We start from the raw sequence: 230,686 nt of genomic DNA, 5'->3' as shown, positions 1-230,686 counted from the left end.
CGCCGCCCAAGCGGAACAGCGTTTGTCCGCGATGGACGTTCCGGGCAACGCCTGGTGCTTGGCGACCGCCGGAGTATCCCGTGCAGCGCGAGGTCGAGGACTGGGCGGTGACCTTCTGAAAGTCGGACTGGCCGAACTCGACCGACGCAACGCGGCATGTTGGCTCGATACCTCGACACACCGGAACCTGCCGCTGTACGAACGTCACAACTTCGCTGTCGCCGACCATGTCGTCCTCGACGACGGACTCGAGGTGTGGAGAATGCACCGGCCCGCGATCTGAGGAAGATCAGTCCCGGTTCGGTGCCAACGGGTCTGTGCTCCGCGTGCGATAGAAGACCATGGACAGAGCAATGACCGCTTCGAGGGCTGCGGTGAGAAGAGCTGCTGCCATGGGCAGGGACAGTGCATGCCCGACCGCCGTCGGGTTCGCGGCACGGGTCATGTGGCCGTGGTGGCCGCTCACGGACGGACCGAAGTCCACTGTATGCAGCGCGATCATGCCGACGTTCATGATCGCGACCCATCCCCAGTCGCGGGAGTTATCTCTCATCCACAAGTGTCGGGCGCAGTGGAGGCATCCGAGCAGCATGCCAACCGTAAGCAACACCATCAGTGGTGACGCCCGATGGTCGCCGAGTGCAGCGATATGCAGCCCTGAAGAAAACAGCGCAAGCACCACGGCCACCCGCCGCCACCAGAAATTGGCGGGGCGGGCGGTCGTCAGCGCGGCAGCGATGATCACAGCTCAGCCTTCACAGCAATGCTTCGACGTACTCGCCGGCACGTTCAGCGCCGGGTTGCGGTCGAAGAAGCCCACCGGCTTAAGCTTGAACCCGGCGTAGTCGACCGGCATGACCGGCCAGTCCTCGGGCCGGGGGAAGTGCGTGAGCCCGAACGTGTGCCACAGCACCAGGTCTTGCCCCTCGATGTCCCGGTTGCCTGCCACGAACGTCGGCAGGCCGGCCTGGCCGGGGTGCTGGTTGACGAAGTCGCCTGCGGGATAACGCTCGGACTCGTCGTATTGCGTGACCCATAGATGCTTGGTTGCGAACGCGGCGCGGGAGGCAATCGAACTGGACGGGTCTGCCAGGAGCACCGGCTGGCCTTCGGGGTGCAGCGCGTACCCGACGTCCTGCCCCAGGCGGTTCTGCTTGGTGGGATTGGTGATGTGCCAGACCCGGGCCTTGAGGTTGTCGGCGGTGCGTTGCCCCTCGGATTCGGTGGTCAGCTTGGTCTTCTGGCAGCGGAAGGCATTGCCCCACGGGTTCTCCGGGCCCACCGGGACGGGGACAGCATCCACTTCCTCGACGGTGTTCACGTTGCCGTCGACGGCCATGTCGAGCCGGGCGGAGAAGAGGTGCTGGTGGAACGGGGCGCCGAGCCCGGGTGCCATCTGGGTGGAGAATCCGTCGGCACCGCGGTAGGCGGACGTGAAGACGATTCCGGTGGCCTTCGCCTCGAGTTCGATGGTGCCGTCGAGGTAGAGGTACCAGTAGAACCCGTAGTCGTAGTTGCCGATCGTGAGGAAGAACGAGATGACGAGGCGTCGTGAGCGGCGGGTCTCGGTCATTCCGTTGAACATGTCCGTGTGCTTCCACAGGACGCCGTAATCCTCCTCGTGAAGGCAGATCGCGTTCTTCATGACGCGCGGGTCACCGGACTCGTCGGCGATCGTGACGTCGAAGTACTGGATCTCACCGAGGCAGTCGCAGCCGAGTTCGAGCGAGTTGGTGTACCGGCCGAACAGGTACTCGCCCTGGTCGAAGTAGTTCTGCCAGTACCGGACCGGGGAGGGATCGGCGTAGGGAACCACCATCTCGGCGATCGAGGCACGATAGATCACGGGACGTTCCACTCCCCCGTCGTCGAACGAGAGCTGGTGCAGCGTCAGGCCCTCACGCACATCGAAACCGAAGCGGAACTTCCAGTCGGCCCACGTGATCTCGTTGCCGTCGACGGAGAAGCTGGCGCCCTCGGGCTGGGTGATCTCGATCGGCTTGAGGTCGGTGCGGGTGGGTGTGGCGTGCGGTTCGGCGTTCCATTCGCCGCGCTCGGCGGGGACGGGAAGCTCGATCTCGTCGACCACCTTCGCGACGCGGCGCTCGGTGAGGTCGACGTACGCCACGACCCCGTCGATGGGGTGCGCCCACGGCAGGTCCGCCTTGTCCTCCTGGTGGAAGGCAAGGACGCGGACGATGCGGTGCCCGACCTCGTCCTCGTGACCGAACACGCCGGCCGACAAGGGAACTGCCCGGACCTTCGACGGCTCGATGCCGCGCTTCGCCATCGCCGCGAGCCAGTCGGTGCTGCCGAGCAGGAACGCCTCGATGTCCTCGAACTCCTCGTCGAGGATCGGCACGTGGCCGTCGGTGGCGGAATCGACAGTGGCCCTGCTGATCACGCGGTTCTCCGTCACCGACACGACGAGGTCGGTGCCGATGCCGGTGGAGCGATCGAGCAGCAGGATCCGGGCGCGTCGCTCGATCGGGTCGCCGGGCGTGAATGCGAGGACCGTCGACTTGTGCGGCTCGGCGAGCGCGACGAAGACGAAGCGCACGTTCTCGCCGATCAGTCCCTCGTCGGTGAGGAGTGCTTTCGCCGAACGGATCTCGTCCGCCGACAACGGGGTGAGCGGATGGTCCGGGGCGGCGGAACCGACGGTGGCCGGGGTCTCGGTGGTGGCGGTACTCATCGTGCGATCTCCTTGTCGATGATGGTGTCGTTCGTGTCTTGCTGCGGTAGAGCGGTGTCGATATGCTGCGACGCAGCGGTGTCGATGTGCTGCGACGCAGCGGTGTCATGCCGTGCGGCGTGAGGTCGGAGCACAGCGACGGCCGCTCCGCCGGCGAAGGTTCCTATGAGCAGGACCCCGATGACGGCGGCGAGAGTGCCCGACCCGCCGACGAGAAGGGGAAGGTTGGCGACGGTCATGATCAGAAGCCCGGCCAGGCCGACGAGCCCGAGCAGTGGTGCGATCACGGTGTTCCACACCCGCCGGTCCACGCGGGTCCGGCCGAAGTAGACGAGGACGGCCACGGAGGTCAGCGTCATCAGTGCGACGATGCCGACCGAGGACACACCGGCGAACCACGCGAACACCTCGGTCACCGGGTCGAGTCCGGCAACGGCGGACGCGACGATCAGGACGAGAGCGGACGCGGTCTGCACGACCGACGCGATGTACGGCGACGCGTGCTTGACGTGCGAGCGGCCGCATCCCGCCGGCAGGGCCGCACTGTTCCCGAGGGAGAAGATGTACCGGGAGAGCACGTTGTGGAAGGACAGCAGGGCGGCGAACAGGCTCGTGATCAGGAAGATCTGGACCAGGTCGCCGGCGATCGCGCCCACGTAGCGGGTGGCGGTCTCGGTGATCATCCCCTCCGGATTCTCGGTCGAGATGGCCACGGCACCCTCGTCGCCCCACGCGCTGACCATCGCCCAACTCGACAGTGCGTAGAAGCCGCCGATCACCAGCAACGCCAGGTAAGTGGCCCGGGGAATGGTGCGGCCCGGGTCGCGGGCCTCGTCCCGGAAGACGGCGGTGGCCTCGAAGCCGATGTACCCGGCGATGGCGAAGATCAGTGCGATGCCGGGTGCTCCGGAGAAGAACTCGGCGGGGTGGAACGCCGCCGTCGAGAATCCCTCGTCACCGCCGCCCCGGACGATGACGGCGGCGTCGATGACGAGGACGATTCCGACCTCGCAGACGAGCAGAACGCCGAGCACCTTGCCGGACAGGTCGATGTGCCGGTATCCGAGGATGGCGACCACGGCCGTCACGGCCAGCGCCCACACGTACCAGGGAAGTTCGGGCCCGCCGTGAGCGGTGACGAAATCGTTGACGGCGGCTCCGATGTATCCGTACACCGCGCCCTGGACTGCCGTGTAGGACAGCAACGCGAGGAATGCGGAGCCGAGACCGGCATGCCGGCCCAGTCCCTGCGTGATGTAGGTGTAGAACGCGCCGGCGCCGGGGAGGTGCTTGGCCATCGCCGTGAATCCGACGGCGAAGAACAGCAATACCACCGTGCAGACGATGTAGGACGCTGGATAGGCGGCGCCGTTGCCCGCTGCGATGCCCAGAGGGACCGTTCCGGCGATCACGGTCAACGGGGCCGCTGCTGCGACGACCATGAACACGATGGCACCCGGACCGAGGGTGCCTGCCAGTCTGCGAGGGGTGCCGTCGCTGACCGCACTCGAGTGCGTGGGAGCGTTGGTTGTCATGGATTCCTTCGACTTTCACGAGGAGAGGGTCTGCGTGGATGCTCCGCGGTGAGCTCTGGGACGAGCATGCGACTGCGGGTTGTCGGCGCAGTTGCCGAAGCGTCACAGTCCGTCGACAGCAAATGAGAACGCACGCAGGACGATTCTCATTCGGGTCGGGTCGAGGAATCTAGAGGGCGATGTTGACAGACTTGCTCTGGGTGTATTCGGCGATGGCGCCTTCACCGAGTTCGCGGCCCCACCCGGACTGCTTGTAACCACCGAACGGAAGCGCCGTGTCGAACGCATTGTGGCAATTCACCCACACCGTGCCCGCCTTGATCTCGGCGGCCACCTCGTGGGCGCGGGACACGTCCCGGGTCCATACGCTGGCGGCAAGGCCGTAGGGGGTGTCGTTGGCGGCCGCGCGGACGCCTTCCTCCCGGCTGAACGGCACCGCCACCGCGACGGGGCCGAAGATTTCCTCCTGGTACACGCTGAAGTTCCGGTTCACGTCGACCAGCAGGGTGGGCTCGACGTAGAACCCGGTGTCGCCGTGCCGCTGCCCACCCGAGAGCGCGCGGGCACCGTCGGCGAGTCCGGCGTCGATGTATCCGGTGACCTTGCCCAACTGCTCCTGGGAGATCAGCGGGCCGATGTCGTTGGTGGGGTCGAGTCCCGGTCCGATCTTCTGCGACTTCGCGAAATCGGCGACGCCGGACGTGAATTCGTCGAATATCCGGTCCTCGACGAGCAGGCGCGTTCCCGCCGTGCAGGCCTGGCCGTGGTTGAACAGGAACCCGCTGGCCACGCCGGGAATCGCAGCCTCGAGGTCGGCGTCGGAGAAGATCACCTGCGGGCTCTTGCCACCGAGTTCGAGGGACACCTTCTTCAGGTTCCCCGACGCAGCATTGACGATCTTCTTTCCGACCTCGGTCGAACCGGTGAACGCGACCTTGTCGACGTCGTCGTGGCTCGACAGGGCCGCGCCGATGTCACCGAAACCGGTAAGCACGTTGAACACGCCGTCGGGGACCCCGGCCTCGGCGATCACCTCGGCGAGGAGCAGCGCGGTGAGCGGTGTCTGCTCCGCGGGCTTGAGGATCATGGTGTTCGAGCAGGTCAGTGCCGGTGCCACCTTGAACGCGGCCATCACCAACGGGAAGTTCCAGGGGATGATCTGCGCGCACACGCCGACCGGTTCGCGGGTGGTGAAGGCGTGGAATCGGGCTCCGGGCGCCCACGGCACCGACACGGGGATGGTGCGGCCTTCGATCTTGGTGGCCCAGCCTGCGTAGTAGAAGAAGATCTCCGCGGCCCACGTCACGTCGACGGCCTTCGCGACCGCCACGGACTTGCCGTTGTCGATCGACTCGAGCTGCGCGAACTGATCGGCCCGGGCCAGAATCCCCTCACCGATCTTCCAGAGGATCCGCTGACGTTCCGCGGGAGTGAGCGAGCGCCACGGCCCGGACTCGAAGGCCCGCCGGGCCGCCGCTACCGCCCGGTCCACGTCTTCGATTCCGGCGTGCGGCACTGTCGTGATCACCTGTCCGGTGGCGGGATCGACCGTCTCGAACGTCATGCCCGACGCCGAGTCCACCCATCGGCCGTCGACGAACATGCGCTTCGGTGACGAAACGAAGTCGACGACCCGGGGGTCGAGTCCGGCTGGGGTGTGAACGACTGCAGTCATCATGTCCTCTTCGATGGGGTGAATGAATCAGTGAATGAATCCGGCTTCTGCAGAACACTTTTGGCAGTAGTTATCGCTTCGTCGTGCTGCGGCCCGAACCCACGATAAGCCCCGAATGTGTCGTCAGTCACTACTAAATCCGGATGGGAATCAGCGACTGCGGCATTCTCATTCGACATTTTCGGCCACGGCTGCGCCGATTCTCATTCCGGCTTTTCGGGTCGGTGCAGCTGATCCACGGTATGTGCCGACGCGGCCCCCGGAATCGGGAGCACATTCTCCGGCCATTCTCATTCGAGGTGATCGAAAATTAATTCCGATCGGAGCATCGCGCTCGTCTCCTGCGCTAGCGTGCACTCATGCAGCCCCGGGTTGATCACTCGCTCGGGGCCGGCCGGAAAGTGTAGAGAGCAGGTGCATGGTGTCCGGTACACCGAGAATCAGAAGTAGATCACCGGTCGCCGGTCTCGAGCGGGCGCGTCTGAGTTTCGTCCAGGTGCTCGGGCAGTCCGTTTCCGCGGTGGCACCGTCAGCTGTGATGGTCACGCTGCCTGCTCTCGTCATACCCGACGCGGGCCGGGCGACCATTGCGGTGTTCGTCGCGGCGGCGATTCTGATGACGGCGGTCGGCTACTGCATCGGACAGTTCGCCACCCGGATGGTGGCCGTCAGCGGTCTCTACAGCTACATCGTGAAGGGACTCGGGGCGGTGCCCGGTTTCGGCGGAGGCTGGTCACTGCTCGTCGGTTACGCGGCCGCGGCCATGGCGAGCACGCTCGGTGCCGCGAGTTACCTCGCCGCGCTACTCGGCCGAGTCGGGCTTCCAGCGGGGTCGCCCCTCATCGCGGTCCTCGCGGCGATCGTCGGACTACTCGCCCTTCTCCTCATGGTCCGGGGCGTGCAATTGTCGGCGCGGATCATGCTCGCCATCGAGGTCTTCGCGATCGTGGCCGCCTCCGCCGCGTTGGTGGTCGCGTTCGTGCAATCGGTCCGCGAGGGCGCGACCCCATCCGCGGGCGGCGCGAAATCAGGTTCCGCGGTCGGGTTCGCCTTACTGCTCGCGATCACGTCGTTCGTCGGATTCGAAAGCGCGGGCACGGTGGCGCGGGAAGCCCGCAACCCGTTCGTCGCCGTTCCCCGCGCCATCCGGTGGACACCGATCGCCCTGGGTATTTTGTACGTGTTCGCGGCCGCCCTGCAGTTGCCGGAGCCGGTGCGGCAGGGAGTCGACTCGCTGCCGATCGTCCTCACGTTGCCCGACACCTCGGGCGCAGGTTCGTCGACGCTGTCGATCGTCATGGAACTCGGTATCAGCGCCTCGTGGTTCGCGTGCGTCCTCGGTTCGACGACGGCGCTGTCGCGCACCCTGTTCGCGATGGGCCGCGAAGGGGTGGTTCCGAACGTGTTCGGCCGGACGCACCACCGGTTCCATACTCCGCATGTGGCGTTGACGGCCACGATGCCGGTCGTCGTCGCGGTGCCCGTCTTCTACCTGTTCGTCAGCGGTTCGAGCCGCGACGTCCTGATCGGACTCCTCGCCGTGTCCGCCCACGGCTACGTCCTCGCGTACGTCCTGCTGTGTGTCGCGACGCCGGCGTTCCTCCGGCGGATCGGCGAACTGACTCGACTTCCCGTGCTCGTCGGCGTGCTGACGGCGACCGCGATGGTCGCACTGGTCGGGTGGGCGGCGTTCTCGCGGACATATGTCGCGGGCGCGGCGACCGTCGTCTACCTGTTTCTGATGCTTGTCGGCGCCGCGGTCTTCGCGATCCGCGCGCGTCGGTCCCCCGGAATCGAAGAACGGATGGGTGTGTACGACGAGGCCGTGGCCGAAGACCTGCTGGGGCGGTACCGACCGTGGGAGGTCCGCCGATGAGTGCCGACGACAGAGCCCTGTCGGGGCGTCAGCCGAAGGCCGTCACCAGCGCACTGCGGGTGCTCGAGGAGGTGGCCCGGGCCGGCTCGGGTGTCACAGCGAAAGACATCGCCGCCCGCCTGTCGATGCCGTCGGCGACGACGTACCGACTGCTCAACATCCTCGTGGGCGAAGGTTATGTGGTGCGGCTCCCCGACCTGTCCGGGTTCGCGCTCGGACAGAAGGTCGGGATCCTCGTCGACGCGGCCGTCGTGCCCACCGTATGTGCGGCGGCGCGTGAGGCTCTCGCCGAACTGCGACTGTCGGTGCGCTTCGGGGTCCACCTGTTCTTCTACACCAACGTCGCCGTCCGCACGGCCGACGCCGACCCCGAATACCCGCCGCCGGAGGACGAGTCGTTTCTCAACCAGCACCTTTACGCGTGCGCGGTCGGCAAGCTCCTCCTCGCGGAGAAGTCGGAACTCGAATCCGTGATTCCCCGTTGGGAGCCACGGTCGCTGACAGCCCGTACGATCGTCGCGAGGAGCGAGCTGCTCGCGAATCTGGACCTGATCCGGAGCCAGGGCTTCGCCACCCAACTCGCCGAACTCCGGGACGCGTCGGCCTGCATCGCCGTCCCCATCCGATCCGATACGGGCGCGCTCATAGCGAGCATCGCGCTGTCCGGGCACGTCGATCACCACCACCTGATGCTGAGGCACGTCCCGACGCTGCAGGAACAGGCCGGCCGGCTCGGACAGTTCATCGCCTGACCCGGATGGAAATTCGTTCAGGTGCGGGCGGACCCGTTCTTGCCGGCGGCTCGCTCGCGAACCGTAGCGACGGCGTCGCGGATCGGGGTGCGCTGTGTTCGGCCGTGACCCGGAATGAGCAGATCCGCGTCGAGGGTGGCCAGGGCGTCGAGCGACGCAAGGGCCTCCTCCTGGGAGTGATGGAACATCGGGAGCAGCAGCTGCGGACCCACTGTGCGGGAAGTGGGGTGCCCCGTCACGAGGCTGTCCCCGGTCGCCACCGCGCCGACGGACGGTAGGTAGTACGACGTGTGCCCGGACGTGTGGCCGGTGGTTGCCACCGGGAGAGGGGTGCCGGGAAGGTCGAGAGCACCCGCGGCGGGGAACTCGGCGGCATGGGGCACGGTGACGTGACGTGTCGCGCCCGCCCGGGCGATGCGCAGGGACCACCGCAACATTCCGGGCCGCCAGATGTTCTTGACGACGTCCATCTCACCCGCCTGTTCGAGGTACTCCCGCTTGGCGTGTGATGTCTCCACCGCGGACATGTACACGGGTGTTCCGTACTTGTCGCGGAAGTGGTTGATCGCTCCGATGTGATCGATGTGCGCGTGTGTCAGGAGGATTGCGCGAACATCCTCCGGCCGGCGACCGATGGAACGAATGGATTCTTCCACGGCAGGAACGTCGGCGGGGTAACCCGCGTCGATCAGCGTCAGGTCCGTGCCCTCTCGCAACAGGACCCAATTGACGTCGGTACCGGTCACACAGAACACATTCTGTTCGACCTCGACCACAGTAGGACTCGGCACAGGATCCCCCTCAGCACGTCGCGACCTTCCACGCTAGCAGCCGACGAACACCCCATCACGGCTCGACTTCCGCCTCCGCGTCGGAAGTGACTGCTGCCTTACGCAGGTACAGATCGCGGAGCAAAGCGATCTCGGCGCCGTGATGGATGACTTCCCGGTTCACGTGCAACACGAGGGCCGCCATCGAACGATCCGCGAACGGCCCCTCACTGGGACCACAGGGACGGGCAAGGGCATCATCTGTCAGGCTCGCGACTCCTCGCACCCACAAGTCGTACATCTCGTCGAGTTGGTCGAGCGCCTCCGCAGCCGTACCGGCGTAGTCGAAGCTCTGGTAGTCGACCGGACGACCCCCGAAGTGACTGCCGATACGAGCTCCGAAGACGCCGACGATGATGTGGCCGAGACGCCACGCGATGGTGGTGACCGGTGGCGGATCAGGTGCAGGAAAGGCGAATTCGATCGTGAAGGCTCCGCTGCCGGCCTGCACGGGCGCGTGCGAAGTACCGCGCGGGCGCACACTCCAGCAGTCGGGTACCGGCTCCCAGAAGTATTCGTCGTCACTCAGCCCCGCCAGCCTGCTTCGCAACTGCTGCTGCCAGTGCCAGCTCAGCTGATCACCCAGTTCGTACGACGAGTCGAGTGAGTGCATCGGAATGCTCAGTTCTCCTGTGCTAGTTCCACATCCGGGAACTCGACGGTCACACCCTCCGCCATCGGTGGGGCCTCTCCGGCTTCGGCGTGCCGGAAGAAGGTCGGGACACCGAGCGCTGCCCGCAGGGTGTAGCGCCCCGGATCCGGGACCGAGAAGTTGTTGGCATAGTGGTAGAAGGTGCTGTAATAGAAATTCAGCGGCTTCGTCTCCACCACTCGACCGTCGGCGGCCACCACCTCGAGCGTGATCGGCACATTCGGCACGATCCGGCCGGTTGCTGCCTCGAACGGGATGATCTCGATGTGGTGCGTTTCTCCGGGCGCCGGCTCACGGAAACGCTGACCGGGACCGTCCGCCTCGTACCACGGCTCGGCCGGCTCGACGATGTACGCCACCCGCCACGCCCCGGAATCCGTCTCACCACCCTCGGCGGCGATCTCTTCCTCGAGGGTCTCGTACTGCTCTGCCACGCCGGCCGGCACGGCCTCCGCTGCGGCTGAGGCGCTCGGACCAGCAGTCGCATCGGCGGAGTCGGTGCCGCTGTCACCGCAGGCAGAAGCGAGCGTCACTGCGCCGACGGCAGCAAGGGTCATGAACGTGCGAGGCATCCGTCCCATCGGGTCCTCCTCAGGGCACCGTAGCGGAACAAGGCAAGGCTAAGTTAGCACCCGCCATGAGTCGGATTGGGCGGAATGCTCAATCCCCCTCGTGGGATCCGTTCGGTGTCGCCGAGAACGGTTACCTCGGGTTACGAAGTGTGTGTTCGCCTGTCGATGTCTTTGTCGACGGCGGTGGCGATGTCGTGGACGAGCCGGGAGTGCCAGTGTTTGTGTGCCTCGAGGTTGGCGGTGAGGGCGTGGCAGTCGGGGCACTCCGAGGAGGCGGGACCGGATTCGGCTGTATTTTCCATGGCGCTGCGCTTTCTGAGAGAAATCGATGCTCTTCCACCGTGGCACGGGCGGGACTGATAGTCCACGGCCGCAGCTGATGCGCTAGACGACCCGCTCCAACGCGCGCACGTCGGCATCCAGCTTCCTGTACAACCAGTACACCGCGACGAATGCCAACCCGGAGGCCGCGCACAAACCGAGGACCGAATCGCGCACGAGCGGAAGCTCCGCGGGTTCGAGGGTGCTGAATCCGGCCAACACCCCGACGAGGGGCACCGATGCCGTCACTGCCAGATAGACAGTCGTTCTCCGACGCAGCCCGTGTAGCACGACGGCGTCGTGCGCGGTCGTGACGCCGTGGCGCAGATAGATGGGATAAACACAGCGGACGACGTAAAACGTCGACAGAAAGAAGGTGTACGCAACGGAGATGGTGCCCGACACCAGAACAGTCGTCGCCGCATGGACCATCAGCCGGGCCGGAAGGTCGGTGAACCAGCGAAGAAGCATCACCCCCGCCACCGAGGCGCAGATGGCGAACACGAACGTGTTCAGCGCACACAAGTCACCCCAGACGAGTGTTCGCGACCGCACTCGCTCGAGGACGGCCTCGTCGTAGCGTCTGCCCTTACGCAAGCCGCGAGGAACCGCGAGCAAATCGCGTGACATGTACGCGTAGATGAGTACGGCAAGCGGCCAGGCACAGAGGTTGAAAATCACAGTGCTCGTGTAGAGCTTCGAATAGGTGGCATCGGACAGGCGATCGTCGAGCAGTTCCTGGAGGTGCACAGCCAGATAGATCGTCGCCAGGCCGATTCCGACCAGCGAAGACGACCACAGGACGGGAGTGGGCCATCGCGAAAGGCGTGCCCGCCAACTGTTCGGAGGCGGATAGACCAGGTCGCGGGACCTCTCCTCCAGGCACAGGTCGAGTTGCTGTGCCAATTCCGAACCGCACGGGTAGCGGTCCTCACGATCGGGCGACAGACACTTCAGAAGCACTCTGCGGAGCGCCACGGGGCAGTCCGGCGGAAGCTCCGACAGGAACCTCGACTCGACGGGCCTGCGCCGCAGTTCCAGCATGCGGGCGAGGGACGTCTCCGACTCACCGGCGGACGTCGCGTCGGCGAATGGGCGGCGTCCCGTCAGCAACTCCCACAACATCACGGCGAGCGCGAAGATGTCACTTCGTGTGTCGAGGTCGGCGGCGGTCGCCGGCGAGCCCGGATGGCAAGCTTCGAGCTGTTCGGGCGACATGTACGCCAACGACCCGCCGAAGTACGCCAGCGGACTTGTGCCCTTGATGCGTTTGCTGGAACTGACATTGAAGTCGGCCAACTTCGGGATCCCCTCGGCGCTCAGCAGCACGTTCGCCGGTTTGATGTCTCGGTGCAATACCCCTCGTTCCGATGCATGCTGAAGCGCGTCCGCGAGTCGACGGCCCAACCAGGCGACTGTTTCCGGCCACGTCAGTGAGGCAGCCCGGCCGCGAACGGCAGATTCGCTGGGCCGAACCTCGCCCTTGGCGGCAAGGACCCCGTCGACGGCATCGAGCAGTAATTGACCACTGCGGTGCTCCGGAGGAGTCGCGCGTAGTAGATGCACGACGTCGAGCAGCGTTCCCCCCGGGAGATACTGCATGTAGAGGAGCTTCAATTCGCCGTCCGCAATGAGTCGCTGGTCGAAGATCCGCACGATGTATTCGTGATCCAGCTGGGCGAGAGTTTGCGGCTCGATGCCGTGGTTGTGGGAAATCTTGACCGCAACCAGTCGCTGCATCGATTGCTGCCGAGCGAGATACACCTGCGCGAAGGCGCCTGCCCCGATCCTCATCAGGAGGTCGAAGTCGTCGACGCGGTCGCCGACGTCGATGTTGCCGAGAACAACTTGCGCCCGTGGACGAGCGATCATCGTGCTGCGGTAGTCACTCGTGTACTCGTCGAGCTCAGGGTTTCCCGCCATGGTGGCGGCCTCAGCGGCCATGGTGGCCGCGTCCACTCCGTGCGAACTTCGGCGGAGGGCGTGGAATTCTTCGTAGACCAGCTCGGCAGGAAGCGGACCATCTTGCAGCTCCGCGAACTCCGCGCGGTAGTCGGTCAGTCGTTTGGGGAAGTCGTGCCGGACCCAGCGGTATTCGAGGTCGATCTTGATCAATTCGATCAGTATCGATCGCCGTTCGGCCGGTTCACGGGGTAAGTAGGCGGACAGGTCAGGTGGGGACCCGGACCCCCAAGCCTCCGAAAATTGTGCCACCACGGTGGCAAGCGCTGTGCGGGTTCGTTCAGCTGATTCGACCAGATCGGTCGGCTCGTACATCGGTAGCTCGGAGTGCCGCTCGAGGCCATCACACAGCGGCTACGCGCGCTGTGGCCTTATTTCGTTGTCGCCCCACATTGTGTCCTTCCGCCGAGTCTCCCGTTCAAGGGTATCGCTCCGATACGAGCGTATGGGCGCAAAAAGGGGATCGACCGCGTTCGAGTATTTGTCGGCAACTGCTCCGATGCGGCACCAGAGCCGCCCGCTACGAGGCACGATAGATCAAGGCGTGGGCACTGCTGACACAGTCTCCGCCGTCGACCACCGACGGCGATCGTGAGGGTTGTCGAAATGAGAAGCACGACATCGGTCGTGGGCCGCCGCGTACTGGGCCTGGTGTTCTTCCTTGTCCTGGCTCTGTTCCTGGCCGTCACGATCGGCATGTTCGACAAGACGTTCACCAAGGTGGTCAAGATCGGGCTCGTCACCGACACCGTCGGAAATGCGCTCCCGCCCAATGCGGACGTCAAGGTGCGTGGCCTGATCGTCGGAGAGGTGCGGTCGGCCTCCACCAAGGAGGGTGAGGTCACCTTGGATCTGGCCATTCAGCCGGACAAGGCCGAGCTCATTCCGTCCAACGCGACGGCGCGATTGCTGCCCAAGACCCTGTTCGGCGAACGGTACGTATCGCTGATCGTGCCGGAGGGGGACACGGCTCCGCCGATCCAGGCCGGTGACGTTCTCGAGCAGGACAAGAGCGGGAACGCCGTCGAGATCGGCGAGGTCCTCGACGGCTTGCTGCCGCTGCTGCAGGCGATCCCGCCGCAGGACCTGGCGAACACGCTCGGCGCACTGTCGCAGGGACTCAGTGGGCGCGGCGCCGAACTCGGTCTGACGCTCGACCGGCTCGAGGAGATCTTCGCCGGACTCAACACGGAACTTCCTGCGATTCAGGAAGACCTGCGGGGTATCGCGGACTTCTCGCAGACGTATTCGGAGGCGGCACCGGACCTGGTCAACGCGCTCGACAACCTGCGCACGACGGGGAACACGGTCGTCGAGAAACAAAGTGAGATCTCGCGGCTTCTCTCGGGGCTCATCGGAACGAGTTCGTCCACCGCGGACCTTCTGCACACCAACGCCCAGAACATCGTCATGATCGCCGCCGATTCGCGTGAAGCACTGCAACTCCTCGGCCGTTACTCTCCGAGCTTCGGTTGCACCTTGGCGGACTTCGTGAAGGCCGCACCGATCGCCCGTGAGCTACTCGCGCTGGACGATCCCAATCCAGGCGGTCGAGGGACTGTTCAGTTCATCAACCCGAAGGGTCGCTACCTGCCCAACCAGGACGAGCCGCGCCTGCTCGACGATCGCGGACCCGCCTGCTACGACAACGTCACCGCACCCGGCGGCAAGTTCCCGCAGTACCCGGGTGGATCGTTCAACGACGGCTCCTACCAGGTGCCCACGCGGAATCCCGGCCCCCCGAGCATCGAATACTTTCCCGCGCCGGCCGGTGTCCCGGATCAGGTTCCGGGATGGGGAGCCGAGGTCGCGCCCGCCAGTTACGCGGGTTCGAAGATGGAGCAGGACACGTTGGACGTCGTCTACGGCGAGGCCGGGGGAATTGCGCCGGAAGACGTGCCGAGCTGGACGACACTCGTCGGCGCGCCGACCATCAGGGGGACCGAGGTGACCTTCGAATGACGACGGTCAGGGCCGCTGCGCGGGCCGAGAACAGACATACAGCGATCTCGCAGCTCACCTCGAGGTTGTCTGCACGTGCCGCTGTTTGCATGGACCTCACACGGAAGCAGCTATGGAGGGCTCATGACCGACAACGCACGCCATCACTCCGCGGACGCGCACGAACACGACCGCGGACTCACCCACGACCTGAGGACGATGCTGTCGCGCCGCCGCGCCTTGTTCGTGCTCGGAGCGGCGGGCGCGTCTGCACTCGCCGCGTGTTCGTCCTCCGGATCGACAATCACTGCGACGTCCGCGTCGAGTGAAGAGGCAGCGTCGTCGACCGTCGCCACCGACGGCACCTGTGTGGCAGCGGCGCCGCAGGAAACAGCCGGGCCTTACCCGGGTGACGGTTCCAACGGGCCTAACGTTCTGATCGAGTCGGGCGTGGTGCGTCAGGACATCCGCAGCAGCTTCGGGTCGTACTCGGGCACCGCGGAGGGCGTCCCGACGACCATCGAATTATCACTGCAGGATTTGTCGAACGACTGCGCGGCCGGGACGAGCATGGCCGTCTATCTATGGCATTGTGACCGGGACGGTGAGTACTCCCTCTATGGCCAGGACATCACCAGGCAGAACTATCTGCGCGGCGTCCAGGTGGCCGACTCTGCCGGAGCCGTGTCGTTCACGTCCATTTTCCCGGCCTGCTACTCGGGACGCTGGCCACATATTCATTTCGAAGTGTTCGACTCCCTGGAAGCCGCGGTGGCGGGAGAGGATCCGCGGTTGACCTCGCAGATCGCGATACCGCAGGACGCGTGCGAGAAAGTCTTCGCCTACGACACCGGGTAAGCGAAGAGCGTGAGCAACTTGTCGGACGTGTCTCTGCAATCGGACAACGTCTTCGGTGACGGTTGGGACGCCGAGTTGGCGACCGTGACGGGTGAACCCGCCGGTGGAGTGACGGTTTCCATCACGATCGGTGTCGCGGAGAAGTCGGCGAACACCGAGTCCGCTCCCGCTACCCCGCCGGCCGGTGGTCCGGGTGGCCGGCAACCCCCGATGGGTTCTCGCGGCCGGTAGGTCCGGGGTCCGAACGAATGCCACTGAGGTGCAGGTAGTTCGACCCTGTGCACCGTTCCCGATCCAGGGTGCGACGAACTGTTCAGGCACTGATTCCTGCGGTGAGGATGGCGGCGAGTTCGCGGTAAGCGTGGGCGTCGTCAAGGCCGGTACTGTCGCGGACCCCGCGTTGCTGAATGCGCACCATCATGGTGGTCACGAGATCGGCGGCGAACGCGGCATGGACGTCGCGGAAGTCTCCGCCGGCCACACCGTCGTCGATCAAAGCCTTGACGCGCCCGGCCGCGATCTGTGTGTTCTGCTCATAGACCTCGCGGGCCGGCGGGAAGGCGTCGAGGTCGGCCATGAACTGGTCGGACGCGGCCGTAAGTGCGGTGCCGACCGCGGACAGGTAGGCGCTGATCCGCTCTCGAGGCCCGAAAATTCCTGCGATGTGCGACTCGACGTCCTCGGTGGCGCGGCGGAAGAAGTGCACCGTGGCCTCCCGGACGAGCTGCTCCTTGCTGTCGGCGAGGGTGTAGAGGGTGGATTTGGAGCACCGCAGCCGCGCGGCGATCTCGTCGAGAGTCAGATGGGCGAACCCCTCGGCCAGGAAGAGGTCGACCAGCGCGTCGAAGAGCTGGGTGCGCCGTCGCGTCGCGAATCCCGGTCGGGTGATCTGCTCCATACACCGGATAGTACTGGCGCGGCCCTTGCAGTACTACTTTGCCATCAGTACTGTGAGCCGTAGCTCAGTACTGTTTCTGTCGTCTTCTCGAGGAGAAATTTCGTGGCCGTCGATCGTTTGCTGCCCACCGACGAAGCTCGTGACCTGATTCAGCTCACGCGCGATGTCGCCGACAAGGTCCTGGCGCCGATCGTCGACGAGCACGAAAAGTCCGAAACGTATCCCGAAGGGGTCTTCGCCACCCTCGGTGAGGCCGGACTGCTGAGCCTGCCGTATCCGGAGGAGTGGGGCGGCGGCGGACAGCCCTACGAGGTGTACCTACAGGTTCTCGAGGAAATTGCCGCCCGGTGGGCGGCGGTGGCGGTGGCGGTCAGCGTCCACAGCCTCGCCTGCCATCCACTGATGGCCTTCGGCACCGACGAGCAGAAGCAGCAGTGGCTTCCCGACATGCTGGGCGGTAACACCATCGGCGCGTACAGCCTGTCGGAGCCGCAAGCCGGATCGGATGCTGCCGCGCTGGCGTGCAAGGCCGCCGCGACCGATGGCGGATATGTGGTGAACGGCGCGAAGGCGTGGATCACCCACGGCGGCATTGCCGATTTCTACAATCTTTTCGCCCGCACCGGCGAGGGGTCGAAGGGCATTTCCTGCTTCCTGGTGCCGAAGGGCACCGAGGGGCTCTCCTTCGGCAAGCCCGAGGAGAAGATGGGCCTGCACGCGGTACCCACGACGTCGGCCCACTACGACGACGCCTTCGTCCCGGTCGAACGGCGGATCGGCGCGGAGGGACAGGGTCTGCAGATCGCCTTCAGTGCACTCGATTCCGGGCGCCTCGGTATCGCCGCCGTCGCTGTCGGTCTCGCCCAGGCCGCGCTCGACGAAGCCGTGAGCTATGCCAAGGAACGGTCGGCATTCGGCAAGAAGATCATCGACCACCAGGGGCTGGGGTTCCTGCTCGCCGACATGGTCGCCGCAGTCGACTCTGCGCGCGCCACGTACATCGACGCAGCGCGCCGCCGTGATGCCGGCCTGCCGTACTCCCGCAACGCGTCGGTGGCCAAACTCGTCGCCACCGACGCGGCCATGAAGGTCACCACCGACGCCGTCCAGGTGCTCGGCGGCTACGGCTACACCCGCGACTTCCGCGTCGAGCGGTACATGCGGGAAGCGAAGATCACCCAGATCTTCGAGGGCACCAACCAGATTCAACGATTGGTGATCAGCCGCACCCTCGCCGGCAACTGACTACTTCACCAGAGGCGGGTCGGCGCACCGTGTGGTGTGCCGACCCGTCGTCTTGCCTGTTTCAGCTGAGCAGTTCGTAAATCAGCAGGCCGGACAGGGACAGGATCGAGACGAAACCGAGCGCCCCGATGACGTTCTTCCACCAGGTGTTGCGGAGGTTCCCCATCAGCTGGGAGTTGTTGCTCATCACGAAGAGCAGGAACCCGAGGAACGGTGCGATCAGGACAGTCAGCGCCTGAGCGACGATGATGAGCTGGACCGGCGACTTCGTGAACAGGATCGTGATGACGAGACCGAAGGCGAGGATTACGGCGCTGGTGCGTTTGGCCGTCAGCGTGCTGGGCGAGGGTCCTTTGTCGAGCGCGTCCGAGAGCATGGTGCCGCCGGCGGTGGCGTTGGCAACCATCGCGGAGAACGCGGCCCCGGACAGGCCGAGGGCGAAGATCGTCGACCCGACGGGGCCGGCGAGTGGTTCGAAAATCTTTGCCAGGCCGGCGAGAGTGGTTGCTTCGGTGTCTGCCCGTCCGAGGACGGCGGCCGCGACGATGATGACGAGCGAAGTCATGATGCCCGGTGCCACGATGCCCGGGACGGTATCGGCGATGGTGGTCTGCCGGTATTCGGCCGCGGTGCGCTTTCGTTCGTGTGTGCCGTACGAGGTGAAGAAGGCGGCGTTGAGCGAGAAGTTGGTGCCGACCAGGGCGACGACGAGGAGTTGTCCGCCGGGCGGGATGGAGGGGACGAGCCCGTTCACGGCCTGGAACCAGTCGGGCTGGGCGATGACGGCGCTGATGACGAAGGTGGCCGCCAGCAGCGCGACTATCACCAGCAGGACTCGTTCGACGGTGCGGTAGACGTTGCGGAACAACAAGATCAGGCCGACGAAGGTGGTACAGACCGCGGACCAGATGAGCGGGGACCCACCGAAGACCATGGACAGACCCAGTCCGGAACCGACGGCGTTACCGACCGAGAAACACAGGGTGATGATGAAGACGCCGACTCCGGCGGCGACGCCGACACGGCGACCCAGCACGTCTTTCACCGAGCTGATCATGGACACCGGCGTGCGGATACCGAGTCGAACGCTCATGTCCGCGTAGACGAGCATGAAAACGGTCGAGAGGGCGATGACCCAGATCAGGGAATAGCTGTATTCGCTGCCGGCCTGGACGGCGCTGGCGAGGTTGCCGGGACCGAACTGCCACGCGCCGGCGATGAACGCGGGCCCCGCCATCGCCAGGGTGCGGACCCAGGTGCGTTGCGCCCGGGGTGAGCCGGCGGGTGGTCGAGGAGTGTCCGCGACCACAGCATCGCCTCCGGCCGATTCGACTGACGTACGAGATTGCTGACTCATGTGTGAGCCTACTTTCTGGTGTTCGAACCGCCGATGCGGTGTGTGGCGCTGACGTGTGGCCGGCGCCGCCGGCTCGAAGGGAAGCTACGGCGACCTACGGCCGCGGCGGGCCGGGGGCTACTGGGGGGCGCTGCCCGGCCCGGAACATCCGGGCCGGGCCGGCGGGAATGCGCTCGGCAGATTCCGGGAAATGCCCGGGAACTGGTCCGACGGGTGGCTGGGTCAGGCGGGAACGGTGACCGCGGACAAGCCGGCCGACTGCAGGGCCGCGGCGATCTCGGCACCGGCACCCTCGGCCAAGGGAAGCAGCGGCGGTCGGACGGTGGCGTGCTCGAGGATGCCGCGTGCCACCAGACCTTCCTTGAGCGCGACGGTGCCCTCCATGTGCGAGCCGCGGTGATAGACATTGGCCGTCACCGGCAGCAGGCGGTCGTGGATCGCCCGGGCCGCGGGGTAATCCTTGGCCTTCCCGGCTGCGATCAGCTCGACCAGCGGCTCGGGAGCGAGGCCGCCGTAGCCGACCAGCAGGCCGTCGACGTCGAACACCGTGTGCAGCAGGTACTCGTCGTGGCAGCTCAGAATCTGCAGGTCGGGGTTCTCGCGGCGCAGGACCGGAATCTCACGGTCCCACCGGCGCATGTTCCGCACCCCGTTCTTGGTGGCGAACACGCCCGGCTGAGCGGCAATCTCGAGCTGGGTGTCCAGGTTGTACGTGGCCTTGGTGACGTCCGGGTACTGGAACAGGATCAACGGCAAGCCCGACCCTTCATAGATCGACTTGTAGCGATCCTGCGGTGCACCCTCCTGGTAGCCGAACCGCAACCACCCATGGGAGGGGTAGACCAGGCCGGCGGAAGCACCGGCGTCGACCGCACGGCGCGCTTCTTCCACGGAGACGGCGGTCCCTTCGCCGGTGATGCCGGCGATGATGGGCAGCCGGCCGTCCACGGAGTCCTTGAAAGCGGCGATGACGCGAACCTGCTCGTCCTGGGTGAGGAAGGTTCCCTCACCGGCGTGGCCGAGCACGACCAGGCCCTTGACGCCGTCGACACTGCCGAGCCACGAGCCGAGGCGCGCGATGGCGTCGTAGTCGACGTCGCCGTCACGGGTGAAGGGTGTTACCGGCGCCGGGGTGAGTCCGCGAAGGTCGAGTGTGCTCATGATTCTCTTTCCGATCGACGTTTTGCAAACGTTCCCGGGAACGTTCCCGTGAACGATTTCATCGTGCAGTAGAATCGGCGATTGTGTCAAGCGTCACGTGACCGTGGCGATGTGAACGGGACGTCACCGTGGGTCGCGGCGGCGCCGGGGCGGTAGACAGGAAGATTGTGGAAGCGAACGCACACGGCAAGAACCGGGTAGTGACTCTCCGTGAGGTCGCGGAGGCCGCGGGGGTAAGCACCTCGACGGTGAGCCGCGTGCTCGACGACCGGGTGCCGCCGTCACGATCGGCGACGGCCGAACGCGTCCGCGCGGTCGCCGATCAACTCGGCTACCGGCGCAACACCTTCGCCTCCAGCCTCCGGCGCGGCCACACCGCCACCATCGGGGTGCTGGTGCCGCGGCTCAGCGACACGGTCATGGCGCTGATGTTCGAGGCGATCGGGAGGGCTGCACATCGGCTCGGTTACTTCACCGTCGTAGCGACCACCGGGGACGACCCCGCCGACGAGCAACAGGCGGCGCAGACTCTCCTCGGTCGCAATGTCGACGGCCTGATCATCGCCTCCAGCCGCCGCGAAGACCCCCTTCCACGGCAACTGAGAGAGCAAGGCGTGCCGCACGCGCTGGTGTTACGCACCGACGGCGTCAGCCCGTCCTCGATCGGCGACGACGAGGCCGGTGGGTACCTCGCCACCCGGCACCTGATCGACTTGGGGCACACCGACATCGCGGTGCTGTCCGGCCCGCTGTTCACCTCGACCGCCACCGGGCGCCTCGCCGGCGCGATGAAAGCCGTTCGCGAAGCGGGGATCACCCTCGATCCGGACTGGATCGTCGAGTCCGGATTCGGAATCGAGAGCGGCGAGGAAGCCGGACGTCGGCTCTTCGCCTCCTCGACTCGTCCGACAGCCGTCTTCGCCGCGAACGACAACCTCGCCCTCGGAGTCATGGCCGCAGCGCACCAACGGTCGCTGTCTGTCGGTGAGGATCTGGCCCTGGTCGGTTACAACGACATCCCACTCGCGCAGCGACTGCCGGTTCCCCTGACTTCGGTGCGCACCCCATTCGACCAGATCGCCGCCACTGCCCTCGATCTGTTGTTCTCTCCCGCAGCGAGCAGCGATCCGATCCGGCGTGCTCTGCCCACCCTGATCCCGCGACGCTCCTCAGGACCGCACAAAATCACCTAACTGAACGGCGCTGGAGGATCCGCGTCGCAGGTTTCGGACGGTGGCGGATCTCGACCAACCCGGTAACTGGTTGTGCGACCCGCTGATTAACGACTTAAGGGCGCGTCGTCCGGCGCCCCGGTCCCAGTCGGTCGACGAGCTCGTTCGCCTACCGAGTCAACCATCCGGTCATGATGGCCGCGTTGCCCTCCACTCAAACAAATCCCGTCGGAACGGACTGCTTCGCATGCGCGGTCACTGTTTTCTACCGCGGGTTCGCCTACCGAACCGCTGGAGGTGTGCCGGGGCGTGCGCGTACTGATACTCGAATCCTCAGTCCCAGCCGACCGACCCTGGAGTACAGATGACGCCTTCCTTCCCTCCGCTCGCAACGTCGGTACATGCCGATGTGGCCGACTCCGTGGCGGTCGTGCGCATCGAGCGACCGCCGGCCAACGCGTTCGACCCTGCTTTGATCGCGGAGTTGCTCGACACCCTGAAACCGTTGGCGGCTGACCCCGACGTGCGGTGCATCGTGCTGCGCGGAACGGGACGCTTCTTCGTGGCCGGCGCCGACATCCGAGTGATGCGTGAACTGTCGGAGGAGACGCAGCACGCGATGCGGCCCTGGATCGAAGTGCAGCAGGTTCTCGAGACCGCTCCGAAACCGGTGTTGGCAGCCCTCAACGGGCACGCACTCGGCGGCGGAGCGGAGTTGTCCCTGGCCTGTGACGTGCGGGTGATGGCGGCGTCGGCGTCGATCGGGTTCCCGGAAATCGGCCTCGGACTGTTTCCCGGGGCGGGCGGCAGTCAGCGCTTGCCCCGCTTGCTCGGCGCGCATCGAGCAAAGCTCCTCATGATGGAGGGTCGGCGCCTGTCCGCAGAGGAGGCCCGGCAAATCGGTTTGGTGGACGAGGTAGTAGCCGACGACGAGTTCGACGCGCGGATAAACCGTCTCGCTGCAGAGTGGGCGGCAAGACCGACGGCCGCAATCGGCCTCCTCAAGCGGGTGGTCGAAGCGGGGCGAACACTTCCACTCGATCAAGCATTGGACGCGGAGTTTGCAGGCGTCCTCGAGCTCATCCGCACGGCCGACGCCGCCGAGGGTCTACAGGCTTTCCTCGATAAGAGGCCGCCGCATTTCACTGGCCGCTGACCTTGCTCGCCACCTCACTCGAAGGATGCTCATGACACATTCGATCGGACGGCGAACGTTTCTCGCCGTCGCGGCACTGGCCGCTCTCACCGTCGCCTCGACGTCCTGTACGCGGCCCGCGACCGAAGCAGCGCAGGGGAGCGGGCTCATCCGCATCTCCGTCGGCGTCGACCCGTCGTACGCGCCGATTTTCCTCGCCGATGCCGAGGGCATGTTCGACGACGCCGGACTGGACGTTCAGGTGATGCAAACCGAAGGCGGCGCTGCCGGCGCGCAGAATGTCGTGGCAGGGACCTCGGAGTTGTCCGGCAACGCCGACTCCACCGCGCTGACCGTGATGGCCGCGAATCCGTCGCTGCGCGCGCTCGGTGTGTTCGAGGATTCCGACCGCTATTTCCAGGTGGTCCTCCGCGAGGGTGTGGCGCCCGAGGACATCGAAACGATGGGTGTGTTCCCCGGTATCGGTCTCTACTTCACCGACTTGTATCTGCGGAGCCTCGGTCGAGATCCGGCCTCGGTCAAGCTGGTGAACACCAGTCCACCCGAGCAGCCGGCGCTGCTGACCCGCGGTGACATCGACGGGTTCCTCTCGTTCGATCCGTGGGTGGAGCAGGCCGTGGCGAACGGTGGTCGTGTCGCCGCGACGACCGGTGACTTCGGTGCCAAGTATTCACAGTGGATTCTGGCGTCCGATTCGTGGTTGTCGGCGAACGAGGACATCGCGGCCCGGGTGTTCGACGTGATCGCCGAGGCAGCTGCGATCGCCGATTCGGACCCCGACCGGGCTGCGAGGGCGATCTCCGACTCGATCCAGATGGATCCCGCCGCTGCCCGTCGTACCGTCTCCCAGATCGATTTCGGAGCGCGCGACTTCACGGACGACGACGTGGCCCGAGCACATCAACTGGTCACCTTCTTCCGGGGCCAGGGCAAGATCACCGGAGAAGTCGACACCTCGAGCGTTCTGCTCCGCGGGTGGGTCACAGACCACCTGAACCAGCCCCCGGCCTGACGCCCGACGACGAAACGCCCGTCCGGTTCGGTCAGCAGAACAGATCGATTCACTGGTACGGGACCGCGACGTAGGTTCGGTTTCAGTGAACGGGCGGCCGCCCGCTGGAAACAATGAAACGGAGTTCTTCTGGTGGAAAGCGCAATTCGCGTAGTGGAGTTGTCCAGCCCGCTGAGCCGATTCGCCGGCCGCATCCTGGTCGGATTGGGATACGAGGTCATTCTGGTCGAACCGCCGGAGGGCGATCCGACGCGACGGGAACTCGACGGACACGCATTTTCACACTGGCACGCCGGGAAGAAGTCCGTTGCTATCGACCTCGAAACAACCGCGGGCCGTGCGGAACTGGCGCGACTGGTGGCCGGATCGGACGTCTATCTCGATAGCAGCGCCGTCGGCGAGGAGCCGATCGAGCCGGCACCGGGCCCGGTGCACGTCCGAGTCACACCCTTCGGCCTCGAAGGTCCGCGACGGCAGTGGTGCGCCACCGACCTGACGCTCGCGGCCCTCGGCGGGATGCTCGCCCAGGTGGGTGAACCCGATGGGCCCCCGCTGTCTCTTCCTCAGGGCCAGGCTGAACAACTCGCAGGAGTGAACGCCGCGATCGCGGTGTTGCTCGGTCTCCGGACGCGGCGTCGAGGACCGGTCCCCCAGATCGACGTCTCCGCACAGGAATGCGTGGCGGCCGGGCTGGAGGCCGGCGCCCTCGCCTATCTCCATGAGGATCGCGTCCCCGACCGCCCCGGCCGGGTGCACCCGCTGGTGCCGCACGGCCTGTTCCGGGCCGCCGACGGATACGTCGGTGGAGGGCTCGGCGGAAGTCCCCGGATGTGGGATGCACTGGTCTCCTGGTTGGTCGAGGAGGGCGCCCAGGAGGATCTGGACGAACCGAAATGGGCTGACCCCATCGAGCGTAAAGCGCACCAGGACCACATCTTCGCCGTGCTGCAGCGTTTCCTGGACAAGTGGCCGAAGGAGGACTTCGCGCAGGCGGCGCAGCAACGCAAGCTGCCGTGGTCTGCCGTCGTCCGGCCGGACGAACTGTTGTCGAATCCCCAACTCCGAGAACGCGACTTCTTCGTCGACGTCGACGAGGCAGGGACCACCGTGCGGGATCTGGGCTTCTCCTTCCCCTTCCTGGAAGGAGCGAGGACCCAGGCTCTGCCGGTTCCGCCGATCGGTGCGCACCAGTTCCTCCTCGACGAGTCGGAACCGGAACGTCGCGAACCGACCGCGGCCGAGTCAGAACCGGACCTGCTCCCCCTGTCGGGCGTCCGCGTCCTGGACCTCACCTGGGTTCTCGCCGGTCCCTACTGCACTCAGATCCTGGCGGACCACGGCGCCGACGTCATCAAGGTCGAGTCTTCGGGCCGACCGGACCCCACCCGGTTCGCGCCGTTCATGCACCTGTCCCGCGGGCCACACGACGACCCGAACACCAGCGGGTACTTCAACGACGTCAACAGGAACAAGCGCAGCATCACCCTGGACACTCGTTCCGAGGCAGGGCTGGCCGTGCTCGCCGACCTCGTGGCGCAGTCCGACGTGGTGGTCGAAAACTTCAGTTCCTCGGTGATGGAGAAGATGGGCTTCGGGTACGAACGGCTGCGCTCCCTACGCCCGGACATCGTGTACGTGTCCATGTCGGGGACCGGCCACACCGGACCGCGACGCGACTGGGTCACCTACGCGGACATCGTCTCCGCCGCCACTGGACTGACCGCTCTCACAGGATGGAGCTCCGATGACGTCGTCGGAGTGATCTACGGTCATGGCGACATAGTCGCAGGATTACACGGCGCCGCAGCCGTTCTCGGCGCCCTCGAGCACCGAGAACGCACCGGTCGCGGTCAGCACATCGATCTCTCCCAGCTCGAGGCGATGGCATCACACATGGGCACCAGTGTGGTGCAGGCGACGGGCGCCGGACAACGCCCGGTTCCGCTCGGCAACGCCCATCCCGACATGTCTCCCCACGGCGTCTTCCGCTGCCTCGGACCCGACCGCTGGTGCGCGATCACCGTTCGTGACGACGCGGACTGGACTCGCTTGTGCGCGGTGATCGGCCGCCCGGAATGGGCGACGGACGAGCGTTTCCGCACACCCGGTGGGCGACGGGCGCACGAGGCCGACATCGCGGCGGCGATCACGGCCTGGACGTTGCCGCTACCGGCCGATCTCGTCACCGAGCAGCTCCAGCACGCGGGTGTTCCCGCCGGGACCGTACAGAACGGGCGGGACCTCGTCGAAGCCGATGCTCACCTGCGTGCCCGCGGTTATTACGTGCCCGCCGCCCATCCCCGTGCGGGAACCTTTCTCCACCAGGGCGCTCCGATCCGCGTCGGGAAAGCCGTCACGATCCGGCGGCCGGCGCCGGTGCTGGGCGCGGACACCGATGCCGTACTCCGCGAGGTCACCGGCTACTCCGCGGAGGCCGTGTCGCGGCTGCGAGCCGACTCGGTTCTCACCTGAGTCGGTCACTTCGATCCGGCTTTCCACTCGACAACACTCCCGAAGGACAGACCATGCGCGCAGCCCGCTTTCACACATTCGGCCACGACCCGATCATCGACGACGTCGAGGTGCCGACCCGAGAATCCGGACAGACCCTCGTCCGGATCGACGCGGCGGCACTGGGGCACCTCGATCTCACCGTCGGCAGCGGAAACTTCGACATCAAGCCGGCGCTGCCACACGTCGGAGGTACCGACGGGGCCGGCACGGTGATCGAATCGGATATCTTCGACGCCGGTACCCGGGTGCTGGTGCGGGGAGGCGGAGTCGGCCTCTTCAAACCCGGCTGCTGGGCCGAGTATGTCGTGGCCGCCGACAAGGTCTTCACGCCGTTTAATTCCGCCCTCGAACCGGCGATCGCGGCCACGTTCTTCCTCCCGAGCACAACCGGTTTCGTCGCGGTCCACGACGTCGCCCGCGTCACCGCCGGTGAGCGGGTCGTCGTGTCCGGAGCCGCCGGCGCGGTCGGGTCCATGGCGGCACAATTCGCGCTTCTCGCGGGCGCCGACGTGATCGGTGTGGTGCCGCGAGCGGATCAGGTACCGCTCGTGCCCAACGGTGTTCGACCGGTCGTCGGCCGCGGATCTGAACTGGCCGACGCCCTTGGACCTGATCCAGTGGCGGACGTGCTCGTCGATACCCTCGGCGGCGACTCGCTGCCCTACCTGCTCGAGCGGATCGTACCGGGCGGGCGGGCCGCACTGATCGGGTACACGCTGGGGACCGAACTTCCGATCGATCTGCCGAACTGGCTGCTCAGAGATGTTCAACTGCTGCCGGTCAACATGATTCGCAAGAGTGCACGACAGGCAGAACTCGCACCCGACCTCATCCGGCGTCTCGTCGAGGGCGAGATCGGAATGGCGGTTCAGGAGTTTCCGCTCAACGACATCGCGTTCGCACTGCAGATGATGCGGGAAGGGAAGGTCGCCGGCCGCGCGGTAGTCATCCCGTGACCGGCCTCCATCGCATGTTCGCCGAAGGAAGGTGACACCCGTGACGCCCGAATCCGGTTCGCTGCCAATGCCACTGCCACTGCCCCTGCCGGCGGCGATGACGATTCCATCTCTGCTCGTCCAGCGTGCCACCGAGCGGGGCGATCATCTCGCCGTCCGGGCCGGGGACGTGGAGGTGTCCTATCGTGAACTCGTGCAGCGTGCCGCAGCGACTGCCGAGGAGCTCTCGCGGCGCGGGATATGCAGGGGTGACGCGGTGGCCGCGATGTGTGCCAACCGCATCGAATTGATCGACCTGCTGCTCGGGTGTAGTTGGCTCGGAGCGGTCACGGTTCCACTGAATACAGCATTGCGTGGCGCCGCCCTCGACAGCGTGCTCGAGCAGTCCGGGGCGCGCCACCTGTTGATCGACCCGGCCTTTCTGCCCCGGCTCGACCAGACTCGGTTCACCGGTGAAAAGTGGATACTCGGCACGTCGTCCGTTCCCGGGCCGGATGACCGCCGAATTCCCGGGCGAGCGGCCGACCCCGCGGTGACCGCACTCGACACGGCGGTGGTGTTGTTTACGTCCGGGACGACCGGTCCGCCGAAAGGTGTGCGCTGCCCTCATGCTCAATCACTCTGGTGGGGAGCGGGAGTGGGAGCGTCCCTGGGGCTCGGGCCCGACGACGTTCTGTACAACGGCCTTCCCCTGTTCCACACGAATGCGCTCAACACACTGTTCCAGGCGCTGGTTGCGGGAGGAACATTCGTGCTCGGCGAGCATTTCTCGGTGCGTCGGTACTGGCAGCAGGTGGCCGACAGCGACGCCACGGTGATCTACCTGCTCGGTGCGATGGTCGCGATGCTCACCGGCAGGGAACCCGGCCCGGAAGACAAGAAGCACCGAGCCACCCGTGCCCTGGCACCGGCGACGCCGGCCCGCCTGTGGGCCCCCTTTCGTGAGCGTTTCGGCGTCGAACTCGTCGACGGCTACGGCACCACCGAAACGAATCTCGTCCTCGGAACTGTCCCCGGCGACCGCCGTCCCGGCTATCTCGGAATCGTGCGCGAGGGCTACGACGCGAAGGTCGTCGACGACGCAGGTGCCACCGTCGTGGACGGTGTCGCCGGCGAACTGGTCGTCCGCACAGACCTTCCCGGAGGATTTGCCACGGGATACCTCTCCGAGCATGCGCGCGGGGTGGGCGACTGGTTCTACACCGGTGACCGGGTGGTCCGGGAATCCGACGGTTGGTATCGGTTCGTCGATCGGGCGCGCGACGTGATTCGTCGGCGCGGCGAGAACATCTCCTCGGCCGAGGTCGAGGAGGCGCTGTCCCGGCATCCGGCGGTAGAGCAGGTCGCGGTATTCCCCGTGCCCTCGGAACTCGCCGAGGACGAGGTGATGGCTGCTGTGGTCCTCCGGTACGGAATGCAGTTGAGCCCCCTCGACTTACGCCACCATGGGGCACACCAGCTGGCGTACTTTGCTCTGCCGCGATTCATCGATTTCGTCGGTGAGCTTCCGTTGACGGAGACCGGCAAGGTCCGTAAGGAAGTACTTCGTGCGCGTGGGGTCGGCAGCAACACCTGGGATGCCGACGCCGTCCCGTCCCGGTGACCCGGCAACCGCCTCGAACTACCGGTTAGCGGCCGCACCCGTTGAACGAGCACATCGCGGGCGTGCACGGCTCGCCGCCGGAGATGTCGGTCGCCGAATATCCGCAGCGCATCGCGTGCAGTGCTCGGGAAATTCCGATGCCCGCGGTTCGTAGTGCACCGGTGACCCGGCTGACGTTGAGCCGCGCCGTCGGACCTGTTACCGACAGGGCACCGGCGAGGGTTCGGGGTCCGCTGAACACCGGCACCGCAACACTCATGTAACCGATGCGGGTCTCTTCGACTTCGACTGCAAGTTTCTCGTTGCGCATGCGGTCGAGTTGCTGGCGCAGGACCGCGACCGACATCGTGGTGCGGGTGGTGAGGGCTGTGAATCCCTGCTCGATCACCTCGTCGAACACCGACTGCGGTGAAAACGCCAGGATCATCTTTCCGGTCGCGGTGCAGTACAGCGGCAATCGGCCCGCCACCCGCGACTGCTGTTGCAATCCGCGGTGTCCGACGATCTTCTCGATGTAGAGCACGTCGATTCCGTCCCGTACCGCGAAATGCACCGTCTCCTGCGTTGCCAGCAGCAGGTCTTCCATGTACGGCAGGGCGGCGTCACGCAGGATGCGCTGCCGGGGGACGAGCTGTCCGAGTTCGAACAGCCGCAGGCCCAAGCGGTACTTCGTGCCCGCCCGCTCGAGGAGCCCCCATTCGACGAGTTCACCGGCCAGCCGGTGCACGGACGCCTTCGCGACACCACTTCGACGTGCGAGCTCGGTGAGCGAGAGGTCGCTGTGCTCACTCCCGAACGCGTCGAGAATGAGCCGCGCCTTGCCGAGAACGGACGACATGTCCTGTCCCACAGCACGGTGTGCCGACGGGATCGGTACGACGTGGCCGAGGCCGACCGAATGCTGCGCCTCTGTAGTCACTGCTGCCTCCTGGCGATCGGCGGGGCATTCGTCCCGTTCACAGCCACGCTAGGGCCGGACGTCGGCGAGACGCACGGGATTGGGTCCGGTCACCGGACCCGTCTCAGATCTTCGGGTACGGCCCGAACGTCCGGTGAGTTCAGAAAGGACCGGACCGCTGCGGCCACCCGCGGTGCCTCACGCTCGATCAACGCAACGGTCCCGTCCTCGATCACCTCTTCACGCACAACCCGTGCCCCGGTAAGGCCCTTCCTCAACATTGGTACGTGGGGCATCGAGAACGGGTCTGCGCCGGCGGCGAGCAAGAGCACCGGTGCCCTGACCGCTCCGATGCGGTCCGCCATGAGGTAGCGAGCGCAGGCGCGGTGTCCCTCGGCCGGATCGACACCGTACGCAAGGGCGTCGCGCAGGAAGCGGTCGAGCAAATTCGTCACCGGGGCCGGGTAATACGGTCGTCTCAGATTCCAGAGGGTCTGCAGGTGGCTGCCGTCGGGTTCACGGACGGCGCGGTCCACGCCTCCCGAACCCGATTCGTCGTTACGGTCACTCCCCTCCGTCCACGGGCAGGAGGACAACACCACAGCATCGACCTCACCGGGGCGGCCGGCAGCCATCTCCATCGCGACCGCGGCGCCGGTGTGATGACCGAGGACCGCCACCGGTCCGGCGTTCACGGCGTCGAGAAATTCCCAGGCGGCGTCGGCGAACGACTCGATCGTCTGCGGCGCAGCGAGGGACGCACTCGCTCCGAACCCCACCATGTCCAGAGCGAGAACGCGAAACTCGTCGTCCAGGAGCGGGATCAACTCACGGAACTCGTCCCAGGACCGCGGAGTCTGATGCAGCAGGAGGAGCGGCCGCCCACTGCCCGATTCCGCATAGTGCAATTGCCCGAACGACGTGTCGGCGTAGCCGAACCGTATCGCCATCAGTAAGCCGCGACCATGGGTGTGTCCACGCCGATCACGTCGATCTTCGCGGCGCCGCCCGGATTGCCGACCGGTTCCGCCCGGGTCGGCAGAACCTCGAGGAAGAAACGCTTCCCGTCCTCCTTGAAGTCGGGGTCTGCCTTCCGATCGACCGTGATCGCCTCGACCGGGCAGGCGAGTTCGCAGGCGCCGCAGTCGATGCACTCGTTCGGATTGATGTAGAGCTTGCGCTCACCCTCGTAGATGCAATCGACCGGGCACTCCTCCATGCAGGAGCGGTCCATGTAGTCGATGCACGCCTCGCCTATGACGAATGCCATTGTCAGCTCTCCTTTTCGGTGGAATGACCCGGGAAGATCTCTGCATCCGGATCGAGGACGGCCGCGGCGTTGTTGACCGCGGTCGCGGCCTCGCCGAATCCGACGGCAATGAGCCGGACCTTCCCCGGGTAGTCGGTGATGTCACCGGCCGCATACACCCGCGGCACGGTCGTCGCCATTCGGGTATTGACGACGATGTGACGCGAATCGATTTCGAGTCCCCACTCCGTCATCGGCCCGAGGTCGGCGGTGAATCCGAGAGCGGCGATGACGGATTGCGCCGGCAACGTCGTGGTGGTCTCGTCGACTTTGTGCGCGACGTCCACCTCTGCGACCCAGCCGTTGCCGCGGACTGCGGCGATGTCCGCATTGACCAGCATGCGCACGGTGCTCTCGCGGACCTTCGTCACCGTCGCCGCGTGTGCACGGAACTTGTCGCGACGATGCACCAAGGTCACCGACGACGCGATCGGCTCGAGATGGACTGCCCAGTCGAAGGCGCTGTCGCCGCCGCCCACGATCACCACGTCCTTACCGGTGTGCGCGGACAGGTCGGGCACGAAGTAGCTGAGACCGCGATCGACGAAATCCTGTCCCTTCACCAGAGGGCGCGGCGTGAATGTCCCGATCCCGCCGGTGATCACGACCGCACCGGCGGTGACGGTGCGACCTTTGCTCGTCCCGATCACGACACGTCCGTCCTCGGTGTGTTCCAGTGACCGGGCCTGCTCGCCCAGCAGATATGCCGGGTCGAACGGCGCGGCCTGCGCGAGCAATCCATTCACGAGATCTCGCCCTTTGACGGATGGAAAGCCCGCGATGTCGAGGATCGCCTTCTCCGGGTACATCGCGCTCACCTGGCCACCGGGCTCGGACAGAGCGTCGAGAACGGCGACGCGGAGTCCGCGGAAGCCGGCGTAGTACGCACCGTAGAGACCGGCGGGGCCGGCACCGATAATGAGAATGTCGACGTCGAGGTCCGTGCCGGTCGACGCGTTGAGCGAAGCGTTCATGCCGGCAACGCTAATCATGTTGCGGCGCCGGATAAATGAAACCGGTCCGGTCAGCAGACTGTGTTCGGCCCTGCCCATGAACATGGAAAGGCGGGTCGACCGACACCATGCCGGCGGACCCGCCTGTACTCGAATTCTGTTGTCACCCGGTGCTTATGTGCACCCGGGCCGGCGAAGGACTACTACTTGACCCCGTACCGGGTCAGGTATCGGCCCGACAACAGTCTCAGGACACGATCGAACAGAAAGCCCATGATTCCGAGCACGATGATGCCCACGAAAGTCCAGTCGATGCGCCCGTAGTTCCGGGCCTGCCAGATCATCGAACCGATGCCGTGATCGGCTGCCACGATCTCGGCTGAGACGATGGTCAGGAAGCTGTTGCCCATCGCGAGGCGGGCGCCGGTGACGATGCCCGGTACCGACGACGGCAACACAACCGTCTTCATGATCTGCAGTTTGCCTGCCCCCAGGTTGGCGGCGGCCTGCAGCTTGTTCTCGCTGATCGCGACGGTCGCGGCAATCGTGCTCACGGTGACGATGAACACCGACGTGTAGAAAATCAGCACGATCTTGGACGTCTCACCGATCCCGAACCACACCACGGCCAACGTCACGAACGCAATCGGGGGAATGAACCGGAAGAATTCGATATACGGATCGAGCAGTTGACGCACGAGGTTGACGCGGCCCATGAGAATGCCGACGGGTGCGCCGATCACGACGCCGAGACTCCACCCGACAAGAATGCGCTGAGCAGACGCCCAGATCGAGGTCCAGAGGACACCGCTTTCCGCCAGTTCCCTCGCTGCTGTGACCACTTGAACAGGAGAGGCGATGGTCGTCGGTCCGTACCACCAGGCAAGAAACGACCACACCCCCAGACCGATGACCGCGGACGCGACCCACAGCGCCGCCGTGCGCACGGCGGCCCCACCTGCGCTCGACCGTCTCTTTCGGGCCGGTTGCACTCGTTCGCCGCGGGTGTGGACGGTGTTCTGTACCACTGTGGTCATAGCTGGTCCTCCTCGATGCCTTGGTTGCGGAGTGACGCCACGACCTCGGCGCGGATGTCGTCACGCAATTTCTCGTACATGTCGATCACGTCGGGATGCGCCCTGTCCCGCGGACGCTGTGCGTGCACCTCGTAGATGCTCTTGATTCGCGCCTTGGGTCCGGCCGACATCACCACGACACGGTCGGCGAGCGTCAAGGCCTCGTCGATGTCATGAGTGACGAACACGACGGTGCACCCGGTGTGCCGCCAGATTCTGTCGAGCTCGACCTGCAGGACCTGCCGCGTTTGCGCGTCGAGCGCGCCGAAGGGTTCGTCCATCAACACCAGCGACGGTTGGTTGGCCAGAACTCGCGCGATCTGAACGCGTTGCCGCATAACGCCCGACAGTTGTGCCGGGAACTTCTTCCCCGCATGTGGGAGACCGACCATCGCAAGGTACTCGGCGGCGATGCGCGCCTGTTCGGCCTTGCCGGCGCCGTGCATCCTCGGCCCGTACGCGACGTTCTGGGTCACGGTCATCCACTCGAACAGTGCCTCCGAACTCTGAAAGACCATGCCGGCGTGCGGGTTGCTGCCGTTCACCTCGTCGCCATCGCACGTGATCTCGCCGGCGCCGGGCTCGATGAAGCCGGCCATCGCGGAGAGCAGTGTCGACTTGCCGCACCCCGACGGGCCGAGCAGGCACACGAACTCGCCCGGTCGCACCTCGAGGTCGATTCCCGACACGATCTCGGCAGCTCCGAAACTGATGCCCAGATCGCGGACCTCGACGGGCACACCCGTAACTGTCCTGTCTGTGGTTGCGGTCATTTCTTCTCCTCCTGGTACCAATCGAGCAGCATGGCCGAGGCCAGATCCGGCTGCTCGGAGAGAACGCCGATCTTCCTGTAGAAGTCGACGATCGACTGTGCGGACTCGATGCTCTTGTCGGTCAGGTTCTCGACGCCGAAGTCGATTTCGTCGACCGCGGTGACCGTCTGGTCATCGGCGACGTTGACGGCTTTCCTCGTCGCGGCGGCGGCAGCTCGGGGATCGGACTCCACCCGCGCGGTGGCGTCGACGAGCACCTGGGCAATCGCACGGGCGGTGGTTTCGTTCTTGTCGAGCCAGGGCTCGGTCGTGATCGCCCAGTGGTGGTAGAACCAGTCGAAGTCTCCGGTGACGGCTGCGACGTGCCCGCTGCCCTGCGCGAGTGCGGTGGCCGGCCACGGTTCCCAGAGGACGTATCCGTCGATGTCGCCCCGATCCAGGAGCGCCGGCATGTCTGTGGGAGTGGCGGAGACCATCTCGACCGAGTCTGCGGGAATTCCGTTGGAAGCGAGGTACTTGTCGGTCGAGATTTGGCTCAGCCCCGGGACGATGCCCATCTTGCGGATGTCGGCGGCCGTGTCGACCCCGTTGCGCAACACCACCTTGAGGTAGTCGCCCGACACCTCGTACGAGTACATCGCCCGCAGGGAAGGATTCTGGCGTAGCTGCGCGATCGTCGTGGTGTCCGAACTGCCGGCCAGCTGGACCTGGCCGGAAGCCAGCGCGTCGACGGCTTCACCACCTCGGCCGAACTGCACCAGCTCGATGTCGAGGCCGGCATCGGCGAACATGCCCTCCTCGTCGGCGACGAAGAAGGGCGCGTACGACGCGTCGATACCCACGGCTATCCGGAGTGGGCCGCCGGCGGCGTCGGCGACGGACTGCGTGGCGGGACGGCTGCACGCCCCGGTCGTGACTGTGAGGATCACCGCCGCTGAGGCAAGTGTCACCCTGCCGAGTATCGATCTCCAAGCCATGCTCGTACATCTCCTCTTGTGATCCAGGCCTCATCGTGGCGTTGTGGTGAGAAACCTAATGGCACCTCGGTGCGGGGTGAATCAACCGGGTCCACCGTGCGGACCGGGCCGCAAAACTTACCTGCGGGGAACATAGCGGCTGGTAGGAGCGGCTTGTTCGAAACGCAAAGGAAACAAATCGGCGCTCCGGTTAGGGCCGCCGCCGCGATGACCACAAGCCACCCGGCCCTTCGAATGCATGAAGCCGGCCACGCCCGAGGACGCGGCCGGCTTCGCGGTGATGCTGTCGGCTCCGGTCAGACGACGCTCTTCGCGCGCGCCGATGCCTTCGCCAGGAACTCCAGGCTCAGGGGGTTGTACAGTGCCGCCTGCTCGTGCTGGGGCCAGTGACCGCATTCCGGATACAGCTGCAGCTGCGCACCGGCGATGTCCGCGGCCATCTTCTCGGCCTCGGGCACGTCACCGAACGGGTTGTCGTGGCCCCATACGACCAGTGTCGGTGCCTGGATGCGCGCGAGCCGATCGGGCCGGAGCAGATTTCGCTGGCGCGTGTCCATGTCCTGCAGCGACAGCAGGTTGTGAATGTTCGCGACGAAATCAGGCTGATGGTAGATCCGGTGCCGGGCCTCCACCAGTTCCTCGGTAGCGTCGACCGGATCGTGCATCAGTAGGTGCAGCCGGGCCCGGGTCAGTTCGACGTCATCGCTCTGGACGGCCTTGGTGGTCGAGGTGCGAATGCGCTGCATCACCTCGGGGTTTGCGACGGTGCCTCCGGCGGCGAGCAATTGCAGCGACAGCACTCGCTCGGGCTGTTCACTTGCAAGGTACGCGGCGACCCAGCCGCCCAGCGACTCTCCTACGAGGTGCACCTTGTCCAACCCGACCGCGTCGAGATAGTTCACGAGATGTTCTACGTAGCGCGGAATTTCGTACGGGTAGTCCGGTTTGCCCGTGTAGCCGTGGCCCAGCATGTCGATCGCGTGGCATTCGTAGTACGGAGCGTGTGCGGCGATGTTACGTGCGAAGGCCTCGAGGTGGCCGCTGGTGCCGTGGAGGAAGATCACCGCCTCCTCGCCTGTGCCCGCCTGTAGCGACCGGGTGGGAATTCCGGCTGCGTCCACCGTCTTCACCGCGAAGTCGAGTCCGGCGAGTTCATTCCAAATTGTCATGTCTGTGTCCTTTGTCGGGTGTGGAGAGTGGAGGAATCTACGGCGCGAGCGGCCGTGTGGTCGGATCGAGGACGACGACGCCCATCCCCGTGAGCCATTCCGGCATCGGCTCGTAGGCGAGACGTTCCGCGGGAACGTAGTTCACCATCGCGGCCATCATGAGCCAGGTGCGGAGTTCTTGCGCACCGTTACCTGCCTCGGTGTCGACTTCGTCGGTCGAGAACTCCGCGAGTTCGGCCGCCTTGCCGGTCTCGAAGAGATCGAGGATTCGGTCGTCGAACTCCGGTGAGATGGCCGCCTCGGCCGCGCGGATGATCTCCCGCCGGCGCACGTCGTAGTCCGACCAGTTCTCGCGACCGTCGAGCCAGGCCTGCACCATGAAGTCGTCGTTCTCACCGTGCGGGTCACGCCAGTCCGGCCACGGCAGCCGGTGCGACAGACCACCGGACGCGATCACGACCACCCGTTTGTCGTCCGGATACGAGGTGATCGCCTCGCGAAGCGCGTGTGCGAGCGCCTCACAGCGCCCGAAGGTCGGCAGCGGTGGCGCGAAGACGTTGACGACCAAAGGCACGATCGGCACGTCCATGTCTGCCAGCAGGTACTGGATGGCATGCGACTGACCGTGGTCGATCTGTAGGCGGGCGGAGTACGCGAGATCGAATCGGCCGCTCTCCACTACTTGGGCGGCGAGGTGCCCGGCCAGGTCCACGTCGACACGCTGTTGGCCCTTCGGGGTACCCGACTCGCCGCTCGCGATGCATTCGCCCACGCCGAGCGTGAAGGGCGGGATGAGGTCGAGCCAGAATCCTCTGAAGTGATTCGACCCCAGGAGAATCACTACATCGGGCCGCGCCGCGGCGATCCGTTCCCGCGCCGCGAACAGCGCCGACCGGAAGCGTTCCGCCTCGGCTTTGTGTGTCGTTTCCTCCCAATGGGTGTTCATGAGGGTGCTGTGCGAAGCACCCACCCCCAAGACGATCTCGGCCATCAGCCGGCTCCTACTTCCTCGAGTGTGCGGGTGACCGTGTCGACGGCGACCCGGATCAGGTACCGGGTCAGCTTCTCGGCCTCGGCAAGGTCGACGGTGTTCATGCCCATGGCGAAGTCCATCTCGAACGGTGCGTCCACGACCTTGGGCATGCCGACGCGGACGGTCGGGATGCCACGGTTGCGCAGAATGTTCGCGTCCGTGGCGCCACTGCCGTCGCGGACCACTCGGTGCGGTTGACCCTCGACCGCCTCCCAGGCCGCTACGGCGCTGCGGCAGAGCCACATCCGCTCGTCCGACGTCTCGCCCGGGATCGACAGGATCTGCTCGACGTCGATGCGGGCGTCCAGTTCGGCGGCGATCTGCCGCACGGCGTCGACCAACTCGCGTCTGGCGGCGGTAGGTGTGGTCCGTGGGCTCAGACGCAGATCCACCATCATCCGCACCTGAGCCGGGGTGAACGAGGCGGTCCGCTCCCACCCGCCCCGAATGTTCGCGACGATGCCCTGGGGCAGCACCAGCCCCTCCTGGTGCGCCTGCGAGTATTGCGGGAACCATTGTTCCAGGCGTCCTGCCACCTGACCCGCCAGCGCGACGGGGTTGCGGTACGGCAACCGGTGCCGGGATCCGACGTAGGTGTGGGTGCCGTGCACCGTGATTTCGAACCAGGCCAGGCCCACCTCCTCCCAGGACACCGTCCACCCGGGCTTGGCGATGAGCGCGAAATCTGTCCAGACGCCCTGTTCGAGGAGGAACGAACAGCCCACTCCCTGGCCGGTATTGCGACGCGGGTTTCCCACGCCCGGTCGAGGATTCGTCGGCATCCCGCCGGCGCCGAAAGCCGCGATCAAGTTACCCGTCAGCGGTATTCCCGCCGCGTGCACTGCTTCGATCGCCGCCATGACGCAGGCGGCGTGCCCCTTGGGATTCGACGCACCGAGACCGATGACGTAGTCGCCCTGGCTGTCGGCCCGCGCCGTCATGTCGGGGCGGAGCGTCTCCGCCGCCCAGGGCAGGTCTTCCTCGCTGTTGCCACTGGTGACGGTGTCGATCGGGGCGTACAGCATGAGGTCCGGCCCCGACCCGTCACCGCGCAGCCGTGCCCACGAGTTGGCCTGGCGGTCGTCGAGATCCATCGTGTGCGCTTCGATACCCCCGGCTGCGAAAGTCTCCGTGATGTGCCGAGCGAGTGGCGCTTCGTCGCCGGTCGGACTGGCGATGTCCACCAGACCGGTGATCAGCTCCCGCAATCGCTCACGGTCGACCGTCGCCCACGCCTGTTCGGTCCAGGTGCGGCGTCGCACGTCGAGGCCGGCGAGCGGGGTGGCGGTCGCGGCCGTCACGAGTTGATCCGGTGTACCTGGGTGTTGCTGCGCGCGGCGAGAAAACGCCATGCCCTCGGCACGCCGGTGGCGAGCAGGACGCCGAAAGTGACGCCGGTCAGAGTCTTGACCATCGAATTCTCCTCTAGTCGGCGTCGGCCGCGGCGGGTGCGCTCGACCCGTTGGCCGACTCGGTGGATGTAGCCGGCCGCGCAATCTTCCGCGCCGCGGAGGCGCGGCGCTCACGAACCGGTCGATCAGGTGTTGGCGGCGCGAACGCAGCTGCAGCCGAGATCTTTTCGCCGTACTCCTCTTCGGCGAGATTACGCCAGGTGGTGAGCGAGACGTCGGGTCGGTACAGCTTTTCCGGCGGAGCGTCGGTGACGCTGACCATCCACTCGTCCTGTCCCGAGAACTGGCCGTGGAACAACCACCGCACCGCACCGAGGTATTTGGCGTAGAAGCCGAGACTCTTCACCCCGGTCTCGAAGTTGACCATAAGCCCGACGTACTGGTGATGATCCTCGTCGACAGGGACATAGAACTCGTAGTGGATGAAGTTGGGATAGGCGATCCGCAGCACACCGGGCATCGACAACGATGCGAAGCCAGGGAAGTTCTGGGCTGCGATCACCGGATTCACCTTCAGGCCGGCGCCGACGTTTCCGATCTGCGAGATCTGGCTCTCGTCGGGCTTCTTCTTCCACCAGCGCTTGTTGGTCCACTTCCCGACGCCGGGGAAGTCGGCCTCCCAGTAGACTTCCTCTTGGACCCGGTAGATCCACCTGCCCTCCGGGACGATGCTCGTGATATTCCACGTCGGCATCGGCTTGAACAACCGCCACAATGCGGTGCGGTGCAAGTACTTCGCATGCCCTTCGTCGAATCCGTTCTCGCACGCGAATCGCCAATTGCCGCCGCGGGGTTGGATCCGGCCACCGACGACGCCTTCGTTCTCGACGAGTTCACGGGGCAACTGTTCGTCGATCGGCGGCACGGGCTCGTGGGCGATCGGGATATACACCCAGACGAGGCCCAAGCGTTCTTCCACCGAGTAGGTCTGCACGGACAGTTTGCCGCAGATCTTCGAGTCCGGACCGTCGGTGATGACGGCGGCCAGTTTGCCGTCGGCGAGTCGGAACGTCCACCCATGGTAGGGACAGCTGACGGTTCCCGGGAACTGCTGATCACCCTCCGACAGCGGGACGCCACGATGGGGGCAGCGGTCGTGCAGTGCATAGACTTTGCCTGCGTCACGGATGAGCGCGAGTTTCTCGCCGCAGATCGTGTGGCTCGTCGGATCACCAGTTACGTGGTTCGCCCACGTCACCGGATACCAGTATCCGCGGTAACCACTGCCTGCCTCGTTGTATCGAGGCCAGGCGGTCCAGTCCTGCCGACCGGCCGCGCGCGGCCTCTCCGGGAGAACCTGCGGGTTCTCCGGCGCCTCGACACCAGTCATGTGAAGTCCTCTCGAGATGAGATCAAGTGATGCAGTGAATCTTCCGATCGACTGCCCTGTACCTCAACAAATCCGGTTCGCTCAGCAGACCGGGTTCACTGTCGCCGAGATGGCAGTGTCGTCGTGATCACCGCGCTACCCTCCGCGCACAAGGACCCGTCGTCGGCGTGTTCGACGAGGGCTACCTCGATCCGGTCACCCTCGATACGGGTGACAGTTCCGCTGACCGTGAGGACACACCCCACGGGGGCGGGTGCTCGGTTGCGCCACATCACGGACGTCACCGCACCGCCCTCCCCGGCCACATGGGAGGCCGCCCGGAAGAACAGCACCCCCTGCAACTGGGCCATCACCACCGGTTCGGGGAGGCCCTCGACATGGGCATAGTCGGTGTCGTAGTGGATGCGGTGCGCGTTGTGCGTGGCAGCACCAAAACGTAAGACTCGGATCGGATCAGACTGCAGCGCAACCTGTTCGATAGCGTCTCCGACCTTCCATCGGCCAATGGGCGTCATCGGACGATGAACCGTTCCGTGACAATTGCCAACGTGACCGATTCCGTGACGCGGTAGGTCTTGGACACGGTGATCAGTAGGAACTCGCGGCCGTCACTGCCCTTCCGGTCGACACCGCACACGGTGCGGGTGACCTCGATGGGCTCGCCGAGCGGAGGAGCCGAACAGAACTCGATGTTCTGTCCTCCCGCCAGCAGGCGCACGTCCAGCCCCGCCGTGCCGGGCACCTCATCGGCGAACATGCCGTCGGGCCGATACTCCTCGCTGTCGGCGCCGTCCGGTCCTCGCAGAATACTGGGCAGGTACATCGGGTGGACCTGGAAGTCGTCTCGTCCGGGGTCGAGAAATCGGGGATCGCGCTCCGCCGACGCCCGTGCGAATGCCACGGACTCCGCTGCTCTCAGCGTCCCGAGGTTGCGGCGCGTGGTGGTACCGATCTTCCGGTGGGCGTGTTCGAAGGCTGAATCGAGTCCAGTTCGCATGGGCGGACACTAGATCCGGGGGTCGCGGCGTCACCACGGTCCCGGACCGTCCAGCGGACCGAGATACTTCCGTCGCCGCCACCGATCGGGTCAGGTGTGTTCATGGCACATCCACCGAACAGTCTCTACGCCACCGCCTCAGGTGTGAAATTCCATTATCACGACATGGGCGAGGGGTTTCCCACGATCTTTCTGCACGGTGGGGGCCCCGGCTGCACCGCGTGGTCCGATTTCGGTCCCGTCGCACCACTCTTCGCCGACGATCGTCGAGCCGTGCTCGTCGACATCCTCCAATACGGCAAGTCCGACAAGTGCACCATCATCGGACCGATGTGGGACTTCCACGCCGCCAAGGTGGTCGCCCTCCTCGACGAACTCGGCATCGCCCGAGCGGATTTCGTCTGTAATTCTTGGGGCGGGACGATCGCACTGAATCTCGCGGCGAAGTACCCGGATCGGGTACGTGCACTGGTGATCACTGGAAGCATGCCGGTCTTCTACGGACCGCTCGCCCCCTTGCCGGAGGACGGCCGTCGTGGCCGCAACGCCCGCGACGTGTACTACGGCGGCGACGGTCCCACCCGGGAGAAGATGCGGCAACTGATCACTCGCCTCGAATGGTTCGACGGAGACCAGCTGCCCGACGAGACCCTCGAGATGCGGTACCGGCAAAGTCTCGATCCCGACGAGATGGCGCTGGCCGCGGCGTCGGACAATCCGCGTGGGGACTGGCAGGATCTGACAACCGAACTCGGAATGATCGAGGCGCCGGTTCTGTTCGCGTGGGGAATGCACGACGCCTTCCTGACCCCGGACTATCCGCTGATGCTGGCCCGAATGATCAAGCACGGCCACCTCTACGTGATGGACCGCGCGTCTCACCACCTGCAGGAGGAACGTCCGCACGACTATTACTCCCTCGTGACGGGGTTCCTCGAACAGCGACACCCGTGACGACGAGCAGCACCTGCTCGGAGCTACACCCCGCACCACCCGCGGGTATGACACGCATCCGGCTCGTCCTCGTCCTCGGTGTGCTCACCGCACTGGGCCCCTTCACGGTGGATATGTATTTACCGGCACTACCGGCCATCGCCGTCGACTTCGAGACCTCGGAGTCGACGGTGCAGCTGACACTCACCGCAACACTGATCGGTCTCGCTTTCGGACAGCTGATAATCGGCCCGGTTTCCGACCGCTACGGTCGGCGGCGTCCACTCCTGCTGGGGACGGCAGTCCATGTCGTCGCGTCCGTGGCGTGCTATTTCGCGCCGACCATCACGGTGCTGGGTGCGTTCCGGACAGTCCAAGGGGTGGGTGCCGCGGCGACTGTGGTCATCGCGACCGCCGTCGTCCGGGACCTCTTCTCAGGTCGTGCCGCCGCTGTCATGTTCTCCCATCTGATGCTGGTCATGGGTGTGGCCCCGATCCTGGCGCCGAGCATCGGCGGACTCCTCATGACCACCATGTCGTGGCACGGTGTGTTTCTCGTGCTGGCCGTGCTCGCGGCTCTGCTGATGCTGATCGGTGCCGTCGCACTGCCCGAAACGCTTCCGCCCGAGCACCGGAGCCGACGGGGACTTGCCCCTGCACTCCGGACCTACACCCGGCTTGTCCGCGATCGCCGCTTCACGACGCTCGTCCTCGTGTGTGGACTGAGCCGTGCGGTCCTGTGGGCGTATATCGCCGGATCCTCATTCGTCATGCAGAGGGAGTTCGAACTGGATCCGACCGTGTACGGAGTGGCATTCGCGGCCGGCGGGGTCGTCCTGATCGGGGCGGCGCAGGTCAACGTTCGGCTGCTGGACCGCTGGTCCCCCGCCCGCATCTGCATCGTCGCGCTCGCCGTCAGCGTCACCGTGGGAGTCGTGTTCATCGCGGTGGCTCTCCATGGCGATGCGGGATTTGCGGGATTCGCGGTACCGGTGCTGATCTTGCTGTGTGCGACAGGTTTCGTGATGCCGAATGCGCCGGCTCTGGCGTTGACCCGGCACGGCGAGGCGGCCGGCACGGCGGCGGCAGTCGTCGGGTTCGCGCAGTTCGGCACAGCGGCCGTGGTGGCTCCGGTCGTCGGCGTCCTGGGAAACACCGCGCTGGCCGTGGCCGTCGCGATGACCGGCTGTGCTGTCCTGGCCGTTCTCGCGCTCGGGTTCGGTGTCAGGCCGATCGCGCGGCGCCATGGAGGGCGCGACTGATATTCGCACCCGCGGCCGTCAACGGCTTCGCCGTCCGCGCGACGTTCATCCGCGACGTCGTGGTGGTCACGCTGACTGCACCGACCACCATCGAGCCGGCGAAGACGGGTGCCGCGATACTGGTCAGACCGAGTCCGACCTCCTCGACCTCCAATGCGAACCCTTCTTGCCGGACCCGATCGAGTTGCCGGCGAAGGCGGAGAGCAGAGGAAACGGTCCGAGTGGTCAGGGCAGCGAATCCACGCGCGACGACCTCGTCGAACATGCTCGACGGCGAGTACGCGAGGATCGCCTTGCCTGTCGCCGTGGCCTCGATCGGCAATCGGCCCGCGACCCGCGACGGGAGCGGGGCGCTGCGGTGACCCGAAATTTTCTCCACGAACATGACATCGAGGCCGTCCCGGATCGCCAAATGCACCGTCTCGAGGGTGAGAGTGTGCAGGTCCTGCATGAACGGAACCGCGGCATCCCGGATGATGCGTTGTGTCGGGACCAGCTGGCCGAGTTCGAAGAGGCGCAGTCCCAGCCGGTAGTCGGTTCCCACCCGCTCCAGGAACCCGATCTCGACCATCTCCCCGGCAAGGCGGTACACGGTCGCCTTCGCCACCCCGCTCCGCCGCGAGAGCTCGGTCAACGACAGCGCTCCGGACTCCGTATCGAAGCTGTCGAGTAGCAGTCGCACCTTCTCCAGCAACGACGCGTTCATGTACATCCTCCGACAGGCACGGTCCACTCAGCGGACCCGTCAGTCGAGCATACGCGCGGTTGCCGACGCGTCCGTTCATCGTGCACAGCCGAAATTGGTGTCATTGCTCGGCGTGTGCGGCGGCGTAGGCCTCCCAGACCTCGGGGCGTAATCGACCGCGGTCGGGCACGGGGAGGCCCTGGCCGCGGGCCCACGCGCGGACCTCGGAGGTGGACGGCGCGGACGCCTCGGCGGCAGTGTCGTTGTCCGCCGGTGCGCCCGGGGCGGGTGCTGCGGTGTCGACATCGGCCCAGATGTGGGCGGCCGCAAGGTACCGGTAGGTCCATTGTTCGGCGAGGGCGCGGGTTTCGCAGAAGACGAGCGGCACGTTCGGCCAGCGAATCTGGAGTTCGGCGAGCCCGTCCGCGACGATGGCGGGCCGGACCCGGTCGAGGGCGTAGATAGCCGAGTAGCGGTCCTCCACCACGACGGCGGCGCGGGGTAGCGCAGCGAGTTCGGCGAGGGCATAGCGCAGTTTTCCGCTGGTAAGGCTCGATACCAGGTCGGGGAGTGATTTGCGTTCGACCGAGGCGATCAAGGTGTCCTCGCGCAGCAGTCCGTAATCTCCACACGGTAGGGCGCGTTTGACCGTGGTGACCTGCTGGTCGGCGAACCGATACGGGTATCGCTCGTGCGAGTCGACGACGATGTGCAGGTCGGCGATTCCGGCGGCGCGGGCGGTGGGGGTGCTGACTTTTGGTCTGGCTTGTTTACGGGTGCGCGGGGACTGCCAGAACACCATGTCGCGGCCGCGGGCGGTGGTGAAGACGATCTGGGACCGGTTCTCCCTTCCGCGGTCGAGGATGAGGTCGATGGCGGCGCCGCGGCGGGCGCACGACCGCAGTCGTACGCGTTCGACAACCTCGGGGTGCTCGGGCCACTCGCTGACCGGAACGGGATGGCAGTACAGCGCTTTGGTGCGGGGCCAGGTTCCTGCGGTGCGCAGCACGAGGCCGCCGTCGATGGGCAGCCGGAGCAGATAGGGCAGCTTAGAATCCGGGTCCGGATTGGAAGCAATGAGCAACTCCATTTACTCAGGTTCTCACTGATCCGCGATTCGTCGGCGAAGGCGGCGCCGGGTTTCGTGTCCGGGTGAGGCTGGTGCTCGACTCATCAGACCCGCTATTTGTGCATTCGGTCCATGAAGTGACGACCACTGCTACCGAGCTGCTTCCAGCGGGGCCCGCCGTCACCTGCCCGGCGCGCATACTGACGGTGGCGAGGGTTTGAACGACGGAAAAAGGCGTCGTCGAATGCCGCGACTATCGACCATGTCGAACCCTTGAACACCAAGCGCGCTGCAAGTCGCGACCCGGATACTGCGCCGCGCTGCTTTGGCTTCCTCACCGTAGATGGCGGTAGCCTCGAAACCGGAGAACGACAGGATGGAAACCCCAGCGACAGAGCAATGTTGCCGTCGAACGTCCGGTCGGGGCTGAAGACGTCGAGGGAGAAACCGCCGGGACGCTGGAGCCCGGCGAGACCCAGGACCCCCACAACCCGGTCTTGTCGCTGTCTGCGCCGTCACTGTGCTTCTTACGTCGTGGACTTAGAAATCCCGGTTCACCCTCGGGATCGAGCCCATGATCGGTCCGTCGACCTCAACTCGATCGGTCCCACCTGGGCAGTGTCGGGCGCCGCCCGCTGGGGTACTAACTTTTCAGACGTGCCCGGTATCCCGGAGTACCGGTCGTGTCCAGGCCTCGTCGGTTCAGCCAAGAGCCGGCCTGGCCGCATCGTGTCAGGCGTTCGGCAACGCTCGGTAAGTGTTTCAGCCGGATGCGCGGCCGGGTCCGCCCATCGACGGGCGGTGGCTGTGCTGGAGTTCGGTGTTAATGCGGCGGGCCTCGGCGAGTTGGTCCTCGAGGATGATGATGCGGCACGCGGACTCGAGTGCGGTGCCCTGGTCGATTAATTCGCGAGCTCGGGCGGCGAGGCGGAGCTGGTATCGGGAGTAGCGGCGATGGCCGCCCTCCGAGCGTCCAGGGGCGAGCAATTTCGCGGCGTCGAGGCTGCGGAGGAAGGCTTGCGTCACGCCAAGGATCTCGGCGGCGCGGCCCATGCTGTAGGCCGGGTAGTCCTCGTCGTCGAGCTTGTCCCCTGCCGGGCCGCGGTCGGGGGAATCTTCCGGAATGGGATAACACCTTTCGGACGGACAGGGCCCCCGGCGCCGTGAGGCACCGGGGGCCGGAGCGGTTTTCACTTCCTTATTCACTGCACTTTCCGCAGTCGGGCTCATCGTGCTGCTCGACTGCAGGCCGGAGGTGCCGGGGCCTCACACACCTACATAACGCTTGCCCCGTCACGGCCGTTTCTTGCGGTACTGCTCTGCGGGCAGTTCATTCTCTCCCGCACCCCGTGAACTCTCTCCTTGCAACGACAGGAACATTACAAGGGCGACGCCCCAATGTCTACAGTCGCCGCTACAGATATTTTGGAGTCGATCGACCAGTATTCAGACGCTTTCAGCCTTAGCTCACACGGAAGGTTGAACTGTCGAGGTCAACGTTGCGGTCAGGCCGGAGAAAAGGATGTCGAGACCACGTTCGAACTCGGCGGCGCCGTCGTAGGAGGCCAGAACCGGCGCGAGACCGCGCAGGAGCGGGAACTCGCCGATCGGTAACCGATGCAGTCCCAGGCGAAGCAGATCGTCGGTTTCCTCGGGCCGTTCGACGAGTTCCTGTAGTTCGTTGAGGACGTGACCGTGAAGGAAGCCGAACAAGGCCCGGTAGACGTGCAGGGCGTCGGCACCGTTGAGGCCGGCGCGGGTAAGCAGCGTGAGGACGTCTTCGAGTGGACGCAGAGTTCCCAGGGGCCGCAGCCCGAGGGGCGTCGCCAGAGGCCGCGTGACCAGTAACGGAACGACGTGGGGATGATCGAGCGCGAGGCGGCGGAAGCTCCGGGCGACGGCGCGTAGCTGAGTCACCCAGTCACCGTCCGCGGTATCGACGACGAGTTGCTCGAGAACAATCTCAACGATGCCATCGAGGAGAGCGGACTTGTTCGGCGCATGCCGGTACAAGATCATCGGATCCCGGCCGAGAGCCTTGCCGAGGCGTCGCATCGTGAGTCCCTCGATGCCGTCGCGGTCGATAATAGCCAGCGCGCACGAAAGAATCAGCTCCCTGGTCAGCAAACCACTTCCAGAATCGTCGGCCTCGGGGTCGGCCGTGCGACGAGCGGGCACCTTCGCCATCACAGATTCCTCTCGTTCCCCTCTACTGTAGGTCTAACGCGTAGGTCTACACCGTTGACAACCCGCGTGCTTCAGCGTTGACTAGGTACTACAACGTAGGCCCGGGAGGCCGCCATGATCATTATCTTCGGACTCGTCATTCTGCTCGCCGCCGTGATAATCGGGCTCGCGGGCGTGTTGATCAACAGCGGCGACGCGCACGCCCTGACCGACGATTTCGCGGTGTTCGGTTACCACGTCACCGGGTCCACCGGAACCCTGTTTCTCTACGGCATCGTCGTCGGCGCGGTCGGCCTGCTCGGACTGAGCCTGCTTCTAGCCGGCGCTCGGCGGACTTCCCGTCGCGGCCGCCTCGCCCGCCACGACCTGAAGGATTCTCGCCGCGAAACAGCCGATGCCTATCAGGACCGGGACCGCCTAGCCGAGCAGCGCGACGTGGCCGCCGCGGACCCGGCGACAGTCGACACGACCGCGCACAGTCCAACTCCCCGTGTCCAGCGAGACGGGCGACGTGACTGGCGTCACCCGTTCGGCCACCGCTCGGATAGCGTCGCCACCAACCACGGCGTCACTCCTTAAGCAGGGGATGGCACCGCGATCGCTGTGCCCGACATGTCCGAGCCAGGCGAAACACCAGAAAAGAGACACCGGTCATGAGCATCGGTAAGTAGCATTCTCATTCTGCCGAGGCCACGAAGGGTTCGGTGAAGAAGGTGTTTGGCAGAGCCAGCCACGACCGCAGCCTCGAAGCCGAGTTGATCGGCCCTTCGGCCGCAACTTACTCTTTCCCGCCCTTACGCCGATGGCGACGAACGCTCACAGCGAACCTGACCGCGAAACTGCTGCGGAACGTGTGGGCGTACGTAGTGATCTTCTGCGGGCACTTCCCGGACGGCGCCGAAAAGTTCACCGTCACGGAACTCGAGAACGAGACACGGCCGGAGTGGTATCTGCGGCAGATGCTCGGCGCGGCCAACTTCCGTGCCGGCCCGGTGATGGCGTTTCTCAGCGGCAACTTGTGCTACCAGATCGAGCATCATTTGTTCCCCGACCTGCCCAGTAACCGCTACGCAGAAATCTCCACCAAGGTGCACGCATTGTGCAAGAAATACGACCTGCCGTACACCACTGATCCCTCGGTCGGCAGTATCTGCTGACGCTGCGCACCATCCACAAACTCGCACTGTCCGACCGGTTTCTGCGTGCGACCGCCGACGACGCCCCCGAGACGGCCTCCGAACTGAAATTCCGCGCCGTGCATGTGCCGGTCGCGGCGACTCCGGCTACGCGCATCGGGCTACGCACAGCACTACGAACCCTACGCACGAACCGTCGCAACGCCCGGGAGAGCAGCCACTGCTCAGCCCGGGCGCCGCGAACCTACGGTTCCGCCGGTCAGACCACGGACATCGCATCAGCGGCGTCGACCGCGGGGTAGATGGGGTACTCCACACCGGACAGGTACTGGACAGTGCGCACCACCTGGCACGAGTATCCGAACTCGTTGTCATACCAGACGTAGAGGATGGCAGTGTCGCCGTCGACGATCGTCGCGTTCGCGTCGACGATGCACGCGGCGCGCGAACCGATGAAGTCGCTGGACACGGCATCGGTTGCAGCGGTGTAGTCGAGGTTCCGGCTCAGCGCTCCGGTGAGCGACTCCTGGCTGAGATGCGCGAGCACCTCCTCCCGGGTGGTCTCACGACCCAGCTGAAGGTGGAGGATCGCGACGGACACGTCCGGAGTGGGAACGCGGATCGAGTTGCCGGTGATCTTGGCCTTCAGCTCGGGGAGCGCCTTGGCGACCGCCGACGCGGCTCCGGTCTCGGTGAGCACGAGGTTGAACGGCGCCGAACGACCACGACGGTCGGCCTTGTGGTAGTTGTCCAGGAGGTTCTGGTCGTTGGTGAACGAGTGCACGGTCTCGACGTGTCCTCGGGACACACCGAATTCGTCGTCCATGGTCTTCAGCGGCGGGACGATGGCATTGGTGGTGCAGGACGCGCAGGACACGATCTGCTCGTTCGGGTCGAGGTCGCGGTGATTGACGCCGTGCACGATGTTCGGGACGTCTCCCTTGCCGGGAGCGGTGAGCACCACCTTCGCGACACCGGGGCGGAGGTGCTTCGACAGGCCGTCGCGGTCGCGCCAGATTCCGGTGTTGTCGATCAGGATGGCGTTGTCGATGCCATGCTCGGTGTAGTCGAGGCTCTCCGGGTCGTTGCTGTAAATGAACTTGATGACGTTGCCGTTGGCGATCAACGTGTTTTTGTCGGTGTCGACCTTGATCGTGCCGTTGAACTGCCCGTGGACGGAGTCACGGCGCAGCAACGATGCGCGCTTGATCAGATCGTCGCTGCCACCCTTGCGGACCACCACGGCACGCAGGTTCAGCCCGTTGCCCGAACCGGCCTTCTCGATGAGCAGTCGAGCGACGAGGCGACCGATACGCCCGAATCCGTACAGGACCACGTCCTGCGGCTGCGCGGGACTCGTGTGGGCGCCGCCGACCAGGTCGGCGAGGCTCCGTGCAACGAACTCCGGGACCGTTGCTCCGTCACCGTTGGCGCGATAGGCCATCACCAGCAGTCCGAGATCGACCTTCGAGGGCCGAAGGTCGAGGTGAGTCAGCGCTTCGAGGAAGGGGAACGTCTCCTCGACGGACAGTTCGTCGCCGCTGATCTGCCGGGCGAAACGATGGGTCCGCAGAATACTGATGACCGACTTGTTCACCAGGGAGCGGCTGTGAAGCAAGATCGTCACCGAGCGTCTGCGGTGCAGGCCGCCGATGATCGGGATCATCGCCTCCGCGAGAGCTTCCTCGGAGTTCCACTGGGCCAGTTCCACTGTGCTCACTGCGCTTGTCTGCCTTCCCGGCTCATGTGTCCTTGGATCGGATGCCGGCGAGCGCACACCCTTCCACCAGCAGTGACCTGGATCACCGGAGCCGGTTTCGTGACTCGCGGACACCGGCGCGCCCGACGCCTCATCATAAGGAAGCGTTTCTTCGGGCCGACAAGCCGGTCGCCGAAGCGTCCGCTGGGACGAGCATCCGGCCAGGCAAAAGGCCGAGTACAGGACGAGAGAGGGGCGCGGCAGCAAGCAGGCACGCTGCTGGCACTATCGCAAAACTACCCCCGCGCCATGTCCACGAACTTGGACAGGTGGAGCTGGTGCGCCACGGTGATGGTGGCGGTGGGGCCGTTACGGTGTTTGCCGAGGATCAGGTCGGCTTCGCCGCCGCGGGGGTCGTCGCGTTCGGTGGCGTCGGGACGGTAGAGCAGGATCACCATGTCGGCGTCCTGCTCGAGGGAGCCGGATTCACGAAGGTCGGCCACCTGAGGACGCTTGTCCTGGCGCTGTTCGGGGCCACGGTTGAGCTGGCAGATCGCCACCACCGGAACCTCGAGTTCCTTCGCCAGAAGCTTCAGGCTACGGGAGAATTCCGAGACTTCCTGCTGACGGGATTCGACCTTCTTGCCGGAACTCATCAGCTGCAGGTAGTCGATGACGATGAGCTTGATGTCGTGCTTCTGCTTGAGCCGCCGGGCTTTTGCGCGGATCTCCATCATGGTGAGGTTGGGCGAGTCGTCGATGAAAAGCGGCGCCTCACTGATCTCGCTCATGCGCCGGGCGAGCTTCGTCCAGTCGTCGTCCGTCATCTTGCCGGAACGCATGTCACCGAGCTTGATCTTCGCCTCCGCCGACAGCAGACGCATGACGATCTCGGTCTTGCTCATCTCGAGCGAGAACATGACGCTGGCCATGCCGTGCTTGACCGAGCACGAACGCAGGAAGTCCATGCCGAGCGTGGAGTTGTGCGTGGGAATCATCGAACGACCGGCGAGGTACAGATGATCGGCGTTGTCTACCTCGACGCAGCGCACGGGAACGCTGTCGACCTTGCGCACATCGACGATGCGCCGCGATCGGTGCACATCACCACGGAATTGCTTGTGGCGGAGGGCCTTCCGGTGCACCTGGAACACGTCATCGTCAGCGTAGAAGGCGACGCCACTTTCCGCGCGGTGGCAGTCGTATCCCAGACCGACGACGAGTTCGGCGACATCGTCCGACAGCGATGGGTCGCGGGTATCGAGACGAATTTCGCCGTCTGCCGCGACGGACGCGGCGGCGTCGAGCATCCCGGCCAGCAATTCGCGGCGTTCGGACTCGGAGCCGCGGAGCAGTTCCGCCGGGATCCTCTTGTTCTCGGCCTGAACGACGAGATCGGCCACACCGACGCGCAGCTCGGGATCAACGGTGGCGCCGACCGTCAGCGAGGCCCCCAATGCGTACGGGTCGACAGGCACATTCGACGAAGCGAACTGCAACGCGCCAGTATTTGCCACGTGATGACGGGCGCCGATCGAGTCGGCGATCTCACCGGTGGTCCGGACAGCGCCATGCCCGTCGATGTCCGTCAGCCACTGATGCTGCTCGTCGGCGACGAGGACGGTTCCGTCGGAGAACTCCACCTCGTAGCAGGGGCGGTCGTTCATGACCTCGGTGGCGGCGACGACCCGGGTGGGCTTGCCGTCGGCGTCGATGAGGTGATCACCGACTCGAACGTCGCCCATGGTGGTCCAGCCGGTGGGGGTCGGCAGGGGAGTGTCGAGCGCCAGCGCCTTACCCACACCGGGCCGCGCTGCGACGATGATCATCTGCCCGGGGTGGAGGCCGTTGGTGATTTCGTCGAGTTCGACGAAGCCGGTGGGCACGCCCAGGGAGATGCCGCCGCGGCTGGCGATGGAGTCGATCTCGTCCATCGTGGGCTGCAGCAGTTCCTCGAGGGGGACGAAGTCCTCGGTGGTGCGGCGTTCGGTGACCTCGAAGATCTCGGCCTGAGCGCGGTCGACGACCTCGGCGACGTCCTGCCCGTCGGCGCCGGTGTAGCCGTACTGGACGATGCGGGTGCCGGCGTCGACCAGGCGGCGCAGGATGGCTTTCTCGGCGACGATCTCGGCGTAGTAACCGGCGTTAGCAGCCGTGGGCACGGTCTGGGTCAATGTCACCAGGTAGGAAGCACCACCCACCCGGCGGAGCTCACCACGACGGTCCAGTTCCGCCGACACCGTCACGGGGTCGGCGGGCTCACCGCGGCTGTAGAGGTCGAGGATCGCGTCGTACACGGACTGATGGGCGGGACGGTAGAAGTCGCCGGGACGAAGCACCTCGAGCACGTCGGCGATGGCGTCCTTGCTGAGTAGCATGCCGCCGAGGACCGACTGTTCCGCTGCCATGTCCTGGGGTGGCTGGCGACCGAACTCTTCACCGGGTTCCGCGTCGGGCGGCCCCGGGTATTCGGAACGGCCCCGATCGTCTACTACAGCCACTCGACCGACCTTCCCCATCACTGTTGCGCCGCTCGGAAACTGCCGTCCCCGTGGTGCACGAACCTTTTGTACTCGGCCCTACCGACAACCTTCGCAGGCTCTTCGCGAGAGCCGGCTCCGGAATCGTGGGACACGCCGGGACGACGTTAGGGATTAGCCAAGCCGTGTACAAACCAGCCTGTGTACACAGCTGGGGACAAAATGTGGAAACCGCTGGGTACGTTTGTTAACCCCATGGGGATAACCTGAGGATAAGTACACATCACATTCACATACCCGCAGATCAGCGCCGTTTTTCATGCTTTCCCCACTGTGGATGAAAACCCGTTCGGCGTGTCTCTCGCGCCGACGAGTCGGGCGTGTTGAGTTCGTCTCCACCGCGCACGCGTATGATCCAGGTCACTCGACGCAGAATGCGCGGCTAACTTCCAGACACACCGTGGAATGCATGGTCCCGCGCAGTTCCCGACCCGAAATGTCCGAGAAATCCGCATGGACAGACTCGGGCCCCCACACGCCGAAGCGCGTGGGGGCCCGTGCAGCGAACGAGTCGACTAGGCGGCGACGACGTTCAGGTGGAACTTGGCAACCACGTCGGGGTGCAGGTTCACGACGATGGCATGCTTGCCGGTCGCCTTGATGTGAGCCTTCGGCAGCTCGAGGCTGCGCTTGTCGACGACGGGTCCGCCTGCGGCCTTGATGGCACCGGCGACATCAGCCGCGGTGACCGAGCCGAACAGCTTGCCCGAGTCACCGGCGGTCTTGACCGTCAGCGACACGTTCTCGAGACCTTCGATGGCAGCCTTGAGCTCCTTGGCATGGTCGAGACCACGCACAGCGCGAGCTTCCTGAGCACGACGGATGCCCTCGACCTGCTTCTCGGCGCCACGGCTGGCAACGATCGCCAGGCCGCGGGGCAGCAGGTAGTTACGGCCGTAGCCGTCCTTGACCTCGACGGTGTCGCCAGGCGCACCGAGGTTGTCCACGTCAGCGGTGAGGATGAGCTTCATGTCTTCCCTCCCTTTCCTTAGCGAGCCACGGTGGCGTAAGGCAGCAACGCCACCTCACGTGAGTTCTTGACGGCAATGGCAACGTCGCGCTGGTGCTGGACGCAGTTGCCGGTGACACGGCGCGCGCGGATCTTGCCGCGGTCGCTGACGTACTTACGCAGAAGCGTCGTGTCCTTGTAGTTGATCTGCGTGTTCTTTTCTTTGCAGAAAGCGCAGACCTTCTTCTTCATTACCTTGTCGCGCAAGGGCGGCTTCGGCATTTGTTCGCTCTTTTCTGGATGTTCCGATCAGGTACGGATCAGAACGGGGGCTCGTCGCTCCCACCGCCAGAGCCTCCGAAGGAGCCGGACGCCTGCGGCGCACTACCCCACGGATCGTCTCCGCCAGTGTTGGATTGCGGACGTCCGCCGCCTGAACCGCCGGAGGAACCGAAGCCACCACCGCCGCCGCCACCACGGTTGGCCTTGTTGACCTTGGCCGTGGCGTACTTCAGCGAGGGGCCGATCTCGTCGACCTCGAGCTCGACGACAGTGCGCTTTTCACCTTCACGAGTTTCGTAGGAGCGCTGCTTGAGCCGGCCACTCACGATTACTCGCGAGCCGCGGGTCAAGCTCTCCGCCACGTTCTCGGCTGCTTCGCGCCAGATGTTGCAACGCAGAAACAGCGCTTCGCCGTCTTTCCATTCATTGGTCTGACGGTCGAAGGTGCGGGGCGTGGACGCAACGGTGAAGTTCGCGACCGCGGCACCCGCGGGGGTGAATCGAAGCTCCGGATCAGCCGTCAAGTTTCCGATGACGGTGATGACGGTGTCGCCTGCCATATGGTTCCTCCTGCAGAATGTGGAGTTCGGTTGGTCACGAGCCTAGGGCTGGTGGCCGACAGAAATCACTTGTTGTGGCGCAGAACCTTCGTACGCAGCACCGACTCGTTCAGACCCAGCTGACGGTCGAGCTCCGCAACGGTGGCGGGAGTAGCGCTGATATCGATCACCGCGTAGATGCCTTCGCTGTGCTTCAGGATCTCGTAGGCGAGACGACGCTTACCCCAGACATCGACCTTGTCGATTTTGCCGCCGTCCTGGCGAACAACATTGAGGAACGTATCCAGCGAAGGAGCGACAGTGCGCTCGTCCAGGCTGGGGTCAAGGATGACCATCAATTCGTAATGACGCATAAGACCTCATCACCTCCTATGGACTAGTGAAACGGCCACGGGCTGTCCGTGGCAGGAGGGTCGTTGCGTCAGCAACCTTTGCAGGCTACATGACGAGCCCCTGACCAGCGAAATCAGAGCGCAGGTGTGGCAGCGGTCGCGACGGGGTATCAGGCGGGAACGTCGACAACGGGAGGCACGCATGACATCGGACAAGAAGTTCGACAAGGGCGACGAGGTCGAGTGGAAAACGCACGGCACCACCACGTCCGGCAAGGTCGAGGAGAAGATCACGGAGGATACCGAAGCCGCCGGACGGACGGTGCGCGCCTCCGAGGACGACCCGCAGTACCGGGTGCGCAGCGACAAGAGCGGGAAGGACGCCGTCCACAAGCCGGATGCACTCGACCGGAAGGACGACTGACGATGGCGGACGACGAGGAAACGTGGAAGGAATTCCGCGACGCCGTCAACATGACCCCGGGCGAACTCGAGAAGTGGCTCGAGACGGAGGAGGCGAAATCCGTCGGCCAGAAATCGGGCGGCGGCGAGTCGACCGGGCACGCCAGCGGCCGGCGGATCGTCGAGGTGACCCGGACGAAGAGGGCCGACCTCGAGCAGCCCGACTACGAGCACATGCGCAAGGTCGTCGGGTACGTGCACCGGCACCTCGCGCAGAGACCGTCCGGTGACGTCCGGGACACCCACTGGCGCTACTCGCTGATGAACTGGGGCCACGATCCGCTGAAGGAGTGACCCGGTTTGTCGTCGCACAGGGGGCCCGGCGCGCCCTAGTGTGGATTCATGCACATCGGAGCTCGGCAGCGAACGTCGATCACGGCGGTCGTCGTCGGGTTGTGTGGCCTGTCCATGCTCGCCGGATACCTGAACAAAGCCCGGTGCACGGGGGCGCCGTTCGACGCCGCGGGCCGCAGCCTGATCTTCGACCGCATCAAGGACACCCAGGTCTGCTACTCCGACATCCAGTTCCTGTGGGTCGGGCGCGACATCAACCTGCACGTCTTCCCGTATGTCAGCGGGGGAATCAATGCCGACGGCATGCTGACCGGCGGCACCGTGGAGTATCCGGTTCTCAGTGGGATCCTCATGTGGCTGGGCGGAATCGGTTCGCACACCGACGCCGATTTCCTTCTGCATTCGGCCCTGATCCTCGCACCGTTCGGTCTGCTCACCGCCTGGATGCTGGGTCGTCTCGGTGGTTGGTGGGCACTGCTGTGGTCGGCCACCCCGCCGCTCACGCTCTACGCATTCCACAACTGGGAACTTCCGGTTGTGGCCACGTCGGTGGCCGCCATCTTCGTGATGAGCATCGAGCGTTGCCCACTCCGCTCCCGCGCGGTGGTCGCCGCGGTCCTCCTTGCCGTGGGGTTCTGCCTGAAGCTGTACCCCGGCGCGTTCGTCCTTCCCCTCATTGCGTATGTCCTCACCCAGAACCGCACGGCGGACCGCCGGTACGACGTCCGGGGCGCCTTCACGGTCGCGGCCGCCGCGATCGGCACGGTGGTCGCCGTCAATCTGCCGTTCGCCCTCATCTCCTACAGCGGCTGGCGGGCGTCGTTCACCTTCCAGGAGAACCGTCAGGCCGACATGACCACCAACTCCATCTGGTATTGGGGTCTGCGGCCACACTTCGGCACGATCGGCCTCGACACCCCCGTGCCTGCCTACGACCAGACCGTCGGCCTCCTGTCGCCGCTTCTCGTCTGCGCTGCCTTCGCGCTCGCCCTGCGTCTGGGCTGGCTGCGGTTCCTGCGGAACGGTGCCTTCCCGTGGATTGCGGTCAGCGCCGCCATGCTGTGTGGATTCCTGTTGCTGCACAAGGTGCATTCCCCGCAGTACACACTGTGGCTCATCCCGTTCTTCGTGCTGCTGCGGGTGCCGTGGGGACTGGTGGCGGCCTATCTGGTGGCCGACCTGGCGATGGGTATCGGCGTCTTCAAGTACTTCGGTGCGCTCGCCGCCGGCGAGGACCCGCACACCTTCGAGTGGCTGGTGCAATTCGGCGTGTGGGGACGGGCCGGGCTACTGGTGGTGCTGTTCTTCGTGTTCCTCCGCGCACCCCTCCGACGGACCTCGCCGACCACGCACCCGGACGACGACGCCGAACTCGCCCTCACCAAGTCACCGGAGCCCGCCAGATGAGCGAGTCCTGGTTTGCCCGGCCCACCCTGACCGGAACCCACGTCCGTCTCGAGCCACTGTGCGACGACCACGTCGACGCGCTGCTCACGGCCGTCGACGACCCGCGCATCTTCCACTGGACCCCGGTGGACATCACCGACCGGAAGGATGCAGCGACATTCGTCCGCACCGCGAACGAAGACCCGACTCGACTCGCCTACGCACAGATCGACCTGGCCACCGGCATCCTCGTCGGGTCCACCTCCTACTACCTGATCGATCCGCGGAACCGTTGTCTCGCGATCGGGCACACCTGGCTGTCGCGATCCGCGCAGGGAACGCTGATCAACGCGGACTCGAAGCTGCTCTTGCTTCGCCGCGCCTTCGAGGACCTCGGCGCGGTGCGCGTGGAATGGCACACCGACGAGCGCAACGCCCACTCCCGCGGTGCCATCGCGAAGTTGGGCGCCGAGTTCGAAGGCATACTGCGTAAACATCGACGACGGCGTGACGGTTCCTGGCGTAACACGGCACTGTTCTCCATGACCGACGACGACTGGCCACGCGTGTGCCCCCGACTCCAGGCGAGAGTCGAGGGCTGACGCTGCGGCAATCACACCACGGGCGCGGCGGACGAGATCTTCTTGACGAATTCGATTACTGCCGACCGCATTTCGCTACTACGCGGAACAGCACCGGACATCCAGAAGGCCCCGTGGACAAGTCCGTCGAACCGGATGACCTCGGTGTCGACGCCCGCGTTCCGCAGGAGACCGGCGTATTCTTCGGCCTCGTCACGGGCCACCTCGTTCTCAGTGGTGAGCACGAGCGCCGGTGGCAGCCCAGACAGACTGGCGGCACGACTGGGCACGGCGTACGGATTGCCGGCGTCGTCGGGCGACGACAGGTAGTGACTCCAGAACCAGTCGAGGTCACCGGCGGAAATGACGTAGCCCTCGGCAAACTCCTCACGTGAGGGCAGTGTCGCGTGCGGATCGATCACGGGGTAGACCAGAACCTGGCCTCGCACACGGGGGCCGTCTTCGTCACGGGCACGCAGCGCGGTGACTGCGGCCAGGTTCCCGCCCGCGCTGTCACCCATCACGATGACGTTGCCGGGGTCACCGCCGTAGCCTTCCACATTGTCGGACACCCAGCGCAGTGCCGCAGATGCATCGTCGGCAGCGGCGGGGAAGCGATGCTCCGGTGCGCGGCGGTAGGTGGCGGCTACCACGATCGCGCCGGTGCCGTTCGCGACGGCGCGCGCCGGTTCGTCGATGACATCGAGGTCACCGGCGACGAACCCACCGCCGTGGAAGTAGAGAACGACGGGGTGTGGCGACGGCCCGGTGGGGACGTAAACCCGCAGCGGCAGTGTTGTTCCGGCGCTGTCGTAGTGCGCGTCTTCGACGCGGTCGACCGGTTCGGGTGGCGCCTGCAGTCCCGTGAAAGTCGACACGACTGCGCGGGCCTCCTCCACGGACATCTCCGCAAATGGCTTCATACCTTGTGCTCGTAGTCCGGCGATCAGTTCTGCTGCGTTGGCGTCGAGTGCCATGCGACTCTCCTCGGTGTGATGGTGTTCGGGATCGGTGGTTCGGTTCAGGACACGGGGACGGGTGAATCGGTGCGGGTGAGAGTGAAACCCGCATAGCCGTCGGCGACGACCTCCGCGCAGGTGGCGCGATAAGCAGGAGCTCCGCCGAGGTAGACCATGCACGCCCTCGGCTTACCGGGAATATTCGCACCCATGTACCACGAGTTCGTCTCCGGCAGCAGGGTCTGATTGGCGATGTCATTGGTCACTGCGCCCCAAGACTTTTCGGCTTCTCCGGTGGGCTCGATGACATGGAGCCCACGCTGGTTCAGGTAGTCGACCGCATCGGTAGCGAAGTCGACGTGGTCCTCGATGGCGAGCGGCATGTTGTAGAGCACCGACGGCGACTGCGGGCCGGTGATGAGGAACAGGTTCGGGAACTCATGGACCATGATGCCGAGATAGGTCGTGGGGCCGTGCTCCCACTTCTGGGCCAACGGCAGGCCACCCCGACCGCGGATGTCCATGGCCATGAGGGGACCGGTCATCGCGTCGAATCCGGTCGCCAGAACGATCGTGTCCACCTCGTAGACGCGGTCACCGACCCGCACACCGGTAGCGGTGATCTCGTCGATCGGCGTGGTCTTCACGTCGACGATGTTCACGGTGTCGCGGTTGAACGCCTCGTAGTAGTTGGTCTCCAGGGGAGGGCGTTTGGTGCCGTACGAGTATCCGGTCGGTGCCAGCTTGGCGGCCTTCTCGGGGTCCTGGACGCGCTCGCGGATCCGGTCGCGAATGTAATCGGCGATCGTGTCGTTGGCCTTCTTGTCGAACAGGATGTCCTGATAGGAGTCGATGAACAGCCGGAAACCGCCGGCGTTCCAGCGCGCGTCGAATGTGCGGCGCCGTTCTTCCGCGTCGACGGCGAGCGCCGACGGCTGGACCTGATCGAAGGGCACGCCGAGGAAGTGGTTGCGGGCCGCGTTCCGCACCTTGCCGTAGTTGCGTTTGATCTCGGCGACTTCGTCCGAGTCGCTCGGGCCGTTGCCGAGAGGTGTCGCGAAGTTGGGTGTGCGCTGGAAGACCGTCAGTTCGGCTGCCTCCTGGGCAATGAACGGGATCGCCTGGATGCCACTGGCTCCGGTACCGATCACCGCGACCCGCTTGCCGGTGAAGTCGGCGCCCTCGTGCGGCCAGTTACCGGTCATCAGCACCTCCCCGCGGAAGCTGTCGATGCCGCCGAACTCCGGTGTCTTCGGCACTGACAGGTTGCCGGCCCCGGAAATGAAGTAGCGGCTCCGCACTATCTCGCCGGTGTCGGTGTGCACGGTCCACAGCGAGTTCTCGTCGTCCCAGTGGACACCGACCACCCGCGTGCCGAAGGTGATGTCCTTGCGTAGATCGAAGCGGTCCGCGACATGCTCGAGGTAGCGGAGAATCTCCGGCTGGCCGGCGAATTTCTCACTCCACTGCCACTCCTGCTGGAGGTCCTCGTCGAACGAGTAGGAGTAGTGGATGCTCTCGATGTCGCAGCGCGCACCCGGGTACCGATTCCAGAACCAGGTGCCGCCGACGTCGGAGCCGGCCTCGAAGACGCGGGTCGACAGCTGCATCGTGTCGCGCAGCTTGTGGAGCGCGTAGAGGCCGGCGAACCCGGCACCCACGACAACGACGTCGACATCGGGAGAAGAAATGGGCTGTGACATGGTGATGGGCTCCTCGTAGACGTGCGGTCCCGGCGGGACTCGAGCGGGTAACCGGGGTATGCAACGACAATGGCCCACGTCACATCACCCCCACACGGGGTAAAACACCCCCTTCGTTACCTGTGTTGGCCGTCACATCACCGCGGGGGTAGGTTCGTCCCACACCAGGTCACTCCGGGATGGGAGGCATCCACTGACCCGCAGCAGAGAACTGAAGAGATCGATGACCAGCTTCATCGGTCGACGACGCGAGATCGAGGAAGCCCGCGCACGCCTACAGCAATCTCGGCTCGTATCGCTCCTGGGTGTCGGCGGCGTCGGTAAGACACGGTTGGCCGAGGAGCTTGCCGTGCGGTCCGCCCGCGCCTTCCGCGACTCCGTCCGGTGGATCGATCTCGCTTCCGTGCGGCAGCCCGAGGCCGTGCCGTCCGCCGCGGCCGTCGCCCTCGGAGTGACCGACCAGTCGAGCCGAGCGGTCATGGACAAGGTGATCGATCACGTGCAGTCGCGGCACATGCTGATCGTTCTCGACAACTGCGAACACCTGCTGTCCGCTGCAGCCGAATTGGTGAGCACAGTCCTCGCGGCGGCGCCGGAGGTACGAATCGTCACGACGAGCCGCGAACCACTCTCCATCGCCGGTGAGTACGTCTATATGCTTCCGCCCCTGAGCACCCCAGGGGAGATCGAAGACTGCCGGGCCGCCGACATCGCGCACTTCGAGTCGGTGTCGCTACTCGTGGAACGCGCGCAAAGCGTGGTCGCCGACTTCCAACTCACCGACATCAACGCCCGTGCCGTCGCCCAGCTGTGCAACCGGCTCGACGGCATCCCGCTCGCGATCGAACTCGCCGCGGCGCGGTTGCGGTCGCTGTCGCCGTCCCAGCTCGTCGAGCGCCTCGACAAAAGGTTCGCACTCCTCACCGGCGGCGACCGGGGGGCGATGCCCCGGCAGCAAACGCTGCGCGCCCTCATCGACTGGAGTTTCGACCTCTGTTCCGACACCGAGCGGTTGCTGTGGGCGCGGCTCTCCGTCTTCTCGGGTAGTTTCGATCTCGATGCCGCGGAGGCAATCTGCGGATTCGGAGATCTGTCGGACACCCCGGTCATCGACGTCCTCGACCGGCTCATCGGCAAATGCCTTGTCGCCGTCGACCGTACGACCGAGCAGCTGCGCTACTCGCAGTTGATGACCGTGCGTGAATACGGTCATGAACTTCTCGAAAAGAGTGGCGACAGCGAGAATTTATTTCACCGCCATCTCGAGCACTACTCGACGCGAGCCGACCGTTCGTCGATCCACTGGTGTGGGCCAGGACAATCCGAGATACTCGCCGGACTCCGCATCGATCACCCCAATTTCGTCGCGGCACTCGACTGGTCGCTTCGGGACGCTTCGCTGCGGGCCGCCGCGGCGCGGCTGGCCGTCGCGCTGCGCTACCACTGGATCGCGGGCGGCTACCTGTCGGACGGCCGGATCCGACTCGAACGGATCCTCCAGCACCTCACCGCGCCCACCCGCGAGCGGGGGGATGTGCTCTGGGTGACCGCCTGGACCGCCCTCATCCAGGGTGATCATGACGCTGCCCTCGCACACCTCGACGAGTGCACCGATCTCGCGACCGCACTGGGCGACGATCGGCTGCGGGCACACGCCGACCACTGGCGCGGCATTCATGCCGTGTTCTCCGGCAAACCCGCAGATGCCATCCGCCTGTTCCATGACGCCATCGCCGTTCACCGCTCGGTGGGCGATCTCGCGTCCGTGCTGACCGCATCGTTCGAACTGGGCATGGCTCAAACCTACGACGGTCAGCTCGACAGTGCCCTCCGGACGTGCGGTGAGGTGATCGCGGTAGCGGACGCACACGGTGAGAAGTGGAACAAGGCCTACGCCCTGTGGGTGTCGAGCGTCGCGTACTTCCACCTCGGCCGCCACGATGACGCCGTCGAGGCGGCCGAGCAGGCATTGCGCATTCAGCACGACTTCAAGGACAAAATCTGCACAGCCCTGTCCATCGAGCTGCTGTCGTGGGTGGCGGCGTCCAGCGGGGATGCCGGCGCAGCAGCCACACTCAGCGGTGCGGCAAAGGGGGTGTGGCGCCGGCTCGGCACGTCCGTCGTGGCGTTCGGTCCGCACATCACCGAGGACTCACTGACTTCGGAGCACAAGGCAGCTCGCACAATCGGAGCGGACGAGTTCGCCCGGCTCGCGGCACCCGCGGTCGGGCTGACCATCGATCAGGCCGTCGACCTGGCCCTCGGTACCAGGCCGGACGCAGCGCCGACGCCACCCGCGGAAGCCTCACCGCTGACCCGTCGGGAGCAGCAGATCGCCGAACTCCTCGCCGAAGGGCTCAGCAATCGTCAGATAGCCGACGCACTGGTGATCTCACGGCGTACCGTCGACGGCCACGTCGAACACATCCTCGACAAGCTTGCCGTCAGCTCGCGCACCCAGGTCGCGGCCTGGGTCGCGGCCCGTGCACACCCACGCATCGGGCAGGCCGGCGGATAGCCGGAACGTAACCACCATCTGCTCGAAAGGTGGTGTACGTCCAGACATCTCGGCGGGTCTATACTCCACGTCGGCGCCCACGGTGGTGGGCTTAACCACGGGGAGGCATGCATGACGGCGCAGCATCAGGACACCTCGGCAGACTTCGACGGCCCGCTGGCGCCGCCGCCCGCAAGCAGTCTGCCACTTGCAATCCTGGCGGTGGTCGCCTTCGTTCCGTTCGGCATCGTCGCTCTACTCCGCGCGCTCTCCGTCCACCGACTGTGGGAGCAGGGGGAGTACGACCGTTCGGTGCGGGCCGCCGCCGACGCCCGCCAGTGGTCGATCAGAGCCATTTCGCTCGGCGTCTCTATCGCCGTGTTCCTCGTCGGCGCCGCGTACGTGCTCGCGAACCCCTAGCCGCTCGTCGTCCAGGTGTGCTGGGCTGGTGCATTTTTCGACGCTCGCGGCCGCAACCAGACCGGCAACCAGCGCGGCTGCGCGTCCGGCGCCTGATCGAGCACCCCACCCGAGGGGTCGTCGATGAACCCGTACCGCACGAGGTCCTCGTCGGGCCGGTAGATCTGATGGATGATCAGAACGCACAGTGCAACCACCGCGACATCACGAACCACCACCGCGGAGGTGAACCATTGCTCCGGAAGACCTTTGTTGGAAACGCCGAGGTAGTACATCATGCGGGGCACCCACACCAGGGCGTCGACGGTCATCCACGCGAGAAGAATTCGACGGTGCGGTAGGGCGAGCACAGCCAGCGGGACGAGCCACAGCGAATACTGCGGACTCCACACCTTGTTGGTGAGAAGGAAACCGGCGACCAGCAGAAAGCACAGCTGGGTCAGCCGGGGACGCTGCGGGGCGGTGAGCGCGACATAACCCACGCCCACACAGACCAGAGCGAACAGCACGAACGACACCGCGTTGAGGATGGTGGGTGCCTGCCCTACCGGGAGAACGCCGTCGAAACCGGTCCACCCAGTAAACGAAGTGACGACGTTGTACAGCGAGTCAGGGTCGGCGCCGCGTTCGGAATTGAGTCTGAAGAATTCGGCCCACCCGCGCGGGAAGAGCAGGGCTATAGGCAGATTGACGGCGAGCCACGTGCTTATCGCGGTCAACGCGGTCACCGACCAGTACCGCGTCTTGCCGGTGCGCACGCACAACACCAGCAGTGGTCCGAGGAGCAGCAGCGGATACAGTTTGGCCGCGCCGCCGAGGCCGAGCAGGACACCGGCGAGCACGGGACGTTTCCGCGACCACGCAAGCAGGCCACCGGTAGCGAAAGCTGTTGCCAGCGGGTCGAAATTGGTGAACGCATGGACGATCACGAGCGGTGAACCGGCCACCAGCGCGGCGTCCCAGACACGGCGACCGGCCAGAAGCGCACTGGCCCAGACGGTAACGAGCCACGCCGCGGCCAGCCCAAGCGCCACCACATTGAAATAGATGGCGACCTGCAGGGCGCCCGGTAGCCAGTGGACGGCGTCCCACGCCTTGGCCACCGCCATGGCGCCGTACTGATACAGACCCGACACCACCGGGTACTCCATGTAGCGGCGCTGCATCTGGCCGTTGCCGGCGTCTTCCTCCCACCACTTCTTGTAGGGGAAGGCGCCCTCGTTCAGCCGTTCGGCCCCGTACAGCGGCACGGTGTCGGAGTAACACATCGCGACATATTGCCGGCTACCGCTCCAGTCGAGACCCAGCGCACCGTTCGCGCCCACCGGAGCCTGCTGGATACAGGGCGCCTTGGCGAACCAGCCTAGCGCGAGAAAGACGACCGCCAACAACAGGATCGCCCGCATCGGCGTGAAGAACCGATTGCGCCCCACCACCGCGTGCCGACCCACCGGGCCACCGATCACCCCGGACAGCTCCGACACCAGCGGGTCGGTGCGGCCGGGAACATCCCGCCAGTCCGCCGAACGCTGATCCTCCGCCACTGGTGCGGGCGAGACGAATTCCGCCTCGCCCGCGTCTCGGACGCCGTGCGCGTTCGGGTTTTCGGCCACTAGGCGAGGCTACCGGTCGCCGCTAACCCGTCGGAATCTGCCGCTGACCGTTGCCCGCGTTCGGTGGTGTGGTGATCTCCGGTTCGGCCGGCACCACCGGTGCCGGGGTGGTCGGTCTCGGCGCCAGACCCGGAACCGGAATGGTGATGCCGGGCAGGATTTCGACCGGAGACGGCGTCACCACCACAGGCGGCACGAGCTGCGTCGGCAGCTGGAAGGTACTCGTCGGCGGCGCAGACGTCTTAGGAGGCGCCGGGGCGGAGTACGCCGGCAGACCCGACTGGCCTCCGATGGGACCCGGCTTCGGGAACTTCTCGACAGGGGTGCCTTCGAGGGCTCCATCCATCGTGTCCTTCCAGATGTCGGACGGCAAGCCGGAGCCGTAGATCATGGCACCGTTGCTGTTTTCGAGAGCCTGACCATCGGTGGTGCCCACCCAGACCGCTGTGGACAGCGACGGGGTGTACCCCACCATCCAGGCGTCCTTGTTCTGCCCGGTGTCCCCGAGCTGCGCGGTACCCGTCTTGGCCGCGGACGGCCGTCCACCGGCCAGGTTGTGGCCGCGCGAATAACCGGCGATCGGCTCCATCGCGGCCGTCACGTTGTCGGCGACATCCTTGTCTATGCGCTCCTCGCCCGGATCGACACCGCGGTCGAGCAACACGGTGCCGTCCGCGCTGACCACCTTCTGCACGAAGTGCGGGGCGCGATAGACACCCGACGCCGCCAACGTGGCATAGGAGGACGCCATGTCGAGCACGCGCGACTGGTACTGACCCAGCACGATGCCGTTGTTGGGACCGCTGCCGTCGGGCTCGGTCAGCGTCGGCCCGACACCGGGGATCTCCTCCGGGATACCCGCCCGGTGGGCCATCTCGGCGATCGCCTGCGGCCCGCCGTCGATTTCGAGTTGCTGACGGTAGAAGCTGGTGTTCAGCGACCGCTTGAGGGCCTCGGCGATGGTGCAGGTGCCGCAACCCTCGCCCTCGACGTTGCTGATCGTGATGCCGTTGACCGTGAGCTCCGAGCTGTCGTACATCTGCGACAGCGGGATGCCCTGGTCGAGGGCCGCGGCGAGGCCGAACACCTTGAACGACGAACCGGTCTGCAGACCGGCGTTGGCGAAGTCGTAACCGCCGCCGTCCTCGCCGCCGTAGTAGGCCCGTACCGCGCCGGACTTCGGGTCCACGGACACCACACCGGTCCGCAGGTTCTCCGGTTCACCCTCCAGGTTGGAACGCACCGAGTCCACCGCGGCGGCCTGCGCGACCGGGTCGATCGTCGTCGTGATCTGCAGTCCCTCGGTGTTGAGCAGCTGCTCGCTGATTCCGGCGTCACCCAGCTCCCGCAGGACCTGGTTTTTGATCAGGCCTTCCGGACCGGTGTCCTGGTTACCGTTGTCGACCTGGGCGAGGGGTACATAGGGCGGATACTGCATGCCTGCGCGAGCCGACTGCTCGAGCGTGCCTGCGGTGACCATGCCGTCGAGGACGTAGTTCCACCGCGACTGCGCACCCTCGGGATTCGTCTCCGGATCGAGCAGCGACGGCAACTGGATCGACGACGCCAGAACCGCGCTCTCCTCGACGGTGAGCTGGTCGACGGGCTTGTTGAAGTACGCCTTCGACGCCGCCGCGATGCCGTAGGCGCCACGGCCGAAGTAAATGGTGTTCAGGTAGGCGGCCAGGATGTCGTCCTTGGACCATTCCCGGGCCATCTTCGACGAGATGACCAGTTCCTTCATCTTTCGCGTCAGCGACCGTTCGGAACCCACCATCGTCTTCTTCACGTACTGCTGGGTGATGGTCGAGCCACCACCCGCGCTGTCCTTACCCAGGACATTGTCGCGGGCTGCGCGGGCGAAACCGCCGACCGAGAAGCCGGGGTTCGAGTAGAAGTCGCGGTCCTCGGCTGCCAGCACCGCGTCCCGGGTGTGCTTCGGGATCTGGTCGAGACTGACCTCGGTGCGGTTACCCTCCGGCGGCACGACCTTGCTCAGCACCGACGTGCCGTCCGCGGCGTAAATGGTGGCCACCTGGTTGGTCTTCAAGTCGCCGGGACGCGGAACTTCCTGCACAACGTAGGCGGCCATGAACAGCAGGATCGGAATGATCAGGCCCAGCGCGACACATGTGTAGGCGGCGCGGCGCACAATCCTCCACCTCGACTTGTTCTTCGCCGGCGGCTTCCGCGGCGGTCCTCCAGCGTTGCCTCCCGGCCGGCGACCGCCCGTCGGCGGCGGACCCGGAGGACGCCCACCAGGGGGCGGTGCACTGCGAGGACCGGCGGCCGGACGGCCTGGCGGGGGGCCGGGACGGCCCGGCGGGGGACCGGGACGACGCGGCGGCGGCCCCGGAGGACGGCCCCCACCCTGCGGCGGAGGAGGCATACGACGCGGCGGCGGTCCGGGAGGACGGCCGCCGCCCTGCGGCGGGGGAGGCATACGGCGCGGTGGCGGCCCACCTGCAGGCTGTCCGCCGCGGGGTGGTGGACCTCCGGGGCGCCCCTGTGGCGGGGGGCCACTCGGTCGTCTCGGTCCGTTCGGTCGATCACCCGGGGCGTTGCTGCGGGGGGAACTCACGTACAAATCTCCAGTGGTTGTGGACCTGTTTCAGTCCGGCGTCACGTCAGTGGGCAGTCCTCGGCCCTCGTCCGTGTTCGGGCGTTCTATTCGCTCGCGGTCCGCCGACTCGGCGGCCGAGGCCTCGGCGACGATCGCCTCGGCCTCTTCGGTGCGGGCACATTACCGAGAACATAAGACTGAACCAGATGGTTCCAGCTACAGGTTCTGCACACCTCGACCACGTGAACCGAAAACTCCTCCTGAGTGGCTGCGAGACGCACCAGCTCCTCGGCCGTCCGAGCCGAACCCGACACCGGGCCCAGCTTGTCGCCGAAGACCCAGGAAACCAGGGTCAACTGCTCTTTCCGGCAGATAGGGCATACGACGTCACTGCCCTTGCCGTGGAATTTCGCGGCTCGAAGCAGGTATGGGCTGGCATCACAGACCTCCGTGACGCCTGTCCTGCCCGAGTAGACCTCGGCCAGCAGAGACTTGCGCTGAAGCGCGTAGTCCACCACCTGCCGCTGTATCCGCACGGAGACCAGAGTACGTGCGTGGCGTCAGGAGGAAAGGGGTCGGTCGAGTGACGCTGGTCAAACGCCGTTCCCCCACTACGATGCCGATGTGGCCTCCGGACCGTCCTCGCGCACCCGCGCACGCGACCTCGACCGCGTCAATGCGTGCAGCCAGCTCGACGCCGCTTACGCCGACGGACAGCTCGACGCCGGCGAGTACCACGACCGCACCTCGCAGGCCATGTCGGCGAAGACGCTGGCAGAACTGAACCTCCTGATCAGCGACCTGCAATTGCCCGCCAGCCTCACCGATGAAGTACCCGTTCGCTCGGCCCGACCCCCTAGAACAGTTCTGCGGATCGCCGTGGGTATTGCGGCGGCGGTGGGAGCGGGAATCGTTGCAGTCGCACTGACGCAGCACGACGACCCCGAGCCGGCCGGCGGTTCCGTCCCCGTCCAGGTCGAGCGGCCCGTCGGTTTTCCCGTCCAAGAGCCGCCGGTGGCGGTCGCCGACTCGCCGATCACCGGGGTGGTTGAGCCGCTGACACCGGACGGTATCGCTGCGGTGTTCGACGCCTATCAGCGCACGTTCGGCGACCTCACGGCTCATCAGATGGCGCTGTACCCGGGCTATGCCCTCGCAAAGAGAACGGTGGCGGAGGCACCCGGTGAGGCCGACACCTACTCCTTCCGCGGCGGCTTCACCCCGTGGGGACCGCGCAGCGGGCGGTTGCCTGGCACGGCCGACGTCGATCTGCGGCAGGTCGACGTCGCTGCGCTTGGGGCGCTGCTCGGCGATGCTCCTCGGCTCGTCGGCGCCCCCGAAGGCAGCATCGGCCACGTCCTCATTGCCGACGGTGGCAAGGGCCCGACCATGAACATCTACGTCAACGGCGCCGACAACCTCGGGGGCGGGTACGTCAAGGCCGGCCTCGGCGGCGAAGTTCTGCAGATCGTCCCAGCGCAATAGCGGTCCGCACACTAAGATCTCTGCGTGGCCAGCCGATACCCAGCGAATACGCGCGCGCGTGACGTCGACCGCGCCAACACCGCGGCGATACTCGACGGCGCCTTCGGGGACGGACAGCTCAGTCAGGACGAGCACCGGGCCCTGTCGGAACTCGCCGCCGGAGCGCGCACACTCGACGAACTCGAAACCCTCGTCGGCGACCTGCAGCGTCCCGCGGATGCACCGCCCGACGCCAGGCCTCCCCGCGAAACCCGCCGCCACCTGTTCACCGCAGCAGTCGCGGCCGCCGCCGTCATTGCCGCTGTCGGGGCCTTCGCCCTCACCGACAGCGACGACGTGCAGGCCCCCGCACCCGCCGCGCAACCGGCCTCGATTGATCTCGGTGCAGTGGCGCCGGTGGTGATACCGACGCCGGACCTCACCACGCGGGAAGGGATGACCCTCTTCATCGATCAGTACCGCGCCAAGTTCGGTGACACGGTCGTCGACGAGTTGAACCTGTATCCACAACACGCCAACTTCGAGCGCGCACAACCGCTGGAGCCGAATCGGCTGGTCTCGTACGACTACCGAGGCGGGTTCTCGACGTCACGTCCGGCGACCACTCGGAAGGTCGACACCCCGATCATCGACCTCGCGGGCCTGAATGTGGATGCCCTGGCGGACGTCGTGGCGGCGGCGCCCACGGCTATCAATGTTCCGGACGCAAAGGTCGACTACCTCGGAATCGACACCGACGGCGGCACGCCCATCGTGCGGATCTACGCGAGCAACGACTTCGACGAGAGCGGCATGATCGTGGTCACGCCGGCGGGTTCGGTCCTCCGCGTCTCGCCGTTCAGTGGATAGGACTCGATGAACAAGACAAGTCTCGCCGGGCTACGGGCCCGCGACTCCGATCGGGCCGACGCATGCGGAGTCCTCGACGCGGCTCAGGCCGACGGTCAGATCTCGGCTGAGGAACACAGTTACCGCACAGCCCGGGCGATGAGCGCGAAGACCTTCGACGAACTCGACCGGCTCGTCGGTGACCTGCAAATTCCCAGCCGACTGGCCAATGCTCCCATCGTCCGCCCGAAACAGCGCAGGTCCCGGCGACGGTGGATCGCCGCCGGTGCGATCGTCGCGAGCGCTGCGGTAGTCGGCGCGATCGCGGGGTCGATCGGGGATGACGCCGGACCGTCGAAGTCGCTTCCCACCCTGACCACCGGCAGCGGGGTTCACTACTTCATCGACGAGTACCGCGCAGAGTTCGGTGACACCATCGCAGATGAAGTCGATCTCTTCCCCGAACATGCCGTTCTCGACCGGCAGGCAACCGGAAACCCGTTCCAGGCCGACCCCTACCACTACGACGGAGAATTCGACAGCTGGGGAAGCGTCTCCACCCGGGACGCCGACGAGCGGTCGTTCGACCTCGCCGCCGTGGACCTTCCGGCTCTCGCGGGCCTGCTGAAAGGCGCACCGGAAAGCGTCCGAGTGCCCAACGGAACCGTGGATCACCTGTCCTTCGGCTTCGAGCCCGGCGAAGAACAAGGGCCGCCGATCATCTCCGTGTACGCGAACAACGAAGCCGGCAACACCGGATACTTCAACGTCACCTTCGACGGTGAGATCATCGCCGTCTACCCGTTCGGTGACTAGACGTAGTTCCTGCGGAGGTTGTGAACGGCGCGGCTGACCCGCGAACCGGCCGCAGAAGCCACCCACAAAACAATCTGTGACGACTTGTCCCATGTATCGCCCACGCGTATCGTTGTATATATCGGTGCGATATAGTTCGGCATCGCATCACACGGTTAGGTCTGGCGACTCAGGGGGTGGACAAGTGCTCGAATTGGCAATTCTCGGGCTGCTCCACGAGTCACCCATGCACGGATACGAGCTGCGGAAACGGTTGACGGGGCTGCTGGGTGCGTTTCGCGCGTTCTCCTACGGTTCCCTCTATCCCACTCTGCGACGCATGCAGGCGGACGGTCTGATCGCCGAGGACGCAGGTGCCCCGGGCACCGTCAAGCGTCGTGCCCGCCGCGTCTATCAGCTCACGCCGGTCGGCAGGGAGCGGTTCAAGGAACTGGTCGCCGACACGGGTCCGCAGAACTACACCGATGACGGTTTCGGTGTTCATCTCGCCTTCTTCAGCCGCACACCCGCAGAGGCGCGGATGCGCATTCTCGAAGGCAGACGACGCCAGGTCGAGGAGCGCCGGGAGGGGCTCCGCGAAGCCGTGGGACGGGCCAGCGGGTCGATAGACCGCTACACCCGTCAGCTTCACCAGCTCGGACTCGAATCCAGTGAGCGCGAAGTGCGCTGGCTCAACGAGCTGATCGCCGCCGAGCAATCGACAGCAACACCTAATAAAGAAGGAGAACCCGACCATGGGTGAGAACAGCACCGCGGTGCGCGTGGCCATTGTGGGCGTGGGGAACTGTGCCTCGTCCTTGGTTCAGGGCGTGCAGTACTACAAGGACGCCGACGAGACGGCGACCGTTCCCGGCCTCATGCACGTCAAGTTCGGCAAGTACCACGTTCGCGACGTCCAGTTCGTCGCCGCTTTCGATGTCGACGCCAAGAAGGTCGGATTCGACCTCTCCGAGGCCATCTTCGCCAGCGAGAACAACACCATCAAGATCGCGGACGTTCCGCCGGCCGACGTGCCGGTGCTGCGCGGCCCCACCCTCGACGGCATCGGCAAGTACTACGCCGAGACCATCGAGATCTCCGAGGCCGAGCCCGTCGACGTCGTCAAGGCGTTGAAGGACGCCGAGGTGGACGTGCTGGTGTCGTACCTGCCCGTGGGTTCCGAGGATGCCGACAAGTTCTACGCCCAGTGCGCCATCGACGCGGGTGTCGCGTTCGTCAACGCCCTGCCCGTGTTCATCGCATCCGACCCCGAGTGGGCTGCGAAGTTCAAGGACGCCGGCGTCCCGATCGTCGGTGACGACATCAAGTCGCAGGTCGGTGCCACCATCACCCACCGCGTCATGGCGAAGCTGTTCGAGGACCGCGGCGTGCAGCTCGACCGCACCATGCAGCTCAACGTCGGCGGCAACATGGACTTCAAGAACATGCTCGAGCGGGAGCGCCTCGAATCCAAGAAGATCTCCAAGACGCAGGCTGTGACGTCGAACCTGACCCGCGACCTCGGTCCCGGCAACGTGCACATCGGCCCGTCGGACCACGTCGGCTGGCTCGACGACCGCAAGTGGGCGTACGTGCGCCTCGAGGGTCGTGCGTTCGGCGACGTGCCCCTGAACCTGGAATACAAGCTCGAGGTCTGGGACTCCCCCAACTCGGCCGGCATCATCATCGACGCCGTCCGCGCCGCCAAGATCGCCAAGGACCGCGGCATCGGTGGACCCGTCTACCCGGCTTCCGCGTACCTGATGAAGTCCCCGCCGGTTCAGATGGCGGACGACAAGGCTCGCACCGAGCTCGAGGCGTTCATCATCGACGCGTAGGACCGTTCCCGAGGCGAATGCCCCTTTCGACGCTTTTCATCGCGCCGTAAGGGGCATTCGCCTTTGTGTTCGAATACTTGTCGTACCCGCCCTCTACGGTGACACCCAGGATTCATCGAGGGAGGCGTGATGTCCGAGAACATTTTCGATCGGGAGATCGACGACGCATGGACGCAGTTCCAGGACCGTCTGACCCGGTATGTGCGCGCGATGCAGGACGACGACGAGTTGGTGCTGGTGTCGCGTTACGACAGCACCGACGACGGCCTCACCGAGACGGCCGCGTGCGTGCGATTCTTCGCCTGGGCCGGTGACACGGTGCGGTGTGAAGTGCCGTCCAACCTTTTCCTGCATCGGGCGCGTCAACTTTCCGAGGAAGATCACGATCGGCTGATCGAACTCGGGTGGAACCGCCCGGACGCGGTTGCGGACGTCGACGAGGGTAACGGCTCCGCTTCGTTCTATCTCGACGCCGACCGCACCGAGGCCACTCGGCTGGCGACGATGACCATCGCCGTGTTCCGGGAGATCTGGGACCTGATGCATCCGTCGTTCCTGCAGGCGATCACCCGGGGTCGACAAGATGTCCCGCCGCTCGATGTTCCCGACGAGACACCGGCTCGGCAGCGCAACGGATCAGGTCTACGGGAACTCGTCGACACAGCCGTCGAATCGATGCTCGGGCAGGCACCGGAGAAGGACGGGGACGGAGACATCCTCGTCTGGGTCGGTGACATGCCCACCTACGTCAGGGTGCTCGACGACGACGCCCGGGTCGAGGTGTTTGCCCGCGTGGTCCATTCGATCAGTGACCGGACCCGCGCCGCGGAAGCGCTGGCCGATCTCAACCGTCAGTGGTCCGACATCAAATTCCTGCTGATAGTCGACAACGTGGTCGCCGTCATACGAATCGACGGTTCACCTTTCGCGGCCGAACATCTGCTGTCGGTGTTCCGCACTTTCGAGCACCTCGTCGATACCGCCGACGAGGCATTCGCCGAACGACTGGGCGGCACCCTCAACACCACCGCCACGAGTCCGACCGGCACCGACGAGCACGGCAGCCACGAATTGCCCGCGGCGCTGATGACGCTGATTCATCTGGACTCCGACAGCGGGCTGGACGCCGACGATGTCGCCGAAATCTGCGGTCGCGATCGAGACACCATCCTCGAATTCCTGCGCCTCTGCTCCGATCAGGAAGTCGAGTGGCGCCACAACGCGGAACTCGCCCGCGAGAACGACTCCGAAGAAGCGGACATGTGTGAGAGCGAAGCCCAGTCCTGGGCCAAGACGTCCGACAGCCTACGAGCAGCGCTGCGGGTCGTGGTGCTCCCGCATCGTGCACCACCGGGCGGTGGGTACCGCAGCCTGGGCTGAAAGTTCGCCCGACCCTAGCCCGGCAGCGGAATGATCACGCCCGGAAGAATTTCGATCTGCGTGGGCGCCGGTAACTGGAGCTGCGGCGGGGGCTGAATCGGCGGCAGCGGTGCCGGCGGCGGCGCCTCTACGGGCGCCGGCGCCGGACTGGCGGGCTGGCCGTTGCCACTTCCGGACCCGTTGCCACTTCCGGACGCGCTGCCGCTACTCGAAACGCCGCTCCACGAGGGAACACCCGCCTGCCCACCAATGGGGTCCGGCCAGGGGAATTCTTCCCAGTCGGTGTCCTCGAGGGCACCGTCCATCGTTCCCTTCCAGATGTCGGACGGCAGGCTGGACCCGTAGATCAGCCCACCCCAGCTGTTGTTGATCGCGGTGGCGTCGGCCTTACCGATCCACACCGCCGTCGACAACGACGGCGTGTAACCGACCATCCAGGCGTCCTTGTTCTCACCGGTATCGCCCAGCTGCGCGGTGCCCGTCTTCGCCGCCGAGGGACGTCCTCCCGCGAGTGCGTGACCGCGGGAATAGGCAGCCACCGGCATCAAGGCCTGGCTGATGTTGTCGGCGACCGCGGCCTCGAGTCGACGCTCCCCGGGGCTCGGCGCCCGATCGAACAGGACAACTCCATCGGCGGTCACCACGCGCTGGACGAAGTACGGCGGGTGGTAGATGCCGGAGGCGGCGAGCGTCGCATACGCCGACGCCATATCGATCGGACGAGACAAGTACTGACCGAGAACGATGCCGCCCTCGGGTTCGCCGCCATTCTCACTCAAGGTTTTGCCCTGCACCCCGGGGATGAACTCGGGAATCCCCGCCTTGTGGGCGGCGTCGGCAATGGCTTGCGGACCGTTGTCCAAGGACATCATGAGCCGGTAGAAACTGGTGTTCAGTGACCGTTTGGTGGCCTCGGCGATGGTGCACGTGCCGCAGGATTCACCCTCGACGTTGCCGATCTGCACATTGCCGACGGTCAGCGGGGCGCTGCTGAAGCGGGCAGAGAGCGGAATGCCCTGCTCGAGCGCGGCGGCCAAGCCGAACACCTTGAACGACGAGCCCGTCTGCAGCGGAGCCTGCGCGTAATCGAATCCGGCACCGTCCTCACCGCCGTAGTAGGCACGGATACCGCCGGTGCGCGGATCGATGGACACCACCGCGGTACGCAGACCGGGATCCTCCCCTTCAAGGGTTTCGTGCACGGAGTCGATCGCGGCCTGCTGCGCTTTCGGGTCGATCGTCGTGGTGATCTGTAGACCCTCGGTGTTCAGAGTCTGCTCGGAGATCCCGGCGTCCGACAGTTCCCGGAGCACCTGGTTCCGGATCAGACCCTCCGGGCCGGGCGCGGAGTTGGCGTCGGTGGGCCGATTGGCCGGCGCCGCGGCCGGAAACTCGATCTCGCTGCGGTCCTGGGAGGTGAGGACACCCATCTCGACCATGCCGTCGAGCACGTAGTTCCACCGGGCCTGCAACTGGTCGACGTTCGCTTCGGGGTCGAGGTACGACGGGCTCTGGATCACCGAGGCCAGCACGGCGCCTTCGGCCACCGACAGCTCACCGACCGGCTTGTCGAAGTACGCCCGCGACGCCGCCTCGATGCCATAGGCACCGCGGCCGAAGTAGATGGTGTTGAGGTACGCCGCGAGGATCTCGTCCTTCGACCACTCGCGGGCCATCTTGGTGGAGATGACGAGTTCGCGCATCTTCCGATACACGTTTCGGTCGGCGCCGACCAGCACGTTCTTGACGTACTGCTGGGTGATCGTCGACCCGCCGCCTGCGCTTTCCTTGCCGAGGACGTTGTCGCGGGCGGCTCGCACGAATCCCGTGATCGAGAAGCCGGGGTTGGAGTAGAAGTTCCGGTCCTCCGCAGACAGCACAGCGTCCCGGACGTGCTGCGGTATCTCACCGAGCGCGATTTCGGTGCGGTTCCCCTCCGGGGGAATCACCTTGGCCAACTCGGTGGCGCCGTCCGCGGCGAGCACCGTCGCCACCTGATTGGTCTTCATGTCCGACGGGCGCGGGACCTCGGCCTGGACGTAACTCACCAGGAACATCACGAGCGGAATGACCAGCACGAGCGCTATCACGCCCAGACCGACGCGGCGGACCGTGCGCCAGCGGCGGGACTTCTTCTTCCCTGCTCGCGGCGTGCTTGTCGCTGCTGCGCCGTCGTCACCGACAGGCGTGCCACCGGACTCGGCGGTGCCATCGCCCGTCGCGTCGTTGCCAGAACTCACTTACACACTCCCGGTCAGGTATCCGGTCACGGAGGATCATCGCACCCACCCCGTACGTATGTTATGTGATTGCCCCGAGTGTGACGCGCACCGCGCTACCGATCAGCAAATAATCCGACCGCTTGTCCTGTTTCAGCGGACGCGGGCGCGCGCCGCAACTGCGAGCCACGACAACAGCAGACAACCCAGCAACACCAGCGCCGGTGTGACACCGGGATCACCGTTCACCACTTCCACGACCGCGGCGATGAACGCCATCACCGTGAAGAACCCGAGGATTCCGATCAGAACCTCGAGTCGCTGCCGCTTCGCCACTGGATGCATGCCCGACAGATTCCCCTCGCTCCGCTCGACCGCTAGCTCTTCACGCCGCCGGCCGTCAGCCCCGACACGATGCGGCGCTGGAACAGCAACACCATGATCACCAGCGGAATGGTGACGATGGTGCCCGCTGCCATGATCGCCGCGTACGGCACGACATGCGGGTCGTTGCCGGAGAACCGGGCGATCGCGACGGTGACCGGTTCGGTGGCGTCACTCGACAGCTGGCTGGCGAGGAGATACTCGTTGACGGTGGCGATGAACGCCAGGATGGCGGTGGTGAACAGCGCGGGCGCGGCCAGCGGCAACATCACCAGCCGGAACGCCTGGCCCCGGTTGGCGCCGTCGATCCGGGCCGCCTCCTCGAGCTCCCACGGGAGTTCCTTGAAGAACGACGTCAGGGTGTAGATGGTGAGCGGGAGGACGAACGAGATGTTGGGGATGATCATCGCCTGGTAGGTGCCGATCCAGCCGATGTTCGTGAAGAACTGAAACAGGGGAGTGACCAGTGCGACGACGGGGAACATCGACGCGCCGAGCACGATGCCGACCACCACGTACTTGAACCGGAACTCGATACGAGCCAGCGCGTAGGCGGTGAAGATGCCGACGGCCAGAGCCACCGCGGTGGTGACGCCGCCGACGATCATGCTGTTGATCAGGGCCCGCGTGAAGTTGTTGCCGCTGCTCGTCGACAACGCGTTCTGGAAGTTCTCGAGGGTCAGGTGCGTCGGCCACGGTGTGGTGTCGAAGGTGTAGTCGGGATCGCGGAACGCCGTCACCATCATCCAATAGAACGGGGCGAGACCCCAGACGAGGATGATCGCGACGCCGACGTAGATGCGAGTGTTCTTGAAAGCGAATTTCTGGGGACGCTTGCGCCGCGCCGAGGTGTCGGGGACGTCGGGTTCCGGTGCGCGATGCGTCACGGCTTCGGCCCCTTTCGCTGTGCTTCCTGAGTTTCGACGGCATTGGCACCGAGGAACTTCACAAGGACGAATGCGACCGCGAAGATCATCAGGAATGTGATGGTCGAGAGCGCCGACGCGCTGTTGAACCCTTGCCGCACCTGGTCGACCACGAGTATCGACACGGTGGTGGTGGCAGGGTTGCCGCCCGTCAGGATGGCGGGCAGGTCGTACATGCGCAGGGCGTCCATGGTGCGGAACAGGATCGCCACCATCAGAGCGGGCTTGACCAGAGGGAGTGTGATCCGGCGGAACCGCTGCCACGCCGAGGCGCCGTCGACGCGGGCTGCCTCGTAGACGTCCTGAGGAATCATTTGCAGACCGGCGAGGATCAGCAGTGCCATGAACGGTGTGGTTTTCCAGACGTCGGAGATGATCACGGCGAAGCGGGCCGGCCATTCGTCCGACGTCCACAGGATCTGGGTGCCGAGTAACCGGTTGGCGATGCCGTCGTAGGCGAAGATGAAGTACCACAGCTTGGCGGTGACCGCGGTCGGGATGGCCCACGGGATCAGGACGGCCGCGCGCAGCAGTGCGCGCCCCTTGAAAGTCTTGCCCATGATGATCGCCATCCACAGGCCGATCGCGACCTCGATGCCGACAGTGACAACAGTGAAGAAGGCGGTGTTACCGACCGCCGACCAGAACTGGGACCCGAGTGTGCCCGGGGGACACGCCACGACCGCACCTCCCGGAGAGGTGCACTGCTGCAGGATCCAGTGCGTGTAGTTCGTGAATCCGGCCCAACCGCCCTCGACGAACATGCCCGTCGACGGGTCGAGACCGGCATCCTTCTGGAACGACATCACCACGGCCCGGATCACCGGGTACCCGATGACGACCGCCAGGACCGCCAGCGTCGGAAGGACGAACAGCCACGCGCGGCGACCGCTCAGCCCAAAGCGTCGCCCGTTCTCACTCTCCGCACGCGAACCGCGGCCGGGATCGGAATCCCCGGCCGCGGTACGGGCCGGCGCCCCACTGGTGGTCCCAGTCGGAACGGCCATCTTCACTCCTGTGTTCTACGAGCCGGTGTTGCTACGAGCCCGCGGACTGGATACCGGACTGCATGTCCGTGATCGCCTGGTCGACGGACTTCTCACCCTTGATGGCGGCGTAGGCGTTGTCCTGCACGGCCTTCGACACAGCCGGGTAGAACGGGGTGACCGGGCGGGGAACAGCGTTTTCGATCGACACCTTCAGCGTGGGCATGAAGGGGTACTTCGCCACGATCTCCGGGTCGTCATACAGCGCGGCACGGACCGGGGGAAGCGAGTCCATCGCCATGATGCGCTGCGCCTGCTCGCCCTGCAGGAAGGTCAGGAAGTCGCGAGCGGTTGCCTTGTTCTCCGAGAACGCGCTGATGGCGGCGTTGTAGCCACCGAGCGTCGAGGTGCCGATGCCGTCCTTGCCGGGCAGCGGGGCGACCGCGAACTTGCCCTTCACCGCGGACGAGTCCTTCTCGGCGTTGGCGTACACGTACGGCCAGTTGCGCAGGAACAGCGCCTTGCCGTCCTCGAACGCCTTCTGGCTTTCGGGCTCCTTGAACGTGGTGTCCTGAGCCGGGATGTCACCGTTCTTGAAGTTGTCCACGAGAACCTGCAGACCCGCGCGGGACTCCGGGCTGTCGACGGTGGGGGTCTTGCCGTCCTCACCGACGAACGAACCACCGAACGCGTTGATGACCTCGGCGGTGTTCACCGTCAGGCCCTCGTAGGGCGCGAACTGACCGGCGTAGCAGTCGATGTTGTTGGTCTTGGCCACCTCGCACGCGGCGGCGAGTTCCGTCCACGTCTTCGGGGCGGCGGGGAGCAGGTCGCTGCGGTAGTACAGCAGCCCACCGTTGGTGTTCTTGGGTGCCGCGTACTGGGTGCCGTTGTAGGTGGCACTTTCCACGGTGGCGGGGAGGATTCCGGTGTTGTCGACCGCGAACTCACCGGTCAGCGGCTGCAGCCAGCCCTTGGCCGCGAACTCCGCGGTCCAGGGCACGTCGAGTGCCACGACGTCGTAGTCGGACTGCTTGGCCTGCAGGTGCTGGACGAGGTCGTCGTGCGCCTGATCGGCGTCGTTCGACTGCTCCTTGAACGTCACCTGCTCGTCCGGGTGCTCGGCGTTCCACGCGTCGATGATCTGGCGGACGACCCCGGTCTCGGTGGTGTCCTTGCCCTCGACGTACGTGATGGGTCCGCGGCCGTCGAGGTTCTCCGACGTGGAGTCGCTGCCGCTGTCGCTCGAGCACGCGGTGAGCGTGACCAGCGACGCAGCGGTGGCAAGCACCGCGGCGCGCCGGACCGCTCTCGAAATCTGAACCATGGAGTCTCCCCGTAGGTAGATGTGGATGAACCCGCCACCGGCACCGGGATTCCGGCACATTGCGCACGAAACCCGGCGGCACCGGTGCGGTGTCGGAACATACTGTGGCACGGAACACGGCCGAAGTGCCGCATTACCCCCGACCTGAATCGTTCAGGAACGGCGGCGCGGACTCCGCGGCTAGCTCAGCCGGTATCCCTCGGACGCCGAGAACAGGTGCACCGCGGCGGGATCGACGTGCAGTTTCACCAGGTCGCCCTTGCGCGGTGGGTTCCGCCAATCGGCGCGTGCCACCAGCTGGTGTGTCTCGCCGTTGACGGTGCTGCGACCGTAGATGTAGGCATCGGATCCGAGCTCCTCGACCACCGCAACCTCCATCGGGATGCCCGTGGTGGAAAGCTCGAGGTGTTCGGGACGAATGCCCACCACCACCTGGGTTTCGGACGATTCCGAGCGCAGTTGGCGGGGCAGGGGAATCGTCGCGTCGCCGAGTACGACCCCGTCCGGAGTGATCGGCAAGGTGAACAGATTCATCGACGGCGAACCCATGAAGCCGGCGACGAACACGTTGGCAGGCTTGCTGTAGAGGTCGCGCGGGGAGGCGCACTGCTGCAGCATCCCGTCCTTCAGCACGGCGACCCGATCACCCATCGTCATCGCCTCGACCTGGTCGTGGGTCACGTACACCATCGTGGTCTCGAGGCGGCGCTGCAGCTGCGCGATCTGCGTTCGCGTCTGCACGCGGAGCTTGGCGTCGAGGTTCGACAGCGGCTCGTCCATCAGGAACACCTGAGGTTGCCGGACGATCGCACGGCCCATCGCGACCCGCTGACGCTGACCACCGGACAGCGCCTTGGGCTTGCGGTCGAGGTACGGCTCGAGGTCGAGCAGCTTGGCCGTCTCCTCGACGCGCTGCCGGATGTCGGCCTTCGGTTTCCCGGCGAGCTTCAACGCGAAGCCCATGTTCTCGGCCACCGACATGTGCGGATAGAGGGCGTAGTTCTGGAACACCATCGCAATATCCCGCTGCTTCGGCTCCTGGCCGGTGACGTCCCGGTCGCCGATGAGGATTCGCCCACTGTGCACGTCTTCGAGTCCCGCGAGCATGCGCAGTGATGTGGACTTGCCGCAGCCGGAGGGACCGACCAGCACGAGGAACTCCCCGTCCTCGATCTTCAGATCGAGCTGATCGACGGCCGGCTTGTCCGAGCCGGGGAACAAACAGGTGGCACCGTCATAGGTCACTGTGGCCATGAACGTCGAAGTCCCTTCTACCCGGCGCAGCGCGCGCACGTGCGTGCGAATGTACCTTTCCGGGTCCCGAGGCGCTCCGCGCCCGTGCGCCTTTTTGGTAGCCAGAGTTACCAAAAAGGCGCACGGGCGTAGCCTGCCCTGGTGAGTTCCGACAAGATGCTGACCCGCATCGGTGGGCTGCTCCGGCAGGCGGAATCGACCGACAACCCGCACGAGGGTGAAGCGTTCATGGCCGCGGCGCAGCGGCTCGCGACCGCCGCCTCCATCGACCTGGCCGTGGCCCGGTCACACGCTGCGGGCAAGGAGAAGCGGGCTACCCCTACGCAACGCCTGATCACCATCGGGGAACCGGGCAAGAAGGGACTGCGCACCTACGCGCAGCTGTTTCTGGTGATCGCCGCCGCCAACGACGTCCAATGCGACATCGCACAGACGTCGGCCGTGATCTACGCCTACGGATTCGCCTGCGACATCGACGTGTGCGAGGCCCTGTACACGAGCCTGCTGATCCAGATGGTGAGGGCGTCCGACACCTACATCAAATCGGGCGAGTACCGGAACGAGACGACGATGCGCACCCAGGTCGAGCAGCGCGGACGGCGTCGGGTCCGGACCACGGTGCGACGACCGGTTGCGGGTGTGACCGCCCGGCTCAACTTCCAACTCGCCTATGCAGCACGCATCGGGCAGCGCCTCGCCGACGCGAAGAAGGATGCCGAGCACGAGGCGACGTCTGTTCCGGAGTCGTCGGCCGAGACGGCGCTGGTACTCCGCGACAAGCAGCTCGAGTTGAAGGATTACTACTCCGAGAACTCCCAGGCACGCGGGACGTGGCGTGGAGCGCGCGCGTCGGCGGGCCATGCCTCGGGTGCTCGCCGGGCCGGGGACCGGGCCGCACGGACGGCGCGGTTGAGTAATTCACCCGAGCTGTCGACCGCACGAAAACAGATTCCGTCGTGAGGCGCACCCGCGACACCCAGCGTGCCGCCGTCTACGAGGCGGAAGCGTTGGTGCGCACGATGTTCGATCGGGCCGACGAGCGTGGGCTGCGCGTCATCGACGTTCTGGGGTCGCAGGTAACGCTGCCAGTGGAACGGAAATTCGCGTCCATCGAGTCGGTACAGGACTACGTGAACCGGGTGCTCGCTCTCAACTGGGTGCGGGATACGTGGGCGCGAGCCGCCACGCCGATCCATGTGCGTGCGAGGGCGGGCAACAACGCCGCGCACTACGAAAGCGACTGCGCCACCATGGCAGTCCCCGAGTACCGCAGCGGCAAAGCCTGGGCATTCCGGGAACTGGTGGTTCTGCACGAGATCGCACATCACCTGGACCCATCCGACCCCGACGATCCGAGCAGCGCAGCACACGGACCGGAGTACGTCGACCGCTACCTCACCTTGGTGGGCGAAATCATCGGCCCGGAAGCAGCGTTCGTCCTGAGGGCCATGCTGCTGGCGGGTGGTGTGCGGCTGAGTTGATGACGCCCGTGACGACAAGCGACCAGCACAGCCGAACGCCCGGTCAGCGTGTCCAGTTCAACGTGCTGATGTCCACGTCGACTGCCTCGAAGGGTGCCCTGAGCGCGGTGGCGCTCGCCCAACCACGAACGAGGACACCGGCATCGGTCTCCTCGGAATTCTCGTTGTCGTCGGCGTGAATTTCGGCGAACGTGACGGTCACGAACCCGTCGTCCGCTTCACCGACGTTCGCCTGGACGGCGCCGAATGCCGCGAGCGGGGCCGGGCGCAGCCCCTTCAACTCGTCGAGCGGAATGTCCGGTGCGTTCACGTTCAGCACCGTGCCCGGGGTGCCGTTCTCGACGATCCAGTCCAACGCCTGCCGGCACACGACTTCGGCGGTGTCCCAATGCCTGGGGTTCGACGTGGCCAATGACACCGCCAACGCCAGCGTGCCGTGCGTGGCGCCCGTCAGCGCCGCCCCGACGGTCCCCGAATGCAGAATCGCGTGACCCGTGTTGGGGCCGTGATTGATTCCCGACAGCACGATGTCCGGCGGCGGCCCGAACGCACCGCTCGTCGCCACGAAACTGATCAGCGCGGGGGACGCCTCCACCGCATGGACCGCCACCCCTGGAAGGTCCGGGAACTCCCGCCTCGACATCCGGAGCCGGCCGTTTCTCTCCAACGCGGTCAGCGACGCGCTCGCACCACTGCGCTCCTCGTGCGGTGCCGCGACCACCACGTCGAGTCCGGCGGCGAACGCCAACCGGGCGAGCAGGAAAATACCGTGACTGTCCACGCCGTCGTCATTGGTGACCAGAGCCCTCACTGCTTCTGCCCCTCCGGCTCGGTCATCCGCCGCACCCGAATATTCTCCACCATCTTCGCGATCAGGTCCGGTTGTCCCGTCGCGAGACCACGGCGCGTCACGTTCACAGCGCCGGCTGCGGCGCCGAACTGCAATGCGTCGTTCATCGATTTGCCGCGGGCCAAGGCTGCGGCGATACCGGCGGTCATCGAGTCTCCGGCGCCCCGGTGGTCGACGATATTCATGGGCGGAATCAGCACCTCCCAGATGTCGCCGTCGACGAGGGCCATCGCCGGATCTCCTGCCCGTGAGACGACGACGTGGTCGGCTCCTTCCGCCGCAAGGGCACGCATCGCTTCGGCGAGATCTTCCGGCTTCTCCGACTGTGCGCGCCCGTCCTCGATGAGATCTTCATGGCTCACCTTCAGTACGGTCAGGCCACCCTCGAGGGCCGCCGTCATGGTGGGGCCGGACAGGTCGGCGACCACCGGAACCTTCAATGCCCGAAGATCTCCCACCAACCGGGTGTAGATCTCGGGCGGCACCACGTTGTTCTCGTGTGGGCCGCCGAGCACCGCGACATCCGCTGTGATTCCCTCGGCCAGCGACCCGCCGAACAAGTCGTCGACCTCGTGCCGAGACAGGACTCGTGGGCGAACCTCGGCCAGCGGCTTCCGGTCACCCCCACGGCGGTCGTGCACATAGGACCCGTTCTCACCGGCCGTGGAAATCGCGCGGACCTTTATACCTTCACGCTCGATGAGAGACTGGAGGATGCCGCCCGTCTCGCCGCCGAATACCCCGCACAACGTGACGTCCAGGCCGAGCGTCGCCGCCATCCTGGCAATCCATACCCCCTGCCCACCGGCGTGCACGTGCAGTTCGGTGCTCTCGTCCGGGGCGGCTTCGATCGTCACCGTCAGCAAGGGCGACGGTGCGAATACGAAGGCGGACACAGCGCTCATGGGGTCGAACCTCATCTCGGTCGTCAACGGTCTGGCCTGCCGTCAAGTACCCGGGAGGTGACCGGTTCACACGGACTCGGTGGCCGTACCCCGTCGAGGCGAGCAAGATGGATTCGTAAACGACCTGCACGCACGGGCCCTCGACACAGGGCCGCCGCACTCATTCGAGGAGCCACGTATGACCCGTTCAGTTCGAATCGGTGTCCAGATTCAGCCGCAACACGCGCCCGACTACGGACTGATTCGCGACGCCGTTCTGCGGGCCGAAGACGCCGGCGTCGACATCGTCTTCAACTGGGACCACTTCTACCCGCTGTACGGCGACCCGGCCGGTGCCCACTTCGAATGCTGGACGATGCTCGGAGCATTCGCCGAACAGACGGAACGAGTGGAAATCGGCGCCCTCGTCACCTGCGCCGGCTACCGCAACCCGGACCTGCTCGCCGACATGGCCCGCACCGTCGACCACATCAGCGGGGGACGGCTGATCCTCGGGATCGGTTCCGGATGGTTCGAGCGCGACTACGACGAATACGGGTACGACTTCGGCACCAAGGGGTCGCGGCTGGACCTGCTGGCCCAGTACTTGCCACGAATCACCGCCCGGTTCGACAAGCTCGAACCCGCACCCACGCGGCACATCCCCATCCTCATCGGGGGCGGCGGCGAGAAGAAGACACTGCCCCTCGTCGCACAGTACGGCGACATCTGGCACAGCTTCAGCGACATCGAAACCCACGCGCGGAAGTCGGGCATCCTCGCCGACCGCTGCGCCGACCACGGTCGCAACCCCGACACCATTGCGCACTCCACGTCCTGGCCGGGCTCGGACGAAGCCGCCGCCTACGTGGACGCCGGGGTCACACTGTTCACCGTCGGCACCAGCGGACCCGACTTCGACCTCACCGAACTGAAGGAAGCCATCGCGTGGCGGGACGAGAACACCCCGCCGCCGCTGTCGGGCCTCGCATAGGCGCTCCGCGCTTGTGCGCCTTTCTGGTAGCTGGAGCGACCAAAAAGGCGCACGGGCGGCGCAGCCGCCTACAGCCGTTCGAGGACCATGGCCATGCCCTGGCCACCGCCGACGCACATGGTTTCGACGCCGAACTGCTTGTCGCTGGACTGCAGGTTGTTCAGCAGGGTCGCGGTGATCCGGGCGCCGGTCATGCCGAACGGGTGACCGAGAGCGATCGCACCGCCGGAGACGTTCAGCTTGTCCTCGTCGATGCCGAGTTCGCGCGCCGACCCGAGGACCTGCACCGCGAACGCCTCGTTGATCTCGAACAGGTCGATATCGGAGATACCCATCCCGGCGATGGCCAGGGCCCGCTTGGTGGCCTCGATCGGGCCCAACCCCATGATTTCCGGCGAAAGACCGGACACCCCGGTGGACACGATCCGGGCGAGCGGGGTCAGCCCGAGTTCCTTGGCCTTGGTGTCGGACATGATCACCAGGGCGGCGGCGCCGTCGTTGAGCGGGCACGCGTTACCGGCGGTCACGGTGCCGTCCGGCCGGAACACCGGCTTCAGCTGCGACACGGCCTGGTAGGTGGTGCCGGCGCGGGGGCCGTCGTCCTTCGACACCACGGTGCCGTCGGGCAGGGTGACCGGGGTGATCTCCCGCTCGAAGAAACCACTGTTGATGGCTTCCTCGGCCCGGTTCTGCGAGCGCACCGCCCACCGGTCCTGCTCCTCGCGGGTGATGCCGGTGATCTGCGCGACGTTCTCCGCGGTCTGGCCCATCGCGATGTAGGTGTCCGGGACCAGGCCCTCCTCGCGGGGGTCGACCCAGGTCTGCCCGCCCTGGGCGAGCTTCTCGGTGCGGGCCTGGGCGTCGGCGTAGAGCGGGTTCTGGGTGTCGGGCAGCGAGTCGGAGTTGCCCGCGGTGAACCGGGACACCGTCTCGACACCGGCGGAGATGAACACATCACCCTCACCGGCCTTGATCGCGTGCAATGCCATGCGGGTGGTCTGCAAAGAGGAGGAACAGTAGCGGGTGATGGTGGTGCCGGGTATGAAGTCGTAGCCCAACTGCACGGCGACGTTGCGGCCCATGTTGAAGCCCTGCTCACCGCCGGGCAGCCCGCAACCCAGGATCAGGTCGTTGATGTCGGTGGGATCGAGGGCGGGCACCTTGTCCAGGGCCGCCTGCACCATCTGCGCGGCCAGGTCGTCCGGGCGCATGCTCTTGAGCGATCCCTTCATGGCGCGACCGATCGGCGAACGGGCGATGGAAACGATGACAGCCTCGGGCATGAGGAACTCCTACCGACTCGATTCTAAGCGAATGCTTATTTTCTAAGCGTTTGCATATATTGACTGTCGGGCTCATATCCTGTCAAGGCCTGCGGCCCGTGCGCCTTTCTGGTTGTCCCAGCTACCAAAAAGGCGCACGGGTGGCGAAGCCGCTTCCTCTTGTATGTGTGCCAAACGAGAGGAGTGACGGGCGTCGCTCACGCGTCTTCCGACACCGCTCATCAGCCACCGCCGGGGTTACGCTGCTCACCATGTTTTCTTCCGTGGGAGCGAAGATCCGTGTGGTGGTGGCATTGTTGCTGACCGCCCTGATAGCGCTGACCCTGTCGTCGTGTTCGAGCGACAGCAGTTCTTCGGGGGCGGCGCCACAGGATCTGTGTGCACCACCGGGTGTCGGCGCCGCGACCGCTGCGCCCACCAACCTCGACGCATCGGCGGGCGCCGGCGCGGAAGACCGCTACACCACGGCCGATGTCACCCCGCTGAACCAGATCGATACGTCGAAGCTGAACCTCATTACCCCCGGCGTTCTGACTGTGGGCACGCTGTCGGACGCACCCCCGAGCATCTGTGTCAACGCCGAGAACCAGTTCACTGGATACGACAACGAACTCCTGAAGGCCGTCGCCGCGAAGCTCGGTCTGCGCGTCGACTTCGTCGGCACCGAATTCGCCGGACTCCTCGCGCAGGTGTCGGGGCGACGATTCGACGTCGGATCGTCCTCGATCACGACGACGGACGAGCGGCGTAATACCGTCGGCTTCACCAACGGCTACGACTTCGGGTATTTCTCCCTTGTCGTCCCCAACGGCGGACCCATCAAGGGCTTCGACGACCTGAACTCGTCCACCCGCATCGGTGTCGTGCAGGGCACCGTGCAGGACGACTACGTCGTCAACACACTGAAGCTCGACCCGGTGAAGTTTCCCGACTACGCCACGGCGTATGCGAACCTGAAGTCGGGGCAGATCGACGCATGGGTGGCGCCGTCGCAACAGGCGGAAGGCGCCATCGCGCCGGGGGATCCGACGTCGATCGCGCAGAACACATTCAGTGTCAACAACTTCGTCGGGTGGGCTGTCGCGAAGGAGAACCAGCCTCTGATCGACGCGCTGAACTCCGGTCTCGACGCGACCATCGAGGACGGCACGTGGGCGGAACTGTATTCGGACTGGGTGCCTCGCGAGCTGCCCGAAGGGTGGAAGCCCGGCAGCAAGGCAGCGCCGATGCCGGACCTGCCCGACTTCGCGGCGCTCGCCGCCGAGAACATCGAAACCGACGCCGAGACCCCGGTGAACGAACCGAAGTCGACACTGGCACAGCTGAAGGACACGTTCTTCGACTGGGACCTGTACGCGCGAGCATTCCCCGATCTACTGAAAACCGGCCTGCCGAATACCCTGATTCTCGCGTTGGCGTCCGGCATCGTCGGCACCGTGCTGGGCATGCTGCTCGCGATCGCCGGAATCTCCCGCACGCGGTGGCTGCGGTGGCCGGCGCGGGTCTACACCGACGTGTTCCGTGGGCTTCCCGCCGTGGTGATCATCCTCATCGTCGGGCTCGGTGTGGGACCGGTGGTGAGAGGCCTCACCGGAAACAACCCGTACTGGCTGGGGGCCGCCGCACTGTCGCTGCTGGCGTCCGCCTACATCGGTGAGATCTTCCGGTCCGGAATCCAGAGCGTCGAACCGGGGCAGCTCGAGGCCGCCAGGGCCCTGGGTTTCAGTTACCGCAAGTCGATGACCCTGGTGGTGATCCCCCAAGGTGTGCGACGGGTGCTGCCCGCACTGATGAACCAGTTCATCTCCCTCATCAAGGACTCGTCGCTCATCTACTTCCTCGGCCTGCTCGTCACGCAGCGCGAATTGTTCGCAGTGGGCCGCGATCTCAACGCGCAAACCGGAAACCTGTCACCCCTCGTCGCAGCCGGCCTGTTCTATCTCGCTATGACGATTCCGCTGACGCACCTCGTCAACTACATCGACCACCGTCTGCGCACCGGCCGCGCCGACACGTCCGGCACGCTCGATCCGGTGGAGCAGTCCATCGTCGTGGAAAGGGGATAAGGCGATGGCCGTCTCTCTCACTGGCACCAACCTGCACCTCGCATTCGGCACCAACAAGGTGCTCCGCGGCGTCGACATCCACGTCGACGCCGGGGACACCGTCACCGTGATCGGCCCGTCCGGTTCCGGAAAGTCCACCCTGCTCCGAGTGCTCAACCGCCTACACGAACCCGATCAGGGCGATATTTTGATCGACGGCAAGTCGGTGCTGAAAGACAACCCGGACACGTTGCGGCAGCAGATCGGCATGGTGTTCCAGCAGTTCAACCTGTTCCCGCACAAGACCGTCGTCGACAACATCGCACTCGGCCCGCGCAAGCTCAAAGGCTTGTCCAAAGAGGAGGCGCGGACGCTGGCGCTCGAACAGCTCGAGCTCGTGGGGCTGGCGCACAAGGCCGATTCGCGGCCGGGCAACCTGTCGGGCGGTCAGCAACAGCGGGTCGCGATCGCCCGGGCGCTGGCCATGAAACCCGAGGTGATGTTCTTCGACGAGGCCACCTCCGCGCTCGACCCCGAACTGGTGAAGGGGGTTCTCGCGTTGATGGCCGACCTCGCCAAGGGCGGCATGACCATGGTCGTGGTCACCCACGAGATGGGCTTCGCCCGTGAGGTGTCGGACACGGTGCTGTTCATGGATCACGGTGCTGTGGTCGAAACCGGTACGCCGGAGCAGCTTTTCGACAAACCCCAGACCGAGAGACTGCAGCAGTTCCTGTCCCAGGTGCTGTAGGCCGCTGTGCGGCTCGTGCGCCTTTCTGGTAGCTGGGACAACCAGAAAGGCGCACAAGCGGCGGAGCCGCCTATCGAATCAGCCCGTAGAACCCCTCGATGTGTTCGCGGACGAGGGTGGACGCCTTGGTGCCGTGCCCGCGGCGTAGGGCGGTGACGATGGCGCGGTGCTCGCAGCGCAGGTTCTGCGCGACCTCGTTCCAGTCGTCGAGCTGTGGGACGGCCTGCATGACGTAGCCGGAAATCGATTCGCGGAGCGAGACCATCATGGCCTCGACGAGGACGTTGCCTGCGAGCGCGGCCATCGCGACGTGCAGATCGGCGTCGAGCCGGTGGAAGGCCTCCGGCGTCAGGGTTTCGTCGTCCATGGCGTCGAGTAGTGCATCGAGCCCCTGGAGGTCGAGTTCGCCTGCCCGTTCGGCGGCCTCCTGCACCGCCCACGACTCCAGCAGGATGCGTGTCTGGACGACGTCGCGGATCGGCAGGGTGTGCGTCGCCATGTGCAGTCGCAGGGCCACTCCGATGGACGCGGCGGGATCTGCCGCCACGATTGCCCCCGAGTCCGGACCCGAACCCACCGCCGTCCGGACGATGCCCATCGCCTCGAGCACTCGCATGGCCTCCCGGACGGAGGAGCGGCCGACCCCGAGCTCTTCGGCGAGCGCACGTTCGGCGGGCAATCGGCCGCCGACCACGAGTTTTCCTTCCGACAGATCCCGCTCGATCCGCTGCAGGACCACCTCGTGTGTACGCACAGTCGGAGCTTACCTGGTGTGGTCTGACCACAGTGCGCTACTGTGGTCAGACCACAGCCCACCCGGTTGGAGGACCGATGAAGATCGCCTTGTTCGCTACGTGCCTGGCGGATGCCCTGTTTCCCGACTGCGCCACCGCCACCGTCCGGCTGCTCGAACGCCTCGGCCACCAGGTGGTGTTTCCGCCGAAGCAGACGTGCTGCGGGCAGATGCACGTCAACACCGGTTACCAGGCCGAGGCGCTGCCGCTGGTCCGCCACCACGTCGAGGCGTTCGCGAGCGAATCCTGGGATGTGGCGGTCGCGCCGTCCGGTTCGTGTGTCGGGTCCGTCCGCCATCAGCATGCAATGGTGGCGCGGCGCTACGGGGACGAGTCCCTCGCCTCGCGTGCCGAGGATCTCGCTGCCCGGACATACGAGCTGTCGGAGCTGCTGGTCGACGTTCTGGGTGTCACCGACGTCGGCGCCTACTACCCGCATCGCGTCACCTACCACCCCACCTGCCACTCGCTCCGGATGTTGCGGGTGGGCGACAAACCCCTGCAACTGCTCCGCGCGGTTCGCGGAATGACGCTGATCGAACTTCCCGCCGCCGATTCCTGTTGCGGTTTCGGCGGAACCTTCGCCCTGAAGAATTCCGACACCTCGACGGCCATGCTCGCCGACAAGATGGGCAACGTGCTCCGTACCGGCGCCGAGGTGTGCAGCGCCGGCGACTCGTCCTGCCTGATGCACATCGGCGGCGGACTGTCCCGGCTACGCAGTGGAGTGCGCACCGTCCACCTCGCCGAGATCCTGGCTAGCACCGAGAAGATCGGGAGTAACGCATGACCACGTTCCTCGGCTCGCCCACCTTCCATGCGGGCACCGGAAACATCCGGGGCACAGAATCATTCCCCGACGCAGCGCGGAAGTCACTCGCCGATACCCAACTGCGTGCCAACCTGGGGGCGGCAACCACCACCATCCGAAACAAGCGCATCGCCGCGGTCGCCGAGGTCGACGACTGGGAGGAGCTGCGCCGAGCGGGCAGTGCACTGAAGGAGCAGGTGATGTCCCGGCTGCCGGAACTGTTGGTGCAATTCGAGGAAAACGTCACCGCCCGTGGCGGAACCGTCCACTGGGCGCGCGACTCGGAAGAGGCCAATCGGATCATCACCGACCTCGTCCGGGCCACCGGATCCGACGAGGTCGTGAAGGTCAAGTCGATGGCCACCCAGGAGACGGGCCTGAACGAGTACCTCGAGGAGAACGGGATCGCGGCGATCGAGACGGACCTCGCCGAGCTGATCGTGCAACTCGGACACGACAAGCCGAGCCACATCCTGGTCCCCGCCATCCACCGCAATCGCGCCGAAATCCGCGAGATCTTCTTGAAGTCGATGCCGGACATCGATGCCGGCATCACCGACGATCCGCGGGCGCTGGCAATGGCCGCCCGGGCACACCTTCGGCGAAAGTTCCTCTCCGCCAAGGTGGCGATCAGTGGCGCGAACTTCGGGGTCGCCGAAACCGGGACCCTCGCGGTGGTGGAATCGGAGGGCAACGGACGGATGTGCCTCACCCTCCCCGACACCCTGATCACGCTGATGGGCATCGAGAAACTGGTCCCGACGTTCACCGACCTCGAAGTCTTCATGCAACTGCTTCCCCGCTCGTCGACGGCCGAACGCATGAATCCCTACACCTCCATGTGGACCGGCGTTCATCCCGGTGACGGACCGCAGAACTTCCACGTCGTCCTGCTCGACAACGGTCGCACCAACGTTCTCGCCGACGACGTGGGACGCTCAGCCCTGCACTGCATTCGGTGCAGCGCCTGCCTGAACGTGTGCCCCGTCTACGAGCGGGCAGGCGGACACGCGTACGGCTCCGTCTATCCCGGGCCGATCGGCGCGATCCTCAGCCCGCAACTCACCGGCACCACCGGCCACGACGACCCCAATGCCTCACTGCCCTATGCGTCGACACTGTGCGGTGCGTGCTTCGACGCCTGCCCCGTACGCATCGACATCCCGAGCATCCTGGTACATCTGCGGGCCGAGCAAGTCGATGCGGAACGGCACGGCCTCCCCGGCGGGCAGGACCTCGCGATGAAGGCCGCCGGGTTCGTGATGGGATCGGAGAAGCGGTTCGCCGCCGCCGAGACGGCGTCCAAGATCGGCCGAATGCTCGGCGGGAAAAAGGGACGCATCACGTCGCTGCCGTACCCGGGATCGAAGTGGACGTCGAGCCGAGACCTGCCCTCCCCACCGAAGGAAACCTTCCGGCAGCGGTGGGCCCGCACCCACGAGGACACTGAATGATGGACGCCCGCAACGTGATACTGGCCAGGATTCGATCGGCGATCGGTGATGCACCCACTCCCGAGCCTGTGTCCCGCGACTATCACCGGAAGCCGATGTCCGGTCCGGGAGACGTCGAGAAGTTCGCCCACACCGTCGACGACTACCGCGCCCAGGTCCATCGCGCCGACGAGACCATGGTCGCCGAGATCGTCACCGGGCTGATCGCAGAAGGAGCGCGCGCCGTCGTCCCAGCGGATCTGCCGGAGTCGTGGCGACCACGACGTGGCGTCGTCGTCGACGGTGCACCCGCGGAATTGTCGACGCTCGAACTCGACGCGATCGAGGTCGTCGTCACCGGGTGCACGCTGGGTATCGCGGCCACCGGGACAATTGTTCTCGACGGCGGCGTCGGTCAGGGCAGACGGGCACTGACCCTGGTCCCCGATCACCACATCTGCGTCATCCGTGCCGACCAGATCGTCGACACCGTGCCGCAGGCCTTCCACGCCCTCGACCCGACCAGGCCGCTCACGTTCATCAGCGGCCCCAGCGCCACCAGCGACATCGAGCTCAACCGCGTCGAAGGCGTCCACGGCCCCCGCACCCTGGACGTCGTGATCGTGCGCTAACGCCTGTGCGCCTTTCTGGTTGCCGGGGCTACCAAAAAGGCTCACGGGGCGCGGAGCGCCCTCTCGGCGAGGGCCACGGTGGCGTCGACGATGGTGGCACCGCCGAACATCACGGCGTCGTTGTGCCCCACGCCTGGCAGTGCCACCCGCTCGACCGGTCCGCGGGCGGCGTCGGCGACCCGTTCGCTGTGGTCGGGAGGCACGATGGTGTCGGCCGTCCCGTAGACCACGGTGGTGGGCACGTCGACTCGTGCCACCGACTCCGCGACCGGGAATCGGTCGCGCAGCAGCAACCGGACCGGCAGGAACGGGTAGTGCCGGGCCCCGAGCGAGGCAAGGTCGACGAACGGTGATCGCAGCAGCATCCCCGCCGGCGGATGTTCGGTGGCGAGTTCGGTGACCACACCGGTGCCGAGGCTTTCACCGAAGTAGAGCAACCGTTCGCGGGGCACCCGGCGGTCGTCGACCAGGTGCCGGTAGGCCGCACGGACGTCGAGTGCCAGCCCTTTCTCGCTGGGCTCACCCGGGTTGCCGCCGTACCCGCGGTAGTCGAAGAGCAGGGTGGCGAAACCGGCGTCCGCCAGGTCGGACGCCAACAACGCCCGATCCGCCCTGTTACCCGCATTCCCGTTGGCGACGAGCACGGTCACCTCCCGGCTCGCACCGACCGGTGGGACGTACCAGGCGCCCAGCTCGAGGCCGTCCGACGTCGTCAGTGTGACGTCCTCGGCGCGGGTGAACAGCTGTAGGGCCGAGGGCACCGGGGCGGCGTCGGGGAAGTAGATCAGCTTTCGCTGCAACACCCACATGGCAGCGATCAGCAACGCGGCGACCGTGAGCGCAATGAGCAGGCCACGAGTCAGTGCCGGTGGGATGAGCCGGTCCACGCCAGCAGCTCGGTCACGGGCAGAGTGTTGATCACGTTCGCCGGCTCGACGCCGCGTTCGGCGGCGCGTTCACAGGCGTAGCCCTGCCACGCGAGCTGACCGGTGCAGTGGGCGTCGGTGTCGACGGAGAACAGGCAGCCGCTCGCGAGCGCGAGATCGATCAGGCGGCCGGGCGGATCCCGCCGCTCGGGCCGGGCGTTGATCTCCACCGCTGTGTGGTGCTCGCGGCACGCGTCGAATACCTTCTCCGCATCGAACTTCGATTCGGGCCGCGTGCCCCTGTTTCCCGCGACGAGTCGTCCGGTGCAATGCCCCAGAACATCGACGTGTGGAGACTTGACCGCCTGCACCATCCGCTTCGTCATCGTGGCACGGTCGCTGTCGAGGTGGGAGTGCACACTGGCGACGACGACATCGAGGTCCGCGAGCAGATCGTCGTCCTGGTCGAGGGACCCGTCGTCGAGGATGTCGACCTCGATGCCGGTCAGGACGCGGAACGGCGCGAGCTCCGCATTCAATTCGGCGATCACGCTCAACTGGGCGAGCAGCCGCTCCGACGTCAGTCCGTTGGCGGCCGTCAGTCGCGCCGAGTGATCGGTCAGCGCGCAGTACTCGTGCCCCAGGGTGGCCGCCCGGCGCATCATTTCCTTGATCGGGCACCGGCCGTCCGACCAGTCCGAATGCGTGTGCAGGTCGCCGCGGAGGGCGTCGAGTAGTTCCATGCCGCCGAGCCCGATCGGCTCGGCGGAACTCCGCAGGTAGGTGAGATAGGGCGGCACCGACTCCGCGCACTCCCGGATGATCGCGGCGGCTTCGGCCCCGACGTCGGGTAGCGACTTCCAGTTGTCGCTCTGCTGGGCGGCTCGCTCCCGGGCCGACAGATTCGCGACCACGTCCGCGGCCCGCCGGAAAGCGGCAATCCGGTAGGTCTCGGCACGTGAGCGCTCGAGCCAGAACGCTATTTCCCGCAGCGCCTCCACCGGGTCCATCTCTCCATGGTGCACGGCCGACAGGCCGTCCGCCAGACGTAGAAGCAACGACTTAGGGTCGCCTCGTTCGTCGCCCGTTCACGCAGGTGTTCCCTTTCCCTTGCTTACGACTTCTACGGTGCCGAAGTTATTCCACTTCTAATCGGGAGCCACGGTGAGCCTGAAACCCCTCGCACTGTTCGTCACCCACGACGGCGTGTCGTCGCGCGCCGCCGTCACCTGCCAGTACAAGTGCGGTAACGCCTGCTCCCACGACGTGCCCAACGATTCGCAGGGTGAGTACTTCCGCGACATCGCCCGCGCGGCACTCTCCCGGAGGGGCGTCCTGCGCGGTGCCGGGATGGCGGTGCTCGCCGTGGGTGCGGGCAGTGCGCTCGCAGCATGTTCGACCGACTCGGACAGCGGCAGTAGTTCGAGCACAGGGGGCTCGGACAATGCCGCGCCGAACGGCACTAACTTCACGGCCGTGGCCCCGAACACCGAGGACGCCGTCGTCGTCCCCGACGGATACGAGCAGGCGGTCGTGATCGGCTGGGGTGACCCGGTCCTCGCCGGCGCACCCGCATTCGACTTCGACAATCAGACCGCGGCCGCGCAGGCGCAACAGTTCGGATACAACAACGACTTCGCCGGACTCCTCCCCGTCGACGGCCAGCCCGACACGTTCCTGTTGGTGGTCAATCACGAGTACAGCAGCGAACCGTTCATGTTCAAGGGGTACGACGCCGACAATCCGTCTCCCGAACAATTCCAGATCGCACTCGCCGCCCATGGACTGTCCGTGCTGCAGGTGAAGGGGGAGAGCGGCTCCGGCAAGCTCACTCCCGGATTCGGACCCTACAACCGGCGCATCACCGCGACCACCGAGTTCGTCGTCACGGGGCCCGCGGCCGGCAGCGACTTCCTGAAGACGTCTGCCGATCCGACCGGCACCAAGGTCCTCGGCACCCTCAACAACTGCTCCGGCGGCCTCACGCCATGGGGCACGGTGCTGTCGGGTGAGGAGAACTTCAACCAGTACTTCGCGAACGCCGAACTGGTCACCGACCCGGTCGTCGCCGCACGCTTGAAGCGTTACGGACTGGAAGGTGCTGCCTCCGAACGTAAGTGGGAGCGTTTCGACCGCCGTTTCGACCTGACGCAGGACCCGAACGAGGTGAACCGCTTCGGGTACGTCGTCGAGGTGAACCCGTGGGATGCCGCGTCCGCGCCGGTCAAGCACACCGCACTCGGCCGGTTCAAGCACGAGGCCGCGACCATCCACGTCACCGACGACGGCACCGTGGTGGCCTACAGCGGGGACGACGAGCGTTTCGACTACATGTACAAGTTCGTTTCCAGCCGAAAGATGATGGACGGCAACAGCCAGGCGGCCGTGCGCCACAACATGACATTGCTCGACGCCGGCACCCTGTACGTCGCCAAGTTCACCGGCAATTCCCCGGATGAGATCGACGGCTCCGGCACGCTGCCGTCGAGCGGTTCCTTCGACGGCACCGGCGAGTGGATTCCGTTGCTTCGCACCGGCGAAGACGGCAGGGGCGAGTCCCTCGTCGACGGCATGAGCGCCGAGGAGGTCGCGGTTTTCACCCGCGAGGCCGGCGACAAGGTCGGCGCCACCAAGATGGACCGCCCCGAGGACTTCGAGCCGAACCCGAAGACGGGCAAGGTGTATGTGGCGCTGACCAACAACACCAAGCGAGGCGTCGACGGCGCTGCTGCCGCCGATGAGGCGAATCCCCGCAACAACAACAAGAACGGCCAGGTTCTCGAGCTCACCGACGACCACGCCGGCACGTCGTTCACCTGGAATCTGCTGCTCGTCTGCGGTGACCCGAAAGAAGCCGACACCTACTTCGGCGGGTTCGACAAGGAGAACGTCAGCCCCATCTCCTGCCCCGACAACCTGGCGTTCGACGCGCACGGCAATCTGTGGATCTCCACCGACGGCAACGCGCTGAAATCGAACGACGGACTGTTCAGCGTCACCCTCGACGGCGCGAACCGTGGCGAAACCAAACAGTTCCTGTCGGTGCCGAAGGGCGCCGAGACGTGCGGGCCGATCGTCGACGAGGATCGGGTGGTCGTGTGTGTGCAGCACCCGGGTGAATCCGACGACGCCAGCGCCGACAACCCCGCCTCACACTGGCCCGATGGTGGAGCTTCGCAGCCGCGGCCCGCTGTCGTCGCCGTGTGGAAGTCGGGCGGCAGGATCGGCGCCTGACCCCGGAAGTTGGCCCCGGGCGGCTCGCCGAGGCGCCCGGGGTCAACCGACAGGTGTGCCTAACTGCCGAACGGCGACGCGCTGTTGGAGTACCGGGCGAAATCGCCCTGCGCTCCGCTGTAGACGTTGAGGTCGACGTTGCCGTTGACACCGGGGATGCGGCCGGTGCTGGTGTACTGCCAGAAGCTCCACGTGTTCCAGCCACCCGGAAGCGGTCCAGGGGCGTTCTGCCCGTTGTAATCGGCGATCCACAGGGGATACCCGGCGAATTCGTGGGTGTCGGCCATCGCCGTGCGCCAGAAGTTGGGATACGTGTAGATGATCGGCTGGCGTCCGGTGAGCGCCCGCACCGTGTTCAGGTAGCGGTGCGTCCAATCGATCAACGCGGCGGGCGGTAACCCACCGGAATGCTCGATGTCCAGAACCGGTGGCATGTCGCCGGGGCCGTTGATGCCCAGCACCACCGTCGAATAGAAGGCGGCCTGCGCTTCCGGTGACTGAGTGGGATCGGCGTAGTGATAAGCGCCGCGGGACACCCCGGCCACCCGCATGGCCAGACAGTCCTGCACGAAAAACGGATTGACGTAGTTCAAGCTCTCGGTGGCCTTCACCATTGCGAAGTCGTGGCCGGCGTTGCGGACGGCGAACCAGTCGATCGGCGAACCGCCCGGATGTTGCCAGGAAGCGACGTCGGGCCCCCTGACGGGTTCGGCGGCGGCAATCCCCGGCACCGCCGCCGCAACAGCCCCCGCGACGAGAATTGGTGCGATTTTGGACAGCTTTCGGACGTTCTCCCCGATATCCATGCGCCCGAGGTTAGCGCTTCGCGCCTGTGAGTACTTGTTAACCGCGGAGTGTTAATAAGTACTCACGGCTGGGTCAGCCCAACCAGTCCAGCACCGCGGCGGCGGTCCACGACTGCTGCATGCTGCCCAGGGGTTCGCCCGTGAACGGTTCGTAGTACTCGGCGAAGCTGCCGTCGCTGGCCTGTCGCAAGCCTTCGGATCGGAGCATGTGCGAGCGTTCCGCCCACCCGCGCCGTGCGAAAGCCCAAGAGAACAGCCAGGTCATCACCGGCCACACCGGACCGCGCCAGTACTCACGGGACCGGAAGTCGCGCGACACCGGGGATGTCGACGGCGGCACCGCATACCGGAGATCGGGGTGTCCACAGAATTTCGGACCCTCGAAGGTGCGCAACAGGGCTCGCTCGGCGTCCCGGCTCAAACCGCCGCACAGCAGCGGCGAGAACATGGCGAGGGTTTCGGTGGAAATCCACTTTCCGCTCCGCAGGTCGAAGTCCCGTGCGGCGCCGGACCGTTCGTCGGTGGTGGTGAGCACGCCCTGGCGGAAGCGTCCGGCCCAGCCGTGCAGCTCCCGCACGTCGGAATTCGGCATCGAGTGCTCCTCACCGATGGTGGCGAGGACTTCGCACGCCATCGAGAAGACCGCGCTGACGAACACGTCCTCGACGGCGAAACTCATGGCGGTGGCCAGTTCTTCGTCGTCGTAGCGGACGCTCTTCATTTCCTCGAGCAGCCACAGGTAGCGGTCGTACTCGCCGTTGGACGGACGCTGCGACGTGTCCGCGACGACGGTCAGATCCTCCCGCAAGTACTTCGGCATCGTTCCGGTCACCACGTTGGCGTACGAGCGGTCCCAGCGCGGCGAGTTGTCCATGCCCGACTCCCAGCCGTGAAACAGGGCGATCCGGCCGTTGCCGTCGAGGTCGCGCGCGTGGGCCAGCCAGCGGTGCCAGCGGACGAGGTCGGGCCAGCGACGGTCGAGGAATTCCTCGGCCACGGCGCGGGTGGTGCGCCCGTGCCGGCGTGAATGGTCGAGGATGCGCTGCACGGCGATGGCATGGACAGGTGGTTGCGTGATGCCGGACGTCTGCGGCCCGTTCGGGGCGTGCGCCGCGAGCGTCGCGGTCTCCCACCTGGCCGGCCCGGGAAAGTAGCCGTCCACCCCGTTCGCGAACACGATGTGCGGAATCATCCCGTTCTTCCATTGCGCCGACAGCAGGGTGTCGAGTTCGACGACGGCTCGTTCGACGCTCAGCGGCGCCAGTCCGACAGCAACGAACGCTGCGTCCCAGCTCCACATGTGTGGGTACAGGCGTGGCGCCGCGCTGGTCATCGTGCCCAGGTCGTTGCCGCGAAGCAGATACGCAGCACGCGCTGCGAGCTGTGTCGGGGTGAATCCGGGGTCCGCCATCGCACCATTGTGCTGCGGGTTCCGTCGGATTGCGCGCCGTCGGGCTATGAAGCCGGCGACACCGGTTCGCTGGACTCGAGTTTCGAGTGCGTCCGGGAGTAGAAGAAGTACACGAGCAGGCCGAGGATAAGCCAGATTCCGAATCGCAGCCAGGTCTCCCAGGGGAGGGAGAGGATGAGCCACCCGGAGAAGACCACACCGATGATGGGCACCACCGGCATGAACGGCAACCGGAAGGAGCGGGGCACCTCGGGGCGGGTATGCCGTAGGACGGCCACTGCGATGCAGACGACGATGAAGGCCGACAGGATGCCGATATTGGTCAGCTCAGCCACCGTGTTGATGGGCAGGAAGCCGGCCATCAGTGCGGAGCCGACGCCCACGATCCAGGTGACCCGAGTGGGCACCTTCCGCACCGGATGGGTCTTGGCGAACCATTCGGGCAGCAGGCCGTCCCTGCTCATCGCGAACCACACCCGGGTCACGCCGAGCATGAAGGTGAGCACCACGGTGATGATGCCGACGATGGCGCCGACTGCGATGATGTTCGCGACTCCGGGCATCCCGACGGATTCGAATGCGGTGGAGAAGCCGCTGTCAGGGCTGATCTCGGTGTACTTCTGCATTCCGGTGAGCACCAGGGTCGCGAGCACGTACAGGACCATCGCGATGCCGAGCGAGTACAGGATCGCCTTGGGCAGGTGCTTCTTCGCTTCCTTCGACTCCTCGGCGGCGGTGCTCATCGCGTCGTAGCCGAAGACGGCGAAGAACACGGTCGCCGCTCCGGTCATCACCGCGGCGGTGCCGAACGGGAAGTAGGGGGTGTAGTTGGTGCTGTCGATGTGGAACACGCCGAGCACGATGATCAGCACGACGAGCGCCACCTTGATCGCGACCGCGACCGTCTCGAATCGTCCGACGCTCTTGATGCCACGGGAGAGCACCCAGGCCGTGCCGAGGCAGAACAATGCGGCGAAGACGTCGAAGACGTGACCGTCACCGGTGCCGAGTGCACCCATCATCCAGTCGGGCAGGGAGATGCCGATCTGCTCGAGTAGGAACCGGAAGTACCCGGACACGCCGATTGCAACAACCGCGGCGACCGCCACGTACTCGAGGAGCAGATCCCAGCCGATGAACCAGCCGACTATTTCACCGAGGGCGACGTAACCGTAGGTGTAGGCGGAACCGGCCTTGGGGATCATGCCCGCGAATTCGGCGTAACAGAGCGCGGCGGCGGCGCTGGCGATTCCCGCGATCAGGAAGGAGATCAACACGGCCGGCCCGGTCACCGAGTGCGCGACGGATCCGGCGAGGGAGAACACACCGGCACCGATGATGCCGCCCACCCCGATCGCGGTGAGCTGCCACAACCCGAGCGATTTGGCGAGTCGCTCGTCGGCAGGCGTGTCCTCCTCGATCTCCTCGAGCGGTTTGCGGCGCAGCAGTTGGGTTCGCAACGTGACGAGTGACATCGCCGGCTTCCTTTCCCGGTGGCGCGAGACTCAGGGTGAGAACAACTCAATACCTTCTGCGACCGACGTGTGACGGAAAACGCCGAACCCGGCGACATGGAGCCTTGCGTAAATACGGTAGGGGGGTATGGTAGCTACCAGAGTCGGACATCGAGAGCCCAGAGAGAAAGGCACAACCGTGAGCACTTCGACCGTGATCGTCACCGGAATGACCTGCAACCACTGTGTCGCGTCGGTGAGCGAAGAAATCGGCGCCATTCCCGGAGTCACCTCCGTGGACGTCGACCTCGCCACCGGCAGGGTCGTCATCGGCAGCACCACCGATCTCGATCCGCGCGCCGTCGCCGACGCCGTAGAAGAGGCCGGATATTCCGTGGCCGGCTGAGTCGCCGCCTACCTGTCCGCAGGAGTAACCACATGAACGCCACCGGTAAGTTCGCCGGTTTCACTCTCGGTCTCGTCGCCGTCTTCGCTGCCGCGACGGGAGTGGGAGCGTTGGTCGGACCGGACATCGACGAACCCGCAGCACACGCCGCTAACGACCCCGGCCACGGTTCCGCGGGCGACGGCACCGAAGGCCACGACACCGGAGGACACCCGGAAGCCGCTGACGCGACACCGAAGGGACTGCAACCAACGCAGGACGGCTACACCCTGGAACTGTCGTCGCCGATCGCCACCACCGGCACCGACGTCCCCGTGCAGTTCTGCGTCCTCGACCACACGGGAACTCCCGTGACGCGATACGCCGACCAGCATGAGAAGCAGCTGCACCTCATTGCCGTGCGCCGCGATCTGACCGGTTACCAGCACGTTCACCCGACCCTCGACCAGTCGGGCACGTGGAGCGTCTCACTCGATCTGGCCCGGGCGGGTGACTACCGGGTGTTCGCCGACTTCATGCCTGCGGGCGGGGACGCGCTGACCCTCGGTACCGACCTGCGGGTCGCCGGCAGCTACGACCCGCAGTCCCTGCCTCCGACGGAGACGACAACCACCGTCGACGGCTACACCGTCACCCTCAACGGCACCCTCGAACTAGGACAGACCTCCACCCTGACCCTCGCGGTCGGTCGTGACGGATCGCCGGTCACCGACCTGCAGCCCTACCTCGGCGCCTATGGCCACCTGGTCGCGCTTCGCACCGCTGACCTCGGCTATCTACACGTGCACCCAGAGGGACATCCCGGGGACGGTGCGACCCCCGCGGGGCCCGGTATCGACTTCGCGGTCACCGCACCCAGCTCCGGCGAGTACCGCTTGTTCCTCGACTTCCAGCATGCCGGGGCGGTCCACACCGCCGAGTTCACGGTCTCCGCACATTCCGAGGAGGAATGATGACCCGCACCACCGACGTTCCTGCGCCTGTGGGCTCCCAGGTCGAGTTGTCGATCGGCGGAATGACGTGTGCGTCGTGCGCCAACCGCATCGAGCGCAAGCTCAACAAGCTCGACGGGGTGACCGCCACCGTCAACTACGCCACCGAGAAGGCGCGGGTGCACTACTCGGCCGACGTGTCCCCCGACGACCTGGTGAGCACCGTGGAACAGGCCGGGTACACGGCGCGCCTGCCCGAGACCGGGCGACCCGTCATGGAGGAGGAGGATCCCGCCGCGAGCCTGCGACAGCGACTCCTGGTTTCGGCCGCGTTGACCGTTCCGGTCATTGCGATGGCGATGGTCCCGGCACTGCAATTCACCAACTGGCAGTGGCTCTCCCTCACGCTCGCCGCACCGGTCGTGGTCTGGGGTGCGTGGCCCTTCCACCAAGCCGCCTGGACCAATCTCCGGCACGGCACCGCGACCATGGACACCCTGGTGTCGATGGGCACGCTCGCCGCGTTCGGCTGGTCCTTGTACGCATTGTTCTGGGGAACGGCCGGAATGCCGGGCATGACACACCCCTTCGAGCTGACGATCGCGCGCATCGACGGTAGCGGCAACATCTATCTCGAAGCCGCCGCCGGTGTCACCACCTTCATCCTCGCCGGCCGCTACTTCGAGGCCCGCGCCAAACGCCGGGCAGGCGCAGCGCTGCGGGCACTGCTGGAGATGGGCGCCAAGGAAGTATCGGTGCTGCGCGACGGAGTCGAACAATTGATCAGCGTCGACAAGCTGGCCGTGGGCGACCGCTTCGTGGTTCGTCCCGGTGAGAAGATCGCCACCGACGGCGTCGTCATCGAGGGATCTTCCGCCGTCGACGCGTCGATGCTGACCGGGGAGTCGGTGCCCGTGGAAGTGGAGCCCGACTCCGAGGTCGCGGGGGCCACCGTGAACGTCGGGGGCCGAATCGTGGTCGAGGCCAGCCGGATCGGCTCCGACACCCAACTGGCCCAGATGGCGGAAATGGTCGAGGACGCCCAGACCGGCAAAGCGCAGGTGCAGCGGCTGGCAGACCGGATCTCCGGAATCTTCGTGCCGATCGTGATCGTGCTGTCGGTGGCGACGCTGGGATTCTGGATCGGTACCGGCGGCGCCGTCGCTGCAGCCTTCACAGCCGCGGTCGCCGTCCTGATCATCGCGTGCCCGTGCGCCCTCGGCCTCGCGACTCCGACCGCCCTGATGGTGGGCACCGGGCGCGGCGCACAGCTGGGAATACTTATCAAGGGCCCGGAGGTGCTGGAATCCACCCGCCGCGTCGACACCGTCGTGCTCGACAAGACCGGCACCGTCACCACCGGCACGATGTCGCTGCACGACGTAGTGACCGACGGACGCACGGACGAGAGCACCGTCCTGCGGTACGCCGGCGCCTTGGAAGATGCTTCCGAGCATCCCATCGCCCGTGCCGTCGCACGCGCCGCGCGGGACCGACTCGGCACGTTGCCGGAGGTCGAGCAGTTCGCCAACATCGAGGGACTCGGCGTTCAGGGTGTCATCGACGGACATGCGGTGGTCATCGGACGACCGACGTTGCTCCGTGATTGGTCACTGCACCTTCCCGCCGCGCTCCGCGAGGTGGTGGACGCGGCGGAAGCGAAGGGCCGCACCGCGGTCGGGATCGGCTGGGACGGTGAGGCCCGCGGTGTGCTGGTAGTCGCCGACTCCGTGAAACCGACTTCGCGCGAGGCAGTGTCACAGTTCCGCCGTTTGGGTCTGACCCCGATCATGCTGACCGGCGACAACGAATCGGCAGCACGCGCCATCGCCGCCCAGGTCGGCATAGACGAGGTAATCGCGGAAGTCCTTCCCCAGGACAAGCTCGATGTGGTGAAACGACTACAGGCCGAAGGGAAAGTGGTCGCGATGGTCGGTGACGGTGTCAACGACGCCGCCGCCCTCACCCACGCTGACCTGGGGCTGGCCATGGGCACCGGAACCGATGTCGCGATCGAGGCCAGCGACCTCACCCTCGTGCGCGGGGATCTACGGGCGGCCGCCGACGCGATTCGCCTGTCCCGCAGAACATTGAGCACCATCAAGGGCAATCTCTTCTGGGCCTTCGCCTACAACGTGGCCGCACTGCCCTTGGCCGCCGCTGGTCTGCTCAACCCGATGCTCGCCGGCGCCGCGATGGCGTTCTCCTCGGTGTTCGTGGTCAGCAACAGCTTACGACTGCGCCGATTCCAACCACTCACCTCCGACCCGAAAGAGCGATGACCATGGCTTCCGCAGATACCCCGCACGACGCGCATGCCGGACACGGCTACATCAGCGGAAAGGACGAGTACCTCAAGCGGTTACGCCGGATCGAGGGCCAGGCCCGCGGTCTTCAGCGGATGGTCGAGGACGAGAAGTACTGCATCGACATCCTCACCCAGGTTTCCGCGATGACCAAGGCGCTGCAAGCCGTGGCGCTCGGTCTGCTCGACGACCACATCAGCCACTGCGTCGTCGACGCCGCCGTCGCAGGCGGGCCGGAGGCCGAAGCGAAGATCAAGGAAGCCACCGACGCCATCGCGCGCCTGGTGCGTTCCTGACCCACCGAAACGAGCACAGCTTCCAAGGGAACAGCCATGTCTCACCAACATCAACAAGAAGCGCACGTCGGGCACGCCGGGCACCAGGAACACGGTGGCCGGCACGCCGGACACGGGGCTCACGGCGAAATGTTCCGGGAGAAGTTCTGGGTCAGCCTTCTGCTGTCGGTGCCGGTGGTGGCGTTCAGCCACATGTTCGCCGACCTCCTCGGCTACATGGTTCCCGACTTCCCGGGAGCGTCCTGGATTCCCCCTGTCCTCGGCACCGCCATTTTCGTCTACGGCGGCGCCCCATTTCTCACCGGCGGCTGGGCCGAGCTGAAGTCGCGCCGGCCCGGCATGATGCTGTTGATCAGCATGGCCATCACGGTGGCGTTTCTGGCGTCCTGGGTGACGACACTGGGACTGGGTGGGTTCAACCTCGACTTCTGGTGGGAACTGGCGCTTCTCATCGTCATCATGCTGCTCGGCCATTGGCTGGAGATGCGGGCCCTCGGCTCGGCGTCCGGCGCACTCGACGCGCTCGCGGCGCTCCTTCCGGACACCGCCGACAAGGTGACCGATGACGGAATCACCGAAGTGCCCGTCTCCGAATTGTCAGCGGGTGACCTGGTTCTGGTGCGCGCAGGCGCCCGTGTCCCCGCCGACGGCACCGTGGCGGACGGGCAGGCAGAGGTCGACGAGTCGATGATCACCGGCGAATCCGCCCCTGTCCTCCGCACCACCGGCGACAGGGTCGTGGCCGGAACCGTCGCCACTGACAGCGCCCTCCGTGTCCACGTCGACGCCGTGGGGGCAGACACCGCACTCGCCGGAATTCAGCGTCTCGTCGCCGACGCCCAGGCCTCGTCGTCCCGCGCCCAGGCCCTCGCGGATCGTGCCGCGGCGTTCCTCTTCTACTTCGCCTCGCTCGCCGGCGTTTTCACCTTTCTGGTGTGGTCGCTTCTCGGAAACGTGGACGAAGCGGTCGTGCGCACGGTAACCGTTCTGGTGATCGCCTGCCCGCATGCCCTTGGTCTGGCCATCCCCCTCGTCATCGCCATTTCCACCGAACGCGCCGCGAAGGCCGGTGTGCTGGTGAAAGACCGTCTCGCACTCGAGCGCATGCGAAATGTGGACGTCGTGCTGTTCGACAAGACCGGCACGCTGACGCAGGCCAGGCATGCGGTCACCGGAGTCGTCGCCGACGCCGGCACCACGGAGAACGAACTGCTCGCTCTGGCAGCAGCGGTCGAGGCAGACAGCGAGCATCCCGTGGCCCGCGCCATCGTCACCGAAGCCGCCGCCCGGGTACCCGCGAACATGTATGCCGCCGCATCACATTTTCGTTCGGACCCCGGCCGGGGAGTGCGCGCGGTCGTCGACGACCATCCGGTCGCGGTGGGTGGACCAGCCATGCTTGCCGGACTCGACATCGTTGCCCCGGAATCGATTACACGCACTACCGCGGGATGGATCGATCGCGGCGCCTCCGTACTCCACGTGGTCCGCGACGGGTCGGTTCTGGGTGCGCTCGCGCTCGAGGACGCCGTCCGCCCGGAGTCGCGGCAGGCCGTCGACGCACTCCACGCCCGCGGCGTGAAGGTCGCGATGATCACCGGCGACGCCCGGCAGGTGGCGGACGCCGTGGCGGCCGACCTCGGCATCGACGAAACCCTCGCCGACGTACTGCCCGAGAACAAGGACGCCGAAGTCGCTGCACTGCAACAGCGGGGACATCGGGTGGCGATGGTCGGGGACGGTGTCAACGACGCACCGGCGCTCGCCCGGGCCGATGTGGGTGTCGCCATCGGCGCGGGAACGGATGTCGCCATCGAATCTGCCGGTGTCGTCCTCGCCGCCGACGACCCCCGAGCGGTGCTGTCGATCATCGACCTCTCCCGCGCCAGCTACCGCAAGATGTGGCAGAACCTGGTGTGGGCAACCGGATACAACATCATCGCCGTCCCACTGGCCGCGGGTGTGCTCGCCTTCGCCGGTGTCGCAATCTCACCGGCAGTGGCCGCGATCCTGATGTCCGTGTCCACCGTCGTCGTCGCGCTCAACGCCCAGTTACTGCGGCGGCTCGACCTCGACCCACGACGACTGGGGCGGTCCTGACCGGGACATCGGAAGTAGACCGACGCCGAGAACTGGTTATTAGCAACAGGCTCGGCGGGGATGGTGAGGGCTGCGATCGGATGCCGTCTGGTCTTGGCGCTCGGTGCTCGGCGCTTGGCACTTGGCACTTGGCACTTGGCACTTGGCATGACGGCATGACGGCTCTGCAACAGGAGTGGTCCTGTTGCAGAGTCGGCAAGTGTGTGTCGCGCGCCGGGTCAGGCCGCTCGGGGTCGGGCCTGGTTGTGCGCGGGTATGGGTGTGCGTTCGAAGTCGACTTGCCGGGGCGGGATGAAGACGGGGTGCCGGTCTGCTCCCATTTCGATTTCCCAGTCGCTGTGGTGGAGCAGTCGGTGATGGAACCCGCAGAGCAGCACCAGGTTGTCCATGTCGGAGGGCCCACCTTTGGACCACGGAATGATGTGGTGGCCTTCGCACCATGATGGTGGCGCACCGCATCCGGGAAATGCGCATCCCCGATCTCTCGCGACCAGCGCCTTTCGTTGTCGTTTGGTCACTGTCCGGGTGGTGGTGCCGAGGTCGAGTGGCGCGCCGTGGTCATCGAGCACGATCGGCGTGTAGATCGAGTCACAGCTGAGGAGCCGAGCCGCTCGCAGGCTCAGCGGTCCCATCCACTCGGTCCACGCGACCCCGTCGACCGCGAACAGCGACGCGTCCCTCGCGCAGGCGCCGCGCTGATCTTCTGCGCTGGCGTCGGCGTGGTTGGCGTGGTCGGCGAGGTCTTTGATGTTGATGTGGAGGGAGACGTGGGGTCGTTCTCCGCCTTCTTCGCCGGCGATTGCGGCGTTGAGGTACCGGCGCAGCAGTTCGGTGAATCCGTCGGCTCTGCGCTGTCCGGGGGTGCGGTTGTCCGTGGTTCCGTCCTGCGCGGGTCGCGGCTGGGAGAGTCCGGAGAGCGCGGAGAGCAGCATTTCGCCGGTGACGGCGTCGAGGTCGCCTTTGACGGCGACGCGTCCGTTGAGTGTTCTGGAGGCGTGGAATTCGTTGAGTTCGGTGTCTTCGGCGGGCGGCGGGTCGTCGGATTCGAAGGCGCGTTCGAGTCGAGCGATGACGGCACGCACGGCGTCGGTGTTGGCGGTAGGACCGCTCGCCGCGTACAGCAATGCGTTTCGGCAGTCGTCCATCGCTTCGAGTGGCATGCCTTGGGGCGGCCGCTCGCAGAATTTCATGATCAGTGCGGCGTGCTCCGCCGAGATAGTGGTGTCGAAGTAGGCGTCCGCGATTTCCGGTTGGGAACGTAAACCTCGTCCCAACATCACGATTCGTCCCGCCGCACCCACCTCGAGCAACGTCTTCGAGGCCAGCCACATCTTGGTGTTCGGAAATCCCAGCACATCGACCTTGCAGCGGTGGTCGACGGCACCGACAAGCCTGACCCGCAAAGCCTCGAGTCGCTGAATCTCCTCCGACACAGCAACCACCGATGCGAGCAACTCGGCCTCGGCCAGACGCCACGCATCACCGACCGCAGTCGCCAATATCTCGTCCGACGCCAATATCTCGTCCGACGCCAATATCTCGTCCGACGCCAATATCTCGTCCGACGCCAATATCTCGTCCGACGCCAATATCTCGTCCGACAACGCCCCCTGGATATCCTCCCCGATCCCCATGTTGCAATTCTAGCTCGAACGTTTGTTCGAGTCAATGGCGAGAACGGCCCACCCGTCCTCACACCGTCTCAACGCGCCGACTGGTCAACATCACGGATTTGTAGGGCTCATTCATCACCACAGCAGGGGCTGGCACTGGTTGCCTCGGGTGTCCCGGTTCGGATGTGACACTCGCACAGTCTTTCTGATCACCGAGTGCATCATCGGCGACAGGGCGGATACCGCGGCGATCCGGTACTGCACGAAGCATTCCTCGGCCACCGATCCGGTGCGCATCGACTCGGCCACCCTCGCAATGTTCCGGGACACCCTGCGGGCGGCGCAGAAGGTGTTCGACACCACCGGCGGGTTGCACGCGGCCGATGTTCACTGCCACCGGGGACCTGCTGACGGTCAAGGAGGATGTCGGCCGGCACAACGCGGTTGACAAGCTGATCGGTTGGGCCACCGCACAGGGCCGCATCCCGCTGCGGGGAAGCATCCTGCTGGTGTCGGGTCGGGCGTCGTTCGAACTCGCCCAGAAAGCGGTGATGGCCGGGATTCCCGTCCTTGCCGCCGTCTCCGCCCCCTCCTCGTTGGTGATCGACCTCGCCCACGACACCGGACTGACACTTGTCGAATCCCTCCGCGGAACCACCCTGACGCCGGCAAACGCTTTTCGGCGACTAGGTGGTTGCCGGTATCTAGAATGGGGTAGGCGCAGTGCGAGGAGGCCCTCATGGGCAGGTGTTGGTGGGCCCGGGCGTGGAGAATCGGCGGACCGGGCAAAGTGCGCTGAGGCTTGCCATGGCGGACGACGACACCGAGAGCACGCAACGACAGGTCGACGTAGACCTCGTCGCGGAGTTGGCGGCTGAAGGTTTCGAGGACGCGTGCATCGTCGGCCGCGGCGGCTTCGGCATCGTGTACCGGTGCCGGCAACCGACGCTCGACCGCGTGGTCGCCGTCAAAGTCCTGAGCCCCGACCCGGACCACATGGATCGGGCCCGTTTCCTGCGCGAGCAACAGGCGATGGGGCGGCTGTCCGGACACCCGAACATCGTCCATGTGCTGCAAGCGGGAATCACCTACACCGGTCGCCCCTACATTGTGATGCCGTTTCACCGCCGTGATTCCCTCGACTCCTGGATCACCAAGCACGGCGCGTTGACGGCCGCCGAGGCACTGGCGGTCGGTGTCAAACTCGCCGGTGCTCTGGAGACCGCGCACCGCGCGGGAGTGCTGCATCGCGACATCAAACCGGGAAACATCCTGTTGACCGAGTACGGCGAGCCGCAGCTGACCGACTTCGGCATTGCCCGCATCACGGGCGGCGAGGAAACCACCCGGGGTCTGGTGGCAGGGTCGCCCGCCTATACCGCCCCGGAACTGCTCAGCGGCGCCGACGCGTCGGTGGTCACGGATATCTATGGCCTCGGGGCGACACTGTTCACGGCACTGGCGGGCCGGCCGGCGTATGCCCGTCGCCGCGGCGAGCAGGTCTTCGCCCAGCTGATGCGCATCGGCACGGAGCCGCTGCCCGATCTGCGAGAGGCGGGAATCCCCGATGCGGTGTGCGACGTGGTCGAGTCGGCAATGGCCCGAGACCCCGCCGACCGCCCCACCACTGCTGCAGACCTGGGCGCCGCGCTGCGACGGGCGGGCGAATACATCGGTCTTGTTCTAGGGGACATCCCGCTTCCGATCGTCGACGAGGAAGACCGCCCCTTCCTACCCCCGGATGAGGTAGAGGTCGGCGTGTCCGAATACCTTCGATACCGACGGGGCAGCGGGACCCGGCTGGATCGTCCTCCGCCACCGAGTGCGTCCACCAAGTACCGTCCACCGGTCACACCGGGGGTGACGGTGGCGCGCACGCAACTGCTCGAGCGCCTCCGCCGGAGCGGGCGTCGGCGTCTAGTGCTCATTCACGGACCCGTCGGGTTCGGTAAGAGCACGCTTGCCGCTCAACGGCTCGCGGCCTTGCGGGAGGAAGGGGTGGCGACTGCGTGGCTGACGATCGACAACGACGACAACACGCTCATCTGGTTCCTCACCCACCTGATCGAGTCCATTGCGGTGGCGGAACCAGCTTTCGGGCGAGAGCTGGTTCGTGAACTCGAAGTCTACGGCGCGGACCGTGAACGGTATGTTCTCACCTCGTTGATCGACAAGCTTCATTCGGCCGACCAGCACGTCGCAGTGGTCATCGACGATTGGCACCGCGTGAGCAATGAGGACACACGGTCGGCGCTGGCATTCCTGCTCGAGCACGGTTGCCACCATCTACATTTGATCGTCACCAGCCGCACCCGGCTGGGTCTGCCGCTCAGTAGAATGAGCGTGCGCAATGAACTCGTCGAAATCGATTCCTCCGCTTTGCGGTTCGACGTCCGGGAGTCGACCCAGTTGTTGGTGGACCGCTCCGGCCTCCACCTGGACGCACCCGACATCGTCGAGCTCGAACAGTCGACGGATGGATGGGCAGCGGCACTGCAACTGGTCTCACTGGCCTTGCGTGATCACCCGGACCCACGGAGGCTGATCGACCACCTGTCCGGAGGGAATCGGGCAATAGGCGAGTATTTGGCCGAGAACGTCCTCGGCAGTCTCGATCGAGGCACCCTCGATTTCCTCCTCGCGACCTCGATCACCGAGAAAATCTGCGGCAGCTTGGCACGCGCGCTCACCGACAGCCGGGAGGGGCAAGCGAAGCTCGAGGACATCGAGTCCCGTGATCTGTTCCTGCGACGGCTCGATGAGGAAGGGAGATGGTTCCGCTACCACCATCTGTTCGCCGAGTTCCTGCAACACCGCCTCGAGCGTGACGATCCCGACCGAATTGTCGAGCTTCATCGTCGAGCAGGTCGGTGGTTCGCGGACCGGCACCTTCTCAGCCAGGCAGTCGATCACTACCTCCTCGCAGGTGAAGAGGACGACGCCGTCACCCTGGTCGAGGACGCCGCGATGGATTTACTCGAGCAGTCGCAGATGGGAACGCTTCTCGGCCTCGCCGCGAAGCTGCCGGCGAAGGGAACTACCGATCGGCCCCGCTTACACATCGCTGTCGCGTGGGCGCACGCGTTGCTGCATCATCCGCGCGACGCCGAACACAATCTGTCCGTCGCGGAGACCGCACTGGCCAGCGGCGACGATGGCGACCACGCTGTCGTAGATATGCGCGTCGAAGTGACATCCATCCGGGCTGCTGTCATCGCGTTCGACGACAAGATCGACGGACTCGATGAGACCGTCGAGAAGTGTATGGCCCGGGCGGACACACTGCGGCCATGGGTATTGTGCGGAGCCGCCGACGTCGCGTCCTTCCGCGCTATCTACCAATTCGATTTCGACGAAGCCCGCCGATGGCAAAAATGGGCCCTTCCCCTCCACCAACGGTCCGCCGGGCCCTTCAGCGTGTTGTACGGATATTGCATGGCAGGGATCGCGGCACGCGAACAACTCGATCTGCCGGCGGCTGAGGCCAGTTTCCGGCACGCTATGACGCTGGCCTCGGAGGCCGAAGAGGGTCTCGGCTACGGCACCCGGCTCACCGCTGCCCTACTCGGCGACCTGCTGTACGAACAGGGGCACCTCGCCGACTCGGATCAACTCCTCGACCGTAGCCACACCTTGGGTGCCGAGGGTGGCACCGTCGACTTCATGGTTGCCACCTACGGCACGGGTGCCCGGCTGAAAATTCTGCTCGGACAGAAGGATGCGGCGAAGGCGCGTCTCGACGAGGGTGCCCAGCTGGCGCAGCAACTGGGCTTGCCCCGTTTGGCCGCGCGAATCACCAACGAACGAGTCCGAGCCGGATTCGGACACGCCGCTCCCGGCGCCCCGGTTCTCGACCTCGAAAGCCGACAAATGTCCGACCGGAACAACGGAATCGCCGTCGTGACTTTCGAACTGGATGAGGATTCGGCGATCCGGGCAGCTCTGACCGCCCACGATCAGGACCTCGCGCCCGCCTACGAAAGGGCACACGCCCTCGTCGAGTCGATCGATCGACGGGTTCGCCCGCGGGCATTCCTCAATGCCGCGCTGTTGCAGGTGGAAGTGTTGGCCACCATGGGACAGGAAGATGAGGCACTGACGGAGCTGTTGCCGCTCGCCGAGCAGTGCGCTCGACTCGGGCTGGTACGACCGGTGATGGACGCCGGACCCGCGGTGAGCAGGTTGGCACGACGTCTCCGCACACATCTTCCCGAGCACGCCGACGCCGCCACGTCCACCGGATTGAACCAGTACCTCGACGAGTTGGAGAAGCAACCGACGTGAGTGACTACGACGCTGGATCGCCCAAGTCGATGTAGGGGCGGCGACCCTCTCGCGTTCGTCGAGGTTCACGAGGCCGCCCGCGCCCAGGTTTCGGCGCGGGTGAGGGCAGTGGTCAGTCCCTGGTCGGCGGCGAGTGCGGTGAGACGTTCGCGGTCGCTGCGCCGGTAGAGCGAGGTGACGGCCGTAGGGACTTCGTTCTCGGTATCTCCGAGGGACGGCCACCTCGCCAGGTCGAGGACGGTCTGTTCCGGGGTCGTCACCAGTGCCGGCCCGAGGGGGGTGTCCGCCCGTTCGGCATCGAGTTTTCGGGTGTCGCGGCGGAGGAAGCGGATGGTCGCGGCCCGGTCGGTGAGGGTGATCGTCCGGTGTCGGCGGGGGACGGCAATGACTGCAGTGGCCAATGCCCGGGGAATTGCGTGGTGGAGGCGAGCGGCGCTGATGCCCATTACGATAGCGTCGTCGGGCCCATAGATCGCGGTCGCTATTCCGGCAGCGGTGGCTTCGAGATTTGGTATCCAAGGGCGCCCGGTCTGATCCGGAGGAACGACGATGAAGTAGCCGGGGGCGGCGCGGTGCAGGACACCGCGCTTAACCAGGCGGGCGAGTTCGGGCCGCGGGTGGGCGTAGACATCGGTGGCGTCCTGAGGGCGGAAGGTACGCAATGGCAGGCGAGCCAATGGTGCCGGTACGGCGGTGCTATGCGCCAGAGCCATACTTACATCACCCCTCTGAGCGCATTCCGTAGGGTTAAAGCCTACGAAATGCACGTTCGGAGACAAGCCCGCGCATAGACACTGTGTGGTCGTAGCGACACCAGACGGAGAGAGACCGGGAAGGCGCGTGCTTCCTTGTGACAGGTGAACGCGTGCCGGCCCGGCCGTCATCGTTCGTGGTGAGGGTTTTGTTAGTGGGGGATGACCGGGAGTACGAGGTGCGAGGGGTGGAGTGCGTTGTGGTGAATGCTCTGGCGTGCGACGCGGAATTTGCTGGCGTCGTCGACTTCGGTGTCGGTGTTGGGGTTACGGTCCCAGCGGGGGAAGTTGCTGGAGGTCACGTGCACTCGAAGCCGGTGGCCGGCCTTGATCACGATGCTGGTCGACCATAGATCGATCTCGGCCTTGTCGATGCTCTCGGGCTCGGTGCTCACGCGGGTGATCCCGTCGACGATGTTGTAGGAGACGCCGTTTTCGTCGACATCACAGAGCCTGACCACCCAGTCGGTCGTCGGTCCGTCGGTGGCGGCGAAGAGTTCGGCCGTGACCTTGCCGGTGATTTCGAGGTCTTCTGTCAGCACCGGAGTCGAGAACACCAACACATCGGCGCGACTTTCGACCGCTGCCTGATCTTTCGGTCCGGCCGGGAACTGGGTAGACATGACGAGGTTGCCGCCGCACGTCGGCACCGGATCGGCGGGGTCATAGGTGAAGTCGCTGTGTGATTGCTCATCGATGGGCTGGTCGAAGGACAGGCTGCCGTCTCCGTGAAGGTACAAACGTGTGGCGACCGCACGCTGGAGCGGCCATTCTTCCTCGTCGCGCCATTGGTTGATTCCCATGACGAACAGTTGCACCGGTGCACCCGAATCGTTGGTGTCCGACCCGTCACGAAGGTAGTTCTCGAACCAATCGAGCTGATAGTCCGTCATAGTCTTGGCTCCGGGGGCGACCTCCGACAGCAGCCCGAAGTTGACGTCGCCGATCTGGCCGAAGCTGAAGGCATTCACGTGCGGCCACGGGCCCACCACGAGACGGGCCGGCACCCCGCGCTCGCGCATCGCGATGTAGTTGTCGAGCGTTCCCTGCTGGAAGACGTCGTACCAACCGCCGATGTTCAGGCTCGGCACCGTGACCTGGTCGTGGTGGCCGGCGACCCGGCATTCCTCGGTGGTGTCGGGGTTCTGCAGACCGCGTTGAACACCGATGTCGGGCAGGCCGGCCCGGGTCAGGGCCGGAAGCGGCGCCGCCGGGAGCTCCCAGTAACCCTTGGTAGCCAATGTGTCGAAATCCGCAATCGTGGTTGCCATCGCGCCCAGCAACTCGTCGGGATCTTCGACGACTTTAGGCAACTGCGCCAAGGACTGGGCGAGCGTCCACCACGCGTTGAGACCGAGTTCGACTGCACCGCCACGAAACATGAGACCATCGGCTGGGTCACTCCAGGTGATCTGCGGGGCTATCGCCGCCAGGCCTGGCGGTGCAGCGAGAGCTGCGGCCCATTGCGTCTGACCGGTATAGCTTCCACCGAACATGCCGACCTTGCCGTTGCTGCCGGGAAGTCCACTCGCCCAGACGACGGTGTCGTACCCGTCCTTCTGCTCGTAGGCCCAGGGCAGCCACTCTCCGTCGGAGTCGAATCTGCCGCGGGTGTCCTGCTGCACGACGATGTAACCCCGCTTCACCGCGGCCAGGGTGTCGAAGATCAGAACGTTCAACGATCCCGTCCGGTCGTACGGGGTGCGCTGGATCAGCACCGGATACGAACCTGGCGCCGTCGGCCGATAGACATCAGCCCTGAGAATCGTGCCGTCGCGCATCGGCACCTCCACGTTGAGATCGATGCTGATCTGACTCATTTCGGGTTTCCTACCTTCATTCGAACACCAACTCGATGCACACCCGGCGCTCGGGAACGCGCCTGGAGTGTGCGTGAGCACCGGGTGTGGATCCTGTGATTGCGGTCACTTAGACGGTACACAAACGGGTACGAGTAGGCAAGGAAACGTACCCAGCTCAGGGCTCGGCAAGGAATTCAAGCACTTCAGGAACGAATCGCTGGTGGTACTGGAAGACCCCGCCGTGTCCGGAGTTGGGGTAGATCGTCAACTGCGAATTCGGCAGTCGCCGCGCCAGGTCCTCCGAGTGCTCGCTCGCGACCATCAGGTCGTGGTCGCCATTTGCGACGAAGGTGGGATGGGTGACCACCGACAGGTCGTCCGGAGTCGCCTTTCCGCCTCGTACGATCGCTGCGATTTGTGCAAACCTGGCATGGATGGAAATCGGCTTGTCGCGGCCGTCGATTCGCTCGGCCAAACGTGCGAAGTAGTCGTTCGCTGCACGCTTTCCTTCAGAGGTGCGGGGAAAGAAAAGGAAGTGCCGTGGGTCCTTGCGCGTGAACGCTGCCTTCAGATACGCACTGGTGACGATTCGAGCCATCTTGTCGATGCCACTGCCCCCACGCGGCCCGGTACCGGCGAGCACCATTCGTCGCACGAGCCGAGGTTCTCGCAGCGCGATGACTTGAGCCACCGCACCTCCGAGCGAGAAACCGAACAAGTCGACGGTGTCGTGGCCGAGAGCGCGGATGAACGCGATTGCGTCGACGCCCATCTGCGTGAGGTCGGCGGGTACTCGTGAGCCGCTGGCACCCACCCCGCGGTTGTCGAACGCGATCACATGGTGGTGCTGAGCGATGCCGTCCAACACCCGGGGGTCCCAGTCATCCATGACCGCGGTGAAATGATGGAGGAACACCACCGGCACTCCGCCCCGGGGCCCCAGTTCGCGGTATGCGAACGGCACACCGTTGACGTCGATGACTTTCGTCGACGCCTTTGCCCAAGCAATTGCGTCGCTCTCTTGCGCGTTGTGAAGAGACATTTTCACTACTCCTTCAGGCTCGAACATTGATCGCTTGCGGCGGACCGTCGAGCCGATTAGCGTACGACCATAATATTACGATCGTCAGGTTATCGCGTAGACTCGCGGCTGGCAAGGAAGACGTCGTGGGACCTACGAAGCAAGGTGGTGCAGAAATGGCGCGGTACGACGAAGCGCACAAGGCTCAGACGCGTCGTCGGATACTCGACACTGCGGGTCGGCGACTCAAGCGCAGCGGTATCGATGGTTCCGGCGTGAGTGCGCTCATGTCGGACGCAGGTCTGACCAATGGCGCTTTCTACGCGCATTTCGGTTCCAAAGACCAGCTCGTCGCCGTTACCGTCACGGATCAGTTGACAGCGCAGGAGGAAGCGCTGCGTTCGCTGCTCTCCGACGACGGTTCGCTCCAAACATTCGTCGAGGAGTACCTGTCGTGCGACCATCGCGATCATCCAGATCAGGGTTGTCCGTCGGCCGCCCTACTGGATGAGATCGGGCGCTCGAGCACCGAGATCCGCAGTGCATACACCGAAGGAATCGCGAGAATTATCGAGCTGGTGGCGAGCCACGCCGGCGGAGACGAATCAGCTTCCGCCAGAAGCACAGCCATTGGCCTCATTGCCGTACTTGTCGGGACGATGCAGCTCGCCCGAGCCGTAACCGATGAACAGCTGTCGGCGGAGATACTGGCGTCTGGAATCGCCAACGCGGGCCGGCTCCTGGAGCACGCCGAGCCGAACTCCCCGTGAGCACCGCCCCCAGGTCGCCGGCCCGCCGGTTGACCTCGGCCGGCCTAGCCGCCGCGCTTGGGGCGAAAGGATGTCCGGCCGTTGCGACGCAACAGTGCGACCGTGGTGGCGAGCAGCCCCCGATTCAGATCGGGTTCGAGACCGGCGCTGATGCGGTGCAGCTGGTCGGTGTGCCAGCCGAGGTCGAGTAGCCCGTCCAGGGCTTTGACGTCGACCACCCTACCCAGGACACCCCGCATTCCGGATCGCGACTGATGTGTGGTGAGGGCATCGGCGCGCCCGGCGAGGATGACGTCGGCAGCATCGGTGGTCGTCGCGGTGGGCCGTCCGATTCCGACGACATCGCACTCCCCGGCCCCGATTGCCCCCTCCATGGCGGTGCGGGAGCGGAAACCGCCGGTCACCGCCAGCGGAACATCTCCTGCCAGCGCGCGGACAGTGCGTGCGTAGTCGAGAAAGTATGCCTCACGAGCGCGGGTACTGGCCGCGGCACTGCCCATCATGGCGGGAGACTCGTAGCTTCCTCCGCTGACCTCGATCAGGTCGAGGCCTTCCTGGGCCAGCGCCGCGACCACCGCGCGGGACTCGTGCTCGGTGAATCCGCCGCGTTGGAAGTCGGCCGAGTTGAGTTTGATGCCGACCGCGAAGCCCGGTGACACCCGCGCGCGAATGCGACGCACGACCGCGAGGACGAAGCGCATCCGCCGCTGCGGGTCACCACCCCACTCGTCATCCCGCCGGTTCACCAGCGGTGAGAGGAACTGGGCGACGAGGTAGCCGTGTGCGCCGTGAATCTGGATGCCGTCGAAACCTGCTGTCTCACAGACGAGCGCGGCAGCGGCGAAACGTTCGATGATGCCCTCGATTTCACCGGAGGTCAGCTCCCGCGGGGTGGACGCGCCGGGAATATCGAGCGGCACCGGACTCGGAGCGACGGGAGTGTTTCCGAGGGCGAGCGGGTTCGCCTGGCGTCCGGGATGATTGAGTTGAACCCAGATCGGGACACCGGCATCTTTGGTCGTCTTGGCCCAACGGGTCAGCGCGTCGAGATCACGCTCGTCCTCGATGACGATATTGCCCGGCTCACCGAGCTGGGTGCGGTCGACCATGACGTTGCCGGTGACGAGCAGCCCGTAGCCACCTCGGCTCCAGGTGGCGTATAGCTGTTCGAGGCGGTGGTCAGGAGAGTTCCGCCGATTACCGAGCGCTTCACTCAACGCGGACTTCATGATTCGGTTCGGAAGTATCTGACCGCAGGGCAACGGCAATGGATCGTGCAGGGAGGCCATGAAGCAGTACCTTTCGCAGGGATTGATTCTTACGATGGCGCAGGGGCATGGGCGGCCCGAAGTGTGTTCTTGTCGATCTTGCCGACCGCGTTCTTGGCGATGGCATCGACGACGACGATCGACGTCGGCCGCTTGTAGCGGCTGAGTTTCTGCGTGCACAATGCGTGCAGCGCAGCCGGATCGACGGTCGAATCGGGTGCTGGTTGAACGTAGGCGACGACGACCTCGCCCCAAATGTGGTCGGGTACGCCGATCACGGCGGCCTCGAGCACGGACGGGTCGCCAGCGAGGACATCCTCGATTTCCTTGGGGTAGATGTTCTCGCCGCCACGGATGATTATGTCTTTCGATCGCCCGACCAGTGTCAGATAGCCTTCCGCATCGAGGTGGCCGATATCGCCGGTGTGCAGCCATCCGTCGACGAGGACGCGGGCGGTGTCGTCCGGGCGGCCGAGGTAGCCGCGCATGACATTGGGGCCGCGAACGACGACCTCGCCGTCAACTCCCACACCCATGTCGTTGCCGTTCGGGTTGACGATGCGAATCTCTTGTCCTGGGAAGGCAATCCCGACCGTTCCGGCGCGCCGGGGCCCCGACACAGGGTTGAGAGTGGACGCGCAGGTCCCTTCAGATAGGCCGTAGCCCTCGAGGAGGGGAAAGCCGTACCGGTCCTCGAATCTGGCCAGTAACTCCGCTGAGGCGGGTGCGGCGCCGCAGATACCGAAACGAAGTGAGGACGTGTCGGGTCGGACGTCGTCGGGGAGGGCCGCCAGGATGCTGTAGATCGTCGGCACCGCGCTGAAGAAGGTCGGGCGTTCTGATTCGACGAGATCGAAGAAGGTTCGGGGATCGAATCGGCCGGCTATGACGACGCTGGCACCGGCGAGCAGCGGGGTGAGGACGCTGACGACGATGCCGTTGACGTGGAACAGCGGCAGGATCAGCAGGCATCGGTCTGCCTCACCCAGTTGCAATGCCTGGGCGCCCATCTCGGCCATGGCGTCGATGTTGGTGTGGTCGAGCATCACTCCCTTCGGCACTCCGGTGGTGCCGCTGGTGTAGATCAGGAGTGCGGGGGCCGACGTATCTGCGGGAGGTGCGGGGTCCGCCGCCACGGGCGCGTCGTACAGATCAGCGACGCGGAGAGTGACGACATCACCCGCCGGAGTCGGGGCGTCCTCGACGACGAGCAAGCGTGCGCCGGAGTCGGCGAGCTGCCGAGCCACCTCGACGTCGGTCAGGGCCGGGTTGACCGGGGTGACGGTGGCGCCGAGTCGCCAGGTCGCGAACAGCAGCACCACGAACTCTGTACGGTTGGTCAGCTTCACGGCAACGACGTCTCCCTGCCCGATTTTCAGCTGATGGAGGTGGCGGGTGGCCGCGCGTACTCGGTCGAGCAACTGCGCATTGGTGAGTGCGCTCCTGGCGTCGGAGACCGCGGGTCCGTGCGGGTCGAGATCGGCGCGGCGGTCGGGCAGCGATGCGAACGTCATGGTTGTCGTGTTCACCTTCGGTGTGATGCGGCCCGGCCCGGTGCGGGTGTGGCGGGCGCTGCATCGAGATGGCGGGTGAGGAACTCGGTCTGATCGCGGACCAGGTCTTCGAAGGGTTCGCCGAGGTAGAAGTCGAAGTGTCCGGCGTCGTAGGTCTTGATCTCACCGTGCGGTGCGGTACGCGCGTATCGGAGGGTCTGAGCGGGTGGGGTGACGGTGTCGGTGTTGCTGATGCAGAACAGGATCGGGAAGTCGATGTTCTGTGCTGCGCGCCCCGGCCGGTAGGTGACCAGGCTGGGAATCACTCGGGCCGCTACCTCGTTTCGGAACGTCGCCCCGGTCGGCACGATAGCCCGGTAGCCGGGAAGTGCATCCGGGGCATTCATCAGGGCCAGTGAACCGGGTGCGCCGGCGAGCGGAATCATGACCGGCTCGCGGCGGCGAACCTTGGCCGCCAGATCCCGGGCGATCAGAGGCGAGGCTTTCACCGAGGCGGCCGGGCCGAGGGCGAGCGCGGAGGCCAGCCCGTCGGTGAACGGGCATTGGGCGACGGCGGCTCGCAGTTCCGGATGCCGTGACGCGACGGTGATGGCGTGTCCACCGCCGAAGGAACTGCCCCACACGGCAATGCGTGTGCTGTCGAGACCGTCACGAGCCTTGACCCACGCAATGGCGGAATCCCAGTCGGCAAGCTGCTTCTTGATCGACAGCAGCTGACGGGGATGGCCGCCGCTGTCGCCGAAGTGCCGGTAGGTGAACGCGAAGGCGGCGATGCCTGCCTTGGCGAAACGCTCGGCGAAGGCGTCCAGGCGCATGTCGCGGGTGGCTCCGAGGCCGTGCCCGAGGATGACGACGGGCGGCGACGTGACGCCGGTGGGCAGATACAGCCATGCCGCGCAGGAACTGTCACCGGAGGAGAAGAGGACGTCGTGACGGGTGTAGGGCTTCTTGGTGGCCATGGCTGGTCTCACTGTCCGTTCGTCGAGCGGGTCCCGGGCACGCGTCCGGATTCGAGCGCCTGCTTGTAGATGTCCGGGTTGTAGAGGGGCAGCTCACCGGTGGAATCGGTGCTCTCGAGGTAGTCGAGCATCAACTGCTGGCCGTCGTCGGACTGATCGGTGCCGAGGAACTCGGTGCGCTCGACATGCAATCCCTCCGACAGCGACATCGAGCCGCCGAAATAGACCGACCGCTTGACCGCCGCCACCGCTTCCCTCGGGCGAGCGCCGAAGTATTCGGCGAGCTCGGCCGCCCGAGTCACCACGTCGCCCGGCGCAACAACCTCGTCGACGGCTCCGTTGGCGAGGGCCTGCGCGGGCGTGAACGGTTTGCCTTCGAGGATGGCGACCAGGGAACGATGGGTGCCGATCAGTCGAGTCAGGCGCTGGGTGCCGCCACCGCCCGGATTAATTCCCAGCAGTACCTCGGGCTGACCGATGAAGAAATCTCCGTCCGCCATGACCCGCAGGTCGCACGCCCAGGCGAACTCCGCACCCAGACCGAGCGCCGAACCATTCAGGGCAGCAACGAAAATGACGCCGCTGGCGTTCATCCGCAGGAACGTCGCATGCAGACGGTCGAGCTGGACTGCGCCCCACAGCGGGGTTTTGCGCATCACGGGTTCGAGGGCACGGGCGCGATCCGCGCCTCGGGCCACCCGCGCGATCGCGGAGGCACCGCGCCGGCCGAACGGCGGGACCGCCGCCCCCTCTTCCTGGAGCCACCGCACATCCGCATGGCTGACGAATCGGCCCGGACGTGTGCCGGTGAACACCACGGCGCGGATGCCCGGATCCCGGTCGACCCGGTCTACCAACTCCTCGAGCTGGTTGGCGATATCGATGCCGAACAGGCTGTGCGGGCCGCCGTCGACCCGCACGATCAACACCTCTCCGCGGTCCTCGACCTCGAGATGTCCCTTGGTTGTGTATGTCATGAGATTTCACCTTCGTGAATGGAGGAAGGGGGAAGCATGTCCGGCGTGCGGCGTCGGTGCCAGCCGATGGTAACTTCGTTATAGGAGTACTGTAACCTCGTTATTGGCTAGTGGCAACCGTCACTCGGATAGATGGATGCCCCAGCGGAGCGAAGTCAGGTGTAGATATGGGAGAGACGTCGTCGGTGCCGGTTCCCGGGAGTGTTCCGGAACGGTTGGTTCTGGCCACGGTCGGCCTGCTGGCCGAACAGGGCCCGTCCGCGATCAAGGCGCGAACCGTGGCGTCCTCGGCCGGTCTGTCGACCATGGTGGTCTACCACCACTTCGGCGGGATACCCGAGCTCGTCCGCGCGGTCGCAGACCATGGGTTCACCGAACTCGGCACCGCCTTTTCCCGGGTGCCGGAGACTGAGGATCCGGTCGTGGATCTGTTCGCACTGGCATTGACGTGTCGGCGTCTGGCGCGCGCGAACCCCCATCTATACGACCTGATGTTCGGACTGTCCACCCGCTCTACCTACCGGCCGCTGGAGTCGGACGTGCGATTGAGCGGACATTCCCTGGCGTTCCGCGAAGCCTACGCACGCGTTATCCACGCATGTGCACGTCTCGAGAGCTCCGGCAGAATCGAGCCCCACGCCCCGGAGGTGGTCGCTGCACAGCTGTGGAGTTACGTCCACGGTTACATCACCCTGGAGCTGGGCGAGCATTTCGCCGAGTTCGACGACGCGGTGCTGCAGGTTATGTTGCCGATGGGAGTGAACTTTGCCGTCGGCCTCGGTGACACACGCGAACTCGCCCAGGCTTCACACGAGCGGGCGGTGCGCCTGTACGGGTCGGACCAGTCGGCGGGAAGTTCGGCGGGCGAGTCGGCAGTGGCCTCGGGCGCGTAGCGAGCTCGCCGCAGTCAGTGGAAGATCCGGACCGGAGGACCATTGCGCTCGTCACATAACGAAGTTACAGTCGAGCCATGAAACGAGATCTGGTGGGACGGAAAGTGATTGTCACGGGGGCCGCGCGTGGCATCGGCGAGCAGGTGGCGCGCCTGGCCGCGGCCCAGGGGGCCCGTGTCGCTCTGATCGGCCTCGAGCCCGACAGACTGCAAGCCCTTGCCACGGAACTGGGGCCGTCGTCTCATTGGTGCGAGGCCGACGTGCGCGACAGCACGGCGTTGCAGTCCGCGATCGACGAGTGCGCCGGTGCCATGAACGGTGTGGACATGGTCGTCGCCAACGCCGGAGTGGCCGCCTACGGAACTGTGCGGCACGCGGCCGAAGCGTCCTTCGAGCGAGTCGTGGACATCAACCTGAACGGCGTATTCCGCACACTCAAGCATGCGACACCCCATCTGCAACGCAGCGGAGGCCACGTGCTGATCGTGGCATCGGCGCTGTCCTTCACCTCGATAGGCGGCCTTGCCTCCTACGGTGCGAGCAAGGCCGGGGTCGAGGCGCTCGCGCTCGCCTACCGCGGCGAAGTGGCCCATCTCGGGATCACCGTCGGTCTGGTTCATCCGTCGTGGATCGACACCGACCTCGTGCGAGGCGCCGAGGTCGACATTCCCTCCTTCCAACAGATGCGCAACCGCCTGCCGTATCCGGGGAACGTCACGACCAGTGTCGATCGGGCGGCCTCGGCGATTGTGGACGGACTCGCCTACCGGCGCAGTCGCGTCTATGTGCCGCGGGCCGTCGTCGTCGCCAATTGGGCGAAGGCACTGTTGAACTCACCGCTGGTCTGGCCGTGGACGAGGCGGTTCTCTGCCCTGACAATCCCGTCGCTCGAGACCGAAGTTGCCGCCTTGGGCCGCAACGACCAACTCGTTCCCCGCTTCGAGTCGTCCAGCCGGGAACGATCCCCGGTTTCCGCCTGAGCGACGCCCCGACACAAAGAGCAAGGAGAAAAAGACGATGAAGGCATTCGTTCTCGATCGTTACGGAAACAATGACGGCGTGCGGTTCGGCGACACTCCCGACCCGGAAGTGGGCCCCGGTGACGTCCTGGTTCAGATTCACGCCGCGAGTGTGAACCCGCTGGACCTGAAAATCAGAGAGGGAAAACTCAAACCCGTCCTGCCGTATCGCCTACCGATCGTGTTGGGCAATGACCTGGCCGGAGTGGTCGTCGAGGTTGGACGTGATGTACAGAGATTCCGGCCAGGCGACGAGGTGTACGCGCGGCCGGATCAAGGCCGGATCGGCGCCTTCGCGGAACTCATCGCAATGCGGGAGGACGATGTGGCTCTCGCGCCACGAGAGCTCACCATGGAGGAGGCGGCTTCGATACCTCTGGTTGGCCTGACCGCGTGGCAAGCGCTGGTCGAGAGGGCGAATCTGCAGGCCGGACAGAAGGTTCTCATCCATGCCGGCTCTGGTGGGCTGGGTACCTTCGCGATCCAATTGGCCAAGCACCTCGGTGCGACCGTGGCCACAACGACGAGCACCGCGAATATCGACTGGGTGCAGCGCCTAGGTGCCGACATCGTCATCGACTACAAGAAGGAAGACTTCGCGGTGGTCCTGCGCGATTACGATCTCGTCCTCGACACCCTCGGTGGGGACACACTCGCGAACTCGCTGCGCGTTCTCAAACCGGGCGGCAAGGTCATCTCCGTTGCAGGTCCGCCGGATCACACTTTCGCGAAAGAAGCCGGCCTGAACTGGATCGTGCAACAGGTGATGCGCCTTCTGAGCTTTCGAATCCGAAGGAACGCCAAGCGTCACCACGTCACATACTCCTTCCTCTTCATGAAATCGAGTGGAGACCAGTTGCGCCAGCTCACGTCCATCATCGATTCCGGCGCCATACGTCCAGTGGTTGACCGAATCTTTCCGTTCGAACAGACCAAAGAGGCTCTGGCATACGTCGACCAGGGGCGCGCGAAGGGCAAGGTCGTCGTCAAGGTCAGGTGAGATTCTTCGCAGCACCAGGCCGACCCGGCTCATCGAAACCATGAGTTGGCGACGACCAAGACTTGCGGATCTGTAAGCGCAAATTTCACTACCGTTGGACTCCATGGTTAGGTGCTGCAGGCAAGCAGGAACCGGGCGAGATCGTTCGGATACGTCAGCCGGCACAGGTTTCGGCGTGGCGAGTGATGTTCGGTTCGGTCGAGGTTGTTCCGGGTCAGGCGATTCCGGCCGATGCGGCGGACCGTACGGCGTGTCCTCCGAACTGATTACGCAGTGCCGAAACCGCTTTCATGGCGGGGGAGTCGTCCTGGCGGGACGCGAACCGTGCGAACAAGGCTGCGGAGATGACCGGCGCGGGGACCGCGTGGGCGATGGCCTCTTCGACGGTCCAGCGGCCTTCACCGGAATCCTCGGTGTAGCCGGAGATCGCGGCCAATTGGGGATCGTCGGACAGCGCCTGCACGAGGAGGTCGAGCAACCAGGAACGGACCACGGTGCCCTTGGACCACGCGCGCAGGACCGCGGGCACGTCGACGATGGATTCCTCCGCCGCGAGCAAGTCGTACCCCTCGGCGTAGGCCTGCATCAGTCCGTATTCGATACCGTTGTGCACCATCTTCGCGTAGTGGCCGGCGCCGACCGGTCCTGCGTGCACGAATGAATCCTCCCGTTCACCGTCCGGGCGCAGCGCATCGAAGACCGGCATCAATCGGTCGATGTCGGCCGCGTCGCCGCCGGCCATCAGCGCGTACCCGTTCTCGCGTCCCCACACCCCGCCGGAGACGCCGCAGTCGAGGTAGCGTATGCCGTGTTCGGCGAGAATTTCCGCGTTGAGCCTGTCGTCGGTGAACCGTGAGTTGCCGCCGTCGACGACGAGGTCCCCGGGTGCCAGCAGCCGAGAGAGCTGCCCGATGACCTGACGGGTCGGCGCCCCAGCCGGCACCATCACCCATACCGCGCGGGGAGCGGGAAGTGACTCGACCAACGCTTCGAGGCTGTCCGCGTCGCTGTCGGCGGAATTCGGGTCGTAACCGATTGCCTCTAGTCCACGGTCGCGCAGACGCTCCCGCATGTTCAGTCCCATTTTGCCCAGACCGACCAGTCCCAGTTTCATCGTCACCATTCCCGTTTCACATCGGCGATCTTGCCGAGATCTATGTCTACGGGGGAATCGGGACGACCTCACCTGTCCGGACGGGCAGCCGGCACTGGCCGCTCGGCCAAGTGCATTCCGGCTCGCCGCCTTCGACACTGGTACCCGACGCATTGTCTGAATGCGCCTGTAGTGGAGCGAAAAAGACGGAGTGCAGCTGAAGTGACCGTATCTGAAGTGCAGGAGCGGAACCCGCTGGCAGGCGGCTCGGGCGTTGTCGGCGAGGCATTGATCGGCAACACCGGTCAGGTCGCCGAGCCGGCGTCGATGGTGATTTTCGGGGTCACCGGTGATCTCTCGCGCAAGAAGCTGATTCCCGCCATCTACGACCTCGCGCACAGCGGTCAGCTGCCGCCGGACTTCGATCTCGTCGGCTTTGCTCGCGACAGTACAGACTTCGATTCCCGGTTGCGGGATTCTGTGATCGCGCACGCGCGCACACCATTCGATCCTGCGGTGTGGGCGGGGCTCTCCGAGCGCATCCACCTCGTACAGGGCTCGTTCGACGACACCGCGGCGTTCGCCCGGCTCGCCGCCCGGCTGGCCGAGCTCGATGTCCGCCGCGGCAAGCCCGGCAATTACGTCTTCTACCTGTCCATCCCGCCCTCGGCGTTCGAGCCGGTCTGCGACCAACTTGCGATCACCGGACTGAACCGGACTGCGCAGGGCTGGCGCCGGGTGGTGGTGGAGAAACCGTTCGGGCACGACCTGGCCAGCTCGCAGGCCCTCGGTGCTGCACTGGAGAGGGTGTTTCCGCCGTCGTCGATCTACCGCATCGACCACTACCTGGGAAAGGAGACGGTGCAGAACATTCTCGCATTGCGCTTCGCGAACGGGATGTTCGAGCCGTTGTGGAACAATCGGCACATCGACCATGTGCAGATCACCATGGCCGAGAGTGTCGGAGTGACTGGACGTGCCGGGTACTACGACGGTGTCGGTGCCGCCCGCGATGTCATCCAGAATCACCTGCTGCAACTTTTGGCGTTGATCGCGATGGAAGAACCAGTCGCGTTCGACGCCGCCAGCATCGCCGCCGAGAAGATCAAGGTTCTCTCTGCCACAGAACTCCTCGGCCCCCTGTCGGAGACGTCGGTCCGCGGCCAGTATGGTGCGGGTATCGAGAACGGTGTTCCTGTAACAGGGTTGGTTGACGAGGCGGGGTTCCCCGCCGACTCGGCGACCGAAACCTTCGCGGCCCTGACGGTCGGTGTCGCGACCCGCCGATGGGCCGGTGTTCCGTTCTTCATCCGTACCGGAAAACGCCTCGCTCGGCGGACGACTGAGATCGCAGTGACCTTCAGACCGCCCGCTCACGGTTCGCCGGCCGCGCGAGCTGCTGCGGTGTCCAATGTGCTCGTCTTCCGGGTACAACCGGACGACGGCATCGAGCTCCACATCGGCGCCAAGCGCCCCGGCGGTGGCATGCACATTCAGCCGGTCAGCCTCGGGATGGATTTCCGGTCGGTGTTCGACCCGGCCCCGGAGGCTTACGAACGGCTGATCTGTGACGTGCTGCATGGAGACGCCACACTCTTTCCTCGCCGGGAAGAGGTCGAATGGTCTTGGCGGGTCATCGATCCGCTTCTCGACTACTGGGCAGGCGTCGGTCGACCGGACAACTATCCCTCAGGAACATCCGGCCCGGAGTCGGCGGATCGGATGCTCAGCCGGTCCGGCCGTGCGTGGCGGTCACTCTGACCCGATAGGGCAGGGAGGTTCGGCGAGGTGGGACCGATCGAGGGGTTCGGTCCCACCTCGCTCGCGGACAGAAGCTGATCCAGTCTTGGACACAGGCACACTGCAGCCGACACCGCACCGTCGATAGCGACGGGCCCCGAACACGATTCGTGTTCGGGGCCTTCGCGATTCGATGACTACTTGGTGAGGGCGTCCTTGAGTGCCTTCGCGGCCGCGGCCGGGTCCTCGGCGCTGTAGATGGCGCCACCGGCGACGGCGACGTCGGCACCGGCGTCACGGACGGCGGCGATGGTGTCGACCTTCACGCCGCCGGCGACGGAGAACGGGACACCGGCGATCTTGCCGTCGTCGAGGAGCGTCTGGATGGAGTATCCGGGCTGGGCCTGCTCGTCGAGACCGGCGTGGATCTCGACGAACGCGACACCGAGCTTGGCGATCTCACGGGCGCGCTCGACCCGGTTCTCGACGCCGATCAGGTCCGCGACGACCTTCTTGCCGTGCTTCTCACCGGCCTCGACCGCACCCTTGATCGTGGCATCACCGGCGGCACCGAGGACGGTGACCAGGTCGGCGCCGGCGGAGAACGCCAGGTCGGCCTCGAGGAAGCCGGCGTCGGCGGTCTTGAGGTCGGCGAAGACCTCCTTGTCCGGGTGCGCCGCTTTGATCGCGCTGATGGCACTGAGGCCGGCGCTCTTGATCAGCGGGGTGCCGAGTTCGATGATGTCGACGTACGGGGCAACCTTGTGGGTCAGCGCCAGCGCATCAGCAGTGGTGAGCAGATCGACTGCAACCTGCAGCTTCGTCATGTGTTTCTCCTGTTATCTATCTTCGGGGGGTTTGGGGGTTCGGGTCAGCCGATGTTGGCGTGGCGTTCCCACAGCCGCTCGGCGGTCTGGTCTTCGTTGTCCCACAGCGCCTGGAACAGTGCGTCGAACGCGAGGAGCACGGACTGCTCGAACAGGCTGCCGGCGTATTGGCGGGTGATGGTCGCGCTGTGGTCTTGCTTGTCGGCCGCCGGCAAGACCAGCACCTCGTCGGCACGCCGGGCGAGCGGCGAGTCGGATGCGGTGATGACGGCCAGGATCGAGGCCCCGACCTTCTTCGCGGTGTCGGCGGCGCCAACCACCGATGCGGTGGTACCCGATCCGGACACGGCGATCAGTACGTCGCCGGCGCCGATCGCGGGGGCCGTGACCTCACCGGCGACGTGCACGCGCAGGCCGAGGTGCATCAGCCGCATGGCCGCCATCTGAATGGCCAGGCCGCTGCGTCCGTTGCCGATCACGAACACCGCCCGAGCGGAGGTGATCAGCGAGCCGGCGCGGTCCCATTGTTCCGCCGCAACGGAATTGAGCAGCCGCTCGTTCTCGTCGAGCACGATGCGGCGCCCGTCACTGAACCGTGTGCGTGTCTGCTCGACGGTGACGGTCATGATCCTCCTCGGTAATAGCCGATCTGTGGTGAACTCGACACTGCCAACTACCGCCTGCTTCGACACCCGGCCGCTCGGCGGGTTCGGGCTGGCCGATTGGCCAGTGCCCGCCCGTCCCTGCCGGCGATACGGTGAATGCGTGGTAAGTACGGAGGACTCTGTTCGGTTGCAGGTCGACCCCTGGGTGGAGATGCGGAAGGTGATCACGGGACCGCTCCCGGACATCGCGACGCGCTTCTCCCGGTTCCTCGGCCAGTTGTGGCCGCACGAAGCCCTGGTCATCTTCACCCGCGAGTGCACCGGGCGTCCCCGCAAAGTAGCCGGTAAGCGCGAGATCGTCGACCGGGTCACCATCGACGAACTCGACGAGATCAAGCAATCCCTCGAACCCGGTGGCGTTTACGACGGCGTCGCCATGCTGGCCGGCGTCCGCCGCCGAGTGTGGGCCATCCGCGACGTCTGCGACACCCTGCTGGTCCTGGTTCCGCGGCCGTCTCAGACGGGTACACCCGACCCCGATGAGGTCGCCGCCGTGTTCGGGATCGTCGCCACGTCGATCCAGCACCAGGTGGCGCAGGCCAGCCCCGACTATCTCGCCGAGTCACGGGCCGCGTCGAGTGAACGTGCCCGCACCATTGCCGAATTGACCGAGGTTCACGAGGCGACCCTCTCTTCGATCCTCGGAACCCTGCGCTCGAACGATCTCGATGACCGCCGCTCGCGGATCACCGCCAGCGAAACAGCCTCGGCCGCCTTGATTTCGCTACGGTCCGCAAGTGCCGCGGATCGTGTCCTTTCCGAGGAAGCGGTCACCACCGCATTCGCCAGACTGCACGGGGAATTGCGGCCACTGCTCAAGCACCGTGAGGTCGACGTCGAATACATCGAACCGCCGGCCGACGGCCGTCCACTCCCCGGTGAGGTGGCGCACGCGGCGCGGGCGATGGTCCGGGCCATCGTGCTGGCATTCGTCGCCCAACCGGTACTCACCAGAATGCGGATCGCGTGGGACTGCGACGGCGACAACGTCCTGATCGAGGTCCGCGACCAGGGTCCCGGCAACATCGACCGAAACGCCCTGACACGGCAGCTGTCCGGGCGCCTGAACACCTTGCGCGGGCGGATCGACATCGAATCCATCCCCGCGTGGGGGAGCAGGGTGACGCTTACCATTCCGTTGGACCCACCCGCCGCCCGACCCGACGAGCACTTACTCTCCACCCTGAACCCGCGTGAACTCGAAGTCCTCGCCCACCTCGCAATGGGCAAACGCAACCGCACCATCGCCGAAGAACTCGGAATCAGCCAGAGCACCATCAAATTCCACGTCGCCAAAGTGCTCGAGAAACTCGACGTCGCCAACCGTGGAGAGGCCGGGGCCATTGCAGCGCGCGCCGGCATCGTGCCGTAGACCCAGTGTCTGGCCGGCGCAATCGAGGGCCATGGTGTTCCCGCTCGCGGAGCCGGCGGCGGCATCAGGCCACGACGAATGATCGAATGTCATTTCTCGAACGGCTCGGCCGCGCTGAGTGCGAGGAGTTGGTCCCAGCTTTTGTTGCTGCAAGAACTTCCGCAGTGCTGCACTGCTGCGGCCGGTTCGTCCCAGAACAGCATATGGGCGGCGCCGGGCACCTCGATCGGTTGTGTGGCCGGATTGGCTAGTGCCGCTTCCTTCGCGTCAGCCGGTGTGACCACCGGGCTGATGCCGCCGTAGATCAGAGTGGTCGGTGCGGGAGCGCTGCGCCTGGTGTCAAAGAAGTCTTCGGTTACGAATCCGTGGTGCGTGTGATCGACAGAGTTGTTGTCGCAGCTGGATAACCAGCGCACTCGGGTTCCTGTTGATGTCGCGGCCAACGTGGCCAAAATTAAGCCACGTCATCGGCGTACCGCTTCTGGCACGGTGGGAGGTGCTCGCGTGATTGGCATGCTGCCTGACATCGCTTCGGGTTCTTGGATGACACGTGGGCTGACCTATGGCAATCAGCACCTGTGACCGCGATGCGCTACGTACACGCCGCGCATCCACACCGCTCTCAGCCACCCACTGAACTTCGGAACCGATTCCGGCTGCGCCATCTCATGACATCCGGGCACAAGAGATCGGGTGTGACCGTCCATCCGGCTGCGATCAGCCATCGTTGCACCGGTTTGGAAAGGTCGCAGTTGTTCGCCTTCTCGGCGAGAGTTCCGGCGAGGATGGGTCCGACTGACCCAGTACGGGTTAGTCATGTCTCATGACCGAGAATCCGGGAACCGCGCGGGTTCCTAACCAGGTGATCGGTTGGCATTTGGTGCCAGCGAGACGGCGGAGGTCAGATGGCGCTTGTTCAGGCAAACGTGCGGGTGACCTGGTCGGTAAGATTGTCGCCGAGTGGGTCGGCCCATGTTGTCCAGATGTCGGGGCCGAGTTCGATCTCGGCGGTGGTCAACAGACACGCGTCGAGCTGGTCGCGCAGTGCGTCGGGGTCGATTCCTTGGCCGATGAAAACCAATTCTTGCCGGCAGTCACCAACTGGCTCTTCCCATTTGTCGAGTATTCCCGCGCGGCGATACTCGTCCCCAGGCCAGTAGGACTCGGGTAGGAACTTCCACCAGCGTCCGATGTAGCCGTGCCGGATCAGATGGCCGGCCTGGGAGATACTGCCGATCTCGGTGAATCGGCTCGCGTTCCAGAAGTAGCCTTTGGCTCTCAGGAGACGCCCGTTGGCCCATTCGCCGGTGAGGAACTGGTGCAGCCGCCCGGGGTGGAAGGGGGCGCGTTCACGGTAGATCACGGAACTGATTCCGTATTCCTCCGTCTCGGGGGTGTGTTCTCCCTGGAGTTCTTGGAGCCATCCGGGCGCCTGGGCGGCCTTCTCCAAGGAGAACAGGCCGGTGTCCAATATGGTGTCGAGCGGGATCAGGCCGTGGGACATCGACTGTATGCGGGCAGTGGGATTGAGTGAGCGCAGGACCGCGATCAGTTCGGTCAGGTGCTCTGCTGTGACGAGGTCGGACTTGCTGACCAAAATGACATCGGCGAACTCGATCTGATCGACCAGCAGGTCGGAAATGTCGCGTTCGTCGTTTGGTGCGTCGGCCTCGATGCGGCCACCGGTCTGGTAATCATGGAGGAAGCTGTGGGCGTCGACGACGGTCACCATGGTGTCCAGCCGGGCGACATCTGCCAGCGCGTGTCCGTCGGCGTCGATGAAGGTGAAGGTCTCAGCGACCGGAAGCGGCTCGGAGATGCCGGACGATTCGATCAGGAGGTAGTCGAATCGTCCGTCAGCGGCCAGTGCACTGACCTCCGCGAGAAGGTCCTCGCGCAGGGTGCAGCAGATGCAGCCGTTGGTCATCTCGACGAGCTTCTCTTGTGAGCGGCTCAGTGCGATCTCCCGTTCGACTTCGGCGCTGTCGATGTTGATCTCGCTCATGTCGTTGACGATGACGGCCACCCGCCTGCCTTCACGGTTGCGCAGAATCTGGTTGAGGAGCGTGGTTTTCCCGGCGCCGAGAAATCCTGACAGCACGGTCACGGGAAGTCGCGTGTCGGCCATTGCGTTGAATCCTTCCGAGAGGTCGGGGAGATCCCGGCGGTGGAGGTGGCGGCGGCGGGCACGCGAACCAGGGATGCGTACCCGCCGACGCAGTTGGTGACAGTGTGGGAGCGGGTCAGGCTGCCGGTTCGAGGTAACCCTCGAATAGGTCGACTACGACGCTGCCGGCGTCGGTGTCGTCACCGAAGAGGCCTTCGGCCGCGAATTGAACGTGGTAGGTCGGTTCCGCCCCGGCGTCGTTGCGGCCGTGGCCGATGGCGTCGGGGAAGGGCCACTGGTCGCCGGTGCGGTGGGTGACGGTCCCGACCCGGCCGCGGCAGTAGGCCGGCATGCGGATGTGCCCGGGGACGTACTCGTCGCGGACCCGGACACGTTGCCCGACCTCGAAGGTGATGGTGTCGGTGCGGGCTGGACGGCCCTCCGACTCGGCCGGCCGGGACAGTGGGAACGGGCCCCCGGCGAGCGCTTCGAGTTCTTCGTGGGTGAGGATGCCTTTTTCGACCATGAGGGTGGCAACGCCGATGGCGTACCTCTCGTAATAGGGCGTCATCATGTAATGGCGGGGTTCCATCCGTTCGACGACGTAGCGGACCTCGTCGACACTGAAGGCCCCCAACTCCGCCACTCCGAGGAAGAACAGGCTGTAGGGCAGGTGTTCCCAGTCGGCGTGAAAGGTGGGCCCGATATCAGCGTTGACGGTGTGGGGCACCTTGCCGAATCCTTGAACACCGGCGAGATCGTGTACTCCATCCATGGGTTTATCTCCTTTGGTTCGGTGGTTCAGTTGGCCTGGACCTGCGGGACTGCGACCCCGATCAGGCAATCCTTGGTGACGATCTGCTGCAGTTGCTCCTGGGTCCAGCCGTCGGTGCCGGCGGGCCGTTGGGGGAGCACGATGTAGCGGGTCTCGGCGGTGGTGTCGTACACGCGGATCTCGACATCGTCCGGAATATCGGTGCCCATCTCGGACAGCACTTTCCGAGGTTCACGGACCACGCGGGCACGGTACTCGAAGCTCTTGTACCAGGTCGGCGGCAACCCGAGGATCGGCCAGGCGGTGCACGAGCAGAGGGAGCAGACGATCACGTTCTTGAGGGTGGGGGTGTCTTCGAGCGCCACGATGTATTCGCCCTGAGGCCCCAGATAGCCGTACTGGTCCACGGCCGCGGTGCCGTCGGTGAGAAGCAGGTCGCGGAATTCCGGATCGGTCCAGGCCCGCGCGACGAGTTCGGCGCCGCGTTTCGGGCTGAAGTCCTCCTCGAAGGTCTTCTTCCACCCTTCGGTGTAACCCTCGGGGATCAGGCCCTTTCCGTCGAGGGCACGGAACAGTGCCCACGCGCGATTCGACGCCGGGGCTTGAGCTGGCGCCGCATTGTCTGGTGTGTGTTCGATCGTTGAGGTCATTGTTTCCACTTTCTGTAGGGGCTGGTACGTACGAAGTGGGAATTTGGTGTGTCGGGACGCGCTGTGGGGTAGGTCAGCGGCTAAATGTCCACTGTTTGTGCATCGCGCAGCATGCCGGTCCGGGGATGGCAGTTGATGTACTCGTACAGTTGGTCGCGTGCATCGGCTACCGAAACCTCGTGATACAGACGCAGCTTCGACAGACCGGCCGCGACTCGAAAAAAGGTAGTGAAGATTCGCAGGTGGGTGGGATGGGATTCTGCCCAACGCTCCAGTTGGTCGAGCGAAGCCCACTGCCCGATGTTGTAGCTCGAGTCGAGGAAGTTCCCTTCCAAGTCGATACTGCGCACGAACCTGTTGCTGTAGCAGCCGACCGTCTCACCGTTGTCACGGAGAAAGTCCATGCCCTGCTGCAATGTGGGGAGGATGTCGTCGAGATACAGGGCGCGTTCTTCCGATTCGGCCTCCTTCCAATCCTGACCGGAGCGAATCAATGCGATGTTGTCGTGGCCCTGGATCACTACCCGACCACCCGAGGCAGGATCACCACTGATCACGCGCAATTCGCCCGAAGGCTGCATCCAATCAGTTTGGGACAGCGGGAAACGTTCGCGCATCGAGCCCCAGTACCCGTGCTCGTTGATGTCGCCGCTGATCCCGTCCATCACCGCGCCGATACCAGGAAGGTCTTCCTGGAAGGCGTACAAAGTCTCGAATTGCTCGGCCCGAGGGGCGACTATCTCACGGAAGTAACCTAGCCCCTCGGATAGTCGTTCGTCCGATGCCCACCAGTCGGCAACATTGGAGCTTCTCATCCACCGAGACTGGGCAGCAACGTCTTTCCAGTACCCCGCAATCATCAGGTTCTCGTAACCCTGGTTGTCCTCATGGTGGGTCAGGTCGTGGTGCAGCGGGCCGTCCTCCAGATCGAAGCTGGAGACGATGCCGCGCATTGCCGCAAGCGCGGCCTGGCGGTGTTCGTCGCCGCGGAACTGCACGCCGAGATACGCCATCACCACCTGCTGGAGTGTCTCATCGGCGCGCCCGACCCACATAGGGAAGGGAGGTTGGTAGTTGTCGGGCACACGTCGGTTCAATGTTCGGGGACATACGAGGTGGTCGCTGATTGCAGATTCCATAAGGACTCCTGTTTCATCGAGTTGGGGCTTCGAGAGAATCTCGGGAACTCGTATAGGTCAGAAGCTACCGTCCTCTGACGGTGTGAATTTGACCACGAGCGACTGATAGTTCGACGATGAGCGACAGTCAGTGAAGAAGCCCGAGAATTGCCGGAAACGGACCGGAATCGCGGCCTTCTCCTATTTGGCACGGAAGACAAGTTCGTCCGCGCCAGGACAAGGCCGAGCCCGTCCGTGTCCTGAAGACTAATACTTCGTTTACGCGAGACTTCTTGCGGTCGCGGCGGCCGGTGGCGTGGGGAATACGCCGACCGCCTGTTCATAGGTGTGTGCCACGCGCAGGACCGTGGCATCGTCGAAACGCTTGCCGACGATCATCAAACCGGTCGGCAGGCCGCCGACCAGACCGGCTGGAACCGAACACGCCGGGTGCCCGGTGACGTCGAAGGGGGCAGTATTGCCCACCATCGACAGCGCGACGTGCAGGTAATCGGCCAGGCCGGCATCGGCCGGGGGGATCTCTCGGGCCGTGTAGGGGACGGTGGGCATGACCAGGACGTCGTAGTAGGCCAGCGCGGCGTCGTAGGCGGCGCGCAACTCGGGGACGAGCTGGCGGGCCATGGCGTAGTACTTTCCGCCACCGACCTCGAAGGTATAGCGACCCGACAACCCCACCAGCTTCACGGTCTTGGACAGCTCGTGGCCGCGGGCGAGGCGCTGGGCGGCGAAGTGCGCGACCAGCTCCGGATCGTAGAATCCGTCGGTGTTCATCCCGTAGGCGTTGCCGTCGAGCATCTGATAGGCGGCGCCCTCGGTGGCGATAACGTTCCACACGTGCACGGCGTCGAGATGCCAGGGAATCGACACCTCCTCCGCCGCCAGTCCGGCACCGCGCAGGACGTCGACCGCGGTATGGACGGCAGCGTCGACGTCCGGATCGGACACGGGTGTGCCGAAGCCTTCGGTGACGACACCGACACGGAGCCCGTCCGCCGATTGTGTGATCGCCGACAGGTAATCGACGACCTCGATCACGGTCGGTTGACGGGGATCGGCGCCATCGGGTCCTGCCAGCACACCGAGCATGACGGCCGCATCGGCAACGGTGCGGGTGATCGGGCCGAGGTGATCGATGGTTCGCTCGATGGGAAACGCCCCGGTGTAGGGGACCAGTCCGTGCGTCGGCTTGTGACCGACGGTTCCGCAGAACGCTGCGGGGATCCGGATGGAGCCGCCCTGGTCGCCGCCGACGGCCATATCGACGTCTCCGTTCGCAACGAGTGCTCCACTGCCGCTGGAGGAGCCGCCGGAATTGCGTGTAGGATCCCATGGGTTGCGGACCGGTGCGGGCTGTGATGTGAAACTGGCCCCGGAGAAACACAGGTCCTCGCACACTGCCTTACCGGTGATCGTCGCACCGGCATCGAGGAGTCGGCGGACCACCGTCGCATCGCGGCGAGGGATGAAACCCTCCACGGTGCGGGATCCGTTCATCATCGGGACACCGGCGACCGCGACATTGTCTTTGACTGCCAACGTCTTTCCAGACAGTGGACCGTCCGGCGCGCCGGCGATCTCGGTGGTGACGTACCAGGCACCGAGACGGTTACGCTCCGGTGCGGCCGGCGCCCATTCCCGCTGCGGGGTCGGTGGGGCAGAGCGCCGATAGAGGTCCTCGACGGCGGTCGACGCACCGAGGGACGCTTCGACCGCAGGCGCAAATTCCTCGAGTTCCGCTGCGGACAGACCGAACCGAAAGTGCCGGTCAAGCGCGGCCAGGCGTGCGGAATCGGGTGGGGGCAATGTCGACATGAAAACTGTGTCTCCTTCGGTTGAACCGCGGCACGCCCGCAGGGGCATGTTCCGAGGACAGTTGAGAGTCCTGTGCTGCCGGGGCAGTAGATCTCATCGGCAGTGGCAGGGGTCGGATGGGGCCGTTGACGAGGCCGCGTGCTCGCGAGCAGGCATCAGGTGTCTCGGTGGCGATGAACCATCCGACGGGGCAGGCGCGGTCGATGACTTGTTCGTCCACATTTGCGCAGCCTCCAGCACACATCATCTTCAGTCCAGGAGATCCTTGAACACCCCCGGCATTTCCGGCGTACTCGAACGGTAGGCGCTTCCGGGGCGTGGCGTTTGACGCTGAGCGCCAGCCAACTTTGCACGTTGCGACACTCGTCGCAGTGGCCAATCACCTGAGTGGGAATGGAGGACTCAGCGGATCGGGTCATAGCACCGCGCGGTGAGGCGGCTCGTCCACAAAGCGTTGCCTGCTCCTCGCCGCCGGGTCGGGGGCATGCCGCTTCGACGTAGGCAATCCGTGCAGGTTGACATGTGATTTCATCGCTCTTAGCGTGGTGTTCGCGCGAGCAGAAGGAGCCGTTCATGTCGTCGTTGCCGCCGCCGGATGGTGACATGGTGGACGATGACTGCCCGGACTGCCGCCGCTCGGACGAGTTGATCAAGGTAGCGCCTGCTCCAGACCCATCGACACCCCGCCAGGGCCGCGAAGTGGTGCGAACCACCGCGCTCGGCACCTGGATCGAAACGATCCGCGACACGTTCGTGGCACTGGACATCGCGCCGATCGAGCCAGAGAACTTTACCGGGGCGGTGCAGACCCGCCATTTCGCGCACCTGATGGCGGCCGACGTCACGGCCACATCCCAGATCTTCCGCAGAACGGCCAGGCTTGCCAACCGCCATCCGCTCGAGTTGATGCAGATCGGCATGGTCGTCGCCGGTGAGGGGCAGCTCATCCAGGACGGGCGCACGTGCACCCTCGGCCCGGGAGATTTCGCCCTCTACGAGACTTCGCGGCCATTTACCTGGAGTTTGCATCCGGAGTGGCACCTGCGCGTGTTCACTTGGCCACGGGCTTCGTTGTCGCTCACCGAGACTCAGTTGCAGGACTTGACGGCGCGGACCGTACGATCCACCTCACCCGTGGGACAGTTGCTCTCACCGATGCTCTCCACCCTCCTGGTGGCCGATGGGGAGGTATCGTCCGCCGGTGCCATCGGCCTGGCAAGCGGGCTGGCGGACCTGGCCATCACGGCGGCCCAAGAGGAAGGTCAATCCAAGGACCCTGATCCAGGTCTGCGAGACCTCTACGTAAGTATGGTGCAGCACATCGAACGCCACCTGGACGATCCGGATCTGTCGCCCAGCGGTATCGCCCAGGCGTTCTTCGTCTCCACTCGTACCGTTCACAGAGTGTTCGCACGCTTCGGCGCAACCGCTGCGGCCACGATTCGCGAGCACCGGCTCGAGGCCTGTCGTCGTGCGATGATGGCTCCACGCAACAGATCCCGATCCCTGACCGACATCGCCTTCCAGTTCGGATTCGTCGATCTATCGGTCTTCAGCAGAGCATTCACGGCGACCTACGGCATCAGTCCGAGCCGGTACCGCGAACAACATCGATGAACCATGGACCGAAATACTCGACCAGAGCCGGTTCGACTGTGCAGCAACAAGAGATGTGGTTGAACTACTGAGTGCGCAACGAGCGCCGCTACCGGGGCCGGTCGGATTCTCGATTCCCCTCGTCGGCAGGCGTTTTCAGTAGCCGGTCCAGTTCGCTGCCTGCCTCGTCGTAGCCGGCGTCGGAGATCCGTTGCAGTTCGCGCAGGTCGCCGGCCGACACTGCGCGTCGAGTGAGCAGAAGCCCGGCGCGCATGGATCCCTCGTCCAACAACTCCCTCAGCTCCGCGAGGTCGCCGGCCGCGTCGGCGAGGTCGGCCAACCGGTCCTGAGCGGTCTCGTTGCCCTCATCGGCCAGCGCGCGCAGGGTCTCCCGATCGATGTTCTCCATGTGGCCATTCTGCAACCTTCCCCAGGGGAAAGGTCAAGTGGAACGATTGGCCGGGTGATCACCATCGGCCAGCTGGCCAGATACGTGGGCGCCGCTGCCCACGGAGGTCGGTATCCATCTCGAACACCTTGCCCGATGGGGATTCACACCCCGTTGGGTCGACCTGCAACACGACCTGTGGATCCTCGTGTTCGCCACCCACCCGGACCATGCGATGACACTGTTTCACGACCAAGCCGACATTCTTGCCGACCCGCTGCGCCGACAGCTTTTCCGCGACTACGACCACGCGTACGACCTCGACGCCGATGATCCCCGTATCGACGACCTCGCGCGCCGGATCGTGGCGGCGACGCAGGAACGCTACGGAAAGGGCGAACTCCCGGAGCTGCATGAAGCCTCCGAGATCCCGGCCCTGATCCAACAGACTGTCAACGCCTCGTCCCCGGCATGGCAGCGACTCGACTCGCTCATACGCGCACAACTGGACCCGTGACTCGAAGCGACGGACACCGGTGCATCCGTCACCGCGCGCCGCGGAACATCGGGGCCGGTGGTGAAGAAGCCACGAGAGCGATGTCCTTGTCGTTGCCGAGTCGGCTGTGTCAGGTCATCGATCGACCTGAGGGGGCGGGTACGGATAGGTGTCGGCGAGTTCTCTGACAGTTTCGGCATCGAGGCCGGCCTCGACGATGAAGTGGCCAAGCATCTGTACGAAGCGAGTACGTGTCATGCCGAAGCTGACGAAGATGTCCTCGTCAGTCGCACCGCCGTAGGGAGTCCACGCTCGAGCGAATTCGATGAATCGAGCGGCTTCTCCTCGGGACTTGTACTCCGTCTGTATCTGTCGCCTGGTGTGTTTGGTCCGGCGCAATTTCCGATACTCGCGCGTGGAGGTTTCGACGCCCGTAGAGTCTGCGCCGTTCTTTGTTGGCTTCAAGGGACAGCTTTCTGGCATCCGCTTCTACCTGGCGGTCTGTTTGCTGATGTGGTCACCCGTGAAGGTGCGGCAGTCGGCGGAATGGCGGACTCACCGGAGACTGCCGCACCCGAATTTCGACGACGTCGAGTCGACGACTACTTCTGACGTAACCAGGGGGTCAGTTCAGTCGGTCGAAACCCTGGTGGTGACCAGTGGTTCTGCTCCTTGTGCCGAAGTTGTCACTTTCCGTGGCAGAAGCAAGCAGCTGACGGCAACCAGCGCTGTGACGACGATGCCCATCACGAACACGATCGTGAAGGAAGTCCAGGTCGGAGCAGCCGTACTGGTGCCGGTAGTGAGGATGCTTCCCGAAAGTTGGACGCCGAGTGTGCCACCGACCGCCTTGACGACAAACGCGAGACCGCTGAATGCCCCGATCCGGCTGACCGGAGACGTCAACGCCACTGTGTTCATTGCCTGCGTCAGTGTGATCCCACCCGAAGCGCCGATGAGGATGGTCGCTCCCATGACCATGAGGAAATGTCCGTCTGCAGTGAGAAGAAGGACGAACGACGCCCCGGCCAGAATGACACCAGTGAGCATGGTAGTTCGTCCACCGACCCGAAGATCGAGCCAACCGGTCAGCGGTGCTACAACGGCGCCGGCCAAGCCGAGGGGGAGCAGGAGAAGGCTCGTCGTGAACTCGGAGGCGCCGAGACCGAACCCTGTGTCGGTCGGTTGCTGCACCAGCATGGGTACCGCCAGAAACAGTGCATTCGTAGCGAACCCGCACAGCAGATACACGAGGCAGCTCACTGCAAGTGGCCGCGTCGCAAGCAAGCGCACGTCGATGAGCGGCTCGGACGAACGAAGCTCGAGGACGACGAAGGTTGTCAACAGCGCAACGCACGCGAGCACGGTTGCTCCGAATTCAACAGAGAGCCAACCCCACTCGGGCGCCTTGGTGATGCCGATGAGAATGACGGCCATTCCGCTGCCGAGGAAGGTGGCGCCCGTGTAGTCGACGCGGCCGTGATTGGCAGGTGGACATGATGGGACCAGGCGCCACGCGGCGACGAAGATGATGGTGATGATCACGAAGGGGACCGAGAACAACCAACGCCAGGGGAGAACGCTCACGAGCAGCCCGGAGCCGACGAGCGCAAACGCCGTCCCAGCGTAGATGAAGGCAATGACCGAACCATTGCCCGACTTGATCCGGGCTTCGGTCTGAGTATCGCGAATAATTCCGAAGGCAAGGGGGACCACCGCAAGGCCAACACCCTGCAGGAGCTGTCCCAAGGTAAGCATCAAGATCGAGTTCGAAAGACCCGAGACTGCGGTTCCGGTTGCGACGATTGCCAGTACGGCAAGGAGGATCGACTTCTTGTCGCGAATGTCAGACAGGCGGCCGATCAACGGGGTGGCCACCGCACCCGTGAGCAGCACACCGGTGATTACCCACGCGATCTGTGCTTCTGTTGCGCCGAGGGACTCTTGAATCAGCGGCAGAGCAGGGGAAAGGATCGATTCAAGACCCTTGTAGGCGAATACTGAGGCAACAACGACCGCAAGCGTCAGCGTTGGATTGACGCGGCGCCCCTGCGATCTTTCGGATAATGTCACTTCTGGTCCTCCGGAGAGATGATGGTGATTGCCGTCGATTGCACCCGACTGAACTTCACTGATCATCTAGTTTCTGTTGCGTAGCGCGACTCCTTGGTTCCGGCGAGCAGGGTTGGTCGGGACCAGAGCTGATCGGGCAGCCAGGCCGTCAGCTCGGACGTGCGAGACCGTGGTGATCCGCGACACACAGAGACAGTATTCCTGGTTGGAGCAATGACAAATGTCCGCCGGAGACACACTGCCCTCGACTTTGTGTCCCCGAGGGGGTAGCCAGCCGTTAGAGCGAGTGCGTGACGGTGCATTCGAGGATTACGGGGCCGTCGAATTTGCAGTTTGCGGCCTTCAGCCCACGGCCGTCGCACACTGTTGGGTGATGCGTCCAGCGATATCCTGGTGATCCAGGAGGTGTCGGCCGACACCTCGTCGAATCCCTCAACAGGGCGAAGAGCGCATCGTAGATGGCGACCGACAATGATCCCTTCGCAACACAGCGTGTCGACAACGCTGTGTTGGTGACGGACCTGGAATCGGCGGGATTTTCCGATGCCGAGGAAATCGGGCGCGGTGGCTTCGGCGTCGTGTATCGCTGCACGCAGACCGCTCTGGACCGCACTGTCGCGGTGAAGGTTCTTACCGCAGACTTCGACGACAACGAGAATCGGGAACGATTCCTTCGCGAACAGCGGGCGATGGGGAGGCTGACAGGGCACCCGAACATCGCGAACGTCCTGCAGATAGGTACCACGGACAGTGGCCGGCTTTTTCTTGTGATGCCCTACTACGCCCGTGGCTGCCTCGACACGCGAGTCCGCCGGCACGGACCTCTCCCACTGGACGAGGCCCTTCGCTTCGGGGTGAAGATCGCGGGCGCCCTCGAAACAGCGCACCGGCTCGGCATCCTGCACCGCGATATCAAACCCGCGAACATCTTGCTCTCCGACTACGACGAGCCCGCACTGGCTGACTTCGGTATCGCGCGCATTCAGGGGAGTTTCGAAACCGCCACCGGTACCGTCACCGGCTCACCTGCGTTTACCGCGCCCGAGGTTCTAGCCGGGAAGTCGCCGAGCCCGGCCTCGGACGTCTATGGGCTGGGCGCCACTCTCTTCTGCGCATTGACCGGTCATGCTGCTTTCGAGCGGCGCAGCGGTGAGCAGCTGGTCGCGCAATTCGTTCGCATCACCACCGAGCCCGTTCCGGACCTTCGGGAACAGGACATCGCTGACGACGTCAGTGCGGCGGTGGAACGGGCGATGGCCACTTCCGCACCAGACCGGCACTCCGCCGCCACCCTCGGTGAGGCCCTCCGGCGCGCGCAATTCGACCACGGTTTCGCGGTCGACGACATGGCGCTCCACACCGGTTCCGGAGGTGAGCGGCCACAAGAGGCCCTGCCGAACTCCATGGTTGTTCGTCCCGCCGGAGGCAGTTCCTATCCTGGCCCGACTCGGTTGCCGGGCAGGACGACAGGAAACTTGCCGGTGGAGCTGACTAGTTTCGTCGGTCGCAGGCATGAACTGTCGGAAGTGAAACGCTTCCTGGAAAAATCGCACTTGGTGACACTGACCGGTTTCGGAGGCGTCGGCAAAACACGCCTCGCACTCAGGGCAGCTGACAGTGTGCGACGCGGATTCAACGACGGAGTATGGCTGGTGGAGTTCGCCGAGCTATCGGACGGTTCATTGGTGGCAGACCTTGTGGCTGCAGCTTTAGGCTTACGGGATCAACGGGCGAGCAACCAGCGCGACGGACTGTTGAACTTTCTGGCTGCACGCGAGCTCTTACTGGTGCTCGACAACTGTGAGCAGGTAGTGGACGCGGCGGCAGAGCTGTCCGCAACCCTTCTTCGCGGTTGTCCGCAATTGCGTATCCTCGCCACCAGTCGCGAGCCTCTCGGCATCGCCGGGGAAGCTGTTCTGCGCGTCCCGCCGCTCACCATTCCCGAGCGCGTGCCCTCACTTCGAGGAACACCTAGCTACGACGCCGTGACATTGTTCGCCGAACGCGCCGCCACGGCTCTCCCGACGTTCACACTGACCGAGGACAACGCGGGCACGGTGGCCCAGATCTGCCATCGGCTCGACGGATTACCGTTGCCCATCGAACTCGCTGCGGCACGGGTGCGAGCCATGTCGCCAGAGCAAATCCTCCAGCGGCTGACCGACCGCTACACGCTGCTGTCCCGCAGCAGCCGAACCGCCCCGACCCGGCAGCAAACGATGCGTCTGTGCGTCGACTGGAGTTATGACTTGTGCAACCCCGTAGAGCGGTTGCTGTGGGCCCGGCTGTCGGTGTTTGCGGGGAGCATCGAACTGGATGCGGCCGAGCAGATTTGCGGCAGTGACATGGATGCGCAGGAGGTACTCGATGCGCTGACCTCTCTGGTCGACAAGTCGATCCTTATTCGGGAGGAGTCCGGCGCAGTAGTGCGCTTCCGGTTACTCGACATCCTGCGGGACTATGGCAGGGAACTCGCGCAGAGAAACGAGGAGTACGCAGATCTGCGCTGTCGCCACCGAGACTGGTACCGGCAGTTGGCGCTCGAGGCGGAGTCGGAGTGGATCAGCCCCCGACAGCTCGACTGGATCTCCCGCCTGGATCGCGAACAGACCAACCTTCGCGAGGTGATGGAGTTCTGCCTGAGTGACAATCCTGGAATCGGACTGACGATCGCCGCCGCCCTCCAGCCGTTCTGGCAGGCGCGCGGACTGTTCAGCGAGGGTCGGCGCTGGCTCGACCGACTCCTTGCTGCGCCGTGGAAGACTCCGACGGTGGAGCGGGTGAAGGCCTTGCATGCACACAGCGTCCTGGCCGAACTGCAGGGCGACCTGACCGCGGCCTCCGCCTCGGTAGCCGAGGCACGCATGGTGGCCCAACGGGTTTCCGACTCGACGGCAGATGCATTCGTCGCCCGAGCCGAAGGAACACTCGCTCTGTATCGCGGCGATTTCGCGCGGGCGCGATCACTGCTGGAAACCGCGATCGAGAAGTTCGGCGCTCACGATTTCTCGCACATCGAGGTGCTCCACATGCTCGGACGGGCATGTGACCAGGCGGGTGACGAACGACGAGCGAACGAGTGCTATTCACAGGCACTCGCGATCACCGAGTCCTGCGGCGAGGTCGTGCACCGCGCCGCGACCCTCCGGGCACTGGGCATCGCCGCATGGCGACGATCAGACCACCCCGGCACGGTTGAACTGCTGCGGCACGCACTGCAGTTGTCCCGTGAGGTAGGCGATCTCCGTACGACCGCAACGTGCCTCGAGGTCCTTGCCTGGGTCGCAGCCGAGAACAAAGATGCGCGGCGTGCAGCTGTACTGATAGGTGCCGCGGAGGAAATGGCGCAGTCCGTAGGGACTTTCACGCTGTGGTTCCCGAACCTGCTCCACTATCACGACGAGTGCGAGCTCAGGACGCTGCTCGCGCTCGGCGAACCGACATTCGCGGCATCCCGAAGGGACGGCCGAGGCCTGGGATTCAATGCTGCCATCGCCTATGCCCTCGGCGAGAAAACGCCCACGCCGCCGCCCACACCTGGGGAGACCGCGAAGTTGACCAAGAGAGAACGTCAGATAGCAGAGGCCGTCGCGGAGGGCCTGACCAATAGGGCCATCGCCACCCGATTGGTCATTTCCCCGCGCACCGTTCAAGGCCACGTCGAGCACATTCTGTCCAAGCTCGGGTTCACCAGCCGCGCGCAGATCGCAGCGTGGGTAGTCGAGCAGACTTCTACCTAGCCACGAAACAGAACCGCTCGACTAGCTGCCGGCCGAGGCATCGCCCCTGTGCGGAGCCGACTGGGCACCAGCCTCCAGTGTGTTCTGATTGAGCCGATGAAGTTTCAACGCGAGACGGAGTTCGCTCGTTCGATCCACAGTTCTCCAATCGTCTCCCAATAGGTCCTTCAACCGCTGCATTCGCTGTTTCACCGTACTCACGTGAACATGCAAAACTTCCGACGCTGCTGTCGGACTTCCATCCGTTGCAAGGAGGGCCTCGAGAGTGCCCAACAATTCGGTGTGATGTGCCACGTCGTACCGGGCCACCGGGCCGAGCGTCGTCCGCACGAATCGGTCCACATTCGGTCGATTACTCAGAACCAGTCCGACGAACCCGAGATCTTCCAAGGTGCCCGACATGGCACCGCCCTGTATCCGTTCCATCGCATCACTGCAGGTCACCGCCTCATCGAACAGCTCACGAACGCCGGCTACCGCGCGCGTCGGTCCCGCGCCGGCCACCGATGGCGTCACCCGTCCAGCGCGTGCGATTGCCGAGGACAGCTCCGCGGAATTCGACCGCGGATCATTTCCTGGTATCAGGGCTACTACCGCCGACTTGTTTCCGCGCTGGAGGATATGGCTTTGCCCGGCCAAGCCCCCTCGAATCTTCGCTGCTTCGTCTGCGAGGTAAGCAAGCCGACGTTGCTGCAAGGGTGCTCGCACGACATGAACGGTGTACGGCTGACGCAGTTCCATTCGCAGCTGCGCGGCTCGGTGGATCAGGCGGCTGGGAGCTTCGTCACCAGACAGGAGATCGTCGATGAAGTCGTCGCGACGAAAACCCGCGGCTCCGGCCTCTGCCTCGGCCAAGAGTAGAAGCAAAGCGGCGACGACTGCTGCACGTTCGAGGATCTGAATGTCTGGCTTCGCGGGAGTCCCGTCACCTTGGTAGTACAGAATGCCGAGAAGTCTGGCGGCCGCCAAGATCGGGATGGCTACCAGGCTCCCGGACGTTTGAGTGGTCCGCGCGAGAGCGGCGAGACGAATCAACTCGGGAGGCTGCGCAGTTCCGCTGAGGTCGCCTGCGTCAGCGAGTAGGCGGTCGTCCGGATCGAACACAGCCAGCTCACCGCCGACGATCTTGACGACTTCCTGAACGAGATTGTCGATGTTTCCGCCGGCCAAGGCGACCTGGGAAAGCGTGAAGTGCGCCGTGGTCGCGCGCTCGGACTCGGCGTTACTCCGGGCCAGCTCGCGGTTCGCGTCCTCGAGTGACCGGAGTGCAGTCTTGGTTTCCTCGGCAAGCCTGGAGCGTTCGATCGAGATGGCGGCATGCCCGGCCAGCGAATGCAGAAGATCCAGATCCGATGGAGTGTAGGAACGTTCGTCACGGTTGGCAGCAATCAACGCACCGAGCCGTTTAGATCCGTTCACCAGGGGCACGCCGACGGTCGCAACGATTTTCTCCCGCTCCATGACCCGGTCGACGTCTGGAAAATGAACAAAATTCGGATCGCCGAAGTACCTCGAAACGATCAACGGCATTCCGCTCTCTATTATCCGCCCTGTCATCGCCATCCCCGCCGGTACACGCAGATCGAGAAGCTCGGAAGTCATGCCCCCCGAGGTCGCACCCAGGTAAGCGTATTCACCGTCTCGTTCCGCTAACCAGAGGTAGACGACGTCGGCGCGAAGAAGCCTCCGCGCACGATCGGCAATACCGCCGAGAAGCCTGTCCGGATCGTCTTCCGAGGTGATGTCAGCGACGGTGTCCAACAGTGCTCGATACCGATCATCTCGCGCCTCGTGCTGACCGGCGACTTCTCTGAGGAGAGCAAGCAGGGCCGGATGGAACCCCGGCTCCTCAGCGCTGACCGGGAGCTCCGAAGCCGCGCTCAAGATCTCGACGACAGTGCGCTCGACCTCCCCGAGATCCGAACCCGTGCGGGAGACGGCGCGCACCAGCTCTGAAGCGACTCGCAGGATGTCGGTGGCTGTGCCACCCGCCAGATTCTCGGAAGATGTGAGCCGCAATTCGTGTTTCATGATCGCCTCATCTCATCCTGCGCGCATTCAGCCGCAGCAGTTGCCTTCACCATACGGTGTATGTCCACCACGGACCAGAATCGGCGCAAGTACCGTCTCCATCGGACATATCGACACGGACGCGACGAACGTAGGCTTCGGCGGAGGCCCGATCGACGCACGAAGTGTAGGGCAGACCGAACGTTGTGGGTGCACGACAAGGCACCGAGAACGATCCGAGATATGTACGACAATCTGTGAGGTGCACGTTGGACGCCGTTGCCTGCGCAACATTCGCACGAACCTGGAACGAGACGGTCACAGTTCACGCGAGCGAGACCTTCTTGGTCTTCGAAGGGTCGACGAACGAGGTCACGCAATGGACTTATGAGGAGTTCGATCGAATCGTCGATTCGACGGCCGCCGCGCTCGAAGAGGCGGGAGCGATGCCCGGGTCAGCAGTCCACGTCGTCTTGAAGAATCGTCCCGCCTTCGTGGCAGTGTGGCTCGCTGCGGCGCGCATCGGCGCAACCGCCATCTTCGCCGATCCGGCGTCCTCCGCCAGGGACATCGCGATGCATATTCGTCGAACGACACCGACTGTGGCGCTGTGCGGTTCCCGGAATGCCGACACGTACCTCCAGGGCGTCAAGCGTGCGTCCGACGAGGGTGTGGGGTCGGCACTCGATATAGAACTTCTTGTCCTGAAGGAAGACTCGGTCGACGTGCTTCCTGGCAGCGTCCTGGTCTCCCGCGACCGCCTCCCACGTCTTCTCGACGAACCAGGCCCGCATGACCGACTCGCAGTGATGTTCACGTCCGGAACGACATCTGAGCCCAAAGCTGTTGTGCTGACGCAGTGCAACTATGCACACGTCGCCCAGGCGATGGCGAAGGCCACCGACCTGAGACCGGGGGACCGCTGGTTGGTCACACTCCCACTTTTCCATGCGAACGCCCAGTACTATTGCTTCGCTCCTGCGATCGCCGTGGGTGCGAGTGTGGCCCTGACCCACACATTCTCGGCCTCTCAGTGGGGGAAGCAGGCCGCCCGACTCGAGGCCACCCACGCCAGCTTGTTCGCGGCACCGATTCGGATGATTCTTGCGCGGCGTCCCGAGGACACACCACAATTGAATCTCAGGCATGTGTGGTTCGCCCAAAGCCTCGCTCCCGGTCACTTCGACGAGTTCGCGTCGATGGTGGGATGTGCACCGCGCCAGTTGTACGGAATGACCGAAACCGTTGCCATGGTCACGGCGGAAAGCCCCGAAGACGCGAGTCCGGTCTTCATCGGCAACCCCAGCGACGCAGGACGCAGAACCGCCATTGTCGATCCCCACAGCCTTGAGCCCGTCGACACGGAGACCCCCGGCCTCTTGCTGGTGGCCGGCACCCCCGGGTGTGACCTTTTTCAGGACTATCTCTCGGACCCGAAGGCGACGTCGGCCGCACTTCTCCAAGAAGGCGGCGAGACGTGGCTACGAACTGGCGACCTGGTGGTGTCCGATCAAGACGGGCGCCTGCGATTCGTCGGCCGGGTCGACGACGTCATCAAGGTGTCCGGCGAGAACGTCAGCCTCACCGAGGTCGAGGCCGCATTGGCGCAGGCACCCGGTGTCCTGGAGGTCGCGGTCGTCCCGCGGCCGGACCCCATTCGGGACGTTGTTCCCGTCGCTTATGTAGTAGCGCGCAACGTGGAGACTCCGCTCGACATCGACGAGCTCACCGCTTGGGCATCGAACAACCTTCCACCACAGGCATGTCCACGCGATTGGCACCAGGTGGCGGAACTTCCACGAACAAGTGTCGGTAAGATCAGACGCTCACAGCTGAAGTCCGAGGACGCGTAACGGTCACTAGTTCCAGTCCACTACCTGGTCCAGCACCTCGGGACAATTCTTCTCCAACGCGTCGACATAACTCCGAATATGATCACGCATGAGGCGCTCAGCTTTTTCAGAGTCACCACTCTTGATGGCGTCGGCGATTTGATCGTGCGATACCGGCAATTCTTCTCGGGGAATCTTCTCGTCGGCGGATTCATCGACATATATGCTGCGGAGTCCGTCCGCGAATAACAGTAAAATCGGGTCGCCGGTGAACCGGGCCACTGAAAAGTGGAAACTACCGGACTCCGCGTTGTCCCCGTCCGCCTCCTCAGGATCCCAGGGTATGCCCGACTTCACGCGTTCACTCGCGAGCCGAGCCATCAAAGGCTCGACCTGCAGGCGCGTGTTCAGCACATTTCGGAGCGTCAGGCCGAGTAGATGGAAATACAACGATGAAGCGCTCGCAAATTGCGAGCTTGCGACCTGATTTACTCGGGTACCCCCACCCGGGCCGGGTCGAATGGAGATGACTCCGTACATTTCGAGAATACGAAGAGCTTCGCGAAGCGACGGCCGGCTGACCTCGTAGCGTTCGAGCAACTCCGCTTCCGAGGGAAGCCGAGAGAGCCCTTCGTCTCCAATGTCCTGCACGATTCGACCCGCCACGAGTCGCGCAGTCTTCCGGCCAACAACTTTCATAACGCTCATGATAGCCCTCGCCCTAGGGATTACCGCTGCGTGAAGCGATGAAGACGGGTGAGGTGGCCAATTCGTCGGCACCGCCGACGAATCGATGGTGCCTCAACACATCCCGAGATCGCGGCCTACACGAGAACAACTCGGGAGGCGGCCCTTCCGCCGTGGCCAAAATTCAGCGCTGACGAACTTGCCAGGAATCGGGCCCGACGAGTGGGCCGTCCCGCTTCGGAGGAATCGATCCGACGGTGGTCTGCCTTCCGGGGTCATGTGTGCGCACTGCTGCGCAGGGTGTTGAGCAGGTGTTTCAGCCGGTGGTGGGCGTGCCCCGGAAAGTGATGGTTGACACAAGACCCAGTTGCTGTAGATCATCTATAGGAACTGTTCCTGAGTCAGCAAAGGATTGTGGTGCCATGAGTAAGTACCGGGTTATCGACACTGATACCCATCTCATCGAGCCGGCGGATCTGTGGACCGAACGCCTGCCGAAGGCGTGGGGCGCGGACGTTCTGCACGTCAAGTTCGATGAGAAGACCCAGTCGGACCTGTGGTTCTTCGGTGATCAACCGCTCAAGGGCGCGTGGACGTGGGCGAACTGGAACTGGAAGAACTTCAACTCCGAGCTGCACGACGGGAGCGGTCCCACCCGCCTCGACGAAGCCCATCCGGCGACCTACGACGTCGACGAGCGCGTGAAGTTCATGGACGATCAGGGCTTCGAGATGCAGGTGCTGTACCCGAACCTCGCCGGGTTCGACTGGAAGCCGTTCGTGCAGCACCCCAACCGGAACCTGGCGATCGCGCACCTGGCCGCCTACAACGACTTCCAACTCGAATGGGTGGCCAAGTACCCGGGCCGGTTCATCCCGATGATGGTGATCCCGTACTGGGACGTGGCGGCGTCGGTCGCGGAGATCGAACGCCTCGCCGATTCCGGCTTCGGCGGCATCGTGACCACCGGTGCCCCGCACGAGCACGGTCAAGCGCCCCTGGGCAGCCGCAAGTGGGATCCGCTGTGGAAGGCCTGCGAGGAGGCGGGCCTGTCGGTCAGCTTCCACACCGCCAGCGGCGACTTCCGCGAGATGCTCAAGCACGACGAGGACGACGGGTTGGTCGGCGGTGTGCGCGTTGCCGCCGACGGACCCCACATCTACCTCGCCAACGCCGTCATCGTCAGCGACCTGCTCGTCTCCGGAATCCTCGCCCGGTTCCCGACCCTGCAGTTCGTCTCCGTGGAAAGCGGAATCGGCTGGGCCCCGTTCGTTCTCGACGCCCTCGACAAGCGATTCCAGAAGAACGGCGTGTTCCGCTCGCACCCCGAGTTCGGTGACATGCTCCCCAGCGACTTCTTCAAACGGCAGGTATCGCTGAACTTCTGGTTCGAACAGCTCGACGACTACCACCTCGAGACGCTCTCACTCAAGCCACTGATGTTCGAAACCGACTTCCCCCACCCCACCAGCTTCCACCGGCCCACCCTCGCGGAAAACATCGAACTCGTCCTCGGCCGCCAGCCCGAAGAGGTCCGCCGCGCCGTCCTGTGGGACAACGCCGCCCGCCTCTACGGCAAGGCCATGGAAAAACAGGGAGTCAACCCCAGCCAAGCCCTGCCCAGCCTGACCAGCTGACCACACCCCACACCACCACCAACAAGAACCGGGCGCTCTGGGGCACTCCACCCGCACCCGACGGTGCCCCAGAGCGCCCATCCAAACACCCGGACCATCGCCACCTGCCAGCCACCCAGCGGAATTGTGTATCCGTGCGTTGATCGGCGACTGCTACTCGCCGTCCGAGAGCGAGGAGAACTATCGCCATGATCTTAAGACGTAACCACCTATTGGAAACCTTACAATCTGGTCGAATCGCGTTAGGCTGCAGTCTTAATGAGGCGCGCGACCCGGGAATGGTGTACGCCATGGCCGCTGCGGGTGCAGACACGGTGTTCATCGACCAAGAGCACAATCTTCACAACACCGAGACGGTGTTCGACTTGGTCGCGCATGCCCATGCCGCCGGAATCAGTCCGTTGGTCAGGCCACCCCAGATCGACTACGCCTGGATCACTCGTCTGCTGGACGGGGGATGTCAATCCTTGCTGATTCCGCATGTGCGACATCCGTCGGAGGTCGAGCACCTCATCGACCTGGCGTTCTATCATCCAAGGGGTCGACGCGGCGTCGCCTTGGTCGGCGGAGCGGGCGTCAATTATCAGGAGGTCACCAGTGCGACAGACGTCATGCGCTGGGCCAACGAGAATCTGCTTGTTGGGTTGATTATCGAAACCCCGGAAGCGGTCGAGGCGTTGGACGAGCTTCTACTTCCGGGCATCGGCCTGGCACTGGTGGGGCACGGGGACCTTGCCCAATTGTATGGAGTGCCCGGAGATCCGCGACACCACCTTGTGCTCGAGGCGCAGGAACGGGTGCGTGCGCTTTGTGCCGAACGCGGAATTGCCTACGGCGTGTTCCAGCCGAGCCCCCATCTTATTGCCTCCGAGGTTGAACTGGGAGCGCAGTTGATCGTCCATGGTGGGGTCTTCTCCTTCATCCGCAAATCGGTGGGGGATTTTCGTAGGACTGTCGAAGGGGCCTTGACTGCGGACTCGACGTCGGCGATGGTCCAGCCCTGCGGCCGACCTTCAGTGCACCGTTGAAATATCAGAGTGTGGAGTTCGAGGTAATCCGATGACCAACGAAGTGGTAATTGTCGAGGCAGCGCGATCGCCGCTCACCCAGCGGCAGATGTACGGCAGAACCTCTTGCGAGCTCACGTTGGAAAAGCTGTTGGACGTCACCGTCAACGGCCTACTGCAACGCACCAAGATCGATGAGGACGTTGTCACCACCGTGGTCACTGTGGGTGACGGGGCAGCGTCGCGCCGGTATGCCGAATCGTGGCGGAATGTGTTCGATCATATCGATCTGCACCAGGCGATTTCGTCTACTTCTGCAGTCAGATTGGCCAGTGAAGCGATCAACGACGATCCGCGAAGGGTGGTGTTGGTGGCGGGAGCGGTGGGCGGGCATTCTCTCCATGAGCCTGGACGAGCTGCGGGTCAGCCGACGCCGCCGGGAGCGGACCTATGGTCCATCACGCGAAAGAGGCAAGGCGACTTTGCTTTCGCGTCGCACCGACGCGCCCGGGAATGCGCCCTGTCGGGCGATTTTCGACGCGAGATCATCCCTCTCGAAGTTCACCTCGACCACGAGATGACCGAGTTCATCGCGAGCGACGAGCTTCGGCAGGTGTCCGAGCCGGGCGGTGCCCTTACGCCAGCCGGTGCACCGGCTTCGAACGGTGGAGCCGGCCACGATTGTCGCCCGTCCCATCACAACGCTCGTGCTGCGAGTGGCGCCGGCGCGCTGGTGCTCACCAGCGCCGCCCGCGCCGACGACCTGGGGCTGCACCCTCGCGGGCGTCTGGTGGGAGTCGAGATGCTGTTCGACACGCCGCTGACGGATGTATCGGTCTCTCAACTCGAATCGGTGCGCTCGTATCTGCGGGCACTCGAAGTTCCGCTCAACCGGATCGATCAATTCGAGGTTCCGGAAGAGGTGGCGGCGACACCGCTGATCTGGCTCGAGCAGTTCCGCCTGAATCCCTACATGCTCAATCCGCGGGGTGGGGCGTTGGCCTTCGGTCACTTGGGTGGACTCGAAGGAATTCGGTGTGTGACAACCATGCTCAGCGCCCTGGAAGATACCGGCGGAACCTACGGCGTGGTGGCCACGTCGGAACCCGAAGGATCTGGCGTCCTGCTCGTGGAATGCCTGAACAGCCCCTGACGACACGTAGGTCAGCACGGATCTACATGCTCTGCAACCGCCGTGGTCACGGCAACGGCAAGTGGCGGTCTTCGCCAAATTTCGATTTCCAAGATACAAGAGGAGTTGAGAATGAAGGCAATGGTCATCGATCGAAAGTCGAATAGCCCTGGACTGGATCTGGTCGATGTGGTTCCACCCGAGGTAGGGGACACACAGGTCCGCATCGCAGTGCGAGCGGCTTCGGTGAACCGCGCCGATCTGGCCCAGCTCGCCGGAACCCATGCCGCTGGTGGTGGTCCACAGGCCCAGGTGGTGGGGCTCGACGCGGCAGGAGAGATCATCGAAGTCGGTCCCGGTGTCACCGACTTTGCGCGAGGCGACCGCGTGATGACGATGGTGGCTGGTGGTCTGGCGGAAGAGGTGGTGGTGGATGCCTCGATGCTCATCCCGATACCGACGAATTGGAGCTACCCCGAAGGAGCTGCGGCAGTACTGGGCTTCATGACAGCCCACAACGCGTTGATGACAACTGCGCGGATGACCGGGGGCGAATCGGTTGCGATACACGCCGCGACATCTGGCGTGGGCATGCAGGCCGTCCAGCTGGCTAGTTACTTCGGAGCCCGGCTCATCGTCGGTACCACCCGTTCGGATCGAGGCCACGCGCTCCTTGACGCCCTGGGCGTCGACGAAGTGATCAACACCAGCGCAACCGACTTCGCCGCGAGAGCACTGGAGATCACCGCCGGCAACGGGATCGACATCGTTCTCGACCACGTCGGTGGCAGCTACCTTCCGATGAACATTCAGGCCGCGGCAGTGAAGGGCCGAATCGTGGGGATCGGACGCCTCGGCGGAGCGGAGGGGCTCCTGGATATGGAGGCGCTGGCATTCAAACGGATCGAATTGGTCGGCGTGACATTCCGCACCAGGACTCCCCAGGAAAGAGCCGAAATCGTGCGCGCGTTGCGGCGGGACATTGCACCCTTCCGCCCGCATGCCGCCCACCGCGATATCCACGAAACGCTCCGCCCGGTCATCGCCCGCGTCCTGCCCTGGAGCGCAGCGGATCAGGCCTATCAATTGATGTCCGACAACGAAGTACTGGGCAAAATCGTGCTGGAAGTGGGTTGACATATGCAGGCCAACATCTTCGATGTAAAAGAAATGATCGGTTTCAAGCCCGTGCAGGGCATGGATGGGCGTGCCGTTTTCGGCGCACATATGCAATTGACCTATGTCACCTTCGAGCCCGGCACGGTGGTGCCGATCCACTCCCATCCGCAGGAACAGATCGGGTTACTCCTCCGCGGCGACGCGACGCTGTTACTCGACACCGGCGAGGTGCAGTTGACCGAGTTGTCCAGCTACGTGGTGCCCGGCGATGTGCGACACGGTCTGGTCGTCGGCTGGGAGGGCGCTGTGTTCGTCGAGGCGTTCCATCCCGTGCGGCAGGACTATGTCGATGCCGCCCGCGGGAAAGATGTGGTGCCGTTCCAATGACATCGACCCACGTGGGGCGCCTCAACTCACGTCACGAAGTGCGTGGACTCGGTGACGAACGGGCATCGGGCGAGTAGCCGTCGCTATGACCGTCGTGCCGAATTTTGCTGCGCCGGTGCCTGCCTGGTCATGGACGTGAGCGGTTGCTGGTGGCGCTCGACTGTGCGACAGGGCCCGTCTCGAGCAGTTCCAGGGCGACCCGGGTGCCGGGGCATCCGGGTCGTGATCGTTACCCGTGTCCGACCGAGGTCATAGGGCAGATGCGCCGCAGCCCGCAGAACCAACGACAAGGCGCCGGGCCAGAACGCGTGGATCAGTTGGTGCGCCGGTGCGGGACGGATGCCACCAGCCCGTCCAGATCGTCCATGCTTCCCACCAGACCGAGGCCGGGTTGTCACTACTGCGCTGTTGTGCAGCCAACAAGGCGTGCACGGCCTCCCGGTCGAAGGCGTCGGAGCCGTACGCGTACAGGGTGTCGGCGGGGAGAACGATCAGGCGACCTGAACGGAGCGCGTCACCCGCGTGGGAGAGTCCGCGCTGCCTGGCCTCAGGGACGTGGCAGTTCAGCGGTTGGTCACCGTCGAGGGCTCATCGCCGCTGATGTCGCGGTGTCCCGAACGCGTCGGCAATTCCACCGTCAGGAGGCGCTGGCTGACCTCGATCAAACGATCTTCGCGACAGGCCGCGGCAACGATGAACTTTCTGAGCGCACTGCGTGCGTCGACCAACTCCCAGAACATGGCGTCAGTGCGCGCGTTCACTGGTGAGAGCTTCGCGTATTGCGCCATCAATTCATCGATGCTCATTGCAGGTACGTCGCTAAGATCTGCGAGTAGCCGATTTCGGTGCCACGCTTTACCGGCGAGGCCTGATCGTGGTGTCCTTGACAGGCACGTCATTCTTGCTGATAGCACCCCGGAGGCGTACGGGACGACTCGTCGAGCAATGATGACCTTCGCGGTCTTCGCAACGGCACTGGCAGTCGCCACAATTTCTCGTCCGGCCATGATCAAACGCTCCTACTCGAGAGTGCGCCCGGCGAGATGGTGGGGTCGCCCTTCTTCCAGTTGCTGCAGGCGCACAGCTGGTCGGATTGCACGGGCATGACAGCGGTTCGGTTGTAGGCGGGAACCTGATCACCGATGGTCAGCAGGGCCATGGGAGTTCCTTTCGGAGGACTTGGGTGTGGTCGAGCTACGGTGGCCGGATCAGCCGGCTCGTTCTCTCGGCTCTACCGTGTCGAGATCGGGCGTTCGCGGTTGAGCGTCTCGCGGGGTACGTCGGGGACTGTTCCAGAACACGGACGTATGGCTTGCCGCCGATGCCGCACCCACGAGCAGTGTGCCCAATGCGGCTCTGCCACCGCGGAATCGTCCGAGCCGGAGATGCCGATCCAGACCGAACATGCCCGCGGGGAGACTGACAAGCGCCACACATCCGGCGGCAAGGCCCGCTGCGTACTCATATCCCTCGGCAGTGATGAAAAACCCGTTGGGGGCATGCACGGTTCGGATCGCTACACCCATAGTGGCAATCACCGCCGCCGCTGCCACCGGGGTCATGGTCCCAGCGATAAGGGCGCTTCCCGAGAGTATTTCGACGCCGGCACTGGTGGCTGCCTGAAACTTGGGATCGCGGAACCCGATCGATTCGAACCACCGCGTCGTGCCGTCGAGCGAGCGAGCGTGTTTCACTCCGTGTGCGACCATGGTCGCTCCGATAGTCGTTCTCAATAACAGTTCCGCGACGTCAACGCCACCGAATCCGCGTTTCTGCCTGACTCGATCCGAATCAGCTCTCATGGATACCCCTTGGGTTGTGCTGTTCAACCTCGGCGCGCCGACCTGTGAGGACCTCGATGAGACGCGACCGGGCATAACTTTGACATTTCGACGATTTACCGGTCTGCGCATGGGCATCGCATGCATCGAGGATTGCTCTCGCAGCAGGACGCCTTCGCCTTCAGCGTTCGCGATATCGTCTCTGGACATGACGTTGATCGGCCAATCCTTTGGTGCGTCGTGCTGAAGGCGCAGGTTCTCGTCGTGACTCTAGACCCCTGTCAGTGCGAAGAACTCTTGGCGTGATCGCGGATCATCGCGTAACGATCCCGACAGCGCCGAGGTGACGGTGGTAGAGCCGATGGCGCGTATACCGCGCATCGACATACAGCTGTGCTCGGCTTCGATCACGACCCCCACACCCTTCGGCCCGAGTTTTGCCGTCAAGCAATCCGCGACTTGCTTCGTGAGTCGCTCCTGCACCTGAGGCCGACGGGCGAAGAACTCGACGATCCGGGCAAGTTTCGACAGGCCGAGGACGCGTTCGCCCGGCAGGTATCCGACATGCGCGACACCGCTGAAAGGCAACAGGTGGTGTTCACACACCGAACGAACCGGAATGGATTTTGCCACCACCAGCTCGTCATACCCTTCATCGTTCGGGAAGGTCGTCAACTCGAAAGAGTTGGGGGTAAAGAGATCAAGGTAAGCCCGTGCCATCCTGCCGGGTGTATCTCGCACACCGCTGGCGCCGGTATCGATCCCGAGGGCGTCCAGAAACGCACGCGCAGCGGACTCCGCAGCGCCCAGGTCCGCGTTCCGCGGATCACCTACGCCGGCCAAGCCGTCGTATAGCAGCAAATCGATCGATTGCGTCGAGATACCCTCGACTGCGCTCCTTGTCTCCGTCACGCCGGGTTCACGCGGAGTGCGGGGACAGGGTTGGGATCGCGGAACCAGTCCGTCGGTTGGTGAGATTCCCACTTCGGGTTGCCGAGGTCGAAGGTGGCAATTTCGAGGGGGATCCCGTCCGGGTCGTAGAAGTAGAGGGACTCCACCCACGCCTCGTGATCGCGGGCGATAATCTTGCTCGTCTTGACACCGCAGGCCTGCAGGTGGTCCCGGAACCACACCACGTCGTCGTGACTGTCAACGTTGAATGCGACATGGTCGAACTTTCGCGGAGTCCATTGGTTTTCCGGAACACCGGGCCACAACCATTCGGCACTGACCGAGGGCTCTGCGGTCGTGGGTGTATCGCTGATGCCAGCTCCACCTACCACAATGAGCGACAGCAGGTTTCCGTTCCCCATATCCAGAAAGGTGTTTTTCAGGATTTGGTATCCGCGCCCGGGTGCTGGATAGTCCGCGGTGGTGCGAACAACGGTCAACCCCAGGACGTCGCGGTAAAACCGGACACTGGCGTCCATGTCGCTGACGATCAGTTGCAGGTGATTGACGCCGGCGAGGCGGCCTGTCGCAGCACCGGCCTGTGTCAGGATCGCCGGTTTAGAATCCGTTGCCTCGGTGGTCATCTACGCTTCCTCACTTTGCTTCGAAGAGGTTCCTCGACATGGTTCGCACGAGTCTCGAGGAACCGTGTCGGGTGTTTGGATGGGCGCTCTGGGGCACCGTCGGGTGCGGGTGGAGTGCCCCAGAGCGCCCGGTTCTTGTTGGTGGTGGTGTGGGGTGTGGTCAGCTGGTCAGGCTGGGCAGGGCTTGGCTGGGGTTGACTCCCTGTTTTTCCATGGCCTTGCCGTAGAGGCGGGCGGCGTTGTCCCACAGGACGGCGCGGCGGACCTCTTCGGGCTGGCGGCCGAGGACGAGTTCGATGTTTTCCGCGAGGGTGGGCCGGTGGAAGCTGGTGGGGTGGGGGAAGTCGGTTTCGAACATCAGTGGCTTGAGTGAGAGCGTCTCGAGGTGGTAGTCGTCGAGCTGTTCGAACCAGAAGTTCAGCGATACCTGCCGTTTGAAGAAGTCGCTGGGGAGCATGTCACCGAACTCGGGGTGCGAGCGGAACACGCCGTTCTTCTGGAATCGCTTGTCGAGGGCGTCGAGAACGAACGGGGCCCAGCCGATTCCGCTTTCCACGGAGACGAACTGCAGGGTCGGGAACCGGGCGAGGATTCCGGAGACGAGCAGGTCGCTGACGATGACGGCGTTGGCGAGGTAGATGTGGGGTCCGTCGGCGGCAACGCGCACACCGCCGACCAACCCGTCGTCCTCGTCGTGCTTGAGCATCTCGCGGAAGTCGCCGCTGGCGGTGTGGAAGCTGACCGACAGGCCCGCCTCCTCGCAGGCCTTCCACAGCGGATCCCACTTGCGGCTGCCCAGGGGCGCTTGACCGTGCTCGTGCGGGGCACCGGTGGTCACGATGCCGCCGAAGCCGGAATCGGCGAGGCGTTCGATCTCCGCGACCGACGCCGCCACGTCCCAGTACGGGATCACCATCATCGGGATGAACCGGCCCGGGTACTTGGCCACCCATTCGAGTTGGAAGTCGTTGTAGGCGGCCAGGTGCGCGATCGCCAGGTTCCGGTTGGGGTGCTGCACGAACGGCTTCCAGTCGAACCCGGCGAGGTTCGGGTACAGCACCTGCATCTCGAAGCCCTGATCGTCCATGAACTTCACGCGCTCGTCGACGTCGTAGGTCGCCGGATGGGCTTCGTCGAGGCGGGTGGGACCGCTCCCGTCGTGCAGCTCGGAGTTGAAGTTCTTCCAGTTCCAGTTCGCCCACGTCCACGCGCCCTTGAGCGGTTGATCACCGAAGAACCACAGGTCCGACTGGGTCTTCTCATCGAACTTGACGTGCAGAACGTCCGCGCCCCACGCCTTCGGCAGGCGTTCGGTCCACAGATCCGCCGGCTCGATGAGATGGGTATCAGTGTCGATAACCCGGTACTTACTCATGGCACCACAATCCTTTGCTGACTCAGGAACAGTTCCTATAGATGATCTACAGCAACTGGGTCTTGTGTCAACCATCACTTTCCGCCACCCCCATCCCGGCCCACGGAAACACCTGCTCAACACCCGTACGGCCGAGACATCTCGTCAGCCGGCTTCGGCAGCGGGCGGGGTTGGAAACTCGAGCGGCAGCCCCACAGTTGGTGGGCCGCCCGATCGAGTCAACGTCGTGAAGCGAGCACGGTCCTGACCGTGCGCAAGTGCTCGACCGCCGCCAGATCCTCGACCGATTACCGATCTCCGGGGAAGACGTCATCGAGGGATGTACCTGCCGATGGATTTTCAGGTCGATCCACGCCAGGCCGCTCCGTCGATGGCGGAAGTGGCTGGAGCAGTCCGGCGTCCACTATCCGCTGGCGCAGCGCCGCAACGTCTTTCGACACCGGTACGGTCTACACCTCCCGCGGACCGCTCCTGGCGAACACAATCTTCGTGGCGGAAAGGCTGCGCACACAGTTTCCCGGCTATGTGGATCTGGACTTGCACCAGATGTACACCCCGCAACCCGACGGCTCGATTCTCATTGGTGATACTCACATTCGTGAGATCACCTCGTCGCCGTTCCAGAGCGAGGCTGGATTGGAGGTTCTGCTCGCCGAAGCCCGGAAGTTGTTCGGAGTGGACGTGCTCGACGTCAGCGAGCGATGGCAGGGCGTATACAGTTCCGCGGCCGGTTCGGAGTTCCTCCTCGTGGAACCCATCGGCGGCGTCCACATCGTCACCGTCACCACCGGAATCGGCATGCCCACCAGCATGAGCTTGGCCGAATCAAGTGTCACCCGCGCACTCGAACCGGTGTGAGGGCGCGAACTGCGGCTACTCTGCCCGGTGGCTCAGACCTCGACGGCGGTGCCGCAGATGCCACATTCCTCGAATTGCCGGCGATTCCAGCGTGCGACGGGAACAAAAAACAACGTGAACTGCTTGGATTCCCGCATCCGTGCCCACTGTGTGGTGTTGTGACAGCGCGGGCACGTTCGCGTCTGCCCCGAGCCGAGGTGTTGCCGCTTGGTGCCGAAACCGAATAGTAAGAACACCGCACCAGCATAGAGCGGGCTCGGTAGACGGTCATCCGCTGGCAGATCAGCAGTTATCGCCCGGTCGACGGATTTTCACACCGAAGTCAGGCCTCAGGAATTCGATTCCCACGGGTTGACGCATCGGACGCCGAGCGGCTCGAAGTGCTTGGTGTTGCGCGTCGCAACGATCATCTCGGCGGCCTGCGCGACGGCGGCGATGAGAGCGTCGTCGAACGGCGCATGCTCGGCCCCCCGGTAGGTGGCCAGCACCCGTGCGGCCGGCAGATCGAACGGAAGCACCCGGTCGGCGAAGGCGGGCAGGACCCGCTCGTCGAACCACCGGCGCAGGACCCCTCCTTGCGCCGGGTCGGAACGCTCCTTGGCCACCACGCCCCGCTCTATCTCGGCAATGGTCATGGCCGTCACGAACAAGTCGGCCACCGGCACCGAAGCCGACCAAGCCTCGACCGACCTGTTGCGTCCCCGCACACGCAGCGCGGACACGACATTCGTGTCCAAGACGTACTTCACAACTCAGCAGTTCGGGCGGTCAGACCGAGGCTTCCGGGCTCGAACTCGATCTCGGCACCCTCATCGGTACCCAGCAGGTCGACGAGCGTGACCGGCTCCCGTTCGAGGGCCTCGCCGAGGATCTCGCGTACCTCTGCTTCGACCGACCGGTGATGCTGCTCGGCGCGCGCCCGCAGGGCGGCCTTGGTTCCTGCGGGAAGGTTGCGAATCAGGATCTGTTCCACTGCGACCACCTCCGATATCACACCAATGATATCACCTGAGAGTGCCGGTGAACGGCAACCCGGACCCTGAACTCACCGACTCGTAATATCACCACCAGCGCTCCGGGTCCGTTCCCGGCGGAGGAGGCGAGACGATGTTGTTCTCGGTGGGGCACGGCCGACTCGGCCGGGAGGAAATGACGACGCTGCTGGAGACGGCCGGCGTGGAAGCGATAGTCGACATTCGGCGATATCCGGGCAGTCGTCACAACCCCGACGTCAGCAGTGAGGCGCTCACCCAATGGCTACCGCACGCGGGAATCGACTATCGCCACGAACCGCGGCTGGGCGGGCGCCGGCACCTTCCGCCCGGTGAGGAGCGGGAGGACCCCTGGTGGCAGGTCGACCAGTTCGCTGCGTACGCGGCGTATACCCGCACGACCGAGTTCGCTGACGCCTTCGCCGAGTTGGTGGAGCAGGCGAGTCGGCGACGAACGGCGATGATGTGCAGTGAGAGTGTGTGGTGGCGTTGCCACCGCCGCCTCGTCGCCGACGTCGCCGTCCTCGCCCACGAGGTCGAAGTCGAGCACCTCATGCACGACGGCCGGCTAACTTCTCATCTGCCTGCGGCGGGTGCTCGCGTCCGTTCCGACGGACGGGTGGTCTGGGACTGTGCCCGAGCATCGTCGTGAACAACCGCGAACCGCTCGGCGTGGCCATGGGTCCGTAGGTCAGGTGCCGCAGAAGGTTTGGAAGGTATCGCTGAATGCGCGCGGTGCGGGTGTGGTGTAGTCGGACCACTCGTCGCGGTGGTCGAACGGATGCGTAACGACCTCGAGCAGCTTCTCGAACGGAGCGAGATCGCCGCCGGTCGCGGCGCGCAAAGCAGCATCGACCTGATGGTTGCGCGGAATGTACAGCGGGTTGACGCTGTCCATTGCAGCTGCGGTGTCCGCTGCCCCGAGCCCGTGTGCGGTCAGGACGCCGCGCCAGCGTTCCAACCATGACCCGATGTGCTCGCGCGGTACTTGCTCGCCGAGAGGCGTCGAGTTCCCGCGTAGCTCCTCCGCGAGAGCGCGGAAGGTGCCCGTCCAGTCGGCACCGTGTTCCTCCATCAGCGTCAACAGGTCGTCGATCAACGCACGATCGGTGAGCGTGCCGACTACACCGAGCTTTGCCGCCATACCCGCCGAGTAGTGGCGGTCGTACCGCTCGTCGAAGGTGTCGAGGACCGCCGTGACCGCGGTAATCGCGTCATCCACCGTCGAATCGACAAGCGTCAGCATGGTTTCCGCGAAGCGCGCCAGGTTCCACTTCAGGACGGCGGGCTGGTTGCCGAACGCATAGCGGCCGCCGTGGTCGATCGAACTGAACACTGCAGCCGGATCGAATGCGTCGAGGAAAGCGCACGGACCGTAGTCGATGGTCTCCCCTGAAATGGTCGTGTTGTCGGTGTTCATCACCCCGTGCACGAACCCGGTGAGCATCCACTGCGCCACCAGTGACGCCTGAGCCTCGACCACCGCCTCGAAGAACGCCAGGTAGCGATTGCCGTGACCCGCCTCCGGCAGTTCGGTCAGCTCCGGGTAGTGGCGGGCGATCGCGTAGTCGGCGAGGGGCTGCAACACCTCACCCCGCCGCACCGCGAATTCGAAGGTGCCGACCCGCAGGTGACTGGCCGCAACCCGGGCTAGCACGGCACCGGGCTCGGCACCGTCTCGAAGAACGTGCCGACCGGTCGCCGCCACCGACAGCGCACGCGTAGTGGGGACGCCGAGGGCGTACATCGCCTCGCTGACCAGGTACTCACGCAGCATCGGGCCCACAACAGCGAAACCGTCGCCGCCCCGCGAGAACGGCGTGCGCCCCGAACCCTTGAGATGCACATCCACTCGTCGGCCGTCACCGTTCTTCACTTCACCGAGCAGTAACGCCCGACCATCCCCCAGGAGGGGTACGTAGCCACCGAACTGATGGCCGGCATACGCCATCGCCACCGGCTTGGCCCCAGCCGGGGCCGTCGACCCGGACAGGACTGCGACCCCTTCCTCGCTTCGCAACGCCTCTATATCCAGCCGCAACGACGCAGCGAGCTGCTCGTTGAGCACGAGCAACTTCGGGTCGGGCGCCGGTGCGCCCTGCCATGGCACCGTCAGGGCGTCCAGCTCGTCGGCAAAGGTGCTCTCGAGGCCGGCCATCGCAGCGGTAGTGCCGACCGTGAAATCCGGGATTGCCATCATTCGAGAATAACCACCGCCCGACTCGGACACCGCTCTTGTCATCGCACCTCCTCATCCACGGCGGTACGGCCGGATCGCGGCGCTCATGTGATCGCGCCGAGTTCAGCCCCGTCGCGGGGCACCAATTCGAACCAGGCGCTGGTGCCGCCGCGGATATGCGGCTCCGGGTAGCACAGGGCCAGCGACCGCTCCTCGAACGCGGTGAACCACTCGTCCCAGGACAGGCGCTCCAACCCGGTGACGGCCCCGAGGAAGTCGATCCGCAACTGTCCCGCACTGTCCCTCGCAGGAGCCCCGTGATGCGCCTGAACCCACCGGCGAATCTCGTCGTGATCGATGGTGATGTGCGGTGCGATGGTCATCGCGCTCGTCCTCCTCGCGTCCTGCCTGCGTCTCACCCCCTGCCTACAGGCGTTGCCATCGGCGCGGTGAAACGAAACGACGAAGCCGGGAATGTTCCGGGGGCTCGCGCCGCGCCGACGGTGACCGCCGACCGCACCCACGGTGAGGTGGGCTTTTCGCGGCGCCGCCCTCGTCTTCTCGGGGACGGCAGAATCCGATCATAACGACCTTTCATCCCCACTGGCCAGGGCAAAAGGTCACCAGCGCCCACGCCCGGCCGAGACCGCTGTTCCAGGTCCACTGCGGCGGATAGATCGATCAATCGGCGCAGTCGCGGCAGATCATCCGACTCTCGGTGCGCTCGGCCAACCGGCTACGGTGATGGACGAGGAAGCAACTGGTGCAGGTGAACTCGTCACTTCGCTTCGGTACCACCTTGACCATGAGCTCTTCACTGGACAGGTCGGCGCCCGGCAGCTCGGCCATGCACGCAGCACAATTCTCGAGGTTTGATGACCAGCTCGGGTGGGTAGGGCGCAAGCATGGCGTCGAAGAGGCGCTCCCGGACCGAAAACGCTCCATGGATGAGACTCCACCGGCACGTCCGACCGCTGGTCCCACGCGAACTCCGGGAACACCCCTTCGAAGACCGACGGAAGAGAAGACCCACAGAAGAATGGAGGAGCACAGATGAACAAGGAAGAGCTCGTTTCCGCAGTACGCAGCACTGCGGGAATCGATACCGTCGAGCACGGCGAGGCCGCTATCCGGGCGACATTGCGGGTGCTCGGCCAGCGTCTGTCCGGTGGTGAGACCAAGGATCTCGCCGCACAATTGCCGCCGGCGTTCACCGATACCTTGCCCGCTACCGGGCCCGGCGAGCGGTTCGGAGTCGATGAGTTCTACGGAAAGGTCGCCGAGGACGAAGGCCTGGGGTGCAGTAAAGAACAGGCCCGTCAGCACGCGCGGGCGGTGCTGGCCGCACTGAAGGCGTCCGTGACGGGCGGTGAGTTCGACGACGTGGTGGCCCAGCTTCCCGACGAGTACGCGGATCTCCTCGGTACCGGACCCGTCCAGCACTGATGCCCCGGTAGTCAACCCACCAGAAGAACACCGACCAGCGCGATCGAGGCCACCCAGACGGTAGAGATGCCCGCGAGCACGAAGGGCCGCGCACCGACCTTCTTGATCGTGGCGATCTGGACGCCGGCGCCGAGGGCGAACATCGCGGCGGTGAGCAGGGCGGTCTGCACGATCTTGGCCTCGGCGAGCAGGCCGACGGGCAGCAGGCCGGACGATCGCAGGCCGACGCAGGCGAGGAATGCGAGGACGAAGAGCGGGACGAGCGGGGGCCGCTTCACGTCGGCGTCGGTGCCGGCGAGTCTGCGCTGGCGCAGGCTGAGAACGGCCATGACCGGGGCGAGCATGAGGACTCGCGCGAGTTTGACCACCGCGGCGACGCCGAGGGCAGCACCGCCGATCGCGCCGCCCGCGGCGACGACCTGCGCAACCTCGTGGATGGAGCCGCCCGCCCACAGGCCGGCGTCGGTGTCGGAGAGTCCCAGCGCCCGCGACAGCAGCGGAATCGCGGGGATCATGAGTGTGCCGAAGATGACGACGAGCGCGACCGCGGTGATCACCTCTTCCTCGTCGGCGTCGACGACTCCGTCGACCGCTGCCACGGCGGCCGCACCGCAGATCGAGAATCCGCAGGCGATGAGCAGACGCTGGGTCCAGCTGAGGCCCAGCAGCTTGCCCACGAACATCGTTCCCACGATGCCGAGACAGACTATCGAGACGACCACGACGATGACTCCCCAGCCCAGTCCGAGGATGTCGCTCAGCATCAACTGGAGTCCGAGGAGGGCGATACCCACGCGCAACAACTTCTTGGCGGAGAACTGCAGTCCCGGGCGCAGGCGTTCGGGCAGATGCACGATGTTCGACAGAACGGCGCCGAGAACGATGGCGATGAGCAGCGGGCTCACCGTCGGAAGGAATCGGCCGACACCCATGGCGATGGCGGTCGCGACGGCGCACAGCGCAAGACCCGGCAGGAGAGTGGCCGTGGCGTTGTGCAGTCGCGGCAGCGCGGCGGGGCTCGGGGCGCGCTGTTCCTCGGACTTCGATTCCCTCAGCTGACTACTCATACGTCTACGGTCGATCAGAATCGACATTTGCGGTAGCCGTCAGTTCGGCATGGGCACATATCAAACAGATATGTCTTGCGCGCGGGCCATATACTGAATGCATGTCCCGCAAATGGCCCGACTTCGCCGTGCTCGAGTTGCTCGTCGGCGTCGACGACCATGGAAGTCTCGGCGCCGCCAGTAGACTCGCTGGAATGGCCCAACCGAACGCGAGCCGTGCCGTCAAACAACTCGAGCGGCAGTTCGGCATGACACTGCTGCAGCGCAGTCCGACTGGCTCCACGCTGACCCCCCAAGGCACGGTGATCGCGCACTGGGCTCGCCGGGTTCTCTCCGATACCCGCCGACTGCTCGATGTGGCGGACGGATTGCGCGCCGAACGCACCGCCGAACTGACGGTCGCCGCCAGCATGACGGTGGCAGAGCACTTGATGCCGGCATGGCTGGGCCAGTTCCGCAGCCAGCACCCGGACGTCACCATCCATCTGCAGGTGCATAATTCGACGCAGGTGTTCGACCGGGTAGCCGGCCGGACGTGTGACGTCGGGTTCGTCGAATCCCCCTCGGTACCGAGACCCCTGAAAAGCCTCACTGTGGCGCGTGACCGGTTGGTGGTCGTCGTTCATCCCACCCATCCGTGGGCGCGCAGGCGTAAAGCACTGTCCGTAGCCGAGTTGGCCATGACGCCCCTACTCGCCCGGGAACCGGGCTCGGGTACTCGCACCACGCTCGATGTGGCGTTGCAGGAATACGACAGGGCGGCACCGCTCCTCGAACTCGGCAGCGCCGCCGCCATTCGCACCAGTGTGCTGGCCGGGGTCGGCCCCGCGGTAATGAGCACACTCGCCGTGGCGGAGCAGGTGGAGTCCGGCGAGCTGAAGGTGATCGACGTGGAGGGACTCGACCTCGACCGCGTACTGCGCGCGGCATGGCGCGGACCCCGTCAACTCGACGGTCCCGCAGGGGAACTGGTGCGTCTGGTCCGCCGGGTCGGGATCGATCGCTGAGCCCGCGTGCCTATCCGACGGTGAGGGTCACCGCGCCTGCGGCGATCACCAACACGATGACGGCAGAGCGGAATACGCCCGGCGGCAATCGCCGGGCAATCGCCAGTCCGATGAGGTTGCCCACCAAGGCAGCGAGCACGAATACCGGAAGGCGTGGCCAGATCATCGACTCCGTCACCTCGTCGCGAAACCAGAGAATTGCCAACGCCATGACGTTGGCGACGATGAAGTAGCCCGCAAGATCAGCGATGAAGGACAGTGGCGGCAACCGCGCCCGCATGAGCAGCAGCACGGGGGGTGGTCCGTTGAGAGATGTGGTGGTTCCGAGATATCCGCCGACGGCCCCGGTGAGCGCCAGCGCCGGGGTCGACGGCGTCCGTGGTGCCTCCGTCCGCACTGGAAGAGCCATGGCGACTCCGCACATCATGACCAACGCTCCCGCAGCCGGTTTCAAAAATTGCTCCGGCAGCATGCTCAGCGTGACGGCGCCCAACCAGGCCCCTGGCAGGCTGCCGGCTCCCAGCAACGCCACTCTGCCCCAATCGATCTGGTTCCGCAGCTGATATGCCGCGCTGAGGCGGGTGACCAGTCCCGCGACGAGGTTCACGAACACCACCTCGGCGACGTCGAATCCGGCCATCAACATGACCGGGGTCGCGATGAGGGCCGTTCCGAATCCGGTGGCGCCACCGATGACCGAGGCAATACCGATACAGAGGGCACCCAGTATCAGCATCGCCATGGTGAATCCCTTCGTTCGGAGGCCTCGGTGACGAGGTCGATCAGGTGGCCAGCGATTGGATCGCACTCACCAGAGACATCAACTCGATGTCACTGCTGCTGCACCCGCGGGACAGATCGTTCCACGGCGCCGACAGTCCCTGCAGAATCGGTCCCAGCGCTGTTGCGCCACCGAGCCGCTGCGCGATCTTGTATCCGATGTTCCCGGCGTCGAGATTCGGAAAGACCAGGACATTCGCGCGGCCGGCGACCCTCGAATCCGGAGCCTTCGACGCCGCGATCTCGGCAACAAGGGCGGCATCGAACTGAAGATCTCCATCGACGTGCAGGTCCGGGTCACGCAGCCGCACCCGCTGGACCGCCTCGCGGACCTTCTCCACCCGCGGGTGGCTGGCACTGCCCTGCGTGCTGAACGACAGCATTGCCGCGACGGGCGGCTGCTCGGTGAGCTGGAAGTGGGTGGCGCTTGCGGCCAGGGCTATATCCACCAGTTCATCGACGGTGGGGTCGGGCACAACGGCGCAGTCGGAGAACGTCAGCTGCCTGCCGTCCGGTAGCAGCATCAGGAACGAACTCGACAGGATGCTCGAGCCCGGTGCGAGACCGACGATGCGCAGTCCGGCTCGCAGCACGTCGGACGTCGGCCTGCTCGCACCCGCGACGCAGGCATCGACCATTCCCGCACGTAAGGCCGCCGCGGCGAGGCACACCGGGTCGGACAGCGCCGACTCGATCCGATCGGGGTATTTGGCGAATCCCGATTCGACGGCGTCGCGGATCATGGGGTCGGCGGCCGCCTCGGCGAGGTCGATGACGAGTTCCTCGGCGAGGGGGATACTCGAAGCCTCGGCGATACGCCGGATGACGTCCCGCCGCCCGAACAACCTGGGGGAGACGACGCACTTGTGGTGCAGGTGGTGGGCCGCACGGATTGCGCGTTCGTCTTCTCCGTCCGCGAGACCGACGACGCGATTCGCCCCTCTCAGGGTGGCGATCCAGTGATCGATCAGCGACGAATCCTGTAGTCGTGCAGCGTCAATAAGTGGTACAGCGGTGACGCTCGGGGCCATGGCCTCGCTCTCCCATCACTACGAAGAGGGGTGGCGGTCGTCGAACCCGACGACCGCCACCCGCTGGTACTCGGGGAACGTATCGTTCCCTACGGCTGAATTGCCTTCTCGATGTCGGTGAGCATGCTGTCGATGCCATGGAGCAGCTCCGAGAGCACCTCGTCGTCGGCGACGAGCGGCGGCGAAATCATCAGCATCGTGGCACCACGGTCGTCGCCGCGGAGAATGACCTTGGTGCGGGCGAACGCCTCCGGCAGCACCTTGCGCAACACCGTCAGCGACTCCTGCTCGGTGAACTCACGGCCGCTGTCGCTGTCGGCCATCAGTTCGATCGCGTAGAAGAAGCCGGTGCCGCGCACGTCCTTGACGCAGCGGTGCGCGTTCATCAGCGAGTCGAGTGCCGACCGCAACTTCGGCCCATGCGCGGTGACGTTGCCCAGCACGTTCTCGTCGCGCATCGCGGTGATGTTGGCGACCGCCACCGCCGTCGACACCGGGTGTCCGCCCCACGTCGCGCCGTGCGTGAATACGCCGCCCTTGGGCGAGTCGTACAGCTCGCGGACCAGCTGCTCGCGGACGATCAGGCCGCCGAGCGGGGCGTATCCGGAGGTGGAGCCCTTCGCGAACGTGATCATGTCGGGCACCACACCGGTGAGCCCGTGCCCGAACCAGTGTCCGAGGCGGCCGAACGAGCAGATCACCTCGTCCGAAACGAGCAGGATCCCGTGCTTGTCGCACAGCGCGCGCAGCGCGGGCCAGTACCCGTCCGGCGGGACGAGGGCGCCGCGCCCGTTCTGAACGGGCTCGGCGAACACGGCCGCGATGGTCTCGGCGCCCTCTTCCTCGATGACGGCTTCGATCGCGGCGATGCAGTCGAGCTCGTTCGCCGGGCCGCAGTCGCCGAGATACCCGAGGGTGTTAGGTACGGAGCGAACCCCGGGCAGCAGCGGTCCGAACGGGTCTTTGATCTTGGGCAGCTGCGTCACCGAGAGCGCGCCCAGAGTGGTTCCGTGGTAAGCCATCTCGCGGCTGATAATCTTGGTTCGCTGGGGGTTGCCCTGGCTGCGGTGGTACTGCCGGGCGAACTTGACGGCCGTCTCCACCGCCTCCGATCCCGAGTTGACGAAGAAGGTCGTCCCGAGATCGCCGGGCGCGAGGTCGGCGATGAGCGCGGACGCCTCGATCGCGGGAATGTGGGCGCTGCCCCAGTTCGAGGCGTACGCCAGCGTCCCGATCTGCTCGCTCGCCGCCTTGGCGATGTCGTCGCGGCCGTGACCGATGTTCACGCAGAACAGGCCTGCCAGACCGTCGAGAAAACGGTCCCCCTCGGTGTCGATCAGATAGCTGCCCTCGCCACGAACGAACACCGGGAAGTCGCTGTCCCAGGTGTCCTTGCGGGTGAAATGAGGTCCGAGGTGCCGGCGGGCCCGTGCTCGCAATTCGGTGACGTCCACGACCATCTCCTTCGTTGTCGAATGGCTGTGATCCACACCATACGGACGGCGCGGACTGCAGGTCAGGGCCAGAAGAGCGGTATTCGATGGGTCCAGACTGGTCCCGATAGCCGACGCAAAACTGGTCCTTCTGGTCCCATGCCAGAGTGATCCAGACTTCGTTATCGCCCCGGCACCACGACTTGTGGACGGAGCAGTGATCAGCCCAGCCAACGGAGGTCTCAGATGAGGATCGGTATCCCCAAGGAAGTCAAGAACCACGAGTACCGGGTAGCGGCCACTCCGGCCGGAGTGCACGAACTCGTCACTCACGGGCACGACGTGTTCGTGGAACGTGGTGCGGGAGAGGGATCGTCGATCGGAGACGACGCCTATGGCGCCGCGGGGGCAAAGATTCTCGACACGGCCGACGCCGTCTGGCAGAGCGCCGAACTGGTCCTCAAGGTCAAAGAGCCCATTGCGGAGGAATACCACCGGATGCGTTCGGACCTCACATTGTTCACCTACCTGCACCTCGCTGCGGGTGAAGAGTGCACCCGCGCCCTGCTCTCTGCGGGAACCAATTCCGTTGCGTACGAAACCGTTCAACTTCCCGACGGGTCACTGCCCCTGCTGTTCCCGATGAGTGAGGTCGCCGGCCGGCTCGCGCCACTCGTCGGTGCGCAGGCACTCATGCGCCCCGAGGGTGGCCGAGGCGTACTCATCGGCGGGGTGTCCGGGGTGCTGCCGGCCCGCGTCGTCGTCATCGGCGCCGGCGTGTCGGGCATGAACGCCGTCGCGGTCGCCGCCGGCACCTGGGCGGACGTCGTCCTGTTCGACAAGAACGTCGACAAGCTCCGCGCCGCCGATCGGATGTACCAGGGCCGAATCCGCACCCTCGCCGCCAACGCGTACTCCATCGAGCAGGAGGTCATGCAGGCCGACCTCGTCATCGGCGCCGTGCTCGTCCCCGGTGCGAAGGCCCCGAAGATCATCTCCAACTCGCTGGTCTCCCGGATGAAGCCAGGCAGCGTTCTCGTCGACATCGCCATCGACCAGGGCGGGTGCTTCGAAGATTCGCGTCCCACCACCCACGCAGACCCCACGTTCCGGGTCCACGACTCGGTGTTCTACTGCGTGGCGAACATGCCCGGAGCGGTGCCGCACACCTCCACGCATGCGCTGACCAACGTCACCCTGCCCTACACGTTGCAGATCGCCGAGAAGGGACTCGCGCGCGCCGCGCGGGAGAACGCCGCTCTCCGCGCGGGCGTCAGCACGGTCGCGGGGCGGCTCACCAACGATGCCGTCGGCGTCGCACTCGGAATCGAGTCGATCGGCGTGGAAGAAGCTCTCGACCTCGTCTGATTCCACCCGCCGGCCCGGCATACTGAGGAGTGCTCACCCGAGAACTTCTCGGCGTGCCGGGCCGGCCTCGTCGTCAGCCCGCCGTTGATGTACAGGAGGCGATGCGTGCCGAGAACACTGATCGAGGTCGACCGCACCTCCACCGAGCCGCTCTACCGTCAGGTCCGGCGGGCGATCGAGCACGGCATCGCCAACGGACTCTTCGATCCACGTCACCGCCTTCCGAGCTCCCGCGAGCTTGCCGTCGACCTGGCGATTTCGCGCAACACGATCAATCTCGCCTATCAGGAGCTGATCGCGGAGGGGCTGGTCCAGAGCCATCAGCGGTCGGGCATGTTCGTGAATCCCGACATGATCGAGACCCTGGCATCCGACGCGCGCGCGACCATCCCACGCATCGACTGGTCCACCCGGATAAGGCGTTACGCCGACGTCGACGTTCCGCACATCGAGAAGAATCTCGACTGGCACAGCTATCCCTACCCCTTCCTCGCCGGCCAGATCGACATCCGGAGCTTCCCCGCCCGCGCCTGGGTGCGCTGCCTGCGTGACGCGCTGTACCAACCGCACGCCTACGCGAGCCTTCAGGACAGCGTCGGAGCGGACGACCCGATGCTCATCGACATGATCCGCCAGCACCTGCTGCCGTCCCGCGGAATCGAGGCGAGTGCGGACGAAGTACTCATCACCGTCGGATCACAGCAAGGCCTGGACCTCGTCGGGCGGGTACTGCTCGGTCCGGAACACCGCGTGGCCATCGAGAACCCGGGCTATCTCGATGCCCGGCACATCTTCCTGCGCACCGGCGCCCAGGTGTACGGCATCGACGTCGACGAGCGCGGCCTGCGCCCACCGGAAACTCTGCGCGGCACCGATCTGATGTACCTGACGCCCAGTCACCATCATCCGACCAACGCGACTCTCGGAATCGACCGGCGACAGCACCTGCTACAACTCGCCGCCGAATCCGGCACCGTCATCGTCGAGGACGACTACGACAGCGAATTCCGCTACCACGGCAGTCCCAGCCCGGCACTCAAAGCACTCGACTCCAGCGGCGACGCCGTGTATCTCGGCACCTTCTCGAAATTCCTGGCACCCGGACTGCGCCTCGGTTACCTCGTCGGGCCCGCAGACCTGGTCCGCGAACTGCGCAATGCCCGCCGGTACGTGCTGCGCCACCCACCCGGCCATCAGCAACGCGCCCTGGCCATGCTGATCGACAGCGGCGAGTACCACCGTGCACTGCGACACCACCGCAGCCAGATGAAGCACAAATGGGAACGCCTCTGCGCGGCCGTCGACAAGTACCTTCCATGGCCGCAGGAGTCGTATCCGCCCGGTGGCGTCAGCCTGTGGATGACCGGGCCCGAGAACCTCGATTGCCGGGTCCTGGTGCGCGAGGCGGAAACCCGCGGAGTCCTCATCGAACGGGGTGACATCTTCTACACACAGCCCGTGCCGCCGCGCAACAACTTTCGAATCGGCTACGGAGCGATTCCCCTGCGCTCGATCGAAGAAGGTATCGCGCTCCTCGGCCAGGCGTGCCAGGCGAGTTTCCGCCGGTAGGGGGAACCCGAACAACACCCGCGCCCTCGGCCGCACACCTGCATGACATCGCTGCGCAACTTGCGTTGGTTCGGTGAGGTCGAGCGACTGCAGACCAGTCTCGAGGCCGCGGCCGCGAAGCTCACGGTGGTTGACCGATCCGCCTTCCCGAAGTCCGGAGCGGCTGGCCTGGGCATTCAAATCCTCGGCGGAAAGTAGTGAAGAGTCCGGCCTCGAGAAATGCTGACGTCCACGCCGATCATGTGGGTGACCCGCCATGCGACCTTGCCGTGCCACGGCTCAATAGGCCGAGGTTCGGTACCAAGTTGTCCCGACACCCATGCCGCGTCTACTCGCGCAGCAGCCGAAGGGATAGGGGTCACCCTCGCTCGCCGAAATCGGCTCATTGAATGAGTGACCGCGTTTTGCAGCGCTGGCCGGGTACGAGTGAACGACGCGAAATTGCCCTGTCGGCAGAGTCGGTGCCAGAAGAGAGTCCGTTCAATCGGGGATTCCGGGTGCCGTGTGGCGGTCGTGCTCGGATGTTCCGCCCCCTACGCCGTAACGTTCATTGGTTTGCTCGGCGTAAGTCGGCAGTGTGACAGCCGAGCGGGCGCTGCAGATACCGTAGTGTTCGTTGTCGGGTGCGAAGAATACGTCTGGATCAACGGTGCGCCCATCGGACCCGTCCTACTGATAAAACCGCATGGGCACTGGCGATTCCACGCCCGCTGCCGCACCGGGTATGGGGCATGGTTGTTTGCCGATTTCCTCAGAGGGTCAGTGGTCGGAGTGTGAACGAGATTCTGGGGCGACGTCCGCCGCTGTGGGTCACACCTTGCGCAAGGTTTCCGAGGGCAGGACGCCGTAACGCTCACGGTAGGCGGCTGCGAATCGGGGCACGTGGTTGAAACCCCATTTGTATGCGATGTCGCGGACGGACAGTCCTTGAGCGGGATCGGTTGTCACCAGGTCATCGTGGGCGCGGGCCAGTCGTACTTGCCGGAGGTAAGCCATCGGTGTAATCCCCAGCTGTTCCTGGAAACTGTCCTGCAGGGTGCGCAGACTGACCCCGGCGGCGTCGGCGAGGGTGGCTGCGGTGTGGGGTGCTTCCGGGCTGCCTTCGATGAGATCGGTGACCCGTTTGATGGTCCGAGGCCGGGTGAGAGTGTGCTTGGTGAGCAACTCTTCGGAGTAGTTGTGGGGTTGGGCGTGAAGCAGCTGCGAGATGATCAGGTTCTCGAAATGAGTGGTGATCAACTCCTGTCCGATCAAGGTCGGATCGTCGCGGAGGGCGTCGAGTAAGGATCTGATGGTACGTACCCAGCTCTTGGCCGGACCGGAGGTCAGGTCCATCGCGAGGTCGAAGCGTAGGGGTGCGTCCATCGGGTGACCGAGTGCCTCGGCGAGGCGGTTCTCGACGGCGGTGCGGTTGATCTTCACGGTGAGTTGTTCGCAGTCGCGGCTCCACAGCATCGCTGACCTCTCGGTCGGCAGCAGCACCGCCGCGATGTTCTCACCGGTGATGACCTCCTCGTCACCGCGGGTGGATCGGGTGTGTCCGGACATGGGAACGTTGACGTGGTAATAACTGCCGAGTCGGCCGGGCTGGACGATCACCTCGGCACCGTGGCGCAGATAGCCCAAGGTGATCACCGGCAGAACGGTGGTACTCAGGCGGACGTTGAGGTCGCAGCTCTTGTCGATGACGTCGAGCACGTGCGGACTGAAGACGGCGGAGATTCGGCTTTGCGCCTCGTCGCGGTCGGTGCTGTGGAACACATCCGCTGCGGTGATGTTCTTCTCGGCCATGTCTGCGTCCTCTGCGGGAATGCCCTCGTGAAGAGTGTAGTAGGCCCGTCCCGGCCGACTCGGTGAAGCTGACAACGCGCTCGTCGGCTGGGACGGCCTTCAGGTCAGCTGGGTGTGCAGAGCGCCGGCGGGCTCGTCCGGCACGGTTCCTGGTGTGATCATTGCTTGTGTTCGCCCTCGCTGAGGAAGTCGGCGACCAGGGAGCTGAACCGGGCGGCGTGTTCGATTTGCACCCAGTGCCCGCACCGGCCGAATACGTGCAGTTGGGACCGCTCGATCAGTTCGAGCAGCCGTAGGGAGTTCGACAGTGGGATGACCTGGTCGTCGCGGCCGTGGATGATCAGCGTGTCGTTGGTCAGTGCGGCGATGTGATCTTCGTCGACGGTCATGGCGTCGACGCCCTGTTGTCGTGGTGCGGGGAACATGGCGCTGAACGCTTCCTGGACTCCGGGGCGGGTGGCCGCAGCGAGGCGTAGTTCGGCGAGTTCGTCATTGACCAGGGACCGGTCGTACGCGAAGACGTCGAGCAGCCTCCGCATCGCAAGCAGGGACGGTTCGAAACCCCACACCGCGTCGAGGCCCTCGGTGATCTCGAATGGGACTCCGACACTGCCCATCAGCACCAATCGGTCTACCCGCTCGGGATGGCGAGTGGCGATGTTGAGGGCGAGGGAGCCACCGAAGCTGTTACCGACGATCGAGACCTTGTCGAGGCCGAGGGCGTCGAGGAAGCCGACGAGGTGCTCGGTCCAGGTGGTGGAGTTGTATTCCACGCCGTCGGGGCGCTCGGTGTAGCCGAAGCCCAGAATGTCCGGCGCGATAACCCGGAACTGGGTGGCCAGGGCGGGGATGGTGGCCCGCCAGTTCGCCCACGCGGTCACGCCCGGACCGGAACCGTGGATCAACACGACCGGGTGTCCGTCGCCTTCGTCGTGGTAGTTCGTGGCGATCCCGTTGACGTCGATGGTCAGAGCGATCTCGGGACTGCGTTCCGTAGTGGTCGTCATGGTGTCTCCGTGTGAATGGAAAGCCCTTTCTAGGGCAATGGATTCAGGTCGATCGTCGGGGACAGGAGGTGTCCCATCCGGTCGCGTTTGGTCATCAGGTAGCGCACGTTGTGGTCGGTGGCGTGGGTTTCGTGGTGGCGTCGGGTGGAGACGGTCACTCCGTGGCGTTCGAGGTGCGCGATCTTGTCCGGGTTGTTGGTGAGCAGCTCGATCGAGTCGATCCCGAGGTCGCGGAGTATGTCGGCCGCGACGCGGTAGTCGCGACTGTCGACCGGTAGTCCGAGCCGCAGATTCGCGTCGACGGTGTCGAGGCAGTCCTGCTGCTGGAGCCGGTAGGCCTGCAGTTTGTGACCGAGCCCGATGCCCCGCCCTTCATGGCCGCGCAGGTAGATCAACACCCCGGATCCGGCGCGGGCGATCGACTCGAGGGCGAGGTCGAATTGTGGTCCGCAGTCACACACCAGCGATCCGACCACGTCTCCGGTCAAGCATTCGCTGTGCACCCGCACCTGCGGGTGCGTGGCCACCGATGGGTCGCCCATGACCAGGGCCAGGTGCTCGGGTCCGTCGCCCTGCTGGTAGGCGATTGCCTCGAAGGTGCCGTACTGGGTGGGGATGCGGGCTTGCCCGGTGCGGGTGAGGGCACTTGCGTCGCGTCGGTACCGTGCCAGGTCTTCGATCGTGCACACCGGGATCTGGTGTGCCTCAGCGAAGGCCTCGATCTGCGGGCGTCGCATCATCTCCAGCCGGTCGGCGGTGACCAGTTCACACAGCAGCGCGGCGGGTTCGAGGCCGGCGAGCCGGCACAAATCCACGCCGGCCTCGGTGTGTCCGGGCCGCTCGAGGATGCCGCCTGGCCGGGCCCGCAGCGGCAGGACGTGACCGGGTCGGGCGAGATCGTCGGGTTCAGTGTCGGTGCGGGCGAGGGCCCTGATGGTCGCGGCGCGATCGCCGGCGCTGATCCCGGTCGAGGTGCCGCGGCGATAGTCCACGCTGACCAGGAACGCGGTCTGGTGGCTTTCGGTGTTCTTCTCGACCATCAGTGGCAGCTCGAGCCGGTCGGCGGCCTCGTCGGTGATCGCGGTGCACAGGAACCCGGAGGTGTATTCGAGGAAGAAGGCGACCTTCTCGGGGGTGGCGAACTGTGCGGCCATGATGAGGTCGCCTTCGTTCTCACGGTTCTCGTCGTCGACGACGGCGACGATTCCGCCGGCCGCGACGGTGCGCAGCACTTCGTCGATGGGTGACTTGTTCATCATGGCCTCTTCTTCGGGAAGGGGAAGCGGTGGGAGCGGTGGAGCCGGGGGTCGCCCGGCTCCACCGGTGGATCACGCGCCGACGGCGGTGGTCTCGAGGTCGAGCTCACGCAGGGCCGGGATGACAGTCTCGGCGTAGAGCTCGTAGGAGCGGAAGGTCTGTTCCTTGGTCAGGGTGCCGAAGCTGTGCCAGATGAAGAAGTTGCCGCAGTTCAGCGCCTTGGCCTGCTCGATCACCTGTTCCCGCACCGATTCCGGAGAGCCGACCAGGATCACTCCGGCGTCACGCAGCCCGTCCCAGCTGATCTCGTCGTCGCCGACGAAGGGGCGGAAGAACGAACTGTAGAACTCGTAGCCCTCGGGGACGTTGTCGAGGTCCTCGAATACCGCGGCCTCCTTGAACAGGCCGAACAGGTGGTTCAGCGCCGGTTCACCGATCCGGCGGGCTTCCTCGTCCGTCTCGGCGACGAAGGTCGGGCGCAGCACACCGACCTGGTCCGGGCCGAAGGGCTGTCCGGCCTCGTGGGCGGCGGCCCGGAAGGTGTCGAACGCCTCGGCGGTGGGGCCGACCGGCATGAATGCCGAGGTGGCCTTGTAGCCGCGTTGTCCGGCCATCTGCAGGGTCGACGGGCTGAGCGAGAGCATCCACACCGGCGGAGTGGGCTCCTGCAGGGGTCGCGGGTAGATCGCCGTGTCGTCGTAGTGAAAGAACCGGCCGTGGTGAGTGAAAGTGGGATTCCGCCAAGCCTTTTCGATCAGGTCGAGGGATTCGAGGAAGTACTCGCGGGTGTCTTCCATCCGGATCTTTTCCTTGGCGAACTCCTGCTCGTCGACCCCACGCCCGAGGCCGACTTCGAGGCGCCCGTGAGTGAGGTAGTCGAGCATGGCCGCCTCTTCGGCGACCCTGCGCGGGTTGTGGAACGGCAGGATCGAACCCATGACACCCATCCGCAGGGTGGTGGTGCGCTGCGCCAGGGCGGCGACCAACAGGTTCGGGGACGGGGTGATGTTGTAAGCGGTGAAATGGTGTTCGCTGAACAGCACACCCTCGTAACCTTGTTCTTCGGCCTTGACCCAGGACTCGAGGTGCCAGTCGTAGAGCTCCTGCGCTGCCGTGGGATCAAACTTCTCGGGGCGGGTGTCGTAGGGGTAGTTGAAGATGTCGAATGCCCAAGATTTGACCATGATGTTTCCTCCGAAGGGGTGTGGCTCAGTGAATGAGCGTGGGTGATGGCGGGTGGATGTTCAGTTGTCCGCGCGCAAGAACGACACGGTGGCTTCGTTGACTTCTTCGGCGCGTTCGAGGAACAGTGCGTGACTGGCGCCGGGCCCGTCGAGCACTCGTATCTCGGCGCCGGGAATGGTGCGGGCGACCTGCACGGAGTACACGGCCGGGATGGTGCGGTCCTGGTCCCCGGCGACCACCAGGGTGGGTGCGGTGATCCGGGCCAGCAGGTCCCGGTTGTCGTGTGCGGCGTTGATGCGGGCGGCCTGGATTTGGGCGTGGCGGGTGGCCGCGCTGTCGGACGCGAACGAGGCCTTGGCGATGGCCTCGACCGCGGCCGGGTCGGCGTTGAGGAATTCCCGGGAGAGCAAGAACCACAGCGTCGCCTCGCCGTAGGCTTGCGGGTCGGCGGTGCGGTACAGGTGTTCCCAGAAGGTGAACATGCCCTGCAGGTAGCTGTCGGTGTGTCCCCAGGTGCTGTAGAGCACGACGCGGTCGACCTGGTCGGGATGGTGCGCGGCGATCCGCTGCGCGATCGTCGACCCTTGCGACATGCCGACCAGGTGCGCTCTGTCGATGTCGAGGGCGTCGAGGACACCGAGAACGTCGGCCTCGAGGTCCGCGGCGGTGTACGGGGCCTCGTCCCGGGTGGATTCGCCGGTGCCGCGCCAGTCCAGGGCGATGACCCGGAAATGCTGTGCCAGTGACTCGAATTGGCCGCCGGGGACGAAGATCGTGTGATCGACCGCGGAGCCGGGGAGCAGGACGACGGGGATCCCGGTGCCTTGTTCGGCGTAGCCGATGGTGAGACCGTTGGCCAAGGTGACAGTTGCCATGAGAACGTCTTCCTGAGTTAGGTGACGACGGTGAGGAAGTCCTGGTCGAGTTCCCGGTGGGTGAAGTTGATTCCGCGCGCGGCCTGGTCCATGGTCCAGGTGATCGTGCGAAAGTCCTTGCCGGTGCGGTAACCGCCGGCGAAGACCTCGTTGCGGTTGCCGGCCGGATCGAAGAAGTAGATCGTTTCCCCTCGGGTGATGCCGTGGCGGGCGGGACCGAAGTCGATCGGCACATCCCGCATCGAGAAGACGTCGCCGGCGTGCAGCAGCGCCGACCAGTCCGCGATGTGGTAGGCGAAGTGGTGCAGTTTGCCGTTCTCTCCCTTGACGAACGCGATGTCGTGAGGCTGCTCGCCGCAGAACATCCACGAGCCGACCAGGTCCGTGTTGTCCTCGCCGCCGACGAGCCGCTCGGCGGCCTGGAAGTCGAGGACCTCGGAGAAGAATCTTTCCAGCAGGACCGGGTCCTCGGTGGTGATCAGCGTGTGATCCAGACGGGGGACGCCGATGCCGCGCAGCCCCTGCCGCGGCCACGGATCCGGATTCCACAGACCGGTCGCGGTACCGAGATACTCGATGTCGCTGTACAGCTCGAGGACGTGTTCCGAGGGCAGGGTGACGCGGAGGCCGTCGCCGACGGACAGGTTGTCGCCCTTGCTCATCCGCTCACAGGTGGCGCCGAATGCTCGTACACGGTTCTCGATGTCGTCGAGTGACTGTTCGTCGGTCACCTTGTAGCCGAGCTTGACCAGACCGACCCCGCCTTCATGGAGGACGACGGAATGGTGATCGGCTTCGTCCCAGGACTTTAGATATACGGTTCCGTCGTCCTGGTGGACGGCGTCCATGCCGAGCGTGTCGATGTAGTGGTCGCGGGCTTCGTCCAGATCGGTGACATTGATGTGGACATATCCCAGGCGCATCACGGACATGACTGCTCCTTTCTCGTGGAAGAGGTGGATGGTGTTTGGCGTGCGGTGATGGTGTTCGGTCGTGCGGTATCGAGGCCGGTGAGGACGTTGACGATCCGATCGCGTGGTCCGAGTTCGATCACTAGATCGGTCACCGGGGTGGCTCGGCATGGAAGACAGTTGCGGACGTCCGGTCTCGGCCTGGGACCCTCGATCACTTTCTCGCTGACCGGTTTCGGGTAGATGACCTCACCCTCGACCAGGATCGCTCGACACGCTCCGCACCCGCCGCGACGGCACTTGTACCGGGTGCGCAGACCCTGTCGGCGCAGTGCGTCGACGATCGTCTCCCTTTCTCGGGCAACGATTTCAACGCCGTCCGGGCGTATCGTCACCGTCCGAGGACCGTCGGTGTGTGCGCTCATCCGCCGAGTGGAGCGAGGGTGTGGAAACGCCGCGCGTGATACACCGCCGGTGTCTCCGTCTCGCCGAGATGGACGCTCTCTACCCGGCCGACGAGAATCTCGTGGTCGCCGCCGTCGTGCTGGGCGTGCATCGAGCACGACAATCGGGCTACGGCACCACGCAGGGCCGGAAGTCCATCAGGATGCTCGTCGAAGTCGTCGCCGGCGAACTTGTCGGCGCCCTTAGTTGCGAAACGCGTGGCCACCGGGGTGTTCTCATCTGCGGCGAAGTGGATCGCGAACTTCTCCGCCGCGGTAAACGCGGGGTAGGAGTCAGCTGACTTCGTCAGGCACACCAGAACCAGGGGTGGATCCTGCGAGACGGCGGTGAACGCGCTTGCAGTGAAACCACGCGGGGTGCCGGTGTGGTCCTCGGTAACTACTACCGTCACTCCGGACGGGAAGCGGCTCAGTGCCTCTCGGTAGTCTTCGGCGCTGATTTTCGGTGTGTCCCCGGTGGGGGGATTCCCGATGACCGGTGTGGTGCTCATGCTCATCACGTCCTCCTGACCTGCTGTTCGACCGAATCGGTCGGTGATGTGAACAGAAGGTTATGGAGGATGAAGGGGCACTCTGATCCGGAAAACGCGAGCGTGATCCAAAAAGCGCAAGAGGTATGTCGTAGGTCACTCAGGCGCCAGATTGAGCCTCACGACATACGCGACGTCGGTCGCCCCTGGGCAAGGGCCACGACCTCGCCGTCGAACGCGATGCGGCCGCGGCATCCGTCGTACTTCACTTCCGCCCGCCCAGCCGCCGTCCATTGCCTCCGGGAGCTCACCCGGAGTTCCGCCGATAGCGGGAACCCGCCCTCGCCTGTTCAGCGAGGGCGGGTCACCGGTTCCGCTTCAGCTGATGGGGTCAGCTCACGCCCACCGATTCTCCGTCGATCATGACCATTGTGGGACGGGGTATTTCGGTGGTGCCGGTCGCGAGATCCCCGAGGCTGCCGTCGAGCGCCACCAGGTCCGCACGACGGCCCGCCGTCAAAGTGCCGACACGGGTCTCGTCGTGCACCAGGTACGCGCTGTCGATGGTCATAGCCCGGATCGCGCGATCCACTCCGATCCGCTGGTTTCCGCCGAGCACCGTGCCGCCTCTCGTCATCCTGGTGACCGCGGTCCTGATGGTCGCGAGCGGATCCATCGGGGTGATCGGGCAGTCCGAATGCAGTCCGAATCGCAGCCCCAGTTCGTCGGCGCAGGCGAGGGGATCCATCTCGGCTGCGCGCTCGGCACCGAGGAACCGGTCGCGGTGCCGATCGCCCCAGTAGAAGACGTGGTTGACGAAGAAGCTCACCCCGAGTTCGGCTTCCCGGATCGCGGCCAAATCGCTCGGTGCACTCACCTGGCAGTGTTCGATGCGGTGGCGTCCCGTCCTGCCGTCTGTGGCTTGCGCTCTCCTCAGCGAGGTGATCGCGGCACCGACCGCCGCATCGCCGTTCGCGTGCACGGCGACCTGGCCACCCGCACGATGGACCCGCACAATCATTTCGTCGAGCTGCTCCTGCGGGTAGAGCAGGTCACCGTGATGGCTGGGGTCGCACGCGTACGGCGTGCGGAGTGCGGCGGACAGCCCCTGGATCGATCCGTCGGCCCAGAACTTCGCGCCGGCCAGCCGGAAGCGCGCGCCGGCCGCGGGTGCATGCTCGAACGTGACTCCCCGGTCGTCGAGGGCCTCGAGCGCCATATCGCCGCGTAGGAAGCCGACGACGTGCACCGGTAGCTCACCCGACGCGTCCAGCGAGCGGTAGGCGGTCAGCTCCTGCTCACCGGCCGAGAGACCCACGCCGAGATCGTGGATCGTGGTGATACCTCGCGACCGCGCCGACCGCAGGCTGCGAAGCAGGGCACCGTTCACCTCCTGCTCGGTCAACGCGGGAACCGCCGCGGTGACCCTCGACACCGCATCGATTTCCCACGCCATCCCGGTGAGTCGACCGTCGGCGCCGCGAGGGAACAGCGGGTCGTCCACCGACACCGTGGATTCGTCGATGCCTGCGGCCGCGAGCGCGGCGGTGTTGGCAACGGCGAAGTGACCGCAGATGTGCAGCACGATGACCGGCCGATCGGTGCTGACGGCGTCGAGATCCGTCCGGGTCGGATGCCGTCCCTCGGCGATCTGGGTGTCGTCGTAACCCCACCCCCTGATCCATCCGCTGCCGGTCGCCGCGGCACGCAAAGCCTGCTGGATGTCGGCAATCGACCGGCACGGTGGTGTCCGGCAGTCGGCCCAGCCGTCGGTGAGGCCGGCGTAGGTGGGGTGGATGTGCGATTCGATGAGTCCCGGGATCACCGTGGCACCGGGCAAGTCGATGCGGCGGGCCCCTATTCCTGCGTAGTCGGCCATGTCCTTCCTGGTGCCGGTGGCGACCACGTCGGTGCCGTCGGTGACCAGCGCTTCGACCGTCGGCGACGACGGGTCCTGGGTGTGAATCGAATCGGCGGTGAGCAGTGTCCTGGACATCAGGCACCCACCTCGCTGCGTGCAGCCGGGGTTCCCACGGCGGCGTTCGGCATCCGGCCGTCGGCGCGAAGGCCGCGGATCGGATCGGTGGGTGGCCAGAACACCCGCGTCGACACCACGAAAAGGATGTTGAGGACCAGGGCGGCCGCACCGATGTTGACGCCGTGCTCGGCGAGCCATGCGGACACGGGGCCGTGCTTGTCGAGATACAGCCACAGCACCACGATGTCGCCGAGCACCACGCCCATGGCGAGTGCGGAAGGGCGCAATTTCCATCCGAAGACCATCGTCGCGAAGACCACAGCGGCCTGTGTGACACCGTAGTACGCGGTGTTGACCAGGGTCAGCAGGAGCTGAGGTGTCGCGAGGGTGAGCAGGAGCGAGATCGCGAGGTACGCCACGACCACTCCTCGCACCCAGATTCGCTGGCGAGATTCCGGGATCCCCGGAATGATGTTGCGGGACACGATCGCACCGATTCCGAGAGCAGCCCCGCACAGCACCACGATCGCGCAGAGGGCCGCGCCGCCGGCAACGACACCGGTCAGCCAGTCGGGCAGCAGCTGTCGCGACAACTGCAGGAGCACCTGGTCGGATTCCGTTCCCTCGAGCTTGGTCGGCAGCAGCGTGATCGCCCCGAAGGCGGCAGCGACGAGGAACGGATACATGAGCATGTACAGAGGATTGAACTTGGCGACCCGCTTGATCGTCGCCTCGGACTTCGCCGCGAGCACGGCCTGCACGATGATCGGGAAGATGAAGAACCCGACCGATTGGAACACGATCGTCGTCAGGACGAAGGTCAGTGACGACCCGGTGACCGTGGAGTGTGAGGCCGAGCCGCCACCACTGGCTGCCGCTGCGGCGAACAGCTTCTCGGTCCCGCCGGTCTCGATCACTGCCGCGAGTCCGATCAGGACGGCGCCGAGCAGCAGGGCGGTGTCCTTGACATAGGACACGAATGCGGGGGCGCGCACCCCGGACAGCATGAGGAACAACAGCGCGAGGGCTGCGCCCGCGAATACCGCGACGGTCGGGTCGATGGAGATACCCAGACCAGTCAGCGCGATCTGCAGTCCGGCAAGCTGAAGCTGGCCCCACGGAATGAGGAATACCACCGACGCGATGGCAATCGTCAATTCCAACCCGCGCGAACGGAAATGGCGTCCGGCGACATCGGGCAACGTCATGGCGCCGTATCTCTTGCCGGCACGCCAGAGGTAGGGCGCGAAGAAGTACCCGATCGGGTAGGCCAGCAGGATGTACCCGATGAACCAGACGCCGTAGCTCGCCCCGTGCGCGTACACGCCGCCGGGGAATCCGATCAGGGTCCCGATGCTGTAGGCCTCGCCCGCTCCCAGGATGAAGACCAGCAGCGGACCGAACGACCGGCCACCCACGAGGTAGTCGGAGATCTCCTTCTTGCTGCCGCGCCGCGACAGCACGCCTGCCCCGAGGGCGAGGAGGAGCACGAGGGTGAAGAAGGCCGCGGTCATGACTGTGCTCCGCTCCCAGCACCCGCAGCGGCCGATTCGGCACGCTCGGCAGCTTCGAAGTCCTTGCGGTCGAATAGCTTCCAGGAAAGATGGAGGCACAGCGACGTGAGCGGCATCCACAGGAACAACCACGCGAACAGGATGGGGACTCCGAAGACCGTGGCCGTGGATCCGGCCAGGGCGACGATGCCGCCGAGGACCCCGGCGAACGGGACACCTATCGCGAGTAAGGCGCTTTTTGCCTCGTTGGACATGATTGTTTTGTCTCCTATTCCGACTGCGTCCACCGGCGTCCCGGGTTGGGTCCGGTGCCGGTCGACGTGCACTCTGGCACTAGTGTGGTCTGAATCACTCCCTTCGAGCCATGGGCGAATCCCGGAAAACGCCGAGACGGTTCGTGAATTTCACGGGAGTGCGGAAAACGAGGGAGAGGGTGCCCGAGTCCGTGGGTGAAGACACGATTCAGCGGTTGTGCCGGCAGGTCTCGGAGGAGATCGAGTTGGTGACCGACCGGGCGGTGGGTCAGATCCGCGCCGAGTTGCAGTCGTACGCCGCCGTTCCGATCGACGAGCAGCGCGGATACATCAGCCGACAGCTCGTCGCGACGCTGCACGCACTCGCGGAGAGCCAACCCCTCGCCGACGACGTCCTCGAGCGTTCGCGGCAGCTCGGCCGACGCCGTGCAATGCAGGGATTGCCACTGTCCGACGTCATCGAGACGTACCACATCGCATCCCGCGAATTGTGGAACACGATGGTGGCCAGGGCCGCTGAGCCGACCACCGACCTGCTGCGCGCAGGCGGCATGATGTGGGATCTCGTCCACACCGCCACCAGTGCGGTCGCCGTCGGACACACCGACGCAACCCGAAGCGAACAGGCCATCCGCGCGGGGGTGCGATATCGGTTCTTCGAGGCCCTCGCGAGGTCGGTCGACGGTGACCGCCGTGATGTGCGAGAGCTGGCGGAGGCGCTGGGGTTCACACCGCAGCACGAGTTCCAAGCGGTGTGCGTCGGCGCGGAGGAGTGGTCGGAAGCGCAGCTCGAACGGCTGCAACGCATCTTGGACACGATCCCGGGGACGACTCAATGCAGTGGGCACGGCGCCGTCATCATCGCCCTGAGCCAGCGCGCACCGGTTGATGACATCATCCGGGAGGTCCGGCTCGGCCACCCGGGCACCACGGTCGGAATCGGATTGGCCCGCGCCGGCCTGGCCGGCGCGGCGATGAGCATCACGGACGCGCGCCGGGTCCTGCATCTGGCCTCGCCTACCGGCGAGGTGGTCCGTTTCGCCGACGAGTGGGTTGCCGCCACCCTGGCCGACCATCGCGACGAACTCGCCACGCTGCTGGAGCCCGGTGTCACCGTCGCCGCGGACCATCCGCACCTCGTCGAGGCGGTCTTGGCGTTCGCCCGTAACGGGTTCTCCATCAGTGCGGCCGGGCGGGACATTCATCTGCATGCCAACTCGATCACCTACCGGCTGGATCGCTGGCAACAGCTGACCGGCTGGGATCCTCGGACTCTCGACGGCCTGCAGCGGTCGGTGTTGAGCCTGAGACTGTTCCAGCATGATTCGGGCAATTCGAATTCCTGGGAAATACGATCAGCGCAACGCCACCTGCACGAGGACGGCGGCGCCGAGGAAGCCGAGTAGCCACAGCACCCGTTGGCGGACCTGCTGGGCGGTGGTGCGGTCGAACAACCATTTTCCCGCGGCGGCGCCGAACATGCAGAGCGGCGTGAACAAGGCGATCTGCGCCAGGACGGGAACCGTGAGGAGACCACCGGCAGCCGAGCCGGCGGCGCCGAACGCGTCGATGACGAGGAAGAACACGACGAGCGAGGCACGCCCGGCGGCCACGTGGGAGGACGCGGAAAAATACATCAGGACGGCGGGTGGACCACCGAGGGCGAAGCCGCCGTTGAGGAGGCCGGACGCCACGCCCGTCACGGTCGTCGCACCGGGGCCGGGCAGTGACTGGCGGTCGGGGACGGCGGCCATCGCGACGGCGGAGCCGATGATCGCCACACCCAGGAGCACCCGCACCAGGTCACCGGACAGCTGTGTAAGCGCCCACATCCCGAGCGGCATGCCGATCAGGGTGCCAACGAACAACCAGCGCAACGACTTCCAGTGCACTTGCCGCCACACCTGGGGCAGCATCGCTGCACTCGCGACGACCTCGAGGACGAACACGGTGGGGATCACCGACGTCGGCGGGAGCAGGACGACGAGTCCCGCCACCCACACCATCGCACCACCGAAGCCACCGAAACCGCGGACGACGCCGCCGGCCACCACGATGCCGAGCGCAAGGAGGAGGGCGGGCAGCGACAGATCCCACACCGTTGCCGCCATACCCACACCGCTTCCGTTCGCCGTTGTCTCCGTCAGAAGTGTGGGGGTCGCGGCGGTGAAGCGACAGATCCAGACGGCGCCCGGTCGTCGGTACCAGAAGAGCACGGGACGTAGCCCCCGGCGTCGGCGCCGGGGGCTACGTGGTGGGAAAAGCGGACTACACGTAGTCCTTGTACTTGTCGAGCAGGCGAACCGGCTTCGACAGCGCGTCGCGGCGGAAGGGATCGCCGAGTTCGCGGGTGCACATGATCTCGATGACCGTCGTCTTGCCCTCGTTCATCTGTGCGGCGACCGCGCGCTGCAGTGCGGGGCCGACCTCTTCGAGCTTGTCGACGACGATGCCTTCGGCGCCCATCGCCTGTGCGATTCCGGCGAAGGACTCGCTCTCGAGTTCACCGGCGACGAAGCGGCGGTTGTAGAAGTCGACCTGGTTCTTCTTCTCCGCACCCCACTGCCGGTTGTGGAATACGACGGCGGTGACCGGGATGTCGTGCCGGACAGCCGTCATGACTTCGCCCAGGCTCATCCCCCAGGCGCCGTCGCCCGCGTATGCGATGGCGGGCCGTTCCGGTGCCGCCGCCTTCGCGCCGATGATGGTGGGCAACGCGTATCCGCAGTTACCGAAGCTCATCGGAGCCAGGAAGCTGCGCGGCTTCTCGAACCGGAGGTAGCTGTTGGCGACGGAGTTGATGTTGCCGATGTCGGTGGAGACCATCACGTCTTCCGGCATCGCCTTCTCCAGCTCACGCAGCACCTGGCGGGGGTGCAGCCAGTTGCCCTCCTCGCCTTCCTGTTCGGCGATCATGTCGAGGCTGAACGGATCGCGCTCATGCGTCCACTCGTCGAGTTCCTTCTCCCACGCGGCTTTCTCGGCGTCGATCTTCTCGCTGCGTGCCGCCCGATTGGCGTCGCACGCGAGGGCCTTGCCCTCGAGGCGTTCGGTGAGTGCGACGGCGGCAGCCTTCGCGTCGCCACAGATTCCGACCGACACCTTCTTCACCAGGCCGAGCATCTTGTGGTCCGCATCGATCTGGATGATCTTCGCGTTCTTGGGCCAGTAGTCCATGCCGTGCTGCGGCAGCGTGCCGAAGGGGCCGAGACGGGTGCCGAGGGCGAGCACCACGTCGGCCTGGCTGATCAGCTTCATCGCGGCCTTGGAACCCTGGTAGCCCAGCGGTCCGGTCCACAGCGGGTGGCTGGCGGGAAACGAGTCGTTGTGCAGGTAGCTGTTGACGACGGGGGCGCCGAGACGCTCGGCGAGGGCCTTGCACTCCTCGACGCCGTCGGCCATCACTACACCGCCACCGGACACGATCACCGGGAATTCGGCCTGGGCGAGCAGTTCTGCAGCCTCGTTCAGGCTCTTTTCGCCGCCGGGACCACGGTCGAGCCGGGTGGGCTGCGGGATCTCGGTCTCGATCTCGCCGTAGAAGAAGTCGCGCGGGATGTTGAGCTGCGTCGGACCCATCTCGGACATCGCGCGGTCGAAGCAGCGGCCGGTAAACTCGGCCATGCGCTTGGGGTTGTTGACGTGGCCCTGGTACTTGGTGAATTCCTGGAACATCGGCAGCTGGTTGGCTTCCTGGAAACCGCCCAGGCCCGTGCCCATGGTGCCGGCCTCGGGGGTGACGATGACGACGGGGCTGTGCGCCCAGAATGCGGCGGCGATCGCCGTGACACAGTTACTGATTCCCGGCCCGTTCTGGCCGATCACCATGCCGTGCCGCCCGCTGACCCGGGCATATCCATCCGCCATGTGGCCCGCACCCTGCTCGTGCACCACCGGGACGAGCCGGATCCCGGCGGGCGCGAAAATGTCCATCGCATCCATGAAGGCCGAACCCATGATGCCGAACATGTCCGTCACACCGTTCGCGACCATGGTCTCGACGAACGCCTCCGACGGTGTCATCTTCTGTACACCGGAGACAGCGGTGCGATCGGCACCGTTCTTCTTCTTGCTCATGCGTGATCCTCCTTCAGGGGTGCGCCGGAAACGGCAGAGAATGTCAAAAATCGGAACATTTCGTTCGTGATTTTGTGATGTGTTGGAACAGTAGGCCACGTCACACACTTCGTCAATGAATGTTCCTAAAACTGGAACGGGATGTATGATTTTTCGATACACGACGTGAAGGCGTCGCCGTCTGGGCCTAGGAGGAACCGTGGGTGAGATTCACCGGATCGACGAGTCGAACGGACACCCGACAACGGAGCTACCCGGAGACACGCCGACGCTCCGCCTGTTCGCGCTGCTCGAGATGATCGCGTCCAAGGACCAGCTGTTCACGTTGCAGGGGCTCGTCGAGGAGACGGGCATGGCCAAGCCGACCTTGCACCGGATGCTCCAGCAGCTCGAGGGCGCCGGACTCCTCACCCGGCAGAACAACGGCAGGCATTACGGCACCGGCGTGCGCCTGCGTCGCTTCGCCGAGAATCTGCTGCTCAACGACACCCACCACGGTGCGCGACACGCCATCCTCCGAAACCTGGTCGCGGAACTCGGCGAGAGCTGCAACGTGACCACCCTGTCGGGTAGCGAAGTGGTGTATCTCGACCGAGTGGAAACCTCGGAGCCCCTTCGGTTTACACTCCATGCGGGTTCGCGGGTGCCCGCGCACTGCTCGGCCAGCGGCAAGATGATCCTGTCGCAGCTCAGCCCCGCCCAACGCCGGCGACTCCTCGGGCGGATGCCGCTCGAGCGCTACACCAACAAGACCGTCACCGACATCGAACTGATCGAGACCGAACTCAAGCAGGTCCGCCGCGACGGCTACGCCATCGACGACGAAGAGTTCCTCCCCGGACTCGTCTGCGCCGCGGTGCTCGTCCCCTGCGCCACAGGCAATTCCAATCTCTGCATCGCGGTCCAGGCCCCGGTCATGCGACTCACTCCCGACAAGGCGCTCAAGCTCCTTCCTGCGTTACGGCGGGCAGCCGACGCCATCGGCGAGATCGAGAACGAGGTCACGGAGACCGAAGTGACAGACCTGAACTGAAGGAGGGCGCATGCCCGAAATGACCACTGCGGCCCCCAGCCACGTGGTGTCCGCGCGCGAGTTGTTCGGACTCGACACCGACCTGACGGTGCGTGCCTTCCGCGAACCCGTCGACCATGTCCCCGACATCGACCCCGCGTACCGGTTCGATCACGCGGTGACGACCGCCCTGCTCGCCGGATTCGACCGCAACCGCCGGGTGATGGTCCAGGGACTGCACGGCACCGGCAAGTCCACACACATCGAGCAGGTCGCGGCTCGGCTGAACTGGCCGTGCGTGCGGGTCAATCTCGACGGACATCTCAGCCGGCTGGACCTGATCGGCAAGGACGCGGTCGTCCTCCGAGAAGGCAAGCAGGTCACCGAATTCCAGGAAGGCATTCTGCCCTGGGCACTGCAGCGGCCCGTCGCGCTGATCCTCGACGAGTACGACGCCGGCCGTCCCGATGTCATGTTCGTCATTCAGCGCCTCCTCGAGCGCGACGGAAAACTGACCCTGCTCGATCAGAACCGCGTGCTGTCTCCGCATCCGGCCTTCCGGTTGTTCGCCACCGCCAACACCGTCGGCCTGGGCAATCTCAACGGGTTGTATCACGGGGTGCAGCGACTCAATCACGCGCAGATCGATCGCTGGAACATCGTCGCGACACTCGATCACCTGCCCGCGGAACAGGAAATCGAGATCGTGTCCGCACGAGTGCCGTCGCTGAGCCGTGAGCTCATCGGGTCGATGGTCGCCGTGGCCAATCTGACCCGGAGCGGATTTCGCGTCGGCGACCTGTCGACGCTGATGTCGCCGCGCACGGTGATCACCTGGGCCGAGAACATCGAGATCTTCCACGACCCGGCGCTCGCATTCCGGCTGTCGTTCGTCAACAAGTGCGACGAGGCCGAGCGGCCCGTCGTCGCCGAGTACTTCCAGCGGTGCTTCGACTCGGAACTGGAGCGGTCGTCGATGCTCGCGGCGAGCACGGCCTGAGCGGACAGTCATGACAGAACTGTCCGTGCGCCCCACCTCGGTCCGCCGTCAGCAGGAGGTTCACGAACTCTGTGCCGCCGCGATCCGCGCCCTCGCGGGCGAGGGCGAACTGCACTTCCGCGGACCGGAACTCCATCGTGGACATCGGCGCGTGCCGATGCCCGCCCCGCACCTGCACCCGTCGGTCGACGACGCCGACTTCACGTCATTCCGCGGCGCGGCGGATGGCATGGCGTCGCGCCTCCTCCACACCGATCCCGTACTGCACCGCAGCCTGTGCCCGGACGACACGGCGGGTCGGCTGGTCTTCGAGATTCTGGAACAGTTCCGCGTCGAGTCGCTGGCCGCCGACGCGTGGAGCGGCGTGCGCGCCAACCTCTCCCACCGCTTCACGCAGTGGTCGCAGGACTACGTGACGTCCGGTCTGACCGAGACGGTGCACGGAATGCTGTTGTTCACGGTGACACAGATGTGCCGGGCCCGGATCACCGCCGAACCGATACCCGAGGCCACCGAGGACCTGATCGAATCGACCCGGTTCGCTCTCGCCTCCGTTCTCGGCGCCCACCTCCCATGGTTGCGTCGAACCCGGTTCTCGCAAAACGACTTCGGGATCCACGCGCAGGCCGTCGCCGAGCTGATCGGCCGTCACCTGGAGTCACCCACCGACACGGACGTCTCGGCCGACGACCGGAGTGACGGCCGGACGGCGTTCTCCCTCCTGTTCGACTTCGACCCCGAAGACGACGAGACCTTCCAGGCCGCGGTGTCGGGACGCAGTCGTGCGCTGGGGGAGGGCGAAGACGGATACCGCGTGTTCACCCGCGCCTACGACGAGACCCGGCAGATCGCGTCCCTCGTCCGGCCGGAGTTGCTCCAGGAGTACCGCCGGCGACTCGACCTCGTCATCGACCTGCAGCACCTCAACGTCCGGAAACTCGGACGGCAGCTGAAAGCCGTGCTCGCGGAACCGGTCCCCGACGGATGGGACGGCGGCCGGGAAGAGGGATACCTCGACGGTCGGTGGCTCGCCCAGCTCGTCACCTCGCCCACCGAGCGCAGACTCTTCCGGGCCGAACGCACCGAGCCGCACACCGACACGACGGTGACCTTCCTCATCGACTGCTCCGGTTCGATGAAGGAGTTCGGCGAACCGGTCGCGGTCTTGGTCGACGTATTCGCCCGGGCACTCGAACTGGCCGACGCCCGCTGCGAGATCCTGGGGTTCACGACCGCCGCATGGAACGGGGGCCGAGCTCGCCGAGACTGGCTCCGGTCCGGCCGTCCGCGAAACCCGGGACGGCTCAACGAGGTGCGGCAGCTGGTGTTCAAGGACGCCGAAACCTCCTGGCGCCGAGCCCGACCCGAGATCGCGGGACTGTTGAAGAACGATTTGTTCAAAGAGGGCGTCGACGGTGAGGCCGTCGACTGGGCGTGCTCCCGGTTGCGGGGCACCCAGGGCCGGAGGCTCCTGTTCGTAATCTCGGACGGAAGCCCCCTGGACGGCGCCACCGCGCTGGCCAACGACGAGTTCTACCTGGACCACCACCTGCAGGACGTGGTCGAGCGACACGAGGACGAGCGGGCCGTCGAGGTGTACGGACTGGGCGTCGGGCTGGACCTGAGCCCGTACTACGACCGCTGCCGGACGCTCGATCTGTCGTGCGGTACCAACAGCGACGTCATTGCCGACGTCCTGTCGATGATCGCCCACTGACAGCCATCACCTGCCAGTAGCGCAACAGCGAGGGGACACACTCATGACCGAACCCGGAGTCTCTCTGGTCACTCTGGTCACTCTGGACATCGCCGGGACGAGCGTCGACGAAGGCGGCGCCGTGTACGTCGCGTTACGCGACACCGTCGAAAAGCACCTCGGCAAACCGATTCCGGACGACCGGTTCGACCGGTGGAAGGGCACCGGCAAACGGCAGGCCATCGAGGGCCTGCTGCGGGAGAGCGGCGTCCCCGCCGGGAAGACGGTACTGGACGCCGTCGAATCCGATTTCACCGCAATGCTTCTGGCTGCGTACCGCAAGACTCCGCCCACCGCACTGCCCGGGGTTCACGACGCCTTCGGTACGTTGCGGCAGCGCGGCATCAAGGTCGTTCTCCAGACCGGCTACTCACGCAAGATCGCGGAACCACTACTGGAGCAGGTCGGGTGGGAGATCGGGCGGGACATCGACGGGGTGATCACGAGCGATCAGGTGCGGATGAGCAGGCCGTCGCCGTATCTCATCTTCCGCGCCATGGAACTCGCCGGAGTGCAGAGCGTCGACGAGGTGCTGGTGGGTGGGGACACTCCGAACGATCTCCGCGCCGGGACGAACGCCGGGGCACGATACGTCTTGGGTGTTTTGACCGGCGCGCACGACGCGGCGACGCTGAGGCTCGAGCCCCACACGCACATCCTGGACAGCGCTGCGGACATCCCCGGACTGCTGGGCTGAACGACGACTGTGGGTTCGGTACCTCACCAGCCACGTTCGGCGAGGCGGTGCGGAACCGGGATGTCGTCGACGTTGATCCCGACCATCGCCTCACCCAGCCCACGAGAGACCTTCGCGAGCACGTCCGGGTCGTCGAAGAACGTGGTGGCCTTCACGATCGCCGCGGCCCGCTCCGCCGGGTTACCGGACTTGAAGATCCCCGACCCGACGAACACACCCTCCGCGCCGAGCTGCATCATCATCGCCGCATCCGCCGGGGTCGCGATGCCACCGGCGGTGAACATGGTGACCGGCAACTTCCCGGCCTTCGCCACCTCGACCACCAGGTCGTACGGCGCCTGCAGCTCCTTCGCCGCCACATACAACTCGTCCTCGCTCAGCGACGTCAACCGGCGAATCTCCCCACCGATGGTCCGCATATGCGTGGTGGCATTCGACACATCGCCGGTACCGGCCTCACCCTTCGACCGAATCATCGCCGCACCCTCGGTGATCCGCCGCAACGCCTCACCCAGGTTGGTCGCACCACACACGAACGGGACGGTGAACTTCCACTTGTCGATGTGGTTCGCGTAGTCGGCCGGGGTCAGGACCTCGGACTCGTCGACATAGTCGACCCCCAGGGACTGCAGGATCTGCGCCTCGACGAAGTGCCCGATCCGGGCCTTGGCCATCACCGGGATCGAGACCGCGGAGATGATGCCGTCGATCATGTCCGGATCACTCATCCGCGACACCCCACCCTGCGCGCGGATGTCCGCAGGCACCCGCTCGAGCGCCATCACCGCGACCGCGCCGGCGTCCTCGGCGATCTTCGCCTGCTCGGGGGTGACGACGTCCATGATGACCCCACCCTTCAACATCTCGGCCATACCCCGCTTGACGCGCGCAGTGCCGGTGGTGGATGCGCTCATGACTCTCTCCTCTGATGACGATCGGTGTGTGGATCCTGTTGTGCCGCGGCCAGCAGTTCGAGGTCCGAGCCACCCAGCGTTTCGATCGCCTCGATGCGCTTCTCGGCCTCCGCGACCGACTCGTCCTGCGAACCGATAGGGGGAGCACCGGACAGCGCGTCGTCGTCGGTTCCGCCTTTGCCGAGCCACCGCCGCACTTCGTAGGTGACCAGGATGGCGAGGAGCGTCAGTCCGCTCATGAGGAACTGGGAGCGGGTTGTCGGCAGGAAAGCCATCGCGAGGATGACGGTGGCCATCAGGGCGATGGTCGCGTAACTCAGCCACGGGAACAACCACATCCGGAGTTGCAGTGCGGCAGGATCTTCGCGCTCGAGTCTGCGCCGGAGCACCACCTGGGAGATGGCGATCAGGAGGTACACGAAGAGCGCGACGGCGCCGTACGAGTTGACGAGGAAGCTGAAGACGATGTCACCCCACACATAGGTGCAGGCAACCGACACGTATCCGACGGTGGTGCCGAGCAGGATCGCCCGACGAGGCACACCGTTGTGGGAGAGCTTGGTGAAGAACTTCGGTGCGTCGCCGTTGCGGGTCAGCGCGAACAACATTCGCGATGTCGTGTACAGCGCGGAGTTCAGGCAGGAGAGCACCGCGGTGAGGACGATGAAGTTCATGATCGTGGCGACGCCGGGTATTCCGAGCACCTCGAGCACCGCGGCGTAAGGGCTCACACCGACGCTTTCGGTGTTCCACGGCTGGATCGCGACGACGACGAGAATGGAGCCGACGTAGAAGGTCACGATGCGCACCACGATCGACCGCATGGCATGGGCCACTGCCCGCTTCGGCTCCTCCGACTCCGCGGCCGCGATCGTCACGATCTCTGCACCGGTGTAGAAGGCGACGCAGGGGACGACCGCGGCGAGGACTGCGCCCCAGCCGAGCGGGGTGAATCCACCGTGGTCGACGAGGTTGCCGAGCCCCGGCGTCGAGTCCGGCCACAGCCCGGTGATCCACAGGGCACCCATTCCGAGGAAGAGGACGATCGCTACGACCTTGATCGACGAGAACCAGTATTCGAACTCACCGTAGGACCGGGCGGAGACCATGTTGGTGGCCGTGAGCAGCAGCATCAGTCCGAGGCTCAGCAGCCACAGCGGGATCATCGGCAGCCAGAGCTGCAAGATCCGGCCGCCGGCGACGGCCTCGACAGCAACAACGATGACGAAGAAGTACCAGTACATCCACCCCGTCGCGAACCCGGCGCGACGTCCGAGCGCCTGCCGGGCATAGACGTAGAACGACCCGACCACCGGCCTTGCTACCGCCATCTCCGCCAGCATCCGCATGATCAGCAACGTGATGATGCCTGCAATGAGGAAGGAGATGATCGCGGCCGGGCCCGCACCGCCGATGACGACACCGCTGCCGACGAAAAGGCCGGCGCCGATCACGCCACCGAGAGCGATCAGGTTCATGTGCCGGCGTTTGAGCCCCTTGCCCAAACCGGAGTTGTCGGTGTGTTCAGGAACGGTACTGTCCACGTTTCCTCCAAATAGCGGCGGCGAAGTCCGCGCCACCCTGCCTGTCCTGCCGGTGAGCGGCGCGGATCGAACACCCTGGTATGTGTGACTCACATCACCTTTGCGGGAGTCACCTCACATTACGACTCGGAGATGCAGACCGCCCAGAACCAGATCTGAGGGAAGGAAAGGGACCAGGCGCCCTGGTGTAGATCTCGCCGCCAGTAGCATTTTGAGACGTTGGCGATCGCGTAAGCGGATCCGTTAGCGGGCGCGCGACCGTTGTCGACCGACCTCGTTACATGTCACATTGCCACATGGCAAGCACACGAGAGCGGGTACGCGAGCACCGCCAGAGACCCGTGGTCATCGTCCAGGACGATCGGTTTGACGCAACCGCTTCGGTCACGGTGTGCCCGCTAACGACCAATCCGGTCGAGGCGCCATTTGCCCGGATCGCTGTGGAGCCGACCGACAGGACCGGGATCGAGAAGCCGAGTCAGATCATGGTCGACAAGGTCACGACGATGCCGCGGGTGAATATGCACGAACGCCTCGGCCAACTCGCCGCTGCCGATCTGGTTCGGCTGGACCGTGCTCTTTTCGTATTTCAAGGACTTGCCGATTGAGCCGACTCTCTCGACGGCGTGATGTCGCAAGCGGATCGTCTACCGGCGACAGGCTCGCTGTGGCGGTCGGTCTTCAAGTCAAACCGCCGCGCCGTAACAGGTATGCGAGGGCGTTGTGGCGATGCCGCCGGTCCGAGGCGTCGACCTTCCTGCGAGCCTCGGTCTGTACAAAATGCGAATACTTCGTACTTTTTCCTGCTCTGATGTACAGTTAGTACATGTCCGATGCCGCTGCTCTCAGCATTTCCGATGCACGCACTCATCTTGCAGCGATCATCGATCGCGCTCGCACCGAACACCAACCCGTCTACGTCGCTCGCCGCGGACGTCGGGTAGCAGCTGTCATCGATGCCGACGACCTCGATCGCCTTCTCGAGCTGGCAGAAGACATGGCCGACATTCGCGCTGCTGAGCAGGCCCGCGCCGAGATGCAGACGACCGGGGAGACGCCGATACCGTGGGATGAGGTCAAGGCTGACCTCGGCCTTGCATGATCTACGAGGTCTCACTGACCCCTGCCGCTGCGCGGCAGTTGCGCAAGTTCGATCCGCAGGTACGCCGACGAGTGCAAGCGGCCATCGAACTGCTTGCCACCGAGCCACGGCCGCCAGCAGCGACGCGCCTGGTCGGCGGCAAAGGGGAGTGGCGAGTCCGAACCGGTGACTACCGAATCGTCTACGAAATCGTGGACGAGCGGCTCTTGGTGCTCGTCTTGACAGTCGGGCATCGCCGTGAGATCTACCAGCGACACTGAACGACTACGATCGCACCGCGTAGGTAGCGGATCCGCTTCCGGCACGGTCCGATGACCGAGACCCAACAGCTGGGGCGCGGGGACGCAGGCCGGCTCCCAGTCGTCGTGCGGTTTCAGAGCGGCAGCGCATCGCCCGGTTCGGGGAGGCAACCTTCGAAGGTGCGGCGTGCGCATTCGGAGATCACCTCGGCAACACTGCCCCGGTGGGCAAGGGTCTGGCGTTGCCGGATAGCCCCGTTGCCCTGATCGAGCACCGACGCCAGCGACGTATTCACCTGCCAGTACTCACCGAGCTCCGCCAGAGCCGGCTTGACGTGTGCCAGAAGTTGGTACACCAGGCGGTGGGCGGGCATCCGGTGCGCGGTCACCGGATCGAGACCGTGCCCGGCGAGCCCGTCGCGGGCCGCCAACCAGCACGCCCCGCGCAGCACCTGCTGATCGATCGCCGGGGCCGATTCGCCGCGGTGAATCGCCCTGATCGCGGTCATGACCAACGCGTGCACCAGGGTGGTCAGGGTCATCGTCTCCTTGATGGTGGCGGGGACGTCACTGATCCGGATCTCCACAGTGGGGAGATGATTCGACACCCGCACATCCCAATAGACCATTCCGGTGTCGAGGATGGCGCCGGTCTCGAGCATCACCTGCACCGCGTCGTCGTAGTGCTGCGCGGACTGGAAGTACGGTGGCGGTCCCGCACTGGGCCACCGGCCGAACAGGACGTACCGCCAGCTCGCATAACCGGTGTCGAGGCCGCCGGCGATGGGGGAATTGGCGGTCAGCGCCAGCAGCGCCGGCAACCAGGGCCGCAGATGGTTGCTCACCTGCACCGCTTGCTCGCGGTCCTCGATGCCGACGTGCACGTGACAGCCACACATCACGCCCGTGGAGAGGGCGCCGAATCGCTCGGCCATCTGCTGATACCGCGGTGTGTCGGTAATCGAATTCGAATTCGGTGGCGGGTCGTACATCGGCGTTCCGACTGCCAGCAGCTGGCATCCGGTGCGGGCAGCGGCGTCGGCGGTCACCGCGCGCGATTCACACAACTGATCGCGCAGATCGCGGATGTGGGTGCCGACCGACGTCGACGTTTCGATCTGGCAGCGACAGAACTCGCGCTGAAGGTCGATGCCCAGCTCGTGCCCGGCCTCGCAGACCTCGGTGTTGTACAGACTGGGTCGTCCGGTGTTCGGGTCGACGAGGACGAACTCCTCCTCCACCCCCAGAGTCGGACCCGCCGGGAGAAACGAGCTACTCGTCGGCACGGTGGTGGTTGCCATTTTCGTACCTCCAACCCACGAATACCACCAACTTTACGAGCATCCAGGCTGTTCCTGCGCGGGCCCGCTCATTGCGCAGCGATCAGCCTCAGCACGCGGAATTTCCGGGGAATGCCGGTACACCGAATCGGCATCCGACCTCGGTGACGGCGTGCAGGCGCTCGACCGGCTGCCGGACTTCCAACGCAGGCAGAAGGCCGTCGTGCAGGAGTGCCTTCTTCGTCTCAGGTGCCGTGGCCCGGGCATTCAGAGTTCCGCGGATTCGTGCGAAGTCGACGAGTTCGTCGTAGACCATCGACAGCGCCGCCTCTGTGGTCTGGTCCTCGGGCGCGAGCCCGGCGAAATCCACACCGGTCTCGTACTCGTGACGGACTGCGTGCGGACCCTGGTCACACGTGGGTTTGTTCAGATCGATCCGGAACTCCGGCCGATCCGGCGATGGCGGAGTGATCGTCCCGGCGTCAGTGCAGACATGATGCGAAATGCGGTCACCGAGTGCGTGCAGGTAGATGCCGATCCTCGCGTTCGAAGATTCGCTGCCGATCCAGGAATCGAATTGCGACGATCGGACTTCCCCCGAAATGACCTGCTGGCCGGTCACATTGGTGAATGGAATTGCGACCGGGGTCTCGAGGCTGTACACACCGTTGATCTGCACAGGCCGATCGTCTCCGTAACACTCTGTGCCAGTGGCATAGTCGCCGTCCGCGGACTGATTGGTGAAGCCTGCCGTGCACAGGGGAGTGCTACTACCCGGGCCTGCCATCGCCCAGCGCCGCACGTGCGTGAGCATGACCTCGTGTCGCGGATCACCGATATCGGGTCGCAAGCCGCCGGGTTCGGGATCGCGCGGGCCACGCATCGTCGGCAGAAAGTGGAAGAGAAACCCACCGGTGGCAAAGTGGGTGCGCACGAGGCCGCCGATGTCCTTGGTGGTCCACGCGTCCGCGTCGGGGACGAGTCGGCCGTTGATGTCGCGCGGCGCGAAGGTGCCGAGGTCGGTCGCTTCGTCGTATGCCGCGATCCAATAGGCATCTCGCTCTGAGAAGCCGACGGTGCGGGCGATGATGTACGTGGAGTCGGCGTGCACGAGGCTGCGTCCGCCGAGCGGTTGTCGCAGGGTGTACCCGTAACGCGCGAATGCCTCGAGGCCGCAGATCGGGCCGTTGGGGTCGTCGAGCGGACAGCTGGGTGGAAGAGGCGCGCAGTTGTGTGGTGGCGCACCGTCCGGGCTGTAGCAGATGTCTTCGGCGAAGCCATACGCCGACGGTGGGGAGACGATGAACACGGCAGCGACCAGCGTCAGTGCCACGGTGGCCAATCTCCGAATGGAACCAGTCATCGACAAGCACCTCTCCGGTCGCCCTGTGCGTCCACGTTAACACCGGAGCAGTGACCGGAACTCGAATATCCGCGGAGTCATGTATGCGGCGGTCTCTGCGAGACGGTACGTATTCGACTGTGGCAAAACAGTTTTACGACTTCGGCTATCCAAAGGCGTTCAGGGTGACGATTACTAACCCTCAGGTGACTGTTCACACCCGGCCATCTGCCGGACGCTGAGAACGTCAGAACGGAACCCTCAGAGGAAGAAGTACCCTCGATCGAAAGGAACTCACCCCTGTGTCGCACAACCTCGGCACCACTGCACCCGCCGCGCACGATCACGAGTTGGCGCGAACCGCCGTGCCCACCGTCGAATCCGGCCCGAAGCGAGTCCGCCACCACTGGACCCTCACCCGGACAGGCCTCTACCTTCTGCTCGCCGCCCTACCGCTACTGGCGATCTCGGCGCAGGTGTTCGGTGTCGTGCCGATGAACACCACCGGCGCGCTGGTGATCATCCCACTCGCGGCCGCTCTCGCGGTGTTGTGCGTATTCGCTCCGCACCCGATCGACCGCATCGTCGGCCATGGCCTCGGCTGGGGGATGTTCGCGTGTCTGGTCTACGACATCTTCCGCCTCGACACCGTGTACTTGCTCGACCTGTGGGGCGACTTCATTCCGAAAATGGGTACCTGGCTCCACTCGGGATCCGACACCCGGACCGGCGCGATCGTCGGTTATCTCTGGCGTTACATCGGTGACGGAGGCGGAATCGGAATCGGTTTCTTCCTCCTCGCCCTCGCCTTGGGCCTTCAGCACTTGTCACGCCGCACGGTCGTCCTCACCTCCGTCGCCTTCGCGGTGTTCCCGGTGTGGGCCGGCCTCATCGCCACGGTCGCCCTGTCGCCGGACGGGCAGCAAGCCATGTTTCCGCTCACGCCGACGACGCTCGCACTCTCGTTGATCGGGCACCTGATCTTCGGGCTCGTACTCGGCCTCGGCTTCCTGCGGGCTCGGCGCAGCGTCGGCCGGCACTGGCCCTGGTCGCCGCTCCTCCCGGCAGCGCGGAGGGCGGGTCGCCGTACTCATCCGTCCCATGGCCGACCTGCCTCGCGCTTCCGGTCCGCGGTTCGGTTGCCGGCCCGTGCCGGGCGCCCGCGCAGTGCGGCGCTGATGCAGGCCTGCGGTGAGTGCGGTGCGACTGCCCGTGACACCGAAGGCTAGGACTTTCGATGCGCCTGCGCGTAGGTCACGCAGGCGCATCGAACGGTCCCCGCCCTCTCGCGTACCTCCCGATTCCTCGTTACCTGGATCTGGACCCCAGAGGCGTGCCCGAACTGGCACTGTGCTCCCCTCCACACCCTCCATACAGTGTTGTGAATCACACCAACAGTTCAGTTCGCTGTAGATCGTCTCCCGTATCTCCCGCCGGCACTGTTCTCCGTTCCGAACCGCCGACGGTCCGCCCCCGGATCGTGATGGCGACCTGACGATCCCGGTCAGCGCACAGTGGAGGAAGACGTGACCTCAACACCACCCCCGGTCCAAGCTCAGGACTCCGGCCTCGGAAAAGGCCTGAAGAAACGGCACATGAACCTCATCGCCCTCGGTGGCGTGATCGGTGCCGGATTGTTCGTCGGCAGCGGCGTCGTCATCGAGAACGCCGGCCCGGCAGCGATCGTGTCGTTCCTGATCGCGGGGGTCATCACCCTCCTGATCATGCGGATGCTCGCGGAAATGGCGGTGGCTCGGCCCGTCGTCGGATCGTTCTACGTCTACGCCCGGGAAGCGCTCGGTAATCGCGCCGGCTTCTCCGTCGGGTGGATGTACTGGTACTTCTTTGTCATCGTCGTCGCCGTCGAGGCCATTGCGGGCGGGCGCATACTGCAGCTGTATCTGCCGTCCGCGCCGCTGTGGATCCTCAGCCTCGGCCTCCTCGTCATTCTGACCTGTACCAATCTTGTCTCTGCGCGTTCATTCGGCGAGTTCGAGTACTGGTTCTCCTCGATCAAGGTGATCGCGATCGTCCTCTTCCTGGGGTTGGGCGCACTCTGGATCACCGGACTGTGGCCCGACTCGACTCCCGGAGTCGCGAACCTCGTCAGCAACGGCGGGTTCGCCCCGCTCGGTTGGGGCGCGGTGCTCGCGGCGGTCGTCCCCTGTGTCGCCTTCTTCACCGGCGCCGAGATCGTGACCATCGCGGCGGCCGAATCAGCGGAGCCGAAGAAGGCGGTTGCCCGGGCGATGCGCTCGATCGTGGTCCGGATCATCACGTTCTACGTCGGCTCCATCTTCGTCGTCGTCGCGGTGGTGCCGTGGAGCACCGAGGCCGTCGGAGTCAGCCCCTATGCAGCAGCCCTCTCGGCCCTGCACATTCCCGGGGTCGCCACGATCATGAACATCGTCATCCTCACCGCAGTGCTGTCCTGCCTGAACTCGGCGCTCTATACCTCCTCCCGGATGCTGTTCGCCCTCACTCGGAACGGCGACGCCCCCCGGATGTTCACGCACCTGTCCCGCGGCGGGGTGCCACGGCGCGCGATCCTGGCCGGCACGGTGATCGGGTATGCATCCGTGGTCGCGGCCTTCGTCTCCCCGGACCTGGTGTTCTCGTTCCTGGTGAACTCCTACGGCGCCGTCGCGCTCTTCGTCTACCTCATGATCGCCCTCTCCCAGGTCGCCCTGCGGAAGAGGCTCGAAGCGCAGGACCCCTCGGCCCTCAGCCTGAAGATGTGGCTGTTCCCGTGGCTGAGCTACGCGACCATCGGATTGATGGGTGCCGTGATTGCCGCGATGGCGGTTCTGCCCACCACCCGTTCGCAGTTCTGGCTCAGTGTAATGACCCTGGTCTTCATCCTGATCGGCTACGAATTCCGCCGCCGCAGCCGGGCCGGCGCGGAACCGCAGGGCACCGTCCCTGCGGCCGAAGAAGCATCGGCGACCAAACCCGAAGCGGAGCAACTCGTCGGAGTTTCAGCGCGCGAGCAACTCTGACGAACCCCCATCGAACTCGAGGACAGGGACCGGACCGGGTCCCTGTCCTCGTTTCTGTGTCCGGCCCCCGACATCGACTTTTCGGCACGATACGGCGAAAATCGGGCACACTGGCAGAACACCTCGGCGGAGGAGGACACCGTGTTCCACCGCGGAGACAACGCCGTCACCGAAGAGCACTCGCTGGACGAGTCACTGCTCGTCGAGCCCGAATCCCGACGGCAGCCCTGGCGCGAATTTCTTGCCTCCACGCCGGGCCGGCTCTCCGTGCTGGGCATCGCACTGGTGACTGCAGCACTCGCGACCGGGGCCATCGCGTCGGCCGCGATCGGTGCCCGTCAACAGCGGATCGACGTGCTACGGACGCATACCGAACCGCTCGCGTACGCCGCGGAAGCTCTGTACAGCTCTCTGTCGATCGCCGATGCCGCAGCCACGACCTCCTTCATCTCCGGCGGAATCGAACCCCGCGAGGTACGCAACCGGTACAACCAGGCGATCGGCGATGCATCGAACGCCCTGGTGACCGCGTCGAACGGAGTGTCTTCGACGGACGCCGGGGCGCTGCGCCTGCTGTCGGAGGTGTCGAGACACATGTCCGTGTACACCACGCTCGTCGCGACCGCCCGCGCCAACAACCGGTCGGGCAATCCGGTGGGCGTCGCCTATCTGGGTGACGCGTCGGCCCTGATGCAGGACACCATCCTGCCTGCAGCCGAGCGTCTGTACATCGAACAGTCGCGGTCCGTCGCCGACACGCAGGCTCACGGTGCCCGGCTGCCGCGCGCCGCATTCGTCGTCACCGCGGGACTGCTGATCGCACTTGTCCTCGCCCAGATCTACCTGGCGCGCAAGAGTAAGCGTCGCGTCAACCCTGGTCTCGTCGTTGCCTCATTTCTCACCGCAACCCTCCTAGTGTGGCTGACCGCAGCCGCACTGGTTTCCACATCGGCGATCGACCGGGCGAGAAGTGAAGGGGCACAACCACTCGCCACCATCACCCAATCACGGATTCTCGCCCAGCAGGCACGGGCGGACGAGACACTGGCATTGTTGCAGCGCGGCTCCGACGAGCAGTCCGAGATCGATTACGAGGCGCACTCCTCCGCGCTGGCCGACACCCTCGGACGGTTGCAGAGCGACGCGCGACCCGAGGTTGCCGACGCGCTTGCCGCGCTGGACGGGTGGCGGACCGCTCACGAGATGTTGCAGCAAAGGCTCGCGGCCGGCGACTACTCGGGTGCGAGCGCCCTCGCCATCGGTTCGGGCGAGCTCGCGTCGACCGCTCGGTTCGCCGCCCTGGACGAATCTCTCCGGACCGGCATCGAGCGATTTCGCACCGAGGAACTGGACGGAATGGCCGCAGCGTATCGGTCGTTGTCGCTGCTCGCGGTGGGTAGCATGGTGATCGGCGTCCTCTGCGGGTTCGCCGTCGGTGGGGGGATCTGGCCCAGACTGAACGAGTACCACTGATGATTCCGGTGGATCGACCGAGACGGACGAGACGGCGCGCCTTCCGCCCGCACCTCCTGGTGTTCGCGTGCGCCACCGTCCTCTTCGCCGGCTGCGCCACCCCGCAACCGCTCTCACCGATCCCCGGCGGCGACTACGCCGAGTTTCCGTTGTCCGACGGGGCGCAGATTCTGCCGCCGTCGGGCGTTGCGCCGGCGGAGCCGCCCACACCGGACACGTGCGGTGCGCTCGCCAGCCTGCGGCCCGGCCCGGCTGTCCCACCAGGAACTCGACCCCCTGGTTCTGCGGTGGCCGACATTCTGGCCCGTGGACGCCTGATCGTGGGCCTCGACCAGAACACCAACCTCTTCAGCTTCCGCGACCCGACCACCGGCACCCTGATGGGATTCGACGTCGACGTCGCGAAGGAGGTTGCCCGTGATCTGTTCGGGGATCCGTCCAAAGTCGAGTACCGGCTGCTCACCTTCGGTAGCCGCTTCGACGCGCTGGAGAACGACGAGGTGGATCTCGTCGTCAAGGGCACCACGATCACGTGTGAACGTGCCGAGCGCGTCGCCTTCTCGACGGTCTACTTCCAGGCCTACCAGCGACTGCTGGTACCGAAGGGTTCCGGCATCGAGGGTCCGGCGGGCCTTGCGGGCAAGAGAGTGTGCACCGCCATCGAGACCACGTCGCTCGCCACCGTTCAGCGAGTGCAACCCGAGGCGACGATTGTCGCGGTTCCCGACTGGGACGACTGCCTCGTGGTCCTTCAGCAACGGCACGCCGACGCCGCCAGCACCGACGACTCAATTCTCGCCGGGCTGGCCGCCCAGGATCCGAATCTCGAGATCGTCGGCCCACCATTGGAATCGGAGCCGTACGGCATCGGCGTCAACAAGAGCCACGAGGATCTGGTGCGCTTCGTGAACGGCACCCTCGACAGGATGCGGGCCGACGGGACGTGGATGGCGCTCTACGACAGGTGGCTGACCGTACTCGGCCCGGTTCCGGGCCCGCCCGCACCGACCTATCGGGATTGAGGTGTCGGGCCGTGAGCGACGAAACTCAACGAACACCCCCGGTTGAGCCGCAGTCCACCCGCGGTGTGCGGTTTGACCCGTTCGCCGACGATACCGACTCGGCGCCGACGACTGTGGACCGCCCTGGAACGCAGGAACTTTCGATGCTCCTCACCAACCCCGTGGTGGCGGAGAACAAACGGTTCTGCGACCGGTGCCGTCACCCGGTCGGGCGTTCGACAAGCGGGAAACCCGGGCCCACGGAGGGCGTCTGCGAGCACTGCGGCACCGTGTTCACCTTCTCGCCGCAACTGGAGACAGGCGAGCTCGTCGCCGGGCAGTACGAGGTGCTGGGCTGCCTGGCGCACGGCGGGGTGGGCTGGATCTACCTCGCGCTGGACCACAACGTGAACGATCGCTGGGTGGTGCTCAAGGGACTGCTGCACTCGGGCGATCCCGAGGCGCAAGAGGTCGCGCTGGCCGAGCGGCGGTTCCTCGCAGAAGTCACGCATCCCAGCATCGTCAAAATCTTCAATTTCGTCGAACACCCAGGGCTGGACGGCAATCCCATCGGGTACATCGTCATGGAGTACATCCGGGGGCGAACACTCCGGGACGTACTGGCGGAGGTCGAGGCGGACACACGCGACGGTGCGCCGCGGCCGATGCTTCCGGTGGAACGGGCAATCGGCTACATCCTCCAGGTAACACCCGCAATGGCATATCTGCACTCCATGGGACTGGTGTACAACGACCTCAAACCCGAGAACATCATGATCGGCGACCACGATCAGCTCAAGCTCATCGACCTGGGCGCGGTCGCGCGTATCGGCGACCACGGCTACATCTACGGCACCCCGGGTTATCAGGCGCCGGAGATCGCCACTACCGGTCCGACGGTGGCTTCGGACATCTACACCGTCGGCCGCACGCTCGCCGCGCTCACCATCGATCTGCCGTCGGAGTCGGGGCGCTACGTCGACGGTCTCCCCACCCTGGAGCAGGCACCGCTACTGGCCGAGCACGAGTTCTACCATCGGCTGTTGCTCAGAGCCACAGATGCCGATCCGGACCGTCGGTTCGTCTCCGCCGAGGAGATGTCGACACAGTTGGAGGGCGTGCTCCGAGAGATCGTCGCGCAGAAGACCGGGCGTCCCAATCCGGGTCTCTCCCGACTGTTCAGCCCGCAGCGCACCACATTCGGCACGGACCTCGCCATCAGCCGCACCGATGTGTATGTGGACGGGCATCGCCGCAACGAACGCGTCGGTGCGATAGGAGTTGCTCGGGCGCTTCCCATCCCACTCGTCAACCCCGATGATCCGGCGGCACCCTACCTCACGGTGGTGCACAGCAGGCCGAAGGAACTCCTCGATTCGCTGAGCAGGGCGCGGGAAGCGGTGCGGGGCGGTGCGGAGCCCAGCATCGAGATTCCGCTCGCCGAAGCGCGAGCGCACCTCGACCTCGGACATCCCCGGGAGGCAGGGCAGATCCTGTCTTCTCTGCCGCTCGAGCGCGCAGACGCGTGGCGCATCGACTGGTACAGCGGGATATGTGCGCTTCTCGAGGGCGACTTCGAGGCGGCGCTGGGCCGTTTCGACGCCGTGTTGACCGCGCTGCCCGGCGAGGATGCTCCGAAGCTCGCGCTGGCGGCGACGGCGGAGATGCGCTGTGAGTACCGGGAAGGGGAGGACTGCGAGGTGTGGCGGCGAGAGGCCGAGAAGTTCTACCGCACAGTGTGGCGGACGGATCACGGCGTCATCAGCGCGGCGTTCGGCCTCGCCAGGCAACTCGATCACCGTGGTGACCGGGACGGCGCCGTCCGGGCACTCGACGAGGTTCCGCCCACCTCGCGACACTACGCAGAAGCGCGGTTGACGAGCGTGCTCGTGCTGGTCCACGACCGCCCCGTCGCGGACGTGTGCGAACGGGACCTACAAGAAGCCGCCCAACGGGTCGAGCTCCTCGCCCACGACGAACGACGTGCACTGCAGACCCGCGTTCTCGTGCTCGGTGTGGCGGTGGACTGGTTGCGGTCGGGCGGAATACCCGGCACTGCAACCCTTCTCGGTGTCCCTTTCACCGAACACGGCCTGCGGACGGGGGCCGAGTCTGCACTGCGGGCGCTCGCCCGCAAAGCACCCGAGCGTCGGCATCGATACACCCTGGTGGATCTCGCCAATCTCATCCGCCCGACCACCTGGCTGTAGCGCAACCGAATCACAGCACGCCGAACCCGATCTGTTCGCGTCCCCAACGGGCATTCCACGCCATCGCCTGCATCCGGTCGCGCAAATCGTCCCGGCTACGCGCTGTTTCGTCGAGCTGGCCCATCAGTTCGATGATGCGGCGACGGGCGGTTTCCAGTTCCGCCGCGAGACACTCCGCCTCGCTCGCTCTGCGGGTGCGGTTCCTGTGCCCGGTGATCGTGGTCATCTCGGCTCCCATCGTGTGCTCTCGCACTCATTCTGGGCAGCCTGGTACGGGTCCAGAAGATCCAGATAGTTGCGGCCCCGTGGGTCCAATCTGGACCTATGACCCAGCGCACATGTGGCTCTCACCTCCGCGTTCTTTCGCCCGTAGGGTGCGGTACACGAAGAAAGTTCCGGCCGGAGGAGGTGCAGGGTGGCGGAGATCCGGGTCGACCCGCTCACGATCGCAGACCGCACATTTTCTTCGCGGCTGATCATGGGAACCGGTGGAGCAGCGAACCTTTCCGTACTGGAGGAGTCACTCCTCGCATCGGGCACCGAACTGACCACTGTCGCGATGCGCCGCGTCGACTCGGCGGGAAAGACGGGGATGCTCGAACTGCTGAACCGACTCGGCATCGCACTGTTGCCCAACACCGCCGGTTGCCGGGGTGCCGCGGAGGCCGTGCTGACTGCTCGGCTCGCGCGCGAGGCGCTGGGCACCGAATGGGTGAAGCTCGAAGTCGTGGCGGACGAGCGGACCCTTCTTCCCGATGCCGTCGAACTCGTCTCGGCTGCAGAGCAACTCGTCGACGACGGCTTCGTCGTGCTGCCCTACACCAATGACGACCCGGTGCTGGCGATGCGGCTCGAGGACGCCGGTTGCGCCGCCGTCATGCCACTCGGTTCACCGATCGGCACCGGACTCGGCATCTCCAACCCCCGCAACATCGAGATGATCGTCGCCCGCGCCGGTGTCCCGGTCATCCTCGACGCCGGGATAGGCACCGCTAGTGATGCGGCCCTGGCCATGGAACTGGGGTGCGACGCCGTGCTGCTCGCGTCCGCCGTCACCCGCTCGTTCGATCCGCCGCTCATGGCCGCGGCCATGGCGGACGCGGTTCGAGCCGGACGCCGCGCACGGAATACCGGTCGTATCCCGAAGCGCTTCTGGGCGCAGGCATCCTCTCCTCTTACCGGGAACCTGCCCACTCCAGCAGATCGTCGGCCGGCCACGTATTGATCACCTGTTCGGGTTCGACGCCGCACCGCATCGCCCGCTCACACCCGTACCCTTGCCACGCAAGCTGTCCGGGCGCGTGCGCGTCGGTGTCGATCGAGAACAGACACCCGAGGTCCATGGCCAGGTCGATCAGCCTGCTCGGGGGATCACGGCGTTCGGGACGGCTGTTGATCTCCACGGCGGTGCCGTGGTCACGGCAGGCGGTGAATACCTTCTCGGCGTCGAATGTGGACTCCGGCCGAGTGCCGCGGCCTCCCGTGACGAGGCGACCCGTGCAATGCCCCAGCACATCGACTCGCGGATTCTCCACAGCTTTGAGCATCCGCCGCGTCATCGCACCACTCTCGGCCCGAAGCTTCGAATGCACACTCGCGACCACGATATCGAGTTCGTCGAGGAGGTCCGGATCCTGATCGAGCGAACCGTCTTCGAGAATGTCGACCTCGATTCCGGTGAGAATACGGAAGGGCGCCAGCTCTTCGTTGAGGCGGGCGATCACCTCGAGTTGGGCGCGCAGCCGATCGGCGGACAATCCGTTGGCCACGGTAAGTCTGGGAGAATGATCTGTGAGAGCGCAGTATTCGTGACCGAGCGAAGCCGCACTCCGCATCATCTCGTCGATCGGGCTGCCACCGTCGGACCAGTCCGAATGAGTGTGCAGATCACCCTTCAGCGCTTCGCGGAGTGCACCGCCACCGAGGGGCTCCGCCTTTTCCCGCAATTCCGTGAGGTAGGCAGGAACACCGTCGAGTGCCTCACGGATCACCGTCGCCGTCTTCGGTCCGATGCCCGGCAAGTCCTTCCAGCTGTCGGTGCGCTGACGGATGTCCCGCTGCTCCTCCGACAAACCCGCCACCACGTCGGCGGCGCGCCGATACGCCTTCACCCGGTGCGTCTCCGCCCTGGATCGCTCGAGCCAGAACGCTGTCTCGCGGAGGGCCTGCACCGGGTCCATCGGGCTGTCGGCGTCCATGCCACCAGTGTTGCGCCCACCCCACGTCACCGCAACGCTTCGCGCGCCCCCTCCCGGACGGCACTGGTGAGGGCCGTGAGTAGCGGCGATTCCAACTTCCACCGCTGCCAGTACAACGGCACATCGATCGGTCGCGCCGGATCGAGCTCGACCAGTCCGTGGTCGCTGCCCGTGTGCAGTTCGGGGAGCAGTCCCCAGCCGAGCCCGTAGTGGACCGCCTCCGAGAATGCCGAGGAGCCGGGAACGAAGTGCCGCGGTGGATGCACTCGTCGTCGAGTGAACCCCCGCAGGAATCTGGCCTGCAGTTCATCCTTGCGGTCGAAGTCGAGCATGGGGGCGACTGCCAGGGCCTCTGGGGTCGGCCCGTCCGGGAACCAGTGGTCGGCGAACTCACGGCTGCACAGTGCGCGGTACCGCATCGATCCGAGTGTCTCCACCGTGCATCCCTGCACCGGCTCCGAAATGGACGTCACCGCCGCCATGACCGTCCCCTCCCGCAGCAGCGCCGTGGAGTGGTACTCGTCTTCGCGGTGCAGGTCGAATAGCACACGATGTTCCGGTGCCAGCCGGGCTAGGGCCGGGATCATCCAGGTCGACAGCGAATCCGCGTTCACGACGAGGGGCAGCGTGCTCGTCTGCGCAGTATTCGGATTGAGCGAGGCGATCGTCTCCTGCTCGAGGTGGGCCACTTGCCGTGCGAGGGTGAGCACCACGCGCCCCGAGTCCGTGGCCCGCGCCGGTTTCACCCGCTGCACCAGCACGCGTCCCACCTGTTGCTCGAGCGCCTTGATGCGCTGGCTCACGGCGGACGGTGTGATGTGCAGGGTTCGGGCCGCCGCCTCGAAGGTGCCTTCGTCGATGACGGCGGCAAATGTGCGTAGCGCAACAAGGTCCAGCTCCATGTGAAGCGATGCTAATGGCGATGAAGGATAATTAGCTGGCCTGATGGATGGGCGGCTTCGTAGCGTGGTGTCCATGGACTTCACACCCAGTGTGCTCACGGCAGCAGCGGGCTTCGGCACCGGTCTGTCGTTGATCGTCGCGATCGGCGCCCAGAACGCTTTCGTCCTGAGGCAGGGCATCGTCCGCCGACACGTCCTTCCCGTCGTCGCTCTCTGCGCGATCTCCGACGTCATCCTCATCGGACTCGGGATCAGCGGAATTGCCACGATCCTCGCCCACGCGCCCGGCGCAATCACGGTCATCCGCTGGGCCGGAGCCGCCTTCCTGCTGGCCTACGCGGCGTTCGCGGCCCGTCGGGCCCTACGCCCCGGCACGCTCGACACTCCACAGGAAGTCGGGTCCGCGACACTCGCCACCGCGGTCTTCACCTGCCTCGCACTGACCTGGCTGAACCCGCACGTCTACCTCGACACGGTGCTGATGCTCGGATCGGTCGCCAACAATCAAGGGGATCCCGGGCGTTGGCTGTTCGGCCTCGGAGCGGCCGTCGCGAGCGTCAGCTGGTTCCTCGCCCTCGGCTACGGCGCCCGCTTCCTGCACCGAGTATTCGCCCGTCCCGGCGCCTGGCGGGCACTCGACGCCGGTATCGCCGCCCTGATGCTCACGCTCGGCATCACGTTGGTGATTTCGTAGTCAACTCGAGGTTGACGTGCCTCGCCGGGTCGACCAATACTTGGCAGCGTGCCCTCGCGATCGAATCAGCTGCTGTCGGACGCGAACGTCAGGGAGTCGTAATGGATGCCGTGCAGCGATTCTCCGCTGCCCGCGTCGCCCGGCTCGCTACCGCTGGACCCGACGGAGCACCGCATCTCGTACCGTTGGTCTTCGCCCTCACCGAGGACACGATCTACTCGTGCGTCGACTTCAAACCCAAGCGCACCACGGCATTACGACGACTGAAGAACATCGCCGCAAATCCCTCCGTCAGCATCCTCGTCGATCACTACGACGACGACTGGGACCAGCTGTGGTGGGTGCGGGTAGACGGCGTGGCCGAGGTGCTCGACGCGACCACCGCGGAGGGAACCGCCGCCATCGACGTTCTCGCCGCCAAATACCCGCAGTACGCCGCGCGCCGTCCGCAGGGACCGGTGATTGCCGTCCGCTCCCTGCGCTGGCATCACTGGTCCGCCGTGAGTACTTCTTAACACCGGAGCGTTGAGAAGTACTCACGGGCGCTAGCCTCGGGTCCGTGCCCACAGCCCTGATCACCGGAGCCAGCCGCGGCCTCGGAGCCGCCATCGCCCGCGAACTCGCACCGAGTCACGACCTCCTTCTCGGAGCCCGCACAGCAGCGTCGCTGACCGCCATCCTCGGCGAACTCCCCGCCGCGACTTCCTGGCCCGTGGAACTCACCGACTACGCCGCGGTGGCCGACGCCTGCGCGCCGATCAAGCACCTCGACGTGCTGGTGCACAACGCCGGGGTCGCCGACCTGTCGACCGTCGCCGAGTCCAGCGTCGAGCAGTGGCGTCACACCCTCGAAGCGAACGTGATCGCCGTGGCCGAGCTGACGCGCCTCCTCCTACCTGCCCTACGCGCCGCTGGAGGACACGTCGTGCTCATCAATTCCGGTGCGGGAATCCGGGCAAATGCCGGGTGGGGATCCTATGCGGCGAGCAAATTCGCCCTTCGCGCCTTTGCGGACTCGCTGCGGCTCGAGGAGCCGGACCTGCGGGTCACCTCCCTTCACCCGGGACGGATCGACACGGACATGCAGCGCGCCATCGTCGCAGGCGAGGGCGGCGAATACCGTCCCGAGAACTATCTTCGAGCCTCGACGGTCGCCGCTGCCGTACGTCAGGCCGTCGAGACGCCTGCTGACGCACATCCCACCGAGGTCGTGTTGCGCGTCCGGTGAAAGCGAGACTTTCGTGGCGTCCCGGCAAAAAACCGGCGTGAGATACATCACTGTTTGGTCCTTCAGAAAACCCTTAAGCTGCTCACAATCAACCGTCCTACAGTTCTTCACGTCAGCACAGTTCGCCAGCACGAGTCGGGTCTTTCACGTCGGCTCAGGAGGTAACGCCACGATGAACACCGAACAGCGCAAGCCGAACGATTCCGTCATCGACGTGAGCGGCGATCTCTTCGCTTCGATGTTCTCCCTCGATCTCGGCGACGGCGACGTGGACTACGACGCCGTCGAGCGGATCCACGATGGCGAGTTCGGCGAGTGGACCCTCGCGGCCGCCCGCTCCGGGCTGTTCCCGCCCCACGCTGTGGAAGCCCTGCATCAGTCGTGGCAGAAGACCCCCCGCTCCCTGCTCGATGCCCTGCTCACCGACGCCGACGAAATGACCCGCAAGCGCTGCAACATCATCTGGGCCGGTCTCGACGAGGCCAGTTCCTTCGACACCGCCGAATACGCTTGACGGTCAGAACGGCCAGGCGGGAACCGACGGCAGCCCGGTACGGGTGGGACGCCCGATCAACCACGCGAGCAGCTCGTGATGAGGCAGCTCCGGAATCGTGACGTCGGGATGAAGTGCCTTCAACTCGGCTAGCTCCGTCGCCAACGTGCTGTCGACGAAAGCCTCCGGCCAGTCACCGACCGCATGGTCCAGGCGGAGGTCGACGTGGTGGATCTCCAGTTCACGCCACCGCAGTACCGGCACATCCCAGGCCGTCACCGGCTTACGCCAGTTCACCGGCGTCTCGTACCGGTCCGCGGTGATCTCCCGAAGCGAATCGATCACGCGGCGGCCGGCGAATCGGAAGTCGGCGGCGAGGAGCTCGACGGGCCGGGCCGCCCCCTCCTCTATCGCGGCTGCCCGGGCAGCAGGCCCGCCGGGATACATCTCCGGAGCGGGCTCCCCCGTAATCACGCCGACGGCGAACCGTTGAGAGCATCCGCGTTCCTCGCCAGATGCGTCACCACATGACCACGACTCCACCCCGGTAACCGGGAGGGTTCACGGGCCTGCTGGTCGGTCAAGGTCTCGAGCGTCGACTCGAGCGCCCGCTGCGACGCGGCCACCTCCTCGAGCAGTGCGGTATACGACTGATCGGTGTGCGGCGCGGTCATGGCCCCGATGCTAGGTGATCGCACCGGAGAACCCACGGAATTAACGACTGCGGCAGAACTCCGCGATTCGCGGTCGCCCATTCTGGTTACTCGTCAGTTCGGACGGCAAAGCCTGGCCTTTTCAGCACCCGACAGCCCGTTGAGCCCACGACAATAGGAGAACCATCCATGAGTGATCGCGACACGTCCGGGGAAGCCCGCGAAGGTTTGCTGGACTCCGTCAAGGGCAAGGCGAAAGAGGTCGCCGGAGCGGTGACCGGGAACGACTCGCTGACCGCCGAGGGACAATTGCAGCAAGCCGAGGCTCAGCAGCGCAAAGAGGCGAACACCGCCGAAGCCATCGCCCGGGCGGAGACCGAGCAGGCGGCCGAGGAACTCCAGGAAGTGCGTGCCGAAGGGGCCGCAGAACGCGCCGAGGTCCGGGACGAGGCGGATGTTGCACGGCAAGCCGCCGAAGAGCAGCGCCGAGCACAGCGCCGGGCGGCCGAAGAGGCGCAGCACCGTGAGGTGGTCACGGAGCAGGCCCGGGCCGGAGTCGACGCCCGGATCGAAACCAGTCGGGCCGAAGAGAATGCGCGCACCGAGGTCACTGCCGCGGCGGAGAGCGCCGGAGAGGCCGTCGAGGAGCATCGCCAGTCGATACGCGAAGCGGACGCCGCGCGGGCCGAAGCCGAGCGTGCACGTCGCGAAGCCGAGGCCCTGCGCGACGACGCCGAACAGTCCTGATCACCACCCACGTATCGAGGGAGATTCGATGAATATCGTCAGTGTGCCGTTAGCGGTCCTGCGCCTGCAGTACAAGATCGTGCGGTTCCCGTTGCAACTGATCGAGGACCAGTTCATGTCCCGGCTGGGTACCGAGGCGCCGGCGCGGGTGATGTACGAACGCACTCTCGGCGTCATCGACGGCGCCGTCGGCAGTGTTCTGGGCGATCAGGAGGTCGAGCAACGCGGCGCGGCGCTCACCAAACGCAGCGACGCGCTACTGCGGGCAGCGGAACTCGACGCCGAGGCGAGCCGCAAAGAGGCGGAGGCCGACGCCGAGTTGGAAGCCGAGCGACAGCGCGCCAACGAGCAGCAGGTTGCAGCGCAGGAGGCGAAGCAGCGCGAGGTCGAGCAGGCCCGTAAGCGTGAAGAAGAACGCAAGCGCACCGCCGCGCAGGAGGCCGAACAGCGCAAGCAAGCCGCGGCGAAGCAGGCCGACGAGCAGGCGGCTCAGCGTAAACAGGCCGCGGAGGCCGCCGCACGCAACGAGCGGGAGAAGATCAAGGCCGCCGAGGAGAAGGCCGCTGCCCCTGCCAAGGAGCAACTGCAGGAAGCCGCCGACAAGCAGAGCGAGGCAGCAGACAAGCGGGCGCGGGCCGACCGCGTCGAGGATTTGGCCGAGTCCGAGGCGGCCAACCGTAAGAACGAGAAGGCCGCCGGCAGCTAGGGTTCCGCGGCTGCCACGGTCGCCGCCGACGCCTTGCCGTCGGCGGTGGCCGGCATCCGGGTATCGCCCCGCAGCCGGCAGAACTCGTCCACTCGTCGTTGGGCCTGTTCGGCGGTGGCGTCGTCGGGCAGGTGCGCCACCAGCGCCCCCGCGGCACATCTGTATGCGTAGCTTCGGTGGAATCGTCCTGCAGACGTCATCAACCTGACTGCTACCGAACTGTCGGCCTACTGACCATCTCGATAGTGGGGCCGAAAGCGCGATCGATTCGAGCGCGATCGCCGGTCATAATGAGATCGAGTTGCAGACCACGGACCTGCGCCAGCACAAGTGTCGCCAACGCGGATGCTTCGTCGGGTGGCCACCCTTCCCGAACCAAGCGTTGTTCGATGGGAACGAGCCAATCACTGATGATCGACTGGACAAGTCTTCCGCCGCGCTCGGGTCCTCGTGCTGTGCGTCCGACCAACTCGAACAGCAACACGAACTGGCGTTGCTCTCGGGGTTCATACAACCGGCGCCACGCGGCCTGCACGAACTCCGCCGCCGATTCTGCGGCGCCGAGTTCTCCGTTGCCCTGTAGGTCCGCCAGAAAGTCGCCGTGAATCTTCACTAAGACTTGCAGGAGCAACTCCTCCTTGGACGAGAAGTGTCGCAGGAGAGTCGCATGGGTGACGCCGAGCGCCTGCGCGATCGTACGGAGCGAGACATCGCTGATCCCGTGGTCGAGCACATACTCGGTCGCCGCCGCCAGCAACTCCGGCCGCCGATGCTGATACCGCAGCGTGCGTCCGTCGACCCCGCCTGTGCCCATCGCTGAATCCTATCCCTCCAACTAGACCCGGAAAATTAGACGTACCAAATGGTTGTGGTAACCAAATGGTACTGCTACTTTCACTGTACTGCTCGTACACGGCAGGAAGTCGAATCCAGGCCCCAGGCTTCTGGGGCAGACAAGTGATCAGCCGCACCGTTCGCATGCGGCGGTGGCGGCTGTCAGCGCCAACAGCCGCCGCTCGGCGCCTGGCCCGGATCATCGTCAGCAACTGTGACATTCGTGCCGCCGCTGCTATACCGGGGCCGGTCCCGTGATCTGCCGGGACTGGAAATCGACTTGGCGCACATCCGAAGATCACCGCGCCACCACCAACGAACTGAGGACGACCATGACCGATCAAACCAGCACCCTGGCGGAGTTGGGCCTGTTCACCGGCGCCCCGCAGCACGACAACTTCTGCCGACTGGGAAGCTTGCTGCCGACCCGCGAGCTCACCCCATCATCGACGCCACACCAGTGGCGCACCGGCGACACGATCGACCTTCCGGACACCTACGAGTTCGCCGGCGAGACGAAGTCGTTCGAAGACTTCTTCGTCGGAACTGACACCGCAGCGCTGCTCGTCCTCGAGGACGGCGTCATTCGCCACGAGCGATACGCGCTCACCGGTGGCCCCGAGGTGCCGTGGATCTCGATGTCTGTGGCGAAGAGCTTCGTGTCCGCGCTGGTCGGTATCGCCGTTGCCGAGGGCCACATCAAGGGCATCGACGATCCCATCAGTGACTACGTTCCGGTCAATCCGGGGTCCGCGTACGACGGCGTCTCGATCAGAAACGTCCTGCAGATGTCCTCCGGGGCGCGGTGGAACGAAGACTACAGCGACCCCACCTCAGATGTCTTCCAGCTCAACGCAGCGATGGCTGGCGTAGGCACCCTCGACGACTTCGTCGCCGGCGTGATTCGCGAAAACGAACCGGGAACGTTGTGCCGCTACAACTCCGGTGACACCCAAGCACTCGCCTCGTTGGTGGTCCGCGCGACCAACCGCTCGCTCACCGACTACATGCAGGAAAAACTGTACGAACCCCTCGGTATGACCTCTCCCGGCGCATGGCTGCTCGACGCCGCCGGAATGGAGGTCGCGTTCGCGGGGCTGAACATGACCGCCCGGGATTTCGCCAAGCTCGGCGAGCTGTACCGCAACGGCGGCGAATGGCACGGCAACCAAGTCGTCCCGGAGCAGTGGGTGCGCGACTCCGTGGTGCCGGACGCCCCCTACCTTCAGCCGGGGCAGCCAATCGTCGGCACACACCGATTCGAGTTCGGATACGGCTACCAGTGGTGGATTCCGGCCGGAGATCGCGGCGAGTTCAGCGCGATCGGTGTCTACAACCAATTCGTCTACGTCGACCCGACAGCGAATGCAACGGTTGTGAAGCTGTCATCCAACCGGACCTACGGGACAACCGACAGCGAATCCACGAACCACGATCACGAAACGGGCGCCTTTATTCGAGCCGTCATCAACGCTCTACGCAACTAGTCCAGTGGCCCGCCGACCCGGTGACGTCCAGGTCGGTCACGAAATTCAGCAGGAGCTTGTTCACCTCGGTGGGCCGCTCCTGCTGAACGAAATGCCCGGCGTCCTCCAGTAAGTGCACGCCCCGTAGGTCGGGAACGGCCTCCCGCATGCGGTCGAGTGCCGCCGAACCGCTCATCGCGAGGACGGGATCACGGGCGCCGGCGATGAACAGCGTCGGGACCTCGATGGGGGCGCCATCGAGGTCCACGCTGTGTTCCCAGTTCGCGTCATACGCCCGGTACCAGTTGAGGCCACCGGTGAATCCGGTAGCGCTGAATACGTCTGCGTAGTAGTCGAATTCGGCCTGCGACAACCACGACCACGGCAGCGGCGGCGCGTGTGGCAACACCTCGAGGTAGCCGTTCCCCTCGGACGGGTGCTGCCAGATGTCGAGGTAGTGATAGTCGCCCGAGAGCGCGTAGAACAGCCTGTGCAGGAATCGGCGAGGGTCGGCGTCGAGTTCCCGATCCGCGACACCGGGTTCCTGAAAGTAGTGGGTGTGCAGAAAGTGCTTGCGCGCCACCGCCGCATACAACTCGGAGGGTCGGGCGGGGAAGCGGTCGGGCGCATAGGGCACCGCCAGGAGCATCAGCCCCGACACCCTCTCAGGGTGGCGGAGAGCGAGCGTCCACGCGACCGGGGCGCCGAAGTCGTGGCCGACGAATACCGCTCGATCCTCACCGAGTGTGTCGAGGAGGCCGACGAGTTGGTCGGCCACGCGATCGTTCGTGTAATCACCGATGGTGACGGGAGTGTCCGTGCGACCGTACCCGGGCATGTCCGGCGCGACGGCCCGGAAGCCGGACTCGGCGAGCGCGCGACTCTGATGGCGATAACTGAACCCGAGTCCCGGGAATCCGTGGCACATCACCACCGGCGGTCCTGCGCCCAGATCGCTGAAACTCCAACGGAATCCGTCGATCACGACCTCGCGTTCGGACATCACTCTCCGGACGTCCCTGCCATCGACCGCGCCCTCTCCGCGATGTCGAGTGCCGCGAGATAGCCGAAGACCAGCGCAGGCCCGATCGTGGCTCCCGGTCCCGCATAGGTGTGTCCCATGACCGGTGCGCTGGTGTTTCCCGCCGCATAGAGTCCCTCGATGACGGTTCCGTCTTCGCGAAGTGCTCGCCCCGCCGTGTCGGTGTTGATGCCGCCCTTCGTACCCAGATCGCCCGGGACCATCTTGGCCGCGTAGAACGGGCCCTTGGTCAACTCGCCCAGGCTCGGGTTGGGTTTGTTGCTGATGTCGCCGTAGTAGTGGTCGTATTTGCTCTCACCGCGGTGGAAGTCCTCGTCCACACCCCGGCGGGCGAACCCGTTGAACCGTTCGACGGTGGCGGTGAAACGGTCCACGGGGACACCGATCTTCTCGGCAAGACCCTCGAGAGTGGACGACTTGACGATCGCCCCGCTGTCGAGCCATTTCCTGGGAAGCGGGGCACGCGCCGTGACACTGGCGAAGAGGTACCGGTCCCGGTAGGTCTGGTCGAAGATCAACCAGGCGGGGATGTTCTCACCCGGGCCGTCGCCCTGCCCGTACTCGCCGCCATACATGCGGTGTACCGCCTCGACATACGGCAGCGACTCGTTCATGAACCGCTCGCCGCGGTCGTTGACCATGATGCTGCGCGGCAGCGACCGCTCGGCCAGGGCGAACCATGGTCCCTTGGGCAGCGGAATGCTCGGACCCCACCACGCGTCGCTCATGAAGCTCACCCCGGCACCGAGTTTCAGCGCCGCATTGATCCCGTCGCCCGTATTCGACGGTGCCCCGGTGGTCCAGTCGGAACCGATCGGCTCGCGCTGGTACTTCCGTCGCATCTCCGCATTGTTGTCGAATCCACCGCACGCCAGGACGACACCGTGCCCCGCGCGCAGCGTCGTGGTCTGCTCGTTCGACTTCACGACCACCCCGACCACGCGGCCGTTCTCGGTGACCAGATCGGTCAGCTCGGTGTTCAGCCGCAGGGGGATACCCGCTTGGCGGACCCCGAGCAGGAGTTCCGCCATCAGGGCCGCACCCATGCCGATCAGGTGCTGTCGCCGCGCCTTCGCGACCATACTGCGCAGACCGACCCGCACCATCCGAACCGGCCCCCGCCAAGTCCGGAATCCCGTACTCAGCCACCGATAATCCGACTGCTTCACGACGACGTTCAGCGGGGTCTTGCTGTACGGCGGATGCAGGGTGTCGAGGTCGTCGCCGAGTGCGCGCGCATCGAACGGCACGGGCTCACACGAGCGCCCGGTAGCCAGCCCACCCGGTGCCTCCGGGTAGTAGTCGGAGTAGTTCTTCACCCATTCCAACTTCAGCGGACTGTGGTCGATCAGGAACTGGAGGGCTTCCGGCCCTCTGTCGATGTAGGTGTCGATCCGCTCGGGATCGACGACCGGTCCGACGATGCTGCGCACGTACGTGCGGGCAGCCTCGAGATCGTCGGGGGGAGCGTCACGTTGGAGCACCGCGTTTCCCGGAATCCATACTCCGCCACCGGATCGGGACGTGGATCCGCCCCAATACGGCGACTTCTCGACGATCACGACTTTCAGTCCGCGCGCGGCCGCGGTGATCGCCGCACTCATTCCGGCAGCGCCCGATCCGACCACGACCACGTCGAAGTTCTGGTCCACCGATTCCTTCGCGGGGAGGATGGCGTGGTTGTCCCCTGATGTGGTCATACGGCTCCCTATCGGTACGTGAAGTACCAAAACTAGAACACGTTCCACCATAGATCAAGGGTGGCGTCACTTCCGATCCCTAGGGAATGGGAATGACCAGGAGAGGCATGCCGGGAATCTGCACCCGGATCTGCGGCTGCGGCAACGGCGCGGGCGCCGGAGGCGGTGGCAATTCGACCTGCGGCGGTGGCGGGGGAGGCGGCGGTGGTGGCGGGGGAGGAGGCGGTGGCGGCGGCGGCGCAACCGTAGCCGGAGCAGGACGTGGCGCAGCCTGCTGCACCGCGATCGGCGGCGAATCGACGACGGGGGCTTCGGAGATCACCGGCGCCGGCGGCCGCGGGCGCTCCGCGGGCTGCCCCGGTCCCGCACCGACCGGAACGGGAGTGAGGCCTCCGGTCATCAAGTCCACGACGGCGATGTCGTTCATTGCGAGGTTCGACGGCTGCACTACCAAGAGCCGATCCTCCTGAAAATTCGGCCACGGGTCACCCTGCATTTCCGAATTCTCGCCGAGGATGGGGGCCAGGAGAGGGCTGCCTTGTACACACCGAACCCGCGGCACGCCGTGGTCGTCGACCAGAACGATCGTCCCGGCCTCGAGAACTGATTGGACCGGCTGCGCCCGGCCCCCCTCGAACCCGTGGTCGGTGACCCGGGTATCCGCGCGAAGCAAAACCGGCGTCAGCGTCCGTACGTAACTCCGAACGTCGTCGACGTCGAATACGCCGGACCACGCCGTCATTCGGGCGGGATCCCTTTCGAGGTCGTCGACGAGCTTCTGCCGGTCGCACAGCAACCGGTCCGGGCTTCCCCCGTAGAGGCCCGTGCGGTCACCCACCACTCGGATGCCGCCGGTGCCGCCCTCGGTGGGCAGCTCGGTGCCGGCAGGACCGTACGGAACGGTGGTGGGCGTCTGCGGCGGCAGCAGCACCTGGGTCCAGGGATACCCGTCGTCCATGGCGCCGCTGAGCTCGACGGAGACGGTCCTGACCTCCGACCCGGAGGAGCAGGCCACCATCACCGTGGCGGCGACGACACCCGCTACGACCAGCCAGTGACGCGGCGCGCGCCGGAAGCGCGTACCTGCACGTGCGACTGCTCTGCGTCGGGCACCCCTTGCGGCCGGCCCGGCGTCGTCGGTGGCCACACCGACATCGTAAGCACAGTTTCCGCTCGACCGGGCGGTAATCCCGCTGTGGTCGTGCGCGTGTCAGCGCGTGACCATGTCCTCCTGCGACCAGTACGCCTTCATCGTCGTGATCTTGCCGTCGTCGTCGAAGGTCATCACATCGATCGGCGCTATCTCGAGCTTCTGCTCGCCCAGTTCGGTGACCAGCGAGAAGTGGAAGGCCGCTGTGTTTCCGGCGATCCTCAGCGTGTGCAGTTCGCTGGTCTGCTGTAGCGCCTCGAGCATCCCGTAGAACTCGCGGATCGACTCCACCGTGGTGCGCGGGTCGGTACCCACCGGATCTTCCACGATCGCACCGTCGGCATAGAGCGCCAGCACGTCATCGACGGTGCCCGTGGCCACCACCGCGACGTACCTCTCGACGGTCTTACGGATGTCTTCTGCGGACGGTGCCATGGCAAATGCTCCTGAAGTCGACTAGAACGTGTTCTATTCGAGACAGTAGCGCAAACACGACACCCGTGAGCACTTCTCAACCACGGAGTGTTAAGAAGTGCTCACGGGTGCGGAGGACGTCAGAGGACGATATTGACCATCTTCCCCGGGACGACGATCACCTTGCGCGGGTCCTTGCCGTCCAGCAGTGCCACGATCTTCTCGTCGGCGAGCGCGATCTTCTCGATCTCCTCGCGTGACGCGTCGGCCGCCACCGTCACTCGGCTGCGGACCTTGCCGTTCACCTGGATCGGGTACTCGACGGTGTCCTCCACCAGCCACTTCTCCTCGGCCACCGGGAAGGGGCCGTGGGCCAGCGACTTCTCGTGGCCGAGCCGCGACCACAGCTCCTCCGCGAGGTGCGGGGCCAGCGGCGCGAGCATGAGCACCAAGGGCTCCACCGCGGAGCGAGGGGCACCGCCGGGGTAGGCCTTGGTGAGATGGTTGGTGTACTCGATCAGCTTGGCCGCCGCGGTGTTGTCCCGCAGCGCCGTGTAGTCGTCGCTCACCCCGGCGATCGCCTTGTTCAGCGCGCGCAGGGTGTCCTCGGAGGGGGCGTCGTCCGTGACCCGCACGGCGCCGGACTCCTCGTCGACCACCACACGCCAGGCGCGCTGCAGGAAACGCTGAGCACCGACGACGTCCTTGGTCGCCCACGGACGCGACGTATCCAGCGGGCCCATCGACATCTCGTACACCCGGAGGGTGTCGGCCCCGTACTCCTCACAGATCTCGTCCGGCGACACGGAGTTCTTGAGGCTCTTGCCCATCTTGCCGTACTCGCGGTTGACCTCCGCGCCCTGATAGAAGAACTTGCCGTCCTTCTCCTCCACCTCGTCGGCCGGCACGTACACCCCGCGCGCATCGGTGTAGGCGTAGGCCTGGATGTAGCCCTGGTTGTACAGGCGGCGGTACGGCTCGCTCGAGCTGACGTAGCCGAGGTCGAACAGCACCTTGTGCCAGAACCGCGAGTACAGCAGGTGCAGCACAGCGTGCTCCACACCGCCGACGTACAGGTCGACGCCACCGGGATCGTTCGGTCCGTGGATCTCCGGCCGCGGACCCGTCCAGTACTGCTCGTTCTCCTTGTCGCAGAACGTGTCCTGGTTGGTCGGGTCGATGTAGCGCAGCTGGTACCACGAACTGCCCGCCCACTGCGGCATCACGTTGGTGTCGCGGCGGTACGTCTGCAGCCCGTCGCCGAGGTCGAGCTCCACATTGACCCAGTCGACAGCCTTCGCCAGCGGGGGAGAGGGCTCCGAGGAGGCGTCGTCGGGATCGAAGGACACGGGAGCGTAGTCCTCGACCTCCGGAAGTTCCACCGGCAGCATGGAATCCGGCAGTGCGTGCGCATTGCCGTCGGCGTCGTACACGATCGGGAAGGGCTCGCCCCAGTACCGCTGACGGGCGAACAGCCAGTCGCGCAGCTTGTACTGGATAGTGCCCTTGCCGGTGCCGTCCGCCTCGAGGCGCTCGGTGATGACCCTCTTGGCGTCGGCGACGGTCATTCCGTTCAGGAAGTCCGAATTCACGATGGTGCCGTCGCCGGTGTACGCGTCCTTCGTGAGGTCGCCACCGGAGATCACCTCGACGATGTCGAGACCGAACTCGGTCGCGAACTCGTAGTCGCGATGATCATGGCCGGGGACCGCCATGATGGCGCCCGTGCCGTATCCGGTGAGGACGTAGTCGGCGATGAACACCGGCAGCTCGCGCCCGTTGACGGGGTTCACCGCGTAGGTGCCGAGGAAGACACCCGTCTTCTCCTTGTATTCCTGACGCTCCAGATCCGACTTGGCCGCAATCGACTTTCGGTACGCCGCAACGGCTTCGGCCGGGTTGGCCGCACCGCCGGTCCATCGCGGATCGACGCCCTCGGGCCACTCGGCGGCAACGAGCTCGTCGACGAGGTCGTGCTCCGGCGCCAGCGTCACGTAGGTGGCACCGAACAGCGTGTCCGGACGAGTCGTGAACACCTCGATCTCGTGACTGTCGGCCTGGAACTTCACCTGCGCACCGTGCGAGCGTCCGATCCAGTTGCGCTGCATGGCCTTGACCTTCTCGGGCCAATCCAGGTACTCGAGGTCGTCGACGAGGCGGTCGGCGTAGGCGGTGATCCGCATCATCCACTGCTGCAGGTGCTTCCGGAACACGGGGAAGTTGCCGCGGTCGCTGCGGCCATCCGCTGTCACCTCCTCGTTGGCCAGGACAGTGCCCAGACCCGGGCACCAGTTGACCATCGAATCCGAGTGGTACACGAGCCGATAGGAGTCGAGGACGGCTTCCTTCTCGGAGACCGACAACGACTGCCAGTCCCGCCCGTCCTCCACGGTGCGCTCACCCGAGGCGAACTCCGCCTCGAGCTCGGAAATGCGCCGGGCCTTCCCCGCCTTCTTGTCGAACCAGGCGTCATGGATCTGCAGGAAGATCCACTGCGTCCAGTGGTAGAAGTCGACGTCGGTGGTCGCGAACGTGCGCCGCTCGTCGTGCCCGAGACCGAGGCGCCGGAGCTGGCGCTTCATGTTGATGATGTTCGCCTCGGTGGTGGCCCGCGGATGCGTGCCCGTCTGCACCGCGTACTGCTCCGCCGGCAGACCGAAAGCGTCGTACCCGAGCGTGTGCAGCACGTTGTGGCCCTGCATCCGGTGGTAGCGGGCGAATACGTCGGTGGCGATGTAGCCGAGGGGGTGCCCCACGTGCAGACCCGTCCCCGACGGGTACGGGAACATGTCCTGCACGAACAGCTTGTCGGCGGGAACCGGGCCTGCCAGCGGGCCGACCGGGTTGGGCGCGTCGAAGGTGCCCTCCGCGCTCCATCGGTCCTGCCAGCGCTGCTCGATCTGGCCGGCGAGTTCCGCGGTGTAGCGGTGCTGCGGGGTCGCGTCGGACGGGTTGGCGGGCTGCGCGTGCTCGGTCACTGTGGTCGCTATCTACTTGGCTGACATTCGTGGATGGAGAGGAATACCGTCAACCAGGGTAGAGCCTCACCCCACCCGGACTCACCTGCGCATCCGGGTGCGCCGTATCCTGGTGTCGTGTTGATTGCCTCCGTCGTGCTGTTCGTCCTCGCCGTCGCCGTTGCCGGCGTCGCCCTGGCCGGCCTCACCGAACGTCTGCCGCGCAACCGGTGGGCGGGTGTCCGGACCGCCGAGACACTGCGCGACGACGACGCCTTCGCCCTGGCAAACAAGGTCGCCGGCCCCACGCTTCTCGCCGCGGCCGGGCTGCTGATCATCGGTGGTGTCGCCGGAATTCTGGTCGGTGGAGTCATCGGGATCGGCGCCCTCCTGGTCAGCGTCGTCGCTGCCGCGCTCACCGCGGGTACTGGCGGATCGCTCGGTGCCCGTGCCGCGGCAGCCGTCCCCGCCGCCGACACCGGTGCCTGCGGCAACTCCTGTGGAGCCTGCTCGCTCAAGGACGCCTGCCAGCCGTCCTGATCGGCTGCAGACGGCCCACCCGGTGCCCAGTTCGAAAATCGTCGACCCCGCCGGAGCCGTCTTCGGTGTGATCCTGCCCGTGGTCGCCGCGTTATCCGGCGTGCTCCTGACCAAGCTGTGGGAACCCCGGCTACCCGCGGAAATCGCCACGCATTGGACCACCACCTCGCCGGACGGTTTCGCCACACCGATATCCAGTGCCTGGACGTTCGCTCTCGTGACGGTCCTCTTCGGCGGTGGCTGCGCCGCCGTTGCCGCCCTCGCGCCAGCCTTGCTCATGATGCGCCGCACCATGCTGGTCGTCGGGTTGTCTGTGGTCGGGATGGTCAGCACCGTGCACGTGGTGATACTCGCCGTCCAACTCGATGTCACCGATCCGGCCGATACCGAGGTTCCGCTGTGGTCCCTCGGTGCCGGGACCGTACTCGGCGCCGGTGTGGGAATGATCGGCGCGGCGTGTCTGCGGGACTACCGTCGCCGGGTCTCGGCCACACATCGGCCCGACGTCACCCTGCCCCGGGCCGCCGCACCCGCCGCAGTGTCCGCCTCCGTGGGTTTCGGGACAGCGGGGTCCGGAATCCTGCTACTCCTGCTCGGCGTCGTCCCCGCACTCGTCGTCTGCCGCATTTCCGGCGGCTGGTGGCCGCTCGCCGTGTTCGTTCCCGTCGGGCTGTTGATCGTCAGCCTCCTGCGCTTCCGTGTCATCGTGGACGAGGACGGCATCCGAGTGATCAACATGGGCATGACCGCCCTCGACTACGGCATCGACGAGATCGAGGGTGCACGCGTCGACGTGGTCAAACCCTTCGACGACTTCGGTGGGTGGGGGTTGAAGGTGAAGGGGCCGCGAAACTACGGCGTCGTCACCCGCACCGGGCCCGCGGTGATCGTCACCACCGCGTGCGGTGACCGATTGACCGTCACCACCGCGGAAGCCGGGGACATGGCCGGGGTCCTCAACGCATTCGCCGACCGACGGCGGGGGTGAGCGCCCGAGTCGACAGTCGTCATCGACGGTTGCAGGGTGACGGCACACGGGCGATCGCGAGGAGTCGCCCAGTACTGTGGCCTCAGGACGTGAATGCTGATGCCTGAACCGCTTCGCCAGTGCGAGTTCCGCTTCTACGAGGAGCTGAACGACTTCCTCGCGCCGGAGTCGCGGAAGCGCACATTCGCGCATTACTTCATCGGCACACCCTCGGTGAAGGACCGCATCGAAGCGCTGGGCGTGCCGCACACCGAAGTGGATCTCGTGCTCGTCGACCAGGTCTCGGTCGACTTCGCGCACCGCCTCGTCGGGGGCGAACGGGTCACGGTGTATCCCGTGTTCGAACGCGTCGATATCACGGGTCTCACTCGACTGCGACCGCGACCGTTACGCGAATCTTCGTTCGTCCTCGACGTGCATCTCGGCCGGCTCGCCGGCTATCTCCGGTTACTCGGCTTCGACACCCGGTACCGCAACGACTTCGACGACACCGAACTGGTCGAGATTTCGGTGTCCGAGCACCGGATCGTCCTCACCCGCGACACCGGCCTCCTCAAGCGTGCGGCAGTGACCCACGGCGCCTTCCTGCACGAGACCGATCCACGCCGCCAGCTACGGGAAGTACTGGACCGCTTCGACCTCCACGCACGGATCGCGCCGTTCACCCGATGCGCGGGGTGCAATGGGACCTTGACCACGGTGTCGTGGGAAGAGGCACGCCTCGAGGTGCCGCCCGGAGTGGCGGAACGGGAGCGCGACTTCAGTCGGTGCCGGAACTGCGGCCATCTGTACTGGCCGGGCAGCCACCTTTCACGGTTACGCCGTCGCCTGCACGAGGTGGGCGTGGATCTGGGGCCGATTCCTCAGGAGGCGTGACGCAGTTCGGCAGTGAACTCCGCGGTGCAGAAGCATCCGTCGCCGAGTTCCTCGCAGTCGATGATCAGGGTATGGCGAACCTCGGACAGCTCGACGCACGACTCGTCGGTGCACTCGATGCCGCGCCGGCTGTGCACGATCAACGTTCCGTGGCAGTGGTCGAGTGCCGTCTCGCAACGTCCGCATGGTCTGTTCACGTCTGCTGCCTCCTTACTTCGTCCTGCTCTGTTGATACCACCCGTCTCCGACAGACCCCGGGACGTGCTCGAGGGTGTGTCGGCTCAGTTGCGCTCGACGTCGATCGGGTGAGTGGCCAACAGGGCGAGAGGAAGAGGCTGACGTCGCAGGACCTGGGCCCAGACGTCGATGCGGGCCGGTGCCACGACGTCCGACGGCAGCGCGGACACCACCATCCAGTCGTCACGCTGCAGCTCCGAGTCGAGCTGCCCGAACGTCCAGCCCGAGTAACCGGCGAAGATGCGGACACCTTCCACCAGGGGTGCGATGACCTCGGGGTCGGAGTCGAGATCGACCATCACGACGCGGCCGTGCACCCGGCGCAGTCCCGCGACCCCGTCGATGAGCGCACCGGTCCGCAGGGTGGCCAGGCACAGCGCGGCGTCACGCTTGACGGGACCACCGACATAGAGCGCGGCGGGGCGGGCGGCGAGCGGTGCCCACTGTGGCAGCACCTCCTGCACCGCGGTCTCGCTGGGGCGGTTGATGACCACGCCGAGGCTCCCGGCCTCGTTGTGTTCGATCACATAAATCACGGTGCGACGGAATGCGGGCTCGACCAGATCGGTGGACGAGACCAACAAGCTCCCCGGGCGGACCACCGGTTCCGTCGACGCCATTCGATCCTCGGGTTCTTCTGCGTGCGCCACCCGAACATCATCCCACCGCGGCGAGAGTGATGTGTCCCAGGACGCGAGCTGCGTCCGGTTCGCACGAATTCAGGCGGGCGGGAGCCCGGCAGTGTCGGCGAGCACGGCGAGATGGTGTTCGAACAGGGCAGCCGGATCGGTGAACGTATCCGTCCCGTATTGACCGAAGACCTCGAAGTTCACCGCACCGAACAGGCTCGACCACACCAGCACCCCGCGGGCGAGCAAGTGGTCGGGAGTAGTGAGGCCGAGCTCCGCGCGAATCCGGTCGAGATCGGCGGCAAGACCGGCGTCGACGGGGGCGGACGCGTCGGCGTCGAGAAGGCCCGAGCGGTAGGCACCGTCGAAGATGCGGACCAGCGCGTAGATGACCCGGGTTCCGGGCCTCGTGGTCTGTTCGCCGGGGGCGTCGTAGCCGGGAACCGGGCTGCCGAACAGCAGTCCGTAGCGCGCCGGCTCACGTAGAGCCCACGCCCGCACCGCGCGGCCCAGGGCCAGGAACTGCCGTCGCGGATGCTGCGCGGACGCGACTGCGGCGTCCACCTCGTCCCCGAGCTCGTTGTATCCGTCGACGACGAGCAGGGTCAGCAGTTCGTCGCGGCTCTTCACGTACCGATACACGGCGGACGAGACGACTCCGAGGTCCCGGGCCACCGCTCGCAACGACAGTGCCGCGGCGCCGACGACGGCCAGCTGTTCGCGGCCGATTCGGGTGATGTCCTGCAACGTCTGCTCTCGGGCACGTTCCCGTGGTGTTGCCGGCATGGGTTCAGGGTGCCGATCGCGGAGAGCGGTGTCAACAAACGAGAGCAGTGCTCTTGACTTTGCGCTCGCATGGGCGCACGCTTCAGATAGAGAGCAGTGCTCTCTTTGGACACCACACACCGGGAGCAGAAATGTCGAACATCGAAATCGTCACCGGCGCGGGACCCGTCGGCGCGACAGTGGCACAGCAGCTCGCAGAACAGGGGCGACGCGTCCGCGTGCTCACCCGTTCCGGAAGCGGTCCGGAACACCCGCTGATCGAGCGAAGGGCGGTCGACGTATCCGACCCCTCGGCCGTACGTGCAGCTTTCGAGGGTGCCACCGCCGTCTACCACTGCATTCATGCCGCCTATACCGCCGAGGCGTGGGAGCGCACCCTCCCCGCGGCGGAGCACACCGTTCTGGAGGCGGCGGGAGAGGTCGGCGCGGTGGTCGTGTTCCCGGAAAGTCTCTACTCCTACGACACCGAACAGCAGCCCATGACCGAAACCACGCCGCGCACCGCCACGACTGGAAAGCGCGGAATCCGTGCCCGGCTGCTCGACGCTCGCGCCGCCTCCTCGACCCCCACCGTCAGTGTCGTCGCCTCCGACTTCTTCGGTCCGCAGGTGCTCAGCGCCCACGCCGGTGAGCGCATGGTGCCGGTTGTGCTCGCCGGCAAGACAATGCGCGTCCTCGGCTCTGCCGACACGCCCCACTCCTTCACCTTCGTCCCCGACCTCGCGGCGGCGATGGTCGTCGCCGCACACGACCCCGACCTGTGGAACTGCGTGTTGCACGCGCCGACCGCCCCCGCGGTGACCCAGCGGCAGATGGTCCAGGCTTACGCCGACGCAGCGGGGGTGCCGGCACCGAAGGTGAGCGCGCTCCCGGGATGGGTTCTCCGAGCGGCAGGCCGCCTCCACGAGGGGTCCCGCGAGCTGGCGGAAATGTTGTACCAGTTCGAAAACCCGTTCGTCATGGATTCGACTGCCAGCGAGCAGCGCCTCGGGCTGAAGCCGACGGCACTGCCCGAGGCCGCAGAGCAGACCGTCCAGTGGTGGCGGGAGAGGTCCCTCGCACAGGCCGGATAAGGTCCCGTGAATGGCGGAACAGCTCGGGAACCCCCGAGGACGACGGGAGGCGTGGCGTCGTACCGCGCACACCCTGCGCCGGTCGCCCGGGCTGGCCCGGCTTGCGACGGTGCGATTCGCCAGCCAGTTCGGCGACGGAATGTTTCAGGCAGCGCTGGGTGGCGCCATCCTGTTCAATCCCGAGCGCGAGACCGACCCGCTGGCGATCGCTGCCGGCTTCGCGGTATTGCTGCTCCCTTACTCGGTGATCGGACCCTACGCGGGGGCACTCCTCGACCGCTGGGATCGTCGGACGGTGCTGCTGTGGGCCAATGTCCTACGCGGAGTATTGATTCTGGTGACCGCCGCCCTTCTGGGGTCCGGGGCCGGTGAGTTCCCGATCCTTCTCCTCGCCCTCGCCGCCATCGGTGTCAGTAGGTTCGTACTCGCCGGCGTTTCCGCCGCGCTGCCGCGCGTGGTTCACAAATCGTGGCTGGTCGCCACCAACTCCGTGCTCACCACCACCGGTTCCGTCGTGTCCGCTCTCGGAGCCACAACATCCGTCGCCATCATCGGTGTCGCGGGCGCAGGCGACCGCGGGTCCGGTATCGCCGTCGCCGCCGCCGCGGTCGGTTCCGCGGTAGCCGCTCTCGCGGCGTCCCGATTCCATCGTCGGCTTCTCGGCCCACACTCGGACGAACGAGCGGATTACGGGGTGGTCCGTGCCGTCGCCTCGGGACTGCGCAACGGAGCCGTGGCCGTGTGGCAGTCCCCGGGCGTCACCACCGCCATGATCGGCATCGGCACGCATCGGATCGTGTTCGGCGCCAACACGCTGATCATGGTCCTCGTGTTGCGAGACACGTCCAGGGCCGGTTCCCTACCGGGAGGACTGGCCGGGTTCGGTGTCGCGGTCGGCGCGACCGCGGCGGGAATGCTGCTCGCCGCGATCTCCACACCGTTCACCATTCCGCGGATCGGTCGCTCCCGCACCATCACCACCGCGTTGATCCTCGCCCTTGTGGCGCAGACGACGCTCGTGGCGACCCTGACCCAGGCCTCCCTGCTGTGGGGTGCACTGGTCCTCGGATTCGCCGGGCAGTCGATCAAGCTGAGCGGCGACGCCGCCATGCAGATCGACATCGAAGACGACCGCCGAGGACAGGTGTTCGCGCTCCAGGACACGGTGTTCAACGTGGCGTTCATCGCGTCGATCGCCGCCGCAGCCCTCGTGATCGCCCCCGACGGCCGATCACTTGAATTGGTACTGGCGGGTTCGGCCCTTTACGCCCTGGGACTCGTCGCTGCCCTACTCAACACACGTCGCGCCCGACACTGAGCGGTCCTGGACGCTCCTCCTATCCGGAACCGGGCAGCGGCACATTCTGCAGACGGACCTGTCCACGGGCCACCTCTTTGCCGGTGTCGGAGGCGGTGATGACCACCGACCACAACTGCTGGATACGGCCCTGCTGAATCGGTAGGGCCACCA

210 protein-coding genes and 7 pseudogenes (2 of these 217 only partly in view) are annotated in these 230,686 nt (G+C 65.4%); 92 read left to right on the top strand and 125 right to left on the bottom strand.

The features are described 5' to 3' along the window. Positions 1-283: the 3' end of a GNAT family N-acetyltransferase gene (locus L1080_RS27610; RefSeq protein WP_250766853.1), read on the top strand. The gene continues 296 nt to the left of window position 1, outside the view; the window shows 283 of its 579 coding nt (coding positions 297-579); its start codon lies beyond the left edge, outside the window; the stop codon is at positions 281-283. Positions 284-289: 6 nt separating this feature from the next. On the opposite strand, the gene L1080_RS27605 is transcribed toward L1080_RS27610, so the two are convergent. From L1080_RS27605 to L1080_RS27590, 4 genes are all read right to left on the bottom strand, one after another. Further along, positions 290-745 (bottom strand): hypothetical protein, encoded by a 456-nt coding sequence (locus L1080_RS27605; RefSeq protein WP_250766850.1) that lies wholly within the window; start codon positions 743-745, stop codon positions 290-292. A 3-nt stretch (positions 746-748) separates the two neighbouring features. Then, on the bottom strand, positions 749-2,695 hold the full coding sequence (locus L1080_RS27600; RefSeq protein ID WP_250766847.1) for a primary-amine oxidase: 1,947 nt from the start codon (positions 2,693-2,695) through the stop codon (positions 749-751). Further along, a complete protein-coding gene (locus L1080_RS27595) occupies positions 2,692-4,230 on the bottom strand; it encodes an APC family permease (RefSeq protein ID WP_250766844.1) in 1,539 nt (512 codons plus the stop codon). The genes L1080_RS27600 and L1080_RS27595 overlap by 4 nt, the downstream gene beginning before the upstream one ends. A gap of 169 nt (positions 4,231-4,399) precedes the next feature. Then, entirely contained in the window at positions 4,400-5,905 is a 1,506-nt protein-coding gene (locus L1080_RS27590) for an aldehyde dehydrogenase family protein (RefSeq protein WP_250766841.1), read from the bottom strand. A 418-nt stretch (positions 5,906-6,323) separates the two neighbouring features. Here L1080_RS27590 and L1080_RS27585 point away from each other — a divergent pair, with 418 nt between their 5' ends. Further along, positions 6,324-7,781, top strand: coding sequence for an APC family permease (locus tag L1080_RS27585; RefSeq protein WP_250766838.1), 1,458 nt, complete (start codon positions 6,324-6,326; stop codon positions 7,779-7,781). Continuing rightward, entirely contained in the window at positions 7,778-8,533 is a 756-nt protein-coding gene (locus L1080_RS27580) for an IclR family transcriptional regulator (protein WP_250766836.1), read from the top strand. Before L1080_RS27585 ends, L1080_RS27580 begins: the two co-directional genes overlap by 4 nt. A gap of 17 nt (positions 8,534-8,550) precedes the next feature. Here L1080_RS27580 and L1080_RS27575 read toward each other — a convergent pair whose 3' ends face one another. The 5 genes from L1080_RS27575 to L1080_RS27555 form a co-directional block, all read right to left on the bottom strand. Beyond that, positions 8,551-9,324, bottom strand: a complete 774-nt coding sequence (locus L1080_RS27575) for an MBL fold metallo-hydrolase (RefSeq protein WP_250766833.1) — start codon at positions 9,322-9,324, stop codon at positions 8,551-8,553. Positions 9,325-9,379: 55 nt separating this feature from the next. Further along, entirely contained in the window at positions 9,380-9,976 is a 597-nt protein-coding gene (locus L1080_RS27570; protein WP_250766824.1) for a DinB family protein, read from the bottom strand. An 8-nt stretch (positions 9,977-9,984) separates the two neighbouring features. Further along, entirely contained in the window at positions 9,985-10,596 is a 612-nt protein-coding gene (locus L1080_RS27565; RefSeq protein ID WP_250766821.1) for a hypothetical protein, read from the bottom strand. Between the two features lie 131 nt (positions 10,597-10,727). After that, a complete protein-coding gene (locus L1080_RS27560) occupies positions 10,728-10,889 on the bottom strand; it encodes a hypothetical protein (protein WP_250766818.1) in 162 nt (53 codons plus the stop codon). Positions 10,890-10,971: 82 nt separating this feature from the next. Next, positions 10,972-13,185 carry a protein kinase domain-containing protein gene (locus L1080_RS27555; protein ID WP_250766815.1) on the bottom strand — a complete coding sequence of 738 codons (2,214 nt, stop codon included), beginning with the start codon at positions 13,183-13,185 and terminating at the stop codon, positions 10,972-10,974. A 291-nt stretch (positions 13,186-13,476) separates the two neighbouring features. Between L1080_RS27555 and L1080_RS27550 the strand changes: the two genes are divergently transcribed. After that, a complete protein-coding gene (locus L1080_RS27550; protein ID WP_250766812.1) occupies positions 13,477-14,832 on the top strand; it encodes an MCE family protein in 1,356 nt (451 codons plus the stop codon). 123 nt (positions 14,833-14,955) lie between these two features. Then, positions 14,956-15,900, top strand: a pseudogene (locus L1080_RS27545) (peptidase associated/transthyretin-like domain-containing protein). 82 nt (positions 15,901-15,982) lie between these two features. Here L1080_RS27545 and L1080_RS27540 read toward each other — a convergent pair. Continuing rightward, complete coding sequence (locus L1080_RS27540; RefSeq protein WP_250766809.1) at positions 15,983-16,567, bottom strand: TetR/AcrR family transcriptional regulator; 585 nt, start codon at positions 16,565-16,567, stop codon at positions 15,983-15,985. Between the two features lie 102 nt (positions 16,568-16,669). On the opposite strand from L1080_RS27540, the gene L1080_RS27535 reads away from it, so the two are divergent. Further along, a complete protein-coding gene (locus L1080_RS27535) occupies positions 16,670-17,812 on the top strand; it encodes an acyl-CoA dehydrogenase family protein (protein WP_250766807.1) in 1,143 nt (380 codons plus the stop codon). Positions 17,813-17,873: 61 nt separating this feature from the next. Here L1080_RS27535 and L1080_RS27530 read toward each other — a convergent pair whose 3' ends face one another. Next, on the bottom strand, positions 17,874-19,049 hold the full coding sequence (locus L1080_RS27530; protein WP_109335472.1) for an Nramp family divalent metal transporter: 1,176 nt from the start codon (positions 19,047-19,049) through the stop codon (positions 17,874-17,876). Positions 19,050-19,391: 342 nt separating this feature from the next. Beyond that, positions 19,392-20,330 carry a dihydrodipicolinate synthase family protein gene (locus L1080_RS27525; protein WP_250766772.1) on the bottom strand — a complete coding sequence of 313 codons (939 nt, stop codon included), beginning with the start codon at positions 20,328-20,330 and terminating at the stop codon, positions 19,392-19,394. A gap of 167 nt (positions 20,331-20,497) precedes the next feature. On the opposite strand from L1080_RS27525, the gene L1080_RS27520 reads away from it, so the two are divergent. The 6 genes from L1080_RS27520 to L1080_RS27495 all read left to right on the top strand — a co-directional run bounded on the left by L1080_RS27520 (position 20,498) and on the right by L1080_RS27495 (position 28,743). After that, the gene (locus tag L1080_RS27520) at positions 20,498-21,523 is read left to right on the top strand and encodes a LacI family DNA-binding transcriptional regulator (RefSeq protein ID WP_250766769.1); all 1,026 of its coding nucleotides are present in this window, start codon (positions 20,498-20,500) and stop codon (positions 21,521-21,523) included. Between the two features lie 343 nt (positions 21,524-21,866). Next, on the top strand, positions 21,867-22,658 hold the full coding sequence (locus L1080_RS27515) for an enoyl-CoA hydratase/isomerase family protein (RefSeq protein WP_250766766.1): 792 nt from the start codon (positions 21,867-21,869) through the stop codon (positions 22,656-22,658). A gap of 31 nt (positions 22,659-22,689) precedes the next feature. Further along, positions 22,690-23,670 (top strand): ABC transporter substrate-binding protein, encoded by a 981-nt coding sequence (locus L1080_RS27510; protein ID WP_250766763.1) that lies wholly within the window; start codon positions 22,690-22,692, stop codon positions 23,668-23,670. 132 nt (positions 23,671-23,802) lie between these two features. After that, complete coding sequence (locus L1080_RS27505) at positions 23,803-26,142, top strand: CaiB/BaiF CoA-transferase family protein (protein ID WP_250766760.1); 2,340 nt, start codon at positions 23,803-23,805, stop codon at positions 26,140-26,142. A gap of 53 nt (positions 26,143-26,195) precedes the next feature. After that, on the top strand, positions 26,196-27,140 hold the full coding sequence (locus L1080_RS27500; protein ID WP_159922934.1) for a quinone oxidoreductase family protein: 945 nt from the start codon (positions 26,196-26,198) through the stop codon (positions 27,138-27,140). A gap of 40 nt (positions 27,141-27,180) precedes the next feature. Continuing rightward, positions 27,181-28,743, top strand: a complete 1,563-nt coding sequence (locus tag L1080_RS27495; protein ID WP_374432797.1) for an AMP-binding protein — start codon at positions 27,181-27,183, stop codon at positions 28,741-28,743. A gap of 25 nt (positions 28,744-28,768) precedes the next feature. Here the strand turns inward: L1080_RS27495 and L1080_RS27490 are convergent, their stop codons facing one another. The 13 genes from L1080_RS27490 to L1080_RS27430 form a co-directional block, all read right to left on the bottom strand. Continuing rightward, the gene (locus L1080_RS27490; protein WP_159922930.1) at positions 28,769-29,662 is read right to left on the bottom strand and encodes an IclR family transcriptional regulator; all 894 of its coding nucleotides are present in this window, start codon (positions 29,660-29,662) and stop codon (positions 28,769-28,771) included. Positions 29,663-29,751: 89 nt separating this feature from the next. Continuing rightward, positions 29,752-30,591, bottom strand: a complete 840-nt coding sequence (locus L1080_RS27485; RefSeq protein ID WP_159922928.1) for an alpha/beta fold hydrolase — start codon at positions 30,589-30,591, stop codon at positions 29,752-29,754. After that, the gene (locus L1080_RS27480) at positions 30,591-30,911 is read right to left on the bottom strand and encodes a DUF362 domain-containing protein (RefSeq protein ID WP_159922926.1); all 321 of its coding nucleotides are present in this window, start codon (positions 30,909-30,911) and stop codon (positions 30,591-30,593) included. The genes L1080_RS27485 and L1080_RS27480 overlap by 1 nt, the downstream gene beginning before the upstream one ends. A 2-nt stretch (positions 30,912-30,913) precedes the next feature. Further along, positions 30,914-31,924 carry an NAD(P)/FAD-dependent oxidoreductase gene (locus L1080_RS27475; RefSeq protein WP_250766739.1) on the bottom strand — a complete coding sequence of 337 codons (1,011 nt, stop codon included), beginning with the start codon at positions 31,922-31,924 and terminating at the stop codon, positions 30,914-30,916. Between the two features lie 182 nt (positions 31,925-32,106). Continuing rightward, positions 32,107-32,940, bottom strand: a complete 834-nt coding sequence (locus tag L1080_RS27470) for an ABC transporter permease (RefSeq protein ID WP_159922922.1) — start codon at positions 32,938-32,940, stop codon at positions 32,107-32,109. Next, a complete protein-coding gene (locus L1080_RS27465) occupies positions 32,937-33,752 on the bottom strand; it encodes an ABC transporter ATP-binding protein (protein WP_250766737.1) in 816 nt (271 codons plus the stop codon). Before L1080_RS27465 ends, L1080_RS27470 begins: the two co-directional genes overlap by 4 nt. Next, positions 33,749-34,702, bottom strand: a complete 954-nt coding sequence (locus L1080_RS27460; RefSeq protein ID WP_250766725.1) for an ABC transporter substrate-binding protein — start codon at positions 34,700-34,702, stop codon at positions 33,749-33,751. Before L1080_RS27460 ends, L1080_RS27465 begins: the two co-directional genes overlap by 4 nt. Before the next feature lie 323 nt (positions 34,703-35,025). After that, on the bottom strand, positions 35,026-35,898 hold the full coding sequence (locus L1080_RS27455) for an alpha/beta fold hydrolase (protein WP_250766722.1): 873 nt from the start codon (positions 35,896-35,898) through the stop codon (positions 35,026-35,028). A 37-nt stretch (positions 35,899-35,935) separates the two neighbouring features. Further along, complete coding sequence (locus tag L1080_RS27450) at positions 35,936-36,889, bottom strand: DODA-type extradiol aromatic ring-opening family dioxygenase (RefSeq protein WP_250766718.1); 954 nt, start codon at positions 36,887-36,889, stop codon at positions 35,936-35,938. Then, positions 36,889-38,232, bottom strand: coding sequence for a M20 family metallopeptidase (locus tag L1080_RS27445; protein WP_250766714.1), 1,344 nt, complete (start codon positions 38,230-38,232; stop codon positions 36,889-36,891). The genes L1080_RS27450 and L1080_RS27445 overlap by 1 nt, the downstream gene beginning before the upstream one ends. A 124-nt stretch (positions 38,233-38,356) precedes the next feature. Next, a complete protein-coding gene (locus tag L1080_RS27440; RefSeq protein WP_159922910.1) occupies positions 38,357-39,673 on the bottom strand; it encodes a Rieske 2Fe-2S domain-containing protein in 1,317 nt (438 codons plus the stop codon). Between the two features lie 95 nt (positions 39,674-39,768). Then, positions 39,769-40,188, bottom strand: coding sequence for a hotdog family protein (locus tag L1080_RS27435; RefSeq protein ID WP_159922908.1), 420 nt, complete (start codon positions 40,186-40,188; stop codon positions 39,769-39,771). Continuing rightward, positions 40,185-40,670: a hypothetical protein gene (locus tag L1080_RS27430; RefSeq protein WP_250766711.1), complete on the bottom strand. Its 486-nt coding sequence runs from the start codon at positions 40,668-40,670 to the stop codon at positions 40,185-40,187. The genes L1080_RS27435 and L1080_RS27430 overlap by 4 nt, the downstream gene beginning before the upstream one ends. 102 nt (positions 40,671-40,772) lie before the next feature. On the opposite strand from L1080_RS27430, the gene L1080_RS27425 reads away from it, so the two are divergent. Both L1080_RS27425 and L1080_RS27420 read left to right on the top strand, forming a co-directional pair. Further along, positions 40,773-41,624, top strand: a complete 852-nt coding sequence (locus L1080_RS27425; protein ID WP_201453391.1) for an alpha/beta fold hydrolase — start codon at positions 40,773-40,775, stop codon at positions 41,622-41,624. Positions 41,625-41,671: 47 nt separating this feature from the next. Continuing rightward, positions 41,672-42,865, top strand: a complete 1,194-nt coding sequence (locus L1080_RS27420; RefSeq protein WP_236603173.1) for a multidrug effflux MFS transporter — start codon at positions 41,672-41,674, stop codon at positions 42,863-42,865. Here the strand turns inward: L1080_RS27420 and L1080_RS27415 are convergent. The 4 genes from L1080_RS27415 to L1080_RS27400 all read right to left on the bottom strand — a co-directional run bounded on the left by L1080_RS27415 (position 42,828) and on the right by L1080_RS27400 (position 46,806). After that, on the bottom strand, positions 42,828-43,571 hold the full coding sequence (locus L1080_RS27415) for an IclR family transcriptional regulator (RefSeq protein WP_250766707.1): 744 nt from the start codon (positions 43,569-43,571) through the stop codon (positions 42,828-42,830). The two genes, L1080_RS27420 and L1080_RS27415, sit on opposite strands and share 38 nt — an antisense overlap. A gap of 100 nt (positions 43,572-43,671) precedes the next feature. Further along, on the bottom strand, positions 43,672-44,640 hold the full coding sequence (locus L1080_RS27410) for an ERCC4 domain-containing protein (RefSeq protein WP_159922900.1): 969 nt from the start codon (positions 44,638-44,640) through the stop codon (positions 43,672-43,674). Between the two features lie 741 nt (positions 44,641-45,381). After that, positions 45,382-45,825 carry a MerR family transcriptional regulator gene (locus L1080_RS27405; RefSeq protein ID WP_250766704.1) on the bottom strand — a complete coding sequence of 148 codons (444 nt, stop codon included), beginning with the start codon at positions 45,823-45,825 and terminating at the stop codon, positions 45,382-45,384. Positions 45,826-46,086: 261 nt separating this feature from the next. Further along, positions 46,087-46,806, bottom strand: coding sequence for a TetR/AcrR family transcriptional regulator C-terminal domain-containing protein (locus tag L1080_RS27400; RefSeq protein WP_159922869.1), 720 nt, complete (start codon positions 46,804-46,806; stop codon positions 46,087-46,089). Between the two features lie 114 nt (positions 46,807-46,920). Here L1080_RS27400 and L1080_RS27395 point away from each other — a divergent pair, with 114 nt between their 5' ends. Together L1080_RS27395 and L1080_RS27390 are read left to right on the top strand one after the other, a co-directional pair. Next, positions 46,921-47,385 carry a hypothetical protein gene (locus L1080_RS27395; RefSeq protein WP_250766701.1) on the top strand — a complete coding sequence of 155 codons (465 nt, stop codon included), beginning with the start codon at positions 46,921-46,923 and terminating at the stop codon, positions 47,383-47,385. Positions 47,386-47,585: 200 nt separating this feature from the next. After that, positions 47,586-48,244: pseudogene (locus tag L1080_RS27390) on the top strand (fatty acid desaturase family protein); the annotation flags it as partial. Here the strand turns inward: L1080_RS27390 and L1080_RS27385 are convergent. The 6 genes from L1080_RS27385 to rpsF all read right to left on the bottom strand — a co-directional run bounded on the left by L1080_RS27385 (position 48,202) and on the right by rpsF (position 54,325). Continuing rightward, positions 48,202-49,662, bottom strand: coding sequence for a glyceraldehyde-3-phosphate dehydrogenase (locus tag L1080_RS27385; RefSeq protein ID WP_250766698.1), 1,461 nt, complete (start codon positions 49,660-49,662; stop codon positions 48,202-48,204). The pseudogene L1080_RS27390 and the gene L1080_RS27385 overlap by 43 nt on opposite strands. 275 nt (positions 49,663-49,937) lie before the next feature. After that, positions 49,938-52,142 (bottom strand): replicative DNA helicase, encoded by a 2,205-nt coding sequence (gene dnaB, locus L1080_RS27380; RefSeq protein WP_250766678.1) that lies wholly within the window; start codon positions 52,140-52,142, stop codon positions 49,938-49,940. A 554-nt stretch (positions 52,143-52,696) separates the two neighbouring features. After that, entirely contained in the window at positions 52,697-53,152 is a 456-nt protein-coding gene (gene rplI / locus L1080_RS27375) for a 50S ribosomal protein L9 (RefSeq protein WP_109334605.1), read from the bottom strand. 17 nt (positions 53,153-53,169) lie between these two features. Next, entirely contained in the window at positions 53,170-53,412 is a 243-nt protein-coding gene (gene rpsR, locus L1080_RS27370; RefSeq protein WP_109334606.1) for a 30S ribosomal protein S18, read from the bottom strand. 38 nt (positions 53,413-53,450) lie between these two features. After that, a complete protein-coding gene (locus tag L1080_RS27365; protein ID WP_109334607.1) occupies positions 53,451-53,972 on the bottom strand; it encodes a single-stranded DNA-binding protein in 522 nt (173 codons plus the stop codon). A gap of 65 nt (positions 53,973-54,037) precedes the next feature. Beyond that, positions 54,038-54,325 (bottom strand): 30S ribosomal protein S6, encoded by a 288-nt coding sequence (rpsF, locus tag L1080_RS27360; protein ID WP_005249677.1) that lies wholly within the window; start codon positions 54,323-54,325, stop codon positions 54,038-54,040. A 181-nt stretch (positions 54,326-54,506) separates the two neighbouring features. Between rpsF and L1080_RS27355 the strand changes: the two genes are divergently transcribed. Genes L1080_RS27355 through L1080_RS27340 form a run of 4 tightly spaced genes read left to right on the top strand, consistent with a single transcriptional unit; the run spans position 54,507 to position 57,048 of the window. Continuing rightward, positions 54,507-54,728, top strand: a complete 222-nt coding sequence (locus tag L1080_RS27355) for a hypervirulence associated TUDOR domain-containing protein (RefSeq protein WP_109334608.1) — start codon at positions 54,507-54,509, stop codon at positions 54,726-54,728. Positions 54,729-54,730: 2 nt separating this feature from the next. Then, positions 54,731-55,060 (top strand): DUF3140 domain-containing protein, encoded by a 330-nt coding sequence (locus L1080_RS27350; protein ID WP_159922859.1) that lies wholly within the window; start codon positions 54,731-54,733, stop codon positions 55,058-55,060. Positions 55,061-55,108: 48 nt separating this feature from the next. Further along, the gene (locus L1080_RS27345) at positions 55,109-56,467 is read left to right on the top strand and encodes a glycosyltransferase family 87 protein (RefSeq protein WP_250766675.1); all 1,359 of its coding nucleotides are present in this window, start codon (positions 55,109-55,111) and stop codon (positions 56,465-56,467) included. Further along, a complete protein-coding gene (locus L1080_RS27340) occupies positions 56,464-57,048 on the top strand; it encodes a GNAT family N-acetyltransferase (RefSeq protein WP_250766672.1) in 585 nt (194 codons plus the stop codon). Before L1080_RS27345 ends, L1080_RS27340 begins: the two co-directional genes overlap by 4 nt. Positions 57,049-57,059: 11 nt before the next feature. Here the strand turns inward: L1080_RS27340 and L1080_RS27335 are convergent, their stop codons facing one another. Together L1080_RS27335 and L1080_RS27330 are read right to left on the bottom strand one after the other, a co-directional pair. Further along, positions 57,060-58,004: an alpha/beta hydrolase gene (locus L1080_RS27335; protein WP_213575567.1), complete on the bottom strand. Its 945-nt coding sequence runs from the start codon at positions 58,002-58,004 to the stop codon at positions 57,060-57,062. Between the two features lie 44 nt (positions 58,005-58,048). Next, the gene (locus L1080_RS27330; protein ID WP_250766669.1) at positions 58,049-59,689 is read right to left on the bottom strand and encodes a flavin-containing monooxygenase; all 1,641 of its coding nucleotides are present in this window, start codon (positions 59,687-59,689) and stop codon (positions 58,049-58,051) included. Positions 59,690-59,912: 223 nt separating this feature from the next. On the opposite strand from L1080_RS27330, the gene L1080_RS27325 reads away from it, so the two are divergent. Both L1080_RS27325 and L1080_RS27320 read left to right on the top strand, forming a co-directional pair. After that, positions 59,913-62,207, top strand: a complete 2,295-nt coding sequence (locus L1080_RS27325) for an ATP-binding protein (RefSeq protein ID WP_250766666.1) — start codon at positions 59,913-59,915, stop codon at positions 62,205-62,207. 111 nt (positions 62,208-62,318) lie between these two features. Next, positions 62,319-62,606, top strand: coding sequence for a CD225/dispanin family protein (locus L1080_RS27320; protein WP_159922847.1), 288 nt, complete (start codon positions 62,319-62,321; stop codon positions 62,604-62,606). Here L1080_RS27320 and L1080_RS27315 read toward each other — a convergent pair. The 3 genes from L1080_RS27315 to L1080_RS27305 all read right to left on the bottom strand — a co-directional run bounded on the left by L1080_RS27315 (position 62,603) and on the right by L1080_RS27305 (position 67,318). Continuing rightward, entirely contained in the window at positions 62,603-64,219 is a 1,617-nt protein-coding gene (locus tag L1080_RS27315) for a glycosyltransferase family 87 protein (protein ID WP_250766664.1), read from the bottom strand. The genes L1080_RS27320 and L1080_RS27315 overlap by 4 nt on opposite strands. Before the next feature lie 22 nt (positions 64,220-64,241). Beyond that, entirely contained in the window at positions 64,242-66,608 is a 2,367-nt protein-coding gene (locus L1080_RS27310) for a transglycosylase domain-containing protein (RefSeq protein ID WP_459031853.1), read from the bottom strand. A gap of 278 nt (positions 66,609-66,886) precedes the next feature. Beyond that, the gene (locus tag L1080_RS27305; RefSeq protein WP_109334618.1) at positions 66,887-67,318 is read right to left on the bottom strand and encodes a DUF5318 domain-containing protein; all 432 of its coding nucleotides are present in this window, start codon (positions 67,316-67,318) and stop codon (positions 66,887-66,889) included. Between the two features lie 88 nt (positions 67,319-67,406). Here L1080_RS27305 and L1080_RS27300 point away from each other — a divergent pair, with 88 nt between their 5' ends. From L1080_RS27300 to L1080_RS27275, 6 genes are all read left to right on the top strand, one after another. Beyond that, entirely contained in the window at positions 67,407-68,267 is an 861-nt protein-coding gene (locus L1080_RS27300) for a DUF1707 SHOCT-like domain-containing protein (RefSeq protein ID WP_159922843.1), read from the top strand. 24 nt (positions 68,268-68,291) lie between these two features. Continuing rightward, the gene (locus L1080_RS27295) at positions 68,292-69,116 is read left to right on the top strand and encodes a DUF1707 SHOCT-like domain-containing protein (protein ID WP_250777053.1); all 825 of its coding nucleotides are present in this window, start codon (positions 68,292-68,294) and stop codon (positions 69,114-69,116) included. 6 nt (positions 69,117-69,122) lie between these two features. Then, positions 69,123-69,911, top strand: coding sequence for a DUF1707 SHOCT-like domain-containing protein (locus L1080_RS27290; RefSeq protein ID WP_250777054.1), 789 nt, complete (start codon positions 69,123-69,125; stop codon positions 69,909-69,911). Positions 69,912-70,095: 184 nt separating this feature from the next. Beyond that, positions 70,096-70,653, top strand: coding sequence for a PadR family transcriptional regulator (locus L1080_RS27285; protein WP_109334622.1), 558 nt, complete (start codon positions 70,096-70,098; stop codon positions 70,651-70,653). Beyond that, positions 70,646-71,728 (top strand): inositol-3-phosphate synthase, encoded by a 1,083-nt coding sequence (locus L1080_RS27280; RefSeq protein WP_159922837.1) that lies wholly within the window; start codon positions 70,646-70,648, stop codon positions 71,726-71,728. Before L1080_RS27285 ends, L1080_RS27280 begins: the two co-directional genes overlap by 8 nt. Before the next feature lie 129 nt (positions 71,729-71,857). Further along, positions 71,858-73,108, top strand: coding sequence for a T3SS (YopN, CesT) and YbjN peptide-binding chaperone 1 (locus L1080_RS27275; protein ID WP_250777055.1), 1,251 nt, complete (start codon positions 71,858-71,860; stop codon positions 73,106-73,108). A gap of 14 nt (positions 73,109-73,122) precedes the next feature. Here L1080_RS27275 and L1080_RS27270 read toward each other — a convergent pair whose 3' ends face one another. The 6 genes from L1080_RS27270 to L1080_RS27245 all read right to left on the bottom strand — a co-directional run bounded on the left by L1080_RS27270 (position 73,123) and on the right by L1080_RS27245 (position 80,204). Beyond that, on the bottom strand, positions 73,123-75,348 hold the full coding sequence (locus tag L1080_RS27270) for a transglycosylase domain-containing protein (protein ID WP_250777056.1): 2,226 nt from the start codon (positions 75,346-75,348) through the stop codon (positions 73,123-73,125). Positions 75,349-75,480: 132 nt separating this feature from the next. Beyond that, positions 75,481-75,672, bottom strand: a complete 192-nt coding sequence (locus L1080_RS27265) for a hypothetical protein (RefSeq protein WP_250777057.1) — start codon at positions 75,670-75,672, stop codon at positions 75,481-75,483. Between the two features lie 32 nt (positions 75,673-75,704). Next, positions 75,705-76,598, bottom strand: a complete 894-nt coding sequence (locus L1080_RS27260) for a carbohydrate ABC transporter permease (protein ID WP_250777058.1) — start codon at positions 76,596-76,598, stop codon at positions 75,705-75,707. Beyond that, the gene (locus L1080_RS27255) at positions 76,595-77,644 is read right to left on the bottom strand and encodes a carbohydrate ABC transporter permease (protein WP_159922827.1); all 1,050 of its coding nucleotides are present in this window, start codon (positions 77,642-77,644) and stop codon (positions 76,595-76,597) included. Before L1080_RS27255 ends, L1080_RS27260 begins: the two co-directional genes overlap by 4 nt. Before the next feature lie 31 nt (positions 77,645-77,675). After that, complete coding sequence (locus tag L1080_RS27250; RefSeq protein WP_159922825.1) at positions 77,676-78,950, bottom strand: ABC transporter substrate-binding protein; 1,275 nt, start codon at positions 78,948-78,950, stop codon at positions 77,676-77,678. A gap of 180 nt (positions 78,951-79,130) precedes the next feature. Continuing rightward, positions 79,131-80,204 carry an ABC transporter ATP-binding protein gene (locus L1080_RS27245; protein ID WP_250777059.1) on the bottom strand — a complete coding sequence of 358 codons (1,074 nt, stop codon included), beginning with the start codon at positions 80,202-80,204 and terminating at the stop codon, positions 79,131-79,133. A gap of 141 nt (positions 80,205-80,345) precedes the next feature. Here L1080_RS27245 and L1080_RS27240 point away from each other — a divergent pair, with 141 nt between their 5' ends. Beyond that, on the top strand, positions 80,346-81,164 hold the full coding sequence (locus tag L1080_RS27240) for a DUF2786 domain-containing protein (protein ID WP_250777060.1): 819 nt from the start codon (positions 80,346-80,348) through the stop codon (positions 81,162-81,164). Continuing rightward, positions 81,161-81,685, top strand: coding sequence for a TIGR04338 family metallohydrolase (locus tag L1080_RS27235; RefSeq protein ID WP_159922821.1), 525 nt, complete (start codon positions 81,161-81,163; stop codon positions 81,683-81,685). Before L1080_RS27240 ends, L1080_RS27235 begins: the two co-directional genes overlap by 4 nt. Before the next feature lie 43 nt (positions 81,686-81,728). Here L1080_RS27235 and surE read toward each other — a convergent pair whose 3' ends face one another. After that, entirely contained in the window at positions 81,729-82,496 is a 768-nt protein-coding gene (gene surE, locus L1080_RS27230) for a 5'/3'-nucleotidase SurE (RefSeq protein ID WP_250777061.1), read from the bottom strand. Beyond that, positions 82,493-83,440, bottom strand: coding sequence for a 1-phosphofructokinase family hexose kinase (locus tag L1080_RS27225; protein ID WP_236603168.1), 948 nt, complete (start codon positions 83,438-83,440; stop codon positions 82,493-82,495). Before L1080_RS27225 ends, surE begins: the two co-directional genes overlap by 4 nt. Positions 83,441-83,618: 178 nt before the next feature. Between L1080_RS27225 and L1080_RS27220 the strand changes: the two genes are divergently transcribed. Further along, the gene (locus L1080_RS27220; protein WP_250777062.1) at positions 83,619-84,413 is read left to right on the top strand and encodes an LLM class F420-dependent oxidoreductase; all 795 of its coding nucleotides are present in this window, start codon (positions 83,619-83,621) and stop codon (positions 84,411-84,413) included. 68 nt (positions 84,414-84,481) lie between these two features. Here L1080_RS27220 and L1080_RS27215 read toward each other — a convergent pair whose 3' ends face one another. Further along, on the bottom strand, positions 84,482-85,696 hold the full coding sequence (locus L1080_RS27215) for an acetyl-CoA C-acetyltransferase (protein ID WP_250777063.1): 1,215 nt from the start codon (positions 85,694-85,696) through the stop codon (positions 84,482-84,484). Positions 85,697-85,947: 251 nt separating this feature from the next. On the opposite strand from L1080_RS27215, the gene L1080_RS27210 reads away from it, so the two are divergent. After that, entirely contained in the window at positions 85,948-87,762 is a 1,815-nt protein-coding gene (locus L1080_RS27210) for an ABC transporter substrate-binding protein/permease (protein ID WP_250777064.1), read from the top strand. Positions 87,763-87,766: 4 nt separating this feature from the next. Beyond that, positions 87,767-88,492 (top strand): amino acid ABC transporter ATP-binding protein, encoded by a 726-nt coding sequence (locus L1080_RS27205; protein WP_109334636.1) that lies wholly within the window; start codon positions 87,767-87,769, stop codon positions 88,490-88,492. Between the two features lie 70 nt (positions 88,493-88,562). On the opposite strand, the gene L1080_RS27200 is transcribed toward L1080_RS27205, so the two are convergent. Continuing rightward, positions 88,563-89,246, bottom strand: coding sequence for a FadR/GntR family transcriptional regulator (locus L1080_RS27200; protein ID WP_250777065.1), 684 nt, complete (start codon positions 89,244-89,246; stop codon positions 88,563-88,565). A gap of 77 nt (positions 89,247-89,323) precedes the next feature. Between L1080_RS27200 and L1080_RS27195 the strand changes: the two genes are divergently transcribed. Genes L1080_RS27195 through L1080_RS27185 form a run of 3 tightly spaced genes read left to right on the top strand, consistent with a single transcriptional unit; the run spans position 89,324 to position 92,162 of the window. Beyond that, positions 89,324-90,076 (top strand): (Fe-S)-binding protein, encoded by a 753-nt coding sequence (locus L1080_RS27195; RefSeq protein WP_250777066.1) that lies wholly within the window; start codon positions 89,324-89,326, stop codon positions 90,074-90,076. Next, a complete protein-coding gene (locus L1080_RS27190) occupies positions 90,073-91,551 on the top strand; it encodes a LutB/LldF family L-lactate oxidation iron-sulfur protein (RefSeq protein WP_250777067.1) in 1,479 nt (492 codons plus the stop codon). The genes L1080_RS27195 and L1080_RS27190 overlap by 4 nt, the downstream gene beginning before the upstream one ends. Next, on the top strand, positions 91,551-92,162 hold the full coding sequence (locus L1080_RS27185; RefSeq protein ID WP_250777098.1) for a LutC/YkgG family protein: 612 nt from the start codon (positions 91,551-91,553) through the stop codon (positions 92,160-92,162). The genes L1080_RS27190 and L1080_RS27185 overlap by 1 nt, the downstream gene beginning before the upstream one ends. A gap of 41 nt (positions 92,163-92,203) precedes the next feature. Here the strand turns inward: L1080_RS27185 and L1080_RS27180 are convergent, their stop codons facing one another. Together L1080_RS27180 and L1080_RS27175 are read right to left on the bottom strand one after the other, a co-directional pair. Next, positions 92,204-92,971 carry an alpha/beta hydrolase gene (locus L1080_RS27180; protein WP_374435936.1) on the bottom strand — a complete coding sequence of 256 codons (768 nt, stop codon included), beginning with the start codon at positions 92,969-92,971 and terminating at the stop codon, positions 92,204-92,206. A gap of 50 nt (positions 92,972-93,021) precedes the next feature. Then, a complete protein-coding gene (locus tag L1080_RS27175) occupies positions 93,022-94,038 on the bottom strand; it encodes a PHP domain-containing protein (RefSeq protein WP_250777100.1) in 1,017 nt (338 codons plus the stop codon). Between the two features lie 154 nt (positions 94,039-94,192). Here L1080_RS27175 and L1080_RS27170 point away from each other — a divergent pair, with 154 nt between their 5' ends. Next, entirely contained in the window at positions 94,193-96,262 is a 2,070-nt protein-coding gene (locus L1080_RS27170) for a PhoX family protein (protein ID WP_250777068.1), read from the top strand. 59 nt (positions 96,263-96,321) lie between these two features. On the opposite strand, the gene L1080_RS27165 is transcribed toward L1080_RS27170, so the two are convergent. From L1080_RS27165 to L1080_RS27155, 3 genes are all read right to left on the bottom strand, one after another. Next, on the bottom strand, positions 96,322-97,068 hold the full coding sequence (locus L1080_RS27165) for a glycoside hydrolase family 25 protein (protein ID WP_109334643.1): 747 nt from the start codon (positions 97,066-97,068) through the stop codon (positions 96,322-96,324). 73 nt (positions 97,069-97,141) lie between these two features. Then, on the bottom strand, positions 97,142-98,479 hold the full coding sequence (ggh, locus tag L1080_RS27160; protein ID WP_250777069.1) for a glucosylglycerate hydrolase: 1,338 nt from the start codon (positions 98,477-98,479) through the stop codon (positions 97,142-97,144). Positions 98,480-98,523: 44 nt separating this feature from the next. Then, the gene (locus L1080_RS27155) at positions 98,524-99,954 is read right to left on the bottom strand and encodes an amino acid permease (RefSeq protein WP_250777070.1); all 1,431 of its coding nucleotides are present in this window, start codon (positions 99,952-99,954) and stop codon (positions 98,524-98,526) included. Between the two features lie 178 nt (positions 99,955-100,132). Here L1080_RS27155 and L1080_RS27150 point away from each other — a divergent pair, with 178 nt between their 5' ends. From L1080_RS27150 to L1080_RS27130, 5 genes are read left to right on the top strand one after another with little or no spacing between them, the layout of a single operon-like run. Next, complete coding sequence (locus L1080_RS27150; protein WP_250777071.1) at positions 100,133-100,339, top strand: heavy-metal-associated domain-containing protein; 207 nt, start codon at positions 100,133-100,135, stop codon at positions 100,337-100,339. 32 nt (positions 100,340-100,371) lie between these two features. Next, on the top strand, positions 100,372-101,292 hold the full coding sequence (locus L1080_RS27145; protein ID WP_250777072.1) for a DUF748 domain-containing protein: 921 nt from the start codon (positions 100,372-100,374) through the stop codon (positions 101,290-101,292). Continuing rightward, entirely contained in the window at positions 101,292-103,553 is a 2,262-nt protein-coding gene (locus tag L1080_RS27140; protein WP_250777073.1) for a heavy metal translocating P-type ATPase, read from the top strand. Before L1080_RS27145 ends, L1080_RS27140 begins: the two co-directional genes overlap by 1 nt. Before the next feature lie 2 nt (positions 103,554-103,555). After that, positions 103,556-103,873, top strand: coding sequence for a metal-sensitive transcriptional regulator (locus L1080_RS27135; RefSeq protein WP_250777074.1), 318 nt, complete (start codon positions 103,556-103,558; stop codon positions 103,871-103,873). 36 nt (positions 103,874-103,909) lie between these two features. Continuing rightward, positions 103,910-105,973: a copper-translocating P-type ATPase gene (locus tag L1080_RS27130; RefSeq protein WP_250777075.1), complete on the top strand. Its 2,064-nt coding sequence runs from the start codon at positions 103,910-103,912 to the stop codon at positions 105,971-105,973. 218 nt (positions 105,974-106,191) lie between these two features. On the opposite strand, the gene L1080_RS27125 is transcribed toward L1080_RS27130, so the two are convergent. Continuing rightward, a complete protein-coding gene (locus tag L1080_RS27125) occupies positions 106,192-107,607 on the bottom strand; it encodes an HNH endonuclease signature motif containing protein (protein ID WP_250777076.1) in 1,416 nt (471 codons plus the stop codon). A 226-nt stretch (positions 107,608-107,833) separates the two neighbouring features. Here L1080_RS27125 and L1080_RS27120 point away from each other — a divergent pair. After that, positions 107,834-108,278, top strand: a pseudogene (locus L1080_RS27120) (formate dehydrogenase accessory sulfurtransferase FdhD); the annotation flags it as partial. Positions 108,279-108,393: 115 nt separating this feature from the next. Beyond that, positions 108,394-111,870, top strand: coding sequence for a serine/threonine-protein kinase (locus L1080_RS27115; protein ID WP_250777077.1), 3,477 nt, complete (start codon positions 108,394-108,396; stop codon positions 111,868-111,870). 65 nt (positions 111,871-111,935) lie between these two features. Here L1080_RS27115 and L1080_RS27110 read toward each other — a convergent pair whose 3' ends face one another. The 3 genes from L1080_RS27110 to L1080_RS27100 all read right to left on the bottom strand — a co-directional run bounded on the left by L1080_RS27110 (position 111,936) and on the right by L1080_RS27100 (position 115,466). Then, positions 111,936-112,583, bottom strand: coding sequence for a type IV toxin-antitoxin system AbiEi family antitoxin domain-containing protein (locus L1080_RS27110; protein ID WP_250777078.1), 648 nt, complete (start codon positions 112,581-112,583; stop codon positions 111,936-111,938). 191 nt (positions 112,584-112,774) lie between these two features. Continuing rightward, positions 112,775-114,442 carry a CocE/NonD family hydrolase gene (locus tag L1080_RS27105; protein ID WP_250777079.1) on the bottom strand — a complete coding sequence of 556 codons (1,668 nt, stop codon included), beginning with the start codon at positions 114,440-114,442 and terminating at the stop codon, positions 112,775-112,777. A 157-nt stretch (positions 114,443-114,599) separates the two neighbouring features. Next, positions 114,600-115,466 carry an alpha/beta fold hydrolase gene (locus L1080_RS27100; RefSeq protein WP_250777080.1) on the bottom strand — a complete coding sequence of 289 codons (867 nt, stop codon included), beginning with the start codon at positions 115,464-115,466 and terminating at the stop codon, positions 114,600-114,602. A 155-nt stretch (positions 115,467-115,621) separates the two neighbouring features. Between L1080_RS27100 and L1080_RS27095 the strand changes: the two genes are divergently transcribed. Next, positions 115,622-116,215, top strand: coding sequence for a TetR/AcrR family transcriptional regulator (locus tag L1080_RS27095; protein ID WP_250777081.1), 594 nt, complete (start codon positions 115,622-115,624; stop codon positions 116,213-116,215). A 44-nt stretch (positions 116,216-116,259) separates the two neighbouring features. On the opposite strand, the gene L1080_RS27090 is transcribed toward L1080_RS27095, so the two are convergent. Genes L1080_RS27090 through L1080_RS27075 form a run of 4 tightly spaced genes read right to left on the bottom strand, consistent with a single transcriptional unit; the run spans position 116,260 to position 120,933 of the window. Continuing rightward, complete coding sequence (locus L1080_RS27090; RefSeq protein ID WP_250777082.1) at positions 116,260-117,504, bottom strand: NADH:flavin oxidoreductase/NADH oxidase family protein; 1,245 nt, start codon at positions 117,502-117,504, stop codon at positions 116,260-116,262. A gap of 29 nt (positions 117,505-117,533) precedes the next feature. Next, positions 117,534-118,997, bottom strand: a complete 1,464-nt coding sequence (locus L1080_RS27085) for a class I adenylate-forming enzyme family protein (protein WP_250777083.1) — start codon at positions 118,995-118,997, stop codon at positions 117,534-117,536. An 11-nt stretch (positions 118,998-119,008) separates the two neighbouring features. Continuing rightward, positions 119,009-119,956: an alpha/beta hydrolase gene (locus tag L1080_RS27080; RefSeq protein ID WP_250777084.1), complete on the bottom strand. Its 948-nt coding sequence runs from the start codon at positions 119,954-119,956 to the stop codon at positions 119,009-119,011. A gap of 8 nt (positions 119,957-119,964) precedes the next feature. Next, positions 119,965-120,933, bottom strand: a complete 969-nt coding sequence (locus tag L1080_RS27075; protein WP_250777085.1) for an enoyl-CoA hydratase/isomerase family protein — start codon at positions 120,931-120,933, stop codon at positions 119,965-119,967. Positions 120,934-121,100: 167 nt separating this feature from the next. Between L1080_RS27075 and L1080_RS27070 the strand changes: the two genes are divergently transcribed. The 3 genes from L1080_RS27070 (at position 121,101) to L1080_RS27060 (ending at position 123,845) form a co-directional block, all read left to right on the top strand. Continuing rightward, the gene (locus L1080_RS27070; RefSeq protein ID WP_159926573.1) at positions 121,101-121,826 is read left to right on the top strand and encodes a TetR/AcrR family transcriptional regulator; all 726 of its coding nucleotides are present in this window, start codon (positions 121,101-121,103) and stop codon (positions 121,824-121,826) included. A gap of 77 nt (positions 121,827-121,903) precedes the next feature. Further along, a complete protein-coding gene (locus L1080_RS27065; protein ID WP_159926575.1) occupies positions 121,904-122,806 on the top strand; it encodes an SDR family oxidoreductase in 903 nt (300 codons plus the stop codon). A gap of 37 nt (positions 122,807-122,843) precedes the next feature. Then, positions 122,844-123,845, top strand: a complete 1,002-nt coding sequence (locus L1080_RS27060; RefSeq protein WP_250777086.1) for an NADP-dependent oxidoreductase — start codon at positions 122,844-122,846, stop codon at positions 123,843-123,845. A 214-nt stretch (positions 123,846-124,059) separates the two neighbouring features. Here L1080_RS27060 and gnd read toward each other — a convergent pair whose 3' ends face one another. After that, positions 124,060-124,959, bottom strand: coding sequence for a phosphogluconate dehydrogenase (NAD(+)-dependent, decarboxylating) (gene gnd / locus L1080_RS27055; protein WP_250777087.1), 900 nt, complete (start codon positions 124,957-124,959; stop codon positions 124,060-124,062). A 306-nt stretch (positions 124,960-125,265) separates the two neighbouring features. Between gnd and zwf the strand changes: the two genes are divergently transcribed. Further along, a complete protein-coding gene (gene zwf, locus L1080_RS27050) occupies positions 125,266-126,699 on the top strand; it encodes a glucose-6-phosphate dehydrogenase (protein WP_250777101.1) in 1,434 nt (477 codons plus the stop codon). Positions 126,700-126,875: 176 nt separating this feature from the next. Here the strand turns inward: zwf and hxlA are convergent, their stop codons facing one another. Beyond that, the gene (gene hxlA / locus L1080_RS27045) at positions 126,876-127,505 is read right to left on the bottom strand and encodes a 3-hexulose-6-phosphate synthase (protein ID WP_159926583.1); all 630 of its coding nucleotides are present in this window, start codon (positions 127,503-127,505) and stop codon (positions 126,876-126,878) included. Positions 127,506-127,549: 44 nt separating this feature from the next. Beyond that, positions 127,550-128,131, bottom strand: coding sequence for a 6-phospho-3-hexuloisomerase (gene hxlB / locus L1080_RS27040; RefSeq protein WP_250777088.1), 582 nt, complete (start codon positions 128,129-128,131; stop codon positions 127,550-127,552). 190 nt (positions 128,132-128,321) lie between these two features. Between hxlB and L1080_RS27035 the strand changes: the two genes are divergently transcribed. Then, positions 128,322-129,542 carry a helix-turn-helix transcriptional regulator gene (locus tag L1080_RS27035; RefSeq protein ID WP_250777102.1) on the top strand — a complete coding sequence of 407 codons (1,221 nt, stop codon included), beginning with the start codon at positions 128,322-128,324 and terminating at the stop codon, positions 129,540-129,542. A gap of 89 nt (positions 129,543-129,631) precedes the next feature. Here L1080_RS27035 and L1080_RS27030 read toward each other — a convergent pair whose 3' ends face one another. From L1080_RS27030 to L1080_RS27005, 6 genes are all read right to left on the bottom strand, one after another. Then, positions 129,632-129,958, bottom strand: coding sequence for an alpha/beta fold hydrolase (locus L1080_RS27030; RefSeq protein ID WP_250777089.1), 327 nt, complete (start codon positions 129,956-129,958; stop codon positions 129,632-129,634). Between the two features lie 500 nt (positions 129,959-130,458). Continuing rightward, positions 130,459-131,670 (bottom strand): GTP-binding protein, encoded by a 1,212-nt coding sequence (locus tag L1080_RS27025; RefSeq protein WP_250777090.1) that lies wholly within the window; start codon positions 131,668-131,670, stop codon positions 130,459-130,461. A gap of 115 nt (positions 131,671-131,785) precedes the next feature. Continuing rightward, positions 131,786-132,424, bottom strand: a complete 639-nt coding sequence (nthB, locus tag L1080_RS27020) for a nitrile hydratase subunit beta (protein ID WP_250777091.1) — start codon at positions 132,422-132,424, stop codon at positions 131,786-131,788. A 26-nt stretch (positions 132,425-132,450) separates the two neighbouring features. After that, positions 132,451-133,074, bottom strand: coding sequence for a nitrile hydratase subunit alpha (gene nthA / locus L1080_RS27015; protein ID WP_250777092.1), 624 nt, complete (start codon positions 133,072-133,074; stop codon positions 132,451-132,453). Positions 133,075-133,154: 80 nt separating this feature from the next. Next, a complete protein-coding gene (gene oxdA, locus L1080_RS27010) occupies positions 133,155-134,213 on the bottom strand; it encodes an aliphatic aldoxime dehydratase (protein WP_159926592.1) in 1,059 nt (352 codons plus the stop codon). A 258-nt stretch (positions 134,214-134,471) separates the two neighbouring features. After that, positions 134,472-136,025 (bottom strand): amidase, encoded by a 1,554-nt coding sequence (locus L1080_RS27005; RefSeq protein ID WP_159926594.1) that lies wholly within the window; start codon positions 136,023-136,025, stop codon positions 134,472-134,474. Between the two features lie 573 nt (positions 136,026-136,598). Here L1080_RS27005 and L1080_RS27000 point away from each other — a divergent pair. Then, complete coding sequence (locus tag L1080_RS27000; protein ID WP_250777093.1) at positions 136,599-137,642, top strand: helix-turn-helix domain-containing protein; 1,044 nt, start codon at positions 136,599-136,601, stop codon at positions 137,640-137,642. An 88-nt stretch (positions 137,643-137,730) separates the two neighbouring features. Here L1080_RS27000 and L1080_RS26995 read toward each other — a convergent pair whose 3' ends face one another. Then, on the bottom strand, positions 137,731-138,030 hold the full coding sequence (locus L1080_RS26995) for a hypothetical protein (RefSeq protein WP_159926598.1): 300 nt from the start codon (positions 138,028-138,030) through the stop codon (positions 137,731-137,733). Positions 138,031-138,244: 214 nt separating this feature from the next. Here L1080_RS26995 and L1080_RS26990 point away from each other — a divergent pair, with 214 nt between their 5' ends. Next, on the top strand, positions 138,245-138,526 hold the full coding sequence (locus tag L1080_RS26990; RefSeq protein ID WP_250777094.1) for a hypothetical protein: 282 nt from the start codon (positions 138,245-138,247) through the stop codon (positions 138,524-138,526). Positions 138,527-139,135: 609 nt separating this feature from the next. Here L1080_RS26990 and L1080_RS26985 read toward each other — a convergent pair. After that, positions 139,136-140,578 carry an MFS transporter gene (locus tag L1080_RS26985; RefSeq protein WP_236603319.1) on the bottom strand — a complete coding sequence of 481 codons (1,443 nt, stop codon included), beginning with the start codon at positions 140,576-140,578 and terminating at the stop codon, positions 139,136-139,138. Between the two features lie 458 nt (positions 140,579-141,036). Between L1080_RS26985 and L1080_RS26980 the strand changes: the two genes are divergently transcribed. Next, positions 141,037-144,318, top strand: a complete 3,282-nt coding sequence (locus L1080_RS26980; protein ID WP_250777095.1) for a protein kinase domain-containing protein — start codon at positions 141,037-141,039, stop codon at positions 144,316-144,318. Positions 144,319-144,339: 21 nt separating this feature from the next. Here the strand turns inward: L1080_RS26980 and L1080_RS26975 are convergent, their stop codons facing one another. Next, the gene (locus L1080_RS26975) at positions 144,340-146,349 is read right to left on the bottom strand and encodes a helix-turn-helix domain-containing protein (protein ID WP_250777096.1); all 2,010 of its coding nucleotides are present in this window, start codon (positions 146,347-146,349) and stop codon (positions 144,340-144,342) included. Positions 146,350-146,585: 236 nt separating this feature from the next. Here L1080_RS26975 and L1080_RS26970 point away from each other — a divergent pair, with 236 nt between their 5' ends. Beyond that, positions 146,586-148,181 carry a class I adenylate-forming enzyme family protein gene (locus L1080_RS26970; RefSeq protein ID WP_308202219.1) on the top strand — a complete coding sequence of 532 codons (1,596 nt, stop codon included), beginning with the start codon at positions 146,586-146,588 and terminating at the stop codon, positions 148,179-148,181. Positions 148,182-148,187: 6 nt separating this feature from the next. On the opposite strand, the gene L1080_RS26965 is transcribed toward L1080_RS26970, so the two are convergent. Continuing rightward, positions 148,188-148,859, bottom strand: coding sequence for a FadR/GntR family transcriptional regulator (locus tag L1080_RS26965; RefSeq protein WP_236603320.1), 672 nt, complete (start codon positions 148,857-148,859; stop codon positions 148,188-148,190). A gap of 410 nt (positions 148,860-149,269) precedes the next feature. On the opposite strand from L1080_RS26965, the gene L1080_RS26960 reads away from it, so the two are divergent. From L1080_RS26960 to L1080_RS26940, 5 genes are all read left to right on the top strand, one after another. Continuing rightward, positions 149,270-150,484, top strand: a complete 1,215-nt coding sequence (locus L1080_RS26960) for an amidohydrolase family protein (RefSeq protein ID WP_159926608.1) — start codon at positions 149,270-149,272, stop codon at positions 150,482-150,484. A gap of 278 nt (positions 150,485-150,762) precedes the next feature. Continuing rightward, positions 150,763-151,512 carry an HpcH/HpaI aldolase family protein gene (locus tag L1080_RS26955; RefSeq protein ID WP_284709049.1) on the top strand — a complete coding sequence of 250 codons (750 nt, stop codon included), beginning with the start codon at positions 150,763-150,765 and terminating at the stop codon, positions 151,510-151,512. Between the two features lie 31 nt (positions 151,513-151,543). Then, positions 151,544-152,644, top strand: coding sequence for a thiolase family protein (locus L1080_RS26950; RefSeq protein WP_250778006.1), 1,101 nt, complete (start codon positions 151,544-151,546; stop codon positions 152,642-152,644). A gap of 111 nt (positions 152,645-152,755) precedes the next feature. Then, on the top strand, positions 152,756-153,760 hold the full coding sequence (locus L1080_RS26945; RefSeq protein ID WP_250778008.1) for a zinc-binding dehydrogenase: 1,005 nt from the start codon (positions 152,756-152,758) through the stop codon (positions 153,758-153,760). A gap of 3 nt (positions 153,761-153,763) precedes the next feature. Continuing rightward, positions 153,764-154,129 (top strand): cupin domain-containing protein, encoded by a 366-nt coding sequence (locus L1080_RS26940; protein WP_159926616.1) that lies wholly within the window; start codon positions 153,764-153,766, stop codon positions 154,127-154,129. A 249-nt stretch (positions 154,130-154,378) separates the two neighbouring features. Here L1080_RS26940 and L1080_RS26935 read toward each other — a convergent pair whose 3' ends face one another. From L1080_RS26935 to L1080_RS26905, 7 genes are all read right to left on the bottom strand, one after another. Beyond that, positions 154,379-154,600, bottom strand: coding sequence for an L-threonylcarbamoyladenylate synthase (locus L1080_RS26935; protein WP_250778015.1), 222 nt, complete (start codon positions 154,598-154,600; stop codon positions 154,379-154,381). Between the two features lie 92 nt (positions 154,601-154,692). Beyond that, entirely contained in the window at positions 154,693-154,935 is a 243-nt protein-coding gene (locus L1080_RS26930; RefSeq protein WP_250778010.1) for a hypothetical protein, read from the bottom strand. Positions 154,936-155,138: 203 nt separating this feature from the next. Then, complete coding sequence (locus L1080_RS26925; protein ID WP_250778012.1) at positions 155,139-155,288, bottom strand: hypothetical protein; 150 nt, start codon at positions 155,286-155,288, stop codon at positions 155,139-155,141. A 49-nt stretch (positions 155,289-155,337) separates the two neighbouring features. Further along, positions 155,338-155,931 carry a DoxX family protein gene (locus tag L1080_RS26920; RefSeq protein WP_284709048.1) on the bottom strand — a complete coding sequence of 198 codons (594 nt, stop codon included), beginning with the start codon at positions 155,929-155,931 and terminating at the stop codon, positions 155,338-155,340. A gap of 249 nt (positions 155,932-156,180) precedes the next feature. Further along, positions 156,181-156,771, bottom strand: a complete 591-nt coding sequence (gene folE / locus L1080_RS26915; protein WP_250778017.1) for a GTP cyclohydrolase I FolE — start codon at positions 156,769-156,771, stop codon at positions 156,181-156,183. Between the two features lie 47 nt (positions 156,772-156,818). Further along, positions 156,819-157,445 (bottom strand): VOC family protein, encoded by a 627-nt coding sequence (locus tag L1080_RS26910; protein WP_159926620.1) that lies wholly within the window; start codon positions 157,443-157,445, stop codon positions 156,819-156,821. Between the two features lie 160 nt (positions 157,446-157,605). Continuing rightward, entirely contained in the window at positions 157,606-158,820 is a 1,215-nt protein-coding gene (locus L1080_RS26905) for an amidohydrolase family protein (RefSeq protein WP_159926608.1), read from the bottom strand. 242 nt (positions 158,821-159,062) lie between these two features. On the opposite strand from L1080_RS26905, the pseudogene L1080_RS26900 reads away from it, so the two are divergent. Beyond that, positions 159,063-159,678 (top strand): annotated as a pseudogene (locus L1080_RS26900) (FAD-dependent oxidoreductase); the annotation flags it as partial. Positions 159,679-159,710: 32 nt separating this feature from the next. Here L1080_RS26900 and L1080_RS26895 read toward each other — a convergent pair. The 3 genes from L1080_RS26895 to L1080_RS26885 form a co-directional block, all read right to left on the bottom strand. Then, positions 159,711-159,914, bottom strand: a complete 204-nt coding sequence (locus L1080_RS26895; protein ID WP_159926624.1) for a zinc-ribbon domain-containing protein — start codon at positions 159,912-159,914, stop codon at positions 159,711-159,713. A 93-nt stretch (positions 159,915-160,007) separates the two neighbouring features. Next, a complete protein-coding gene (locus L1080_RS26890; protein ID WP_250773922.1) occupies positions 160,008-160,427 on the bottom strand; it encodes a type II toxin-antitoxin system VapC family toxin in 420 nt (139 codons plus the stop codon). Beyond that, on the bottom strand, positions 160,424-160,651 hold the full coding sequence (locus L1080_RS26885) for a FitA-like ribbon-helix-helix domain-containing protein (protein ID WP_159926628.1): 228 nt from the start codon (positions 160,649-160,651) through the stop codon (positions 160,424-160,426). The genes L1080_RS26890 and L1080_RS26885 overlap by 4 nt, the downstream gene beginning before the upstream one ends. A 134-nt stretch (positions 160,652-160,785) precedes the next feature. Between L1080_RS26885 and L1080_RS26880 the strand changes: the two genes are divergently transcribed. After that, positions 160,786-161,322 (top strand): DUF488 domain-containing protein, encoded by a 537-nt coding sequence (locus tag L1080_RS26880; RefSeq protein WP_250773924.1) that lies wholly within the window; start codon positions 160,786-160,788, stop codon positions 161,320-161,322. A gap of 39 nt (positions 161,323-161,361) precedes the next feature. Here L1080_RS26880 and L1080_RS26875 read toward each other — a convergent pair whose 3' ends face one another. The 3 genes and pseudogenes from L1080_RS26875 to L1080_RS26865 form a co-directional block, all read right to left on the bottom strand. After that, positions 161,362-162,870, bottom strand: a complete 1,509-nt coding sequence (locus tag L1080_RS26875) for a protein adenylyltransferase SelO (protein WP_250774156.1) — start codon at positions 162,868-162,870, stop codon at positions 161,362-161,364. An 83-nt stretch (positions 162,871-162,953) separates the two neighbouring features. Further along, positions 162,954-163,232 (bottom strand): hypothetical protein, encoded by a 279-nt coding sequence (locus L1080_RS26870; protein WP_159926632.1) that lies wholly within the window; start codon positions 163,230-163,232, stop codon positions 162,954-162,956. Between the two features lie 298 nt (positions 163,233-163,530). Continuing rightward, positions 163,531-163,707: pseudogene (locus tag L1080_RS26865) on the bottom strand (DUF4193 family protein); the annotation flags it as partial. 195 nt (positions 163,708-163,902) lie between these two features. On the opposite strand from L1080_RS26865, the gene L1080_RS26860 reads away from it, so the two are divergent. Then, entirely contained in the window at positions 163,903-164,295 is a 393-nt protein-coding gene (locus L1080_RS26860) for a DUF2267 domain-containing protein (protein ID WP_159926636.1), read from the top strand. Positions 164,296-164,306: 11 nt separating this feature from the next. Here L1080_RS26860 and L1080_RS26855 read toward each other — a convergent pair whose 3' ends face one another. Beyond that, a complete protein-coding gene (locus L1080_RS26855; RefSeq protein WP_250773926.1) occupies positions 164,307-165,362 on the bottom strand; it encodes a YeiH family protein in 1,056 nt (351 codons plus the stop codon). Positions 165,363-165,463: 101 nt separating this feature from the next. Between L1080_RS26855 and L1080_RS26850 the strand changes: the two genes are divergently transcribed. Further along, a complete protein-coding gene (locus L1080_RS26850; RefSeq protein WP_250773928.1) occupies positions 165,464-166,369 on the top strand; it encodes a LysR family transcriptional regulator in 906 nt (301 codons plus the stop codon). A 10-nt stretch (positions 166,370-166,379) separates the two neighbouring features. On the opposite strand, the gene L1080_RS26845 is transcribed toward L1080_RS26850, so the two are convergent. From L1080_RS26845 to L1080_RS26835, 3 genes are all read right to left on the bottom strand, one after another. Further along, the gene (locus L1080_RS26845) at positions 166,380-167,111 is read right to left on the bottom strand and encodes a sulfite exporter TauE/SafE family protein (protein WP_250773930.1); all 732 of its coding nucleotides are present in this window, start codon (positions 167,109-167,111) and stop codon (positions 166,380-166,382) included. A gap of 40 nt (positions 167,112-167,151) precedes the next feature. Next, positions 167,152-168,180 carry a phosphotransacetylase gene (locus L1080_RS26840; RefSeq protein WP_250773933.1) on the bottom strand — a complete coding sequence of 343 codons (1,029 nt, stop codon included), beginning with the start codon at positions 168,178-168,180 and terminating at the stop codon, positions 167,152-167,154. An 89-nt stretch (positions 168,181-168,269) separates the two neighbouring features. Next, entirely contained in the window at positions 168,270-169,640 is a 1,371-nt protein-coding gene (locus L1080_RS26835; protein WP_201453479.1) for an aspartate aminotransferase family protein, read from the bottom strand. 219 nt (positions 169,641-169,859) lie between these two features. Here L1080_RS26835 and ald point away from each other — a divergent pair, with 219 nt between their 5' ends. From ald to L1080_RS26820, 3 genes are all read left to right on the top strand, one after another. Beyond that, entirely contained in the window at positions 169,860-170,981 is a 1,122-nt protein-coding gene (gene ald, locus L1080_RS26830; protein WP_250773935.1) for an alanine dehydrogenase, read from the top strand. A 105-nt stretch (positions 170,982-171,086) separates the two neighbouring features. Further along, positions 171,087-172,550, top strand: coding sequence for a MocR-like pyridoxine biosynthesis transcription factor PdxR (pdxR, locus tag L1080_RS26825; RefSeq protein ID WP_213575491.1), 1,464 nt, complete (start codon positions 171,087-171,089; stop codon positions 172,548-172,550). Positions 172,551-172,592: 42 nt separating this feature from the next. Further along, positions 172,593-172,748: a hypothetical protein gene (locus L1080_RS26820; RefSeq protein ID WP_250773937.1), complete on the top strand. Its 156-nt coding sequence runs from the start codon at positions 172,593-172,595 to the stop codon at positions 172,746-172,748. Between the two features lie 612 nt (positions 172,749-173,360). Here the strand turns inward: L1080_RS26820 and L1080_RS26815 are convergent. From L1080_RS26815 to L1080_RS26765, 11 genes are all read right to left on the bottom strand, one after another. Then, on the bottom strand, positions 173,361-174,341 hold the full coding sequence (locus L1080_RS26815; RefSeq protein ID WP_250773939.1) for an AraC family transcriptional regulator: 981 nt from the start codon (positions 174,339-174,341) through the stop codon (positions 173,361-173,363). Positions 174,342-174,499: 158 nt separating this feature from the next. Continuing rightward, positions 174,500-175,348, bottom strand: a complete 849-nt coding sequence (locus tag L1080_RS26810; RefSeq protein WP_250773942.1) for an alpha/beta fold hydrolase — start codon at positions 175,346-175,348, stop codon at positions 174,500-174,502. Between the two features lie 29 nt (positions 175,349-175,377). Further along, positions 175,378-176,607: a 3,4-dihydroxy-2-butanone-4-phosphate synthase gene (ribB, locus tag L1080_RS26805; protein WP_250773945.1), complete on the bottom strand. Its 1,230-nt coding sequence runs from the start codon at positions 176,605-176,607 to the stop codon at positions 175,378-175,380. Positions 176,608-176,676: 69 nt separating this feature from the next. After that, on the bottom strand, positions 176,677-177,789 hold the full coding sequence (locus L1080_RS26800; RefSeq protein WP_250773947.1) for an LLM class flavin-dependent oxidoreductase: 1,113 nt from the start codon (positions 177,787-177,789) through the stop codon (positions 176,677-176,679). 60 nt (positions 177,790-177,849) lie between these two features. Next, positions 177,850-178,665, bottom strand: a complete 816-nt coding sequence (locus L1080_RS26795) for an alpha/beta fold hydrolase (RefSeq protein WP_250773949.1) — start codon at positions 178,663-178,665, stop codon at positions 177,850-177,852. 17 nt (positions 178,666-178,682) lie between these two features. Further along, on the bottom strand, positions 178,683-179,597 hold the full coding sequence (locus L1080_RS26790; RefSeq protein ID WP_250773951.1) for a catechol 2,3-dioxygenase: 915 nt from the start codon (positions 179,595-179,597) through the stop codon (positions 178,683-178,685). Continuing rightward, on the bottom strand, positions 179,588-180,001 hold the full coding sequence (locus L1080_RS26785; protein WP_250773953.1) for a 2Fe-2S iron-sulfur cluster-binding protein: 414 nt from the start codon (positions 179,999-180,001) through the stop codon (positions 179,588-179,590). The genes L1080_RS26790 and L1080_RS26785 overlap by 10 nt, the downstream gene beginning before the upstream one ends. After that, complete coding sequence (locus L1080_RS26780; protein WP_250773955.1) at positions 179,998-180,531, bottom strand: flavin reductase family protein; 534 nt, start codon at positions 180,529-180,531, stop codon at positions 179,998-180,000. The genes L1080_RS26785 and L1080_RS26780 overlap by 4 nt, the downstream gene beginning before the upstream one ends. A 370-nt stretch (positions 180,532-180,901) precedes the next feature. Next, on the bottom strand, positions 180,902-182,506 hold the full coding sequence (locus L1080_RS26775; RefSeq protein ID WP_250773957.1) for an amidohydrolase: 1,605 nt from the start codon (positions 182,504-182,506) through the stop codon (positions 180,902-180,904). Continuing rightward, positions 182,506-184,002, bottom strand: a complete 1,497-nt coding sequence (locus L1080_RS26770; RefSeq protein WP_159926646.1) for a sodium:solute symporter family protein — start codon at positions 184,000-184,002, stop codon at positions 182,506-182,508. Before L1080_RS26770 ends, L1080_RS26775 begins: the two co-directional genes overlap by 1 nt. Continuing rightward, positions 183,999-184,256, bottom strand: a complete 258-nt coding sequence (locus tag L1080_RS26765; RefSeq protein WP_250773959.1) for a DUF3311 domain-containing protein — start codon at positions 184,254-184,256, stop codon at positions 183,999-184,001. The genes L1080_RS26770 and L1080_RS26765 overlap by 4 nt, the downstream gene beginning before the upstream one ends. Positions 184,257-184,435: 179 nt before the next feature. Between L1080_RS26765 and L1080_RS26760 the strand changes: the two genes are divergently transcribed. Next, positions 184,436-185,662, top strand: a complete 1,227-nt coding sequence (locus L1080_RS26760; protein WP_250773961.1) for a PucR family transcriptional regulator — start codon at positions 184,436-184,438, stop codon at positions 185,660-185,662. Here L1080_RS26760 and L1080_RS26755 read toward each other — a convergent pair. Further along, positions 185,612-186,367, bottom strand: coding sequence for a sulfite exporter TauE/SafE family protein (locus L1080_RS26755; protein WP_213575486.1), 756 nt, complete (start codon positions 186,365-186,367; stop codon positions 185,612-185,614). The two genes, L1080_RS26760 and L1080_RS26755, sit on opposite strands and share 51 nt — an antisense overlap. 157 nt (positions 186,368-186,524) lie before the next feature. Beyond that, entirely contained in the window at positions 186,525-188,333 is a 1,809-nt protein-coding gene (xsc, locus tag L1080_RS26750; protein ID WP_109334701.1) for a sulfoacetaldehyde acetyltransferase, read from the bottom strand. Positions 188,334-188,532: 199 nt separating this feature from the next. Between xsc and L1080_RS26745 the strand changes: the two genes are divergently transcribed. Genes L1080_RS26745 through L1080_RS26730 form a run of 4 tightly spaced genes read left to right on the top strand, consistent with a single transcriptional unit; the run spans position 188,533 to position 192,798 of the window. Continuing rightward, positions 188,533-189,366: an IclR family transcriptional regulator gene (locus L1080_RS26745; RefSeq protein WP_109334702.1), complete on the top strand. Its 834-nt coding sequence runs from the start codon at positions 188,533-188,535 to the stop codon at positions 189,364-189,366. Between the two features lie 10 nt (positions 189,367-189,376). Next, entirely contained in the window at positions 189,377-190,345 is a 969-nt protein-coding gene (locus L1080_RS26740) for an AAA family ATPase (protein ID WP_250773963.1), read from the top strand. 10 nt (positions 190,346-190,355) lie between these two features. Next, a complete protein-coding gene (locus L1080_RS26735) occupies positions 190,356-192,062 on the top strand; it encodes a cobaltochelatase CobT-related protein (protein ID WP_250773966.1) in 1,707 nt (568 codons plus the stop codon). Positions 192,063-192,105: 43 nt separating this feature from the next. Continuing rightward, positions 192,106-192,798: a phosphonatase-like hydrolase gene (locus L1080_RS26730; protein ID WP_250773968.1), complete on the top strand. Its 693-nt coding sequence runs from the start codon at positions 192,106-192,108 to the stop codon at positions 192,796-192,798. A gap of 23 nt (positions 192,799-192,821) precedes the next feature. Here L1080_RS26730 and pdxS read toward each other — a convergent pair whose 3' ends face one another. Together pdxS and L1080_RS26720 are read right to left on the bottom strand one after the other, a co-directional pair. Beyond that, a complete protein-coding gene (pdxS, locus tag L1080_RS26725; RefSeq protein ID WP_159926657.1) occupies positions 192,822-193,712 on the bottom strand; it encodes a pyridoxal 5'-phosphate synthase lyase subunit PdxS in 891 nt (296 codons plus the stop codon). Beyond that, positions 193,709-195,256, bottom strand: coding sequence for an amino acid permease (locus tag L1080_RS26720; RefSeq protein ID WP_250773970.1), 1,548 nt, complete (start codon positions 195,254-195,256; stop codon positions 193,709-193,711). The genes pdxS and L1080_RS26720 overlap by 4 nt, the downstream gene beginning before the upstream one ends. A 296-nt stretch (positions 195,257-195,552) precedes the next feature. On the opposite strand from L1080_RS26720, the gene L1080_RS26715 reads away from it, so the two are divergent. The 3 genes from L1080_RS26715 (at position 195,553) to L1080_RS26705 (ending at position 196,618) form a co-directional block, all read left to right on the top strand. Next, positions 195,553-195,864, top strand: coding sequence for a type II toxin-antitoxin system PemK/MazF family toxin (locus L1080_RS26715; RefSeq protein WP_250773972.1), 312 nt, complete (start codon positions 195,553-195,555; stop codon positions 195,862-195,864). A gap of 218 nt (positions 195,865-196,082) precedes the next feature. Then, entirely contained in the window at positions 196,083-196,358 is a 276-nt protein-coding gene (locus L1080_RS26710; protein ID WP_159926662.1) for a type II toxin-antitoxin system Phd/YefM family antitoxin, read from the top strand. Beyond that, a complete protein-coding gene (locus L1080_RS26705; RefSeq protein WP_159926663.1) occupies positions 196,355-196,618 on the top strand; it encodes a type II toxin-antitoxin system RelE family toxin in 264 nt (87 codons plus the stop codon). Before L1080_RS26710 ends, L1080_RS26705 begins: the two co-directional genes overlap by 4 nt. A 113-nt stretch (positions 196,619-196,731) precedes the next feature. Here L1080_RS26705 and L1080_RS26700 read toward each other — a convergent pair whose 3' ends face one another. Together L1080_RS26700 and L1080_RS26695 are read right to left on the bottom strand one after the other, a co-directional pair. Beyond that, the gene (locus tag L1080_RS26700; protein WP_250773973.1) at positions 196,732-197,898 is read right to left on the bottom strand and encodes a glutamate--cysteine ligase 2; all 1,167 of its coding nucleotides are present in this window, start codon (positions 197,896-197,898) and stop codon (positions 196,732-196,734) included. Positions 197,899-197,986: 88 nt separating this feature from the next. Beyond that, the gene (locus L1080_RS26695; RefSeq protein ID WP_250773975.1) at positions 197,987-199,240 is read right to left on the bottom strand and encodes a hypothetical protein; all 1,254 of its coding nucleotides are present in this window, start codon (positions 199,238-199,240) and stop codon (positions 197,987-197,989) included. Between the two features lie 281 nt (positions 199,241-199,521). Between L1080_RS26695 and L1080_RS26690 the strand changes: the two genes are divergently transcribed. The 5 genes from L1080_RS26690 to L1080_RS26670 all read left to right on the top strand — a co-directional run bounded on the left by L1080_RS26690 (position 199,522) and on the right by L1080_RS26670 (position 206,902). Beyond that, positions 199,522-200,448 carry a hypothetical protein gene (locus L1080_RS26690; RefSeq protein ID WP_250773977.1) on the top strand — a complete coding sequence of 309 codons (927 nt, stop codon included), beginning with the start codon at positions 199,522-199,524 and terminating at the stop codon, positions 200,446-200,448. Positions 200,449-200,814: 366 nt separating this feature from the next. Beyond that, entirely contained in the window at positions 200,815-202,218 is a 1,404-nt protein-coding gene (locus L1080_RS26685; RefSeq protein WP_250774158.1) for an amino acid permease, read from the top strand. Between the two features lie 141 nt (positions 202,219-202,359). Then, positions 202,360-203,691: a hypothetical protein gene (locus tag L1080_RS26680; protein ID WP_250773979.1), complete on the top strand. Its 1,332-nt coding sequence runs from the start codon at positions 202,360-202,362 to the stop codon at positions 203,689-203,691. Further along, positions 203,691-204,713, top strand: coding sequence for a glutamate ABC transporter substrate-binding protein (locus tag L1080_RS26675; RefSeq protein WP_250773981.1), 1,023 nt, complete (start codon positions 203,691-203,693; stop codon positions 204,711-204,713). Before L1080_RS26680 ends, L1080_RS26675 begins: the two co-directional genes overlap by 1 nt. 11 nt (positions 204,714-204,724) lie before the next feature. After that, complete coding sequence (locus L1080_RS26670) at positions 204,725-206,902, top strand: serine/threonine-protein kinase (RefSeq protein WP_250773983.1); 2,178 nt, start codon at positions 204,725-204,727, stop codon at positions 206,900-206,902. 10 nt (positions 206,903-206,912) lie between these two features. On the opposite strand, the gene L1080_RS26665 is transcribed toward L1080_RS26670, so the two are convergent. Further along, a complete protein-coding gene (locus L1080_RS26665) occupies positions 206,913-207,128 on the bottom strand; it encodes a hypothetical protein (protein WP_250773985.1) in 216 nt (71 codons plus the stop codon). Between the two features lie 198 nt (positions 207,129-207,326). Between L1080_RS26665 and thiG the strand changes: the two genes are divergently transcribed. Beyond that, the gene (thiG, locus tag L1080_RS26660) at positions 207,327-208,127 is read left to right on the top strand and encodes a thiazole synthase (RefSeq protein ID WP_374434784.1); all 801 of its coding nucleotides are present in this window, start codon (positions 207,327-207,329) and stop codon (positions 208,125-208,127) included. Here thiG and L1080_RS26655 read toward each other — a convergent pair. Together L1080_RS26655 and L1080_RS26650 are read right to left on the bottom strand one after the other, a co-directional pair. Beyond that, complete coding sequence (locus L1080_RS26655) at positions 208,078-209,082, bottom strand: PHP domain-containing protein (RefSeq protein ID WP_159927664.1); 1,005 nt, start codon at positions 209,080-209,082, stop codon at positions 208,078-208,080. The two genes, thiG and L1080_RS26655, sit on opposite strands and share 50 nt — an antisense overlap. Positions 209,083-209,126: 44 nt before the next feature. Further along, positions 209,127-210,002: a LysR family transcriptional regulator ArgP gene (locus L1080_RS26650; RefSeq protein ID WP_250773987.1), complete on the bottom strand. Its 876-nt coding sequence runs from the start codon at positions 210,000-210,002 to the stop codon at positions 209,127-209,129. A gap of 73 nt (positions 210,003-210,075) precedes the next feature. Here L1080_RS26650 and L1080_RS26645 point away from each other — a divergent pair, with 73 nt between their 5' ends. The 4 genes from L1080_RS26645 to L1080_RS26630 all read left to right on the top strand — a co-directional run bounded on the left by L1080_RS26645 (position 210,076) and on the right by L1080_RS26630 (position 212,438). After that, positions 210,076-210,696, top strand: a complete 621-nt coding sequence (locus tag L1080_RS26645) for a LysE/ArgO family amino acid transporter (RefSeq protein ID WP_250773989.1) — start codon at positions 210,076-210,078, stop codon at positions 210,694-210,696. A 101-nt stretch (positions 210,697-210,797) separates the two neighbouring features. Next, complete coding sequence (locus tag L1080_RS26640) at positions 210,798-211,211, top strand: TIGR03668 family PPOX class F420-dependent oxidoreductase (protein ID WP_250773990.1); 414 nt, start codon at positions 210,798-210,800, stop codon at positions 211,209-211,211. 44 nt (positions 211,212-211,255) lie between these two features. Continuing rightward, a complete protein-coding gene (locus tag L1080_RS26635) occupies positions 211,256-211,924 on the top strand; it encodes an SDR family oxidoreductase (protein WP_159926679.1) in 669 nt (222 codons plus the stop codon). 172 nt (positions 211,925-212,096) lie between these two features. Then, entirely contained in the window at positions 212,097-212,438 is a 342-nt protein-coding gene (locus L1080_RS26630; RefSeq protein WP_250773993.1) for a hypothetical protein, read from the top strand. 3 nt (positions 212,439-212,441) lie between these two features. On the opposite strand, the pseudogene L1080_RS26625 reads toward L1080_RS26630, so the two are convergent. Then, a pseudogene (locus L1080_RS26625) lies at positions 212,442-213,091 on the bottom strand (maleylpyruvate isomerase N-terminal domain-containing protein). A gap of 168 nt (positions 213,092-213,259) precedes the next feature. Here L1080_RS26625 and L1080_RS26620 point away from each other — a divergent pair. Next, positions 213,260-213,817 (top strand): CsbD family protein, encoded by a 558-nt coding sequence (locus L1080_RS26620; protein WP_159926685.1) that lies wholly within the window; start codon positions 213,260-213,262, stop codon positions 213,815-213,817. A 28-nt stretch (positions 213,818-213,845) separates the two neighbouring features. Then, positions 213,846-214,523: an IF2 family translation initiation factor gene (locus L1080_RS26615; protein WP_159926687.1), complete on the top strand. Its 678-nt coding sequence runs from the start codon at positions 213,846-213,848 to the stop codon at positions 214,521-214,523. Here the strand turns inward: L1080_RS26615 and L1080_RS26610 are convergent. Together L1080_RS26610 and L1080_RS26605 are read right to left on the bottom strand one after the other, a co-directional pair. Next, positions 214,523-214,668 (bottom strand): annotated as a pseudogene (locus L1080_RS26610) (IS21 family transposase); the annotation flags it as partial. The gene L1080_RS26615 and the pseudogene L1080_RS26610 sit on opposite strands and share 1 nt — an antisense overlap. A 66-nt stretch (positions 214,669-214,734) precedes the next feature. Beyond that, entirely contained in the window at positions 214,735-215,337 is a 603-nt protein-coding gene (locus L1080_RS26605) for a TetR/AcrR family transcriptional regulator (protein WP_250773999.1), read from the bottom strand. A gap of 352 nt (positions 215,338-215,689) precedes the next feature. Here L1080_RS26605 and L1080_RS26600 point away from each other — a divergent pair, with 352 nt between their 5' ends. Then, complete coding sequence (locus tag L1080_RS26600; protein ID WP_250774000.1) at positions 215,690-216,844, top strand: serine hydrolase domain-containing protein; 1,155 nt, start codon at positions 215,690-215,692, stop codon at positions 216,842-216,844. Here the strand turns inward: L1080_RS26600 and L1080_RS26595 are convergent. The 5 genes from L1080_RS26595 to leuS all read right to left on the bottom strand — a co-directional run bounded on the left by L1080_RS26595 (position 216,825) and on the right by leuS (position 224,107). Then, positions 216,825-217,826, bottom strand: coding sequence for an alpha/beta fold hydrolase (locus L1080_RS26595; RefSeq protein WP_250774002.1), 1,002 nt, complete (start codon positions 217,824-217,826; stop codon positions 216,825-216,827). The genes L1080_RS26600 and L1080_RS26595 overlap by 20 nt on opposite strands. Further along, positions 217,826-219,565, bottom strand: a complete 1,740-nt coding sequence (kstD, locus tag L1080_RS26590; RefSeq protein WP_250774004.1) for a 3-oxosteroid 1-dehydrogenase — start codon at positions 219,563-219,565, stop codon at positions 217,826-217,828. The genes L1080_RS26595 and kstD overlap by 1 nt, the downstream gene beginning before the upstream one ends. Before the next feature lie 79 nt (positions 219,566-219,644). Continuing rightward, entirely contained in the window at positions 219,645-220,712 is a 1,068-nt protein-coding gene (locus L1080_RS26585; protein ID WP_250774006.1) for a DUF6777 domain-containing protein, read from the bottom strand. A 63-nt stretch (positions 220,713-220,775) separates the two neighbouring features. Beyond that, on the bottom strand, positions 220,776-221,150 hold the full coding sequence (locus L1080_RS26580; RefSeq protein WP_159926699.1) for a nuclear transport factor 2 family protein: 375 nt from the start codon (positions 221,148-221,150) through the stop codon (positions 220,776-220,778). Positions 221,151-221,269: 119 nt separating this feature from the next. Then, positions 221,270-224,107 carry a leucine--tRNA ligase gene (leuS, locus tag L1080_RS26575; protein WP_250774008.1) on the bottom strand — a complete coding sequence of 946 codons (2,838 nt, stop codon included), beginning with the start codon at positions 224,105-224,107 and terminating at the stop codon, positions 221,270-221,272. A 117-nt stretch (positions 224,108-224,224) separates the two neighbouring features. On the opposite strand from leuS, the gene L1080_RS26570 reads away from it, so the two are divergent. From L1080_RS26570 to L1080_RS26560, 3 genes are all read left to right on the top strand, one after another. Then, positions 224,225-224,626, top strand: a complete 402-nt coding sequence (locus L1080_RS26570; protein ID WP_159926703.1) for an SdpI family protein — start codon at positions 224,225-224,227, stop codon at positions 224,624-224,626. Between the two features lie 22 nt (positions 224,627-224,648). After that, positions 224,649-225,614: a DUF1648 domain-containing protein gene (locus L1080_RS26565; RefSeq protein WP_250774010.1), complete on the top strand. Its 966-nt coding sequence runs from the start codon at positions 224,649-224,651 to the stop codon at positions 225,612-225,614. Between the two features lie 93 nt (positions 225,615-225,707). After that, positions 225,708-226,490 carry a Mut7-C ubiquitin/RNAse domain-containing protein gene (locus L1080_RS26560; RefSeq protein ID WP_250774012.1) on the top strand — a complete coding sequence of 261 codons (783 nt, stop codon included), beginning with the start codon at positions 225,708-225,710 and terminating at the stop codon, positions 226,488-226,490. On the opposite strand, the gene L1080_RS26555 is transcribed toward L1080_RS26560, so the two are convergent. The 3 genes from L1080_RS26555 to L1080_RS26545 form a co-directional block, all read right to left on the bottom strand. Continuing rightward, entirely contained in the window at positions 226,478-226,687 is a 210-nt protein-coding gene (locus tag L1080_RS26555; RefSeq protein WP_109334731.1) for a hypothetical protein, read from the bottom strand. The two genes, L1080_RS26560 and L1080_RS26555, sit on opposite strands and share 13 nt — an antisense overlap. 84 nt (positions 226,688-226,771) lie before the next feature. Next, on the bottom strand, positions 226,772-227,377 hold the full coding sequence (locus L1080_RS26550; RefSeq protein WP_109334732.1) for a YqgE/AlgH family protein: 606 nt from the start codon (positions 227,375-227,377) through the stop codon (positions 226,772-226,774). Positions 227,378-227,446: 69 nt separating this feature from the next. Further along, positions 227,447-228,142: a TetR/AcrR family transcriptional regulator gene (locus L1080_RS26545; protein ID WP_250774014.1), complete on the bottom strand. Its 696-nt coding sequence runs from the start codon at positions 228,140-228,142 to the stop codon at positions 227,447-227,449. A 131-nt stretch (positions 228,143-228,273) separates the two neighbouring features. Between L1080_RS26545 and L1080_RS26540 the strand changes: the two genes are divergently transcribed. Together L1080_RS26540 and L1080_RS26535 are read left to right on the top strand one after the other, a co-directional pair. Next, on the top strand, positions 228,274-229,215 hold the full coding sequence (locus L1080_RS26540) for an NAD-dependent epimerase/dehydratase family protein (protein ID WP_250774015.1): 942 nt from the start codon (positions 228,274-228,276) through the stop codon (positions 229,213-229,215). A 10-nt stretch (positions 229,216-229,225) separates the two neighbouring features. Continuing rightward, a complete protein-coding gene (locus tag L1080_RS26535) occupies positions 229,226-230,533 on the top strand; it encodes an MFS transporter (RefSeq protein ID WP_250774017.1) in 1,308 nt (435 codons plus the stop codon). A 19-nt stretch (positions 230,534-230,552) separates the two neighbouring features. Here the strand turns inward: L1080_RS26535 and L1080_RS26530 are convergent, their stop codons facing one another. Continuing rightward, a protein-coding gene (locus L1080_RS26530) for a PaaI family thioesterase (protein ID WP_109334736.1) crosses the window boundary here: on the bottom strand, positions 230,553-230,686 show its end. The gene runs 277 nt beyond the window's last position; 134 of the gene's 411 nt are visible here — the last part of the coding sequence; the start codon falls outside the window, past its right edge — the gene reads right to left on this strand; the stop codon is at positions 230,553-230,555.

This window comes from Rhodococcus sp. MSC1_016 (assembly GCF_023667485.2).
Classification (GTDB): Bacteria; Actinomycetota; Actinomycetes; order Mycobacteriales; family Mycobacteriaceae; genus Rhodococcus_F; species Rhodococcus_F oxybenzonivorans.
This window is presented reverse-complemented; position numbering and strand designations above follow the sequence as displayed.

What these genes read in the sequence shown, in the direction of transcription:
- L1080_RS27555 (WP_250766815.1), bottom strand. Translation starts at nt 13,185, where the DNA reads ATGTACGAGCCGACCGATCTGGTCGAATCAGCTGAACGAACCCGCACA.
- L1080_RS27190 (WP_250777067.1), top strand. Translation starts at nt 90,073, where the DNA reads ATGACCACGTTCCTCGGCTCGCCCACCTTCCATGCGGGCACCGGAAAC.
- L1080_RS27245 (WP_250777059.1), bottom strand. Translation starts at nt 80,204, where the DNA reads ATGGCCACAGTGACCTATGACGGTGCCACCTGTTTGTTCCCCGGCTCG.
- L1080_RS26710 (WP_159926662.1), top strand. Translation starts at nt 196,083, where the DNA reads ATGTCCGATGCCGCTGCTCTCAGCATTTCCGATGCACGCACTCATCTT.
- L1080_RS27335 (WP_213575567.1), bottom strand. Translation starts at nt 58,004, where the DNA reads ATGGCACTCGACGCCAACGCAGCAGAACTGATCGCCGGACTACGAGCA.
- hxlA (WP_159926583.1), bottom strand. Translation starts at nt 127,505, where the DNA reads ATGACGAAGCTGCAGGTTGCAGTCGATCTGCTCACCACTGCTGATGCG.
- rplI (WP_109334605.1), bottom strand. Translation starts at nt 53,152, where the DNA reads ATGAAGCTCATCCTCACCGCTGACGTGGACAACCTCGGTGCGCCTGGC.
- L1080_RS26930 (WP_250778010.1), bottom strand. Translation starts at nt 154,935, where the DNA reads ATGAGCATCGATGAATTGATGGCGCAATACGCGAAGCTCTCACCAGTG.
- L1080_RS26785 (WP_250773953.1), bottom strand. Translation starts at nt 180,001, where the DNA reads ATGAGCGCACACACCGACGGTCCTCGGACGGTGACGATACGCCCGGAC.
- L1080_RS26990 (WP_250777094.1), top strand. Translation starts at nt 138,245, where the DNA reads ATGACACTGTTTCACGACCAAGCCGACATTCTTGCCGACCCGCTGCGC.
- L1080_RS27075 (WP_250777085.1), bottom strand. Translation starts at nt 120,933, where the DNA reads ATGACATACACAACCAAGGGACATCTCGAGGTCGAGGACCGCGGAGAG.
- L1080_RS27400 (WP_159922869.1), bottom strand. Translation starts at nt 46,806, where the DNA reads ATGGCGAAGGTGCCCGCTCGTCGCACGGCCGACCCCGAGGCCGACGAT.
- rpsR (WP_109334606.1), bottom strand. Translation starts at nt 53,412, where the DNA reads ATGCCGAAGCCGCCCTTGCGCGACAAGGTAATGAAGAAGAAGGTCTGC.
- L1080_RS27340 (WP_250766672.1), top strand. Translation starts at nt 56,464, where the DNA reads ATGAGCGAGTCCTGGTTTGCCCGGCCCACCCTGACCGGAACCCACGTC.
- L1080_RS27320 (WP_159922847.1), top strand. Translation starts at nt 62,319, where the DNA reads ATGACGGCGCAGCATCAGGACACCTCGGCAGACTTCGACGGCCCGCTG.
- L1080_RS26790 (WP_250773951.1), bottom strand. Translation starts at nt 179,597, where the DNA reads ATGTCCGTGATGCGCCTGGGATATGTCCACATCAATGTCACCGATCTG.
- L1080_RS26735 (WP_250773966.1), top strand. Translation starts at nt 190,356, where the DNA reads ATGACAGAACTGTCCGTGCGCCCCACCTCGGTCCGCCGTCAGCAGGAG.
- L1080_RS27145 (WP_250777072.1), top strand. Translation starts at nt 100,372, where the DNA reads ATGAACGCCACCGGTAAGTTCGCCGGTTTCACTCTCGGTCTCGTCGCC.
- L1080_RS27070 (WP_159926573.1), top strand. Translation starts at nt 121,101, where the DNA reads ATGGGAGAGACGTCGTCGGTGCCGGTTCCCGGGAGTGTTCCGGAACGG.
- L1080_RS27580 (WP_250766836.1), top strand. Translation starts at nt 7,778, where the DNA reads ATGAGTGCCGACGACAGAGCCCTGTCGGGGCGTCAGCCGAAGGCCGTC.
- L1080_RS26655 (WP_159927664.1), bottom strand. Translation starts at nt 209,082, where the DNA reads ATGGACCCGGTGCAGGCCCTCCGCGAGACAGCGTTCTGGCTCGAGCGA.
- rpsF (WP_005249677.1), bottom strand. Translation starts at nt 54,325, where the DNA reads ATGCGTCATTACGAATTGATGGTCATCCTTGACCCCAGCCTGGACGAG.
- L1080_RS27165 (WP_109334643.1), bottom strand. Translation starts at nt 97,068, where the DNA reads ATGGATATCGGGGAGAACGTCCGAAAGCTGTCCAAAATCGCACCAATT.
- L1080_RS27465 (WP_250766737.1), bottom strand. Translation starts at nt 33,752, where the DNA reads ATGACCGCAACCACAGACAGGACAGTTACGGGTGTGCCCGTCGAGGTC.
- L1080_RS26700 (WP_250773973.1), bottom strand. Translation starts at nt 197,898, where the DNA reads ATGGCAACCACCACCGTGCCGACGAGTAGCTCGTTTCTCCCGGCGGGT.
- L1080_RS26960 (WP_159926608.1), top strand. Translation starts at nt 149,270, where the DNA reads ATGAGTAAGTACCGGGTTATCGACACTGATACCCATCTCATCGAGCCG.
- L1080_RS26620 (WP_159926685.1), top strand. Translation starts at nt 213,260, where the DNA reads ATGAGTGATCGCGACACGTCCGGGGAAGCCCGCGAAGGTTTGCTGGAC.
- L1080_RS27225 (WP_236603168.1), bottom strand. Translation starts at nt 83,440, where the DNA reads ATGAGCGCTGTGTCCGCCTTCGTATTCGCACCGTCGCCCTTGCTGACG.
- L1080_RS27185 (WP_250777098.1), top strand. Translation starts at nt 91,551, where the DNA reads ATGGACGCCCGCAACGTGATACTGGCCAGGATTCGATCGGCGATCGGT.
- L1080_RS26560 (WP_250774012.1), top strand. Translation starts at nt 225,708, where the DNA reads ATGCTGATGCCTGAACCGCTTCGCCAGTGCGAGTTCCGCTTCTACGAG.
- L1080_RS27410 (WP_159922900.1), bottom strand. Translation starts at nt 44,640, where the DNA reads ATGGAGTTGCTCATTGCTTCCAATCCGGACCCGGATTCTAAGCTGCCC.
- L1080_RS26965 (WP_236603320.1), bottom strand. Translation starts at nt 148,859, where the DNA reads ATGAAAGTTGTTGGCCGGAAGACTGCGCGACTCGTGGCGGGTCGAATC.
- nthB (WP_250777091.1), bottom strand. Translation starts at nt 132,424, where the DNA reads ATGGATGGAGTACACGATCTCGCCGGTGTTCAAGGATTCGGCAAGGTG.
- L1080_RS27345 (WP_250766675.1), top strand. Translation starts at nt 55,109, where the DNA reads ATGCACATCGGAGCTCGGCAGCGAACGTCGATCACGGCGGTCGTCGTC.
- L1080_RS26850 (WP_250773928.1), top strand. Translation starts at nt 165,464, where the DNA reads ATGTCCCGCAAATGGCCCGACTTCGCCGTGCTCGAGTTGCTCGTCGGC.
- L1080_RS27035 (WP_250777102.1), top strand. Translation starts at nt 128,322, where the DNA reads ATGCGGAAGGTGATCACGGGACCGCTCCCGGACATCGCGACGCGCTTC.
- L1080_RS27110 (WP_250777078.1), bottom strand. Translation starts at nt 112,583, where the DNA reads ATGGCTCTGGCGCATAGCACCGCCGTACCGGCACCATTGGCTCGCCTG.
- L1080_RS27080 (WP_250777084.1), bottom strand. Translation starts at nt 119,956, where the DNA reads ATGGCCACCAAGAAGCCCTACACCCGTCACGACGTCCTCTTCTCCTCC.
- L1080_RS26920 (WP_284709048.1), bottom strand. Translation starts at nt 155,931, where the DNA reads ATGAGAGCTGATTCGGATCGAGTCAGGCAGAAACGCGGATTCGGTGGC.
- L1080_RS26600 (WP_250774000.1), top strand. Translation starts at nt 215,690, where the DNA reads ATGACCGATCAAACCAGCACCCTGGCGGAGTTGGGCCTGTTCACCGGC.
- L1080_RS27500 (WP_159922934.1), top strand. Translation starts at nt 26,196, where the DNA reads ATGCGCGCAGCCCGCTTTCACACATTCGGCCACGACCCGATCATCGAC.
- L1080_RS26705 (WP_159926663.1), top strand. Translation starts at nt 196,355, where the DNA reads ATGATCTACGAGGTCTCACTGACCCCTGCCGCTGCGCGGCAGTTGCGC.
- L1080_RS26800 (WP_250773947.1), bottom strand. Translation starts at nt 177,789, where the DNA reads ATGGTCAAATCTTGGGCATTCGACATCTTCAACTACCCCTACGACACC.
- L1080_RS27525 (WP_250766772.1), bottom strand. Translation starts at nt 20,330, where the DNA reads ATGAGCACACTCGACCTTCGCGGACTCACCCCGGCGCCGGTAACACCC.
- L1080_RS27440 (WP_159922910.1), bottom strand. Translation starts at nt 39,673, where the DNA reads ATGACTGGTGTCGAGGCGCCGGAGAACCCGCAGGTTCTCCCGGAGAGG.
- L1080_RS27175 (WP_250777100.1), bottom strand. Translation starts at nt 94,038, where the DNA reads ATGGACCCGGTGGAGGCGCTGCGGGAAATAGCGTTCTGGCTCGAGCGC.
- nthA (WP_250777092.1), bottom strand. Translation starts at nt 133,074, where the DNA reads ATGACCTCAACGATCGAACACACACCAGACAATGCGGCGCCAGCTCAA.
- L1080_RS26855 (WP_250773926.1), bottom strand. Translation starts at nt 165,362, where the DNA reads ATGAGTAGTCAGCTGAGGGAATCGAAGTCCGAGGAACAGCGCGCCCCG.
- L1080_RS27455 (WP_250766722.1), bottom strand. Translation starts at nt 35,898, where the DNA reads ATGACAATTTGGAATGAACTCGCCGGACTCGACTTCGCGGTGAAGACG.
- L1080_RS26925 (WP_250778012.1), bottom strand. Translation starts at nt 155,288, where the DNA reads ATGGCCCTGCTGACCATCGGTGATCAGGTTCCCGCCTACAACCGAACC.
- hxlB (WP_250777088.1), bottom strand. Translation starts at nt 128,131, where the DNA reads ATGACCGTCACCGTCGAGCAGACACGCACACGGTTCAGTGACGGGCGC.
- L1080_RS26580 (WP_159926699.1), bottom strand. Translation starts at nt 221,150, where the DNA reads ATGGCACCGTCCGCAGAAGACATCCGTAAGACCGTCGAGAGGTACGTC.
- L1080_RS27540 (WP_250766809.1), bottom strand. Translation starts at nt 16,567, where the DNA reads ATGGAGCAGATCACCCGACCGGGATTCGCGACGCGACGGCGCACCCAG.
- L1080_RS27550 (WP_250766812.1), top strand. Translation starts at nt 13,477, where the DNA reads ATGAGAAGCACGACATCGGTCGTGGGCCGCCGCGTACTGGGCCTGGTG.
- L1080_RS27585 (WP_250766838.1), top strand. Translation starts at nt 6,324, where the DNA reads ATGGTGTCCGGTACACCGAGAATCAGAAGTAGATCACCGGTCGCCGGT.
- L1080_RS27420 (WP_236603173.1), top strand. Translation starts at nt 41,672, where the DNA reads ATGACACGCATCCGGCTCGTCCTCGTCCTCGGTGTGCTCACCGCACTG.
- L1080_RS27115 (WP_250777077.1), top strand. Translation starts at nt 108,394, where the DNA reads ATGGCGGACGACGACACCGAGAGCACGCAACGACAGGTCGACGTAGAC.
- L1080_RS27565 (WP_250766821.1), bottom strand. Translation starts at nt 10,596, where the DNA reads ATGGGACGGATGCCTCGCACGTTCATGACCCTTGCTGCCGTCGGCGCA.
- L1080_RS27435 (WP_159922908.1), bottom strand. Translation starts at nt 40,188, where the DNA reads ATGACGCCCATTGGCCGATGGAAGGTCGGAGACGCTATCGAACAGGTT.
- L1080_RS26650 (WP_250773987.1), bottom strand. Translation starts at nt 210,002, where the DNA reads ATGGAGCTGGACCTTGTTGCGCTACGCACATTTGCCGCCGTCATCGAC.
- L1080_RS27475 (WP_250766739.1), bottom strand. Translation starts at nt 31,924, where the DNA reads ATGAACGCTTCGCTCAACGCGTCGACCGGCACGGACCTCGACGTCGAC.
- L1080_RS27065 (WP_159926575.1), top strand. Translation starts at nt 121,904, where the DNA reads ATGAAACGAGATCTGGTGGGACGGAAAGTGATTGTCACGGGGGCCGCG.
- L1080_RS26975 (WP_250777096.1), bottom strand. Translation starts at nt 146,349, where the DNA reads ATGAAACACGAATTGCGGCTCACATCTTCCGAGAATCTGGCGGGTGGC.
- L1080_RS27090 (WP_250777082.1), bottom strand. Translation starts at nt 117,504, where the DNA reads ATGGCCTCCCTGCACGATCCATTGCCGTTGCCCTGCGGTCAGATACTT.
- L1080_RS26950 (WP_250778006.1), top strand. Translation starts at nt 151,544, where the DNA reads ATGACCAACGAAGTGGTAATTGTCGAGGCAGCGCGATCGCCGCTCACC.
- L1080_RS26875 (WP_250774156.1), bottom strand. Translation starts at nt 162,870, where the DNA reads ATGATGGCAATCCCGGATTTCACGGTCGGCACTACCGCTGCGATGGCC.
- L1080_RS26630 (WP_250773993.1), top strand. Translation starts at nt 212,097, where the DNA reads ATGAACACCGAACAGCGCAAGCCGAACGATTCCGTCATCGACGTGAGC.
- L1080_RS26840 (WP_250773933.1), bottom strand. Translation starts at nt 168,180, where the DNA reads ATGGCCCCGAGCGTCACCGCTGTACCACTTATTGACGCTGCACGACTA.
- L1080_RS26605 (WP_250773999.1), bottom strand. Translation starts at nt 215,337, where the DNA reads ATGGGCACAGGCGGGGTCGACGGACGCACGCTGCGGTATCAGCATCGG.
- L1080_RS26675 (WP_250773981.1), top strand. Translation starts at nt 203,691, where the DNA reads ATGATTCCGGTGGATCGACCGAGACGGACGAGACGGCGCGCCTTCCGC.
- L1080_RS27480 (WP_159922926.1), bottom strand. Translation starts at nt 30,911, where the DNA reads ATGGCATTCGTCATAGGCGAGGCGTGCATCGACTACATGGACCGCTCC.
- L1080_RS27215 (WP_250777063.1), bottom strand. Translation starts at nt 85,696, where the DNA reads ATGCCCGAGGCTGTCATCGTTTCCATCGCCCGTTCGCCGATCGGTCGC.
- L1080_RS26685 (WP_250774158.1), top strand. Translation starts at nt 200,815, where the DNA reads ATGAACCTCATCGCCCTCGGTGGCGTGATCGGTGCCGGATTGTTCGTC.
- L1080_RS26730 (WP_250773968.1), top strand. Translation starts at nt 192,106, where the DNA reads ATGACCGAACCCGGAGTCTCTCTGGTCACTCTGGTCACTCTGGACATC.
- L1080_RS26820 (WP_250773937.1), top strand. Translation starts at nt 172,593, where the DNA reads ATGACATCGCTGCGCAACTTGCGTTGGTTCGGTGAGGTCGAGCGACTG.
- L1080_RS27450 (WP_250766718.1), bottom strand. Translation starts at nt 36,889, where the DNA reads ATGGCCGAGATCGTCTTGGGGGTGGGTGCTTCGCACAGCACCCTCATG.
- L1080_RS26815 (WP_250773939.1), bottom strand. Translation starts at nt 174,341, where the DNA reads ATGGCCGAGAAGAACATCACCGCAGCGGATGTGTTCCACAGCACCGAC.
- L1080_RS27155 (WP_250777070.1), bottom strand. Translation starts at nt 99,954, where the DNA reads ATGTCACTCGTCACGTTGCGAACCCAACTGCTGCGCCGCAAACCGCTC.
- L1080_RS27395 (WP_250766701.1), top strand. Translation starts at nt 46,921, where the DNA reads ATGATCATTATCTTCGGACTCGTCATTCTGCTCGCCGCCGTGATAATC.
- L1080_RS26780 (WP_250773955.1), bottom strand. Translation starts at nt 180,531, where the DNA reads ATGAGCACCACACCGGTCATCGGGAATCCCCCCACCGGGGACACACCG.
- L1080_RS27140 (WP_250777073.1), top strand. Translation starts at nt 101,292, where the DNA reads ATGACCCGCACCACCGACGTTCCTGCGCCTGTGGGCTCCCAGGTCGAG.
- L1080_RS26645 (WP_250773989.1), top strand. Translation starts at nt 210,076, where the DNA reads ATGGACTTCACACCCAGTGTGCTCACGGCAGCAGCGGGCTTCGGCACC.
- L1080_RS27290 (WP_250777054.1), top strand. Translation starts at nt 69,123, where the DNA reads ATGAACAAGACAAGTCTCGCCGGGCTACGGGCCCGCGACTCCGATCGG.
- L1080_RS27590 (WP_250766841.1), bottom strand. Translation starts at nt 5,905, where the DNA reads ATGACTGCAGTCGTTCACACCCCAGCCGGACTCGACCCCCGGGTCGTC.
- L1080_RS26770 (WP_159926646.1), bottom strand. Translation starts at nt 184,002, where the DNA reads ATGACCGCGGCCTTCTTCACCCTCGTGCTCCTCCTCGCCCTCGGGGCA.
- L1080_RS27085 (WP_250777083.1), bottom strand. Translation starts at nt 118,997, where the DNA reads ATGACGTTCGCATCGCTGCCCGACCGCCGCGCCGATCTCGACCCGCAC.
- L1080_RS27105 (WP_250777079.1), bottom strand. Translation starts at nt 114,442, where the DNA reads ATGAGTCAGATCAGCATCGATCTCAACGTGGAGGTGCCGATGCGCGAC.
- L1080_RS27125 (WP_250777076.1), bottom strand. Translation starts at nt 107,607, where the DNA reads ATGGGGATCGGGGAGGATATCCAGGGGGCGTTGTCGGACGAGATATTG.
- L1080_RS26640 (WP_250773990.1), top strand. Translation starts at nt 210,798, where the DNA reads ATGGATGCCGTGCAGCGATTCTCCGCTGCCCGCGTCGCCCGGCTCGCT.
- L1080_RS26945 (WP_250778008.1), top strand. Translation starts at nt 152,756, where the DNA reads ATGAAGGCAATGGTCATCGATCGAAAGTCGAATAGCCCTGGACTGGAT.
- zwf (WP_250777101.1), top strand. Translation starts at nt 125,266, where the DNA reads ATGGTGATTTTCGGGGTCACCGGTGATCTCTCGCGCAAGAAGCTGATT.
- L1080_RS27530 (WP_109335472.1), bottom strand. Translation starts at nt 19,049, where the DNA reads ATGGCGGGGCCCGCGTTCATCGCCGGCGCGTGGCAGTTCGGTCCCGGC.
- L1080_RS27430 (WP_250766711.1), bottom strand. Translation starts at nt 40,670, where the DNA reads ATGCGAACTGGACTCGATTCAGCCTTCGAACACGCCCACCGGAAGATC.
- L1080_RS26695 (WP_250773975.1), bottom strand. Translation starts at nt 199,240, where the DNA reads ATGACTGGTTCCATTCGGAGATTGGCCACCGTGGCACTGACGCTGGTC.
- L1080_RS26740 (WP_250773963.1), top strand. Translation starts at nt 189,377, where the DNA reads ATGCCCGAAATGACCACTGCGGCCCCCAGCCACGTGGTGTCCGCGCGC.
- pdxS (WP_159926657.1), bottom strand. Translation starts at nt 193,712, where the DNA reads ATGAGCGCATCCACCACCGGCACTGCGCGCGTCAAGCGGGGTATGGCC.
- L1080_RS26540 (WP_250774015.1), top strand. Translation starts at nt 228,274, where the DNA reads ATGTCGAACATCGAAATCGTCACCGGCGCGGGACCCGTCGGCGCGACA.
- L1080_RS26870 (WP_159926632.1), bottom strand. Translation starts at nt 163,232, where the DNA reads ATGACCATCGCACCGCACATCACCATCGATCACGACGAGATTCGCCGG.
- L1080_RS26845 (WP_250773930.1), bottom strand. Translation starts at nt 167,111, where the DNA reads ATGGCGATGCTGATACTGGGTGCCCTCTGTATCGGTATTGCCTCGGTC.
- kstD (WP_250774004.1), bottom strand. Translation starts at nt 219,565, where the DNA reads ATGACCACATCAGGGGACAACCACGCCATCCTCCCCGCGAAGGAATCG.
- L1080_RS27265 (WP_250777057.1), bottom strand. Translation starts at nt 75,672, where the DNA reads ATGCATCCAGTGGCGAAGCGGCAGCGACTCGAGGTTCTGATCGGAATC.
- L1080_RS26860 (WP_159926636.1), top strand. Translation starts at nt 163,903, where the DNA reads ATGAACAAGGAAGAGCTCGTTTCCGCAGTACGCAGCACTGCGGGAATC.
- L1080_RS27135 (WP_250777074.1), top strand. Translation starts at nt 103,556, where the DNA reads ATGGCTTCCGCAGATACCCCGCACGACGCGCATGCCGGACACGGCTAC.
- L1080_RS27510 (WP_250766763.1), top strand. Translation starts at nt 22,690, where the DNA reads ATGACACATTCGATCGGACGGCGAACGTTTCTCGCCGTCGCGGCACTG.
- L1080_RS26835 (WP_201453479.1), bottom strand. Translation starts at nt 169,640, where the DNA reads ATGGTCGTGGACGTCACCGAATTGCGAGCACGGGCCCGCCGGCACCTC.
- L1080_RS26905 (WP_159926608.1), bottom strand. Translation starts at nt 158,820, where the DNA reads ATGAGTAAGTACCGGGTTATCGACACTGATACCCATCTCATCGAGCCG.
- L1080_RS27485 (WP_159922928.1), bottom strand. Translation starts at nt 30,591, where the DNA reads ATGGCGATACGGTTCGGCTACGCCGACACGTCGTTCGGGCAATTGCAC.
- L1080_RS27425 (WP_201453391.1), top strand. Translation starts at nt 40,773, where the DNA reads ATGGCACATCCACCGAACAGTCTCTACGCCACCGCCTCAGGTGTGAAA.
- L1080_RS27195 (WP_250777066.1), top strand. Translation starts at nt 89,324, where the DNA reads ATGAAGATCGCCTTGTTCGCTACGTGCCTGGCGGATGCCCTGTTTCCC.
- ggh (WP_250777069.1), bottom strand. Translation starts at nt 98,479, where the DNA reads ATGGCGGACCCCGGATTCACCCCGACACAGCTCGCAGCGCGTGCTGCG.
- L1080_RS27350 (WP_159922859.1), top strand. Translation starts at nt 54,731, where the DNA reads ATGGCGGACGACGAGGAAACGTGGAAGGAATTCCGCGACGCCGTCAAC.
- L1080_RS27000 (WP_250777093.1), top strand. Translation starts at nt 136,599, where the DNA reads ATGTCGTCGTTGCCGCCGCCGGATGGTGACATGGTGGACGATGACTGC.
- xsc (WP_109334701.1), bottom strand. Translation starts at nt 188,333, where the DNA reads ATGAGCAAGAAGAAGAACGGTGCCGATCGCACCGCTGTCTCCGGTGTA.
- L1080_RS26615 (WP_159926687.1), top strand. Translation starts at nt 213,846, where the DNA reads ATGAATATCGTCAGTGTGCCGTTAGCGGTCCTGCGCCTGCAGTACAAG.
- L1080_RS27570 (WP_250766824.1), bottom strand. Translation starts at nt 9,976, where the DNA reads ATGCACTCACTCGACTCGTCGTACGAACTGGGTGATCAGCTGAGCTGG.
- L1080_RS27365 (WP_109334607.1), bottom strand. Translation starts at nt 53,972, where the DNA reads ATGGCAGGCGACACCGTCATCACCGTCATCGGAAACTTGACGGCTGAT.
- L1080_RS26545 (WP_250774014.1), bottom strand. Translation starts at nt 228,142, where the DNA reads ATGCCGGCAACACCACGGGAACGTGCCCGAGAGCAGACGTTGCAGGAC.
- L1080_RS27130 (WP_250777075.1), top strand. Translation starts at nt 103,910, where the DNA reads ATGTCTCACCAACATCAACAAGAAGCGCACGTCGGGCACGCCGGGCAC.
- L1080_RS26755 (WP_213575486.1), bottom strand. Translation starts at nt 186,367, where the DNA reads ATGGCGGCAACGGTGTGGGATCTGTCGCTGCCCGCCCTCCTCCTTGCG.
- L1080_RS26880 (WP_250773924.1), top strand. Translation starts at nt 160,786, where the DNA reads ATGTTGTTCTCGGTGGGGCACGGCCGACTCGGCCGGGAGGAAATGACG.
- oxdA (WP_159926592.1), bottom strand. Translation starts at nt 134,213, where the DNA reads ATGGAATCTGCAATCAGCGACCACCTCGTATGTCCCCGAACATTGAAC.
- L1080_RS27600 (WP_250766847.1), bottom strand. Translation starts at nt 2,695, where the DNA reads ATGAGTACCGCCACCACCGAGACCCCGGCCACCGTCGGTTCCGCCGCC.
- L1080_RS26910 (WP_159926620.1), bottom strand. Translation starts at nt 157,445, where the DNA reads ATGACCACCGAGGCAACGGATTCTAAACCGGCGATCCTGACACAGGCC.
- L1080_RS27210 (WP_250777064.1), top strand. Translation starts at nt 85,948, where the DNA reads ATGTTTTCTTCCGTGGGAGCGAAGATCCGTGTGGTGGTGGCATTGTTG.
- L1080_RS26810 (WP_250773942.1), bottom strand. Translation starts at nt 175,348, where the DNA reads ATGACGACCACTACGGAACGCAGTCCCGAGATCGCTCTGACCATCGAC.
- L1080_RS26775 (WP_250773957.1), bottom strand. Translation starts at nt 182,506, where the DNA reads ATGTCCAGGACACTGCTCACCGCCGATTCGATTCACACCCAGGACCCG.
- L1080_RS27100 (WP_250777080.1), bottom strand. Translation starts at nt 115,466, where the DNA reads ATGTCTCTTCACAACGCGCAAGAGAGCGACGCAATTGCTTGGGCAAAG.
- L1080_RS27280 (WP_159922837.1), top strand. Translation starts at nt 70,646, where the DNA reads ATGGGTGAGAACAGCACCGCGGTGCGCGTGGCCATTGTGGGCGTGGGG.
- L1080_RS27205 (WP_109334636.1), top strand. Translation starts at nt 87,767, where the DNA reads ATGGCCGTCTCTCTCACTGGCACCAACCTGCACCTCGCATTCGGCACC.
- L1080_RS27325 (WP_250766666.1), top strand. Translation starts at nt 59,913, where the DNA reads ATGACCAGCTTCATCGGTCGACGACGCGAGATCGAGGAAGCCCGCGCA.
- L1080_RS27250 (WP_159922825.1), bottom strand. Translation starts at nt 78,950, where the DNA reads ATGGTTCAGATTTCGAGAGCGGTCCGGCGCGCCGCGGTGCTTGCCACC.
- L1080_RS27220 (WP_250777062.1), top strand. Translation starts at nt 83,619, where the DNA reads ATGACCCGTTCAGTTCGAATCGGTGTCCAGATTCAGCCGCAACACGCG.
- L1080_RS26980 (WP_250777095.1), top strand. Translation starts at nt 141,037, where the DNA reads ATGGCGACCGACAATGATCCCTTCGCAACACAGCGTGTCGACAACGCT.
- L1080_RS27515 (WP_250766766.1), top strand. Translation starts at nt 21,867, where the DNA reads ATGACGCCTTCCTTCCCTCCGCTCGCAACGTCGGTACATGCCGATGTG.
- L1080_RS27255 (WP_159922827.1), bottom strand. Translation starts at nt 77,644, where the DNA reads ATGGCCGTTCCGACTGGGACCACCAGTGGGGCGCCGGCCCGTACCGCG.
- L1080_RS26940 (WP_159926616.1), top strand. Translation starts at nt 153,764, where the DNA reads ATGCAGGCCAACATCTTCGATGTAAAAGAAATGATCGGTTTCAAGCCC.
- L1080_RS27355 (WP_109334608.1), top strand. Translation starts at nt 54,507, where the DNA reads ATGACATCGGACAAGAAGTTCGACAAGGGCGACGAGGTCGAGTGGAAA.
- L1080_RS27095 (WP_250777081.1), top strand. Translation starts at nt 115,622, where the DNA reads ATGGCGCGGTACGACGAAGCGCACAAGGCTCAGACGCGTCGTCGGATA.
- L1080_RS26595 (WP_250774002.1), bottom strand. Translation starts at nt 217,826, where the DNA reads ATGTCCGAACGCGAGGTCGTGATCGACGGATTCCGTTGGAGTTTCAGC.
- L1080_RS26795 (WP_250773949.1), bottom strand. Translation starts at nt 178,665, where the DNA reads ATGGCAACTGTCACCTTGGCCAACGGTCTCACCATCGGCTACGCCGAA.
- L1080_RS26665 (WP_250773985.1), bottom strand. Translation starts at nt 207,128, where the DNA reads ATGACCACGATCACCGGGCACAGGAACCGCACCCGCAGAGCGAGCGAG.
- L1080_RS26765 (WP_250773959.1), bottom strand. Translation starts at nt 184,256, where the DNA reads ATGTCCAACGAGGCAAAAAGCGCCTTACTCGCGATAGGTGTCCCGTTC.
- L1080_RS27595 (WP_250766844.1), bottom strand. Translation starts at nt 4,230, where the DNA reads ATGACAACCAACGCTCCCACGCACTCGAGTGCGGTCAGCGACGGCACC.
- L1080_RS27330 (WP_250766669.1), bottom strand. Translation starts at nt 59,689, where the DNA reads ATGTCACAGCCCATTTCTTCTCCCGATGTCGACGTCGTTGTCGTGGGT.
- L1080_RS27005 (WP_159926594.1), bottom strand. Translation starts at nt 136,025, where the DNA reads ATGTCGACATTGCCCCCACCCGATTCCGCACGCCTGGCCGCGCTTGAC.
- L1080_RS26955 (WP_284709049.1), top strand. Translation starts at nt 150,763, where the DNA reads ATGGTGTACGCCATGGCCGCTGCGGGTGCAGACACGGTGTTCATCGAC.
- L1080_RS26535 (WP_250774017.1), top strand. Translation starts at nt 229,226, where the DNA reads ATGGCGGAACAGCTCGGGAACCCCCGAGGACGACGGGAGGCGTGGCGT.
- L1080_RS26715 (WP_250773972.1), top strand. Translation starts at nt 195,553, where the DNA reads ATGGCAAGCACACGAGAGCGGGTACGCGAGCACCGCCAGAGACCCGTG.
- L1080_RS26995 (WP_159926598.1), bottom strand. Translation starts at nt 138,030, where the DNA reads ATGGAGAACATCGATCGGGAGACCCTGCGCGCGCTGGCCGATGAGGGC.
- L1080_RS27275 (WP_250777055.1), top strand. Translation starts at nt 71,858, where the DNA reads ATGTCCGAGAACATTTTCGATCGGGAGATCGACGACGCATGGACGCAG.
- L1080_RS27180 (WP_374435936.1), bottom strand. Translation starts at nt 92,971, where the DNA reads ATGTGGGTGTTGCAGCGAAAGCTGATCTACTTCCCCGACGCCGCCCCG.
- ald (WP_250773935.1), top strand. Translation starts at nt 169,860, where the DNA reads ATGAGGATCGGTATCCCCAAGGAAGTCAAGAACCACGAGTACCGGGTA.
- L1080_RS27560 (WP_250766818.1), bottom strand. Translation starts at nt 10,889, where the DNA reads ATGGAAAATACAGCCGAATCCGGTCCCGCCTCCTCGGAGTGCCCCGAC.
- ribB (WP_250773945.1), bottom strand. Translation starts at nt 176,607, where the DNA reads ATGATGAACAAGTCACCCATCGACGAAGTGCTGCGCACCGTCGCGGCC.
- L1080_RS27025 (WP_250777090.1), bottom strand. Translation starts at nt 131,670, where the DNA reads ATGGCCGACACGCGACTTCCCGTGACCGTGCTGTCAGGATTTCTCGGC.
- L1080_RS27415 (WP_250766707.1), bottom strand. Translation starts at nt 43,571, where the DNA reads ATGAACGCGTCGTTGCTGGAGAAGGTGCGACTGCTACTCGACAGCTTC.
- L1080_RS27060 (WP_250777086.1), top strand. Translation starts at nt 122,844, where the DNA reads ATGAAGGCATTCGTTCTCGATCGTTACGGAAACAATGACGGCGTGCGG.
- L1080_RS27470 (WP_159922922.1), bottom strand. Translation starts at nt 32,940, where the DNA reads ATGACCACAGTGGTACAGAACACCGTCCACACCCGCGGCGAACGAGTG.
- L1080_RS27310 (WP_459031853.1), bottom strand. Translation starts at nt 66,608, where the DNA reads ATGCCTCCTCCGCCGCAGGGTGGGGGCCGTCCTCCGGGGCCGCCGCCG.
- gnd (WP_250777087.1), bottom strand. Translation starts at nt 124,959, where the DNA reads ATGAAACTGGGACTGGTCGGTCTGGGCAAAATGGGACTGAACATGCGG.